The 221,471-nt window shown below is 67.7% G+C and carries 214 protein-coding genes, 3 tRNA genes and 1 pseudogene (2 of these 218 only partly in view); 134 read left to right on the top strand and 84 right to left on the bottom strand.

Features of this window, described 5'->3' with window-relative positions:
• The 5 genes from aroQ to AC5JCN_RS09285 all read right to left on the bottom strand — a co-directional run.
• Nucleotides 1–53 carry the beginning of a type II 3-dehydroquinate dehydratase gene (aroQ, locus tag AC5JCN_RS09305; RefSeq protein WP_495754752.1) on the bottom strand. 397 nt of this gene lie to the left of the window's left edge, so only the first 53 of its 450 coding nucleotides appear in the window; it begins with the start codon at nt 51–53; its stop codon lies beyond the left edge, outside the window.
• Nucleotides 54–206: 153 nt separating this feature from the next.
• Nucleotides 207–977, bottom strand: coding sequence for a DsbA family protein (locus tag AC5JCN_RS09300; protein WP_495754751.1), 771 nt, complete (start codon nt 975–977; stop codon nt 207–209).
• A 114-nt stretch (nt 978–1,091) separates the two neighbouring features.
• Nucleotides 1,092–2,507 (bottom strand): M48 family metalloprotease, encoded by a 1,416-nt coding sequence (locus AC5JCN_RS09295; protein WP_495754750.1) that lies wholly within the window; start codon nt 2,505–2,507, stop codon nt 1,092–1,094.
• 97 nt (nt 2,508–2,604) lie between these two features.
• Complete coding sequence (locus AC5JCN_RS09290) at nt 2,605–3,603, bottom strand: glycosyltransferase family 8 protein (RefSeq protein ID WP_495754749.1); 999 nt, start codon at nt 3,601–3,603, stop codon at nt 2,605–2,607.
• A gap of 66 nt (nt 3,604–3,669) precedes the next feature.
• Complete coding sequence (locus tag AC5JCN_RS09285) at nt 3,670–4,296, bottom strand: alpha/beta hydrolase (RefSeq protein ID WP_495754748.1); 627 nt, start codon at nt 4,294–4,296, stop codon at nt 3,670–3,672.
• 385 nt (nt 4,297–4,681) lie between these two features.
• Here AC5JCN_RS09285 and AC5JCN_RS09280 point away from each other — a divergent pair, with 385 nt between their 5' ends.
• The 8 genes from AC5JCN_RS09280 (at nt 4,682) to AC5JCN_RS09245 (ending at nt 13,213) form a co-directional block, all read left to right on the top strand.
• Nucleotides 4,682–5,134, top strand: a complete 453-nt coding sequence (locus AC5JCN_RS09280; RefSeq protein ID WP_495754747.1) for a hypothetical protein — start codon at nt 4,682–4,684, stop codon at nt 5,132–5,134.
• A gap of 94 nt (nt 5,135–5,228) precedes the next feature.
• Complete coding sequence (locus tag AC5JCN_RS09275; RefSeq protein ID WP_495754746.1) at nt 5,229–7,232, top strand: acetyl-CoA carboxylase biotin carboxylase subunit; 2,004 nt, start codon at nt 5,229–5,231, stop codon at nt 7,230–7,232.
• A gap of 155 nt (nt 7,233–7,387) precedes the next feature.
• A complete protein-coding gene (locus AC5JCN_RS09270; RefSeq protein WP_495754958.1) occupies nt 7,388–8,242 on the top strand; it encodes an FkbM family methyltransferase in 855 nt (284 codons plus the stop codon).
• A gap of 16 nt (nt 8,243–8,258) precedes the next feature.
• Nucleotides 8,259–8,744, top strand: coding sequence for a GNAT family N-acetyltransferase (locus AC5JCN_RS09265; protein WP_495754745.1), 486 nt, complete (start codon nt 8,259–8,261; stop codon nt 8,742–8,744).
• Between the two features lies 1 nt (nt 8,745).
• Nucleotides 8,746–9,258 (top strand): dihydrofolate reductase, encoded by a 513-nt coding sequence (locus AC5JCN_RS09260; protein WP_495754744.1) that lies wholly within the window; start codon nt 8,746–8,748, stop codon nt 9,256–9,258.
• Nucleotides 9,259–9,372: 114 nt separating this feature from the next.
• Complete coding sequence (gene hflK / locus AC5JCN_RS09255) at nt 9,373–10,506, top strand: FtsH protease activity modulator HflK (protein WP_495754743.1); 1,134 nt, start codon at nt 9,373–9,375, stop codon at nt 10,504–10,506.
• Nucleotides 10,503–11,501 (top strand): protease modulator HflC, encoded by a 999-nt coding sequence (hflC, locus tag AC5JCN_RS09250; protein ID WP_495754742.1) that lies wholly within the window; start codon nt 10,503–10,505, stop codon nt 11,499–11,501. The genes hflK and hflC overlap by 4 nt, the downstream gene beginning before the upstream one ends.
• A 200-nt stretch (nt 11,502–11,701) precedes the next feature.
• The gene (locus AC5JCN_RS09245; protein WP_495754741.1) at nt 11,702–13,213 is read left to right on the top strand and encodes a DegQ family serine endoprotease; all 1,512 of its coding nucleotides are present in this window, start codon (nt 11,702–11,704) and stop codon (nt 13,211–13,213) included.
• A gap of 180 nt (nt 13,214–13,393) precedes the next feature.
• Here AC5JCN_RS09245 and serB read toward each other — a convergent pair whose 3' ends face one another.
• Nucleotides 13,394–14,317 (bottom strand): phosphoserine phosphatase SerB, encoded by a 924-nt coding sequence (gene serB / locus AC5JCN_RS09240; RefSeq protein ID WP_495754740.1) that lies wholly within the window; start codon nt 14,315–14,317, stop codon nt 13,394–13,396.
• 47 nt (nt 14,318–14,364) lie between these two features.
• Between serB and miaA the strand changes: the two genes are divergently transcribed.
• The 18 genes from miaA to fabI all read left to right on the top strand — a co-directional run bounded on the left by miaA (nt 14,365) and on the right by fabI (nt 32,053).
• Nucleotides 14,365–15,273 carry a tRNA (adenosine(37)-N6)-dimethylallyltransferase MiaA gene (miaA, locus tag AC5JCN_RS09235; protein WP_495754739.1) on the top strand — a complete coding sequence of 303 codons (909 nt, stop codon included), beginning with the start codon at nt 14,365–14,367 and terminating at the stop codon, nt 15,271–15,273.
• A gap of 255 nt (nt 15,274–15,528) precedes the next feature.
• The gene (locus AC5JCN_RS09230; protein WP_495754738.1) at nt 15,529–17,295 is read left to right on the top strand and encodes an acetolactate synthase 3 large subunit; all 1,767 of its coding nucleotides are present in this window, start codon (nt 15,529–15,531) and stop codon (nt 17,293–17,295) included.
• Nucleotides 17,296–17,365: 70 nt separating this feature from the next.
• Nucleotides 17,366–17,635, top strand: a complete 270-nt coding sequence (locus AC5JCN_RS09225; protein WP_495754737.1) for an AbrB/MazE/SpoVT family DNA-binding domain-containing protein — start codon at nt 17,366–17,368, stop codon at nt 17,633–17,635.
• Nucleotides 17,632–18,039 carry a type II toxin-antitoxin system VapC family toxin gene (locus tag AC5JCN_RS09220; protein WP_495754957.1) on the top strand — a complete coding sequence of 136 codons (408 nt, stop codon included), beginning with the start codon at nt 17,632–17,634 and terminating at the stop codon, nt 18,037–18,039. Before AC5JCN_RS09225 ends, AC5JCN_RS09220 begins: the two co-directional genes overlap by 4 nt.
• Nucleotides 18,036–18,713: a glutathione S-transferase family protein gene (locus tag AC5JCN_RS09215; RefSeq protein WP_495754736.1), complete on the top strand. Its 678-nt coding sequence runs from the start codon at nt 18,036–18,038 to the stop codon at nt 18,711–18,713. The genes AC5JCN_RS09220 and AC5JCN_RS09215 overlap by 4 nt, the downstream gene beginning before the upstream one ends.
• 72 nt (nt 18,714–18,785) lie before the next feature.
• Nucleotides 18,786–19,334: an acetolactate synthase small subunit gene (gene ilvN, locus AC5JCN_RS09210; RefSeq protein ID WP_495754956.1), complete on the top strand. Its 549-nt coding sequence runs from the start codon at nt 18,786–18,788 to the stop codon at nt 19,332–19,334.
• A gap of 146 nt (nt 19,335–19,480) precedes the next feature.
• A complete protein-coding gene (gene ilvC / locus AC5JCN_RS09205) occupies nt 19,481–20,500 on the top strand; it encodes a ketol-acid reductoisomerase (protein ID WP_495754735.1) in 1,020 nt (339 codons plus the stop codon).
• A gap of 643 nt (nt 20,501–21,143) precedes the next feature.
• Nucleotides 21,144–21,917, top strand: coding sequence for a competence/damage-inducible protein A (locus tag AC5JCN_RS09200; protein WP_495754734.1), 774 nt, complete (start codon nt 21,144–21,146; stop codon nt 21,915–21,917).
• 26 nt (nt 21,918–21,943) lie between these two features.
• Complete coding sequence (gene gpt, locus AC5JCN_RS09195) at nt 21,944–22,450, top strand: xanthine phosphoribosyltransferase (RefSeq protein WP_495754733.1); 507 nt, start codon at nt 21,944–21,946, stop codon at nt 22,448–22,450.
• 30 nt (nt 22,451–22,480) lie between these two features.
• Nucleotides 22,481–24,043 carry an AMP-binding protein gene (locus AC5JCN_RS09190; protein ID WP_495754732.1) on the top strand — a complete coding sequence of 521 codons (1,563 nt, stop codon included), beginning with the start codon at nt 22,481–22,483 and terminating at the stop codon, nt 24,041–24,043.
• A gap of 7 nt (nt 24,044–24,050) precedes the next feature.
• Nucleotides 24,051–24,737 carry a ferredoxin gene (locus tag AC5JCN_RS09185; protein ID WP_495754731.1) on the top strand — a complete coding sequence of 229 codons (687 nt, stop codon included), beginning with the start codon at nt 24,051–24,053 and terminating at the stop codon, nt 24,735–24,737.
• 147 nt (nt 24,738–24,884) lie between these two features.
• Nucleotides 24,885–25,571 (top strand): RraA family protein, encoded by a 687-nt coding sequence (locus tag AC5JCN_RS09180; protein ID WP_495754730.1) that lies wholly within the window; start codon nt 24,885–24,887, stop codon nt 25,569–25,571.
• Nucleotides 25,572–25,711: 140 nt separating this feature from the next.
• Nucleotides 25,712–26,128, top strand: a complete 417-nt coding sequence (locus AC5JCN_RS09175; protein WP_495754729.1) for a hypothetical protein — start codon at nt 25,712–25,714, stop codon at nt 26,126–26,128.
• Nucleotides 26,129–26,131: 3 nt separating this feature from the next.
• A complete protein-coding gene (locus AC5JCN_RS09170; protein ID WP_495754728.1) occupies nt 26,132–27,364 on the top strand; it encodes an HlyD family secretion protein in 1,233 nt (410 codons plus the stop codon).
• 43 nt (nt 27,365–27,407) lie between these two features.
• Nucleotides 27,408–27,674, top strand: coding sequence for a hypothetical protein (locus tag AC5JCN_RS09165; RefSeq protein WP_495754727.1), 267 nt, complete (start codon nt 27,408–27,410; stop codon nt 27,672–27,674).
• Between the two features lie 34 nt (nt 27,675–27,708).
• Nucleotides 27,709–28,980, top strand: coding sequence for a DUF2254 domain-containing protein (locus tag AC5JCN_RS09160; RefSeq protein ID WP_495754726.1), 1,272 nt, complete (start codon nt 27,709–27,711; stop codon nt 28,978–28,980).
• Nucleotides 28,981–29,075: 95 nt separating this feature from the next.
• Complete coding sequence (locus tag AC5JCN_RS09155) at nt 29,076–31,274, top strand: DUF3141 domain-containing protein (protein ID WP_495754725.1); 2,199 nt, start codon at nt 29,076–29,078, stop codon at nt 31,272–31,274.
• Between the two features lie 11 nt (nt 31,275–31,285).
• The gene (fabI, locus tag AC5JCN_RS09150; RefSeq protein WP_495754724.1) at nt 31,286–32,053 is read left to right on the top strand and encodes an enoyl-ACP reductase FabI; all 768 of its coding nucleotides are present in this window, start codon (nt 31,286–31,288) and stop codon (nt 32,051–32,053) included.
• A gap of 57 nt (nt 32,054–32,110) precedes the next feature.
• On the opposite strand, the gene AC5JCN_RS09145 is transcribed toward fabI, so the two are convergent.
• On the bottom strand, nt 32,111–33,403 hold the full coding sequence (locus AC5JCN_RS09145) for a family 1 glycosylhydrolase (protein ID WP_495754723.1): 1,293 nt from the start codon (nt 33,401–33,403) through the stop codon (nt 32,111–32,113).
• Between the two features lie 189 nt (nt 33,404–33,592).
• Here AC5JCN_RS09145 and AC5JCN_RS09140 point away from each other — a divergent pair, with 189 nt between their 5' ends.
• On the top strand, nt 33,593–34,534 hold the full coding sequence (locus tag AC5JCN_RS09140; RefSeq protein ID WP_495754722.1) for a Gfo/Idh/MocA family protein: 942 nt from the start codon (nt 33,593–33,595) through the stop codon (nt 34,532–34,534).
• A gap of 67 nt (nt 34,535–34,601) precedes the next feature.
• On the opposite strand, the gene AC5JCN_RS09135 is transcribed toward AC5JCN_RS09140, so the two are convergent.
• Both AC5JCN_RS09135 and AC5JCN_RS09130 read right to left on the bottom strand, forming a co-directional pair.
• The gene (locus AC5JCN_RS09135; protein ID WP_495754721.1) at nt 34,602–35,249 is read right to left on the bottom strand and encodes a Vgb family protein; all 648 of its coding nucleotides are present in this window, start codon (nt 35,247–35,249) and stop codon (nt 34,602–34,604) included.
• 35 nt (nt 35,250–35,284) lie between these two features.
• Nucleotides 35,285–36,505, bottom strand: coding sequence for a helix-turn-helix domain-containing protein (locus AC5JCN_RS09130; RefSeq protein ID WP_495754720.1), 1,221 nt, complete (start codon nt 36,503–36,505; stop codon nt 35,285–35,287).
• 120 nt (nt 36,506–36,625) lie between these two features.
• Here AC5JCN_RS09130 and AC5JCN_RS09125 point away from each other — a divergent pair, with 120 nt between their 5' ends.
• Nucleotides 36,626–37,375 carry a DUF899 domain-containing protein gene (locus AC5JCN_RS09125; protein WP_495754719.1) on the top strand — a complete coding sequence of 250 codons (750 nt, stop codon included), beginning with the start codon at nt 36,626–36,628 and terminating at the stop codon, nt 37,373–37,375.
• 8 nt (nt 37,376–37,383) lie between these two features.
• Nucleotides 37,384–37,683 (top strand): hypothetical protein, encoded by a 300-nt coding sequence (locus AC5JCN_RS09120; protein WP_495754718.1) that lies wholly within the window; start codon nt 37,384–37,386, stop codon nt 37,681–37,683.
• Here the strand turns inward: AC5JCN_RS09120 and AC5JCN_RS09115 are convergent.
• Both AC5JCN_RS09115 and AC5JCN_RS09110 read right to left on the bottom strand, forming a co-directional pair.
• Nucleotides 37,635–38,141 carry a nucleoside deaminase gene (locus AC5JCN_RS09115; RefSeq protein WP_495754717.1) on the bottom strand — a complete coding sequence of 169 codons (507 nt, stop codon included), beginning with the start codon at nt 38,139–38,141 and terminating at the stop codon, nt 37,635–37,637. The two genes, AC5JCN_RS09120 and AC5JCN_RS09115, sit on opposite strands and share 49 nt — an antisense overlap.
• 277 nt (nt 38,142–38,418) lie before the next feature.
• On the bottom strand, nt 38,419–39,483 hold the full coding sequence (locus tag AC5JCN_RS09110) for an SDR family oxidoreductase (protein WP_495754716.1): 1,065 nt from the start codon (nt 39,481–39,483) through the stop codon (nt 38,419–38,421).
• A 241-nt stretch (nt 39,484–39,724) separates the two neighbouring features.
• Between AC5JCN_RS09110 and AC5JCN_RS09105 the strand changes: the two genes are divergently transcribed.
• From AC5JCN_RS09105 to AC5JCN_RS09070, 8 genes are all read left to right on the top strand, one after another.
• Nucleotides 39,725–40,300, top strand: a complete 576-nt coding sequence (locus AC5JCN_RS09105) for a MaoC family dehydratase (RefSeq protein WP_495754955.1) — start codon at nt 39,725–39,727, stop codon at nt 40,298–40,300.
• Between the two features lie 47 nt (nt 40,301–40,347).
• Nucleotides 40,348–41,454 carry a CaiB/BaiF CoA transferase family protein gene (locus AC5JCN_RS09100; protein WP_495754954.1) on the top strand — a complete coding sequence of 369 codons (1,107 nt, stop codon included), beginning with the start codon at nt 40,348–40,350 and terminating at the stop codon, nt 41,452–41,454.
• Nucleotides 41,455–41,515: 61 nt separating this feature from the next.
• Nucleotides 41,516–42,712: an ABC transporter substrate-binding protein gene (locus tag AC5JCN_RS09095; RefSeq protein ID WP_495754715.1), complete on the top strand. Its 1,197-nt coding sequence runs from the start codon at nt 41,516–41,518 to the stop codon at nt 42,710–42,712.
• A 65-nt stretch (nt 42,713–42,777) separates the two neighbouring features.
• Nucleotides 42,778–43,512 (top strand): ATP-binding cassette domain-containing protein, encoded by a 735-nt coding sequence (locus AC5JCN_RS09090; protein ID WP_495754714.1) that lies wholly within the window; start codon nt 42,778–42,780, stop codon nt 43,510–43,512.
• Entirely contained in the window at nt 43,505–44,275 is a 771-nt protein-coding gene (locus tag AC5JCN_RS09085; protein WP_495754713.1) for an ATP-binding cassette domain-containing protein, read from the top strand. The genes AC5JCN_RS09090 and AC5JCN_RS09085 overlap by 8 nt, the downstream gene beginning before the upstream one ends.
• Nucleotides 44,272–45,243, top strand: coding sequence for an ABC transporter permease (locus AC5JCN_RS09080; protein WP_495754712.1), 972 nt, complete (start codon nt 44,272–44,274; stop codon nt 45,241–45,243). Before AC5JCN_RS09085 ends, AC5JCN_RS09080 begins: the two co-directional genes overlap by 4 nt.
• On the top strand, nt 45,240–46,202 hold the full coding sequence (locus AC5JCN_RS09075) for an ABC transporter permease (RefSeq protein ID WP_495754711.1): 963 nt from the start codon (nt 45,240–45,242) through the stop codon (nt 46,200–46,202). Before AC5JCN_RS09080 ends, AC5JCN_RS09075 begins: the two co-directional genes overlap by 4 nt.
• Before the next feature lie 22 nt (nt 46,203–46,224).
• A complete protein-coding gene (locus AC5JCN_RS09070; protein ID WP_495754710.1) occupies nt 46,225–47,325 on the top strand; it encodes a lactonase family protein in 1,101 nt (366 codons plus the stop codon).
• 20 nt (nt 47,326–47,345) lie between these two features.
• Here AC5JCN_RS09070 and AC5JCN_RS09065 read toward each other — a convergent pair whose 3' ends face one another.
• Nucleotides 47,346–48,542 (bottom strand): MFS transporter, encoded by a 1,197-nt coding sequence (locus AC5JCN_RS09065; protein ID WP_495754709.1) that lies wholly within the window; start codon nt 48,540–48,542, stop codon nt 47,346–47,348.
• 223 nt (nt 48,543–48,765) lie between these two features.
• Between AC5JCN_RS09065 and AC5JCN_RS09060 the strand changes: the two genes are divergently transcribed.
• Nucleotides 48,766–50,055: an MFS transporter gene (locus tag AC5JCN_RS09060; RefSeq protein ID WP_495754708.1), complete on the top strand. Its 1,290-nt coding sequence runs from the start codon at nt 48,766–48,768 to the stop codon at nt 50,053–50,055.
• A 506-nt stretch (nt 50,056–50,561) separates the two neighbouring features.
• Nucleotides 50,562–51,020, top strand: coding sequence for a hypothetical protein (locus tag AC5JCN_RS09055; RefSeq protein WP_495754707.1), 459 nt, complete (start codon nt 50,562–50,564; stop codon nt 51,018–51,020).
• Between the two features lie 20 nt (nt 51,021–51,040).
• Here the strand turns inward: AC5JCN_RS09055 and AC5JCN_RS09050 are convergent, their stop codons facing one another.
• From AC5JCN_RS09050 to AC5JCN_RS09030, 5 genes are read right to left on the bottom strand one after another with little or no spacing between them, the layout of a single operon-like run.
• Nucleotides 51,041–51,994 (bottom strand): hypothetical protein, encoded by a 954-nt coding sequence (locus AC5JCN_RS09050; protein WP_495754706.1) that lies wholly within the window; start codon nt 51,992–51,994, stop codon nt 51,041–51,043.
• Nucleotides 51,995–51,997: 3 nt separating this feature from the next.
• Nucleotides 51,998–53,512 (bottom strand): AAA family ATPase, encoded by a 1,515-nt coding sequence (locus tag AC5JCN_RS09045; RefSeq protein WP_495754705.1) that lies wholly within the window; start codon nt 53,510–53,512, stop codon nt 51,998–52,000.
• A gap of 36 nt (nt 53,513–53,548) precedes the next feature.
• Complete coding sequence (locus AC5JCN_RS09040; protein ID WP_495754704.1) at nt 53,549–55,951, bottom strand: DGQHR domain-containing protein; 2,403 nt, start codon at nt 55,949–55,951, stop codon at nt 53,549–53,551.
• A 20-nt stretch (nt 55,952–55,971) separates the two neighbouring features.
• Nucleotides 55,972–57,465 (bottom strand): ATP-binding protein, encoded by a 1,494-nt coding sequence (locus AC5JCN_RS09035; RefSeq protein ID WP_495754703.1) that lies wholly within the window; start codon nt 57,463–57,465, stop codon nt 55,972–55,974.
• Nucleotides 57,462–59,081 carry a radical SAM protein gene (locus tag AC5JCN_RS09030; protein ID WP_495754702.1) on the bottom strand — a complete coding sequence of 540 codons (1,620 nt, stop codon included), beginning with the start codon at nt 59,079–59,081 and terminating at the stop codon, nt 57,462–57,464. The genes AC5JCN_RS09035 and AC5JCN_RS09030 overlap by 4 nt, the downstream gene beginning before the upstream one ends.
• 251 nt (nt 59,082–59,332) lie before the next feature.
• Here AC5JCN_RS09030 and AC5JCN_RS09025 point away from each other — a divergent pair, with 251 nt between their 5' ends.
• Both AC5JCN_RS09025 and AC5JCN_RS09020 read left to right on the top strand, forming a co-directional pair.
• The gene (locus tag AC5JCN_RS09025) at nt 59,333–59,551 is read left to right on the top strand and encodes a hypothetical protein (protein ID WP_495754701.1); all 219 of its coding nucleotides are present in this window, start codon (nt 59,333–59,335) and stop codon (nt 59,549–59,551) included.
• An 823-nt stretch (nt 59,552–60,374) separates the two neighbouring features.
• Nucleotides 60,375–61,568: pseudogene (locus tag AC5JCN_RS09020) on the top strand (recombinase family protein); the annotation flags it as partial.
• A 534-nt stretch (nt 61,569–62,102) separates the two neighbouring features.
• Here the strand turns inward: AC5JCN_RS09020 and AC5JCN_RS09015 are convergent.
• Both AC5JCN_RS09015 and AC5JCN_RS09010 read right to left on the bottom strand, forming a co-directional pair.
• A tRNA-Leu gene (locus AC5JCN_RS09015) sits at nt 62,103–62,188 on the bottom strand.
• Nucleotides 62,189–62,251: 63 nt separating this feature from the next.
• Complete coding sequence (locus tag AC5JCN_RS09010) at nt 62,252–62,566, bottom strand: putative quinol monooxygenase (RefSeq protein WP_495754700.1); 315 nt, start codon at nt 62,564–62,566, stop codon at nt 62,252–62,254.
• A 200-nt stretch (nt 62,567–62,766) separates the two neighbouring features.
• On the opposite strand from AC5JCN_RS09010, the gene AC5JCN_RS09005 reads away from it, so the two are divergent.
• Nucleotides 62,767–63,165, top strand: a complete 399-nt coding sequence (locus AC5JCN_RS09005) for a hypothetical protein (RefSeq protein ID WP_495754699.1) — start codon at nt 62,767–62,769, stop codon at nt 63,163–63,165.
• A gap of 212 nt (nt 63,166–63,377) precedes the next feature.
• Here the strand turns inward: AC5JCN_RS09005 and AC5JCN_RS09000 are convergent, their stop codons facing one another.
• Both AC5JCN_RS09000 and AC5JCN_RS08995 read right to left on the bottom strand, forming a co-directional pair.
• Nucleotides 63,378–64,571: an FAD-dependent monooxygenase gene (locus AC5JCN_RS09000; protein WP_495754698.1), complete on the bottom strand. Its 1,194-nt coding sequence runs from the start codon at nt 64,569–64,571 to the stop codon at nt 63,378–63,380.
• A gap of 27 nt (nt 64,572–64,598) precedes the next feature.
• On the bottom strand, nt 64,599–64,847 hold the full coding sequence (locus tag AC5JCN_RS08995) for a zinc-finger domain-containing protein (RefSeq protein ID WP_495754697.1): 249 nt from the start codon (nt 64,845–64,847) through the stop codon (nt 64,599–64,601).
• A gap of 140 nt (nt 64,848–64,987) precedes the next feature.
• Here AC5JCN_RS08995 and AC5JCN_RS08990 point away from each other — a divergent pair, with 140 nt between their 5' ends.
• Nucleotides 64,988–65,752 carry an alpha/beta fold hydrolase gene (locus AC5JCN_RS08990; protein WP_495754696.1) on the top strand — a complete coding sequence of 255 codons (765 nt, stop codon included), beginning with the start codon at nt 64,988–64,990 and terminating at the stop codon, nt 65,750–65,752.
• A 72-nt stretch (nt 65,753–65,824) separates the two neighbouring features.
• Here AC5JCN_RS08990 and AC5JCN_RS08985 read toward each other — a convergent pair whose 3' ends face one another.
• Nucleotides 65,825–66,520, bottom strand: coding sequence for an enoyl-CoA hydratase-related protein (locus tag AC5JCN_RS08985; RefSeq protein ID WP_495754695.1), 696 nt, complete (start codon nt 66,518–66,520; stop codon nt 65,825–65,827).
• A 203-nt stretch (nt 66,521–66,723) separates the two neighbouring features.
• On the opposite strand from AC5JCN_RS08985, the gene cysE reads away from it, so the two are divergent.
• Both cysE and AC5JCN_RS08975 read left to right on the top strand, forming a co-directional pair.
• Nucleotides 66,724–67,575: a serine O-acetyltransferase gene (gene cysE / locus AC5JCN_RS08980; RefSeq protein ID WP_495754694.1), complete on the top strand. Its 852-nt coding sequence runs from the start codon at nt 66,724–66,726 to the stop codon at nt 67,573–67,575.
• Nucleotides 67,576–67,699: 124 nt separating this feature from the next.
• A complete protein-coding gene (locus AC5JCN_RS08975) occupies nt 67,700–67,912 on the top strand; it encodes a DUF3126 family protein (protein ID WP_495754693.1) in 213 nt (70 codons plus the stop codon).
• A 9-nt stretch (nt 67,913–67,921) separates the two neighbouring features.
• Here the strand turns inward: AC5JCN_RS08975 and AC5JCN_RS08970 are convergent, their stop codons facing one another.
• Nucleotides 67,922–68,578 carry a hypothetical protein gene (locus tag AC5JCN_RS08970; RefSeq protein WP_495754692.1) on the bottom strand — a complete coding sequence of 219 codons (657 nt, stop codon included), beginning with the start codon at nt 68,576–68,578 and terminating at the stop codon, nt 67,922–67,924.
• Between the two features lie 141 nt (nt 68,579–68,719).
• Between AC5JCN_RS08970 and AC5JCN_RS08965 the strand changes: the two genes are divergently transcribed.
• On the top strand, nt 68,720–69,043 hold the full coding sequence (locus tag AC5JCN_RS08965) for a DUF6949 family protein (protein WP_495754953.1): 324 nt from the start codon (nt 68,720–68,722) through the stop codon (nt 69,041–69,043).
• A gap of 82 nt (nt 69,044–69,125) precedes the next feature.
• Nucleotides 69,126–69,659, top strand: a complete 534-nt coding sequence (locus AC5JCN_RS08960) for a gamma carbonic anhydrase family protein (RefSeq protein WP_495754691.1) — start codon at nt 69,126–69,128, stop codon at nt 69,657–69,659.
• 93 nt (nt 69,660–69,752) lie between these two features.
• Here the strand turns inward: AC5JCN_RS08960 and AC5JCN_RS08955 are convergent, their stop codons facing one another.
• The 3 genes from AC5JCN_RS08955 to AC5JCN_RS08945 all read right to left on the bottom strand — a co-directional run bounded on the left by AC5JCN_RS08955 (nt 69,753) and on the right by AC5JCN_RS08945 (nt 72,028).
• Nucleotides 69,753–70,385: a transglutaminase-like cysteine peptidase gene (locus AC5JCN_RS08955; protein ID WP_495754690.1), complete on the bottom strand. Its 633-nt coding sequence runs from the start codon at nt 70,383–70,385 to the stop codon at nt 69,753–69,755.
• Between the two features lie 332 nt (nt 70,386–70,717).
• Nucleotides 70,718–71,323: a PilZ domain-containing protein gene (locus AC5JCN_RS08950; protein WP_495754689.1), complete on the bottom strand. Its 606-nt coding sequence runs from the start codon at nt 71,321–71,323 to the stop codon at nt 70,718–70,720.
• Between the two features lie 48 nt (nt 71,324–71,371).
• A complete protein-coding gene (locus AC5JCN_RS08945; protein WP_495754688.1) occupies nt 71,372–72,028 on the bottom strand; it encodes a PAS domain-containing protein in 657 nt (218 codons plus the stop codon).
• 270 nt (nt 72,029–72,298) lie between these two features.
• Here AC5JCN_RS08945 and AC5JCN_RS08940 point away from each other — a divergent pair, with 270 nt between their 5' ends.
• Nucleotides 72,299–73,093: a rhomboid family intramembrane serine protease gene (locus tag AC5JCN_RS08940; RefSeq protein WP_495754687.1), complete on the top strand. Its 795-nt coding sequence runs from the start codon at nt 72,299–72,301 to the stop codon at nt 73,091–73,093.
• A gap of 170 nt (nt 73,094–73,263) precedes the next feature.
• A complete protein-coding gene (locus AC5JCN_RS08935) occupies nt 73,264–73,692 on the top strand; it encodes a CBS domain-containing protein (protein ID WP_495754686.1) in 429 nt (142 codons plus the stop codon).
• A 6-nt stretch (nt 73,693–73,698) separates the two neighbouring features.
• Here the strand turns inward: AC5JCN_RS08935 and AC5JCN_RS08930 are convergent, their stop codons facing one another.
• The 3 genes from AC5JCN_RS08930 to folE all read right to left on the bottom strand — a co-directional run bounded on the left by AC5JCN_RS08930 (nt 73,699) and on the right by folE (nt 75,966).
• Nucleotides 73,699–74,730 carry a patatin-like phospholipase family protein gene (locus AC5JCN_RS08930; RefSeq protein WP_495754685.1) on the bottom strand — a complete coding sequence of 344 codons (1,032 nt, stop codon included), beginning with the start codon at nt 74,728–74,730 and terminating at the stop codon, nt 73,699–73,701.
• Nucleotides 74,731–74,819: 89 nt separating this feature from the next.
• Nucleotides 74,820–75,248 (bottom strand): phosphoribosyl-AMP cyclohydrolase, encoded by a 429-nt coding sequence (hisI, locus tag AC5JCN_RS08925; RefSeq protein ID WP_495754684.1) that lies wholly within the window; start codon nt 75,246–75,248, stop codon nt 74,820–74,822.
• Between the two features lie 79 nt (nt 75,249–75,327).
• On the bottom strand, nt 75,328–75,966 hold the full coding sequence (gene folE / locus AC5JCN_RS08920) for a GTP cyclohydrolase I FolE (RefSeq protein WP_495754683.1): 639 nt from the start codon (nt 75,964–75,966) through the stop codon (nt 75,328–75,330).
• Nucleotides 75,967–76,162: 196 nt separating this feature from the next.
• On the opposite strand from folE, the gene AC5JCN_RS08915 reads away from it, so the two are divergent.
• A complete protein-coding gene (locus tag AC5JCN_RS08915) occupies nt 76,163–76,615 on the top strand; it encodes an iron-sulfur cluster assembly scaffold protein (RefSeq protein ID WP_495754682.1) in 453 nt (150 codons plus the stop codon).
• A gap of 2 nt (nt 76,616–76,617) precedes the next feature.
• On the opposite strand, the gene AC5JCN_RS08910 is transcribed toward AC5JCN_RS08915, so the two are convergent.
• Nucleotides 76,618–77,595 (bottom strand): MipA/OmpV family protein, encoded by a 978-nt coding sequence (locus tag AC5JCN_RS08910; RefSeq protein ID WP_495754681.1) that lies wholly within the window; start codon nt 77,593–77,595, stop codon nt 76,618–76,620.
• Between the two features lie 207 nt (nt 77,596–77,802).
• Here AC5JCN_RS08910 and yidD point away from each other — a divergent pair, with 207 nt between their 5' ends.
• Nucleotides 77,803–78,159, top strand: coding sequence for a membrane protein insertion efficiency factor YidD (gene yidD / locus AC5JCN_RS08905; RefSeq protein ID WP_495754680.1), 357 nt, complete (start codon nt 77,803–77,805; stop codon nt 78,157–78,159).
• 58 nt (nt 78,160–78,217) lie between these two features.
• A complete protein-coding gene (thrS, locus tag AC5JCN_RS08900; protein WP_495754679.1) occupies nt 78,218–80,218 on the top strand; it encodes a threonine--tRNA ligase in 2,001 nt (666 codons plus the stop codon).
• Nucleotides 80,219–80,294: 76 nt separating this feature from the next.
• Here the strand turns inward: thrS and AC5JCN_RS08895 are convergent, their stop codons facing one another.
• Both AC5JCN_RS08895 and bcp read right to left on the bottom strand, forming a co-directional pair.
• Complete coding sequence (locus AC5JCN_RS08895; protein ID WP_495754678.1) at nt 80,295–81,668, bottom strand: M23 family metallopeptidase; 1,374 nt, start codon at nt 81,666–81,668, stop codon at nt 80,295–80,297.
• 104 nt (nt 81,669–81,772) lie between these two features.
• On the bottom strand, nt 81,773–82,243 hold the full coding sequence (gene bcp / locus AC5JCN_RS08890) for a thioredoxin-dependent thiol peroxidase (protein ID WP_495754677.1): 471 nt from the start codon (nt 82,241–82,243) through the stop codon (nt 81,773–81,775).
• 372 nt (nt 82,244–82,615) lie between these two features.
• Between bcp and AC5JCN_RS08885 the strand changes: the two genes are divergently transcribed.
• On the top strand, nt 82,616–85,945 hold the full coding sequence (locus tag AC5JCN_RS08885) for a hypothetical protein (RefSeq protein WP_495754676.1): 3,330 nt from the start codon (nt 82,616–82,618) through the stop codon (nt 85,943–85,945).
• Nucleotides 85,946–85,967: 22 nt separating this feature from the next.
• Here AC5JCN_RS08885 and tyrS read toward each other — a convergent pair whose 3' ends face one another.
• The gene (gene tyrS, locus AC5JCN_RS08880) at nt 85,968–87,236 is read right to left on the bottom strand and encodes a tyrosine--tRNA ligase (protein ID WP_495754675.1); all 1,269 of its coding nucleotides are present in this window, start codon (nt 87,234–87,236) and stop codon (nt 85,968–85,970) included.
• An 83-nt stretch (nt 87,237–87,319) separates the two neighbouring features.
• Between tyrS and AC5JCN_RS08875 the strand changes: the two genes are divergently transcribed.
• Nucleotides 87,320–88,450 (top strand): anhydro-N-acetylmuramic acid kinase, encoded by a 1,131-nt coding sequence (locus AC5JCN_RS08875; RefSeq protein WP_495754674.1) that lies wholly within the window; start codon nt 87,320–87,322, stop codon nt 88,448–88,450.
• A 123-nt stretch (nt 88,451–88,573) separates the two neighbouring features.
• Nucleotides 88,574–89,194, top strand: a complete 621-nt coding sequence (locus AC5JCN_RS08870) for a redoxin family protein (RefSeq protein WP_495754673.1) — start codon at nt 88,574–88,576, stop codon at nt 89,192–89,194.
• 6 nt (nt 89,195–89,200) lie between these two features.
• On the opposite strand, the gene AC5JCN_RS08865 is transcribed toward AC5JCN_RS08870, so the two are convergent.
• Nucleotides 89,201–89,851, bottom strand: a complete 651-nt coding sequence (locus AC5JCN_RS08865) for an alpha/beta hydrolase (protein WP_495754672.1) — start codon at nt 89,849–89,851, stop codon at nt 89,201–89,203.
• Between the two features lie 262 nt (nt 89,852–90,113).
• On the opposite strand from AC5JCN_RS08865, the gene AC5JCN_RS08860 reads away from it, so the two are divergent.
• The 10 genes from AC5JCN_RS08860 to mfd all read left to right on the top strand — a co-directional run bounded on the left by AC5JCN_RS08860 (nt 90,114) and on the right by mfd (nt 101,188).
• The gene (locus tag AC5JCN_RS08860; protein ID WP_495754671.1) at nt 90,114–91,292 is read left to right on the top strand and encodes a cysteine desulfurase family protein; all 1,179 of its coding nucleotides are present in this window, start codon (nt 90,114–90,116) and stop codon (nt 91,290–91,292) included.
• Nucleotides 91,293–91,349: 57 nt separating this feature from the next.
• Nucleotides 91,350–92,819, top strand: a complete 1,470-nt coding sequence (sufB, locus tag AC5JCN_RS08855) for a Fe-S cluster assembly protein SufB (RefSeq protein ID WP_495754670.1) — start codon at nt 91,350–91,352, stop codon at nt 92,817–92,819.
• Entirely contained in the window at nt 92,816–92,965 is a 150-nt protein-coding gene (locus tag AC5JCN_RS08850) for a hypothetical protein (RefSeq protein ID WP_495754669.1), read from the top strand. Before sufB ends, AC5JCN_RS08850 begins: the two co-directional genes overlap by 4 nt.
• Complete coding sequence (locus AC5JCN_RS08845) at nt 92,962–93,225, top strand: hypothetical protein (protein ID WP_495754668.1); 264 nt, start codon at nt 92,962–92,964, stop codon at nt 93,223–93,225. The genes AC5JCN_RS08850 and AC5JCN_RS08845 overlap by 4 nt, the downstream gene beginning before the upstream one ends.
• Before the next feature lie 65 nt (nt 93,226–93,290).
• Nucleotides 93,291–94,040 carry a Fe-S cluster assembly ATPase SufC gene (sufC, locus tag AC5JCN_RS08840; RefSeq protein ID WP_495754667.1) on the top strand — a complete coding sequence of 250 codons (750 nt, stop codon included), beginning with the start codon at nt 93,291–93,293 and terminating at the stop codon, nt 94,038–94,040.
• Nucleotides 94,012–95,367, top strand: coding sequence for a SufB/SufD family protein (locus AC5JCN_RS08835; RefSeq protein ID WP_495754666.1), 1,356 nt, complete (start codon nt 94,012–94,014; stop codon nt 95,365–95,367). The genes sufC and AC5JCN_RS08835 overlap by 29 nt, the downstream gene beginning before the upstream one ends.
• A 187-nt stretch (nt 95,368–95,554) precedes the next feature.
• A complete protein-coding gene (locus AC5JCN_RS08830; RefSeq protein WP_495754665.1) occupies nt 95,555–96,793 on the top strand; it encodes a cysteine desulfurase in 1,239 nt (412 codons plus the stop codon).
• Nucleotides 96,794–96,834: 41 nt separating this feature from the next.
• Nucleotides 96,835–97,215, top strand: coding sequence for an SUF system Fe-S cluster assembly protein (locus AC5JCN_RS08825; protein WP_495754664.1), 381 nt, complete (start codon nt 96,835–96,837; stop codon nt 97,213–97,215).
• 78 nt (nt 97,216–97,293) lie between these two features.
• Nucleotides 97,294–97,590 carry an FAD assembly factor SdhE gene (locus AC5JCN_RS08820; RefSeq protein WP_495754663.1) on the top strand — a complete coding sequence of 99 codons (297 nt, stop codon included), beginning with the start codon at nt 97,294–97,296 and terminating at the stop codon, nt 97,588–97,590.
• Between the two features lie 55 nt (nt 97,591–97,645).
• Nucleotides 97,646–101,188 (top strand): transcription-repair coupling factor, encoded by a 3,543-nt coding sequence (mfd, locus tag AC5JCN_RS08815; protein WP_495754662.1) that lies wholly within the window; start codon nt 97,646–97,648, stop codon nt 101,186–101,188.
• Nucleotides 101,189–101,286: 98 nt separating this feature from the next.
• Here mfd and AC5JCN_RS08810 read toward each other — a convergent pair whose 3' ends face one another.
• The 3 genes from AC5JCN_RS08810 to AC5JCN_RS08800 are packed head-to-tail and all read right to left on the bottom strand — an operon-like array spanning nt 101,287 to nt 105,131.
• Complete coding sequence (locus AC5JCN_RS08810) at nt 101,287–101,934, bottom strand: DsbA family oxidoreductase (RefSeq protein WP_495754661.1); 648 nt, start codon at nt 101,932–101,934, stop codon at nt 101,287–101,289.
• Nucleotides 101,935–101,964: 30 nt separating this feature from the next.
• Complete coding sequence (locus AC5JCN_RS08805) at nt 101,965–103,272, bottom strand: AMP-binding protein (protein ID WP_495754952.1); 1,308 nt, start codon at nt 103,270–103,272, stop codon at nt 101,965–101,967.
• A gap of 44 nt (nt 103,273–103,316) precedes the next feature.
• Entirely contained in the window at nt 103,317–105,131 is a 1,815-nt protein-coding gene (locus tag AC5JCN_RS08800; protein ID WP_495754660.1) for an extracellular solute-binding protein, read from the bottom strand.
• A gap of 228 nt (nt 105,132–105,359) precedes the next feature.
• Between AC5JCN_RS08800 and AC5JCN_RS08795 the strand changes: the two genes are divergently transcribed.
• The 4 genes from AC5JCN_RS08795 to AC5JCN_RS08780 all read left to right on the top strand — a co-directional run bounded on the left by AC5JCN_RS08795 (nt 105,360) and on the right by AC5JCN_RS08780 (nt 111,442).
• Complete coding sequence (locus AC5JCN_RS08795) at nt 105,360–106,163, top strand: invasion associated locus B family protein (protein WP_495754659.1); 804 nt, start codon at nt 105,360–105,362, stop codon at nt 106,161–106,163.
• A gap of 148 nt (nt 106,164–106,311) precedes the next feature.
• Nucleotides 106,312–108,081 (top strand): aspartate--tRNA ligase, encoded by a 1,770-nt coding sequence (gene aspS / locus AC5JCN_RS08790; protein ID WP_495754658.1) that lies wholly within the window; start codon nt 106,312–106,314, stop codon nt 108,079–108,081.
• A 64-nt stretch (nt 108,082–108,145) separates the two neighbouring features.
• Entirely contained in the window at nt 108,146–109,054 is a 909-nt protein-coding gene (locus AC5JCN_RS08785; RefSeq protein ID WP_495754657.1) for a glycosyltransferase family 2 protein, read from the top strand.
• Nucleotides 109,055–109,147: 93 nt separating this feature from the next.
• Nucleotides 109,148–111,442, top strand: a complete 2,295-nt coding sequence (locus tag AC5JCN_RS08780) for an NADP-dependent malic enzyme (RefSeq protein ID WP_495754656.1) — start codon at nt 109,148–109,150, stop codon at nt 111,440–111,442.
• Nucleotides 111,443–111,463: 21 nt separating this feature from the next.
• Here AC5JCN_RS08780 and AC5JCN_RS08775 read toward each other — a convergent pair whose 3' ends face one another.
• From AC5JCN_RS08775 to erpA, 3 genes are all read right to left on the bottom strand, one after another.
• Nucleotides 111,464–113,455 (bottom strand): aq_1923 C-terminal domain, encoded by a 1,992-nt coding sequence (locus AC5JCN_RS08775; RefSeq protein ID WP_495754655.1) that lies wholly within the window; start codon nt 113,453–113,455, stop codon nt 111,464–111,466.
• 137 nt (nt 113,456–113,592) lie between these two features.
• Nucleotides 113,593–114,486 carry a sugar kinase gene (locus AC5JCN_RS08770; protein WP_495754654.1) on the bottom strand — a complete coding sequence of 298 codons (894 nt, stop codon included), beginning with the start codon at nt 114,484–114,486 and terminating at the stop codon, nt 113,593–113,595.
• Nucleotides 114,487–114,727: 241 nt separating this feature from the next.
• Nucleotides 114,728–115,069, bottom strand: coding sequence for an iron-sulfur cluster insertion protein ErpA (erpA, locus tag AC5JCN_RS08765; RefSeq protein ID WP_495754653.1), 342 nt, complete (start codon nt 115,067–115,069; stop codon nt 114,728–114,730).
• A 111-nt stretch (nt 115,070–115,180) separates the two neighbouring features.
• Here erpA and AC5JCN_RS08760 point away from each other — a divergent pair, with 111 nt between their 5' ends.
• The 24 genes from AC5JCN_RS08760 to argC all read left to right on the top strand — a co-directional run bounded on the left by AC5JCN_RS08760 (nt 115,181) and on the right by argC (nt 138,259).
• Complete coding sequence (locus AC5JCN_RS08760) at nt 115,181–116,419, top strand: deoxyguanosinetriphosphate triphosphohydrolase (protein ID WP_495754652.1); 1,239 nt, start codon at nt 115,181–115,183, stop codon at nt 116,417–116,419.
• 64 nt (nt 116,420–116,483) lie between these two features.
• On the top strand, nt 116,484–118,244 hold the full coding sequence (argS, locus tag AC5JCN_RS08755; RefSeq protein WP_495754651.1) for an arginine--tRNA ligase: 1,761 nt from the start codon (nt 116,484–116,486) through the stop codon (nt 118,242–118,244).
• A gap of 123 nt (nt 118,245–118,367) precedes the next feature.
• The gene (locus AC5JCN_RS08750) at nt 118,368–119,900 is read left to right on the top strand and encodes an SPOR domain-containing protein (RefSeq protein ID WP_495754650.1); all 1,533 of its coding nucleotides are present in this window, start codon (nt 118,368–118,370) and stop codon (nt 119,898–119,900) included.
• A gap of 104 nt (nt 119,901–120,004) precedes the next feature.
• The gene (gene nagZ, locus AC5JCN_RS08745) at nt 120,005–121,024 is read left to right on the top strand and encodes a beta-N-acetylhexosaminidase (RefSeq protein WP_495754649.1); all 1,020 of its coding nucleotides are present in this window, start codon (nt 120,005–120,007) and stop codon (nt 121,022–121,024) included.
• A 19-nt stretch (nt 121,025–121,043) separates the two neighbouring features.
• Nucleotides 121,044–121,838, top strand: coding sequence for a segregation and condensation protein A (locus AC5JCN_RS08740; protein WP_495754648.1), 795 nt, complete (start codon nt 121,044–121,046; stop codon nt 121,836–121,838).
• Nucleotides 121,839–121,866: 28 nt separating this feature from the next.
• Complete coding sequence (scpB, locus tag AC5JCN_RS08735; RefSeq protein ID WP_495754647.1) at nt 121,867–122,676, top strand: SMC-Scp complex subunit ScpB; 810 nt, start codon at nt 121,867–121,869, stop codon at nt 122,674–122,676.
• Nucleotides 122,673–123,785: an ABC transporter ATP-binding protein gene (locus AC5JCN_RS08730; protein WP_495754646.1), complete on the top strand. Its 1,113-nt coding sequence runs from the start codon at nt 122,673–122,675 to the stop codon at nt 123,783–123,785. The genes scpB and AC5JCN_RS08730 overlap by 4 nt, the downstream gene beginning before the upstream one ends.
• 66 nt (nt 123,786–123,851) lie before the next feature.
• Nucleotides 123,852–124,097 carry a twin-arginine translocase TatA/TatE family subunit gene (locus tag AC5JCN_RS08725; RefSeq protein WP_495754645.1) on the top strand — a complete coding sequence of 82 codons (246 nt, stop codon included), beginning with the start codon at nt 123,852–123,854 and terminating at the stop codon, nt 124,095–124,097.
• Between the two features lie 90 nt (nt 124,098–124,187).
• The gene (tatB, locus tag AC5JCN_RS08720) at nt 124,188–125,012 is read left to right on the top strand and encodes a Sec-independent protein translocase protein TatB (RefSeq protein WP_495754644.1); all 825 of its coding nucleotides are present in this window, start codon (nt 124,188–124,190) and stop codon (nt 125,010–125,012) included.
• Entirely contained in the window at nt 125,012–125,800 is a 789-nt protein-coding gene (gene tatC / locus AC5JCN_RS08715) for a twin-arginine translocase subunit TatC (protein WP_495754643.1), read from the top strand. The genes tatB and tatC overlap by 1 nt, the downstream gene beginning before the upstream one ends.
• Nucleotides 125,801–126,024: 224 nt before the next feature.
• Nucleotides 126,025–127,317: a serine--tRNA ligase gene (serS, locus tag AC5JCN_RS08710; protein WP_495754642.1), complete on the top strand. Its 1,293-nt coding sequence runs from the start codon at nt 126,025–126,027 to the stop codon at nt 127,315–127,317.
• Complete coding sequence (gene surE / locus AC5JCN_RS08705; protein WP_495754641.1) at nt 127,317–128,084, top strand: 5'/3'-nucleotidase SurE; 768 nt, start codon at nt 127,317–127,319, stop codon at nt 128,082–128,084. The genes serS and surE overlap by 1 nt, the downstream gene beginning before the upstream one ends.
• 12 nt (nt 128,085–128,096) lie before the next feature.
• Nucleotides 128,097–128,756, top strand: a complete 660-nt coding sequence (locus AC5JCN_RS08700) for a protein-L-isoaspartate(D-aspartate) O-methyltransferase (RefSeq protein WP_495754640.1) — start codon at nt 128,097–128,099, stop codon at nt 128,754–128,756.
• A gap of 235 nt (nt 128,757–128,991) precedes the next feature.
• A complete protein-coding gene (locus AC5JCN_RS08695) occupies nt 128,992–130,218 on the top strand; it encodes a peptidoglycan DD-metalloendopeptidase family protein (RefSeq protein WP_495754639.1) in 1,227 nt (408 codons plus the stop codon).
• 234 nt (nt 130,219–130,452) lie between these two features.
• Nucleotides 130,453–131,037, top strand: a complete 585-nt coding sequence (gene pyrE, locus AC5JCN_RS08690; RefSeq protein WP_495754951.1) for an orotate phosphoribosyltransferase — start codon at nt 130,453–130,455, stop codon at nt 131,035–131,037.
• Between the two features lie 5 nt (nt 131,038–131,042).
• The gene (locus tag AC5JCN_RS08685) at nt 131,043–131,798 is read left to right on the top strand and encodes a pyridoxine 5'-phosphate synthase (RefSeq protein ID WP_495754638.1); all 756 of its coding nucleotides are present in this window, start codon (nt 131,043–131,045) and stop codon (nt 131,796–131,798) included.
• Nucleotides 131,795–132,202 carry a holo-ACP synthase gene (acpS, locus tag AC5JCN_RS08680; RefSeq protein WP_495754637.1) on the top strand — a complete coding sequence of 136 codons (408 nt, stop codon included), beginning with the start codon at nt 131,795–131,797 and terminating at the stop codon, nt 132,200–132,202. Before AC5JCN_RS08685 ends, acpS begins: the two co-directional genes overlap by 4 nt.
• 118 nt (nt 132,203–132,320) lie before the next feature.
• On the top strand, nt 132,321–133,127 hold the full coding sequence (gene lepB / locus AC5JCN_RS08675) for a signal peptidase I (RefSeq protein WP_495754636.1): 807 nt from the start codon (nt 132,321–132,323) through the stop codon (nt 133,125–133,127).
• The gene (gene rnc / locus AC5JCN_RS08670; RefSeq protein WP_495754635.1) at nt 133,127–133,837 is read left to right on the top strand and encodes a ribonuclease III; all 711 of its coding nucleotides are present in this window, start codon (nt 133,127–133,129) and stop codon (nt 133,835–133,837) included. Before lepB ends, rnc begins: the two co-directional genes overlap by 1 nt.
• A complete protein-coding gene (gene era, locus AC5JCN_RS08665) occupies nt 133,834–134,757 on the top strand; it encodes a GTPase Era (protein WP_495754634.1) in 924 nt (307 codons plus the stop codon). Before rnc ends, era begins: the two co-directional genes overlap by 4 nt.
• A gap of 84 nt (nt 134,758–134,841) precedes the next feature.
• Complete coding sequence (gene recO / locus AC5JCN_RS08660) at nt 134,842–135,573, top strand: DNA repair protein RecO (protein WP_495754633.1); 732 nt, start codon at nt 134,842–134,844, stop codon at nt 135,571–135,573.
• Between the two features lie 51 nt (nt 135,574–135,624).
• Nucleotides 135,625–136,575: an agmatinase gene (gene speB / locus AC5JCN_RS08655; RefSeq protein WP_495754632.1), complete on the top strand. Its 951-nt coding sequence runs from the start codon at nt 135,625–135,627 to the stop codon at nt 136,573–136,575.
• Between the two features lie 162 nt (nt 136,576–136,737).
• The gene (locus tag AC5JCN_RS08650) at nt 136,738–137,244 is read left to right on the top strand and encodes a hypothetical protein (protein WP_495754631.1); all 507 of its coding nucleotides are present in this window, start codon (nt 136,738–136,740) and stop codon (nt 137,242–137,244) included.
• A gap of 100 nt (nt 137,245–137,344) precedes the next feature.
• Nucleotides 137,345–138,259 carry an N-acetyl-gamma-glutamyl-phosphate reductase gene (gene argC / locus AC5JCN_RS08645; protein ID WP_495754630.1) on the top strand — a complete coding sequence of 305 codons (915 nt, stop codon included), beginning with the start codon at nt 137,345–137,347 and terminating at the stop codon, nt 138,257–138,259.
• Between the two features lie 22 nt (nt 138,260–138,281).
• Here the strand turns inward: argC and AC5JCN_RS08640 are convergent, their stop codons facing one another.
• The 9 genes from AC5JCN_RS08640 to AC5JCN_RS08600 all read right to left on the bottom strand — a co-directional run bounded on the left by AC5JCN_RS08640 (nt 138,282) and on the right by AC5JCN_RS08600 (nt 148,308).
• Nucleotides 138,282–139,163, bottom strand: coding sequence for an alpha/beta hydrolase (locus tag AC5JCN_RS08640; protein WP_495754629.1), 882 nt, complete (start codon nt 139,161–139,163; stop codon nt 138,282–138,284).
• Nucleotides 139,164–139,247: 84 nt separating this feature from the next.
• On the bottom strand, nt 139,248–140,114 hold the full coding sequence (locus AC5JCN_RS08635; protein WP_495754628.1) for a TIGR01459 family HAD-type hydrolase: 867 nt from the start codon (nt 140,112–140,114) through the stop codon (nt 139,248–139,250).
• A gap of 8 nt (nt 140,115–140,122) precedes the next feature.
• Entirely contained in the window at nt 140,123–141,637 is a 1,515-nt protein-coding gene (locus tag AC5JCN_RS08630; RefSeq protein ID WP_495754627.1) for a glycerol-3-phosphate dehydrogenase, read from the bottom strand.
• A gap of 28 nt (nt 141,638–141,665) precedes the next feature.
• A complete protein-coding gene (locus AC5JCN_RS08625; RefSeq protein WP_495754626.1) occupies nt 141,666–142,790 on the bottom strand; it encodes an ABC transporter ATP-binding protein in 1,125 nt (374 codons plus the stop codon).
• 10 nt (nt 142,791–142,800) lie between these two features.
• Entirely contained in the window at nt 142,801–143,895 is a 1,095-nt protein-coding gene (locus AC5JCN_RS08620; RefSeq protein WP_495754625.1) for an ABC transporter ATP-binding protein, read from the bottom strand.
• A 3-nt stretch (nt 143,896–143,898) separates the two neighbouring features.
• Nucleotides 143,899–144,756, bottom strand: coding sequence for a carbohydrate ABC transporter permease (locus AC5JCN_RS08615; RefSeq protein ID WP_495754624.1), 858 nt, complete (start codon nt 144,754–144,756; stop codon nt 143,899–143,901).
• Nucleotides 144,757–144,766: 10 nt separating this feature from the next.
• Nucleotides 144,767–145,684 carry a carbohydrate ABC transporter permease gene (locus AC5JCN_RS08610; RefSeq protein WP_495754623.1) on the bottom strand — a complete coding sequence of 306 codons (918 nt, stop codon included), beginning with the start codon at nt 145,682–145,684 and terminating at the stop codon, nt 144,767–144,769.
• A gap of 161 nt (nt 145,685–145,845) precedes the next feature.
• Nucleotides 145,846–147,288 (bottom strand): ABC transporter substrate-binding protein, encoded by a 1,443-nt coding sequence (locus AC5JCN_RS08605; RefSeq protein ID WP_495754622.1) that lies wholly within the window; start codon nt 147,286–147,288, stop codon nt 145,846–145,848.
• A 66-nt stretch (nt 147,289–147,354) separates the two neighbouring features.
• Nucleotides 147,355–148,308, bottom strand: a complete 954-nt coding sequence (locus tag AC5JCN_RS08600; RefSeq protein ID WP_495754621.1) for a sugar-binding transcriptional regulator — start codon at nt 148,306–148,308, stop codon at nt 147,355–147,357.
• A 179-nt stretch (nt 148,309–148,487) separates the two neighbouring features.
• Here AC5JCN_RS08600 and derI point away from each other — a divergent pair, with 179 nt between their 5' ends.
• Nucleotides 148,488–148,937, top strand: coding sequence for a D-erythrulose-4-phosphate isomerase (gene derI / locus AC5JCN_RS08595; protein WP_495754620.1), 450 nt, complete (start codon nt 148,488–148,490; stop codon nt 148,935–148,937).
• Between the two features lie 17 nt (nt 148,938–148,954).
• Nucleotides 148,955–149,878 carry a sugar phosphate isomerase/epimerase family protein gene (locus AC5JCN_RS08590; RefSeq protein ID WP_495754619.1) on the top strand — a complete coding sequence of 308 codons (924 nt, stop codon included), beginning with the start codon at nt 148,955–148,957 and terminating at the stop codon, nt 149,876–149,878.
• 16 nt (nt 149,879–149,894) lie between these two features.
• On the opposite strand, the gene AC5JCN_RS08585 is transcribed toward AC5JCN_RS08590, so the two are convergent.
• The 4 genes from AC5JCN_RS08585 to AC5JCN_RS08570 all read right to left on the bottom strand — a co-directional run bounded on the left by AC5JCN_RS08585 (nt 149,895) and on the right by AC5JCN_RS08570 (nt 152,935).
• Entirely contained in the window at nt 149,895–150,110 is a 216-nt protein-coding gene (locus tag AC5JCN_RS08585; RefSeq protein ID WP_495754618.1) for a hypothetical protein, read from the bottom strand.
• 87 nt (nt 150,111–150,197) lie between these two features.
• Complete coding sequence (locus AC5JCN_RS08580) at nt 150,198–150,572, bottom strand: winged helix DNA-binding protein (RefSeq protein WP_495754617.1); 375 nt, start codon at nt 150,570–150,572, stop codon at nt 150,198–150,200.
• Between the two features lie 77 nt (nt 150,573–150,649).
• Nucleotides 150,650–151,090 carry a cupin domain-containing protein gene (locus tag AC5JCN_RS08575; protein WP_495754616.1) on the bottom strand — a complete coding sequence of 147 codons (441 nt, stop codon included), beginning with the start codon at nt 151,088–151,090 and terminating at the stop codon, nt 150,650–150,652.
• A 90-nt stretch (nt 151,091–151,180) separates the two neighbouring features.
• The gene (locus AC5JCN_RS08570; protein WP_495754615.1) at nt 151,181–152,935 is read right to left on the bottom strand and encodes a tetratricopeptide repeat protein; all 1,755 of its coding nucleotides are present in this window, start codon (nt 152,933–152,935) and stop codon (nt 151,181–151,183) included.
• A gap of 387 nt (nt 152,936–153,322) precedes the next feature.
• On the opposite strand from AC5JCN_RS08570, the gene AC5JCN_RS08565 reads away from it, so the two are divergent.
• Nucleotides 153,323–154,054, top strand: a complete 732-nt coding sequence (locus AC5JCN_RS08565; RefSeq protein ID WP_495754614.1) for a cyclic nucleotide-binding domain-containing protein — start codon at nt 153,323–153,325, stop codon at nt 154,052–154,054.
• Between the two features lie 41 nt (nt 154,055–154,095).
• On the opposite strand, the gene AC5JCN_RS08560 is transcribed toward AC5JCN_RS08565, so the two are convergent.
• The 4 genes from AC5JCN_RS08560 to AC5JCN_RS08545 all read right to left on the bottom strand — a co-directional run bounded on the left by AC5JCN_RS08560 (nt 154,096) and on the right by AC5JCN_RS08545 (nt 158,836).
• A tRNA-Lys gene (locus AC5JCN_RS08560) sits at nt 154,096–154,171 on the bottom strand.
• Nucleotides 154,172–154,326: 155 nt separating this feature from the next.
• The gene (gene mdoH / locus AC5JCN_RS08555) at nt 154,327–156,498 is read right to left on the bottom strand and encodes a glucans biosynthesis glucosyltransferase MdoH (RefSeq protein WP_495754613.1); all 2,172 of its coding nucleotides are present in this window, start codon (nt 156,496–156,498) and stop codon (nt 154,327–154,329) included.
• Nucleotides 156,474–158,063: an OpgD/OpgG family glucan biosynthesis protein gene (locus AC5JCN_RS08550; RefSeq protein ID WP_495754612.1), complete on the bottom strand. Its 1,590-nt coding sequence runs from the start codon at nt 158,061–158,063 to the stop codon at nt 156,474–156,476. The genes mdoH and AC5JCN_RS08550 overlap by 25 nt, the downstream gene beginning before the upstream one ends.
• A gap of 191 nt (nt 158,064–158,254) precedes the next feature.
• The gene (locus tag AC5JCN_RS08545) at nt 158,255–158,836 is read right to left on the bottom strand and encodes a hypothetical protein (protein ID WP_495754611.1); all 582 of its coding nucleotides are present in this window, start codon (nt 158,834–158,836) and stop codon (nt 158,255–158,257) included.
• A gap of 122 nt (nt 158,837–158,958) precedes the next feature.
• Between AC5JCN_RS08545 and glmU the strand changes: the two genes are divergently transcribed.
• The 4 genes from glmU to AC5JCN_RS08525 all read left to right on the top strand — a co-directional run bounded on the left by glmU (nt 158,959) and on the right by AC5JCN_RS08525 (nt 163,597).
• A complete protein-coding gene (glmU, locus tag AC5JCN_RS08540) occupies nt 158,959–160,329 on the top strand; it encodes a bifunctional UDP-N-acetylglucosamine diphosphorylase/glucosamine-1-phosphate N-acetyltransferase GlmU (protein ID WP_495754610.1) in 1,371 nt (456 codons plus the stop codon).
• Nucleotides 160,330–160,462: 133 nt separating this feature from the next.
• Nucleotides 160,463–162,289, top strand: coding sequence for a glutamine--fructose-6-phosphate transaminase (isomerizing) (gene glmS, locus AC5JCN_RS08535; protein WP_495754609.1), 1,827 nt, complete (start codon nt 160,463–160,465; stop codon nt 162,287–162,289).
• A gap of 89 nt (nt 162,290–162,378) precedes the next feature.
• Nucleotides 162,379–163,155 carry a DUF502 domain-containing protein gene (locus AC5JCN_RS08530; RefSeq protein ID WP_495754608.1) on the top strand — a complete coding sequence of 259 codons (777 nt, stop codon included), beginning with the start codon at nt 162,379–162,381 and terminating at the stop codon, nt 163,153–163,155.
• Nucleotides 163,156–163,174: 19 nt separating this feature from the next.
• Nucleotides 163,175–163,597: a GNAT family acetyltransferase gene (locus AC5JCN_RS08525; RefSeq protein ID WP_495754607.1), complete on the top strand. Its 423-nt coding sequence runs from the start codon at nt 163,175–163,177 to the stop codon at nt 163,595–163,597.
• Between the two features lie 18 nt (nt 163,598–163,615).
• Here AC5JCN_RS08525 and AC5JCN_RS08520 read toward each other — a convergent pair whose 3' ends face one another.
• Both AC5JCN_RS08520 and recG read right to left on the bottom strand, forming a co-directional pair.
• Nucleotides 163,616–164,224, bottom strand: a complete 609-nt coding sequence (locus tag AC5JCN_RS08520) for a carbonic anhydrase (RefSeq protein ID WP_495754606.1) — start codon at nt 164,222–164,224, stop codon at nt 163,616–163,618.
• 111 nt (nt 164,225–164,335) lie between these two features.
• Nucleotides 164,336–166,441: an ATP-dependent DNA helicase RecG gene (gene recG, locus AC5JCN_RS08515; protein WP_495754605.1), complete on the bottom strand. Its 2,106-nt coding sequence runs from the start codon at nt 166,439–166,441 to the stop codon at nt 164,336–164,338.
• Between the two features lie 304 nt (nt 166,442–166,745).
• Between recG and ilvD the strand changes: the two genes are divergently transcribed.
• Both ilvD and AC5JCN_RS08505 read left to right on the top strand, forming a co-directional pair.
• The gene (ilvD, locus tag AC5JCN_RS08510; protein ID WP_495754604.1) at nt 166,746–168,473 is read left to right on the top strand and encodes a dihydroxy-acid dehydratase; all 1,728 of its coding nucleotides are present in this window, start codon (nt 166,746–166,748) and stop codon (nt 168,471–168,473) included.
• The gene (locus AC5JCN_RS08505) at nt 168,460–169,284 is read left to right on the top strand and encodes a tetratricopeptide repeat protein (RefSeq protein WP_495754603.1); all 825 of its coding nucleotides are present in this window, start codon (nt 168,460–168,462) and stop codon (nt 169,282–169,284) included. The genes ilvD and AC5JCN_RS08505 overlap by 14 nt, the downstream gene beginning before the upstream one ends.
• Before the next feature lie 24 nt (nt 169,285–169,308).
• On the opposite strand, the gene radC is transcribed toward AC5JCN_RS08505, so the two are convergent.
• Nucleotides 169,309–170,019, bottom strand: coding sequence for a RadC family protein (gene radC, locus AC5JCN_RS08500; protein WP_495754602.1), 711 nt, complete (start codon nt 170,017–170,019; stop codon nt 169,309–169,311).
• A 6-nt stretch (nt 170,020–170,025) separates the two neighbouring features.
• Nucleotides 170,026–170,862 carry a type I methionyl aminopeptidase gene (gene map / locus AC5JCN_RS08495; protein ID WP_495754601.1) on the bottom strand — a complete coding sequence of 279 codons (837 nt, stop codon included), beginning with the start codon at nt 170,860–170,862 and terminating at the stop codon, nt 170,026–170,028.
• Nucleotides 170,863–170,991: 129 nt separating this feature from the next.
• Here map and AC5JCN_RS08490 point away from each other — a divergent pair, with 129 nt between their 5' ends.
• On the top strand, nt 170,992–171,453 hold the full coding sequence (locus AC5JCN_RS08490) for a gamma-glutamylcyclotransferase family protein (protein ID WP_495754600.1): 462 nt from the start codon (nt 170,992–170,994) through the stop codon (nt 171,451–171,453).
• A 12-nt stretch (nt 171,454–171,465) separates the two neighbouring features.
• Here the strand turns inward: AC5JCN_RS08490 and lipB are convergent, their stop codons facing one another.
• The gene (gene lipB, locus AC5JCN_RS08485) at nt 171,466–172,182 is read right to left on the bottom strand and encodes a lipoyl(octanoyl) transferase LipB (protein ID WP_495754599.1); all 717 of its coding nucleotides are present in this window, start codon (nt 172,180–172,182) and stop codon (nt 171,466–171,468) included.
• A gap of 50 nt (nt 172,183–172,232) precedes the next feature.
• On the opposite strand from lipB, the gene AC5JCN_RS08480 reads away from it, so the two are divergent.
• From AC5JCN_RS08480 to AC5JCN_RS08465, 4 genes are all read left to right on the top strand, one after another.
• Nucleotides 172,233–172,511: a FliM/FliN family flagellar motor switch protein gene (locus AC5JCN_RS08480; protein WP_495754598.1), complete on the top strand. Its 279-nt coding sequence runs from the start codon at nt 172,233–172,235 to the stop codon at nt 172,509–172,511.
• A 119-nt stretch (nt 172,512–172,630) separates the two neighbouring features.
• A tRNA-Leu gene (locus AC5JCN_RS08475) sits at nt 172,631–172,717 on the top strand.
• Between the two features lie 155 nt (nt 172,718–172,872).
• Entirely contained in the window at nt 172,873–174,282 is a 1,410-nt protein-coding gene (gene mgtE, locus AC5JCN_RS08470) for a magnesium transporter (protein WP_495754597.1), read from the top strand.
• Between the two features lie 122 nt (nt 174,283–174,404).
• The gene (locus AC5JCN_RS08465) at nt 174,405–175,232 is read left to right on the top strand and encodes a glycoside hydrolase family 25 protein (RefSeq protein ID WP_495754596.1); all 828 of its coding nucleotides are present in this window, start codon (nt 174,405–174,407) and stop codon (nt 175,230–175,232) included.
• Here AC5JCN_RS08465 and AC5JCN_RS08460 read toward each other — a convergent pair whose 3' ends face one another.
• Nucleotides 175,233–175,712, bottom strand: coding sequence for a methyltransferase family protein (locus AC5JCN_RS08460; protein ID WP_495754595.1), 480 nt, complete (start codon nt 175,710–175,712; stop codon nt 175,233–175,235).
• A 128-nt stretch (nt 175,713–175,840) separates the two neighbouring features.
• Between AC5JCN_RS08460 and AC5JCN_RS08455 the strand changes: the two genes are divergently transcribed.
• Nucleotides 175,841–177,040 carry an isovaleryl-CoA dehydrogenase gene (locus AC5JCN_RS08455; RefSeq protein WP_495754594.1) on the top strand — a complete coding sequence of 400 codons (1,200 nt, stop codon included), beginning with the start codon at nt 175,841–175,843 and terminating at the stop codon, nt 177,038–177,040.
• Here the strand turns inward: AC5JCN_RS08455 and AC5JCN_RS08450 are convergent, their stop codons facing one another.
• A complete protein-coding gene (locus tag AC5JCN_RS08450) occupies nt 177,041–178,069 on the bottom strand; it encodes an alpha/beta hydrolase family protein (RefSeq protein WP_495754593.1) in 1,029 nt (342 codons plus the stop codon).
• A gap of 140 nt (nt 178,070–178,209) precedes the next feature.
• Between AC5JCN_RS08450 and AC5JCN_RS08445 the strand changes: the two genes are divergently transcribed.
• The 5 genes from AC5JCN_RS08445 (at nt 178,210) to AC5JCN_RS08425 (ending at nt 182,394) form a co-directional block, all read left to right on the top strand.
• The gene (locus AC5JCN_RS08445; protein ID WP_495754592.1) at nt 178,210–179,286 is read left to right on the top strand and encodes a helix-turn-helix domain-containing protein; all 1,077 of its coding nucleotides are present in this window, start codon (nt 178,210–178,212) and stop codon (nt 179,284–179,286) included.
• Nucleotides 179,283–179,903, top strand: a complete 621-nt coding sequence (locus tag AC5JCN_RS08440; RefSeq protein WP_495754591.1) for a glutathione S-transferase family protein — start codon at nt 179,283–179,285, stop codon at nt 179,901–179,903. Before AC5JCN_RS08445 ends, AC5JCN_RS08440 begins: the two co-directional genes overlap by 4 nt.
• A 98-nt stretch (nt 179,904–180,001) precedes the next feature.
• On the top strand, nt 180,002–180,832 hold the full coding sequence (locus AC5JCN_RS08435) for an aldo/keto reductase (RefSeq protein ID WP_495754590.1): 831 nt from the start codon (nt 180,002–180,004) through the stop codon (nt 180,830–180,832).
• Nucleotides 180,833–180,848: 16 nt separating this feature from the next.
• A complete protein-coding gene (locus AC5JCN_RS08430) occupies nt 180,849–181,574 on the top strand; it encodes a ribonuclease activity regulator RraA (RefSeq protein ID WP_495754589.1) in 726 nt (241 codons plus the stop codon).
• 28 nt (nt 181,575–181,602) lie between these two features.
• Nucleotides 181,603–182,394, top strand: coding sequence for a YdcF family protein (locus tag AC5JCN_RS08425; RefSeq protein ID WP_495754588.1), 792 nt, complete (start codon nt 181,603–181,605; stop codon nt 182,392–182,394).
• A 6-nt stretch (nt 182,395–182,400) separates the two neighbouring features.
• On the opposite strand, the gene AC5JCN_RS08420 is transcribed toward AC5JCN_RS08425, so the two are convergent.
• Both AC5JCN_RS08420 and AC5JCN_RS08415 read right to left on the bottom strand, forming a co-directional pair.
• Nucleotides 182,401–182,682: a DUF3253 domain-containing protein gene (locus AC5JCN_RS08420; RefSeq protein ID WP_495754587.1), complete on the bottom strand. Its 282-nt coding sequence runs from the start codon at nt 182,680–182,682 to the stop codon at nt 182,401–182,403.
• Nucleotides 182,683–182,714: 32 nt separating this feature from the next.
• Complete coding sequence (locus AC5JCN_RS08415; RefSeq protein ID WP_495754586.1) at nt 182,715–183,425, bottom strand: DUF599 domain-containing protein; 711 nt, start codon at nt 183,423–183,425, stop codon at nt 182,715–182,717.
• A gap of 92 nt (nt 183,426–183,517) precedes the next feature.
• On the opposite strand from AC5JCN_RS08415, the gene AC5JCN_RS08410 reads away from it, so the two are divergent.
• The 7 genes from AC5JCN_RS08410 (at nt 183,518) to AC5JCN_RS08380 (ending at nt 190,518) form a co-directional block, all read left to right on the top strand.
• Nucleotides 183,518–183,919 carry a rhodanese-like domain-containing protein gene (locus AC5JCN_RS08410; protein ID WP_495754585.1) on the top strand — a complete coding sequence of 134 codons (402 nt, stop codon included), beginning with the start codon at nt 183,518–183,520 and terminating at the stop codon, nt 183,917–183,919.
• A 90-nt stretch (nt 183,920–184,009) separates the two neighbouring features.
• Nucleotides 184,010–185,617 (top strand): carboxyl transferase domain-containing protein, encoded by a 1,608-nt coding sequence (locus AC5JCN_RS08405; RefSeq protein WP_495754584.1) that lies wholly within the window; start codon nt 184,010–184,012, stop codon nt 185,615–185,617.
• A 45-nt stretch (nt 185,618–185,662) separates the two neighbouring features.
• Nucleotides 185,663–187,606, top strand: coding sequence for an acetyl/propionyl/methylcrotonyl-CoA carboxylase subunit alpha (locus AC5JCN_RS08400; protein WP_495754583.1), 1,944 nt, complete (start codon nt 185,663–185,665; stop codon nt 187,604–187,606).
• Nucleotides 187,607–187,700: 94 nt separating this feature from the next.
• A complete protein-coding gene (locus tag AC5JCN_RS08395; protein ID WP_495754582.1) occupies nt 187,701–188,138 on the top strand; it encodes a DUF1489 family protein in 438 nt (145 codons plus the stop codon).
• Between the two features lie 486 nt (nt 188,139–188,624).
• Nucleotides 188,625–188,978 carry a hypothetical protein gene (locus AC5JCN_RS08390; protein WP_495754581.1) on the top strand — a complete coding sequence of 118 codons (354 nt, stop codon included), beginning with the start codon at nt 188,625–188,627 and terminating at the stop codon, nt 188,976–188,978.
• Nucleotides 188,979–189,062: 84 nt separating this feature from the next.
• Nucleotides 189,063–189,791: a VWA domain-containing protein gene (locus AC5JCN_RS08385; protein WP_495754580.1), complete on the top strand. Its 729-nt coding sequence runs from the start codon at nt 189,063–189,065 to the stop codon at nt 189,789–189,791.
• A gap of 7 nt (nt 189,792–189,798) precedes the next feature.
• On the top strand, nt 189,799–190,518 hold the full coding sequence (locus AC5JCN_RS08380) for a DnaJ domain-containing protein (protein ID WP_495754579.1): 720 nt from the start codon (nt 189,799–189,801) through the stop codon (nt 190,516–190,518).
• Between the two features lie 81 nt (nt 190,519–190,599).
• Here the strand turns inward: AC5JCN_RS08380 and AC5JCN_RS08375 are convergent, their stop codons facing one another.
• The gene (locus AC5JCN_RS08375) at nt 190,600–192,138 is read right to left on the bottom strand and encodes a serine hydrolase (protein WP_495754578.1); all 1,539 of its coding nucleotides are present in this window, start codon (nt 192,136–192,138) and stop codon (nt 190,600–190,602) included.
• 299 nt (nt 192,139–192,437) lie between these two features.
• Between AC5JCN_RS08375 and AC5JCN_RS08370 the strand changes: the two genes are divergently transcribed.
• The 6 genes from AC5JCN_RS08370 to AC5JCN_RS08345 all read left to right on the top strand — a co-directional run bounded on the left by AC5JCN_RS08370 (nt 192,438) and on the right by AC5JCN_RS08345 (nt 197,413).
• Nucleotides 192,438–192,779, top strand: a complete 342-nt coding sequence (locus AC5JCN_RS08370; protein ID WP_495754577.1) for a phasin family protein — start codon at nt 192,438–192,440, stop codon at nt 192,777–192,779.
• A gap of 393 nt (nt 192,780–193,172) precedes the next feature.
• Nucleotides 193,173–193,511 (top strand): ATP-dependent Clp protease adapter ClpS, encoded by a 339-nt coding sequence (gene clpS, locus AC5JCN_RS08365; protein WP_495754950.1) that lies wholly within the window; start codon nt 193,173–193,175, stop codon nt 193,509–193,511.
• 13 nt (nt 193,512–193,524) lie between these two features.
• A complete protein-coding gene (gene clpA, locus AC5JCN_RS08360) occupies nt 193,525–196,053 on the top strand; it encodes an ATP-dependent Clp protease ATP-binding subunit ClpA (RefSeq protein ID WP_495754576.1) in 2,529 nt (842 codons plus the stop codon).
• Between the two features lie 65 nt (nt 196,054–196,118).
• Nucleotides 196,119–196,313 (top strand): hypothetical protein, encoded by a 195-nt coding sequence (locus tag AC5JCN_RS08355; protein ID WP_495754575.1) that lies wholly within the window; start codon nt 196,119–196,121, stop codon nt 196,311–196,313.
• A 6-nt stretch (nt 196,314–196,319) separates the two neighbouring features.
• Nucleotides 196,320–197,057 carry an AzlC family ABC transporter permease gene (locus AC5JCN_RS08350; RefSeq protein WP_495754574.1) on the top strand — a complete coding sequence of 246 codons (738 nt, stop codon included), beginning with the start codon at nt 196,320–196,322 and terminating at the stop codon, nt 197,055–197,057.
• Nucleotides 197,054–197,413, top strand: coding sequence for an AzlD domain-containing protein (locus tag AC5JCN_RS08345; protein ID WP_495754573.1), 360 nt, complete (start codon nt 197,054–197,056; stop codon nt 197,411–197,413). The genes AC5JCN_RS08350 and AC5JCN_RS08345 overlap by 4 nt, the downstream gene beginning before the upstream one ends.
• A gap of 151 nt (nt 197,414–197,564) precedes the next feature.
• On the opposite strand, the gene AC5JCN_RS08340 is transcribed toward AC5JCN_RS08345, so the two are convergent.
• The 5 genes from AC5JCN_RS08340 to AC5JCN_RS08320 all read right to left on the bottom strand — a co-directional run bounded on the left by AC5JCN_RS08340 (nt 197,565) and on the right by AC5JCN_RS08320 (nt 201,482).
• Nucleotides 197,565–198,299: a hypothetical protein gene (locus AC5JCN_RS08340; RefSeq protein ID WP_495754572.1), complete on the bottom strand. Its 735-nt coding sequence runs from the start codon at nt 198,297–198,299 to the stop codon at nt 197,565–197,567.
• Between the two features lie 116 nt (nt 198,300–198,415).
• Entirely contained in the window at nt 198,416–198,841 is a 426-nt protein-coding gene (locus tag AC5JCN_RS08335) for an HIT family protein (protein ID WP_495754571.1), read from the bottom strand.
• A gap of 61 nt (nt 198,842–198,902) precedes the next feature.
• On the bottom strand, nt 198,903–200,072 hold the full coding sequence (locus AC5JCN_RS08330) for a GNAT family N-acetyltransferase (protein WP_495754570.1): 1,170 nt from the start codon (nt 200,070–200,072) through the stop codon (nt 198,903–198,905).
• Between the two features lie 196 nt (nt 200,073–200,268).
• On the bottom strand, nt 200,269–201,015 hold the full coding sequence (locus AC5JCN_RS08325) for a glycerophosphodiester phosphodiesterase family protein (protein WP_495754569.1): 747 nt from the start codon (nt 201,013–201,015) through the stop codon (nt 200,269–200,271).
• Nucleotides 201,015–201,482, bottom strand: a complete 468-nt coding sequence (locus AC5JCN_RS08320; RefSeq protein WP_495754568.1) for a RidA family protein — start codon at nt 201,480–201,482, stop codon at nt 201,015–201,017. The genes AC5JCN_RS08325 and AC5JCN_RS08320 overlap by 1 nt, the downstream gene beginning before the upstream one ends.
• A gap of 154 nt (nt 201,483–201,636) precedes the next feature.
• Here AC5JCN_RS08320 and AC5JCN_RS08315 point away from each other — a divergent pair, with 154 nt between their 5' ends.
• Complete coding sequence (locus tag AC5JCN_RS08315; protein WP_495754567.1) at nt 201,637–202,470, top strand: cell envelope integrity EipB family protein; 834 nt, start codon at nt 201,637–201,639, stop codon at nt 202,468–202,470.
• Between the two features lie 3 nt (nt 202,471–202,473).
• On the opposite strand, the gene AC5JCN_RS08310 is transcribed toward AC5JCN_RS08315, so the two are convergent.
• Entirely contained in the window at nt 202,474–203,799 is a 1,326-nt protein-coding gene (locus AC5JCN_RS08310; protein ID WP_495754566.1) for a DNA polymerase IV, read from the bottom strand.
• 3 nt (nt 203,800–203,802) lie between these two features.
• Nucleotides 203,803–204,102 carry a DUF3572 domain-containing protein gene (locus tag AC5JCN_RS08305; protein WP_495754565.1) on the bottom strand — a complete coding sequence of 100 codons (300 nt, stop codon included), beginning with the start codon at nt 204,100–204,102 and terminating at the stop codon, nt 203,803–203,805.
• Between the two features lie 127 nt (nt 204,103–204,229).
• On the opposite strand from AC5JCN_RS08305, the gene AC5JCN_RS08300 reads away from it, so the two are divergent.
• Nucleotides 204,230–204,601 carry a response regulator gene (locus AC5JCN_RS08300; protein ID WP_495754564.1) on the top strand — a complete coding sequence of 124 codons (372 nt, stop codon included), beginning with the start codon at nt 204,230–204,232 and terminating at the stop codon, nt 204,599–204,601.
• Nucleotides 204,602–204,607: 6 nt separating this feature from the next.
• Nucleotides 204,608–205,987, top strand: a complete 1,380-nt coding sequence (locus AC5JCN_RS08295) for a PleD family two-component system response regulator (RefSeq protein ID WP_495754563.1) — start codon at nt 204,608–204,610, stop codon at nt 205,985–205,987.
• Between the two features lie 345 nt (nt 205,988–206,332).
• Here the strand turns inward: AC5JCN_RS08295 and AC5JCN_RS08290 are convergent, their stop codons facing one another.
• The 9 genes from AC5JCN_RS08290 to topA all read right to left on the bottom strand — a co-directional run bounded on the left by AC5JCN_RS08290 (nt 206,333) and on the right by topA (nt 216,133).
• Nucleotides 206,333–206,539 (bottom strand): hypothetical protein, encoded by a 207-nt coding sequence (locus AC5JCN_RS08290; RefSeq protein WP_495754562.1) that lies wholly within the window; start codon nt 206,537–206,539, stop codon nt 206,333–206,335.
• Nucleotides 206,540–206,575: 36 nt separating this feature from the next.
• A complete protein-coding gene (locus tag AC5JCN_RS08285) occupies nt 206,576–207,205 on the bottom strand; it encodes an acyl-homoserine-lactone synthase (RefSeq protein ID WP_495754561.1) in 630 nt (209 codons plus the stop codon).
• An 82-nt stretch (nt 207,206–207,287) separates the two neighbouring features.
• Nucleotides 207,288–207,992, bottom strand: a complete 705-nt coding sequence (locus tag AC5JCN_RS08280; protein ID WP_495754560.1) for a helix-turn-helix transcriptional regulator — start codon at nt 207,990–207,992, stop codon at nt 207,288–207,290.
• Between the two features lie 226 nt (nt 207,993–208,218).
• Nucleotides 208,219–208,386, bottom strand: a complete 168-nt coding sequence (gene rpmG, locus AC5JCN_RS08275) for a 50S ribosomal protein L33 (RefSeq protein ID WP_495754559.1) — start codon at nt 208,384–208,386, stop codon at nt 208,219–208,221.
• Between the two features lie 114 nt (nt 208,387–208,500).
• Complete coding sequence (locus tag AC5JCN_RS08270; RefSeq protein ID WP_495754558.1) at nt 208,501–209,685, bottom strand: MFS transporter; 1,185 nt, start codon at nt 209,683–209,685, stop codon at nt 208,501–208,503.
• The gene (locus AC5JCN_RS08265; protein WP_495754557.1) at nt 209,682–210,419 is read right to left on the bottom strand and encodes an NUDIX hydrolase; all 738 of its coding nucleotides are present in this window, start codon (nt 210,417–210,419) and stop codon (nt 209,682–209,684) included. Before AC5JCN_RS08265 ends, AC5JCN_RS08270 begins: the two co-directional genes overlap by 4 nt.
• Before the next feature lie 28 nt (nt 210,420–210,447).
• Complete coding sequence (locus tag AC5JCN_RS08260; RefSeq protein ID WP_495754556.1) at nt 210,448–210,930, bottom strand: DUF983 domain-containing protein; 483 nt, start codon at nt 210,928–210,930, stop codon at nt 210,448–210,450.
• A 5-nt stretch (nt 210,931–210,935) separates the two neighbouring features.
• On the bottom strand, nt 210,936–213,218 hold the full coding sequence (gene rnr / locus AC5JCN_RS08255; protein WP_495754949.1) for a ribonuclease R: 2,283 nt from the start codon (nt 213,216–213,218) through the stop codon (nt 210,936–210,938).
• Nucleotides 213,219–213,493: 275 nt separating this feature from the next.
• The gene (topA, locus tag AC5JCN_RS08250) at nt 213,494–216,133 is read right to left on the bottom strand and encodes a type I DNA topoisomerase (protein WP_495754555.1); all 2,640 of its coding nucleotides are present in this window, start codon (nt 216,131–216,133) and stop codon (nt 213,494–213,496) included.
• Between the two features lie 395 nt (nt 216,134–216,528).
• Here topA and AC5JCN_RS08245 point away from each other — a divergent pair, with 395 nt between their 5' ends.
• The 4 genes from AC5JCN_RS08245 to dprA all read left to right on the top strand — a co-directional run bounded on the left by AC5JCN_RS08245 (nt 216,529) and on the right by dprA (nt 220,754).
• Nucleotides 216,529–217,479: an aspartate carbamoyltransferase catalytic subunit gene (locus tag AC5JCN_RS08245; RefSeq protein ID WP_495754948.1), complete on the top strand. Its 951-nt coding sequence runs from the start codon at nt 216,529–216,531 to the stop codon at nt 217,477–217,479.
• Between the two features lie 8 nt (nt 217,480–217,487).
• The gene (locus AC5JCN_RS08240; protein WP_495754554.1) at nt 217,488–218,786 is read left to right on the top strand and encodes a dihydroorotase; all 1,299 of its coding nucleotides are present in this window, start codon (nt 217,488–217,490) and stop codon (nt 218,784–218,786) included.
• A 148-nt stretch (nt 218,787–218,934) separates the two neighbouring features.
• Nucleotides 218,935–219,519: a glycerol-3-phosphate 1-O-acyltransferase PlsY gene (gene plsY, locus AC5JCN_RS08235; RefSeq protein WP_495754553.1), complete on the top strand. Its 585-nt coding sequence runs from the start codon at nt 218,935–218,937 to the stop codon at nt 219,517–219,519.
• Between the two features lie 8 nt (nt 219,520–219,527).
• Complete coding sequence (gene dprA, locus AC5JCN_RS08230; protein ID WP_495754552.1) at nt 219,528–220,754, top strand: DNA-processing protein DprA; 1,227 nt, start codon at nt 219,528–219,530, stop codon at nt 220,752–220,754.
• Nucleotides 220,755–220,756: 2 nt separating this feature from the next.
• Here dprA and AC5JCN_RS08225 read toward each other — a convergent pair whose 3' ends face one another.
• On the bottom strand, nt 220,757–221,029 hold the full coding sequence (locus tag AC5JCN_RS08225) for a hypothetical protein (protein WP_495754551.1): 273 nt from the start codon (nt 221,027–221,029) through the stop codon (nt 220,757–220,759).
• A 243-nt stretch (nt 221,030–221,272) separates the two neighbouring features.
• Here AC5JCN_RS08225 and AC5JCN_RS08220 point away from each other — a divergent pair, with 243 nt between their 5' ends.
• A protein-coding gene (locus AC5JCN_RS08220) for a hypothetical protein (protein WP_495754550.1) crosses the window boundary here: on the top strand, nt 221,273–221,471 show its start. Its footprint extends 257 nt past the window's final position; 199 of the gene's 456 nt are visible here — the first part of the coding sequence; the start codon lies at nt 221,273–221,275; its stop codon lies beyond the right edge, outside the window.

The raw sequence follows: 221,471 nt of genomic DNA, 5'->3' as shown, positions 1-221,471 counted from the left end.
CGGGTGCCGAGGAGGTTCAGGTTTGGACCGTTGAGGACGTGGACGGCGGGCATGGACTGTCGGGAGACCTTCCTGCGGCTGAGGGGCGGCGTGGCGGCGCCCACGGAACAAATTCGCCGCGCGCCTGCCGGGGGACGCGCGGCGGATGCTCATAGCGTTTCGCGCGGCCCAGGGAAAGCTTGATGCTTCCGCCGTGCCTTGCCGGCTCAGCAGGTGGCCTTCCCGCACTGGCGGACGGAGGCGATCGAGGACTGCAGCGGCTCGGTCCCGACGGCGCCGAAGATGACGTCGTCGCCGATCACGAAGGCCGGCGTGCCCTGCAGCTTCAGCGCGTCGGCGACGCGCATCGTCTCTTCGAGAGTGGCCCGAATCTCCGGGCTTTCCAGATCCTTGGTCAGCTTGGCCGGGTCCGCGCCGGCCTCCTTGGCGACGGCGAGGGCGCGCTCCTTGCCGACGCGGCCCTTGCTCTCCAGGAGCTTCTGGTGGAAGTCGAAATACTTGTCGCCGGACAGCTGGTTCTTCACCGCCACCGCAACCATCGAGGCCTCGACCGAATCGGGTCCGAGCACCGGAAAGTCGCGAATCACCACGCGCAGCTTTGGGTCCGCCTTGATCATGTCGCGCACGTCGGAGAGCGACTTCTTGCAGTACCCGCAATTGTAGTCGAAGAACTCGACCATCGTGACATCGCCCTGCGGATTGCCCACGACGACGCTGCGCGGCGAGTTCAGCAGCTTGTCCGACATTTGCGAGATGGCGGACTTCAGCGCGGTCTTCTCCGCGTCCTTCTGCCGGCGGTCGAGCTCGGCGAGGGCCTCCTGGATCACCTCCGGGTTCTTCAGGAGATACTCCTTCACGATGTCGCCGATGGCGGCCTTCTGCTTGTCGTCGAAGGATCCCGGCCCCGCGGCATGCACCGGCGCGGCGAACATGAGGGCGGCGAGCGCCGCGGCGGACAGGGTGGCTAGTCTCTTCATCGCAGTCTCCGTGCCGGGGGCCGGCGTGTGATGTGGCGTCGGCCCCGTGGGGCGTCGCGGTGACGGTGGCCCGCGCCGGAGCATGGCGCTCACGGGCGGAAAATCGGGCCGACCTTACTCCTTCTTCGGGATCTTTGCGTTCAGAATGTCGTCAGCCTGCAGCCAGGCGGGCGAGTTGGGGACCAGCTTCTCCTTGGCGCGGGTGGCCTGGGTGGCCGCCATGTCGTACTGCCCCGCAAGGAAGTAGGCCTGCGCGGCGGCGTACTCCGCCATGCCGACATTGTTCTTGAGGCCGTAGGCGCGCGACAGCATCTCCCAGGCGTCCGAGGTATCCGGCTCGCGCTGGGTAGCGTTGGACAGTTCGCGGATTGCGTCGTCGACATTGCGCGGTTCTTCCGTCGCCACGAGGGCCTGGCCGAGGAGGATACGCAGCAGGCCGCTCGACGGTTTTGCCGCGAGCGCCTTGCGCAGCGGGCCGATCGCCTCCTGCGCGCGGCCGAACTCGAGCAGGACCTGACCCTTCAGCTCCCAGAAGTACGGATTGTTCGGCTGCTCGCGCAGCAGGCCGTCGATCTGCGACAGCGCATCCTGCAGGCGCTTCGAGCGGTAGGCGACGATGGCGCGGGCGTAGCGGGCCGGCAGCGACATGTCGGACAGGGGATAGCGCCGTCCCACCTCGTCGGCACGCGCCACGAAGCCGAAGAGCTTGGCGCGCGCCATGTCGTGGCGCACCTGGAGCGCCGGGGAATCCTTGGCGTTGAGGTACGGGCTCTGCTTCGCCAGTTCCTCCAGCGCTGCGATGCGCTCCGCGGGGAGGGGATGGCTCACCATGTAGGGATCGATGCTCGTGGTCTTGAACATCGCGTCCTGGTTGAAGCGGCGGAACGTCTCGAGGATGCCGGCGGGCGACTGCTTGGTCGCGTTGAGATAGTTGACCGCCATGCGGTCGGCCGCCAGTTCCTCGCCGCGCTGGTAGGCGAGCATGCTGCGCTTCACCATCTCCTGCGAGCCCATCATCACGCCGGCCCCGCCTAGGCCGGCATTGCCGACGCGGTTGCCGGCCGCGATGCCGCCGGCCATCGCGCCTGCGCCCAGCAGCATGCCGGCGACGGACATGATCTGCGCGGTCGCGAGCTGCTGGCGCAGGCGCACGAGGTGGCCGCCGGCGATGTGGCCGGATTCGTGGGCGAGCACGCCGATGATCTCGTTCGGCGTCTTGGCGTCCATGATGGCGCCGACATTGATGAAGAGCTTGCGGCCGTCGGCTACGAAGGCGTTGAACGACCTGTCGTTCACCAGGATGATGCGGATCGAGCCGCTGCGAAAACCCGCCGCGTGGAAGACGGGAGCCGCATAGTCGCGCAGCAGCGATTCCACCTCCTCGTCGCGCACGATCCGCTGCGCTTGGGCGAAGGAGGGGGCCGACTGCAGCAGGACGGCCGCTGCCGCGATGGCGGCGATGCAGCGGCGCAGCGCGGGAATGGCTTTCCCGGCGAGGCCGGCGCGTGTCGGTGCGGAAGATATCGTCATCGGCATGGTGTTCGGGCTGGGCGGTCGGCGGAACCGTGTGCGCGGCACTGCCGCGCCGCCGCTGTGCGCGAGGATCGCGGCAGGGCTGTGGCGGCCGTCACTGTGCGGCGGCTGAAAGTTCTGGGGAGCCGAGCAATTTCTCCGCTCCGTCCGGAACAGCCCAGCCATCGACGAAGCGCTGTTTGCGCAGCAGCGCGAGCAGGCGGGTCCGGAAGGCGAGGGCATCGCCGTCCACCCGGGCAGGCGCGCCGGACGGGACGATGCAGTCGGCCATGTCCGGCCACGGGGACGCGCCGAACCAGTCGCGGTAGCTCTGGGCGAAGCGCCTCTCGCCGCGCCAGCCCGGCTCCCACGGCTTCGGCCGGTTGACGAAGTGGTAGACCACCGGCTCGACCACGTTCTCGAGATCGAGCAGCAGGAAGTCGCCCATGAAGTTGAAGCGCGGCGACAGCGGCGCGAACGCTCCCTGGACGACGGCGTTCAGGGCGCTCTGCTCGAGGTAGAGGCAGCGCTCCGGATTGGTGGCAAGAAAGGCGCGGGCCGCGCTGGCGACGCCGAACTTCTGCCAGGCGTGCCTGTCCACCAGAGTCAGGCCGTTGTTAAAGTAGAGCGTGTCCTGCGCCAGGCCGAGACGGCTCCGGTAGGCGCGGAACTCGGGCGTCAGCGGCCCGTCTTCGGCGTCCTTCAGGTAGATCATGTCGATCGCCGCGGCGAAGGGCATGCCCCGGAGGTCGAGACCCGCGAGGCGCGACAGGCCGGGGCGGCCGATGCACATGTCCGCATCGAGCGAGACGTAGCGCTCGAAACGCTCGGGCAGCACCCGGTCGAGCGCGAGACGCCGGTTTACCGCGGACGTGAAGTGGCCGCGCACCGGCAGGCCGGCGACGTGACGCTCCCAGTCGACGAACAGCATGGTGATGCGCGAGCGCAGCGCAGGGTCGAGGTCGGCGAAGCCGGCGGGCACGTCGCGCTCCTCGCAGACGAAGACGACCTCCAGGTCGTCGGCGTCACTCTGGGCGAGGATGCTCGCCGCCGTGAACAGGGCGGGCCTGAAATAGAGGGAATCCGGCGTGAAGCAGACCGCTATGCCTGTCATGCACTTTAGTCTTAGACGAGGAGGACGCCTTGTCCAAATCCATTGTGCGGCAACCCCATGGCCGGCTCAGGCCGCGCTGGCCATGGCACTGACGGCGGTTCGCGCAAGCACGACGTCCTGTCCGGTGAGGCCGTGGCCCGTCGGCAGGATCTCGTGGGTCACGCTGGCCCCGCCCTCGCGCAGCATGGCCGCCAGCTCGGCCGCCGAACTGGCAGGGACGATGCCGTCCTTTGCCCCCGACACGATCAGCACGGGCGTGCCGGACAGATCGGGCTTCGCCTCGGGCTGCAGGGGAACCATGGCGCGCAGCAGCACGGCTCCCGCCAGCACGCCGGGGTGGAGGAGGAGCATGGCCGCGGCGATGTTGGCGCCGTTTGAATAGCCCACGGCAATCGGTGCCGCGATGCCGTAGCGCTTCTGCGCGTCCGAGACGAAGCCGGCGAGTTCGCCCGCGCGGAAGCGAAGATCCTCGATGTCGAAGATGCCTTCGCGCAGCCGCCGGAAGAACCGGGGCATGGTGCCCTCCATCACCTTGCCGCGCGGTGACAGCAGCGCCGCTCCCGGCGCGATCTCGGCGCCGAGCGGCAGCAGGTCGTTTTCGTCGCCGCCGGTGCCGTGCAGAAGGAGCAGCGGCCTCGTGCCCTCGACCGTGGCCGGGATGAAGCGGTGGATGAACTCCGGCGAACCCGTCATGACGTCCTTGCTCCGGACCGGCGGGGAGGACCGGCCTCGCGCCTGGATTGTGCGATGCGGCGCCGGGCGACGCAACGGGGAGGAGTGCGGGCCGTCCAAAGCCGGACAGGCTGGCTTGTTCAGCCTGCAGACGCGGGCTGGACGTGCGGGCGTCATCCCGGCCGGAGCGCAGCGGAGAGCCGGGATCCAGGCTCTCCGTCCGTGGTCCTGGATCCCGGGCCTGCACCGGCACCCGCGCCCTCGCTGGCAAACATCCGTCAACCACCCTCGTCCGCCAATCGTTAACGTGAAGCCCCGTTAAGGGGCGGCCGTTAACCTGACTCACGCCTCGGCTGACCAATCCTTTCCGCAACGGGTCGAATTCGACCCTTTCGGAACGGAATTCATGGCCAAGCGACCCCAAAGCCGCCTCCGCGACCACGTCGTCCGCTGCATCGAGCTGCAGCGCATCGGCGAGCGCGACGTCTCCGCCATGGCGCGGGCCGTCGACGAGGGCGGGTTCATCACCCGGCTCGAGGCCGAGGACCTGATGCGGGCCGAGCGCGACGTGGCGGAGGTCTGCGACGCGTGGCGCGACTTCTTCGTCGTCACCGTCGTGGCCCACCTCGTCTGGGAGTGCCGCCCCACCGGGCGCGTGGCTCCCGCCGACATCGTCTGGCTCGCCGGCCAGCTCTCCCAGCCGCGTCCCGGCGCCGCCTCGGCGCTCGGCGAGCTCATGGTCGAGCTGGTACGGGAGGCCTCCGACAGCGCCGACGCGCTGGTCGAGCTCGCATTCGCCGAGAACCGTGCGCCCAACCGCCGTCCGGTGGGATACGAGAGAATGCCGCTGGCGGCGTGAGCGCCGCCTCGCCGTGCCTTCGCCCTTGTGTGGAGTGGACGCGTCCCGAATAGGCCAATAGAAGTCCGGGGTTCAAGACCAGCCAGGACGTGGCATGTTCGACAAGATCCTGATCGCCAACCGCGGCGAGATCGCCTGCCGCGTCATCAAGACGGCGCGGCGCATGGGCATCCGCACGGTGGCGGTGTTCTCCGATGCCGACCGTGACGCGCTGCATGTGGAGATGGCGGACGAAGCCGTCCACATCGGTCCGCCGCAAGCTGCCCAGTCCTACCTGCTGATCGACCGGATCGTAGAGGCCTGCCGGGCCACCGGCGCCCAGGCCGTGCATCCCGGCTACGGCTTCCTGTCCGAGCGCGCGGCGTTCCCGACGGCGCTGGAGGCAGCGGGCATCGTCTTCATCGGGCCCAATCCGCGCGCCATCGAGGCGATGGGCGACAAGATCGAATCGAAGAAGGCGGCGGCGGCTGCCGATGTCTCGACCGTGCCCGGCCATCTCGGCATCATCGAGGATCCCGCCGAGGCGGTGCGCATCGCCGACGAGATCGGCTATCCCGTCATGATCAAGGCCTCCGCGGGCGGGGGCGGCAAGGGCATGCGCATCGCCTGGACGCCGGAGGAGGCCGCCGAGGGCTTCGCCCGGGCGCGGTCCGAGGCCGCGTCGTCCTTCGGCGACGACAGGGTGTTCGTCGAGAAGTTCATCGTCGACCCCCGGCACATCGAGATCCAGGTGCTGGGCGACAAGCACGGCAACATCGTCTACCTCGGCGAGCGCGAGTGCTCCATTCAGCGCCGCAACCAGAAGGTCATCGAGGAGGCACCGTCGCCCCTCCTGGACGAAGCCACCCGCCGCAAGATGGGCGAGCAGGCCGTCGCCCTCGCCAGGGCCGTGAACTACGACTCGGCCGGCACTGTGGAATTCGTCGCCGGGCAGGACCGCTCCTTCTTCTTCCTCGAGATGAACACCCGGCTGCAGGTCGAGCATCCGGTGACGGAACTCGTCACCGGCATCGACCTCGTCGAGCAGATGATCCGCGTCGCGGTGGGCGAGAAGCTGTCGATCACGCAGGCCGACGTTAGGCTGGACGGCTGGGCGGTCGAGAGCCGCGTCTATGCCGAGGATCCGACGCGCGGCTTCCTGCCGTCGACCGGGCGCCTGGTGACGTACCGGCCGCCGGCCGAGGGGTCGGAGGGCGGCGTCACGGTGCGCAACGACACCGGCGTCTACGAGGGCGGCGAGATCTCGATCTTCTACGATCCGATGATCGCCAAGCTCGTGACCCATGCGCCGACGCGCCTGGAGGCCATCGACGCCCAGGCCCGTGCGCTCGACGCCTTCGCCATCGAGGGTATCCGACACAACATCCCGTTTCTCTCCGCGCTGATGAGCCATCCGCGCTGGCGCGAGGGGCATCTGTCCACCGGCTTCATCGCCGAGGAGTACCCGGACGGCTTTACGCCGCCCGCGCCCGAGGGGGAGGCAGCTCATCTGCTGGCCGCGGTCGCCGCGTTCATCGACGACAAGCTCAACCGCCGCAAGCGCGGCATTTCAGGCCAGCTCAGGGCCTCGCAGGACTTCGCCTTCGAGACCTCGCGCGTGGTCATGCTGGGCGAGGCGGCCCTGCCGGTGGAGGTGGAGAAGGACGTCTTCGGCACCGTGGTTCGCTTCGGCCCTGACCATGCGCACCAGGTGTCTTCGGCCTGGAAGCCGGGCGAGCCCGTGTGGGAAGGTGCCGTCGACGGCCGCGAGATCGCGGTCCAGGTGCGCCCCGTCCTCAACGGCGTGCAGCTGTCGCATGCCGGGGTGTCCGCCCTGGTGCGCGTGTTCACGGAGCGGGAGGCCGAACTCGCCGCGCTGATGCCGGCCAAGCTCGCCTCCGACAGCGGCAAGCAGCTGCTCTGCCCGATGCCGGGCCTCGTCAAGGCGATCGCCGTCACCGCTGGCCAGGAGGTCAAGGTGGGCGAGATGCTATGCATCGTCGAGGCGATGAAGATGGAGAACGTCCTGCGCGCCGAGCGTGACGGCACCGTGTCCAGGATCCTGGCCCGCGAAGGCGACAGCCTGGCGGTGGATGCCGTGATCATGGAATTTGCCTGACCTGCACGTCACTCTAACCCGGCGGAAGATGGTGGCGCGCCTGCGTGAAATGACGGTGCCGGGCCGGAGGCGCCTGCCCTGACGCGCGCCTCATGGCAGTCCTCGCGCGGCAGGGGCTGGCCTTCTCGGCCGCGAGACTGTATCCGACGCGTTCGATGGACGACCCAAGGCCAGCCATGACACTCGCCGACCCCAACGCCTTCGGCGTGCACCAGCCCCACGGCATGGTGGGGGCGCTGCTCGACCTCACCCGCAAGATGCCGCGCCACTGGGCGGGGCGGCGAACGGCATTCGCGCTGCGGCAGATCGCGATCTGGGCGCTCAGGGGCAAGCCGCTCGACGTCGAGTCGTTCGGCGTCCGGATGCGGCTCTATCCCTACAACAATGTCTGCGAGAAGCGGCTCCTGTTCACGCCGCAGTTCTTCGATCCCGACGAGCGTGCCTTCCTCGAGCCCCGCATCAAGGATGGGTTCGTCTTCGTCGACGTTGGGTCCAATGTCGGCGGCTATGCGCTGTTCGTCGCCTCGCGCGCCGGCCCGAAGGGCAAGGTGCTCGCCATCGAGCCGCAGCCGCACATCTTCGAGCGGCTGGTCTACAACATCCGCCAGAACCCGTTCGGCAACGTCAAGGCGCTGGCCTGCGCCATCGCCGACAAGTCCGGCGAGGTGACGCTGTTCGTGGACCCGCGCAACGCGGGCGAATCCAGCGTCAAGATCGTCGGGTCCGGCGACAGCCGCTCGATCAAGGTGCCCGCCAAGACGCTGCAGCATCTGCTGCAGGGCGAGGGCTTCGACCATGTCGACGCTGTCAAGCTCGACGTCGAGGGTGCCGAGGACATCATCCTGGAGCCGTTCCTGCGCACCGCGCCGGAAAGCCTGTGGCCGCGCCTGTTCGTCATCGAGAACGGCGTCGGGCGCTGGCAGATCGACATCTTCCCGCTGCTGACGGAGCGCGGCTACCGCCTCGTCAAGCGCACACGCGTGAACCTCATCTTCGAACGCGACGCCTGAGAACCCTGGAGGCCGCATGTCCGCGTCCGTCCGTCCGGCCCGGCCGGACGATGCCGCCCTGATCTTCGCGCTCGTCAACGAGCTCGCCGACTACGAAAAGCTGTCGCACGAGGTGAAGGCGACGCAGGATGGGATCGCCGGGGCGCTCTTCGGCGACGAGCCCCGGGTGTTCTGCGACATCGTCGAGCGGCACGGCGAGGGCGTCGGCTTCGCGCTCTGGTACTACACCTTCTCCACCTTCGTCGGCCGCCACGGGATCTATCTCGAGGACCTCTATGTCCGCCCCGCCTTCCGCGGCCATGGCTGCGGCAAGCTGCTGCTGGCCAACCTGGCGAAGCGCTGCGTGGCCGAGAGCCTCGGGCGTCTGGAGTGGGCGGTGCTCGACTGGAACACCCCGTCCATCGACTTCTACAAGTCGCAGGGCGCGGTGCTGATGGACCAGTGGACGACCTGCCGCGTCACGGACACGGCGCTCTGGCGCCTCGCCGATCACGCGCGCTGACATGGCCGAAGTCCCCCTCGCCATGGTCGTCGCGGCCGCCGAGAACGGCGTCATCGGCCGCGACAACGGCCTGATCTGGCGCCTGAAGACGGACCTGCGGCGTTTCCGCACGCTCACGATGGGCCGCCCGCTCATCCTCGGCCGCAAGACCTGGGAGTCCATCGGCCGCCCGTTGCCAGGCCGCGAGATCATCGTCGTCACCCGCGACGAGGGCTATGCGGCGGATGGCGTGCGCGTGGTGCATACGCTGGACGAGGCGGTCGCTCTGGGGCGCGGGATTGCTGCTGCGTCAGGCGCCGACAGCGTTGCCGTGGGGGGCGGCGGCGAGGTGTTCCGCGCGCTGATGCCGCAGACCGGCCGCATCCACCTGACCATCGTCCACGACAGGCCGGAGGGCGATGTGACGTTCGATCCCGTCGATTCCGCGACGTTCCGGGAAGTTGCGCGCGAGGCGCATCCGGCGGGACCAGACGACGAGCATGCCTTCACCTTTGTCGACTATATCCGGCGCTGAACGCGGCGCAGCGGCGCAGTCCGCGTTGACGAATTCGCGACGACACCCCACTTCCGTGCCATAACAACGCGCCCCGGAAGCGGTGACCGCCCGGGACCACAGAAGGACGACGGGATGCCTTGGAGCAATCAGAGCGGCGGCGGGGGCGGGGGCGGACCGTGGGGGTCCCGCAAGCCCGGCGGCCCGTGGGGCGGCGGACCTTCCGGTGGGGGCGGGGGAGGCGGATCGCCACCCGACCTCGAGGACCTGCTGCGCCGCAGCCAGGACCGGCTCCGCCAGGTGATGCCCGGCGGCCCGCTCGGCGGGCGCGGTGTCATCGCGGTAGTGGTCGGCGCCGTGTTGCTCTGGCTGGCCACCGGCTTCTACACCGTGCGTCCCGACGAGGTCGGCCTGAACCTCGTCTTCGGCCGCTATGTCGGCACGACCCAGCCCGGCCTGAACTACAACTTCCCCTATCCGATCGGCAGCGTCGAGAAGCCGCGCGTCACCGTCGTCAACACGACGGAGGTCGGTTACCGCTCCAGCGACGGATCGCGCCGCACCGTGTCGCGCGACGTGCTGGAAGAGAGCCTGATGCTCACGGGCGACGAGAACATCGTCGACATCGATTTTACCGTGCAGTGGCAGATCAACCCGGCCAAGGCTGCGGACTACGTCTTCAACATCCAGTCGCCGGACGCCTCGGTGAAGGCCGTGGCCGAAAGCGCCATCCGCGAGGTGGTCGGCCGCCGCAACATCCAGGCCGTGCTGACGACCGACCGTGCCGCCATCGAGAACGAGGTCCGGCAGGTGATGCAGGACACGCTCAACCACTACGGCGCCGGCGTCGAGATCCGCCTCGTGCAGCTGCAGAGGGTGGACCCGCCGCAGCAGGTCATCGACGCGTTCCGCGACGTGCAGGCTGCCCGCCAGGACCAGGACCGCGCCCGCAACGAGGCGCAGACCTACCAGAGCAAGGTGGTGCCGGAGGCGCGAGGCGAGGCATCGCGCATCGTGCAGGAGGCTGAAGCCTTCCGCGACCGCTCCATCGCCGAGGCGACCGGTCAGGCAAGCCGCTTCTCCCAGGTCTACGAGGAATACCGCAAGGCCCCCGACGTGACGCGAGAACGCCTGTATCTTGAGACCATGGAACGTGTGCTCGGGGCCACCGACAAGGTGATCCTCGACCAGAGCGGGGGAGGCCAGAGCGTCGTGCCCTACCTGCCGCTCGGCCAGCTCGGCCGCGAGACGCAGGGAGCCACGCGATGAGCAGCACCCTGAAATACATCGTCGGCGGCATCATCGCGATCCTGCTGATCGTGGCCTTCAGCGCCACCTTCGTCGTGCAGCAGACCAACCAGGCGCTGGTCTTCCAGTTCGGCCGCATCGCCCGCGCGCCGATCACCGAGCCCGGCCTCTACTTCAAGTGGCCGCTGATCCAGAACGTCGTCTACATCGACAAGCGCATCCTCGACCTCGAACTGCCGACGCAGGAGGTGATCGCCTCCGACCAGAAGCGCCTCGTAGTCGACGCCTTCACGCGCTACCGGGTCACCGATCCGCTGCTCTTCTACCAGTCGGTCGGAAGCGTCGCCGGCGCCAGCGCCCGCCTGACGTCGATCGTCAACTCGACCGTGCGCACGGTGCTCGCCGACGCCAGCTTCTCCTCGGTGGTGCGCACGTCGCGCAACCAGCTGATGCAGAAGATCCGCGACGACGTGAACCGCCAGGCTGGTGGCCTCGGCATCGAGGTGGTGGACGTCCGGCTTCGCCGCGCCGACCTGCCGGAGCAGAACAGCCAGGCGGTGTTCCAGCGCATGCAGACGGAACGCCAGCGCGAGGCGGCGGACATCCGCGCCCAGGGCTCGCAGGAAAGCCAGCGCATCCGCGCCGAGGCCGACCGCGACGTGGTCGTGATCCGCGCCAATGCGACCCGGGAGTCGGAGATCCTGCGCGGCCGCGGCGACGCGGAACGCAACCGGATCCTGTCGCAGGCCTTCGGGCGCGACCCGGAGTTCTTCGCCTTCTGGCGGTCCATGCAGGCCTATGAGGAGGCGCTGAAGGCTGGCGGCACGCAGATCGTGATGTCGCCGAACTCGGAGTTCTTCCGGTTCTTCTCCACGGCGAACCCCGCAGGCAAGCCGGGCGACAGGCTCCCGTCGGCACCGGGGACGACGCCGCCGGCGGCACCGGGCGCGGCTCCTGCGCCTGGACCGTCAGGAGCGGCTGCGCCCGCTGCGCCGGCACCGTCGGCGACGCCCTGATCCCTCGACGGGGCCGGCCTGCGGGCCGGCCCTTTCGTTTTCGTGCGCACCGGCCGGACGAGATCGCGAAGGCCGAGCTTGCAACGTCGCCCTTTCGCCCCAATTCCCATGAGATTGTGCGGAGAGCCTGTTGCGAGCCGCACGCGCCTGCGTCACATGGCATAGCGTCGCCGCCGCGGCCTTCCCCAGAGAGAGACTCAATGGCCCATCCGACCCTTTCCGTCCTCCGCCGCGGCACCGCCGCGGCTCTCGTCGCCGCGCTCATGGCGTCCGTGCCGCTCACCGCGCCGACGACCGCCTTCGCCCGTGGCGCCCCCGAGAGCTTCGCCGACCTCGCGGCGCAGGTGACGGACGCAGTCGTCAACATCTCGGCCTCGACGACCGTCGCCGAGAACCGCTCGATGCAGCTGCCGCAGCTGCCGCCGGGCTCTCCCTTCCAGGAGTTCTTCGACGACTTCTTCAACAACCGTGGCCAGAACGGGCAGAATGGCCAGAACGGGGAGGGCGGCGAGAACAAGTCGCCGCGCATGCAGCGCAAGTCGAACTCGCTCGGCTCCGGCTTCGTGATCGACCAGTCCGGCATCGTCGTGACGAACAACCACGTCATCGGCGACGCCAACGAGATCACCGTGATCTTCAACGACGGGCGCAAGCTGAAGGCGGAGATCGTCGGCAAGGACCCGAAGGTCGACCTCGCCGTGCTGCGCGTTAAATCGGACAAGCCACTCAAGGCGGTGAAGTTCGGCGACAGCGAGCGGATGCGCGTCGGCGACTGGGTGATGGCCGTCGGCAATCCGTTCGGCCTCGGCGGCACGGTGACGGCGGGTATCGTCTCCGCCCGCAACCGCGACATCGCCGACCAGTCCTACGGCCAGTACATCCAGACCGACGCGTCGATCAACAAGGGCAACTCCGGCGGCCCGCTGTTCAACATGGACGGCGACGTCGTCGGCATCAACACGGCGATCCTGTCGCCGTCGGGCGGCTCGATCGGCATCGGTTTCTCCGTGCCGTCGTCGCTGGCGAAGCCCGTCATCGACCAGCTGATGCAGTTCGGCGAGACCCGCCGCGGCTGGCTCGGCGTGCGCATCCAGGGCGTAGACGACGCCATCGCCGAGAGCCTCGGCCTGGGTTCGCCCCGCGGCGCGCTCGTCGCCGGCATCGACGACAAGGGCCCCGCCAAGCCCGCCGGCATCGAGCCGGGCGACGTCATCGTCAAGTTCAACGGCACGGACGTGGCCGAGTCGAAGGACCTGCCGCGCCTCGTCGGCCAGACGCCGGTCGGCAAGGAGGTCGACGTCGTCGTCATCCGCAAGGGGCAGGAGGTGACGAAGAAGGTCACGCTCGGCCGCCTCGAGGACGGCGAGAAGCTGGCCAAGCTTGACGGCGGCGGCGAGCCCGAGAAGCCCGCCGTGCAGAAGGCCCTCGGCCTCGAGCTCTCCGGCGTGACCGACGAACTCCGCAAGCGCTACCAGCTGAAGGACAGCGTCAAGGGCGTTGTGGTGACCAGGGTCGACCCGGACTCGCCCGCGGCCGACAAGCGCATCCAGGCCGGCGACGTCATCGTCGAGGTCCAGCAGGAGGCCGTCGCCAGCCCGGACGCCATGGCCAAGCGCGTCGACGCGCTGAAGAAGGAGGGCAAGAAGTCGGCCCTCCTCCTCGTCTCCAACGCCCAGGGCGAACTGCGCTTCGTCGCTGTGGCCATCGAATAAGGGCGGGGCTCAGGCCCTCACCCTGAATCCCTCTCCCAACCTGGGAGAGGGGGACATCAGCGTCGAGCATGAAATGAAAACGGCGGAGCCAGGCCCCGCCGTTGCAAGAAAAATCGAAAACGTAGAAGCCCCCCTCTCCCATGTTGGGCGAGGGATTCAGGGTGAGGGACCTTTGGGCCTTCAACCCCCCACAAACTCCTCCCGCCGATACCCCTGCGCAAAGAGAAGCGCCGTCAGGTCGGCGTGATCGATGCGCGCATGGGCCGACGCCGCCACCGCCGGCTTGGCGTGGAAGGCGACGCCGAGGCCGGCTTCCTCCAGCATGGCGAGGTCGTTCGCCCCGTCGCCGACGGCCATCGTGGCGGAGTGGGGCAAGCCGAGTCCGTCGCGCAGCTCGACCAGCGTGGCGAGCTTGGCCTCGCGGCCGAGGATCGGCTCCTCGACGGTCCCGGCGAGGCGGCCGTCGCGAACCACGAGGCGGTTGGCGCGGTTCTCGTCGAAGCCGATGCGGGCGGCGATGGCCTGCGTGAACAGCGTGAAGCCTCCCGAGACCAGAGACGTCCGAGCACCATGCGCCTTCATCGTCCGGACCAGCGCGGTGCCGCCCGGCGTCAGCGTGATGCGCTCTTGCAGCAGGCGGTCGACGACGACTGCGTCGAGGCCGGCGAGCAGAGCCACCCTCTCGCGCAGGGCCGGCTCGAAGGCGATCTCGCCGCGCATGGCGCGCTCGGTGATCCCGGCGACGCGCTCCTTCAGGCCGACCATGTCGGCGAGCTCGTCGATGCACTCCTGCCCGATCATGGTGGAATCCATGTCGGCGAGGAACAGGCGCTTGCGCCGCCCCGCCGCCGGCTGGACGATCACGTCGACCGGCGCGCCGTCGAGCGCGGCCCTTGCCCGGTCGGCAAAGGCGCGGCGATCTAGCCCGTCTTCAGCCGTGAATGAGACGTCGGCCGCGACACCGGGATCGAGCCAGGCCGGCGCTTGCGCTCCAGGCAGCTCTTGCGCCGCGCGGGCGAGAAGGGCATCGGTGAGCACCGGGCGAGCGGGGTCGCAGACGAAGGTGGCGACGAGTGCGGCCTCGGCCGCGGCGGGACGGATCATTCGACGCTCTCCGGCCCCGCGCCGGCAGGACGGATCGGGCGGGGGACATGCGGGCACTCCTCATCGCAGGACCGACGGCGAGCGGCAAGACGGGGCTCGCCATCCGCCTCGCGCGCCGCTACCGCGGAGCCGTCGTCAACGCCGATTCCATGCAGGTCTACCGCGACCTCTCCATCATCACGGCGCGGCCGACGGCGGAGGAGGAAGCCGCCGCCCGGCACGTGATGTTCGGCCATGTCGATGCCGCCGAGAACTACTCCGTCGGCAAGTGGCTGGAGGATGCCCGCGCGGCCATCGACGCGGCTGAAGCCGAAGGCCTGATGCCGATCGTGACAGGTGGCACGGGCATGTACTTCAAGGCGCTGACCGAGGGCCTGTCCGACATCCCGCAGGTTCCCGACGAGGTCCGCGCCGCCGTGCGCGCTGCCAGCGAGGGCGTCGACACGCCCGTCCTGCATGCCGACCTTGCCGCGCGTGATCCCGCCGGCGCCTCCACCCTGCGGCCGAACGACCGACAGCGCGTGGTCCGTGCGCTCGAGGTGTACCAGGCTTTCGGCCGCTCCATCGTGAGCTGGCGCGGCGAGCGCAGCGGCGCCGTCCTGAAGCCGGGCGAATGGGCCGGCATCTTCCTCGATCCCGACCGCGACCTTCTCTACTCCCGCATCGACGCTCGCTTCGACGCCATGATCAGCCTCGGCGCGCTGGAGGAGGTGAGGGCGCTCGCCCGCCGCAGGCTCGACCCCGCGCTTCCCGCCATGCGGGCGCACGGCGTGCCGTGGCTGCTGCGGGCCCTGCGGGACGAGATGACGCTGCCCGAGGCCATCGAGCGCGCCAAGACCGACACGCGCCACTACGCCAAGCGCCAGTTCACCTGGTTCCGGCACCAGGCCGAGGGCTGGACCTGGGCCGCGCCCGACGAGGCGGAAGACGTGGTGGTCGGGATGCTGGGGGCATGAGGGAGGTGGCCAAATCCCGCTTGACGGCCGACAGGCGCGAGATTACGGTCCCGCACGTTTCGAACCCGGGAGCAGCGCAGGTGCGCAAGATCCTTATCGTAGCGAGGGCGCCAGCAGCGGGACGGCCATAGGCCGCGATCCTGTGACTGGCGCCGTGTTTAAGGTCCCTCTCCGGGGCCTTTTTTGTTGCCCGCTTTCCCAATCATGCCACTGCCGCTCCTCCAGACGAGCGGACCGAGACCAGGGAGCCACACGATGACCCGAGAGATGACCGGCGCCGAGATGGTCGTCCAGGCGCTTCAGGACCAGGGCGTCGAACACATCTTCGGCTACCCCGGCGGAGCCGTACTCCCGATCTACGATGCACTCTTCCACCAGGAGAAGGTGCAGCACGTGCTGGTGCGCCACGAGCAGGCGGCGGTGCACGCGGCAGAGGGCTATGCGCGCTCGTCCGGCAAGGTCGGCTGCGTGCTGGTGACCTCCGGTCCCGGCGCCACCAACGCCGTCACCGGGCTCACCGACGCCATGATGGACTCCGTCCCTCTGGTCTGCATCACCGGCCAGGTGCCGACGCACCTGATCGGCTCGGACGCCTTCCAGGAGTGCGACACGGTCGGCATCACGCGCCACTGCACCAAGCACAATTATCTCGTCCGGTCGGTCGACGACCTGCCGCGCATCCTGCACGAGGCGTTCTACGTGGCGGCCAACGGCCGGCCCGGCCCCGTGGTGGTCGACATCCCCAAGGACGTGCAGTTCGCCAAGGGCTCCTATGCCCGCCCGACGACCAACGGCCACAAGACCTACCGGCCGCGCGTCAAGGGTGACATCGACCGCATCAAGGCGGCGGTGGAGCTGATGGGCCAGGCCAGGCGCCCGGTGTTCTACACCGGCGGCGGCGTAATCAATTCCGGGCCGGAAGCCTCCGCCCTGCTGCGCGAACTCGTCCGCCTCACCGGCTATCCCGTCACCTCGACGCTGATGGGGCTCGGCGCCTTTCCCGCCTCCGACCCGCAGTGGCTGGGCATGCTCGGCATGCACGGCACCTACGAGGCCAACCTCGCGATGCATGACTGCGACGTGATGATCTGCATCGGCGCGCGCTTCGACGACCGCATCACCGGCCGCCTCGACGCGTTCTCGCCGCGGTCGAAGAAGATCCACGTCGACATCGACCCGTCCTCGATCAACAAGAACGTCAAGGCCGACATCGCCATCGTCGGCGACTGCGCCCATGTGCTCGAGGACATGGTCCGCCTGTGGCGCGCCTCCACGCCGGCGGTCGACAAGCCGGCTTTGGCGGAATGGTGGAAGTCCATCGAACGGTGGAGGGGCCGCGACTGCCTCGCCTACCGGCCGTCCGACGACATCATCAAGCCGCAGTATGCCGTGCAGCGCCTCTACGAGCTGACCAAGGGCCGCGACGTCTACGTCACGACCGAGGTGGGCCAGCACCAGATGTGGGCGGCGCAGTTCTTCCGCTTCGAGGAGCCCAACCGCTGGATGACCTCCGGCGGCCTGGGGACGATGGGCTACGGCCTGCCCGCCGCGATCGGCGTGCAGATGGCCCATCCCGACGCTCTCGTCGTCGATATCGCCGGCGAGGCGTCGATCCTGATGAACATGCAGGAGATGTCGACGGCGCTGCAGTACCGTCTGCCCGTGAAGATCTTCATCCTCAACAACGAGTACATGGGGATGGTGCGCCAGTGGCAGGAGCTGCTGCATGGCGGGCGCTACTCGGAGAGCTACTCGCACTCGCTGCCGGACTTCGTGAAGCTGGCCGAAGCCTATGGCGGCGTCGGCATCCGCTGCGACAAGCCGGGCGACCTCGACGGCGCCATCCGCGAGATGATCGACACGCCCCGCCCGGTGATCTTCGACTGCCTCGTCTCCAAGGACGAGAACTGCTTCCCGATGATCCCCTCGGGCAAGGCGCACAACGAGATGCTCCTCGGCGACGCTGCGGCCGCAGCCGACATCGGCAGCGTCATCGACGAGAAGGGCAAGATGCTGGTGTGAGTGACGGGCGTGTTGCCCCGCGCGGGCGGCGCGCCTATCTTACCTGCGTCTTACCGGAAGGGTCGCAGCGATGGACACGACGAAGCTGTCGAGCAAGGGCCAGGTCGTCATCCCCAAGGCGATCCGAGACCGGCTTTCCGTCAAGCCCGGCGCTACGCTCAGCGTGGAGGTGGAGGACGATCATATCGTCCTCCGGCCCGTGAAGAAGGAACGGAGGCTGCCGACGGAGGAGGAGCTCGACCGGGTTGCCGGATCCCTCGACTATGGCGGCCCTTATCCCACGGATGAGGAGGTCGAGGCGTCGCTGGCGGAGATGTTCCGCAAAAAGTGGCAGCGATGATCTGTCCGGATACGAACGTCGTGGTGACGTATCTCGCGCGGACACGCGATCCCGGTTTTCCAGGAGCCGCGGCCGCCATGGCGCAGGAGTTCGTCCTGATCACTACCACGGTCTTGCTGGAGACCGAATGGGTGCTCAGGTCAGCATTTCGCCTGCGGAAGGACGATATCCTCGAAAAACTCCAGCGCCTTCTTTCGCTGCCCAATGTCGAGGTGGACTCGGGCGAGGCGGTGAGCAGGGCTCTCGACTGGAGCCGCGACAGCCTCGATCTGGCCGACGCGCTTCATCTCGCGTCGACCCCGCCCGATGTTCGCTTCATCACGGCCGACCGTGACCTCGCCCGCAAAGCGCGCCGCATCCCCGGCGTGCCACGTATCGAACTTCTCCAGGATTGCGAACCATGAAGCTCGTCATCGCCAACAAGGCCTACTCGTCGTGGTCGCTCAGGCCGTGGCTCCTCATGAAGGTGCTCGACATTCCCTTCACCGAGGATCTCGTGCCCCTCGACACGCCGGAATTCCGGCCGCGGGTCAGCAGCTACCAGGCCGGCAGCACGGTTCCCATTCTCGTCGACGGGGACGTCACGGTGTGGGAGTCGGTGGCCATCCTCGACTACCTCGCCGAGCGGTTCCCCGACCGGCCGGTCTGGCCGGCGGAGCGGCGGGCGCGGGCGCTGGCCCGCTCCATTTCCTGCGAAATGCACGCCGGCTTCCGCGCGCTGCGGCAGGCCTGCCCCATGAACGTCCGCAAGCGGTACGCCCACAGGGATCGCGGCGAGGCCGTGGCCAAGGATGTCGCCCGCATCCTCCACCTCTGGCGCCAGGCGCGCGACATGCACGGCGCCCGCCATGGAGGGCCGTTCCTGTTCGGCCATTTCAGCGCGGCCGACGCCATGTACGCGCCCGTCGTGACACGTCTCCAGACCTACTCGATCCCCGTCGACGGCCCGATGCGCACCTACATGGACGCAGTGCTGGACCTGCCCGCCTTCCGCGAATGGCAGAAGGCCGGGATGGAGGAGAGCTGGATCGTCGCCCATGACGAGGCCGACGAGCCGGTCGTAGGCCCTTTCCGCTGAGCCCGTCCTTCTGAACCACCCCACTTTCCGGATCGCGACATGAACGCCCCCTTCAGACCCAAGGCGACCACCATGAAATCGCACTATTCCGATGCGCCCAAGGCGCAACCCGTCGGCCGCCACACCCTTTCCGTGCTCGTCGACAACGAGCCCGGCGTCCTCGCCCGCATCGCGGGCCTGTTCTCCGGCCGTGGCTACAATATCGAGAGCCTGACGGTCTCGGAGACGGAGCACGAGGCGCATGTCTCGCGCATCACGGTGGTCACCAGCGGCACCGCGCAGGTGATCGACCAGATCCGCCACCAGCTCGAGCGCCTCGTGCCGGTGCACGAGGTCATCGACCTCACCGAGACGGGCGAGGCGCTGGAGCGTGAGCTCTGCCTGGTGAAGGTCGTCGGCAAGGGCGACCAGCGCGTCGAGGCCCTGCGGCTCGCGGCCGCCTTCGGCGCGCGCACGCTCGATGCCACGCTCACCTCCTTCGTCTTCGAGCTGACCGGCTCGACCGAGGAGGTCGACCGCTTCCTCCGCATCATGGGGGATGTCGGCCTCGTCGAGGTGACGCGCACCGGCATCGCCGCCATGGCGCGCGGGCCGAAGACCGCGAGCCAGGCCGCCGAGTAGGCGGTTCCCGCAGCACGGGCTTGTCCGCCGCCCCCGCGGCGCATAGAAGCACGCGCGGGGACCGGCGACGCCGGCGGCCTTCGCGGCCACGCCACCAATCAGCAAGACCGGGCGGCCCAGGGAGGCGCCCCAGCGAGGAACCTGCCATGCGCGTGTATTACGACCGGGACGCCGACATCAACCTGATCAAGGGCAAGAACGTCGCCATCGTCGGCTACGGGTCGCAGGGCCATGCCCACGCGCTGAACCTGCGCGACAGCGGGGTCAAGAACATCGCCGTGGCGCTGCGCGCCGGCTCCCCCACGGCCAAGAAGGCCGAGGCCGAGGGCCTCAAGGTGATGACCGTCGTCGACGCCGCCAAGTGGGCCGACGTGGTGATGATGCTCACCCCGGACGAGCTGCAGGCGGACATCTACCGCGACGAGCTCGCCCCCAATATGAAGCAGGGCGCCGCGCTCCTGTTCGCGCATGGCCTCAACGTGCACTTCAACCTCATCGAGCCCCGCAAGGACCTCGACGTGCTGATGGTGGCGCCCAAGGGCCCCGGCCACACCGTGCGCTCCGAGTATGTGCGCGGTGGCGGCGTGCCGACGCTGATCGCGATCCACCAGGACGCCTCGGGCAATGCGCACGACCTCGGCCTGTCCTACGCATCGGCCAATGGCGGCGGCCGCGCCGGCATCATCGAGACGACCTTCAAGGAGGAGTGCGAGACCGACCTCTTCGGCGAGCAGGTCGTGCTCTGCGGCGGCCTCGTCGAGCTCATCCGGGCCGGCTTCGAGACGTTGGTCGAGGCGGGCTACGCCCCCGAGATGGCCTATTTCGAGTGCCTGCACGAGGTGAAGCTGATCGTCGACCTCATCTACGAGGGCGGCATCGCCACCATGAACTACTCGATCTCCAACACCGCCGAGTACGGCGAGTACGTCACCGGCCCGCGCATCATCACGTCCGACACCAAGGCCGAGATGAAGCGGGTGCTGGCCGACATCCAGAGCGGCAAGTTCACGCGCGACTGGATGCTGGAGAACAAGGTCAACCAGACCTCGTTCAAGGCCACCCGCGCCCGCCACAACGCCCACCAGATCGAGGAAGTCGGCGAGAAGCTGCGCGCCATGATGCCCTGGATCAAGGCCAAGGCGCTGGTCGACAAGAGCAAGAACTGAGCTTTTTGCACCACCTGTCGTCCCGGCCGCAGCGAAGCGGGAAGCCGGGATCCAGGACCAAAATCTTTCGGACCGCGGGTCTTCAGACCCGCAGTCTGGACCTCCGTGATTGCGAGCGAAGCGAAGCAACCCAGGCCTGAGCCCTTCCTGGCACAGGCGACCGGGTTGCTTCGTCGCTTCACTCCTCGCCCTGACGATGTCTGTCCCGGTTGGGAAATGAGGCGGGGCAGGCCACCATGCCTTGACATTCTAGGATTATTGTCCTATAGGCCGTCCGTATCGATCCAGTGCGGGCGCGCCGCGCTTGTCGTAAATGCTCCCGGTGCCCGGAACGGGACGCGGGACGGCATGATCGCGGGCGCTTGCCCGCTTCCGGGCCTCGGCCCGGCGCCGCGGCCGGCGCATGGCCGCCGCCGCGGGCTGGCGAGAAGCTCCGCCGTCGCAGCGCACGAGAGCGCTGCCGGTCCCGGCGCAGACGAGAGCGCCGCATCGCCGTCCCGCGTCCCGTCCCGGGCGCTGCCGGATCCCGGGGGCCATGGCCCGCCGGGTGCTCCTGCGTGCCGCGACGGCTGGCCGCCCCGTCGCGAGGCTGCTTGAGCCCGCGGCGCGGGCGGGATACATGCGGCGGCACAGGAGTCCCGTGATGTCCGATACCGCCCCCGACGCCCTCGTCACCGCCGCGCTGCTCGTCATCGGCGACGAGATCCTGTCGGGGCGGACCAAGGACAAGAACATCGGCTACATCGCCGAGTGGTGCACCGGCATGGGCATCGACCTGCGCGAGGTGCGCGTCGTGCCCGACGTCGAGGAGGAGATCATCGCCGCGCTGAACGCCATGCGCGTGCGCTACACCTACCTCTTCACGACAGGCGGCATCGGCCCGACGCATGATGACATCACCGCCGACAGTGTCGCCAAGGCGTTCGGCGTGGGGATCTCGATCGACGACCGCGCGGTCGCGCTGATGCGGTCGCGCTATGCCGACCCGGCCGACCTCAACAAGGCGCGCCTGCGGATGGCGCGCATTCCGCACGGCGCCGACCTCGTCGACAACCCGATTTCGAAGGCGCCGGGATTTCGCCTCGAGAACGTCATCGTCATGGCCGGGGTGCCGGCCATCATGCAGGCCATGCTCGACGCCGTCGGGCCGACGCTGCGCACCGGCGTCACCATGCAGTCCGTCTCCATCGAATCGGGCGGGTTGCCGGAGGGCGACTACGGCACGCCGCTGGCGGCTGTGGCCAAGGCGCATCCGGGCGCCGTCATCGGCTCCTACCCGTCCTTCGACGGGCAGCGCTTCACAAACCAGATCGTCGTCAGGGCGCGCGACGCGGCGCTCCTCGAGGCAGCCGCCGAGGCGGTCCGCCGGATGGTCGCGGAAATTCACGCCGCGAGGGCGGCGAAGAGCAAGTCCTGACGGGCAGGCCGGAGACAGAGGGGCACATGGGACAGCAGCAGCCGAAGGCGTTTCCGGTCTCGTGGGACCAGTTCCACCGCGACGCGCGTGCCCTCGCGTGGCGCCTTGCCGGGGCGGGGCCGTTCGAGGCGATCGTCTGCATCACGCGAGGCGGGCTGGTGCCGGCCGCCATCGTCTCCCGCGAGCTGGGAACGCGGGTGATCGAGACGGTGTGCATCGCCAGCTACCACGACTACACCTCGCAGGGGGAATTGCAGGTCCTGAAGACCATCGCCCCCAACCTGCTGAACCTCGGCGGGGAAGGCGGCAAGGGCGTGCTGGTGGTGGACGACCTCGTCGACACCGGCAAGACCGCCCGCATCGTGCGCGACATGCTGCCCAAGGCGCATTTCGCCACGGTGTATGCCAAGCCGCTCGGCCGTCCGCTCGTCGACACGTTCGTCACTGAAGTGTCTCAGGATACCTGGATCTACTTCCCGTGGGACATGGGGCTGGCCTACCAGGCCCCGATCGCGGAAGGGCACGCGGGCTAGAGCCCGGGCGGGCCAGCGGAGGGGACTTCATTGGCCGGCCTTGACCTGTCCGTCACGCGCAAGAGCCTGTTCAGGGCCCTGATCGATTCCGCCGGCCGTTTCGGGCGGGACCGCGCCGCCGTGGAGGATCCCGAGCGCAGCCCACTCAGCTACGGGCGGCTGATCCTCGGTTCCTTCGTGCTCGGCGGCAAGCTGATCGCCGGCACGAAGCCCGGCGATGCCGTCGGCCTCATGCTGCCCAACGTCCGGCACGTGGCCGTGGCCGTGTTCGGCCTCGCCGCCCATGGCCGCGTGGCGGCGATGCTGAACTTCACGGCCGGGCTCGCCAACCTGTCGGCCGCGCTGGAGACCGCGAAGATCCGCCGCGTCGTGACCTCGCGCAAGTTTATCGACACGGCCCGGCTGGAGGACGTCGTCGCCGGACTGTCGGCGGCGGGCGCCGAGATCCTCTACCTGGAGGACATCGGCAAGGCGGTGACCTCCTGGGACAAGGCGGTCGGGGTGCTGAAGGGGTTCCTTGCCGGCGCGGTCCATGCGCGCCACGAGCCCTCGCCGGATGCGCCGGCGGTGATCCTGTTCACGTCGGGGTCGGAGGGCAAGCCAAAGGGCGTGGTGCTGAGCTCCGCCAACCTGCTGGCCAACGTCGCGCAGGTCGCCGAGCGCATCAGCTCGCCGCCGCTCGGGCCGCACCAGGTGTTCTTCAACCCGCTGCCGGTGTTCCACAGCTACGGGCTCACGGGCGGCCTCGTCCTGCCGATCGTCACCGGCATGAAGACGGTGCTGTATCCCAGCCCGCTGCACTACCGGCAGATCCCCAAGATCATCCGCGACGTCAAGGCAACGGTGCTGCTGGGCACGGACACCTTCATGCAGGGCTGGGCCAAGGCGGCCGAAAAGGGCGACCTCGACGGGCTCCAGATCGTCGTGACGGGAGCGGAGCGGGTGCGCGAGTCGACGCGCGCGCTCTACCCGTCGGCGCAGATCCTGGAGGGCTACGGCGCGACGGAGTGCTCGCCCGTGATCGCCGTCAACACGCCGCACGACAACCGGCCGGGGACTGTCGGCCAGGTGCTGAAGGGCATGGAGTGGCGTCTCGATCCCGTCGAGGGGCTGTCCGAAGGCGGCCGCCTCGTCGTGCGCGGGCCCAACGTCATGGCCGGCTACATGCTTCACGACAGGCCGGCCGTCCTGCAGCCGCCCGCAGATGGCTGGCACGACACCGGGGACATCGTCGCGCTCGACGCCGACGGCTTCGTCACAATACGGGGCCGCGCCAAGCGCTTCGCCAAGATCGGCGGCGAGATGGTGTCGCTGGCCACCATCGAAAGCCTGGCCTCCGGCCTGTGGCCCGGTGCCATGCACGTCGCCGTCACCCTGCCGGACCCGCGCAAGGGCGAGCAGATCGTGCTCGTCACCGACAAGCCGGAGGCGGACCGCAGCGCCCTCGTCACCCATGCGCAGGCGCAGGGTTATCCCGAGCTGTGGGTGCCGCGGGCGGTGCTCGTCACTGCCGCCGTGCCGGTGCTCGGCTCCGGAAAGGTCGACTTCGCCGCGACGCAGGAGCTTGCCCGCTCCATGCGCCCGATGCTCTGAGGGTGCCGTGGAGGCATTGCGGCGTCTCACCGGCGCAGCCGCCTCCGCCGGGCTCGTCCTGCGCGGCGCCTTTGCGCCTGTCGTGGACGACGGCGTTCCCGAGGTGCGCGCCGGCATGCCGGCCGGAACGCTCGCGCTCCTCGGCTTCACAGGGCGGGAAGGATTTCCCGCCTTCGCCGCCTCGCCAGAAGCGCACGATGGCGTTGCCCACCCGCTGGATCGCTGGTCGCGGCGGATCGTCGAGGCCCTGGCGGCTGAATCGGGCGGCCTTGCCCTGTTTCCCTTCGCAGGGCCGCCATGGCTGCCTTTCCAGCGCTGGGCCATGCGCGCCGAGGATGTCAGGCCCTCGCCGCTTGGGCTCCTGATCCATCCCCGATGGGGGCTGTGGCACAGCTACCGCGGTTCCATCGCGCTGGCGGAGCCTTACACGGGGCCGGAACCGGCGCGAGCCGCCCTCGGCCCCTGTGACACCTGCGCGAGGCGGCCCTGCCTCTCGGCCTGCCCGGTCGGCGCCTTCACGGGGGAGGGCTACGCCGTCGACACCTGCGCGACGTATCTGCGCTCGCCCGAGGGTGCGGACTGCATGGAGCGCGGCTGCCTCGCCCGTCGCGCCTGCCCCGTCAGCGCGGAGCACGCCCATGGGCCAGGGCAGGCCGCCTTCGGCATGCGGGCATTCCTCGCGGCGAGGACGTGAGCGGACCGCGCGTCTTCGGACGCGCGCTTTCGGCGAGCAATGCTGAAAGGGCGGGTCTGGAGACCCGCGCTCCGTTGCCGTGACGGCTGGCGCCCGGCAGCGATCCGCTTCAGACTTGCCATCAGACAAAAACGGGAGGACGCCGCCATGATCGAGGACCCGCCGCTGCTCCAGATCCGGCGTGGCTTCCCGCGCCCCTCGGCGGCACAGGTCGCCGCCTTCGCCGGCCTGCAGACGGGCTTCGTGGTGGACGCGATGAACGGGCGCGGCGGACTCGACGGCAGCATCAAGCCGATCGCCGGCACCGGGGCGTTCTGCGGCGTGGCGCTGCCCTGCCATGCGGGTCCCGCCGACAATTTGGCCGCCTTCGGCGCACTCTCCGTCGCAAAACCCGGCGACGTCATCCTGTGCGGGACCGACGCGTTCCGCGAGACGGCGGTCACCGGAGACCTGCTGCTCGGGATGATGCAGAACCGCGGCGTAGTGGCGTTCGTGACCGACGGCTTCGTGCGCGACGTACCGGGCATCCGGAGCGTCGGCCTGCCCTGCTACGCTGCTGGCGTGACGCCGAATTCCCCGGCGCGCAACGGCCCGGGCACGGTCGGCCTGCCCGTCGTCATCGGCGGCGTGTCGGTCGGTCCGGGGGACATCGTGCTCGGCGACGAGGACGGCGTCGTCGTCGTGCCCTACGGGCGGATCGACGCCGCGATTGCACGGCTCGATCAGGTAAAGGCGGCCGAGGCCGACCTGGACGCCAAGGTGAAAGCTGGGCTGGAAGTGCCGGGTTTCATTCAGATGCTGATCGACGGCGGCCGGTTCACATACCTCGACTGACGCGACGCGGCGGCGTCGTCCAAAGCCCGGCAAGGCTCAGGCAAAGTCGGTGATTGCAACCAGTGCTGGCAAGCGCCAAGACTGAGCCGGCCGGAGTCGCAGGGGCGGTCCCAGATCTCCGGCGCACAGGAGCCGGATGCGTGTCGACCGACCTTCACCCCGCTGCGCCGCACGCGCTGCCGTTCTTCGTCACGGGCCCCGGCGACACCGACGTCCTTATGGTCGTCATGGCGCTGGTGCTTCTCGTGGCCGTGCTGGCCGTGGGGACGATCTTCCTGCGGCTGCACACATTGCCTGAGCGGATCGCCCACAAGGGCCAGAAGCTGCAGTTCGAGATCGTGGCCGTGCTGGGCCTGATCGCGCTCTTCACGCATGAGCACATCTTCTGGGTGGCGGGCCTGCTGCTTGCGCTCATCGACCTGCCGGACTTTGCCGGACCGCTGGGCCGCATGGCGGGGTCGCTGGAGAAGATCGCGGGGGTCGCGCCGGGGCAGGGCGGCAAGGAAGCCGACGCCGCCGAGCAGGCCAAGCCCGACCATGTTCATCCCGGGCACTGAATCATGCTGGAACTGCTGCTCTGCTCCGTCCTGACCATCCTGCCGGACTACCTCTACCGCCGCTACGGGCAGGGAAAGCGTATCGGCAAGGAGATCACGCTCTATTCGGTGTGGTTCGAGCTGCGCTGGGGCATCGTCACCTGCCTGATGCTCGCCGTCGGCCTGATCACGGTGATCTTCTACAACCACCCGTCCACCACCAACGTCACGGCGCTTTTCCGGACGGTGCCGATCGTCCCCGAGCGCAACGGGCGGGTGGCCGAGATCTTCGTCGGGCTGTCCGACACTCTGAAGCAGGGGCAGCCGATCTTCCGGCTGGACAGCCGCGAACAGGAGAACGCGGTCGAGTCCGCCAAGCGGCGCATCGCCGAGGTCGAAGCCGCGATGGTGGTGGCCAGGGCCGACATCGCCGCCTCGGAGGGCCAGATCCTGCAGGCCCAGGCGTCGCTGCAGCAGGCGCAGGACGAACTCGCCACCAAGCAGGAGCTGCTGAAGCGCAACGCCGACGTGGTGACCCGCCGCGAGATCGAGAAGCTGCAGGTGGCGGTCGACGGGCGCGCCGGCGCGGTGGATGCCGCGAGGGCGGCGAAGGCCTCGGCGCAGGCGAAGCTCGACTCGCTTTTGCCGGCCCAGAAGGCGAGCGCCGAGGCATCGCTGGCGCAGGCGCAGGTCGATCTCGACAAGTCGGTCATCCGCGCCGGCGTCTCCGGCCGGGTGGAGCAGTTCGCCCTGCAGGTGGGCGACATCGTCAATCCCTTCGCCCGCCCGGCCGGCGTTCTGATCCCCGAGAACTCCGGCCGCCGCACCCTCATCGCAGGCTTCGGCCAGATCGAGGCGCAGGTGATGCGTACCGGCATGGTGGCGGAGGTGACCTGCGTCTCGAAACCGTGGGTAGTGATCCCGATGGTCGTCACCGATGTGCAGGACTACATTGCCGCAGGTCAGTTCCGCGGCGGAGAGCAGCTCGTCGACCTGCAGCAGTTCAGCAAGCCCGGCACCATCCTCGCGGTTCTCGAGCCGCTTCATCAGGGCGGGCTGGACGGGGTGACGCCGGGCAGCAGCTGCATCGCCAACGCCTATTCGAGCAACCACGACGAGATCGTCGACCCGAAGACGGGGACGATGCGGGGGATCGCGCTGCACGCGGTCGATGCCGTGGCGGTGGTGCATGCCATGCTGCTGCGCATCCAGGCGCTGCTGCTGCCGATCAAGACGCTGGTGTTCGGCGGACACTGAGAAGCCGCTGCGGCGCTGGCCGCAGCCAGGGCAGGGGGCAATCATGACAGACATCGGGATGGCTCGGTTCCGCAGGCGGGTGACCGCCGGGGTGGCGCTGGCGCTCGCGGCGTCGCTGTTCGCGACTGCGGCGGATGCGGCGTGGGTGTGCCGGAGGGTCGACGGCAAGCGCAAATGCGGGATGGAGCAGACCAGGCCCGTTCCGTCCGCGGTTCCCGCCCCGGGCATCAGCCCCACCGGCCAGCCCGGCGCCAGGCCGAAGCCGGCCAAGCCGTGCACCACCCAGGGCGGCCTGCAGGTCTGCCCCTGAGCAAGGGCCGACGGCGGCGAGGGGGAGGGCGGCCATGCGGGTTTGGGTGATCCCGGCCGTCTACACGGCCGCCAGCATCGCTGTCGCGTCGGTTGTTCCGCGCATCGAGCACGCGCTGGTGCCGGAACTCGCGCACGGGATGTCGGTGACATCGGCCACCGCCTTCCTGTCGGCGACGGCGTCGGGGATCCTGGCCTTCACGGCAATCGTGTTCTCGATCGCCTTCGTCATGGTTCAGTTCAACGCGCTCGCCTATTCGCCGCGCCTCGTCCTGTGGTTCGCGGGAAGGCCGGAGCTCTACCACGCGCTCGGGATCTTCATCGCGACCTTCACTTACGCGATGGCGACCCTGCTCTGGACCGACCGCAACGGCAGCGGGGTGGTGCCCTACCTGTCGGTGATGGTGGTGATCGCGCTGCTCTGCGCGAGCATGATGATCTTCGCCCTGCTGGTGCGCAGCCTGACGCGGCTGCAGATCACCGAGGTGCTGAGTTTCGTCGGCGACGAAGGGCGCAGGGTCATCGCGGCCCAGGAGGGATTTCTCCCGGCCCGGAACGCCCGCACACATGCCGAGGCGACACGGGCGCGTCCGCCGAGCAAGCGCCACGTTCTCTATAGCGGGGCCCCGCGCAGCCTCTGCTCGATCGACTATTCGGCGCTCATCGGGCTGGCCGAACGGCACGGGACGACCCTCTCGGTGCGTGTGGTGGTCGGAGACACCGTTCTCGACGGCGTGAAGCTGGCCAGCCTGGACGCGGAGGCGCCCGGCCTCGCCGACGACCAGGTGAAGAACGCCTTCCATCTCGGAAGCGAGCGGACCTTCGAGCAGGACCCGAAATATCCGCTCCGGCTTCTGGTCGATATCGCCATCAAGGCTCTCTCCCCCGCGGTCAACGACCCAACGACGGCGGTGCAGGCCATCGACCAGATCGAGGACCTCGTCTGCCGCCTCGCGAAAGCCGACCTCGGAAGCGTCTGGATCGCGGACGTAGCCGGCGTGCCGCGCGTGTTCGCGCCGCTTCCCAGCTGGGAGGATTACCTGAGCCTCGCCTTCGACGAGATCCGCCAGTTCGGCGCATCCTCCGTCCAGGTCATGCGCAAGCTCGCCGCCGCGCTCGAGCACATCGAGGACATCTGCAACGACGAGCCCAAGCGGAAGGTCGTGCGGAGCTACCACGACCGGCTGGCGAACTCCGTCCGCCATTCGGAGCTGCTGGAGGGGCAGGATCGATCGGCCGCGCTGCAGGCCGACCCCCAGGGTCTCGGCTTCGCGCGGGGCGACGACACGGATCCGGCGCGGGCTTGATCCGCCTCAATGGCATCCGCGTCATTGCAGTGCACAAATCAGTGCTATTATGGCGTGCAGCTCCCGACAACTGCACTCGTACAGGAGGCGCGGTCATGAGCTATCAAGGCGACAGTCTCGGCCTTTCCACGGCGCCCGTGAACGATCTCGCGGCATACTGGCTCGACAGCTGGCAGCGCTCGGTCCTCATGCTGGACACGCTGCGCCGGCGCGGAAACATCTACCATGAGCAGGCCGCGAAGCAGGCTCCGCACGTCCTGAGCTTCGGCGCGGAGGTCGTGATGGACGGGCGCACCTTGCCTCGCCCGGTCAACTACGCCCTCGTTCGCATCACGCCGCCGGCGGGTGTCACCGTCGACCACACCAAGCGTCCGTTCATCGTCTTCGATCCCAGGGCCGGGCACGGCCCGGGCATCGGCGGCATGAAGCAGGACAGCGAGATCGGCGTCGCCCTGAAGGCCGGACACCCCTGCTATTTCGTCGGCTTCCTCACCGAGCCGGTGGCCGGCCAGACCATCGAGGATGTCTGCGTCGCCGAAGGCACCTTCATCGAAAAGGTGATCGAGCTCGAGCCCGAGGCCGACGGGAAGCCCTGCCTGATCGGCAACTGCCAGGCGGGCTGGCAGATCATGCTGACCGCGGCGATGCGGCCCGACCTGCCGGGCCCGATCATCCTGGCGGGCTCGCCGCTGTCGTACTGGGCCGGCGTTAGGGGCAAGAACCCGCTGCGCTATCTCGGCGGGCTGCTCGGCGGAACCTGGATGACGGCGCTGGCCGGCGATCTCGGGCATGGCAAGTTCGACGGAGCCAGCCTCGTCTCGAACTTCGAGATGCTGAATCCTGCCAACACCTTCTGGCAAAAGCCTTACAACGTGTATGCGAAGATCGACAGCGAGCCGGAGCGCTTCCTTGACTTCGAGACGTGGTGGGGCTCGCCGGTCCTGCTCGAAGCCACCGAGATGCAATGGATCGCCGACAACCTCTTCGTCGGCAACCGCCTGACGCGGGGCGAGATCACGACGTCGAAGGGCGGCCGGGTCGACCTGCGCAACGTCGCGTCCCCCATCATCGTGTTCTGCTCCTGGGGCGACGACATCACGCCGCCGCAGCAGGCGCTGGGCTGGCTGACCGACCTCTACGACGACACCGACGACCTCGTGCGCGCCGGACAGACCGTCGTCTACTCGGTGCATCAGTCGATCGGGCACCTCGGCATCTTCGTCTCCGGCAAGGTGGCGACGAAGGAGCACAGCGAGTTCGCCTCCTGCATCGACATGATCGACATGCTCCCGCCCGGTCTCTACGAGGCCGTGATCTCCGAGGCGGGGCCGGAAACGGCGCGCCGCGACCTCGTCGACGGGCGCTACCTGCTGGCTCTCGAGCCGCGCTCGCTCGACGACATCCGCGCCATGGGCGGCAACGGGCCGGAGGACGAGGCGCGCTTCGCGACGGCGGCCCGCGTCTCCGAGATCGGCAAGGGGCTCTACAACGTCTTCGCCGCGCCCGCCGTGCAGGCGATCGGGACTGAGACGACGGCTCGCTTCATCCGCGACACGCACCCCAACCGGCTTCGCTTCGCGGCCATATCGGACCGCAACCCGCTGTCGGGAGTGGTCGCCAAGGCCGCCGAGACGGCACGCGACAACCGCCGCCCGGCTGCGCCCGACAATCCCTTCCGCCAGATGGAGGAGATCGTCGCCGGTCAGATCGCGTTCAACCTCGACCTCTGGGGCCAGATGCGTGACTTCGCCTGCGAGCAGGTGTTCCTGGGGGTCTACGGCAACCCAGCCCTCCAGGCGGTCGTCGGCCTGCGGGCGGACGGAGCGCCGGAGCTCCGGCGTCCCGCTAAGGACGTGCAGCGCGAGGCCGAGGCGCGAGCCCGCGAGGCCGAGCTGGAGCGGGGCATGGCGGAGGGCACGCTGCTCGACGCCGTTCTGCGCGCCGCGGTCTACGTCGCGCGTGCGTCGGGCCAGGGCGCGGACGAGCGCTCTTTCGCAGCCCTCAGGGCCATCTCCGCCCATGTCCCCGGGCGAATGAAGGTCGGCAGGGCTGCCTTCAAGGAGGCCCTGCGGCGGCAATACCTGACGCTGCGGCTGGACGAAGCGCGCGCCATGAAGGCGCTTCCCGCGCTGATTCCCGCCGAAGCCGCCAAGCGGGCGCTTGCGCTGGACGTCCTCAAGGCCCTGATGGAAAGCCGCGACCGGACCGACGAGGAAAGCCGGCGCTACGCCGAAGTCACCCGGCTTTTCGCCCCGGCCGGTCTGGCCGTCGCCGGCCGCAAGCCGGCCGCCTGAGGGGTGATGCCATGAGCACGGTACTCGCCGGAAAACGCGCCCTGGTCGTCGGCGTGGCAAACGACCGCTCCATCGCCTGGGGCGTCGCCGACGCCATGGCCGCTGCGGGCGCGCGGCTTGCCGTGACCTTCCTGAACGCCAAGGCGGAACCCTATGTACGGCCTCTGGCCGAGCGGGTAGGGGCGGAGCTGATCCTTCCGCTCGACGTTGCCGATCCCGCGCAGGAAGCATCGGTCTTCGAAGCGATCGGCTCGGCATGGGGAGGGCTCGACATCCTCGTCCATTCCATCGCCTTCGCGCTGAAGGACGACCTGCACGGGCGGGTGGTCGACGTCTCGTCCAAGGGCTTTGCCCTCGCCATGGACGTCTCCGTGCACTCCTTCGTCCGGCTGTGCAGGCTGGCGGAGCCGCTGATGGCGAACGGTGGCGCCTGCCTTACCATGAGCTTCCACGGCGCGGAGCGGGTGGTTTCGACCTACAACGTCATGGGCCCCGTGAAGGCGGCGCTGGAAGCCACGGCGCGGGAGCTCGCCTCCGAGCTCGGCCCGCAGGGCATCACCGTCAACGTGCTGTCGCCCGGTGCCATGGCCACGCGCGCGGCGGGCGGGATCGCGTCCTTCGACGCCATGCTGCAGGAAGCGGCGAGCCGTTCGCCGATGAAGCGCCTTGCCACCATCGAGGATGTCGGGGCCGCCGCCGTGTTCCTGGCCAGTGACGCGGCCCGCAACATCACGGGCGAGACCCTGCACGTGGACGCCGGCTACCAGATCATGGGCTGAGCAGCCCACGCTGTTTTTTCTCGATGGCTTCAGGCAGGAGCCCGGGGGAACCCTTCCCTACGGGCTTGATGTCTGCTGGGGCGTGCGCAGCTGGCGCGCCTGCTCGCGCTGTCCCCGCACCACAGGCTCCTCCTGCTCGGACGGACGAAAGACGGGAAGGACGAGGCATGCGCTCTGCGATGCCAGCACGTGGCGCCAGTTGACGATCAGCTGCTTGTAGGCCCGCCCGACCGCCCGGGGATTCCGGTCGAGGTCGTAGAGCCCGAGCGGGTTGACCTTGCCGTTGTTCTCCCGCAGCGCCACGTCCCAGTCGACTTGGTCGGTCAGCGAGTACCAGGTGAACCCGACCACGGGGATGCCGGTGTTGCGGATGCGCAGGACGTTGGCCCACTCCTTCCACAGCCAGAACACCGCCTCGTCGCCCTGGGCGCCCTCGGCGTGGTTTGTCTCCGTGTGCATGACGGGCAGGCGGTAGCGGTCGTGGTACTGCCGTGTGATCTCGTCGTAGCCGAAGATCTCCCCGGCGGCCGTCGTCCGCCCGTCCGCCCAGACGCGGTGCTCGTTGGTGACGTAGTAGTCCGTCCCCATCACGCAGTGGCGCCGCATGTTCTGGTCCATGAAGAAGCGGTACTCGTCGGCAGTCATGCCGTTGTCCGCGAGCCAGCCATAGGTTTCGGCGTGAACCTGGTGGCCGTAGTTGAGGTCCAGCGAGAGGAAGCGCTCGGCGTTGTAGCGCTCCGCCCGGGGGATCGCGTCAGGGCTGTCGGCGTGGAAGTACTCGGACGACTCGCTCTGGATGAACAGGGCATCCGGCCGGACGTCGAGAATCGCGTTCATCGCGAGGACGTTGGCCTGCACGAGGTGCTTGAGGGCCGTGACGAACGCCCTGTCGCTGGACAACTGCTCGTTCCACCAGCCCCAGCGGGCCGAGAAGGTGGCGCAGACGAACATCTCGTTCACCGGCGTATAGAGCTGCACCCAGTTGTAGCGGGTCGCGAAGTCCCTGGCGTAACGCTGGAAGAGTGCGGGGAAATCCGGGTTCTGGAAGTTGCCGATCCAATCGGGCACGCCGAAATGGCAGAGGTCGACGATCGGGACGATGTTCTTCTCCCGCAGCCTCGCGAACGTCTGGTCGGCGAAGTCCCAATCATAGCGCCCGTCACCGAGCCACGTGCGGTGAAGTGGGGGCCCGTAGCGCAGGAACGACAGGCCGAGGTCCTCGACGATGTCGAAGTCGGTCTGCCAGTGCTTGTAGAAACCGCACTTCTCGAGTTCGTCCACGCGTTCGCGTCCGCCATTGATGGTGGGCGCGCTGTTCTCGATACCTGTCGCGAAGACGAATGTGAACACCGGTGTTCTCCCGCTCTTGCCGGGGTTTGAACGCGGCAGCTTGGCAACCCGTTCTCGCCACGGGTCAGACCTGCGCGCAGGGGTCGCGCAAGAGTGTATTCTGGCTGGTATCGCAGACCCTCTGGCACGAGTGGGCGCGTCAGGCGTTTCCCGTGCCGGACAGTAGACAGACACCTGGGAGGACAAGGGATGGCGCGCTTCGGCATCGGCCTGATCGGGCTTGGAAAGATCGCGACGGACCAGCACGTGCCAGTGATCGCCGCCGATCCCGACTTCGAGGTGGTGGCCGTGGCGAGCCAGCGCGGCAACGGCCTGCCCGGCGTTGCCCAGTCCTACCGCGACTGGCAGGATCTGCTGCGCGACGCGAAGGGCGTTGACGCCGTGGCGATCTGCACGCCACCGCAAGTGCGCCATACCATTGCCCGCGCTGCGCTCGCGGCCGGCAAGCATGTCCTGCTGGAGAAGCCACCCGCCGCGACCGTCAGCGAACTCGTCGACCTGCAGCGGCAGGCCACAACGGCCAGCCTGAGCCTGTTCGCGACGTGGCACTCGCAATTCAATGCCGGTGTGGAAGAGGCCCGGAAACAGCTCGCCGGGAAGCAGGTGCGCCGCCTCGAAGTGACCTGGAAAGAGGATGTTCGCCACTGGCATCCCGGCCAGGCGTGGATCTGGGAGCCGGGCGGCTTCGGCGTGTTCGATCCCGGCATCAACGCGCTTTCGATCGTCACGCGCATCATGCCGGCGTCGATCTTCGTGCGCTCGGCCAGCCTGTCGTTCCCCGCCAACCGCGCTGCTCCGATCGCGGCCGACATCGTCTTCACCGGGTCGGGCTCGCGCGACGAAGAGCTCACCGCGGCATTCGACTGGCGCCAGACGGGTAAGCAGTCATGGGACATCGCCGTGGAGACCCAGGACGGACTGTCGCTGCTGCTGTCGGAGGGAGGATCCAAGCTGACCGTGAACGGCACCCAGACGGTGGACGAGCCCCCGCGCGAGTACCAGGGCATCTACCGGCGCTTCGCGGAGATCCTCTCCACGGGCGGCACGGATGTCGACGCCGACCCGTTCCGGCTCGTGGCGGATGCCTTCCTGGTCGGCCGGCGCGTGGAGGTCGAAGCCTTCGAGGACTGACGCGCCATTGCTCCGGTGCGCCAGCCCGCGCAGCAGGCCGGGGATGATGGCGACCAGCGGGCCCGCCTCAGGTGTCGGCGTGGACCCGCTTTGGCCGCCTGACGGCCCGGACCGTTCCGCTCGTGGCGCCGCCGCAGAAGAACAGGTCACCGCCGTCCGATTCGATGCCCGAGACGGCCACGCCCGGCGGCATGCCGATCTCCTCCAGCACCTCGCCCGAGCGGGGGTCGATGCGGGACAGCTCGCTTTGGTCCTCGTCCCAGCTGCCGTGCCACAGCTCCCCGTCCACCCAGGTGACCCCGGTGACGAAGCGGTTGGACTCGATCGAGCGCAGGATATCGCCCGTGCCGGGATCGACCTGGTGGATGCGCCTGCTGCGGTACTGGCCGACCCAGAGCGTGCCCTCCGCCCACGCCATCCCGGAGGCGCCGCCCTCCGGAAGGGGGATGCTCGACAGAACTTCGCCAGTTCCGGGGTCGACCTTCTGGATGCGGTCGCCGGCGATCTGGAACAGGTGCGTGCCGTCATAGGCCGTGCCCGCCTGAGCGGGAACGGCGAGTGTCCGGACCATGGATCCCGTATCGGGGTCGATGGCATTCAGTGTCGGCCCGGTCGCAATCCAGATGCGAGAGCCGTCGAAGCTGACGCCGTTGACCTTGTCGACGCCCTCGAACGGCCCGTACTCGCGGACGATCTCGGCGGTGGATTTCAGCATGGCCAGACCCGTGGCTTGTCGATCCTGGCGCCAGCCTATCCCCCGTGCAGGGCGGACGGGAGTAACAACGCTGTCGGGAAGCCCGGCACCGGCGCCGCCACCCAGCGGCGGGCGGGCCCCTGGCCCACTGCCTGCACCTTGCCGCCTGCAGCCAGTTCGTCGAGCGCGCGCTGCAGCGTGCGCTGGCTTGCACCAAGAGCGAGGGCAAGCGCCGAGCTCGACCATGCCTCGCCGTCGGCCAGAAGCGCCAGGACCGGCGCATGTGCCTCGTCGGCCGGCGGAGCGATGACGGCGAGCTTTCGTCCGCCGGTCGGCGTCAAAGCGAAACCGGTCCGCGTGGCGGCGATGGAAGCGATGCCCTCGAGGGCTTTTCGCAGGCGCCCGATCTCGACCCTCAGCCTTGCACGGTGCGAGTCGTCGGCCTCCCTGGCGCGAAAGGCTCGCGCCAGCAGCTCCTCCCGCGAGGCACTGGCGGGCCAGGCCTCGGCCAGAGTGCGGGCGAGCGCGAAGAGGACGGGCCGTGTGCCGAGGGCAACCGTCCTTCCGCCGAGGCAGACCGACTGCCGGCAGGCGTCTACGACCAGTGTGCCGGACGCGAGCAGGGCCTCGATCTCGTCGAGCCTGAGGGCACGGGGTGAGCCGGGGCCGACGAGCCGGGCCACGGGGATGTCGAGCTGGCGCTGGGCAGTGTCGATTTCGGCCAGGAGCGGGGGAATGCCGGCCCGTTCCGCAATACGCCTTGCCTCGGTAAAGGCCGTGCGCGCGTCGGTGATGCGAAGGCGGCGCATGGCGATGCCGCCTGCCACAAGCGCGCAAGCGGCCCGGGACGGGGTGGCCAGGGCTGCCGTGTCGAGGCCGGAGAGAAGGTTTTCGGCCTCCGCGAGACGGCCGATGAGAAGGCAGTAGCGCGCCTCCAGATAGCGGGCATGGGCCGCATTGGCCCGGTCGCCATGCGTCTCCAGCACGCTCCGGGCGTCGGCAAGAGGCTGGGGAGGCCAGGCGAGGTCGCGCGAAACCAGGGCGATTTCCGCCTCCGCGACGGTGCAGCGCGCCCGGGGCAGCGCGTCCTCCGGGCTGAAGGTCCGGGCGGCCCGGCGCAGCAGAAGCCTCGCCCTCGGCAGGTCGCCGAGCTGAGCCATGGCGATGCCCCGCAGCGCCAGTGCATGCGCGTCGTCGCGCAGCGCAACGGCGTTCAGGGCGGTGAGAGGGTCACCTGAGGCAAGGGCACGCCCGGCCGTGTCGATCAGGGCGTCCATGCGAATCCCGACAGACTTGTCACTCCCGGTCCTCCGCGTCGGCCCGCTACCCCTATCCCATCAACGCCCGGTCCTGTCCGCAAGTCCGCGCTGCAGGCCGGAGAGTTGGAGGAGAAAGCCATGACACCGCATGCCATCGTATCCCCCGAAGCCTGGCTTGACGCGCGCCGCGACCTGCTGGCCGCCGAAAAGGACCTCACCCGGCGTACCGACAGCGTCGCCGAGCTGCGCCGGCGCCTGCCATGGGTCCGGGTCGAAACACGCTACGTCTTCGACGGTCCGGACGGGCCCGTGACGCTCGAAGATCTCTTCGGCGGCAGCAGCCAGCTCCTGATCCAGCACTTCATGCTCGGCCCGGGGTGGGAGCAGGGCTGCCCGAGCTGCTCCTTTATGGCCGACCACGCCGACGGCATGGTCGTGCACCTCGCCCATCGCGACGTCGCCTTCGCCGCCGTCTCGCGGGCGCCGCTCGCCGAGATCGAGCGCTTCCGGGGCCGGATGGGGTGGCGGTTCCCGTGGGTGTCGTCCCACGGCAACAGCTTCAACCGGGACTTCCGCGTCAGCTTCACCCCGGAGGAGATCGCGGCCGGGGAGGTGGACTACAACTACGCCAGGCCTGCCCGCGCCGGCCAGGAAATGCCGGGGCTGAGCGTGTTCTTCAGGGCAGAGGACGGCTCGGTCTTCCGCACCTACTCGGCCTATGGAAGGGGCGTGGAGGCGATGATCGGGACCTACCGGATGCTCGACCTGATGCCGAAGGGCCGGGACGAGGGCGGGCTCGACTATACGATGCAGTGGGTGCGCCACCACGACCGCTACGAGAACGCGCAGCCTGCCAAGGCGGCGTCGTGCTGCAGCTCCGCCGCGTGAGGCGCGCCATGGACGCCGCCCCGGCCACCCTGCCGCCAGGCGAGCGTACCTCCGGGAGCGGCCTCGCCGCCGCTCCCGGCTGGCTCGCCCTCGCCGCCGCGCCGACCTTCGCCGCCATGGCCGTGTGGTCGGCTTCTTCGCCGGGCTCAGGGCCACCTCTGTGCACGGGCAATACGGCCGGCTTCGACCCCGGCGGCATGCCGGCGATGTATCTGCTGATGGCGGTCTTCCACGCCTCGCCCTGGCTGAGGGCGCTGCGTCAGAGGTTGCCCTGCTCGTCCTCGCTGACCGGGTCCTCAGGGCCGTAGTAGAGCCCGGCGCACTCCTGCCGCAGGACACCGCCGGTGATGGCGATGTCGTCGCGGTAGGCATCGGCGATGAACGCGATCGTGTCGGTGTGGCGCGCCTCGAAATACATCCTGTGCACGTCCTCCCGCCCGGCCCCATAGACGACCCGGCCGACCTTGGCCCAGATCGAGGCCATGGTGCACATGCCGCAGGGCTGCAGGGTGGAGTAGAGCGTGGCGCCGCGCATCTCGCCGGCGGGGTTGTCCTCTCGCGCCGTCTGCTGTCCGGCGATCCGGAACGCGACCATCTCGGCATGGGCCGTCGGGTCGTGCAGCGTGTCGCACTCGTTGCGCGCCTCGGCGATGATCTCTCCATCGCAGACGATCACGGCGCCGATCGGGGTGCTGGCGGGGTCGCTGCCCCGCACCGTCGCGACACGGATCGCCTCGCGCATCCAGCGCTCGTCGTCGTCGGTCATTCCCTGTGGTCTCCTGGCCTGGTGGAGCATGAACCGGGCCGGAGGCCGTCTGGTTGCGTGGTCCGCCGCAGGTCGCGGCAGTATGTCCCGGGGCCGGGAAAGCAGGAGGCGTGAAGCCGGACATCTGCGGAACAAAGGGGAGATGTTCGAGATCGTGGAGATGCTCACCAAGGCCGCGCGCCGAGAGAGCGGAAGACCCCGCCGTGCCCGAAGCATCAGCGGGGCCCGGCCGTTCCGGGCGAACGATGGCGAGGTCGAACCCGTCCTCGGCCCGGCGTCAGGCGGGGATGAAGCCGCCCTCGCGGAACCGGTCGAAAGCATGGGTGAACGAATCCACCGTGCTCTCGCAGGCCAGGAAGCCGTGCTCGCGGCTCTTGGTCATCGACGCGAAGCTCTCCATGTCCCGGCCGAGGTCGAGGTCGGAGTGCCAGAACGAGGCGAAGCGGTCGAGTGGGATCTCCCGCAGTCCGTGCTTGCGCACGATCTGCTCCCAGACCGGCGCGGCACCCTTCATCTGTTCCTCGAGCGGCGTCGCGTGACCGGGATAGGGAGCGGCCTCGAGCCCGAAGTAGGCGGCAAGCTTCGGCCACAGCCACGACCAGCGGAAGACCTCGCCATTGACGATGTTGAACGCCTCGTTCCTGGCTGCCGGCGAGGTCGCCGCCCATGCCATCTGCTGGGCGATGATGCGTCCGCCGGTGACGTCGACGACGCCCTGGTATTGTTGCGGAGAGCCGGGAAACACGAAGGGACGCCCCGTCTCCTTGCAGATCGCGGCATAGGCGGCGAGCGTCGCCGCCATGTTCATCGCGTTGCCGACCGCGTAGCCGATGATGGTGTGCGGGCGGTGCACCGACCAGGAGAAGCCCTGCCGCTTCGCCGCCGCGAAGACCGCGTCCTCCTGCACATAGTAGAAGTTCGGGTAGGGAAGGCGGGGCTGCTCCTCCCGGAAAGGCGTCTCGGGCTTGCTCTTCGCATAGGCTTCGAACGGTCCGAGATAATGCTTCAGTCCCGTCGACAGCGCGACGTGGGCGACCGACTTGCCTTCGACCGCATCCAGAAGATTCTCCACCATCGCGCCGTTCACGCGGCAGTTCTCGGCCTCGGTCTCCTGGCGCGACCATGTCGTGATGAAGACGTGGGTGGGCGAGACGTCGCGAAGGGCCGCTTTCACTGACGGGGCGTCGCGCAGGTCCGCCGAGACGTTGGCGACGCCCTGCGGGAGATCGGCCCCCGTGCGAGACAGGCCGCTGACCTGCCACCCGCCTTCAGCGAGCAGATGCTCAGCCACGTGACGCCCGATGATGCCGCTCGCTCCAGCGATCAGCGCGTGCTTGGACAAGGCTTCCTCCCTCATGATTTCGCCCAGGGCCACGGCAGGGGACCCGTTGGCAAGCGCCCGAAAATCCGCCCGCGGCCATGCTGCCCGCTTGCGCGGCACCCACTAGTAGCCTGCGCGCCTGGCGAGCGCACCGGTCTTGTCAGGTGCTTTCGGAAGCAGCGAAGTTCTCATTTGAATGTCTCATTCATCCGTGAGAGGCTTTGCCCCGATGCGAACCGGAGCGGTGCGGGAGGGGATGGGTATGTCGGCTGGCGAAGCGGCGCGCCCGCAAACCTCCACGGTCGGCGTGTCCTCGACACTCCCGACGGACATGCCTGAAGCGCACGCCTCGATCCCTGTCTGGAACGCGGAGAACTGGTTCTACGAGGATTTCGAGGTCGGCCACCGCATCCGCTCGCTCCGCCGGACGATCTCCGAGGGCGAGTCGATGCAGTTCAACGCGCTCGTGCTCGACTTCCATCCCTATGTCGCCGACCAGATGTTCGCCGAGCGGGAGGGCATTTTCGGCCGGAGGCTTGTGGCCGGCGCCTTCGTTTTTTCGGCAGGGCTCGGGCTCGTCGCCACGAACTGCGTGAACGCGTTCTCCTACGGCTACGACAAGCTCCGCTTCATCCGCCCCACCTTCATCGGGGACACGATCTACACCGTGCGAACGAACCTCTCGAAGGTCCCGAAATACGAGGAGATGGGCCTGATCCGCGCGTCCTACGAGGTGTTCAAGGGCGAGGGCGAACTGGTGCTCTATTGCGAGCACCTGCAGACGGTCCGCTACCGCGACGCCGCCGCGTTCGCCGGCGAGAGGGAGGGCATCGCGTGAGCGGGGACGCGACAGCCGGGCTCCTCGAGGGGATCGTCGTCCTCGACATGAGCCAGTTCCTGTCCGGCCCCTTCACGGCCCTGCGGCTCGGCGATCTCGGCGCACGGGTGATCAAGATCGAGCGCCCGGACGGCGGCGACCTGTGCCGCAGGCTCTACTTGACGGACACGGAAATCGGAGGAGATTCGACGCTCTTCCACGCCATCAACCGCGGCAAGGAAAGCTTCTCCGCCGACTTCAAGGATCCGCGGGACCTCGAGGCCGTGCGCACGCTCGTGAAGCGCGCCGACGTCGTCATCCAGAACTTCCGGCCCGGCGTCATCGGCAGGCTCGGGCTCGACTACGACAGCCTGCGCGCCATCAATCCCGGCATCGTCTATGCGTCGATCACGGGGTATGGCGACGAGGGGCCCTGGAGGGCGCGGCCGGGGCAGGATCTGCTCGCGCAGGCCCGCTCCGGGGTGATGTGGCTCAACGGCGACGAGGAACAGGGACCGGTGCCGTTCGGCCTCGCCATCGCCGACCTGCTGGCGGGCAACGCGATCGTCCAGGGCATTCTCGCCGCGCTGGTCCGCCGCAGCCGCACGGGGCAGGGCGCCCACATCGAGACGAGCCTGCTGGAGGCGCTGGTCGACTTCCAGTTCGAGGTGCTGACGACGCACTTCAACGATGGCGGGCGCATCCCGAAGCGGTCCGGATTCCGCAACGCCCACGCCTATCTCTCGGCCCCCTATGGCGTCTACCAGACTGCCGACGGCTGGCTCGCCCTCGCCATGACGCCGCTCGACAGGCTGGCTCCGCTGCTCGACTTGCCGGAGCTGAGCGGCCTCCCGTCGAAGGCCGCCTTCACGGACAGGGACGGGCTGAAGCGCGTCATCGCTGCGCGCCTTGCCGAGCGCAGCACCCAGGACTGGCTGGCCGTGCTGGAACCAGCCGACATCTGGTGCGCGAGCGTGCTCGACTGGCCGGCGCTGCTGGAGAGCGAGGGGTTCAAGCTTCTGGACATGGTGCAGACCGTCACGCGGGAAGACGACGTCTCTATCCGCACCACACGGTCGCCGATCCGCGTCGACGGCCAGCGTGCCCGCACGCACCGGGCGGCGCCGCGCATCGGGGAGCATACCGCCGCGCTTCGCGCGGAATTCGGGCTGTAGCACGGCCGGGTGAACCGGCGATCGGGGTCCGCGTCCAGCGCGGACAGGAGGAGGAAACGAAATGGGTGTCGCAGCCGTCAAACGCATCGCCCTGGCTTCGGCCGCGGGTCTTGCACTCGCCTTTGCCGCCGGCTCCGCGCAGGCGGCCGGGCCCACCGACTCGCTGCCGCCGCAGCTCAAGGCCCTGTACGACGGCGCGCCGCAGACCGTGACCAAGTCGGCCTATGACGACTTCAAGCTGCCGCCGAAGCCCTGGAAGTGGTGTCACTCGGAATCCTACCAGGGCAATCCCTGGCGTGTGAGCGTGACCAACGAGCTGAAGCGGCTGGTCGAGGACGCGAAGAAGGCCGGGCTCGTCAGCGACTTCGAGATGTCGGATTCCAACGGCGACGCCGGGCAGCAGATCAACCAGATCCGCGCCTTCATCGACAAGAAGTGCAGCATCATCACGTCCATCCCAGGCTCTGCCACGGCCCTGAACGACGCGGTGGAGGCGGCCTACAAGGCCGGGATCCCGTTCATCACCGCGGCGGGCTCGGTGACGAGCCCCTACGCGATCAACGTCGATTCGAACTATGCCCGCTGGGGCTACGAGATGGTGAAGGCCATCGACACGGAGCTGAAAGGCACGGGCAACGTGCTGCTGGTCGAAGGCATCGCGGGCCATCCCATCGTCGTCCAGGAGCGCGAGGGTGCCGACAAGGCTCTGGCGGAGGCCAAGGGCCTGAAGGTGGTGCGCACGGTCAACGGCAACTGGACGCCGAACGTCACCAAGACGGTGATCCTGCAGGCGCTCGCCACCAATCCCGGCAAGGTCGACGCGGTGTGGACGACCGGCTCCGAGTCGCGCGTCGTCGCCGAGGCTTTCGCGCAGGCGGGCCGCCCGGCTCCGCTAATCACCGGGTCCATCACCGGCGACGCGCTCGGCTACTGGAAGAAGAACCCGGACAAGTACCGGTTCGACGGCCATGCCGTGCTGCCGGGCTGGACGGCGCAGACGCTCTACCGCGTCACCATGCGGCTCCTCGGCGGGCAGCAGCCCACGCTGAATACCCTTCTGATGCCCATTCCCACGGTGCACCAGAGCGACTTCGAGGCCTGGTACAAGCCCTGCATGACCCCCGACGCAGTGTCGGTGTTCCCGGTCCCGCCCACAGATCCGGTCCCGGAGGCGACGCTCGACGCCTACTTCGCCAAGCCGGCCGCGACACCCGCGTACGACTACGCCAGCACGCCCGACGCCTGCGCCGGGAAGTAGTCCACCCGAACCACGCAGCGCCCGCACCCACGCCGGTGCGGGCGCCCGTCCCATTGCACGGGTCCATGCTCGAGATCGCCGATCTTTCCAAGCGCTACGGCGAGACACTGGCGCTCGAGGGTGCCAGCGTCGCCTTCGAGCCGGGCTCCGTGCACACGATCCTCGGCGAGAACGGGTCGGGAAAGAGCACGCTCGTGAAGCTGCTCTCCGGGATCGTGTCGCCGGACCGGGGCGAGATCCGCCTGGACGGGCGGCCCTTCCGCGCCCGCGATCCGCGCGGCTTCATTGCCGGCGGCTTTGCGACGGTGTTCCAGGAGGTGCTCGTCGCGCCGGACCGTTCCGTTGTCGACAACGTGCTGCTCGGCCTCGACGGACTGGCCGCGTGGGCAGTGCCGCCGCGGCGGCGCAGGGCGCTCGTCGCCGATACGCTGGCCCGCTTCGCGACGACGGAGATCCCGCTCGACGCGCCGGCCGGCGAGATTCCGCTGGCGGCTCAGCAGCTCGTCGTGCTGGCTCGCGCCCTCGTGCGCAAGCCGCGGGTCCTGATCCTCGACGAGGTGACGGCGGCGCTCGACTTCGCGGACCGGGAGGCGGTGTTTGCGGCGATCGAGGAGCGCGCCCGCGACGGCGCGCTGGTCCTCTTCATCTCGCATCGCATGGACGAGGTCATGCGGCTCTCGCGCACGGTCACCGTGCTGCGCGGTGGCCGGGTGGTGGATACGCGTCCCATCGGCGCGTGCACGCCGGATGGATTGCTGGCCATGATGGCGCCTCATGCCAGGGAGCACCGGCATGGCTGAACGCGCGGCCGCCGCTCTGGCGCTTTTTCCCCGGCTCATCCTGGCCGATGTGGCGCTTGCGGCCGGTCGGGCCGCGATCTCGGAGAGCGTGATGGCCGGCGAGATCGTCGGCCTCGCCGGCCTCGACGGCCACGGGCAGGAGGCGCTGATCGAAGTGATGGCCGGCCTGCGGACGCCGACGTCCGGGCAGGTCCGCATCGGACGGTCGGACGGCACGATGCGCGACGTCGCGGGCTTCCGGCGTGCTGCACGGGACGGCATCGCCTACCTGCCGCGGGACCGCCGGGCTACAGGCCTCTTCCCGACACTGTCGATCATCGACAATTTCGCCATCGCCTCCATGGCGCGCGACAGCGCGGGCGGCCTGATCTCCCGGTCCCGGCGGCGCGAGCGCTACGAGGCCTACCGGAAGCGCCTCGGCATTGTCGCGCCGGACCCCTCGGCGCCGATCACGACCCTCTCCGGCGGCAACCAGCAGAAGGTCCTCCTGGCCCGCTGGCTGGCCCGGCATCCCGACATCCTGCTGCTCAACGACCCGACGCGCGGCGTCGACATCGCCACCCGGCAGGCGCTCTACGGCGTGTTCCGTGATCTCGCCGCCGACGGCATGGCGCTCGTGCTGCTGTCCACGGAGATCGAGGAGGTCCTGCAGCTCTGCGACCGGGTTCTCGTCTTCCGCGACCAGCAATGCGCTGCCCGCCTGGCGGGCGGGGCCATGACCGCGGACGCCGTCATTGCCGCGATGTTCGGGAGGGCGGAATGAGCACGGGTCAGGCGACGCCGGCGCGGCTTTTGGCTGGGATCATCGGGACGGCCGGGTTCGCGCCCGTGCTGCTGGTGATCCTGCTTGTCGTCAACGTGCTCCTCAACCCTGCGCGCTTCGCGCCGGGCGCCTGGGGCACGGTGATCGGCCTCGCGGCCCCGCTGGTCGGAGCCGCCATCGCGTCGACGCCGGTGGTGCTCGCGGGGCGCGGAGGCATCGACGTCTCCGTCGGGCCGCTGATGGGCTTCGTCAACGCCCTGCTGGTCAAGACGCTGATCATGGATCTGGGGATCACCTCGCCCTTCGTGCTCGTGCCCGCAGCCATCGCCATCGGCGCCTCGGTGGGCGCCTTCAACGGGTTCCTCGCCACCGTCGTCCGGATCCAGCCGATCGTGGCCACCCTCGGCACCTACCTCATCCTGACCGGGGTCACGCTGACGATGGTGCCCGCGCCGACGGGCACTGTCCCTTCCTGGATCAAGGCTCTCTCCGGGCCGCTCTCCATCCTGCCGCTTGCGGCGATGGCGTTGGCCTGGGCCGGCCTGCGGCTCGTGCCCTATCACGGCCTGCTGATGGCCACCGGCAGCGACGACCGCGCCGCCTATACGGCCGGAGTTCGGGTCGGGCGCGTGCGCTTTTTGGCTTATGTCCTCACCGGAGCCTTCGCGGGTGTCGCCGGGCTCATGCTCACCGCGCTCATCGGCTCGGCCGATCCCGCCGTGGGCCCCACCTATACGCTGCTCGCCATCTCCGCGGTGGCGCTGGGCGGGGTGAGCCTGGCTGGCGGCCGGGGCGGCATCCTGGGCGCGGCGGTCGGGGCGATCGACATCTTCCTCCTGCAGAGCGCGCTCACCTTCTTCAACGTCTCCACCTTCGTCCTGCAGATCGCGTACGGCGCGGTCCTGGTCGCCGCAGTGTCGCTGATGGCGGTGCAGGAACGCCTGTCCCGGCGCCGGAGGCCGGCATGAAAGCCCGGTTCTCATCGACCTCCATCCGCGTTGCAGGCGCCTTCGCCGTCGCGGCCCTGCTCCACCTGACGGGGACGGTTCTGATCGAGGGCTACAGCCAGCCCTTCGCCGTGCGGGCGATGCTGGTGCTCGCCTCCCTGCTTGTCGTGGCCGGCATCGGCCAGACGCTGGTCGTCATCGTGGGCGGGATCGACCTGTCGATACCCTTCGTGATCGGCTTTGCGAACGTCGTGGCGGCGCAGCTCTACGGGCAGGGCGTCGACTTCGGGGTCGTCTGCGTCATCGTCGCGGCCGGGGCGCTCGCTGTCGGCGCTGCCAACGGCGCGCTGTCGGCGGGCCTTGGGATCCATCCGCTCATCGTGACGCTCGGCATCGGCACTATTGTGCAGGGCGCCGTGCTCCTGTGGACGAAGGGGTTCCCTTCGGGATCGGCGCCGGACGCGATCTCCGAGTTCGTGTCGATCGGCGGCACCGCCGGCCCGTTGCCGGTGCCGTGGATCGTGCCCTTCACGGTGGTTCTCGTCGGCATCGTCTCGCTTGTCCTCGCGCGCACCCCGTTCGGCCGCTCGCTTTATGCGCTCGGCTCCAACCCCCGCGCGGCAGCCTTGGCCCTGGTGCGCCCCGTCGCGACATGGACGGCGGCCTTCGCGCTGTCGGCGCTGTTCGCGGGGCTCGCAGGGGTGCTGCTGCTCGGGTTCACGGGCTCGGCCTATGGCGATGTCGGCCAGCCCTATCTGTTCCAGACCATCGCTGCGGTGGTGATCGGCGGGACCGCCCTCGTCGGCGGGCGCGGTTCGCTTCTCGGGACCATGGCCGGGGCGCTGGTGCTGACCGAGATCAACACTCTTCTGATCGGGCTCGGCTTGCAGCCGTCCCTGGTGCAGGCTGCGCTGGGGCTCGTCATCGTCGTCCTGGTTTCCCTCTACGGCCGGGAGCCTCCCGTCCGCGCCACGATCTGATTTCGCTTCCGAGGAGGTCGCCATGTCCCGGATCACCTGTTTCGTCGGCTGCCTGAACCGGGAAACGCCCTACTTCCAGGGCGCGCGCGGCAAGGGCATCGCCATCGTCGCGTTCGACGACGCCACCGGCACTCTTGAGCAGGTCGGCGAGTACACCGGGGTCGACAACCCGACCTATCTGACGGTGCACCAGGGCCGGGGGCTCGTCTTCGCCACGAGCGAGGTGTTCGAGTGGAACGAGGGAGACCTCACGGCGCTGCGCTACGACCCGGCCGGAAAGCGCCTCGTCTATCTCTCCCGGCAGCCGACCCTGGGAAACATCACCGCCTATGCGAGCCTCGACCGGACGGGCCGCTTCGTGCTGGCCGCCAATTACGGCTGGGGCGACGTCGCCGAGCTGCCCGGGCAGTCGGTCGCGGTCTTCCCCATTCGCGAGGACGGGAGCATCGGACCTGCTGTCGCCAGCGCCGCGCATTCCGGCACCGGCCCGAACCCGGACCGGCAGGAGCGCCCGCATGCCCACTCCGTGCTGGTGACCCCCGACAACAGGCACGCGATCGTCGCGGATCTCGGCCTCGACCGCCTCGTCGCCTACCGGTTCGACGAGGCGACAGGGGCGCTGGCCGCCGCCGGGGGCTTCGTCATGCCGCCGGGCTCCGGGCCGCGGCACTTCTCGTTCCACCCCGGGGGACGTCTCGTCCTCGTCATCGCCGAGCTCGGCTCCCGCATCCTGTCGCTCCGGTTCGACCCGGATACGGCCGGCTTTACCCTGGCAGACGACGTTCCCGCAGTGCCGGCGGACGCGGCCGCGCACAATCATTGCGCGGACATCCACATTTCGCCGGACGGGCGCTTCGCCTACGGATCGAACCGGGGGCACGACAGCATCGTCATCTTGGCCGTGGACGAGGCCACCGGGCGGCTGACACCCGTCGGCCACCAAAAGACGGGAGGCGAGACGCCGCGCAACTTCGCGCTGTCGCCGTCGGGCCGGCACCTGCTGGTCGCCAACCAGAACTCCGATTCCATCGTCGTGTTCGCCCGCGACGAACGGACCGGGCTGCTGCACGACACGGGACACCGGCTCGCGATCGGCACGCCGATGTGCATCAAGTTTGCCTGAGGCAGCGCTGGGACGGTGCGTTACGACGCGCGACCAGCGGGTTGCAAAGCGGCCAGTCCCGCGCCCAATGCTGCGGTGACGAAGGCGTAGAGGAGGGGACCGCGCGGTCCTACCTCGTCGACCATCAGCCCGCCCAGGAGCGCTCCGGACGCGATGGCGATCTGGAATGCGACGAGAAGCAATCCGCCGGCGCTCTCGGCGTGATCGGCCGCCGCCTTGGTGACCCAGGTCTGCACGCCCACCGGAAAGGCGCCGAACGCGAACCCCCACAGGCCGGTGGCCACCATGGCTGCGGCCGGCAGGCTGCCCAGAAGGGCCATGGCCAGCGTGCTGGCGGCGATGAGGGCGGCCGACGCCACGACGGCGCGACGCTCGTTCTTTCCTGCGAGATACCCACCCGCCAGGTTTCCGAAGAAGCCACCGACGCCAAAGGCCAGCAGCGCCAGCGAAATTGCCTCGACGCGCAGCACCGGCACCTGCTCCAGGAAGGGGCGCACATAGGTGAAGGCTGAGAAGTGCCCGGACACCGCCAGGAGAACGATCGCGAGACCTGCAAAGACGCGGGGGCGGCGCAGGACCAGCCCGAACGTCGCGAAGGTTGCCCGGTCGGCGGGTGGCAGCCGCGGGATCGTCGCCAGCTGGACCACCAATGCCGTGAGGGCCAGCACGCCGGCGACGACGAAGGCGGCGCGCCACCCGAACTTGTCACCAATCCACGCGCCGACCGGCGCCGCGCAGACCGTGGCCAGGGACACGCCGGTGAAGACGATCGACATCGCCTTGGCCATCTGCGCCGGTCGTACGAGCCGGAGGGCCAGGGCCGCAGCCATCGACCAGAAGCCGCCGAGGCTGACGCCGAGCAGCACACGCGAGAACAGCAGCATCGGCAGACCGGACGCGGTGGCCGCGAGGATGTTGGAAACGACCAGGAGGCCCGTGAGCCCCCACATGACCCGGCGGCGGTCGAGCGCGGAGGTGCCCACCACGATGACCGGTCCGGCCACTGCCGCCACGACCGCGGTGGCGGTGACCGCCTGCCCGGCCATGCCATTGCTGACCGCAAGGTCGGCGGCCATCGGCGTCAGCAGGCTGGCGGGAAGGAATTCGGCCGTGACGAGGCCGAAGACGCCCAGTGCGAGCGACCAGACGGCCGGCCACGCCTCGGCCCGGCTTTCCCTGTCGTCTTCGACCTCGACGGTGGCATGGGTGTGCGACATGGACAGCTCCGGGGGTGTCGCACGCGCAGGACAGGTGCGAGTCAGCTCCTGCCCGTTATGTCGTTCGTGTGCAGATGGACCAGTCCCGCCCGTGGCCGTCACGCGACCGCGTGTACGTTGCGACGTGCGCGTAGCGTCTCTGTCACAGTGCCCTAAACCCGCGGTCGCGGGATCCAACGTCGGGCGCAAGCGTTGCGGCGGCAGACCCATGCGAGACCTGCCGATGTCGGAGCGCCCCGGACCGTCGCCCGACCAGGATGGTGGTCCCGAGCCCGAAGCGGCAAAGGGCATCGACGCCCGTCTCGATGCGGTCAACTTCCTCCTCGCCGACGTTCGCGGTGGCCTGGGCCCCTATGTCGGCGTGTTTCTCATCACCCAGGCGGGCTGGGCGCAGTCGACGCTCGGCACCGTTCTCACCGTCAGCGGCCTGATCGGCATAGCGCTCCATGCGCCGATCGGCGCCCTAATCGATGCCACACATGCCAAACGGGGCCTGCTCGTCGCCGGGATCCTCGTGCTGGGCGCAGCGTCGATAGCGATCGTGGCTCGCCCGACCATTCCGGTCGTCTTCGCCGCCGACATTGTCATGGCCGTTCTCGGGGCGGTGTTTGCTCCTGTGGTCGCGGCGCTGACGATGGGTCTTGTGTCCCGCGCGGCCCTGGCGCGCCGCTTCGGGCGCAACGCGGCTTTCGACAAGATCGGCAACGTGTTCATCGCCGGGCTCGCTGCCCTTGCCGGGAGCATCTGGGGCCAACAGGGAGTGTTCTGGCTGGCGCCGGTGCTGGCGGTGCCCGCCATCGCCGCGGTCCTTTCGATTCCGGCCCGGGCGATCGACCACCGGCGTGCCAGGGGACTGGACGGGGGCACCGACGGCAAAGGCCCGGGCGGATCGCCTGGCGAGGGGTGCCAAGGTGCATCGATGCAGCGGTCCCTGCTGGCTCCGTCCTTTCTCGTCCTCGCCGGGCTGGCCGCGACGTTCCATTTCGTCAATGCGCCTCTGCTCAACATGGTCGCCCAGAAACTCGCGCTGGCACATCCGGGCGAGGAGAGCGCCTTGACCGCCGGGGCCGTCGTGATCGCACAGGTGTCGGCCATCCCCGCGGCGCTCCTGCTCGCCCGGGCAGACATCGCGGGACGGACGCCTTTCCTGGTGATCGCTCTCGCCGCGCTGCCGTTGCGGTGCATTCTGTTCGCCGCCACCGACAACGCTTCGGTGCTCCTCGCGGGGCAGGTGCTGGACGGGTTCGGCGGAGGGCTGTTCGACGCGCTCCTGCCCTTGCTGCTGGCCGATGCCGTTCGCGGAAGCGGCCGCTACACCCTGGCGCGGGGTGTCCTCGGCACGGTTCAGGGCGTGGGCGGGTCGCTCAGCAACGTCGTTTTCGGCACGCTGGTCTCGGCGAGCGGCTACGACGCGACGTTCCTCGTCCTCGGTGCCCTCGGCTTTGCCGTTCTCACGGGAGGATCATACGCATGGATGCGGGCCAAGCCGGGGAGGGGTGATCTGCCGGACTGAGTGGCACGGGGCCCCAGCGGCCTTGCTGCCACCCAGCAGAACTGGCTCAGGCGCTGGTTTGGTGGACGGGATACGCCGGCCCGCGCTTACCCGTGAGATGGTGCCCCAAGCAGGACATTCCTATGAACCACCCAAGCCGGTGGTTAGTCTCCGTTCCGCGTGCAGCACTACCCGGTAGACTCCCTCGTGGAAAGCACGCTCGTGGGCGATAGGATCGGCACTAGCCCATAGCCACCTCCACCGTTGATCAGCCCTGTCGCCTCGCAGGGCTGATTTGCCCAATTCAGATCGGAGCGCTGGAGGGGCCGACCGTGCGTCGTGGCCGGAACCGCATGGACCTCTGTCGCCGCTCTCCAAAACCGCGTGTCCGCAGGTCATTGAGGGAGTTGAAGCTGTCGAGGGGATCAGGCTCTTTCGCTGATACGCTTACTCGCAGAACTCGACCAAGCTGGACCGGATGAGCAGTAGAGCGGGACTTTGCATGGGAGTGCTCCTTGGAAGGTGAAATGGGTGCCGACCTGCCTGTTCGGGAGGCAATATCGCGACATCTCATCATTGAGGGCACCCGCTGCTCGGTCGGCGCGAACCACGAGGACGAACTTCTCGCGCCCTACTACGCGAGGGTCGATTTCCAAGGTCGTCTCCACCGGGCTTGGGACGGCGTGAGTCGGGCCGAGGTGTGGGTGACAGTGGGTGAGGAGCGCATGACCAGCGCGGGGAGAAGCGTCGGGTCGGCCATCGTGACAAAGCCCTTCATCAGCTTCGGCATTGGCACCACGACACAGCAGTTCGACCGGCTCTGGCAGCTTGCTGTCTCGGGACACTGCCGCTCCGTCCACCTGCGTTTCAGGCCGATGGAGTGGGGCATCATCCTCTACGGCTGGTACGTCTCTTCAACCCTGCCAGAGGTGCTTTTCACATCGTCAGACCATCGAAAGAGCGATGGTCCGGCGACGAAACTGTGAAGGCAATTACGGCTTTAGGTCTAGCGTAGGCAGATGCTCGTGGCGCACCCTCGAAGGGTTCTCTCGCAGTTCCTGAACGCCTCATCACTGTACATCGTCGCAAGCTGTACGTCGCGATAAACCTCAGTTCCCGAGAAGACTTCCAATCCTGTATCTAAGACGCAGGTCGTGTCATTGAACCGAATAAAGCGCCCGTGAGCGATACGTTTGAAGTCGTTCTCTTCTACAATGTGCAGGTGAATAGATCGTATATTCTGAGCAACGCGAATTCCAGCTATCTCCTTCTCAATAGTTTGTGCGGTCTTGTCGGCGCGTGATACATACAGGTTTAGCGTATGCTTGCGCCCATCTCGCCCCAATGCTCGCAGGAACCAAGTCAGGCCGCTCTTTCCATCTCGGCGCTCCACGTGCGCCTTTGCCCCATAGCGGTCGACCACGGTGACAAACTTTGACTCTGCCGCCAAGCGTGAGAACCGCTCGTCCCAGACGGTCCCGATTGCAGTGCCCGCCTTTATGATACCCGACGAAAGCGCCTCTGCTGACTTGAACGACTCAGCCCGGTCAGCACAGTCGAAGCGACAGAGTTCCATATTACATTCCATACAGAAGGCCGCGTGTTCCTCTGCCGGAACGCCAAACACGCAAGCCTTCACCTCATCTAAGCACGCCAATTTTGCTGCATCAGACAGCCTGCGGAGGCCTTCCTGATCATGGAATACGTTATCTGCCGCATTAAGGCACAGTTCTCTAATTCTGGAGTGAGACACCGCATTCTTCCACAGGATGCGGATGTTTTGGGGGAGTTCATCCAGTGCCGAGCATAGCCCGCTCTGTCCGAAGCTAGCCTCCGGTATCATGAGAATTCCGTAACGTGCCCACTTCTCAAGAAGCCGCTCATGAATCGAGCGCTCCAAGGGGTGATCGAGACGACGGCCTACGAGAGCTTGCGGATCAACGAGGAAAGGGACCAGCATCACTTAAATCCGCTTGAATAGTTCATCGAAACGGTCCTCGAAGAAGCCTTCAGGCCATTCGTCCACGAAGTCTCCATCCTCGTCCAACCGAAGCGGAATGACGCGACTTCCTTCCCCATTTGCCCCGGGCTCGACGTACAGGACAGAAACGTGCGAAGGAGCGATTGCTTTCTCTCGTATTCTCCTTTGAAGTCGGAGCATCAGAGACTCGCTGTGGGTTTCGATGATCCATTGGTTGCCGCGCCCGTCCGCGTCGGTTCCGCGCTGGCTCGTTGCGATGAATAGGTCAGCGAGATGAGCTTGTAGCTTCGGATGCAGGTGTATCTCAGGCTGCTCTACGCAGATCGTTTTATTCGCCGCAACCAGACCCTCGACGATAATTGGGAGAAGCTGCCCGATTCCGAATCCAACGTCTGAAGGAGCTACTTCGACTTTTGTGCGCTTGTCTGTAAGGTTGATCGAGATGATTTCACCGGCTGTCTCATTGCCAAAGTGACGAGGCGTGATCTGGTACGGGATTCCAAAGTCAGCGAACCACCTGTCGATTCTTTTCCTGATCTCCGCACCCTTCGAAACGATAACTTGCGGCGTGTTCTCGCCCTTCGTCCCAACGGTCTCCACTTGGCCACCAAACCGGAGGTAGTGCCGAGCAGGGGGGCTTCGAAGTGGACCGAGATAGGAGATACTGGAGATCTGCTGCATAAACTCCGCAGTGAAGCCGTCCAGTAGATGGAGAGACGTACCCATCATTCGGCCATAAGGACTGAACCGAATGCCTTCGCCCTCCTGCGTCATGATGTAGGACGGCAGAAACTCCGGGCCGCTAAAGACGCTGTCCCGCAAAAAGCGACCGAATTCGGCCTCGTGTTCGGGGTCATCGATGTTGGGAAGGTTTGCGCGGCTCGCCGCCAAGTTAGGGTTTCGAGCAGCTCTGCGCTTCGTTGAGTCGATAAGAAATCTACCAAGCGAAACAGCCGACGAGTCATCCGCGAACTTGAAAAAAGCAGCGTCTGGACTGATTAGTCGCCTTTCGGGCCCGAACTCGGGATCAGTCACGCGGACAAGATCGACCCGAAACCCAGCCAAACCTGCCGTTTCTCCGAGTGAGTAGGACAACGCGCAGAGTTCGCTCGAAGTTAAACGCCTGCTGCCAACCTCCTTCGCGCTCTGAAACTGCATCATAACTGCGCGCGTAGCAGCAGCAGGTGGGGCGAAAGGATAGCGACGAGCAGGGTCTGAACTTCGTGAGATACTAACTCCGATCTGGAGCTTTCGTCTGACGTTGTGCCCGAAAAGAATGGATTTGAACGTACCAAGGTCAACGATTTCGCCGCGTGGTATTAGTTTGCTTGATCGCTTGGCAGACATACTGAACGACTGCTTCAGAAGCAGGAGCGACTGAATGATGGAGCTTTTTCCGCCCGAATTAGGCCCGTAAATAAGCGTGATAGGCTTCAGCGGAATGTCTTGGAGACGGCAGAACGCTTTAAAATTGTCAAGTTTGAGATGTGTGATCATGTTCTTTCACATGGTGGGCTGCCGAGAGCAAAAGCCTCAAACCGTTTCGAGCACGTCCTCTTTGGTTATCGCCTTGGCTTCGTCGTTGTCCGAAAGGTACTGCTTATTGGGCGTCAACGGCACCCCGTCACGTATGTGCATCAGAACAAGCCTGTGGACCTTGCGAACGAACTCCACATCCTCACGATCAAGCGGACCCTTTTCCGCGTGGTGGGTCACCTGCCGAGCCTCATTGATCTTAGTAATCCAGCGCGGAAGCAGCCCCTTTTTGCCCTTCCCATAGAAATTATAGTGGCTCTTAAACAGTTTCTCCCAATTATCCTTGTACAAAACGATTGCGGGGTAATCGATCAAAAATATATAATTCCAAGGATCGCGTTCGCCTTCTTTTTTGTTGTGTTTCTCGGCTGCCGGAATTCTGACGTTTTCTGGAACGCCCTTCATCCACCAAGCGTTCTTTTCTGTACCGTAAGCCTCTTTCAACTTTGTCGTCACGTCGTTGAAAAGTATCTCATTGATCTCGTCAATCATAGACCTAGCAATCTTGGTGCCCTCGACATCTCGCTTCTCCAGATACTCTTTCACCTTTGGAGGGCAAAATTCAGGGAGAGCCTCGCTGATAATTGCCATCATCTGCTTCGCATTTTGACCAACAGTCAGGAGTGAACTCCCTCGGCTTCTGAATGCGGCAATTTGCTCATCGGAAGCAGACTGAAAGTATTCCACCAATGGTTCGACATACGGGATCAATAAATCTACGATGTCGTCAGCATCGCAATTCACAAATTTCACGCTGTTTTTGTCTTCCACGAAGATAATTAGCTCCTTTAGAACCATAAGGAGTGAGCGCGTGCCATTATTTGTACAGAGATAGCCACCTTTCGCGTCACCAAGTTTCCAGTGATCCGGCATCCCACTGGCGAACACATTTAGATAGCCCGCGAGCACTTTTGAGGCCTTGGCCAATGTCTTTTTTGAGCTTCCGCTCGCGTGGGCCAACGGCCCCGGATAAAGGTGCGGCTTCCCGCCTTTCGGAGCAACCACAGTTCCTACAAAGTTGTTTTCGTCAATGCCATCCTGCATTGATGTCTGGCTCAAACAGCAGAATGAATTCTTGTCTTGCGATACGGTATTCACTCGCCCATTGATCGGACTTCCAGTCATCGAGTCCATGTACAAAGGGATTCGTGCGCAGATCGCTTCCAAACGTTCAGCAGGGTCTTCAGATTCGATATTCAGCGATGCGATCAGCTCATTGGACAGCTTTCTGGAAACCTTGATCTGCTTCGTGTTAATGTCGATGAACAGTTTCACCTCGTCAGCAGGCGACAGGTTCTCGTATGCGAGCACAGAAACGACAGCTTGGGCTTCTTTCTCGTCTTTGAAGCGGGTAGCGTGCCCGTATCCATACAAACGATGCTGGCCATCGATTACCCACGCTGATCCGTATTGACCGGGAAGGTGCAAGGTTCCAACAGCAGTATCGCCCACCTTCTCGCGAACATCAAATTGAAGCGGCTTATCTGTCTTTATGTTGACGACGATGTTGGTAGGAAACGTACCTCCTTCGTCAATGTACTGGCCGATCTCGGAGAGCCGCTTGCCTTTGACCATCCGTTGGTATGACTCAAAATCGTCTTCTGCTGACTTCGCCTTATGGCTGATGTACGCGATTTTCAGAAGCTCAAACGGCGAAATGAGAAGATTGTAGAAAGTCGTACTTCCCACACGGCCCCTAGTTGCGGGAGCTTTCTCCCGCTTCAGGCCCTCAACAGTTTCGCCGCGTAGATACTTCGACAGAAATTGGTATCGAGCCGCGTGCTTTAGGAGATCAGCGAGCTGATTAAAATACTTCAACTCGTCTTCGGTGATTATCGGGATTTTGGCTTCTGCACAGCGCTCCCGATCATTTGCCTTGAGGTCAATGTTACGGGTCGCAATCGCAAATTTTATCTTCAGCTTCGTCTCTTTGCCATAATGGGAATGAATAACCTTTATGACATCGTCGCGCATGCCATTGATTTTGTCGATGAGTATTTTGATCGACTTCTTTTTGGGGTCTTCGGCCTGTGTACATTCGATAACGAACGCTACGTCATCATCCTTCGCAAAGACATCGATTTGTCGGGGCTCCGTCGTCTCACTGAGCTTCATTGAGAAATGACGAATCTCGTTCATTTCCTTGAAGCCGAGCCGGTAGAGAAGAGACCAAACGTCATCCTCTAGCTGTCTGTCGCTAGGCTTGCGTTTACGGATGCGGATCGACCGCCTGTTGCGCTTGGCTTCTTCCCAGCCTTCCAGCTTTGCAGCTTCGAGCTTTGTCTCCAGCGCGGGGACAGTTGCAGCCGTGAGGGTATCCTCATCGAACTTCTTGGCCCGCTTCACCGATGCGGATTTCAAGGCTTCGCCGGATACCAATCCCTTCAAAATGTCAGCCATGAGCGCCCCAAGTCAGCTTGTTAGCTACAGACTTGCCGAAGAGCCTCAATTAATCTTCTAGCCTGTTCGCGATTTGTGACGATGCGACTCACTATGGATAACGCCTCGTCAAGCACGAGCACAGACTGTTGCGCTTGAGGCCGCAAATTCATCAGTTCAAGGTCGAGGGACGCCAGCGTTGCGGACAGTTCGCCAGCCGACTGTTCTGTAGCCTTGATCTTAGCTAGCTTTGCCTGCGCACGCTGAATGGCGGCTCGCAGGCTTGAAATCTCTGCGCCGGAAAGATTGCCAAGCTCAAGCCGCGTCCGGGTCGTATCGCAGGTGTTGCGCGCGATAGTCACGATGTTTCTGGCGACCGACTCCGTTCGGCATCTATTGGAGATGGCAAGCGTGATGGGTTGGAGTTGGGCAATGAGGTTATAGGCGTGGTGATTGAGTTCGAAGTTATCGCGTCGCCCATTCGGGATCACACGACGGTCCAGAATGCTGACCTCGCCAATTGCCCATCCATTGAACCGTTCCTCTCGGAAGGTGTCTTGGAACAGGTCATCCTCACCGATCTGCACGTTGCCAGACCGCGCTCTGAGCCCCCTTATGTCCAAGTTCTGCGGGATGCTCCGCGTGTAGTCATGATGGCCAAGCCACCCGACCGCCCCGACCTCTCCGTCTACGTCAGCAAGTTCAAAGAACTCGACGGAGTTAATGCGGACGGGGGGTGATCCGTTCGAAAAGACGTACTCGTTTTTGAATGGCCGGTAGATCGGTTTGCCTGCGATGATCAATCGAACTGGTGGATTCACTCCGTGTTTGTCGAGGTGAGCTTGGATCGATGGGCCAAATTCAAATTCCGGCGAAAACGCGACCGGCGCGACTTGGGCTAGGTAGCGCTCAATCGCCTGCTCATTCAGCAGCAAGTCGTGGCGATGGCGCGAAACGTCGCGCATGGTGACCTGAAAAAAGTGCTCCTCCGTCGCATCCGCAGGCTCAAGCCAGAGGGTCACTGATTCCGAGATAAGGCTCTTCAGGTCGCCCGAGTATGCACCGTCAAGGAGGCGAGAGCGTAGAGCTTTGCAGTCCCATGATATGACGGCGACACTCTGGTCTCCCTCCGCTTTTGTGCGGAACTCAAGTTCCTTGCAGTAGGCAAGTCCCGAGAGGCGGCCCACTCCACGAAAGCCTCGTGCCTTGGTGCCCCGCTTTGGCGAACCGCCAATGGCAAGCATGGTCTTGAACGCATCACGGATTGTGATGCCGACCCCGTTGTCTCGAATGACGACGGAACGAGCTGCGTGATCAAACTGGAACTCGATCTGACCTTCACCATCGGACAACAATCTGCGGCCTAGGGCGGCGTCAATGGAGTCCCCTGCGTTTTGGACATACTCGCGATAGACTGTCATCGGGGACACGTACATGCCCGACGTGACCAGTTCGATGATGTCCTTACCGACAGCGATCAGGTCAGGGGCGGCCAACTCCCCATTGGGGACGGATCGGGCAGCACGCGCCGTCATGCTGCAACTTCCGTTGTCTGTGCCGCGATGCTCTGCGACAAATCGTCAAAGTCCAACCCGGCGTCCTCCACGATTTCCTCGTCGCTCAATCGGATGTCAGCCGTCGGGCGTGCCAGTCTAGCTCGTTGGAGCCTCTGAATTTCCGCCTCCTTGCGCTTGGAAAGCGGCTCGTAGAACCGCGCCACACGCCGAAGTTGGCGATCAGAAATTTCGTCCAGATCGGCAGCGAAGTTGCTCGGATTTCGATCTGAGAGGTAAGCGAGAAGCTCAACCTTTTGGCTCTCTGAGAGCCTCCTCATTTCGGCCTGATACTCATCAAGCTCTGGCCGTCCGTCGTGCTGTTCGTACCACTGTCTATTGAAGATCATGTGGTGCGGGCGGGCGAGGATTTCCTCGAACTCTGTATGCGAGGAGCCAAAGGCGGCCTTGTAGAATTCGGGCTCCCCCGAAACGACCCCATGCGTGGCCTGAAGGACGATTTGCACCGAGCGAAGATAGAACCTGTTCCACTTGGCCCCGATGTGAGACCTGTCAGGCAAGTTGGTCGGCTGGTAGCGCATAGGAAATGAGTAAATTCGTATTCCAAGCTCCTCGTTCAATCGAACGTTCAGATGCATGCGTTCAAACAAATCCATAGGAGTGTCGTGAAAGTTATACAGCATATAGTTCGACAGGTCATTCAATCCAAATTCATGGGCGATCCGAATAGACTTCTCATAGGGATCGCGAAGCCCTAGATGATCAAAAGCTATACGAAGGGGGCTCAAGCATATGCTTGAAAGCTCCTTCAGGTACATCTTGTCCTTGCAAAGAATGCGCGCATCAACCCCTTGGTTGAAGTCAACGCGACGCTGAGAGGCGACTCGCTCGCCCGGTCTTTGGAGCTTCGCGTTCGGGACAAAACCGAGGTCGCGAATTTCTGCGATAATCTCCTTGAAACGGGTAGACGCAACAACATTGTTGTCCATGAGGATGAGGTCGCGCTTGGGACCGTACATCCTGTCCACGCTTGCCACGTACTCCAGCAGCGGTGTGGCATCACGTTGAGCGCCTTCCAGTTTCGGCACTCCGCAAAAGTGACATTTCCTGATGCAGCCACGCGAGGCATAGGCGAAATATGCATCCCTGACCGGGTAGCGGTATTCGATTTGGTCAAGGATAGAGTAATCAGGAACCATGTCCTCGATGGGCGTGCCATCGCGTTCGGAGGCGTAGAAGTCGCCGTCGTCCTCATCCAATTGGAGCGCCTCACCGGCTGGCTTGTCGAGCAGGCCCTTGATGAAGCGGATGCCCCGCCAGCGCGGCTCCGTCAGAAACCGTTCATGCATAAGCGAAGCAGCAATGCCACCCACGAAGATGCGTTGCGTTTGGCCCCCTACCAACCGAATAGCATAGTCGATGGTCTCAGCGATCTTCTGAAATTCAAAGGAGAAAAGGGTCGTTATATACACGCGGTCCCATGCAACTGTCTCGACAGTTTTATCTTTGCCCTTGATGAACCGCACGTCATCCCGCTTACCATAGGGGCCGTGATATTGGGCAATCTTCATTAGCCCGAGAGGTGGGTACTTGTTCTTGTATCCGGGCTCAATCAGAAGAATTTTCTTGTTCGCCATAGAATCGCTCCGACCGTCCAACCTATCTCATGAACCTGCCGCCGTCGATCCGCGAAGCGAGCGTGGCTGGACACCTCCTCTGCGTCGTCCAACGAGAAAGGGTATTCGATTCTACAATGCCCAAGCTAGGCTTCGCTGTATTCGTCCACCGCGTTTAGGGCTCCCCGTTCCGTGCGAAGGGGGCAGGACGGACAACCTTCCGTTGCACCCCTTGTTTGTTCCTGTTATGTTCTATTCTGGAGGGTTGTGAGATGTCCATCGAGCGTCTTGGTCAGTTCATCGAGGTGGAAGGCGAAGACGGAGTCCGCAACGTGGTCCGGGTGAACGCCATTCAACTCCTATGCGATGTGGACGAACTGCGGGAGGAGACGTTTATGATGGTGGCGAACCGGACCATTCTGGTGCGCGAGCCGCTGGACGAAATCCGAGAGGTGCTGGCCGAGGTCAGTCCGCGCTCCCGATGCGGATAATTTGGCCGAGCGTCATCTTGCTCGCCACAAGGCCGGTGCTCCGAAGCTGCTCGATTAGGCAGGCCGGTGCGCGATACTCCCAATCCCCCGGCCAAAAGTCGCTGCACGCCTCACCTGACCAATACCCAATGGCATTGACGGAGCTTGGGTCTGCGGCAAGTGCTGCAAGCCAGCCCGTGTGGCTTCTCTCGACGGACCCGAGGGGGCTTACTTCATAAACATACGAGCCACGCCCGTTAGTCAAACCTGCTGCGAGGATGACGTTGCTTGCGCGGGGGCGGCACCTTGCTGGCCTGTGCTCCTCCAGCAGAACGTGATGGAGGGGCCGAGGAAGAGGCGCAAGCAAGAATGGCGTCACTTCACAGCCAATCTGAAACCGCCGCATTGTGGCGAGAAATAGCCGATCTGTTGAGAACTCACAATAGCGCATCTCGTATTTATTTCGCCGTGTTGTAATCGAGGCTCTTCGTTTACGACTTATCTTCGGAAACAGATTGAGTAGAGAATAGTAGTTCGAATCTAACATCTTCAATGACAATTGCGAAACGCCGATGGTTTGTGTATATATGACCTGCGGCGTGCGAAAGAGTGCGCGTAATGCGTGGGTCAGAAGCGTATCCACTGGAAACCGGCGCGGAACATACGCGCACAGACCGGCAAGGCCGCTCGATTGGCGAAACGCCAGCCGGTAATTCCAACCAGTCGGTCAGTGCCGGTCGGCTGCGCCACACAGTGGTGTCGCTTCTTCCAGAGTCGATGCCAATAACAGAAGCAGAACTCCACGTATTAGGTGTGCTTCTACGTGCGTTGCCGAAAAGCCCATATGTTCAGAAAGGACATGAACGCTATGTTCGACAACAAGCAGAAACGCCGATACACAACGACAGAACGTAGGGCACTTGCCCGTGGCAGAGTTGTTGAAGAAAAATCTCCTTACGTTTTGGAGAAGCGAAAGGCGGCAATATACGTCCGTGTGTCTGACGACGGTAGCGTAGAGAGTAACCTCTCGATCCCAAGTCAAATCGAACTGCTAAAAGAATACTGTGAGAGGGGCGACATTGAGGTCTACAAGATTTACATTGAGCCGGGCGTAACTGGTACTAATGATCGGCGTCCTGCATTTCAGACTATGATGTCTGACGCACTGAACGTTGTCGTGCCGCCGTTCCAGCTAATTCTTGTTCACTCGTTGAGCCGCTTCTTCCGTGGAGCCGCAAGCTTCGGGGAGTATGAGAATCGGCTGATTTCTGTGGGTGTTCAAATCATTTCGCTCACCCAATCATTTTCGAACGATACAGGCGGCTTCATCGGGAAGCGAGTTACAAATGTATTTGATGAATACCACTCGCTTCGAACGTCGGTTGATGTTCGCAGATCGAGAATTCACTTGGCGAAATTGGGGTTTTGGCCGGGAAGCCTCCCGCCGCTGGGGTATAAGCTGGAGGACGTGCTGGACAATGGGCGTGTCAGAAAGCGGCCCATAATTGATGACCAATTCGCGCCTGTAATCCAATTGATCTACCAGTTGGCGCTCCTTGGAACGGGTGAGGGGCCGCCCCTTGGCATCAAGCAAATCACGAAGCATCTAAATTCGAATGGGTACAGAAATCGAAATGGAGGCCGCTTCTCTCTCGACCTTGTGCATCGAGTCCTCACCAATACGGCATATATGGGCGAATACCGCTTCAATGAGGTGCCTCGAAAAGATCCGTTTTCGGAGTCCCTACAGGGCACAGTGATCATCCCCGTCCCGGCTTTGATCTCTCCCGCCAAGTTCGAAGAGGTTCAGCAGCTTTTGGAAAGGAGGAACCCCATAAAGGGCGGCAAGGCAATTAGCAGCCCGCTCCTGCTGTCGGGGTTGGCGTACTGCTCGTGCGGGTGCGCCATGACGCTCCGCACGGGGAAAGGCAACGGCGGAGTGTACCGCTACTACCACTGCAATCGCACTCTTCGGCAGGGAAAGTTCGACTGCTTCGTTCCGTCTGTGCCCGAGGCCATCCTCGATGCAGTGGTGCTCGGAGCCGTGAGAGAGAAGGTAATGAACCCCTACCGGCTTTCGGCCATGCTGGAAGCCCTTGAGAGGCGGCGGGCCGAATCGGAGTCTCACGCTGCCGACACACTCGGTGGCCTTCGGGCCTCCCTGCGGGAAATCGACCGCGAGATCGAGCGGCTCACGTTGTACCGTACTGACATACCCGATCTGAATAAGGTGCCTGCGATCAAGGAGAGGGTAGAACTGCTCGCCCGCGAGCGCATCCAAAAATCTGACGAAATCGTGCGCCTTGAAAAATCTGATAGGCCGCTGTTTGCGGTCACGGCAGATAAGATAAAGACGTTTACAGGCCGTGTTGAAACGATCCTATTCGGACCTAACCGGGCGATTACGAAGACATACCTGATGCGGCTAATTCACCGCGTCAACGTTTCAGAAAGCCAGATCACAATTACTGGCTTAGATTTCGATACGGAACGGGTCGTTTCCGAGGAGGGAGAGGAACTCCCCGACGGCGAAAAAGGCGGCATAGGATCGGTTCGCGGATATGTACGTAGATGGTGCCCCCTGCCGGAGTCGAACCGGCACGCCACGAGGACCCGGCATTTTAAGTGCCGTGCGTCTACCAGTTCCGCCAAGGGGGCGACCGAGGGGAGCGACGGCCGTGGATAGCACGGCCGTGGGGGTGAGCGAAGCGGGTGCCGCGCTCAGGTCGGGTCGAACACCGTGGCCAGGATCAGGCGCTGGCTGGCAACGAGAGGCTTTGCGCGCTCGCGAAGGCCGGGCATGCGCGGATTCTTCTCGTGGCGGGCGACGGCCGGCTCGTCGGAGTAGAGCTCGTTGATCAGGACCTTGTTGGGGACGGGCGTGCCGTTCCTCTCGATAGGCTTGATAATCTCGAAGCGGAGGCACCCTTCCTCTTCCTGCAGCGTCAGCCGGGCGTGCTCGCGGATAAGCTCCAGGTACTGCTCCTCGCAACCCGGGTTGGTCTCGACCTCGACGATGATGGCGTGATGCGTCATGTGGCATGTCCTCCCGCAAGGACCCTAGCCTCAGGCGGAGCGTGCGCGCCAGAGCGGCCGGCGCGCTGCTGGCCGGAGGGGCGCGATCTTGCGCCGCAGGCCGGTCCGTGGCAGCGGGCCGTGAAAAGACGGCATCGCGGGGAAACTTGTCCCGCACGCGGCGTTGGGTGGCTCCTCGATTGGAAAACGGAGATCACCCAATGGCTTCGAACATGTTGAAGATGATGATGGTGGCCGGCGTGACGCTGACGCTCGGCATCGGTGGTGCGCTGGCGCAGAGCGGCGGCGGTGGCGGCGGTGGAGCAGGCGGCGCCGGCGGCGGCGCGGGTTCGGGCGGCGCGGCCGGCTCCGCCGGTGGTGCAGGCAATGGCACCGGTATGGGCGGCGGCATGGGCGCAGGCAACGGCAACGGCCAGAACGGCGGCGCCGGCAACTCGCTGTCGAACGGCACCACCGGCACGGTCGGCGGACAGTCGAACCAGAGCAATTCGGCCGGCCAGGGCGGCCGCAGCAACCTCGTGCATGGCTCTGACCAGTGCCGCCAGATCCTTGCCAGCCCGAGCTCGTACGCAGCAGCCGACGTGACGGCCTGCCGCTGACCCGGCATCTCCTCCGCCCAGCCCTCGTGGCTGGGCGGACCTCTTGAATAAAGAAGCCCCCGGGTGGCATTATCGCGCCCGGCGGAAAACGCGAACTGGACTGAACCGCCGGGCGCGAACGGGCCGAGTGGAGTGAAGCCCGACCCGCGTTGTTAAATTAACATAAAACTTGTTGCATCACGGTCAATTTCGCATGGCTGATCGGTGACGTTTCATATGGGTGGTTTCCACCCGTACAGCCAGTCATAGCGCTGCCTGAGCCCGTCTGCCCCCAGGCGTCGAAGCACGACGTCCCGGGCAAGCGCCAGGGGCGAGCCGAGATGATAGGTCCTGGCGTTGTCGCGAGCCGCCTTCTGCACGCGCTGAGCCCTCGGCCGGCGTTCGCGCTGGTAGGCCTCGAGCGCTTTGCCAATGTGCTGCGGCGTAGTCCGCAGATTGGCGGCAAGCACGGCCGCATCCTCGATGGCGAGGGCTCCACCCTGGGCGAGAAACGGGAGAACGGGGTGGGCCGCATCGCCCAAGAGTACGATCCGGCCAGCCAGCCAGGGCCTTTTCAGATGGTCGTGCAGCGACCAGACCTGCCACTCCCGTGCCGCCGTGAGGAGGTGCTGGACATCGCTCGTCCAGCCTTTCAGGCGCGCCTTCAGGACGGTCGCGTCGCCCGGCCGCGCCCAGTCCGCCGAGGCCGGCCCGTCCTCGGTCACCGCGACGACGTTCAGTTCATTGCCGCCCCGGACGGGGTAGGCGACGACATGCGCGCCGGCACCCAGCCACAGCGTCGTCTCACGCCGGCGGAGGGGAGGGGGAGCGTCATCCATGGCCATCGTCGCGCGCCAGGCGTTGCAACCCGAGAAGACCGGTGGCTGCGGGCGCCCGGCGACGATCTCCGCCGTTCTGGACCAGATCCCGTCCGCTCCCACCAGCAGCCGCCCGCGCCATTGTTCGGCGCCGCTGCGGGCCTGCGTCTCGACCGTTACGGCATTCCCGTCCTGCGTGGCCGACTGGATTTCCCGGCCGAAGACGAGGCGCACGCGCGGATGTGAGCGCACCTTGTCGAGCAGCATCATCTGCAGGTCGGCACGGTGCACGAGGATGTAGGGTGCCCCGTAGCGCTCGCGCATGGCGGGTCCGAGCGGCATTTCCGCGAGCACCTCGCCGCGTCGTGCACGCCGCACGACGAGCCGCTCGGGCTCCGTGCCGGCGCGCATCAGGGCCGGGCCGAGCCCCAGGGCGACGAGGATCCGCGATGCGTTGGGCGACAGTTGGATGCCTGCGCCGACCTCGTCGACCCGTGTGCGCTTCTCCAGCACCTGCACGGTGTGGCCATCGCGCGCCAGGGACAGGGCGGCCGTCAGGCCCCCGATGCCGGCCCCGGCGACGAGGATCGGCAGTTCCGCTTCGGACATGTCGGAACGCCCCCGGAGGGGCCGCGGTCAGGCCGCGGCCTTGTCACGCCACAGGCAGCCGGGCGGATCAGTTTCCGCGCCGTGCAGATGGGGGTCGAAATGGTAGAGCGTCGAGCAGTAGGGACAGACGATCTCGCTCTCAGAACCCATGTCGAGGAAAACATGGGGATGGTCGTAGGGCGGGCTCGCGCCCACGCACATGAACTCCCGTTCCCCGATCCGGATGCGCGCCACGCCGGCATCGTTGGAGAAGTGCGGGACCATGTGGTTTGCCATGAATCGTGCTCCGGACGGCTCGTTTGCGCGGCGCACCATACTGGGTGGGGCCGGGCTGCGCCAGACCCTTGCGGACCCGTTCCGGCGCGTTGCGGGGCGCGCGTGCGGCTTCTATGGTCTCGCGCCGAGCGGAGCCTGCCATGCACTTCTTCTCTTCGTCGGGCGTGCGCATCGCCTATGTCGACCTGCCGCCCGAGGAGGGGGACGGGGAGCCGATCGTGCTGGTGCACGGCTTCGCCTCCACCCATGCCGTGAACTGGCTGAACACGGGCTGGGCCAAGACCCTGAACCGTGCCGGCCGCCGCGTGATCGCGCTCGACAATCGCGGTCATGGCGAAAGCGAGAAGCTTTACGATCCCACCGCCTACGCGACGCATTTGATGGCAGCCGACGTGCTGGCGCTGATGGACCATCTCGGCGTGCAGCGGGCGGACGTGATGGGCTACTCGATGGGCGCGCGCATCACCGCCTTCATCGCCATGTCCGAGCCGGGCCGCGTGCGCTCCGCTTTGCTGGGCGGCCTCGGCATCCATCTGGTCGACGGTGTCGGCCTGCCGCTGGGCATAGCCGATGCCCTCGAAGCGTCTTCGCTCGACGACCTCACCGATCCCATGCAGCGCATGTTCCGGGCGTTTGCCGAGAAAACGGGTGGGGACCTCAGGGCCCTGGCAGCCTGCATCCGCGGTTCGCGACAGACCCTCACCCCTGAGCAGGCCCGCTCCATCCGGGTGCCCCTGCAGATCGCGGTCGGTACGAAAGACGAGGTGGCGGGAGATGGGCATGCGCTCGGCGCGTTGATCCCGGGCAGTGTCGTCGTCGACATCCCGGGGCGCGACCACAACCTCGCCGTCGGCGACAGGGTGCACAAGGAGGCCGTGGTCGCGTTTCTCGAGAGGCGGCCGTAGCGCGACCCTCATCTTCCTGAAAAGAGTCCGGCGCCTGCTGCAAGTTGTTGATCACTGACGACTTTAGCGGCGTCAGCGTCCCCGAAACTCCGGGGAGCGCTTGGCGAGAAAGGCGTCCCGGCCCTCGCGGTAATCCTCGCTGTCGAAGCATGCGGATGCGAGTTCTTCCAGTTCGGCGGGCTGCGCCGCATCAGGCAAGCCTGCCGCAGCGTCGATGGCGCGTTTGGCTGCCGTCAGTGTCAGCGGCGCGTTGGCGGCGATCGTGGCAGCCAGCGCCTGCGTTTCCGCTTCGACATCACCGCCCGGGACGATCCGGCTGAGGAGCCCGGCCGCGAACGCCTCAGCCGCGCCGATGCGCCGGGCCGTCAGGAACAGGTCCTTGGCGAAGGGCGCGCCCGCAACGGCGACCAGTTGCGCCATGGCCCGGGGCGGATAGCCGAGGCCGAGGCGTGCGGCCGGGATGGCGAAGACGGCGTCGTCGGCGGCAATCCGCATGTCGCACGCCATCGCCAGGCCGAGGCCGCCGCCAAGGCAGAAGCCGCGGATCATCGCGATCACTGGCCGGCGGCAGGCCGATACGGCCGCGAAGGCTGCCTCGTTCGCCGCCTCGTAGGCCCGGGCTCCCTCGGCCGTGGCCCTGACCGTTTCAAATTCGGCGATATCGGCGCCGGAGGCGAAGGCGGCATGGCCGGCGCCGCGGATCACGATGACGCGAACTTCCGGCTCCGCCTCGAGCGCGCTCAGGAGCTCCGGAATCGCCTTCCACATGGCGAGGTCGAGCGCGTTGCGCTTTTGCTGGATTGTCGATTGCCAGCGTCGCGACCGGGCCGCGTATGGACGCCACGAGCCGGGGGACAGGGCTGGCCACCGGCTTCGCCGCAAGCGCGTCTTCACCCATTTGCATCGTTGCCCTTCCCGGGTCGCGGCCCTGTGCTAATTATTGCATTGAAGCTAAACGCGCGGAGCGTGCCATGACTGTACACACCTACCCCAAGGGGGAGATGCGCCAGAGTATCGAGCGTATCGATCCCGTATGGTCCCGCGTCCGCGAAGAAGCGGAAGACATTGCCCGCCGCGACATCGTGCTCGGCGGGTTCGTCATGTCCTCCGTTCTCAACCACAACACGCTGGAGCAGGCCATCGCCCACCGCGTGGCGAGCCGCCTCGGCCACGCCGCCGTGCCCGGCGACCTGATCGAGCAGGCATTCGCCGAGGCCGTTGAGGCGGAGCCTTCCATCGGCGAGGCGATGCGCGCCGACATCGTGGCCGTCGCTGACCGCGATCCCGCCTCCCAGCGCTATATCGAGCCCGTCCTCTACTTCAAGGGCTTTCACGCCATCCAGACGCATCGCCTCGCGCACTGGCTGTGGCGCACGGGCCGGCGAGATTTTGCGTTGTATCTCCAGAGCCGTTCGTCGGAGGTCTACCAGACCGACATCAACCCGGCCGCACGCATCGGGCGCGGCATCTTTCTGGATCACGCCACCGGCCTCGTCGTCGGCGCAACCGCCGTGATCGAGGACAATGTCTCGATGCTGCAGGACGTGACGCTGGGCGGGACGGGCAAAGAGATCGGGGACCGGCACCCGAAGGTCCGCAAGGGTGTGCTGATCGGCGCCGGCGCCAAGATCCTCGGCAACATCGAGGTGGGCCGCTGCGCGCGTGTCGCCGCCGGCTCGGTCGTGCTGCGTCCGGTACCCCCAAACACCACGGTGGCCGGGGTGCCGGCGCGTGTCGTCGGCGAGGCCGGCTGCGCCGAGCCGTCGCGCAGCATGGACCAGCTCCTGGTCGAGAATTTTCAGCTCGACGGCCTCGGCATCTGAGCCGGGGCCCAGTATCGGGTCCGCCGGGGACGAGCGGTGAAGCCGGCCGCGCTTGCGGCCCGCCTCCCGACGTGGCAATCCCGTGGCACGTCGCGGCCCGGCCGCATCAGCCCCCGGGGAGGCCATGGACAAGACCGAGCTCCTGAAACTGCAGAACTACCTTCGCCGCCTGTTCAACAACAGCGCGATCAAGGTGGTCGCCCGGCCGCGCAAGACCGATTCGGCAGAGGTGATGATCGGCGAGGAGTTCGTGGGCATCGTCTCTCTCGACGACGAGGACGGTGACCGCTCCTACGCGTTCAACATGTCGATCCTCGACGTCGACCTGGAAGACTGACCGTCCTTCTCAGCGCAGCATCGCTTCGATTCGCGGCAGTGCGTCGGACACCATCGCCTCCCACGCCGCCGCATCGGGCGGCGTGAAGCGCAGCTGGATGTCTATCCCCCGGCGCCGGAACTCGGCCAGGCATTGCGGCGGTGCGCCGTCCTGGCCCGCCGCTTCGCAGCGCGCCGTGAAGCGCCGCCCGTCTGGCACTGCGAAGAGCACGTATTCCCCGGAGTAGGGCGAGCCGGCCCGCAGGCCGCGGCGGATCAGGCCGGCCGGACCGCTGGCGACCTCCGCGGTGAAGAAGCGTGGATAGAGGCTGGACACCCGCGTCTCGGGCGCCGGCGTATCGGCTGCGGGCATCAGCGTCACGGCGAGCCGCATCTCTGCCGCGCCCGGAACGGCTGTCAGAGGCAGGCGAAGGTCGAGCCGTCCTGCGGCGGGCGTTCCGCGCACCAGGGCGGCCGGAGCCACCACCTGAACAGGGCCCAGAGCCATGCGCACCGGCGGCCGCTCGCGTGGCTCGGCCCGTCGCAGAAGCGCCGTGCCGCCGAGCATAACAGCTGCGGCAACGCCTGCCGCGAGACCTGCAATCGCCAGGCCTGCCAGCCGGATCCAGACGGGTAAGGCCGGCGTCCGCGGAGAAACGCGGTCGCTGGCAGCATCGAGGGTGGTCATATGCGCCTCGCGGTAGCTCGAAACAGGCGGCGAGCCTTAACCATCCCTAAAGGATGTCCTTTAACGGCTCGTTAAGACCAAGGAATATGCCGCGTCTGCTTCTGCCCCGTGCGGAGCGTCCCGCCGGAGTACTTCCCCTTGCTGTCGCTCACTCCTGAAACCGTCGGTGCGTTTCAGGCGCTCGTCGTCGGTGTCTGCGCCGCCGGTGCCCTCGCCACGGGGTTCGAAGCCTTCACGACCCGGCGCGCCGGCTTCGAGCTGCTGGAAACGGGTGGGCCTGCCGCCGTCGCGTCGGTTCCGCTGGTCGTGTTCACCGCTCCCTTCATCATCCTGCGGAACACGCTGAGAGGCAGGCGCTTCGAGCGCCGGCCGATGGGCTTCGTCGCGGTGGCGACCATCATCGCCTGCCTCTGGGGCCTGGCATCCGGGCGGGTGATCCTCGACCTCGTCGGCATGCTCACCTGAGGCGAGCCAGGGAGGGTTGACGCCGCGCGCCGCTTCCGCGTGAACTCCCGGCATCGGCCGCCTCCCGGCCCGGAGAACACGCATGCCGCTCTATTCCCTGGAAGGACGCGCCCCGGAGGTCCCGCCTGCCGGTCACTACTGGCTGGCCCCGGATGCCCACGTCATCGGCGCCGTCAGGCTGGCGTCGGACGTCGGCATCTGGTTCGGCGCCGTCCTGCGCGGCGACACCGAGCTGATCGACATCGGGCGCGGCAGCAACGTCCAGGAGGGCTGCGTGCTGCATACCGACCCCGGCTTCCCGCTCACGGTCGGCGCGGACTGCACCATCGGCCACCGGGCCATCCTGCATGGCTGCACCGTGGGTGACGGGGCGCTGATCGGCATGGGCGCGACGGTGCTGAATGGCGCGCGGATCGGGGCGGGATCCCTGGTGGGAGCGAACGCTCTCGTGACGGAGGGAAAGGAGTTCCCGGAGCGCTCCCTCATCGTTGGGTCGCCGGCCAAGGCAGTGCGTACGCTCGACGACGAGGCCGCCGCGCGCCTCGTCGAGGCGGCCCGGCGCTATGTCGAGAACTGGCGCCGGTTCGCCCGTGGAATGGCGAGGATCGAGGCCTGAGCTGTCAGGCCCGCGCAGTCCGCGGATCCTGGTTCGGGCGCGGCTGGTAATGCGGGTCTGTTGACCCGCATGCCTGCGTCCCCGAGGGGGCAATCAGTGTCCAGCGACGGTCATGCCGGGCGAGCCGGGCTCGCCGAGGCGCACCCACACGTTCGGATCTTCCTGCGACTGGCGCTTGATGTAGCCGTAGCCGGTGTCACCCCAGGGCAGGACCTTGCTGGTCTTGCTGTCGAGCACGTAGTCGCCGCGGTCGGTGGCGACGGTGAGCACGGCATGGCCCGCGCCGGTCTCGTCACGGACGACGGTCATGAGAAGCGCCTGCCGCGGGATGCCGGCCTTCATCAGCATGCGCCGCTTGAGGAGTGCAAGGTCCTCGCAGTCGCCCTTGCCGTTCTCGGGGTAGGTCCAACGCTCCTGGACGCCGTAGAGGGCGATATCCTCGACCTGCTCGATGGTGGCGTTGACGACGCGGTTCACCTTGACGATCTCGCCCCAGGTGGCGTCGTTCAGCACCACTTTGCGTGCAGGCAAGCGGGGCACGCGGCAATCGTCCGCATGGCCGTTGCGGCAGAAGTCCTGCCAGCCGATCGGACCTCGCGTTTCCTCGAGAACCGCCATCGGGAACGATGCGACGATGGTGCGGCCGGGTGACGCCGACTCTGCTGCACCGCACATAACGAGAGCCAGGCTCAAGAAACCGGCCCGGAATCCGAGAATACGCCGCATCGGATGCCCCACCCCACTTGGTAAACAAGAGGTTAATCGAGGGGACGGGGATGCCGCAATGCAATGGTGAAGGAAGGGTTAACGGATCGGGCTCCAATGTGGCGCCGCTGCAGCGTGAGCTGGGCGAAAGCCCGAACGAAAAGGAGCCGGCTCCGCGGGGGAGCCGGCTCCGGCGGTCCAGAACCGGGACGGGAAGGGATGGGACGTCGGCCGGGATCGCCGGGGAAGGAACCGGGATGGGCGGCACCCTCTCGCGATCATCATCGCGTGATCGCGTTAGGCCGGGCTTTCATGGAACGGTCGGATTGTCGGAAAGCCGCAGCGCCGTCTCGTCAGAGAACGACTTCCTCTCCGAATTCCTGGTCCGGCAAGGTGCGCAGGAACTCCACCGCGATTCCGCCGTCGAAGTGGCGAACGACCTTGGCGGACGTCTTGCCGATCATCACGGGCGATCCGATGGGCGGCTGGATCGGCGAGGAGAGCGCCGCACCCGAGAGCGAAATGTCGATGACCCGCACGCCGATCTCTGTGCCGTCGCCGAGCCGCAGGATGGCCCCGGTCGCGCGCGGCACGATGCGCTCGTGCCGGCGATCCTCGGGCAGGCCGAGTTCGTGGCGGTTGGCGAGCCAGGTGAGCTGCGTCGCCAGCTTGTCCTGCTTGCGGCGCGTGGCCGTCAGGGCGACGGCGAAGCCATTGTCGAAGGTGCGGGCGATCTTGCCCTCGACCCGGCCGACATGCTCGAAATAGATGATGACGCGCTCACCGACCTTGCCGGTCACGGGGGCGAAAACCGCGACCCCGCCGGGTGAGCAATCCTTGCTCTGACAAGGAAATTCGGTTCGGTTCTCCAGCATGAAGCGGCCGAGCAGCACGACGGGCACGCGCTGGTGGCGCCGACGCTCCACCGTGCGTTGCTGTGGCTGTGCGGCCTGCATCATTGGACGGAACTGACCTGGGGTTACGGATCGATCGCATGCAGTATTGCGTCAATCCGTAAACACCGGCTTTACCGAACCCGGATCCTCGCTGCCCTGACGCTCGTCTTCGCGGCCTCCGGTGTAGACCGAGAGATGGCCGCGCCGTTCCGCCGGCTTGAGACGCTCCGCCAGACGTCGCACGAGCCCGAAGGCCGGTGCGTCCGGGCGCGCCACCGCGGGAACGAGCATGCGGATGCCGGTGATCGCCTGGGTCGTGACCGGATCGAGCCCGATCCACGGCGGAGCCTGTTCCGCCGTGATGCAGCCCAGCAGGCGCGCATGCGTCTTCCCGCCGTGCCGCAGGGGAAGGAGCAGCAGCTCCAGTTCGTGCGTCGTCCCGCCCGCCGTGCGCGCCGCGACGCCGGCCACGGCACCCGCCATCTCCGACAGGACGCCGAGCACAACGTCCCGGCCGGATCGCGCCTCGGCGGCGGGCCAGAGGTCGAGAAACGACACTCCCTTCAGATCGCGGCCGTACAGCGCACAGACGCGGGTCCCTGCGAGGCGGAAGGGGAAAGTCTGCGCGGGATCGACCTCCAGGATGAAGGTGTCGGCGAGAATGTTGCGGATCACGCCGGGATCGAGCTCCGACCGCTCCGGCGCCGTGCGTTCGCCACGCAGCGCGTCCCAATAGTCGAACAGGGTCCGGGATGCCGGATGTTTCATGCTACGCGTCCCGTAACCCCACGCACCGGCTCTGTGCCGGCGGCTTCCCGACGGCCCATCGCCACTATCGTCTCGCATCGGTCCGGCCATGTCACGGCCTTCGTCCCGATGCGGGACCCTCGCCCCTCGGCCTGCCCCGGACCGGGACAGACAGGGCTCGTCCCAGCCGGCCTTGCAGCGGCCGTGCCATGCGGCAGGCGGGCTTGATCGGGACGCCCTGCCTTGCGAAGAAGGAGGGCGAGGCCGGGGCCTTGTGGAGGGACCGGGTCCTTGGAATTCCAGAAAGAGCCGATGTTCAACGTGCCGGGCGCGGTGATCGCCACGGTTCTCGTTCTGACCGGAATGTATGTGCTGCAGGCCTACGTGCTCGACGACATCGAGCTGATCCTCCAGCTGGCCTATTTTCCGGTGCGGTTTTCGGTGCTGCTCGGGTACGATCCCGTCCAGATCCTCACCGACAGGCTCTCCCTCGACCCCGGAAACGTGGAATTGCAGCAGCGCCTGGCGCTGGCACGCGAGCTTGTCGACGGCGATTCCGTCAAGCCTTGGACGCTCTTCACCTACTCGCTGCTGCACGGCGGGTGGATGCACCTCATCCTCAACTGCGTGTGGCTGCTCGCCTTCGGCACGGCCATGGCTCGGCGCTTCGGCCCGGTGCGGTTCGTGCTCTTCCTGATCGTCACCGCGGTGGCGGGAGCGCTGGCGCACACGGTCACGCACTTGCACGACGTCATGCCCGTCATCGGGGCCTCGGCGGCGGTGTCGGGCTGCATGGCGGGCGCGATGCGCTTCGCCTTCCAGCCAGGGGCCCCGCTCGGCACAGGCCGGTCCTCGTCGGACCAGGGGTTTGCGCTGCCGGCCCATACGCTTGGCGGCGTCCTCTCGGACAGCAGGGCCATGCGCTTCCTCATCGTGTGGTTCGTCCTGAACCTTGCGACAGGCATCGGCGCGAGCAGCTTCGGCATCGTCGATGCCACCATCGCCTGGGAAGCCCATATCGGCGGTTTCCTCGCGGGCCTGCTTCTCTTTCCCCTGTTCGATCCCGTCCCACGCTATCCCGTCTGATCTTTTGGGGGGCGGGACCTCGTGTTGCGGGGATGCCGGGATTGGCGCACACTCGCGCTCCGAGTGCCGTGGATTCCGGCCTCATCAGCCGGACACCTCCGCGGCCTGGAAACAGGAAGCCCGGCGACGCATCGGGCTTCCATGGGAGAAGCACGATCCAGGAGGCGCACATGACGATTGCCCGAATCCTCGACGCTAAGGGCAGGGACGTCGCCACCATCCAGCCGCATCGCACGCTCGCCGACGCCGTCCAGCAACTCGCGGATCGGAAGATCGGCGCGCTGGTCGTGGCCGGCGCAGACGGCAAGGTCGTCGGCATCCTGTCGGAACGTGACATTGTTCGCGCGCTCGCGCTGGGCGCGCAGGTCCTGAACGACCCGGTGTCACGCTACATGACCTCCCGGGTGGTCACCTGCACGCGCGAGATGCTGCTCGTCGACGCCATGGAGGAAATGACTGCGGGCCGCTTCCGTCATCTTCCCGTGGTCGAGGACGACCGGCTCGCCGGCATCATCTCCATCGGTGACGTCGTGAAATTCCGCCTGCAGGAAATCCAGCACGAGACACAAGCTCTCAGGGAATACATCACGACGGCCTGAGCCGCCTCACCCCGTCCTGGTCAGGGCCTCCGTGGCGGTCTGCAGGTCCTCCATGGCGTGGGCGACCGCTTCCTCGCCCAGAGCAATGGCTTCCTCCGCCCTGTGGAAGTCGAAGAGCCCGATGCGGCCGAGCTTGGGCTTGATGTGGACGTCCGGCGGGTCGCCGGCGAGCCGCGCCCGCGCGATGCGGTCCTGCGTGATGTTGAACGCGTCCACCATGACGCTGGCGAGGCCGGGATCGCTGGCTGGGCGGCGGCCCATACGCTTCTGCAGGCTCCGGGCGGCGCCGATCACGGGCGAGAACAGGCCTTCGGCAATGGTCTCGGCCATCTCCTCGCGCGGCACGTCGCCGCCATGGTCGGGAATGACGGCACCGCGGCCCATCATGTCGTTGTTCAGGTTCACGGCGATCACCAGCTCTGCCGCGAGCGCCCGCGTGACGGTGACGGGAATGGGATTCACCAGCGCGCCGTCGAAGAGCAGCCGGCCACCGATGCGGACGGGGTCGAAGATGCCGGGCAGCGCATAGGATGCGCGCATGGCGTGGACCAGCGGACCGCGCGTCAGCCAGATCTCGTGGCCGCTGCGCAGTTCCGTGGCGATCGCGGCGAAGCGTCCGGGCAGGCTCTCGATCGTTCGGTCCTGCAGGTCACGATCGAGCAGCCGGCGCAGGCGCTCGCCGCCGATCAGGCCGGAGCCGATGTGAAAGTCCATTAGCCACAGCACGCGGCTTTTGGTGAGCGACCGGGCAAACACCTCGAGCTCGTCCAGCTTGCCGGCGGCATGGCAACCTCCGACCACGGCCCCGATGGAGGTTCCCGCGATCACATCGGCCTCGTACCCGGCCCTCGCCAGTGCGCGGATAACGCCGATATGGGCCCAGCCGCGGGCTGCACCGCCGCCCAGGGCAAGGCCGATGCGAGGCCGCCGTGACGCCCGAGGCGAGGCTGACGACGCTGGCGAACCCGCGTCCTGCTGCCCCGCGTGGTCCGCGGGGGCGCGGGGTGGCGGTCGGCGTCCCAGCAGGTCATTCAGCATCGGATGGTCCCCGGAGAGGGCGTCTACAAATTAGCGCAAACGCTGCGCATCGCGGATGAAATCCACGGGAACGGTGAAGATCGCGCCGCTCAGGCCCCGGGATCGAGTGTCAGCATGGGCGAACCGTCCGGCCCCTCGGTCACGAGGCGATAGAAGCATGTCCGGCGGCCGGTGTGGCACGAGCCGCCGTCACCGGCCACGCGCACCTTCAGCACCACGCAATCCTGGTCGCAGTCGACCCGCATCTCCACGACGGTCTGGACCTGGCCGGACGTGTCGCCCTTGTGCCAGAGGCTGGAGCGGGATCGCGACCAGTACCAGCCCTCGCGGGTCGCGATGGTGCGGGCCAGCGCCTCGTCATTCATGTGCGCGACCATCAGGATCTCGCCCGTATCGGCGTCCTGCACGACAGCCGTGACAAGGCCGGCCGCGTCAAAGCGGGGCGTCAACTGGGCGCCCTCCTCGACCTCGACGCGACCGCCCTTCGGGCTGAAATGAGCGTGCCTGGGTTGGTCCATGATCCAAAACGCCGCGGGCGGCGCTCCCGATGAAGCGCCGCCCGTCTAGCACGTCGTCATGCGTCTGCCGAGAGGCGGCTCAGCGAAGGCCGCGCACCATGGTCAGAAAACGCGCCTGCTCGGCCGGATCGTCGCGGAAGACGCCGGTGAACTGGGTGGTCAGCGTCGAGGCGCCCTGCTTCTGTACGCCGCGCATGGACATGCACATGTGCTCGGCCTCGATGATGATGGCGATGCCCCGCGGCTTCAGCGCCTCGTCGATGGCCGCGACGATCTCTGCGGTCATCGTCTCCTGCGTCTGCAGGCGGCGAGCGAATACGTCGACGACCCGCGCAAGCTTCGACAGCCCGACCACGCCCTCGCTGGGGTAGTAGCCGATATGCGCTTTCCCAACGAAGGGCACCATGTGGTGCTCGCAATGGCTGCTGAACGGGATGTCGCGCACGACGACCATGTCGTCGTATCCCGCAACCTCCTCGAACACGCGCGACAGAACGTCGTCGGCGTTCTCCCGGTATCCGCGGAACAACTCCTCATAGGCTTTCACGACGCGCCTGGGCGTGTCGACCAGGCCCTCGCGGTCCGGATCGTCCCCGGCCCAGAGGATCAGCGTGCGCACGGCCGCTTCCGCCTCCTCCCGCGTCGGGCGTCTGACATAAGACTTGTCGGCAATCGGCAACGCCGGTCGCGCGGACAAGGGCTTAACCACGGCATCCATGTGGAGCCTCCCGCTTCACTTACGCACCGTCTACGACCGGCCGGTCGGACCGGACCATCGTCGCGGCCGTTCGCCGCACCGGCCCCGCTGGCGTGAGACGCTGCCGTCGCAGCCCCGCCATGCTCGCAACCGGTGCCGCGACGCTCTATATAGAGCGTCTGCTTCAGAAACGTCACCTGTTCGATCCGAGGTCGAGATGCTCGACGACATCTACAACAAGCGCATCCTCGAACTGGCCGCCGACATCCCGCGGCTCGGCCGACTCGCCGCGCCGGATGCCACGTCGACGGCCCATTCCAAGCTGTGCGGCTCGACCGTCACGGTCGACGTCAGCATGGACGGCGATACCGTGACCGACTTCGCCCACGACGTGAAGGCGTGCGCCCTGGGGCAGGCCTCCTCGTCCATCATGGCCCGGCACGTCGTCGGCTCGACCGCGGAGGAACTGCGGGCGTTGCGCGAGAGCGTGCGGCGGATGCTGAAGGAGAACGGCGAGCCGATCCGCGAAGGCAAGTGGGCCGACATCGCCGTGCTGGAGCCGGTGCGCGACTTCAAGGCCCGCCACGCATCCACTTTGCTGACGTTCGACGCCGTCGTGGACGCGATCGGCAAGATCGAGGCCGCCCGCGAGAGGCAGGCGGCGGAGTAGGCTCAGGGGTTCGCGTAGCCGAGCGGGAAGGTGTAGCTCGCGTTGGCGCCGAAGGTGAACTGGTTGCGCGAGCCGAACGACTTGACGATCGGGCTGTCGGCGGCGTCGCCGACCAGGAGGTCGTAGCCGCCACGCACCGTGGTCGCCCAGCGGTCGTTCCAGTGGTACGTCGCGGCCGCTGCGACGCCGACGGACTTCAAGCCGCCATTCGGGTTGTAGGCCGTGACGTTGGCGTTGGCGGCCGCATCGGCCGGCGTCACGCCGAAGTAGGTGTCCATGTACTGTCCGCCCGCGAGTGCGAGACGCGGCCCGCCGGACAGGGTGAACTTGCCGATGTTCTGGACGAGGTCGACGCCGAGATTGGCGACGAGCCCGTTGTAGCCGTTGATGCCGTAGCGGACCTCGGCGCGCAGGCGCAGCGTGTCCCTGAGCGCCCAGAACTCGCCGAAGAGGCCGGGCTCAAGGGCCCACTTGGCGTCCTGGATCCCGGTCAGCGCGCGGTCGTCGCCGGTGTAGCGGCCCGTCTGGTAGCGGCCGACGAGGCCGACCGACCACTGGTCGCCGCCAGTCAGGGCCAGGCTGACGCCATCGTCGGGCGCGGTGAACCGCTCGGCTTCGCCGGGGCTGCGCAGGCTCAGGGTCGGGAAGGCGATGAAACCGTAGCTCTTGGCGCCGGGAAAGTCGGGGGAGACAAGGACATTGCCCTTGACGGTCAGCATCCAGCCATTGGGAAGCGGCTGGGCTTTCTCGAGCGGCGGCTCGGCTGTCGCGGCCGTGGGAGGAAGCGTCTTGCGCGCCTTGGCGACGCGGGCCTTCTTCTTCGCAGCAGGAGCGGTTGCCTCTTCCGCGGCGGCGACCTGGACTCCTGCAGGCTCGGCCTGCGCCTCGCCCGCCGACAGCGCGAAGGCCGCATGGGGAAGGAGGGTTCCGGCAGCGATGCCGGAGAACAGGAACGCAGCAACCGTACCGCGGTGTAGCATTTGACTCGTACTCCGAAGCCGCGGACAGGACCGTGGCCATTCAAACGAGGTGTTCGCCGTGACACACGGCGAAACAGGGGCGAGCGATACCTGCGCCGCGGCACTGAAGCAACCTGCGACGGGCTGCCGCGGGCCGGGGTTACCCCGTCGGGCGCTTCATGGGAGAGTGTTCCCCAAAGCGAGCACAAGTGTGGCGCAGGAGAGATCATGCCGCAATCCACACCGGGCGCTTCCGTCGCGATTGCTGTGATCCGCGTCTACCGGGTCACACTCTCCGCCCTGATCGGACGCCAGTGCCGCCACATTCCGACCTGCTCCGAATACATGGAGGAGGCCATGGCCCGGTTCGGTTTCTGGCCGGGCGGATGGATGGGCGCGGCCCGAATCTGCCGCTGCAATCCATGGGGAACGCATGGCCTGGATTTCGTGCCCGCCGCGTTGCCGCCCGGGCATGCCTGGTATAGACCGTGGCGCTACGGACGCTGGAGGGGCACGAATACCGTCCTTCCCGTCACGTGCGAGGCGGTTTCCCGGGCCGAAAGCGCCGCCTCCGACCCATCCTGAGAAGCTTGCCCGTCTGGCTTACCTGCACCCGTTTGCAGGAGTGAGCAGGAGAAAGACCATGATCGACATCACCTTCCCCGACGGTGCCATCCGCCAGTTCGAGCAGGGGACCACCGGCCTCGACATCGCCAAGGGCATCTCCCCGTCGCTCGCCAAGCGCACGGTCGCGATGGCGCTCGATGGCGTTCTGGCCGACCTCGCCGACCCGATCGAGCGCAGCGCCCGGCTCGAATTCGTCTCGCGCGATGATCCGCGCGCTATCGAACTGATTCGCCACGATGCCGCCCACGTGCTCGCCGAGGCGGTGCAGACCCTGTGGCCGGGCACCCAGGTGACCATCGGCCCGGTGATCGAGAACGGCTTCTATTACGACTTCGCCCGCAACGAGCCGTTCACCCCGGAGGACTTCCCGGCGATCGAGGCCGAGATGCGGGCCATCGTCGCGCGCGACCGGCCCTTCACCAAGGAGGTCTGGAGCCGCGACAAGGCCCGGCAGGTGTTCCGGGACAAGGGGGAGCATTTCAAGGTCGAGCTCGTCGACGCCATCCCCGAAGGCGATGACCTCAAGATCTACCGGCAGGGCGACTGGTTCGACCTCTGCCGCGGCCCGCACATGACCTCGACAGGCAAGGTGGGAACGGCCTTCAAGCTGATGAAGGTGGCGGGCGCCTACTGGCGGGGTGACAGCACCAAGCCGATGCTGACCCGCATCTACGCGACGGCCTTCGCCAAGCAGGAAGATCTCGACGCTTACGTCCACCAGCTGGAGGAGGCCGAGAAGCGCGACCATCGCCGGCTCGGGCGCGAGATGGACCTGTTCCACTTCCAGGAGGAGGGGCCGGGCACCGTCTTCTGGCACCCGAAGGGCTGGACTCTGTTCCAGGCGCTTACTTCATACATGCGCCGGCGGCTGGGTCACCTGGGCTACCAGGAGGTCAATGCTCCTCAGCTTCTGGACAAGTCGCTGTGGGAGACTTCGGGCCACTGGGGCTGGTACCAGGAGAACATGTTCGCGGTGAAGTCGGCGCATGCCTTCACGCACCCGAACGATCCCGATGCAGACCAGCGCATCTTCGCGCTGAAGCCGATGAACTGCCCGGGCCACGTGCAGATCTTCAAGCACGGGCTGAAGTCGTATCGCGATCTGCCGATGCGGCTGGCGGAATTCGGTGCGGTGCACCGCTACGAGCCGTCTGGCGCTCTGCACGGACTGATGCGCGTCCGCGGCTTCACGCAGGACGACGCCCACATCTTCTGCACGGACGAGCAGATGGAGGCCGAGTGCCTGGCCATCAACGACCTGATCCTGTCGACCTATGCCGACTTCGGCTTCGACCGGATCGTCGTGAAGCTCTCGACCCGGCCGGAAAAGCGCGTCGGCACGGACGCCATGTGGGATCGGGCCGAAGCGGTGATGACCAGGGTGCTCGATGAGATCGCGACCCGGTCCGGCAATGCGGTGCAGACCGGCATCAACCCGGGGGAGGGCGCCTTCTACGGCCCGAAGTTCGAATACGTGCTGAGGGACGCCATCGGCCGCGACTGGCAGTGCGGGACGACGCAGGTCGACTTCAACCTCCCCGAGCGCTTCGGTGCGTTCTACATCGACGAGAACGGGGCCAAGGTGCCGCCGGTAATGATCCACCGTGCGATCTGCGGCTCGATGGAGCGCTTCACTGGCATCCTCATCGAGCACTTCGCCGGGCACTTCCCGCTCTGGCTGGCGCCGCAGCAGTTCGTCGTCTGCACCATCACGCAGGAAGCCGACGGCTACGCGCAGGAATTTCTAGCCGCCGCACGCCGGGCCGGACTGCGGGGCGCCGCCGACCTCCGCAACGAGAAGATCAGCTACAAGGTCCGCGAGCACTCGCTGGCCAAGGTGCCGGTTATCGTCGCGGTCGGCCGCAAGGAGGCCGCGGAGCGGACGGTCTCGATCCGCCGCCTCGGCTCGCCGCAGCAGGAGACGATGACGCTCGACGCCGCGCTCGCGGCTCTCTCGGATGAAGCCGTGCCGCCCGACCTCAGGCGCGAGGGCCGGGCCTTGCTCGCGGCCGAATAGACCTTATTCGGTCGGGTCCTTCACGGCATGTCGCGGGTGCGCCGGTCTCCGGCGCGCCCGGGCCGGCCCGCGGCCGTCAGCCGTTGAGCCCTTCTCCCGCACGCAGGAAGCGCAGGGGGTCGACGGCCTCGCCATCGATCCGTGTCTCGTAGTGGAGATGCGGGCCGGTGGAGCGGCCCGTCGAGCCGAGACGGCCCACCGTCGCTCCCCTGTCGACCCAGTCGCCAGGGCTGACCAGGATGGCGGAGAGGTGACCGTAGCGGGTGGTGAGCCCGTTGCCGTGGTCGACTTCCACCATGTTGCCGTAACCGCCAGACCACTCCGCCGAGACGACACGTCCCGGTGCGGTGACGCGGACGGGGTCCCCGGTGTCGCCGCGGAAGTCCAGACCCGTGTGCATCGCTATCCCGCGCGTGAAGGGATCGAGCCTCGTGCCGAAGCCCGAGGACAGCTCCGGCTCGCCGGAGAGGGGACGCCGCAGGGGAACGACGTCGAGGATGCGGCCGAGCCGGTCGGCCTGGACGAGCGCATGCTGCGTGCGCGCCAGTTGCGCCTCGAACGGTCCAGCGGCGGGGTCGATGGAGACGGGCACCAGCGGGCCGCCCTGGCCCGGCGGCAGCGCGGCCTTCGGCAGCGACCGGAAGCGTGAGGCCGCCAGCCCGGCCTCGGCGAGCACCGACTCGACGCGCTCGGCCTTCGCCTTGGCGCCGCGCTCGATGACGGCGAGGGCGGCTTGCTGGCTGGTCTCGATGGCCGCGAGGCGCTGCGCCAGACCGGCAAGCCGGTCATGCGGCTGTTTGCCCGCCGGCGTTTCGAGCGCGCTGGTGCGGTCCTGAGCCGGTGACACCTGCGTGCCGCGCAGGATCGGCTGGAAGGGACCCGTCTCCTTCACCACGCGCGGCTTTCCGGTAATGGCGGGGATCTGCTCGAGGTCGATCGGCGCAAAGGCCGAAGCGCCGTCCGGCAGCGTTGCAGCGCTGGTGGTGAGGCCCTGTGCCGCGCCCCTGGCGCCAGACCTCGCCTGCACCGTGACGCCGCCGGCCTTACCCGGCGACACTCCGGGCATCCCGGCGATGGCGGCGACCATCGCCTGCCGCGTCTCCAGGGTGGCCTGCCGGGCCGCGAGTTCCTCGACCCTGTTCTCGACGGTGTCCTGGTCGACGAGTTGGCGGCTCGCGATCCGGTCGATGGTGGAGCGGAGGGCCGCGATACGGTCCTCGTAGGCCTCCCGCATCTCGGTCTCGCGGCTGACCAGCGCGGCGGCGACGTCGTCGCGGAAGACGAGATAGGCGGTCATCGCGAGCGCCCAGATCCCGATCACGAGGAAGATCGCCCCGATCGCGAGGCTGACCCTGTGATCGAGATGGAAACGGCGAATGCGTCCGCCGCGCTCGAAGGCGACCACGAGAGAACGCGGTCGCAGGGGAAAATGGGACTCGGGAACGGTCATGCGGCCCTCGACGCGGGACCCGTCTCTGTGGGTCTCCCGCGTCGAGTAAAGAAAATTAGGGTTAATAATGAAGAAACGGCTCTGCGTTGAGGCCTGCGGCGCCTTCACATCGCCTTCGCGGCCTCGAGAACTTCCGCCGCGTGGCCGGGCACCTTCACCTTCGGCCACACGCGGGCGATGTTGCCGTCCGGGCCGATGAGGAAGGTCGAGCGCTCGATCCCCATGTACTTCTTGCCGTACATGCTTTTCTCGACCCACACCCCGTACGCTTCGAGCGTCGTCTTGCTCTCGTCGGACCCGAGCGTGAAATCGAGCTCGTACTTCTTCTTGAACTTGTCGTGGCTCTTCACGTCGTCGGCGGAAATGCCGACGATCTTGGTGCCTGCTGACGCAAACTCGTTGCGCAACGCATTGAACTCCATCGCTTCTTTCGTGCAGCCCGATGTGTCGTCCTTGGGGTAGAAGTAGACGACGACCTTCGTGCCGCGCAGCGAGGCCAGCGACACGGTGCCGCCGCCGTCGGCGGGGAGGCTGAAGTCCGGGGCCGGGTCGCCTTGCTGCAATGCCTTCGTCATTTGGCCTTCCTTTCGTCGAATCGGCGTGACCCGTAGCATACGCTCCGGCGGGCCAGCCGGATCGACTCCCAGTACCCCTTGCCGGCGGCGGCAACAGGCCGGGGACTGGCGTCGATGCCGAAGCAGGGCTACAGCCGGTAATATGGCATCGTGGCGGGACGGACCCCGCTGCTGCCGCAAGCGTTGTCAGCGGCAAAGAGAGCCGCCGGAGGCTGGAGCAGGACGTCCGCATTGGCTGTGGAAGAGCATCCCCAGGTCCTGCCGAAGCCGCGCCGCTCTCTTCGGCGTCCCTTGCGGGCGCGGCGTCCGGTCAGTCGTCCTGCGCCGTCCGCCATTGGCCGGACCGCGTGGGGCCTGTGCCGTGTGGGAATCGTGGCCCTCATCGTCGTCGGGCTCGCCGCAGCGGCCGGCGTGTGGCGGCTGTCGCGAGGCCCGGTCAGCTTTCCGATGGTCGCCGACCGGATCGCGATGGCGTTAGCCGACCGGTTTGGCGACGGATACCGCGTCGAGGTGGCAAGGGCCCAATTGTCATGGAAACGCGGCCCCGTCCTGACTGTCTCGGACGTCGTGGTGAAGGATCACGGCCGTGTCGTCGTGGCGGCGCCGCGGGCCGAGATCGGCTTTTCACCGAAATCGCTGGTGCTCGGCAATATCGTTCCTCGCCAGTTCTCCTTCATTGGCCTGGAGGTCAGGCTGACGATCGCTCCCGACGGCGGGGTCACGATAGCGGCCGGCGCTGCCGAAACGCCGCCACCGGCGGTGCGTGAATCCGTGCCGATGGGCGAGGCGGCGGCGCCGTCCGCTCCCGACGCGCGTTTCGGGCCGGGGAAGCTGATTGACGCTGTCATTGCGCCTGGCGGCCCGATGGCGGTTTTGCAGTTGGCCGGCATCCGCGACGGCCGGCTGCGAATCGACGACCGCCGGCGCGGGCATGTGATGGTCTACGACGACCTGGCCATGCGCTTCGAGCGTGAGGCGGGGGGCGGAACAGCCCTGTCATTCTCGGCACGGGGACCTTCCGGTCCGCTTGCTGCCAATGCCCGTATCGAGGGTACACCAGGGGGACGGCGGAGCATCTCCGTCGATACGCGCGACCTTGCGCTGCGCGACATCATCGCCGTCGCAGAGCCGGGCGCGGTGCCGTTCGCAACCGACATCAAGGCCGATGCGGCGCTTTCGCTTTCGGTGGACGAAACCGATGCCATCGCTGCCTTCGACGCGACGATCAAGGGCGGGGCAGGGACGCTGCTCCTCGACGATCCCGACGCCACGCCCTTCGCCATCGAGGACATCGTGGTCCGGCTAGGCTGGAACCCGGCGCGGCACCTGGTGGACGTGCAGCAACTCTCGCTGGATTCCGGCGCGACCCGGCTTCGCTTCAGCGGGACTGTCACGCCTCCTTCCGTGAGCACCGATCATTGGGCCATCGCGCTGCGGGGGCCCGGGAGCACCTGGACGCCCGTCGGTAGGGGCGAGCCGCCGATCGCGATCGACACGTTCGATGTCGATGCACGCATGCCGATCGGGCTGGCTGCCCTCGTCGTCGACCGGCTGGAAGTAAAGGGGCTGGAGACGAATTTCCGGCTGTCGGCCACCTTCGGAAAGGACGGCGATTTCGAGGGCGTGCGCATGAACGGCAGCGCCGGCCGCATGCCAGCACGGACCCTCATGGCGTTCTGGCCGAACTATCTGGTCCGCGACGTCCGCAAATACCTGATCGAGGCGACGCAGGCCGGCGTGATGGAGCGGTTCGACATCGCGTCGTCCCTCACCCCTCCCCAGCTGATCGAGGCAAAGGCCAAGCGCCCCCTTCCGGCCGATGTGATGCAGCTCGATTTTGCCATGTCCGGAGCGGCCATGCGGCTGTCGCCAGGCGTGCCGGTGATTACCGAAGGGGTGGCGGAAGGCACGGTGACCGGGCGAAGAGCTGAGGTAACGGTCAGTCGCGGACGCGTCAGCGCGGTGGGAGGAAGCCTGCTGATCGGCCAGGGCCGCTACCTGGTGGCCGACACGTCGTTGCATCCCACTGTCGCAGACGTTCAGTTCGGCATCGCCGGCGACCTCGAGCCGATGATGTCGGTTCTGCGCAGCGACGGTATGAAGCCATTCGCCGCGCTTCCCAGCGGCCTGCCGTCGCTGAAAGGGCAGGTCGAGGCGAACATCGGCCTCACCATGACGCTGGTCGACAAGATCGGGCCGAAGGACGTCGTCGTGAAGGTGACCGGCACAGCGTCCAATGTCTCGGCCGACGCCGTCTTCGGGAAGGACAGGCTGGAAGCCGGCTCGTTCACCCTGGCCCAGGACAAAGCCGGCCTCGCGGTGAAGGGGGACGCGAAGATCGGCGGATCTCCGGCGACGATCGACGTGCGCCAGCCGCCCGGTGCGCCCACGGCCGAGACGACGGTCGTTCTCACGCTGGACGAGGCGGCCCGGGCCCGGCGCGGCATCAAGCTGCCCGGCACGGTGACCGGCCCGGTGGACGTGAAGGTGGTCCTGCACGACCAGGCGCCCGGCAAGCCTTTGCCGCCGCGCATCGACGTGGACCTCGCCAAGGCATCCCTCAGCGACGTGCTGCCCGGCTGGCAGAAGCCGGCGGGCAAGCCCGGGAAGGTCGCATTCAAATGGGTGCCCGACGACGGCACCGTGCTGCTGGACGAATTCTCCCTCGATGCCGCCGGCGGTGTGGCCGCCAAAGGATCCATCCGCCTTTCCGAGGACGGCGGCCTCGTTGCCGCTCGGCTTGCGCCCGTCAAATTGTCTCCTGGCGACGACCTAAAAGTTGATGCCGAGAAGAGCGCTGCCGGCCTGCGGCTCGTCGTGCGCGGCACCGCCTTCGATGCCCGGCCGATGTTGAAGGCTCTCGTCTCGCCGCAGGATGCGGGCGGACCCCCGTCCGGCCTCGACGTCGACCTCGACCAGAAGGTCGGCGCCGTAACCGGGCAGAATGGCGAAGTGCTCAGCAACTCCGAATTGAAGCTCGCGGTGAGAGGCGGCGAGATCCGCGACTTCCGCCTCACGGGCCGCCTCGGAAACGGGCAGGTGGCGGGGCAGTCCGCGCGCGCCGAGAACGGGGCGCCAGGCTTCGCCATCGAGGCGGGAGACGCGGGGGCGGTTTTCCGGTTTCTCGACATCTACAAGCGCATGCAGGGCGGCGCGCTGCTGGCCCAGTTGGCGGGGTCGTCGCCGCGGATGGCGGGGACACTCAGCGTGAACCGGTTCGTGCTGGAGGACGAGCCGGCGCTCGCCCGCTCGCTGCAGCCGGGGCAGGACGCGACGCCGGCGGGAGGGCCAAACCGTGTCGCCTTCACCAAGCTGAAGGCCGGCTTTTCCGTGGGCGGGGGCCGGCTGCAGTTCACCGACGCCACAATGTGGGGCCCCTCCGTCGGCGGTACACTCGAAGGCACGATGGACTTCGGTCGCGACCGGGTCGACCTGACCGGAACCTTCGTCCCCGCCTACGGCCTCAACAACATCTTCAACCGCGTCCCGATCGTCGGCCCAATCCTGGGCGGCGGCTCGAACGAGGGGCTCTTTGCCGTCAATTTCCGGATCACGGGGCGGGTCAGCCAGCCGACCCTGACCATCAATCCGCTGTCAGCCGTCGCGCCGGGCTTCCTGCGCAAGTTCTTCGGCGTGATCGGGCCCGACGCCACATCGTCCACGTCTGCCCAGCAAGGCGCAGGGGCGGACCAGCTGCAATAGCGGCTTGGCCCGCCGGCGCGGCTCAGCGAGCGCGCAGAAGAACGTGCTTCTTCTTGCCCAGCGACAGCTTCACGGTGCCCTCGGCCGACAGGTCGGATTGTCCGATCGAGGCGCGCTCGTCGGTGACCGGTGCGTCGTTGATGCGCAGGCCGCCGCCCTTTACCTGCCGCCGCGCCTCGCCCGTGGAAGCCACGAGGCCCGCCTTCACGAAGGCCGTCAGCACGCCGAGACCGTCGGACAGTTCGGCGCGGTCGACCTCGACGCTCGGCAGCGTGTCCGCGGTCTCGCCTTCCTCAAACGTCCGCCGCGCGGTATCGGCCGCGGCATCGGCCTTCGCGCGCCCGTGCAGAAGGGCAGTCGCCTCGGTGGCGAGAACCTTCTTGGCCTCGTTGATCTCGGCGCCGCCCAGTGCCTCGAGGCGTGTGATCTCGGACAGCGGCAGGGTGGTGTAGAGCTTGAGGAAGCGGCCGACGTCGGCGTCCTCGGTGTTGCGCCAGAATTGCCAGTATTCGTAGGTCGAGAGCTGTTCCTCGTTCAGCCAGACGGCGCCGGCGGCCGTCTTGCCCATCTTGGCACCGGAACTCGTTGTGAGCAGCGGGCAGGTGAGCGCGTAGAGCTGGGGCGTTCCCATCCTGCGGCCGAGGTCGATGCCCGTGACGATGTTGCCCCACTGGTCGGACCCGCCCATCTGCAGCGTCACCTGGTGGCGGCGGTTGAGCTCGACGAAGTCATAGCCCTGCAGGCACATGTAGTTGAACTCGATGAAGGAGAGCTCCTGCTCCCGCTCCAGCCGCATGCGGACGCTGTCCATCGACAGCATGCGGTTCACCGAAAAGTGCCGGCCGACGTCACGCAGGAAGTCGATGTAGTTGAGCTTGGTGAGCCACTCGGCATTGTCGATCATCATCGCGTCCGTCTTCCCCTCGCCGAAGCGGAGGAAATTCGAGAACACGCGCTTGATGCCGTCCTTGTTGGCCTCGATCTGTTCGGGCGTGAGGAGCTTGCGGGTCTCGTCCCGGCCGGAGGGGTCGCCGACACGCGTCGTGCCGCCGCCCATGAGCGGGACCGGCTTGTTGCCGCTCTCCTGCAGCCAGTGCAGCATCATGATCGAGATGAGGCTGCCGACATGCAGCGACGGTGCCGTGCAGTCATACCCGACGTAGGCCACCACCTCGCCCCTGGCGGCCTTCTCGTCCAGCCCGGCAAAGTCGGAGCACTGGTGGACGTAGCCGCGTTCCATGAGGACGCGCAGGAAGTCTGATTTCGGGGTAAAGCTGTCGGTCGCGGTCATCGCGGCACGCCTCGTGACGCAGGAATGAATGGGGCGGACGCCCTGTAGCAGCTTCGACCGCCGATGACACGAGGGAATTGCCCATGCCCCAGCCGAGCACCCGACCCGTGACCGCCCTCGGCCTGATGTCCGGTACCTCGATGGACGGGGTCGACGTGGCGATGCTGGTCACCGACGGGGAAGGACACGTCGAGCAGGGTTCGTCATCTTTCCGCCCCTACCTTGCGGAGGAACGCGACGTGTTGCGCGCCGCACTCGCCGATGCCGTGCCCCTGACCGACAGGACCGCGCGTCCGGGTCGGCTGGCCGAGGCCGAAGCGATCGTCACCCGTGCCCACGCGGAAGCGGTCGAGGCTTTTCGGGCAGGGCAGGGCGCCGGTCTGGACATCGACCTTGTCGGCTTCCACGGGCAGACTGTGCTGCACCGTCCCGCCTCGCGCCTCACCATCCAGATCGGCGACGGGCCGGAGCTGGCTCGGCGCCTTGGCCTGCCAGTCGTGCACGACTTGAGGGCGGCCGACGTGGCGCTGGGAGGGCAGGGCGCACCGCTCGTGCCTGTCTATCACCGGGCGCTGGTGCTCGACGCGCGCCGCCGCGGTTACGGGATGCCGGAAACTGTCGCCGTCCTGAATCTGGGCGGCGTCGGCAATGTCACCGTTCTCTCAGGCGAGGCTGAGCCACTTGCCTGCGACACGGGTCCCGCCAACGCCCTCGTGGATGATCTCATGCTGCAGCGAACGGGCCGGCCCTATGACGACGGCGGTGCCACCGCTGCCCGCGGCCGGGTGGACGAGGAGGCGCTGGCGCACCTGATGGACGACCCTTATTTCGACCTGCCGGCGCCAAAGTCGCTGGACCGGAACCACTTTTCGGCTCAACCCGTGGCGTCTCTCTCCCTGGAGGATGCGGCCGCGACGCTGACCGCGTTCACCGCAGCATCCGTCGCCCGCATCCGTGAGCACCTGCCGCGCTCTCCCGGGCTCTGGATCGTCTGCGGAGGTGGCGCCCGCAACCCGACGCTGATGGCGATGATCTCCGAGCGCTGCGGCGCGGCCGTGCGCCCGGCCGAACTGTTCGGCTGGTCAGCCGACGCGATGGAGGCACAGGCTTTCGCGTATTTGGCCGTGCGCTCCAGCCGCGGACTGCCGCTCACCTTCCCCGGCACGACCGGCGTGCCGGCGCCTGTGACGGGGGGCGTGCTCGCCGCGCCCTGACCGGGGAAGGTTGACCGGGACTTGCGGCGTAGCCTCGAAGCTCCTGCGAATTAACGACAACTCTGTTGAGCCGGTTGTGACAGGATGCATCAATGCCGGCGATCCGGCGGGGGGCAAGCGGGAATGGCGCGTGGAATGGACAGGCCGGTCGAAGGGCGCGAACCGACGCCCTGGCTCGCCCTCCTGATGGACCGGCATGTCATGCTGGCGCTCGTCGGCGCGGCATTCGCCGGACTCCTGATCCTCAAGGCGCCGAGCCTTTTGGGACAGCACGCGAGCCTAGCCGGAGCCGAGTTCAAGATCTCGCCGCTCGAAGGTCTGAAGCGTCCGAACGGCACGCCGGTGCCCGGCTTCTCACAACGGGACCTGGCCGGTGGCGTCACCGTCGTCAACGTTTGGGGTTCCTGGTGCCCGCATTGCCGTGAGGAGCATGGCGCGCTGATGGAACTCTCGGCCGCCCGCAAGGTGAAGCTCGTCGGACTTGCGGTGCACGACAAGGCGGCCGGCGCCCGGTCCTACCTGCAGGAGAACGGCATTCCCTACGACGCGGTCGGGCTCGACGAGGGAGGGCGCGTGTCGCGCCTGCTGGGCGGCGTTTCCGGCGTGCCGACCACCCTCGTCATCGACAGCACCGGGACAGTGGTGAAGCGGCTCGTAGGCGGATTGTCGCGCGACAGGATCGCCACCGAGCTGATGCCGGCTCTGGAGAAGGCCTGGACGGTTCCGCATCAGAAGCGCTCCTGAGGGGGCTCAGCCCTCCTTCGGGCCGAGGCGCTTGTCGAGATAGGTGCCGACGACCCCCATCAGGTCCTCCACCTTGTTCTCGAAGAAGTGGTTGGCGCCTTCCACCGTCTGGTGCTCGATCTGAATTCCCTTCTGGGTCTTCACCTTCTCGATCACGGACATGACGTCCTTGATCGGGGCGACGCGGTCCTGCGAGCCGTGCACGAACAGGCCCGAGGAGGGACAGGGAGCCAGGAACGAGAAGTCGAAGCGGTTGGCGGGTGCCGCGACCGAGATGAAGCCTTCGATCTCCGGCCGGCGCATCAGCAGCTGCATGCCGATCCATGCGCCGAAGGAGATGCCGGCGATCCAGCAGGCCCGCGCCTCGGGGTTCACGGCCTGGGCCCAGTCGAGCGCCGCAGCGGCGTCGGAGAGCTCGCCCTGGCCGTGGTCGAACAGGCCCTGACTGCGGCCGACGCCGCGGAAATTGAAGCGCAAGGCCGAGAAGCCGCGCTCCACGAAGCCGTAATAGAGCGCGTAGACGACCTGATTGTTCATCGTGCCGCCGAACTGCGGGTGCGGATGCAGCACGATGGCAATCGGCGCGCCCTTGCTCTTCGACGGGTGGTACCGGCCCTCGATGCGGCCTGCAGGTCCGTTGAAGATGACTTCGGGCATGGGTGTTCCGATCTTCCCCATCGCCGAAGAACCGCCCGGCGATGCGGCGGCAGGTCTCGTGGCGCCCGCGCTTGACTTGCGAAGGGCGCGAGCCCACAATCCCTTAGAATAATTCTAACAGCTTCCGGGATGCGGTTTCGGACCGCCGCCGGCGCTGAGGAGCGCAGCTTTTAGCACGGGCGCGGGGGTCGATTGCAAGCACTCGCTGCTTGCAGCCGGTGAAACGCGCCCGGCAGGCCCAAACCACGGAATTCCAGGACGTATGGACGCCCCCCGCGCCTATCTGGACCACAACGCCACGGCGCCGATCCGGCCCGAGGTCGTCGAGGCCGTGGCTGCGGCTCTGCGGGCTGGAGGCAACCCGTCTTCCGTCCACGCCGAAGGGCGCGCCGCCCGCGCCAGGGTGGAGGCAGCGCGGGAAGCGGTCGCCGCTCTCGTCGGGGCTCGTCCGCGCGAGGTCGTGTTCACTTCCGGCGGCACCGAGGCCAACGCCATGGCGCTCACGCCGGCGCTCGTGCCGGTCGCGGACCGCCGCCCACTGGACCGTCTCCTGGTGGCCGCGGCCGAGCATGCCTGCGTCCTGTCCGGCGGCAGTTTCCCCCGCGACCGCATCGAGACGATCCCGGTCACCCCGGGCGGTGTCGCCGACATGGGCTGGCTCGAAGGACGCCTTGCTCGCGCAAAGGAGGAGGGCGAGCGGGTGATGGTCGCCCTTCAAGCGGCCAACAACGAGACGGGCGTGCTCCAGCCGGTGCGGCAGGCGGCCGGGCTCGTGCATGACGCAGGCGGTGTTCTTCATTGCGATGCCGTGCAGGCGGCTGGCAAGGTCGAGATCGACATGGCCGGCCTCGGCGCGGACACGCTGGCGCTTTCGGCCCACAAGATCGGCGGTCCTCCCGGCGCCGGCGCTCTCGTCGTGTCGCCGCGCGTGCATCTTGCCGAGCCGCTTCTGCGCGGTGGCGGCCAGGAGCGCGGGTCGCGTGCCGGCACCGAGAACGTGCCGGGGATCGCAGGCTTCGGCGCCGCCGCGCGAGCTGCCCTCGATGCACTTGCCGGCGAGCATGAGCGGCTCGCCAGCCTGCGTGACAGGCTGGAAGCGGGGCTCCTCGCGCTTGCGCCCGAGGCCGTCGTTTTCGGGCGGAGCGAGGCACGGTTGCCCAACACCACGCTCATCGCGCTGCCCGGCTGGCGCGCCGAGACCGCGCTGATCGCGCTCGATCTGGCGGGCATCGCGGCCTCGTCCGGCTCGGCGTGCTCCTCGGGCAAGGTGAAGCCGTCCCATGTTCTGGCGGCGATGGGGGTCGAGCCCGATCTCGCCGCGTGCGCGATCAGGCTGAGCATCGGCTGGACCTCCACTGACGCAGAGGTGAATCGCGCTCTCGAGGCCTTCGAAAACGCCAGAAATGCCCTATATCGACGTCGAGGACGTCAGGCGGCTTGATCCGGCCGTCCAAAACCCCGCCCACGGCCCTTGAAGCCGGAGAGGAAGGAGACTGACATGCCTGCCGTGCAGGAGACTGTCGAACAGGTCCGGTCGCTCGATGTCGACCAGTACAAGTACGGGTTCATCACCGACATCGAGATGGACAAGGCCCCGGTGGGGCTGAACGAGGATATCGTCCGCCTGATCTCGTCCAAGAAGAACGAGCCGGAGTGGATGACGGAATGGCGCCTCGATGCCTTCCGCCGCTGGCTTTCCATGCGTGAGCCGACCTGGGCGCGCGTCGAGTACCCGCCGATCGATTTCCAGGCGCTGAGCTACTACGCCGCGCCGAAAAAGAAGCCTGGCCCGAAGTCGCTCGACGAGATCGACCCGGCGATCCTGGAGACCTACAAGAAGCTCGGCATCCCGCTCCGGGAGCAGGAGATCCTTGCAGGCGTGCAGACCTCGCGTGTCGCCGTGGACGCGGTGTTCGACAGTGTGTCCGTCGTGACGACGTTCAAGGAAGAACTGGCCAAGGCCGGCGTCATCTTCTGCCCGATTTCGGAAGCCGTGCGCGAGCACCCCGAACTGGTGAAGAAGTACCTCGGCACCGTGGTGCCCGTGACCGACAATTTCTACGCCACGTTGAATTCCGCTGTGTTCACCGACGGGTCTTTCGTCTACGTGCCCAAGGGCGTCCGCTGCCCGATGGAGCTGTCGACGTATTTCCGCATCAACGAGAAGAACACCGGCCAGTTCGAGCGCACGCTGATCATCGCCGACGAGGGTTCATACGTCAGCTATCTCGAGGGCTGCACGGCACCCCAGCGCGACGAGAACCAGCTGCACGCGGCCGTGGTCGAGTTGATCGCGCTCGATGACGCCGAGATCAAGTACTCCACCGTCCAGAACTGGTACCCCGGCGATGCGCAGGGCAAGGGCGGCGTCTACAACTTCGTGACCAAGCGCGGTGACTGCCGCGGCCGCAACGCGAAGATCTCGTGGACGCAGGTCGAGACCGGCTCGGCGATCACCTGGAAGTACCCGTCCTGCATCCTTCGCGGCGAGGGATCGCGCGGCGAGTTCTACTCGATCGCGGTGTCGAACGGCTACCAGCAGGTCGACAGCGGCACCAAGATGATCCATCTCGGCAAGAACACGACGAGCCGGATCATCTCGAAGGGCATCTCCGCAGGGAAGTCGCAGAATACGTATCGCGGTCTCGTCTCGGCCCACCGCAAGGCAGCGAACGCGCGCAACTTCACCAATTGCGATTCGCTGCTGATCGGCTCCGAGTGCGGCGCCCACACGGTGCCCTATATCGAGTCCAAGGCTGCCTCGGCCATCTTCGAGCACGAGGCGACGACGTCGAAGATCTCCGAGGACCAGCTCTTTTACTGCCAGCAGCGCGGCCTGTCGGCGGAGGAGGCGACTGCTCTCATCGTCAACGGCTTCGTCAAGGACGTGCTGCAGCAGCTGCCGATGGAGTTCGCCGTCGAGGCCCAGAAGCTGATCTCGATCAGCCTCGAGGGGAGCGTGGGATGAGTGCCGCCGTTGTGCTCTACAGGCCGGTAGGAGCCTATGACCTGCCCGCGTCCAATGAGCGGCTTATCGGCCGGATCGAGGTTGTCGCAGAGTTCCAGCGATCGGCCGAGGCAGTCCCCGAAGTCGCCAGCGGGAGCTTGGCATGAGCGAACTCGCCGGGAACGACGCTGCCGCGAAGAGGCTTCTTCGTGAAGTCGCGATGCTGCGGGACGATGTGGCGCTGATGAGGGACGAACTCGGTGCAGTGGCCGGGAGGCGGCCTGAAGCCTCGATCCCGACCGGCAAGGCTGAGGAGACGGTCCGGCAGCTATGGGCGGAAGGCGAGGCCAGCGGCATCGCTGGAGAGCTTGATGATGTGCTGGACGACATCGTCGCAGCTATTCCTGGAAGGCCGGCAAAGCCCTGATGCGCGTGCGGCTGACAAAGGCCGGCCCGATCTCACCCGATTGTTCCAGAACTGATGAGACCAACATGCTCGAAATCCGCAATCTTCACGTCAAGATCGAGGACAAGACGATCCTCAACGGCCTGAACCTGACCGTGCATGATGGCGAGGTCGCAGCGATCATGGGTCCGAACGGCTCGGGCAAGTCGACGCTGTCCTATGTCATCGCCGGCAAAGACGATTACGAGGTTCTCGACGGCGAGATCCTGCTGGACGGCCAGAACCTGCTGGAGATGGAGCCGGACCAGCGTGCGGCAGCGGGCGTGTTCCTGGCCTTCCAGTATCCGCTGGAGATCCCTGGGGTTGCGACGATGTCCTTCCTCAAGGCCGCCCTCAACGCCCAGCGCAAGGCCCGCGGCGAGGAGGAGCTGACCACGCCAGACTTCATGAAGCGCGTGAAGGGCGCCTCGCAGCGTCTTCACATTGCGCAGGACATGCTCAGGCGTGCGCTGAACGTCGGCTTTTCCGGCGGCGAGAAGAAGCGCATGGAAATCCTCCAGATGGCGCTGCTGGAGCCGAAGTTCTGCATCCTCGACGAGACCGACTCCGGCCTCGACATCGACGCGTTGAAGATCGCCGCCGACGGCGTCAACGCGTTGCGCGGCGACGGACGGTCGTTCCTGGTGATCACGCACTACCAGCGCCTGCTCAACTACATCGTGCCCGACACGGTGCATGTGATGGCGAGCGGCCGGATCGTGCGCTCGGGCGGCAAGGAGCTTGCGCTGGAGCTCGAAGCCAACGGCTATGCCGACTATCGTTCGCAGGCCGCGTGACGCCATGGCCGAGGTGACCCCGATCCGCACCGCCGCCGAGACGGCGCTGCTCGCCCGCTTCCCGACTGTCCGGCAGACCCTTCCTGGCGCAGGCGCGCTGCGCGACGCGGCCTTCGCGCGCTTCTCCGAGGCGGGCCTGCCGCATCGCCGCGTCGAGGCGTGGAAGTACACGGACCTGCGTGCCCTCCTGCGCGAGGCGGCATCGCCTGCCGTGGCGCCGGACGCAGCGGCAATCGATCGTGCGCGCCAGCAACTCGCCGGTCTCCACGATGCGCAGGGACTTCGGCTCGTGCTCGTCGACGGGGCGCTTGCCTCCGGGCTGACGGTGGGTGCGACGCCCGAAGGTGTTCGCTTCCGTTCGCTGTCCGAGGTGCTGGCCGGCGGGGACGCCGCCCTCCTTGCGCGGCTCGCACCGGACGGCGTCGGGCAGGACGACGCGGTCCTCGCCCTCAACACGGCCTTCATGACGGACGGCGTCGTCATCGAGATCGCCGAAGGCGCGTCTCTCGACGTTCCTGTCGAGATCGTCTCGGTGGCGACCTCGGCCGAGCCCACATCCATCGTCACGCGCTCGGTGGTGCTCGCCGGCAAGGGGGCCAAGGCGACCATCCTGGAGACGCACGTCAACGCCTCCGCGCAGCGCAACACGGCGCTCGTGCTCGATGTTGCGGACGGTGGCGAGTTCGAGCACGTGGTTCAGTTCGGCGCGGGTCCCGCGCCGGCCACGCAGGGCATGGTGCTTGCCTCGAGCCTGGTGGCCCTGGGTGCGGACGTGAAGTTTCGCTCCGTAGCGGTCAACACCGGCGTCGCTCTCGTGCGCAACCAGATCTTCCTGGCGTACCGGGGCGAGAACACGCATGCGACGCTGGGCGGTGCGGCGCTTCTGCGGGGCCGCGAGCATTCGGATACGACGCTGGTGGTCGACCACGCCGTTCCGCATTGCGAGAGCCGCGAGCTCTACAAGCACGTGCTGGATGGCGAATCGACGGGAGTCTTTCAGGGCAAGATCGTCGTCCTGCCGATCGCCCAGAAGACGGACGGGCGCATGATGAGCCAGGCGGTCCTGCTCGCCGACGGCGCGACCATGAACAACAAACCGGAGCTCGAGATCTTTGCCGACGACGTGCAGTGCGCCCATGGCGCGACCTGCGGTGCGCTCGATGACGACCTGCTGTTCTACCTGCGCGCCCGCGGCCTTCCCAAGCCCGACGCCGAGGCCCTGATGCTGCAGGCGTTCGCCGGCGAGGCGCTCGAGATCGTGCAGGACGAGACGGTCCGTTCGCGGCTGGAGGCCACCGTCGAGAGGTGGCTGCGAGAGCGGATGTGACGATCTGCCCGTCATCCCTGGCGTGGCGCAGCCGCGGGAAGGGGATCCAGGGCTCGTCGTCCGGCGTATCGCCTTTGTCCGTTGAATAATGATGCCTGGGTTCCCCTCCGGGCCTGCACCTCAGGTGGCGGGGGGACGACAGGTGAAGGCTGCAGCGGGAATGGCCTGCGGGCCCGAAAGGCAAGACATGTCCGCTTCCCCTACGCGTCCCTTTGACCTCGAGGCAATCCGGGCCGAATTCCCGATCCTTGCCAAGGAGGTCTACGGCAAGAAGCTCGTCTATCTCGACAATGCCGCATCGGCGCAGAAGCCCCGGCAGGTGATCGACCGGATGGTTTATGCCTACGAGCATGAATACGCCAATGTTCACCGCGGCTTGCACTACCTCGCGAACGCTGCGACCGAGGCGTTCGAGGATGCGCGCGAAAAGGTGAGAGGCTTCCTCAACGCCGAGAGCGTGGACGAGATCATCTTCACCCGCTCCGCGACCGAGGCGATCAATCTTGTAGCGTCGAGCTTCGGCGAGATGGCGATCCGCGAAGGCGACGAGATCGTCATCTCGATCATGGAGCACCACTCCAACATCGTGCCGTGGCACTTCCATCGTGAGCGCAAGGGCGCGGTCATCCGCTGGGCGCCGGTGACCGAGGACGGAGAGTTCCTGATCGAGGAGTTCGAGAAGCTCCTCAACGAGAACACCAAGATCGTCGCCATCACGCACATGTCGAACGTGCTGGGCACGATCACGCCGCTCAAGGAGATCATCCGGATCGCCCATTCGCGCGGGATCCCTGTCATGGTGGACGGCAGCCAGGGGGCCGTGCACCTGCCGGTGGACGTGCGCGACCTCGACGCCGACTTCTACGTCTTCACTGGGCACAAGGTGTACGGCCCGACAGGCATCGGCGTGCTCTACGGCAAGCGCAAATGGCTGGAAGTGATGCCGCCTTTCAATGGCGGCGGCGAGATGATCCGTGACGTGACACTCGACGACGTCACTTACGGCACGCCGCCGCATCGCTTTGAGGCCGGCACACCGCCGCTGGTGCAGGCGATCGGACTCGGCGCCGCCATCGACTGGATCAACTCGGTCGGCCGCGAAGCCATCCTCGCCCATGAGAACACGCTGCGGGACTACGCCATGGAGCGACTGGGGGCGATGAACTCGCTGCGCATCTTCGGCCGGGCGCGCGACAAGGGCGCCATCGTCGCCTTCGAGATGAAGGGGGCGCACGCGCACGACGTCGCCACGGTCATCGACCGCTCCGGCGTGGCGGTGAGGGCTGGTACGCATTGCGCGCAGCCACTGCTAGCCAAATATGGCGTAACGTCCACCTGCCGCGCCTCTTTCGCCGTCTACAATTCGCTGGATGAGGTCGACAGCCTTGTTTCGGCGTTGCAGAAGGCCGAAGCTCTCTTCGGGTGACGGGCCTCGGCCCGCCACGCATCGCCCCCGGAAGCCATGCCATGACCCAGTCCAGCGACACGATCGAGCCGAACCGGCCCGACATCGACATTCCCTCGGTGCTGCCGCCGGAGGAAATCGACCGGCTGACGGATGCCATCGTGGCAGCGCTGAAGTCGGTCTATGACCCCGAGATCCCGGCCGACATCTACGAACTCGGCCTCGTCTACCGCGTCGACCTCGATGACGAGCGCAACGTCGCCATCGACATGACGCTGACGGCGCCGGGGTGTCCGGTCGCCGGAGAAATGCCAGGCTGGGTCGAGAATGCCGTGGCGGCCGTCCCGGGCATCCAGTCGGTGAAGGTCAACATGGTCTTCGACCCGCCATGGGATCAGAGCCGCATGTCGGACGAGGCGCGCGTCGCGCTCGACATGTGGTGACCCTTCGCCTTTCGCGGCGCTGACAGGCGCCTGCCCGGGCCTTATATCACCGTGTCCGCAAGGCCATCGGAGATCGACATGACCGGCAGCGCTCGTTCCAGCGCCGACCTCGACCCGCGCCGCAGGCGCATCCTGTTCCGTGCCTGGCATCGCGGCACGCGCGAAATGGACCTGCTGATGGGCCAGTTCGCGGATGCCCATATCGATCGCCTCGGCGAAGCGGAACTCGACGTGTTCGAGGCGCTGATCGAGGTACCCGACCGTGACCTCTTCGCGTGGCTCACCGACGCGGCACAGGTACCGGAAAACTACGACACGCCCCTGTACCGCAGCGTCAAGGCGTTCCATACCCACCAGGGTCCGATCCACGTCTGAGGACGGATGACCCGATGCCGCCCCGGACCGCCGGGGCGGACCCAACCGAAGCGACATGGCCAAGACATCCCCCCTTCAGCGCGCCGCCGAGCGCATCCTCGCCGGCGACGGCCTGACCGTCTCCTCTGCCCCGGACGGCGTCGATTCGCTCGTCGCCGCCGACCTCGCGCGCGTGCTGGCCGCCAAGGGTCCGGAACGCCCGGCCGTTCTCGTCTACGTGGCCCGCGATGGACAGCGGCAAGCGCTCCTCGAGAACGGTCTCGCGTTCGCCGCTCCGGACGTCGAGGTGCTGTCCTTCCCCGCCTGGGACTGCCAGCCCTACGACCGGGTGTCGCCCAATCCCGCTGTCGCCGCGCGGCGCATGACGGTGCTGTCGCGTCTCGCACGCTCACGCTCGGGCGAAGACCGGCCGCGCATTCTCACCACCACCGTCAACGCCATCGTCCAGCGCGTGCCGCGCCTGAAGCGGGTGGCCGGCGAGTCCTTCTCGGCTGCGCCAGGCAACATGGTGGACGTGCAGGAGCTCGCCGCCTGGCTGGAGACGAACGGTTTCCAGCGCACGTCGACGGTGCGCGAGACCGGCGAATACGCGGTACGCGGCGGCATCGTCGACCTCTTCGCGCCCGGGGTTCCCTCGCCGGTGCGGCTGGACTTCTTCGGCGACACGCTCGAATCGATCCGCAGCTTCGATCCCGAGACGCAGCGGACTATCGGACAGCTTCGCGCGCTGGACCTTGTCCCGATGTCGGAGGTGCAGCTCACCACCGAGACGATCCGCCGCTTCCGGCAGGCCTACATCGCCCGCTTCGGCACGCCGGGACGCGATGACACGCTGTACGAGGCGGTGAGCGAGGGCCGGCGCCATCCCGGGCTCGAACACTGGCTGCCCTTGTTCCAGGACGGGCTCGACACGCTGTTCGACTATTGCGGCGGAGCCCCCGTGCTCCTCGATCCGCTGGCCGAGGATGCCGTCGGCGAGCGGCTGGCGCAGGTGAAGGACTATTACGACGCCCGCAAGTCCGGCCTCGACAAGCCTGCGGCGGGGCAGGGCGCGCCCTACAAGCCGCTGCCGCCCGACCAGCTCTACCTTGCTCCCACCGAATGGTCCGAGCGGTTGGCGACGTCCACCGTCGTGCGGCTGACGCCTTTCGCCCGGCCCGAAACGCCCAACGATATCGACGTCGGCGGCCGGCAGGGCCGGATCTTTGCTGCGGAGCGCGAGCAGGAAGGGGAGAGCGGCGGCAACGTGTTCGACGCGGCCGTCGCCCATGTGAAGGCGCTGCAAGGGGCGGGCAAGCGCGTCATCGTCGCCGCGTGGTCGGAAGGCTCCCGCGAGAGGCTCTCGCACGTGCTGGCCGACCACGGACTGTCCGGGGCGCTGCCGGTCAACACGCTGGCGCATGCCACGGCGCACCCTCGCAACGTCGCCACTCTCGCCATCTGGGGACTGGAGACGGGCTTTGAGACGCCGGACCTCGCCGTCATCGGCGAGCAGGACATTCTCGGCGACCGGCTCATCAGGCGGGCCCGCAAGTCGCGCCGGGCGCAGGACATCATCGCCGAGGTCGGCAGCCTCTCCCAGGGCGACCTCGTCGTCCATGTCGACCACGGCATCGGCCGCTTCGTCGGGCTGAAGACGATCGATGCGGCCGGGGCCCCGCACGATTGCCTCGAGATCCATTACGCGGGGGGCGACAAGCTCTTCCTGCCGGTCGAAAACATCGAGCTCCTCTCCCGCTACGGCTCGGAGGACACGGAGGTCGCGCTCGACCGGCTGGGCGGCGGCGCGTGGCAGGCCCGGAAGGCCAAGCTGAAGCAGCGCATCCGCGAGATGGCGCATGCGCTGATCAAGATCGCCGCCGCGCGCGCCCTGCACGAGGCGCCGCGCCTCGTGCCGCAGGCGGGGCTCTACGACGAGTTCTGCGCCCGCTTCCCCTATGACGAGACGGACGACCAGCAGAACGCCATCGACGCGACGCTGGACGACCTCGCCACCGGCCGGCCGATGGACCGCCTGATCTGCGGCGACGTCGGCTTCGGCAAGACCGAGGTGGCGCTGCGGGCCGCCTTCGCGGCGGCGCTCGCGGGACGGCAGGTGGCTGTCGTCGTGCCGACGACCCTTCTCGCCCGCCAGCATTTCAAGACCTTTGCCGACCGCTTCCACGGCCTGCCCGTCAAGGTCGCCCAGCTGTCGCGCTTCGTGCCCGCTGCCGAGCAGAAGACCGTGAAGGCGGGGCTTGCCGACGGAACGATCGACATCGTCGTCGGGACGCACGCTTTGCTGGGCAAGAGCATCGCCTTCAGGGACCTGGGCCTGCTCGTCGTCGACGAGGAGCAGCATTTCGGCGTCGGCCACAAGGAGCGCCTGAAGGAGCTGCGCGCCGAGATCCATGTTCTCACGCTGTCGGCGACGCCGATCCCGCGCACGCTGCAGCTCGCCCTCACGGGTGTTCGCGAACTCTCGATCATCGCCACGCCGCCGGTGGACCGGCTGGCCGTGCGCACCTTTGTGACGCCGTTCGATCCACTCATCGTTCGCGAGGCGCTGCTGCGCGAGCGCTATCGGGGCGGCCAGAGCTTCTACGTCTGCCCGCGCATCGAGGACATTGCGGAGGCGCGTGCCTTCCTCGCTGCCGAGGTGCCGGAGGCCAAGGTGGCCGTGGCGCACGGCCAGATGGCGGCAGGCGAGCTGGAGGACGTGATGACGGCCTTCTACGAGGGCCGCTACGACATCCTGCTCTCCACGGCCATCGTCGAGTCCGGCCTCGACATCCCGCGCGCCAACACGCTGATCGTGCATCGCGCCGACATGTTCGGCCTCGGCCAGCTCTACCAGCTGCGCGGCCGCGTCGGACGGTCAAAGACTCGCGCCTATGCGCTCTTCACGCTGCCCGCCAACCGCACCATCACGCCGCAGGCGGAACGCCGCCTGAAGGTGCTGCAGTCGCTGGACACGCTTGGGGCGGGCTTCCAGCTCGCGAGCCACGACCTCGACATTCGCGGCGCCGGCAATCTTCTCGGCGACGAGCAGTCCGGCCACATCAAGGAGGTGGGCTACGAACTCTACCAGCAGATGCTGGAAGAGGCGGTCACCCAGCTCAAGGCCGGCATTGCCGATGACGACGTCGTCGAGCAGTGGTCACCCTCCATCACCATCGGAACGCCGGTGATGATCCCCGAGGACTACGTGGCCGACCTGCACTTGCGGCTGGGGCTCTACAAGCGGCTCTCGCAGCTTCAGGAGGACGACGAAATCGAGGGGTTCGGGGCGGAGCTCATCGACCGGTTCGGCCCCCTGCCGGACGAGGTGCGCCAGCTTCTCGACATCGTCGCCATCAAGGCGCTGTGCCGGCGCGCCAATGTCGACAAGGTGGATGCCGGGCCCAAGGGGCTGATCGTGTCCTTCCGCGACAATGCCTTCGCCAATCCGGAAGGACTGGTGCGCTATGTCGGCGAGCAAGGCTCGCTCGCCAAGGTGCGGCCGGACATGCGGATCGTCTTCATCCGCGATTTCGAGACCGCCGAGCAGCGCCTGAAGGGAACGAACCAGATCCTGCGGCAGCTGGCCAGCATCGCCGGGACGAAGAAGGCCGCCTGACGCTGCTCTGGGGCGCGGGGTCCAGGCCAGCGACCGAGGGAGTTCCTGGATCCCGGCTCTCCGCTGCGCTTCGGCCGGGACGACAACAGGGCGTGGTTCTAGGCCTCGCCGCCTGCCAGCGCCTTGTCGATCACCTGGCCGAGCACTTCGGCCGACTGCGCGCCCGAGACGGCGTACTTGCCCACGACGATGAAGAACGGGACGCCCTGGACGCCGAGTTCCTGGGCCATCCGGATCTCCTCGCGCACGGCCTGGGCGTCCTCGCCGGTCTCCAGCCAGGCGCTGGTGCCCCCATCCAGGCCGGCCGCTTCAGCCAGCTCCGTCAGCACGGCGTGGTCGCCGATGTCCTGGCCCTTCTCGAAATAGGCCGAGAACAGCGCCTCCACCATCTCGTCGCCCCGGCCCTGCCCGGTGGCGTGGCGGATGAGGCGGTGGGCGTCGAGCGTGTTGGGCGAGCGCTCGATGGCATCGAAGGCGAAATCGATGCCCTCGGCCCGGCCGAACGCCTCGAGCCGTGCGTGGGCGTCGGCCAGCCGCGTGGACGAGCCGAACTTGCGGGTCATGTACTCCTGCCTGTCCATGCCGCCCGGCGGAATCGTCGCGTCCAGCTGGAAGGGCCGCCATCTGACGAGGGCCTTCAGGTCGGGCCTCGCCGCGAGGGCCTGCTCCAGCCGCCTCTTGCCGAGATAGCACCAGGGGCAGACCACGTCGGAGACGACGTCGATGGCGAAGGGTCCTGCGGACATGGCACTTCTCCTCGTGGACCGAACCGGCCGTCACACGATACGCGCTGCACCCGCGCCGAGGCCAGAGGTGGGCGTCGCCAGCACGATCTGGCCTTCACCGTCCGTCGCGACCTCGACCTCGGTGGCGAGCCAGTCGGTCTCGCGGTCTGGAAAGGTCTCGTGGATCCGGGTGGAGACCGCTGCCCCAGCGACCGAGACGATCCCGTCCTCCCCGGCACGGGCGGAGATGACGAGCGGCCCGTCGTCGTCGGGGATGCGGATCTCTCCGAGCGCCACGGTGGGTCGTCCGTCCTGCCCCCGGCGCGCGGCCAGGCTCCCACGCTCGCCGAGCGCAAGGACGTCGACGATCGGGCTCTGGAGCAGCCCTGCGGCGGCGGCGCGGTCGAAGCGGGCGGGTGGGCGGTGCACGATGACGGTGGACGCGACCGTAGTGCCGCCGAGTATGCCGGCCTCGCGCAACGGCGTTTCCAGCACGCTGGGCACGACGAGGTGAGCTCCCGCCGCGTCTTCGCCCAGCATGCGCATCAGCGTGGCAGACTCGAACAGGCCCAGCCCGAACAGCGCGCCACCCGTCAGCAGGACCGGCACGAGCCCCGTCACGATGCCGGCGAGGGACATGGGCGACAGAGTGGAGAGCACGCGGTCTCCCGCACCCACGCCGGCGCGGAGCACGAGACCAAGGGCCGCGGCAACCAGCGATTCCTGGTCGTGCCGGTAGAGCGCCAACGAGCCGCGCGTGCGCTCCAGCGTCACGAGGCCGAGCGGCCTGCCGGGGTCGAGCGGTTCTGCCCGGACAACGCGCGCCTCGGGCGCGTCCATCAGAGTCTCGTCGAGTGGCACGACGCCGGCCGGCAGCCTTGCGCCGAAGCCCAGGATGTAGCGCGGGCCGTTCTCGACGGCCGCCGCGCGCATCACCTCGGCCGGGCGCATGGGCCCCACCGCTCCCGCCGCGATCACCGCGTCGACGGCAATGGAGCGGAGGACATGCGCGGCCTCCGAACGGCTCAGCGTGGGCGGCAGCAGGCAGGGCACGAAGCCGGCCCGCAGCGTGCCGATGAGTGCGAGGGGCGCCTCGATCGTGGCACCGAGGCAGATGGCGACCGTCGCGCCCGGCTGCAGAGCCAGGCCGCCCAGCGCGATGGCCAGGCGATCGGCGGCCTCGTTGGCCTGCAGGTAGGTCAGCCGGCGCGCGGGTGCGATGGCGGAGAAAGGCGCCTCGCCGAAAGCGGTGGCATGGGCGTTGAGGTGGCAGGAGGAGGCGAAAAGGTCGACGAGAGACACGCCTGACCACGGCGCGGTCAGCGCCGAAACCGGGTCATGGGCCAGCGCGTCGCTCACGTCCAACACACAATCCTGCGCAGCGTCTGCGGTGATGTTGCCGCTCACCGTGATTCGCGCCAGAGCGCATCAGCCTGAAACCCGAAAAGAGGCGTGGATTCAGGTCGACGCACCGCCGCAGTATGCGCGATCCACTGGTCCGGCTGGTTATACAGCGGAATCACATAGAACTGGGAGAGAAGAATCCTGTCGAGGGCCCGCACAGCGTCGACGAAATCCTCGCGGCGGCGCGCTGCGACCATCGCGTCGACGGCGGCATCCACCGCGGGATTGCGGGCACCCGCGTAATTCAGCGAGCCCGCGCGATCCGCGGCCTTGCTGGACCAGCGATTGTACTGCTCGTTTCCGGGTGAGGGCGACGATCCCCAGGTGAACTGGATCATGTCGAAGTCGAAGTTCGACAATCTCCGCCAGTACTCGACATTGTAGACGTAGCGCACCGTCATGTTGACGCCGATGCGCGCCAGGGCGCGGGAGAAATTGATGGCCAGGCGCTCCTGCAGCCGCGTGGAGGCCAGGAACTCAAACTGGAACGCCTCGCCCTTCGCGTTCCGGAGTACGCCGTCCTGCAGTGTCCAGCCGGCCTGGGCGAGGAGGTCGAGCGCCTTGCGCGCGAGGTCCCTGTCCCGGCCGCTGCCGTCTCCGCCGGCGGGATGCCATGTGCCGTCGAGGATTTCGGGCCTTACCGCATCGGGGAAGGCGGCCAGGATCGCTCGTTCGCCTTCCGAGGCCGGGCGGCCGCTCGAGGACAGGTCGGATCCCTCGAAGAAGCTCGTCGTGCGGGCATAGACGCCGTTGAACAGCGTCCGGTTCACCCACTCGAAGTCGAAGAGATAGCCCAGGGCCTCGCGCACGCGGGCGTCCTCGAACACCGGCCGGCGCGTATTGAAGACGAAGGCGTTCATGCCCTTCGGCGTGCGGACCGGCAGGGGATCCTTCACCACCGTGCCGTCGCGGAACGCGGGAAAGTCGTAGCCGGTGGTCCATCGCGTCGGGCTGTCCTCGATGCGGACATCGACAAGCCCGCCCTTGAAGGCCTCGAACAGCGTGTTGGCGTCGAGGTAATAATCGTAACGGATCTCGTCGGCATTGTAGCGGCCGCGTGAGGTCGGCAGGTCCTTGCCCCAGTAGCCGGGGTTGCGCCGGAAGGTGATGCTCTCTCCCGGCCGGACGGTCTCGATGACGTAGGGACCCGACCCGATCGGCGGAGCCAAATTGGTCTCCTCGAAGCGCCCTTCGTCCGTGGCGTGCCTGGGCAGGACCGGCATCAGAGCCAGGATCAGCGGAAGCTCGCGGTTGTTCGCGCCCGTCAGATCGAATCGGACCGTGTAGGGGTCCGGCGCCTCCGCCGACTTTGCCATGCCGTACCAGCTGCGCAGGTTGGGCTTGCCCTTCCGCTTCAGCAGATCCCAGGAGAACAGCACGTCCTCCGCCGTCACAGGCTTGCCGTCCGAGAAGCGGGCGGCGGGATCGAGGCGGAAGGTGACGGAGCTGCGGTCGTCGGGTGTCTCGATCGAGGAAGCGATCTGCCCGTAAAGGCTGAAGGGCTCGTCGGCGGACCGGGCCATCAGGCTCTGCCACACGAGGCCGCCATTGATCGGCCCGACGCCCTCGGCGGCGATGCCGATCACCGAGTAAGGGTTGAGCGTGTCGAAGGTGCCGAGCATGCCGAAGACGATTCGGCCGCCCTTCGAGGCTTCCGGGTTCACATAGGGGTAGTGCTGGAAGCCCGCGGGGAGGGCGGGCTCGCCGTGCATGGCGATGCCGGGAGCCTGGGCACGCGCGCCGCCTCCGCCCAGCACGGCCTGGGCCGGCGCGAGGGCGAGGAGGGAGAGCAGGAAGGCCAGCCTTTTCAGCACGCAGGAGGTCCCGATTCGGGCGCGCGGCCGCCCGCGCGCGCAGCGGAACTATCGCCCGCGGTGCCTGCATCGCAACACTTGTTGCTGGAAACGTGACCAGCGAACCTGTATGAGCAAGCCGCGTGTCATCGTCTCGCCGTATTGGGCCCCGATGCAGCGGGCCCGTGTCCGGGTCCAGGCCGTGCTGGCCGATGCCGGAGCCTCCCGAGACCGTAGAGGGAAGATCGAATGTCTTTTGACGTGACGTCCACAGGCGTGCGCCGCATCATGCTGGCTGCTGCCGTCGTTGCGGTGGCCGCAGGCCCGGCGCTCGCCCAGCAGACGCCCGCCAAGCCCGCTCCCGCCAAGCCCGCGCAGCCTGCTCAGGCTCCCGCTGCCCCCGCGCAGCCCGGAGCTCCCGGCCAGCCGGGTGCGCAGGCGCAGCCTGCAGGCCCCACCAATCTGGCGCTGAAGCCCGAGCCTTCCCAGGCGGACTGGGTCAAGGTCTGCAACAAGGATCCCTCGGGCAAGGAGCTGTGCTTCACCACGCGCGACTTCGTCACCGACCAGGGCCAGCCCGTCCTCGCCATTGCGGTCTACGAGGTGAAGGGCGACTCCAACCGGGTCATGCGCCTGATGCTGCCGGAAGGCTTCCTGATCCAGCCGGGCGTCCGCTTCTCGGTCGACACCGGCAAGGCCGACTCCGGCCGCTTCCAGATCTGCATGAACGCGTGCTTCGCCGAGGCGCAGGTGAACGACGCGGCGTTCGGGCAGATCAAGAAGGGCACGACGATGAACGTGACCGTGCAGAACCAGTTCGCACGGGAGATCACATTCCAGGCGCCGCTCGCCGGCTTCGCCAAGGCGTTCGATGGCCCGCCCATCGACCCGAAGGTGCTGGAGGCCCAGCAGAAGCAGCTGCAGGAGCAGATGCAGAAGCAGGCCGAGGAAATGCGCAAGAAGCTGGAGACGCAGGGCGGGGCCGCAGGCGGCGCCGCTCCCGCAGCCCCCGCGCCCGGCGCGGCCGCTCCGGCGACACCGCCGAAGCAGTAATCCGGCACCATACGCCGGTCCTGAACGACGCCCGGGCCAGCGCCCGGGCGTTTTCGTTGCAGGTGCCGGCCGGGCCGCTTGCCTTGACAAGGGCAACGCGCGCATGCGTTCTCCGCGCCGCGACGAGCCGCCTCGAAGGACCAATGCCATGCACCGCTACCGTTCCCACCGCTGCGGCGATCTGCGCGAGAGCGATGTCGGCCAGCAGGTCCGCCTGTCCGGCTGGTGTCACCGCATCCGCGACCACGGTGGCGTGCTCTTCATCGACCTGCGCGACCACTACGGCATGACGCAATGCGTCGTGGATCCCGACTCTCCGGCGTTCGGCGATGCCGAGAAGTTGCGGGCCGAATGGGTGGTGCGGTTCGACGGCAAGGTGCGCAAGCGGCCGGAAGGCACTGAGAACGCTGATCTCCCGACGGGTGCTGTGGAGGTGTTCGTCACCGAGATCGAGGTTCTCGGCGCATCGGCGGAGCTGCCGCTCCAGGTGTTCGGAGACCAGCCCTATCCGGAGGAGACCAGGCTCCGCTACCGCTTCCTCGACCTTCGCCGCGAGAGCCTGCACCGCAACATTATGACCCGCGTCTCGGTCGTCGACAGCCTGCGCACGCGCATGAAGCAGTCGGGCTTCAACGAGTTCCAGACGCCGATCCTGACCGCCTCCTCGCCCGAAGGCGCGCGCGACTTCCTCGTCCCCTCGCGCCTCCACGCCGGCAAGTTCTACGCCCTGCCGCAGGCGCCGCAGCAGTACAAGCAGCTTCTGATGATGGCGGGGTTCGACCGCTACTTCCAGATCGCCCCCTGCTTCCGCGACGAGGATCCTCGCGCCGACCGACTGCCGGGCGAGTTCTACCAGCTCGACCTGGAGATGAGCTTCGTCACGCAGGACGATGTTTTCGCTGCGATGGAGCCGGTGATCTCAGGCATCTTCGAGGAGTTCGGCGGCGGTCGGCCGGTGACGAAGAACTGGCCGCGCATCCCGTATGCGGAAGCCATGCGCAAGTACGGGTCGGACAAGCCGGACCTGCGCAACCCGCTCGTCATGCAGGACGTCTCGGACCACTTCCGCGGATCGAACTTCAAGGTCTTCGCGCGCATGCTCGAGGACGCGAAGAACCAGGTCTGGGCCATCCCTGGCCCGGGTGGCGGCTCGCGGGCCTTCTGCGACCGCATGAACAGCTGGGCGCAGGGCGAGGGCCAGCCGGGGCTGGGCTACATCATGTGGCGCGACGGTGCCGGTGCGGGGCCGGTCGCCAACAATATCGGCCCGGAGCGGACCGAGGCTATCCGTGCCCAGCTCGGCCTCAAGGATGGCGATGCGGCTTTCTTCGTCGCGGGCGACCCGGACAAGTTCGTGAAGTTCGCGGGCTCCGCGCGCACCAAGATCGGTACCGACCTGAACCTCGTCGACGAGAACCGCTTCGAGCTCGCGTGGATCGTCGACTTCCCGATGTTCGAATGGAACGAGGACGAGAAGAAGGTCGATTTTTCGCACAACCCGTTCTCCATGCCGCAGGGCGGGCTGGAGGCCCTGCAGACGCAGGACCCGCTCGCCATCAAGGCGTTCCAGTACGACATCGCCTGCAACGGCTACGAGCTTGCGTCCGGCGGCATCCGCAACCATCGCCCCAAGGCGATGGTCAAGGCCTTCGAGATCGCCGGCTATGGCGAGGAGACGGTGATCGAGCGCTTCGGCGGCATGTACCGCGCCTTCCAGTATGGCGCCCCGCCCCATGGCGGCATGGCGGCCGGCATCGACCGCATCGTCATGCTGCTCTGCGGCGCGCAGAACCTGCGCGAGGTCGCCCTGTTCCCGATGAACCAGCAGGCGCTGGACCTGCTGATGGGAGCGCCCTCGGAGGCGACGCCGAAGCAGCTGCGCGAGCTGCACCTGCGGCTGAACGTGCAGGAGAAGTGAGGGCAGGAGCAGGGCGGCACGCGGAGGTTGCGCCGCCTCCCGTCCAGCCCCTAAAGCTGACGCCGTGCCGGACCCTGCCCCGCCCCTCGACTCACCAGATACCGCGGCGGTCCTCACCGCCGTCATCGTGTCCTACGACAGTGCCGATGCCCTGCCGGAATGCCTCGCCGCTCTGAAGCGCGAGGGCGTGCCTGCGATCGTCGTCGACAACGCCAGCGCGGACCGCTCCGCCGCGATCGCCCGCGAGGCGGGAGCGACGGTGGTGGCGATGCGGGCCAACGAGGGCTTTGGCCGGGCCATGAACGCGGGTATCCGCGCCGCGTCCTCCGAACTCTGCCTTTTGGTCAATCCCGATCTCGTGCTGGAGGAGGGGGCCGCTGCTGCGCTGGTCGAGGCTGCGCGGTTCTACCCCGATGCAGGTCTCCTCGCCCCCCGCCTCATCGAGCCGGGCGGGCGCTTCTTCTTCCAGCGCCGGTCCCTGCTCGCGCCCTACCTCCGCAACGAGAAGAATCGCCCCTGCGTGCCGGAGGGCGACTGCTGCGCGCCCTTCCTGTCCGGCGCGGCACTCGTGGTTAGGCGCGAGCAGTTTCTCGCCATGGGCGGCTTCGACGAGAGGATCTTCCTGTTCTACGAGGACGACGATCTCTGCCGGAGGGTGGCGGACGCAGGGCTCGCACTCGTCCATGTCCATGCGGCGGTTGCCCGGCATGGGCGGGGCCGCTCCACCGCCGCCCGGCCCGGGCGGGTTCTGCGGGCGCGCTGGCACCTCGCCTGGTCGCGCTGCTACGTCGCCCGGAAGTATGGACTGCGCAACGCCGCGTGGGGGCTCGTCCTCGCGCATCTGCCGCGGGCGTTCCTCGGCTTCGTGCTGGGGCGGCGCAAATGGTTCGAACGGCACGGCGGCACCGTGGCCGGCGCGCTCGCCTTCCTGCGCGGGCTCGATGCCTTCGACGAGAAGGGCAGGGCGCGGTGAGCCCCCTGCATCGCAGCTCCGTCTTGCACCAGCTTTACGCTCCCCCTCCCGCGGCCTAGACACGGGATGCGCCGATGGGCGCGAGGAGGATCCATGGCGGCTGGCATGTCCGACGACCTGCGCTCCGGTGCGCTCGTCTATCACCGCTCCCCCAAGCCGGGGAAACTCGAGATCCAGGCGACGAAGCCGCTCGGCAACCAGCGCGACCTCGCGCTCGCCTACTCGCCGGGCGTGGCCGCGCCCTGCGAAGCCATCGCCGCCGATCCCGACATGGCGGCCGAGTACACGTCACGCCAGAACCTCGTCGCCGTCGTCACAAACGGCACGGCCGTGCTCGGCCTGGGCGACATCGGTCCGCTTGCCGCAAAGCCGGTGATGGAGGGCAAGGCGGTTCTCTTCAAGAAGTTCGCCGGAATCGACGTCTTCGACATCGAGGTCGCGGAGAAGGAGGTCAGCCGCCTCGTCGACGTGGTGGCGGCCCTGGAGCCGACATTCGGCGGCATCAACCTCGAGGACATCAAGGCGCCCGAGTGCTTCGAGGTCGAGGCGCAGCTGCGCGCGCGCATGGCCATTCCGGTCTTCCACGACGACCAGCATGGCACGGCGATCATCGTCGGCGCCGCCGTCACCAACGCGCTTGAGATCGCCGGAAAGAACATCGCGGACGTGAAGATCGTCGCGTCGGGAGCCGGGGCGGCTGCTCTCGCCTGTCTCAACCTGCTGGTGTCGCTCGGGGCGAGACGGGAGAACATCTTCATCACCGACATCGAGGGTGTCGTCCATGTCGGCCGCACGGCTCTGATGGACCGCTGGAAGGCCGCCTTCGCGCAGGACACGACAGCGCGCACGCTCGACGACGTCATAGGCGGGGCCGACGTGTTCCTGGGGCTGTCCGCAGGGGGTGTGCTCAAGCCCTCGATGGTGGCGCGCTTGGGGGACAAGCCGCTGATCCTCGCGCTCGCCAATCCCAACCCGGAGATCATGCCGGAGGAGGCGAGGGCGGTGCGACCGGACGCCATGATCTGCACCGGGCGGTCGGACTATCCCAACCAGGTCAACAACGTCCTGTGCTTCCCCTACATCTTCCGGGGAGCGCTGGACGTGGCGGCGACCACCATCGACGAATCGATGAAGCACGCCGCCGTCGAGGCCATCGCCCACCTCGCGCGCGAGGCGCCGTCCGACGTGGCGGCACGCGCCTATGGCGGGGAGATGAAGACGTTTGGGGCGGACTCGCTGATCCCGAGCCCCTTCGATCCCCGGCTGATCCTCCGTATCGCCCCCGCCGTCGCGAAGGCGGCGATGGCGGCCGGGGTGGCGCGACGGCCCATCACCGACTTCGACGCCTATACCGAGCAGCTCTCGCGCTTCGTCTTCCGCTCCGGCTTCATCATGAAGCCGCTCTTCACCCAGGCGAAGGCCGCGCCCAAGCGCGTCATCTATGCCGACGGGGAGGACGAGCGCGTGCTTCGCGCGGCGCAGGTGGCACTGGAGGAGGGGATCGCCACGCCGATCCTCGTCGGCCGCCCGGCGGTCATCGAATCGCGTTGCGAGCGCTACGGCCTGACGATCCGGCCGGGGCTCGACCTGGCCATCGTCAATCCCGAGGACGATCCCCGCTACCGCGACTACGTGGCCACCTTCGTCGAGCGATCAGGCCGGCGCGGCATCACTCCGGACGCCGCCCGCGCGCTCGTGCGGACCTCGACCACCGTCATCGCCGCCGTTGCCGTGGTGCGCGGCGACGCCGATGCGATGATCTGCGGGCTGGAGGGACGCTTCCAATCCAAGCTGCGGCTGATCCGGGACATTATCGGCACGGCCGAGGGAGTGCGCGACTTCTCGTCGATGTCGCTGCTGATCACCACGAAGGGCAACTACTTCCTGGCCGACACGCACATCCGCCAGAACCCCACCGCCGAGGAGATCGCCGACACGGCGATCCGCTGTGCCGCCCACGTCGAGCGCTTCGGGATCGTGCCGAAGATCGCCCTCGTCAGCCATTCCGACTTCGGCGAGGCGGACACGCCCTCCGCCTGCAAGATGCGCGAGGCACTGGCGATGATCCGGGCCAGGGCGCCCGAGCTCGAATGCGACGGGGAGATGCAGGGTGACACGGCCCTGTCGCAGCTGGTGCGCGACCGCAAGCTGCCGCACTCCACCCTGAAGGGGGAGGCGAACCTGATGATCCTCCCGAACCTCGACGCGGCCAACGCGGCCTACCAGTTCATCCGCGTCCTCGCGGACGCGCTGCCGATCGGACCGATCCTGATCGGCCCGGCCCTGCCGGCGCATATCCTGACACCGTCGGTGACGGCGCGCGGCGTCGTCAACATGACGGCGCTGGCGGTCGTCGAGGCCCAGGTCCGGGCGGAGAGGGGTGCCTGACCCCTTCCGGTACCGCCGTAATCACTCCGCTCTGGCGGAGAGATCCACGGCTTCCAGGAGGGCCTGAGGGTCGTTCTGGGCCGCCATGAAGTCTGCCACGCCGAGACCCTCGACGGACTTCGCCTTTGCGTCGACGGTCAGTCGGTTGGGCTTCAGCAAAAACTTGGCCACCGCAGCGGCGACCTGCTTGGCCTGCGCGCCGCCGCCGAGGAACATCGGGATCCCGATCTGGGCGGCTGCGCCCAGTTCCTTGCGCATCTGGCCGGCGCTCTTGCCCTGCTTCTTCGCCTCGCGCTCGATGAGCTTCTCGAACAGCCCCTTGTTCTCCAGGGCGATGCTCAGGCCCTTCACCGTCGCGCCGAGGAGTGCCACCTGCGCGGCAGCCTGGTCCTCGGAGAACACCTCGCTGGAGACGTTGCCGAAGGTGCCCTTGACGTTCACCGAGCCCATGTTGACGCCCTGCGCGCCCAGGCTGGAGATGACGAAGTCGCTGGTGTCCTTGTTCCAGCGCCCGTCGAGCACGGCTGACACGTCGATGGCCGAGTAGCCCATGGCGACGAGGTCCTTGAGGCCGTCCTCCTTGCTGTCGGGCGGAACCGTCATGGCGAGGTTGTCGACCTTCAGGCTCACGGCGGTCGGAACCCCCTCGAACTCCTCGCCCGTCGCGATCTCGAACTGCTTGACGCCGAACTTGATGTTGGGCGCGGCGGGGTTTGCGGCACGTGCCTTTTCGTCGGGCACGTCGAGATCGACGCCGCGGAATGTGAGGGTGCCCAGCTTCGGCATGAAGCGGCGGGCCGAGTTCTGCAGCTCCGACGTTTCCATGGAGGGATTGCCCAGCGTGTCCCGCAGGGCCTTCAGAGTCGGTTCGTAGGACCAGCCGGTATGGGCGATTTCGCCGATGCGGACCTTGCCGTCCTTGGCCTGCACGTCGACGCCCTCGACGCGGAATGCGGCTGGCTTCCCGCCCCCGGTACCCTCGAAGGCGATGCGCGCCACCTTCACCTTTGCGGACTTGGCGTCAGTCGTGTCCTCGCCCGTGATGTCGGTCGCCTCCATCAGACCGATGGAGAAGGAATCGAACATGTCCGCGATGGAATTCACGAAGCGGGCGCGCTCCTGCGGCGGCAGCTTGTCGATATCGTGCTTGCCCGCCCACTCCTTCACCATCGCCGTCCAGGGCTGCTTCGATGGCCGCGCCTTGACGTCCTTGCCGGCGAGGCGGCCGATGCCGAAGGTGCTGCCCTTGCCGGCCCGCCCGGTGATCCCCTCGATCGCAAAGTCGGAGTAGATGGTCTTCAGCTCTTCGGGAGCAGCTCCTGCCGCCTCGCCGTAGATCCGGGCGATCTGCACCATGTCGATGGCGCTGGCCGAAACCTTGCCGAAGGTGGCCGCCAAATTGTCCTCGCCGCCCTGGCTGGCAAAGGCTCCGTTGGAGGTGGAGAACCGCGCCGCGACGCCGTCCTTCACGTCCTCGATCCGCACGTCGCGGTACAGGACGGAGGAGGTCACGTCGCCCTGCTTCTGGCGCATCACCATCTCGGGAGAGGTGATGCTCGCCGCCGAGAGCCTGCGCAGCCGGTCCGAGAGGGATGCCGGAGCCGACTTGTCGAAGAGCGCCGCGATCTCCTCGCGGCTGCTGGACGTGCCCGAGACGGTCAGCGACTTCACCTGGTAGGTCTGGTTTCCGAACTCGACGGTGACGTCCTCGAGCGTCACATCGCCCGCGGCGTATGCCGGAGTGACGAGGGACCAGACACCCGGCAGCGTGACGCGGCCGACCTCGACCCTGGCTCCCGACCGGTCGTCAACCGCGAAACCCGACAGCGTGATGCGTCCGGACAGGGCGTCCACGGCGACCGTGCCGCGCGTGACGCGGGCACCGCCGGCCTCCACCGCGGCAGCCGCTGCCTCGATCTCGCCGCGGGCCCGGATCTCGACTGCCGCCTGTCCCGCGAGGATCGCGAGTGACACGCCGCCGGCCAGCACGGCGAATCGCTTCCTGATAGTCATCCTGCTCTCCGTCAGCTGCGACGCCGGCCTGAGCCACGCCGCGCATGCAACATCATGCGCTGATTTTCATAAGGCAGGATCCGTAAAGAACGTGTCGCGGGTGCGGCGGTGCGGCCGCACACCCTGCGCGCGGGCGGTCAGGCCGCCTCGGCGTAGGACCTCAGGATGGCCTCGATGTCGGCTTGGCCCGGCAGGCCGCTTTCGTTTCCGAGGTGCTGGATCTTGAAGGTGGAGGCGGCGCGCGCGAAGGCGAAGTGCTCGGCCCAGGACAGGCCCTGGCGGGCCATGGCCGAGTACACGTAGGAGCCATGGAAGACATCGCCGGCGCCGCTCGTGTCGACGATGGCGGAGGGAGGGACGCGCAGCGGCGGCTGGTGGCGGACCGCGCCGCTCTCGTCGTACCAGAGCATGCCACGCTCGCCCATCGTGACGCCGCCGATGCGAACGCCCTTGGACTTCAGCAGGTCGAGGAGTTCGCCGGGGTTCACGGACAGCTGCTCGGCAAGTCGCTCCGCGCAAATGGCGACGTCGATGAAGTTCAGCAGTTCGTGTGTGTTTTCGCGGATACCGCCACCGTCGAGCGAGGTGAGGACACCGGCCTCCCGGCATTGCCGCGCGTAGTGCAGGGCCGCGTCGGCCTGATGTCCGTCGAGATGCAGGGCGCGGCAGCCCTTGAGGTTGAGCGTGGGGAACGGGTGGAGATAGTCGTCGTCGCGGCAGCGGATGATGGCGCGCTTGCCGTTGTTCGGCAGCACGAAGGACAGCGAGCTCTCGCGCACCTTCCGGCCATGCACGGGGATGCGGTACTTCGACGCCATGTCGAGGAACATGCGCCCCAGCCAGTCGTCGGCCAGCGAGGTCAGCAGGTCCGGGACGATCCCCAGCTTGGCGCAGCAGAAGGCTGCCGTGACGGCATTGCCGCCGAAGGAGACGGCATAATCGCGCGCCACGGTTTTCTCGTCGCCCGTCGGCATGCTGTCTGCGACGAAGGTGACGTCGATATAGGTCTGGCCGATAAAAAGGGCGTCCATCACAATCGTTCCGCTCTCGGGCGTCAGGGCAATCTGCGATCGGATGTCCGCAGGCGTCCGGCACGTACCCCGCACGTGCCGCCCGGCCGTGAACCCGGCCGATGAATCATTTTACCCGACGCGCGGCGTCAAGCCCATGGGATGGACCACGTAGGAGAGGAATTTCGGAACGGACCCGGTGGACGGCGCGGGCATCACGGCCCCGCCGCACACGGTCCTCAAACGGGCCTGAACGGCCGTGTCAGATCGAGAAGCTCGTCCCACACCCGCACGAAGCCGTGGCATTGGGGTTCGTGACGCGAAAGGACTGGCCCATCAGGTCGTCCACGAAGTCGAGCGTCGAGCCCTGGAGGAACGGGATGGAGACCGGATCGACCAGGACCGTCGTCCCATCCCTCTCGATTGCGATGTCGTCGGGCTGACGCCGCGTGTCGAAGCCGAACTCGTACTGGAACCCGGAACAGCCACCGCCATTGACGCTGACGCGAAGCATCGATCCCTGCGGCTCTTTAGCCATCAGCGTGGCGATGCGCCGTGCAGCGCGTTCGGTGACGGCGAGTGGTTCTGCGAGCGTGGCGTCCATGGAGCCTCCGGAGGGGCGACCGGTCCTGCGGGCGGGCCGCGTTGCGGCCTTGCCACCCGTGTCGCCCTGAACGTATGTCCGGAGAGCTTTGACTTCAACCGGAGGGGACCGGTGGCCGAGACGCGGACGGGACCGGCGGTGCCGCCCAGACCCTTCGACCGGTGGCGCGCGGCCTATGCCGCCGATCCCTCCGAGTCGCGCGGGCGGCTTGTGCCGGAGGCGAGTTCCCCCACACGCAGCGAGTTCCAGCGCGACCGCGACCGCATCGTCCACGCCACCGCCTTCCGTCGCCTGAAGCACAAGACCCAGGTCTTCGTGTTTCACGAAGGCGATCACTTTCGCACCCGCCTCACACATACCATCGAGGTGGCCCAGATCGCCCGCGCGCTCGCCCGCGCCTTGGGTCTCGACGAGGATCTGGCGGAGGCGCTGGCGCTCTCTCACGATCTCGGCCACACGCCTTTCGGGCATACCGGCGAAGAGGCGCTGGACGATAGCATGCGCGACTTCGGCGGTTTCGACCACAACGCCCAGGCGCTGCGCATCGTGACCAGGCTCGAGCACCGCTATGCGGCTTTCGACGGGCTCAATCTGACCTGGGAGACGCTGGAAGGGCTCGTGAAGCACAACGGGCCGCTGGTCGACCGGGACGGCAAGCCGCTCGCGCGCTACGCGGAACGGGGTGTTCCCGGCGCCATCCTAGACTATGACGCCCGGCATGACCTGAAGCTGTGGAGCCATGCCTCCGCCGAGGCGCAGGCCGCCGCCATCGCCGACGACATCGCCTACGACGCGCATGACATCGACGATGGATTGCGTGCCGGGCTGTTCCAGCTGGAGGACCTGCGCGCCGTCCCGTTCCTCGCCGGGCTGCTCGACGAGATCGGGGCGCAGTGGCCGGGGCTGCAGGCCTCGCGCGCCATCCATGAACTCGGGCGGCGGGTCATCACGCGCTTCGTCGAGGACGTGATCGGGGAGGGCGGCCGGCGGCTGTCCGCCCTCGGAGCCATGTCCGCCGACGCGGTGCGCCTCGCTCCGGAGCCGGTGCTGGTCTTCACAGCGGAACTGGCGCAGGCCGACAAGGACATCAAAGCCTTCCTCTTCGCCAACATGTACCGCCACGCCGCGGTGATGCGGGTGCGGCGAGATGCCGACGGGGTCGTACGAGACCTGTTCAACCGCTTCATGGAGGATCCCGCAGCGATGCCGCAGGAGTGGCGCACGCCTGGCCGGCCGCGGGACAGGGCGCATCTGGCACGTCGCGTCGCCGACTACATCGCCGGCATGACCGACCGCTACGCACTCCAGGAACATCGCCGCCTGTTTGACGAGACCCCTGAACTGCGTTAGGCGCGCCGTGCCCGGGCGTGACGCGGCTTCGCCGCCGCGCCCACCCTGTTTTGCCGGGTCCGCCATGAACATCTTCGACGTCTACCAGCAGCGCATTGCCGCCGTGATCGACACACTCGGCCGCGACGGCACCCTGCCGGCAGGGCTCGACACGGGCCGGATCGTGGTGGAGCCGCCGCGCGATGCCGCCCATGGCGACCTCGCGACCAATGCCGCGATGGTTCTCGCGAAGGACGCGCGGATGAACCCGCGCATGCTGGCAGAGACGATCGCACGCGCCGTGCAGGCCGAGCCGGGCGTGGTGTCCGCCGAGGTGGCGGGGCCCGGTTTCATCAACATCCGCCTGCATGAGGACGTGCTCCGCGACGTCGTGCTCGCAATTCTCGCCTTCGGGGACGGATTTGGCCGGCTGCGGCCGGAGCACCCCGCGAACGTCAACGTCGAGTACGTCTCGGCCAATCCGACGGGGCCGATGCATGTCGGGCACGGTCGCGGTGCCGTGTTCGGCGATGCCCTGGCCACCCTGCTGGCCTATGCCGGGCAGAACGTGGCGCGCGAGTACTACATCAACGACGCCGGGGCGCAGGTGGACGTGCTCGCCCGCTCCGCCTTCCTCCGCTACAGGGAGGCGCTCGGCGAGGACATCGGGGCGATCCCAGAGGGGCTCTATCCCGGTGACTACCTGAAGCCGGTCGGCGAGGCGCTCGCCGCCGAGCACGGCCGCGCGCTGCTGGACCAGCCCGAGGCACAGTGGCTACCGGTGGTGCGGCGCAAGGCCATCGACATGATGATGGACCGGATCCGGGAGGATCTGGCCGCCCTCGACATCCGGCACGACGTCTTTTTCTCCGAACGCTCGCTCCAGGAAGGCCCGGTCGACAGGATCGCGGCCACGATCGAGAGCCTCCGGCAGCGCGGTTTCGTCTACCAGGGCCGGCTCGAGCCGCCGAAGGGCCAGCCTCCGGAGGACTGGGAGGACCGCGAGCAGACGCTGTTCCGGGCGACGCAGTTCGGCGATGACGTCGACAGGCCGCTGCTGAAGTCGGACGGCTCCTACACCTACTTCGCCGCCGACATCGCCTACCACGCCTCCAAGTTCCTGCGTGGCTTCACCGTCCTCATCGATATCTGGGGCGCCGACCACGGCGGCTACGTCAAGCGCATGAACGCCGCCGTGAAAGCGGTGACAGAGGGCAAGGCCGAGCTTGACGTTAAGCTTTGCCAGCTTGTCAGGCTGCTGAGGAATGGCGAGCAGGTGAAGATGTCGAAGCGGGCGGGCGAGTTCGTCACGCTGCGCGACGTCGTGGACGAGGTGGGCCGTGACGCCGTCCGCTTCATGATGCTCTTCCGGAAGAACGACGCGACGCTCGACTTCGACCTCGGCAAGGTCATCGAGCAGTCGAAGGACAACCCCGTCTTCTACGTCCAGTACGCCCACGCCCGCTGTTGCTCCGTGTTCCGGCAGGCTTTCGGCGCCTTCCCCGAGGGTCTTCCCTCCCTGGAAGGATTGTCGCTCACCGATCTCGCACCGCTGCGCGACGAGGCCGAGATGGCGCTGATCAGGAAGCTCGCCCAGTATCCCAGGATCGTGCAGTCCGCTGCGGCCGCGCACGAGCCTCACCGTGTCGCGTTCTACCTTTACGACCTCGCGAGCGACTTTCACTCGCTCTGGAACAGGGGCAAAGAAGCGCCTCATTTACGCTTTGTTATCGAAACTGATAAACTCTCCTCCGTCGCGAGGCTGGCCCTGGTGAAGACCGTCATGACGGTCGTCGCCTCGGGACTGTCGATCCTCGGGGTCGGCGCGCCGGACGAAATGCGCTGAGGGGCGTGCGGAGGGCCGGAAGGCTCGCCGTGCTGCGGTCGAAGACGGTCTTCGAACATCCTCCAGCGCAGCAAGAGACCGCATGCGGCCCGACCGCGGCGGCCAGTTGGAGCGAGACCGCCCATGAACGACCTCAACCGCGACCGCGCGATCATCGACCTGGACGAGCTGGAGCGCCAGTTGCGGGAGGCTGGTTCAGCACGCCGCACGGAAGCCGCGGCTGCACCGCAGGAAGATCCGCTTGCCGAGCTGGCACGAATCGTCGAGCAGGACGACCCCTATCGGCAGGTCTGGTCGCGAGCGGCGCGGGACAGCCGCGTCGAGCCCTCGCTCGGAACAGCCGACGAGGCCGATGACCCCTTCGCCGAGCCGATGCATCACCGGCGTGCCGAGCCCGTGTCCGGGGACGATCCCTACCACATGCCGGCCGAGCCGGACGACGCCCAGTGGGGAGAACTGCGCGCCGGCAGCCATCCGCGGCCCCTGCTGGCCGAGGCCGCCCGCCATGAATCGGAGTACCGGCAGGCCGACAGCGAGCCTGAATATGCCGATGAGGGCGTGCTGCCTCCCCACCCGGTCGCCTACGAGCAGGCGGCCGAGGCCGGCGGAAAGAGCCGCCGCGGACTGGCCATTGCCGCGGCAGTCGCCGTTCTCGTGCTGGGCGGCGGCGCTGCGGCGCTGATGTTGCGCGGTCACTCCGGTACCGTCATGGCGTCGGGCGAGCCGCCGGTCATCCAGGCCGATACCGGCCCCGCCAAGATCCACCCGGAAAACCCGGGCGGCGTCGAGGTCCCGAACCAGGATCGCCAGATCTACGAGCGCACCGCCGAGCAGCCGGCCCCGGTCAAGATCGTGGGCCATAGCGAGCAGCCGGTCGACGTGGCGCAGGCGCCGAAGGCGGAGCCGGGCCGCTCGATCATCCCGGCGCCGTCCACCGAGCCCGCCTCGACGGCAACGACGCCTCAGCCCTCCGGTGAGCCCGCCCTGCAGCGCGGCGTCGACAATCCGGTCCTGGCCGCCTTGGCGCCGCGCCGGGTGAAGACGGTCTCGGTCCGCCCCGACGGCACGATCATCGACCCGCATTCCCCGTCGATCAACGCGCCGGCCTCGACGCAGGTCGCATCCCTTGCCGATGCGGTGCCGTCCAACGTGCCGGCCTCGACGGCCTCGACGGGTGCCGCGCCCTCGATCAACTCGCTCGCTTCGGGCGTGACGCCGGCGCCCGCGCCGAAGCCGAAGGTGCAGGCGGCGCCGACCACCACCGCCACGCCAGTGAAGCAGGCGGCTGCTGATCCCGTTGCTGCCGCCGCTCCTGCAAAGCCGAAGCCCGCCCAGGGTGCCCGCGTGGCCGCGGTGGACCCCGCCGAGGCTACTCCCGCCGCCGCGTCGGCACCCACCGCCGCGGCTCCGTCCGGGACGTTCTCCGTGCAGCTCGCCGCCCCCGCCTCCGAGCAGGAGGCCCGTGACACGGCGAGCCGCCTCGGCAAGCGGTTCGCCGGCGAACTCGGCGGCCTCAAGCCGGGCATCCGCCAGGCCGAAGTCAACGGCAGGTCGATCTGGCGCGTAAGGGTCGGGGCCATCGGCCGCGACGAGGCGACGGCGCTGTGCACGAAGATCCAGGGCGCCGGAGGCCAATGCTTCGTCGCCAAGAACTGACGGGCCGCGTCTGACGCTGCCGTCCACCGCATTCGACGCCGCCGGCGATGCCCGGCGGCGTTGTGCGTTGACGCCCCCCGCCGGCCCGTTCTAAGCGCGGTGACATGGCTATACGCGCTTTCATTTCCGGGTGTGCGGGCAAGACGCTCTCCGACGACGAGATCGCCTTTTTCCGCGAGGCAGAGCCGTGGGGACTCATCCTTTTCCGCCGCAATGTGGACTCACCGGAGCAGGTGAGGGCGCTCACCGCGTCGTTCCGTGAGGCCGTGGGCCGGGCCGAAGCTCCCGTGCTCGTCGACCAGGAGGGCGGGCGCGTGCAGCGCCTGACCACGCCGCACTGGCGAGCCTATCCGTCGGCCGCGACGCTGGGCTCCATGGCGGCGAACGATCCGTTGACCCGGCGCGAACTGGTGCGGCTGACCGCGCGGCTGCTGGCGGCGGACCTGCGGGCGGTCGGCATCACGGTCGACTGCATGCCGGTGCTGGACGTGCCAGTCCCCGGGGCGCACGGGGTGATCGGTGACCGCGCCTACGCCCAGACTGCCGAAGAGGTCGCCGTTCTCGCACGCGCTGCCGCCGAAGGCCTGCTGGCCGGCGGCGTGCTGCCCGTCGTCAAGCACGTCCCAGGGCACGGGCGGGCCCGGGCCGACAGCCACGAGGCGCTGCCCGTTGTGGACGCGAGCGCGGCCGAGCTCGAGGGCCACGACTTCGTGCCGTTCGCCATCCTCGCCGACATGCCGGCCGCCATGACCGCCCATGTCGTCTTCACGGCGCTCGATCCGTCCTCGCCGGCCACGACGTCGCGCAAGGTGATTCGCTCCGTGGTGCGCGGGCGGATCGGGTTCGGTGGCCTCCTGATGTCGGACGACCTCTCCATGAAGGCGCTCACGGGTACGCTCGGGGAGAGGGCTGCCGCAGCACTGCGCGCGGGCTGCGATCTCGGCCTGCACTGCAGCGGAAACCTGCAGGAGATGCAGGAGGTTGCCGCAAGCGCGCCAGTGCTCGCCGGTGCCTCCCGCCGGCGAGCGGAGGCGGCGCTGGCCCGGATCCGGCATGTGCCCGAGCCGCTCGACGCCGAGGAAGCCCACAGCCGTCTCGATGCTGCCCTTGCGGCGGTGGCCTGAGCCGCCCAAGCTCTCGCGCATGGACAAGCACCTCGCCGCGCAGCTCGACTTCGAGGATCCGCGCCCGGTCGAGAGGGGCGAGGCGGAGCCGGCCTTCATCGTCGATGTCGAGGGCTTTGCCGGGCCTCTCGACCTGCTTCTCGAACTGGCGCGGCGGCAGAAGGTCGATCTCGCGAAGATCTCCGTCCTTGCGCTGGTCGACCAGTACCTCGCCTTCATCGAGGAGGCGCGGCGCTTCCGGCTGGAACTGGCTGCCGACTATCTGGTGATGGCGGCATGGCTCGCCTATCTCAAGTCGAGGCTGCTGCTGCCCGAGCCTCCGAAGGGCGAGGAGCCGAGTGCGGAGGAACTCGCCAGCGTGCTCGCCTTTCGGCTGCAGAGACTGGAGGCGATCCGCGCGGCGGCAAAGCTTCTGGCGGAACGGCCGCGGCTCGGGCGGGACATCTTCGCCCGCGGCATGCCAGAGCCGGTCGTCGTGCGCACGACCCCGGACTGGGACGCCTCGCTTCACGACCTGCTCGCCGCCTACGCCGCCGAGCGCCAGAAGCATGCGCTGGCGCGGGTGACGCTGCGTCAGCGGCCCGTGTGGACGCTCGCCGAGGCGCGCGAAGCGTTGCACCGGCTGATCGGAGTGGCGGTGGAGTGGACGGTGCTGGACGACTTTCTCACGCAGTATGTGGTGGAGCCGTCGATGCGGCGCACGGTGAGGGCGTCCGCCTTCGTCGCGACGCTCGAAATGGTGCGGGAAGGCCTGCTCGACGTTCAGCAGGACCGCGCTTTCGCCTCGATCTGGGTCAAGAGCAAGGCCGCGTGATGCAGCGGCGACCATCCGGGACAAGAATATGAACGAGATCCGAAACCTCCGTGCCGCGACGGCGAAGGCCGTGCCGGCCGACTCAGCCGATCTTGGCGGGGCGGATCCGCGGCTCATCGTGGCCCGCCTGCGCGACACGGGCGCCGAGCGTGCGGAGGCCCACGCCCTGGCGGAGGCCTGCCGCATCGCCGAAGCGCTCCTCTTTGCGTCGGCGGAGCCGCTCACGCTGGAATCCATCGCGAGCCGGCTGCCGGGCTCGGTCGCCGCCGTCACGGTGCTCCGCACCCTGCAGCAGGAATACGCGCCGCGCGGCGTGAACCTGATCGAAAGCGCGGGCCGGTGGGCATTCCGCACGGCCGAGGATCTCGGCTGGCTGCTCTCCCGCGAGTCGGTCGAGCCCCGGAAGCTGTCACGGGCCGCGTTGGAGACGTTGTCGATCATCGCTTACCATCAGCCCGTCACACGGGCCGAGATCGAGGAGATCCGCGGCGTCTCGATGAGCCGTGGCACGCTGGACGTGCTGCTGGAAACCGGGTGGGTCCGCCTGCGCGGCCGGCGCCGGACGCCAGGGCGGCCCGTCACCTACGGCACGACGCCGGCGTTCCTCGACCATTTCGGCCTGACGCGCATCGACGACCTGCCCGGCCTCGACGAACTCAAGGGCGCCGGCTTCCTCGACGGGCGCCTGCCGCCCGGCTTCTCCGTGCCGATGCCGTCCGACGACCCTTCGCTGGCTTCCGACGAGGATCCCCTCGGCGAAGACCTCTTCACCGTCCTCCAGGAGGAGGCCGCCGGCGAGCAGCCCGAGCCGCTCGACGGCGAAGACGCCGGCACATGAGGAGTTCCGCCGTGGCGCCGGGTGCGAGACGGTGGGGGCAGCGGGGAACGGTCGGCGCGGCGATACCCGGCCGGCTCGACTTCGACGACGTCTGCCACGCCTACGACGCCCAGGCCGTACTCGCCGGTGTCACCCTTGGCGTAGATCCGGGCGAGGTCGTGTGCCTCCTCGGTCCGTCCGGCTGCGGCAAGACGACACTGCTGCGGCTTGCCGCCGGCGTGGAGAGGCCGCAGGCCGGGCGTATCCTGCTGGACGGCCGCGAGATGGCTGCCGGCTCCGTTTTCGTGCCGCCCGAGGAGCGCGGGATCGGCCTGATGTTCCAGGACTACGCGCTGTTTCCGCATCTCACGGTTATGCAGAACACGCTGTTTGGCCTGCGCGCGCTGTCCGCCTCCGACGCCAGGACGGCGGCGCGGCGGGCGCTCGATCGCGTCGGCATGCTGGGCTACGCGGATGCCTATCCGCACATGCTCTCCGGCGGCGAGCAGCAGCGCGTGGCGCTGGCCCGTGCCGTCGCGCCCCGTCCCGGCGTGATCCTGATGGACGAGCCGTTCTCCAACCTCGACCGCCGGATGCGCGACGCGGTGCGCGAGGAAACGGTGACGCTGCTGCGTGAGATGGGCGCGACGACGCTCATCGTGACGCACGATCCCGAGGAGGCGATGCGCATCAGCGACCGGGTGGCGCTGATGCGCGACGGACGTATCGTCCAGGCCGGTCCGGCTTCGGAGCTGTACGGCCGGCCCGCGGATCTCGCCGCGGCGCGGTTCTTCTGCGACTTCACGGAAGTCGAGGGCCGGGTACGGGCGGGCAGGGTGGAGACGCCGCTCGGGCTCTTCCCGGCGCCGGGCGTGGCGGAAGGCGGCGTAGCTGTCGCCTGCGTTCGCCCGCAAGCCATCCGCTTGCGTGCCGCGGGTTTCTGCCTGCCGGGCCGGGTGGTGTCCCGCCGCTTCCTCGGCGAGCTCGACCTGCTCGAGATCGCGGTGCAGGGTCTGGATGTCCCGGTGCGGGCACGGCTTCGCGGATCGCTGGCCGCGATACCCGGAACCGACGTCGGCGTGGACGTCGATCCCGACGAGGTTCTTGTTTTTGCCGCACCGGACGCCTAGGTTCGCGGCAGATCGATGGTGACGGGACCCGGCTGCGCGCTCGTCCCGGTCTTGGGAGTTGTCGCGATGGGTGGGCTCAGCATCTGGCATTGGATCGTCGTCGGCGCGGTCGTGATGATCTTCTTCGGCCGTGGCAAGGTCTCCGAGCTGATGGGCGACGTGGCCAAGGGCATCAAGGAATTCAAGAAGGGCATGGCCGACGACGACGTCGTCAAGGCTGATCCGGCCGCTCCGGCCGGGCCGGTGAAGTCGATCGAGGACCAGCGCGCCGCAAGCGTGCAGGCCGCGGCCAGCGAGCGCAAGGCGAGCTGACCCGTTCCCGGGGGCTGCCGCGGCGGGTTATTCATCCGCGGCTGATGGGGCGGCGGGGCGTAACGAGCCTGCGCGCGTGATCGGATCGACATGTTCGACCTGGGTTGGAGCGAGATCGTCCTGATCGGGGCCGTGGCGCTCGTCGTCATTGGCCCCAAGGAGCTTCCGAGCGTGCTGCGCTCGGTTGGCCAGACGATCGGCAAGGCGCGGCGGATGGCCTCCGAGTTCCAGGGGCAGTTCCGCGAGGTCCTCCGCGAGGCGGAGATCGAGGAAGCCCGCAAGGCGCTGACGCAAGGCATCGAGGAGGGCCAGTACGGCACCTCCTCCTCGTCCTCGCAGTCGTCGATGACGCCGGAGTACAAGGCGCCGCAGATCCCGATGCCGGATGGATCGGCTCCACCCGCGGCGACGTCGGGGCCCGGCTCGGTCGAGGCGGCAGCGTCTGCAGAACCGGTGCTTCCGGAGCCTCCTCCCGTTCCCGACCTGACCCCCGAGCAGATCCGTGCGGCATTCACGACGTCGCCCGCTCCCGCGGCCGGAGCGGCTCCGGCCGCACAGGTCGCGTCGGGCTCGATGACGCCGGGATCGGTAAGCGCGGCGACAACTCCGGCAGCCGTCGAGCCACCCAAGCGCGCCCGGGCCCGGAAGGCGCCGCCGCCGGTGGAGCAGGCTGCCGCTACCGTGGAAGCCCCGGCACGCAAGCCGCGCAAATCCGTCAATGCCGCGGCTGCCGAAGCTGCGGCGCCCGGTACGGCGCCTGCGCCTGCCGCGCGAACGCCCCGCACAAAGATCGCCGCCTCGGAGCCGAAGGCTGCTCCGACCCGTCCCGCCCGCGTAAAATCTGCGAAGGCAGCGCCGGCCGGCGACACCCCTTCTGTGCCCTCCGTGGCGGATGAGCCCAAGGGCAACGCCTGATGTCGAAGGAGGATATCGACGCCACGAAGGCGCCGCTGCTGGATCACCTGATCGAGCTGCGTGGACGCCTGATCAAGTCGCTGATCAGCTTCGTCGTGCTGTTCTTCGTCTGCTTCTTCTTCGCCAAGCAGATCTACAACATCCTGATCTTCCCCTATGTGCTCGCGGCCGGCGATCCGTCGCACGTGAAGCTGATCTACACGGCGCCGCTGGAGTACCTGTTCACGCAGATCAAGATCGCGATGTTCGGGTCGGCGTTCCTGTCGTTTCCGATCGTCGCCACGCAGATCTACAAGTTCGTGGCGCCCGGCCTTTACAAGAACGAGCGCGACGCCTTCCTGCCCTACCTCGTCGCCACGCCGCTGCTCTTCGTGCTCGGCGCACTTGTCGTGTTTTTCATCGCGATGCCGATCGTGATGAAGTTCTCCATCGGCCAGCAGCAGCTGATCGAAGGGCAGGCGGCCATCGAGCTGCTGCCGAAAGTGAGCGAGTACCTCTCGCTCATCATGACGCTGATCTTCGCCTTCGGCATCACCTTCCAGTTGCCGGTGCTGCTCACGCTTCTGGCACGCGCGGGCTTCATCGACGCGGCCTTCCTGAGGTCGAAGCGGCGCTACGCCATCGTCCTCGTCTTCATCATCGCCGCCGTCCTCACGCCGCCTGATGTAATCAGCCAGCTGGCCCTCGCGCTGCCGACGCTGCTGCTCTACGAGGCGTCGATCTTCGCCGTGCAGATGGTCGAGAAGAACCAGGCGAAGAAGAAGCTGGAAAGCGAGAGCGGGTCTTAGCCGCTTCAAGTCTGGAGGTCGCAAGGGCTCGACCGCGTGGAGGCCTGAGGCGGCGCGACCGGAGCGCGGGTCTTCAGACCCGCAAACCCTCTCGCGCGTCCGAAGACGCGCGGTCCCCATCGCGCCCCCGAACCTTGCGGAGCCGCGGGCGCTCCTCTACCAAGCCGTTGTCATTTCCGCGGGCTGCGGCGCAGCCGATTCCGCGGCGCGACAGAGGACACGGCATGTACGACATCAGGTGGATCCGCGAGAACGCCGCGGCGTTCGACCAGGGGCTCGCGAACCGCGGCGCCGAGCCGCTGTCATCCGGCCTGATCGGTATCGACGACCGCCGCCGCGCTGCCATCCAGAAGGCGCAGTCAGCGCAGGAGCGGCGGAACGCGCTGTCCAAAGAGATCGGCCAGGCCATGGCCGCCAAGGACCAGGCGCGCGCGGACGCGCTGAAGGCCGAGGTCGCGGCGCTGAAGGACACGCTTGCTGCCGCCGAGGCGGAGGAGAAGGCCACCGTCGCCGAGCTGGACGCGGCCCTCGCCGCCATCCCCAACACACCTCTCGACATGGTGCCCGTGGGCAGGGACGAGCACGACAATGTCGAAGCGCGGAAAGTCGGCGAGCCGCGCACGGCCGCGACGATGGGCTTCACGCCGAAGCAGCATTTCGAGGTCGGCGAAGGGCTGGGCCTGATGGACTTCGAGGCGGCGACCCGCATGTCGGGCGCGCGCTTCGTCGTCAACAAGGGCCCGCTGGCGCGGCTGGAGCGTGCGCTCGGCCAGTTCATGCTGGACCTGCATACGGAAGAGCACGGCTACACAGAGGTGAACCCGCCGCTGCTGGTGAAGGACCACGCGATGTTCGGCACCGCGCAGCTGCCGAAGTTCGCGGAGGACCAGTTCAGGGTACTGCCCGACTACTGGCTCATCCCCACCGCCGAGGTCCCTCTCACCAACCTCGTGCGCGACCAGATCGTCGACGAGAAGGCGCTGCCGATGCGCCTTACCGCTTGCACGCCCTGCTTCAGGGCCGAGGCGGGGGCGGCGGGGCGTGACACGCGCGGCATGATCCGCCAGCACCAGTTCACCAAGGTGGAGCTCGTCTCCATCACGACGCCCGAGCAGTCGCTCGCCGAGCACGAGCGGATGACGGCGGCGGCCGAAGAGGTGCTGAAGCGCCTCGGCCTCGCCTACCGCGTCGTCACGCTGTGCACCGGCGACATGGGTTTCGCTTCGCAGAAGACCTACGACATCGAGGTCTGGCTGCCCGGGCAGGACACCTATCGCGAGATCTCGTCCTGCTCCGTCTGCGGCGACTTCCAGGCCAGGCGCATGGACGCGCGCTATCGGCCGGCCGAAGGCAAGGGCACGCGCTTCGTGCACACCCTCAACGGTTCGGGTGTCGCGGTCGGCCGCGCGCTCGTAGCCGTGCTGGAGACCTACCAGAATGCGGATGGGTCGGTGACCGTGCCTGACGCGCTGAGACCCTACATGGGCGGCCTCGCCCGCATCGAGAAGGCAGCCTGATGCGCATCCTGGTCACCAATGACGACGGCATCCATGCGCCGGGCCTGAAGGTCTGCGAGGCCATCGCCCGGGCGCTCACGGACGACGTGTGGGTGGTTGCGCCGGAGACTGACCAGTCGGGTGTCGCGCACTCCCTGTCGCTCAACGATCCGCTCCGCCTGCGCGAGGTGACGCCGCGCCATTTCGCGGTGAAGGGCACGCCGACGGACTGCGTGATCATGGGCGTGCAGCACCTCCTGAAGGACGGCCGGCCCGACCTGGTGCTGTCAGGCGTCAATCGCGGGCAGAACGTGGCGGAGGACGTCACCTATTCCGGCACCGTGGCCGGCGCCATCGAGGCGACGCTGCTCGGCATCCCCGCCATTGCGCTCTCCCAGTGCTATGGCGCGGGCGGGCACAAGGCGATCCGCTGGGCCTGCGGCGAGGCGCATGCGCCCGCGGTCATCAAGAAGATCCTCGAGGAGGGGATCCCTCCGCAGGTGCTGGTCAACATCAACTTCCCCGACTGCGAGCCGGGAGAGGTGCGGGGCGTAGGCGTCGGGGCGCAGGGCCGGCGGACGCAGGACCTGCTCTCCATTGAGGAGCGGGTGGACGGGCGTGGCAACCCGTATTTCTGGATCGGCTTCGGCCGCGGTCGTTACACGCCGGGCAACGGCACCGACCTCGCTGCCATTGCGGACAGGCGGGTCTCGGTGACGCCGCTACGGATCGACCTGACCGACGAGCCGACGCTGACGCGCTACGCCAGCCTGTTCTCGAAACCCTGAGGGGAAGCGGCGGTGCTCGGGGCCCTCGACCAGCAGGCCGCCGAAGCGCGCATCGCCTTTCTCCTCGCACTCCGCCGGAAGGGCCTGCGGGACACCGCCGTGCTGCGCGCATTCGAGACGGTGCCGCGGAGCCGGTTCGCCCCGCACCGCCTGGCCGACCTCGCGCTCAGCGACATCGCGCTCCCGATCGCCTGCGGCCAGTCCACCAACGCGCCTTCCCTGATGGCCGAGATGCTGATCGCGCTCGACCTGCATCCCGGGCACCGCGTGCTGGAGATCGGAACGGGGTCCGGCTACGGCACGGCGCTGCTGGCGCGGCTGGCGGAAGAGGTGGTCTCGGTGGAGCGCTTCCGGTCGCTCGTGGTGGAGGCCTCCGTGAGGCTCGAGTCGCTCGGCGTCTCGAATGCATCCGTGCATCTCGGGGACGGCCATCTCGGCTCACCGGGATCCGGCATGTTCGACAGGATACTCATCGACGCCGCCATCACGGCCCTGCCGGCGCCTCTCCTGTCGCAGCTTTCGCCGGACGGGCGGATCGTGGCCGTGGAGCGCATGGCGGAGGGCTCGTTCCTCGTGCGCTACGGGCGCAGCGGGGCGGGCATGGTGCGTCGCGAAACATTCGGGCGTTTCGCCCTTCCGCCGCTCATGTCAGGGGTCGCAGCAGCCCTGTGACGCACGTCCGGGTAGCAAATTCTTTCCCGCCGCGCCCCGGCTTCTACGATTTCTTAACCCCAACAGGTCATTAATAGAACCTCGCAAGACGGGGTCTATCTCCGCCGGTCCCTGGGTCGAGAGCGGGTTCACATCCATGAGTGAGCGTTCCGGATTTTCTCTGCGTCGGGCGGCTCCTCGCCTGGCTGTCGTGGGCTTGGTCGGGGGACTAGCCGCCGCCTGCAGCTCCGACACGATGCGCTTCGCGGAGAGCCCCTTCACGAACCCGTTCGGCAGTTCGGCCCGGATGGAGCCGCAGACGACGGCGGCGCTTCCGCCCGTCTCCGCTGCACCTGCGGGTTCCGTGCAGTCGCAGCCTCTCGCCGCACCGTCCCCGGTCGCGTCCGCGCCGCTGGCGCCGCCTTCCGCCCAGGCGCCTCGCGCCGTCGCCATGGCTCCGTCCACCGTCCCCGCAGGCCCCGCCGTGCCGCAGCAGAAGGGCTGGACGGCGCAGGGCGGCTCGACGGTCATCCTCGCCGCGGGCGAATCGATCAAGTCGCTGTCCAACCGCTACGGCGTCCCCGAGAGCGCGATTCGCGGTGCCAACGGCCTCGGCACCGGATCGCAGCCCGCCCCGGGCACGCGCATCGTCATCCCGGTCTACCACGCAGCCGACGGCGGCGTTCCGGCTGCAGCCCCCGCTGTCGCCTCCGTGCCCGCGGCGGCGCAGAAGACGCTCGTGTCCGCTGCCGATCCGGCCGCTCCCAAGCATCGCCTGCAGCTGGTGAAGGGCGCGCAGCCCGCCGGCGAAACGACGGCAGCCGCCCCGGTGAAGACTGCCGCTGCTCCCGTCGCCAAGGAGCCCGTGAAGACCGCCAAGGCAGAGCCCGTCAAGACGGAGCCGGTGAAGACCGCCGAGGCTGCGAAGCCGGCCGAGACGAGGTCGGCTGCCGCCAAGCCGGCAAAGACCGCGCCTGCGGCGACCCAGGAGGTCGCTGCTGCGGAGCCGCCGCCGGCCGCCACGCCGATGAAAAGCAACCAGCCTGCGGCCACACCCGTCGACACGGCTGAGACGACCGGTTCGCTCGCCCCGCAGGCGGCGACGGAGAGCGGCGCCCAGTTCCGCTGGCCGGCCCGCGGCCGCGTCATCGCCGGCTTCGGCAAGCAGGGCGGAAACGACGGCATCAACATCTCCCTGCCCGAAGGTACGCCTGTGAAGGCGGCCGAGGGCGGGGTCGTCGCCTATGCCGGCAGCGAGCTGAAGGGCTACGGCAACCTGGTCCTCATCCGCCACGAGAACGGCTGGGTCTCCGCCTACGCCCACAACAGCGAGATCAAGGTGAAGCGCGGCGACACCGTGTCGCGCGGCCAGGTGGTCGCCCTGTCGGGCCAGAGCGGCAACGTCAATGCCCCGCAGCTCCACTTCGAGCTGCGTAAGGGCTCGACCCCCGTCGACCCGATGCCTCACCTGGCGGGACTGTAAAGCTTCCGTCATGCCGGCCGGAGCGTAGCGAAGAGCCGGGACCCGGGTGCCCAGGTCCTTGCGGTCGTCCATCCCGTGTCTGCGGCGCGACGCTTCGCGCCGCATCGCTTAGGGGATGACCGCATCTTCGGCATTGTGGTTTGCCGGTTCGGCCATCGCCACAAGCTTTCAGTGCTCCTTGCCATCATCCGCGGAGTCTGCGATGGACCCCGGATGACCGACTGCTCCCCCGCCATGACCCTCGAGGACGTGCTCGCCGAGTTCCGCTCGGCCGGGGCCCTGCTCGAAGGGCACTTCATCCTCTCGTCGGGTCTGCACAGCCCCGTTTTCCTGCAGAAGATGTTCATCTTCCAGGACCCCGTGCGAACGGAGAAACTGTGCGCCGCGCTGGCCAGGCTGGTGCGCGACCTGTTCGGCGCCATCGACGTCGTGGTCTCCCCAGCCGTCGGCGGCATCGTTCCCGGCTATGAGACGGCCCGGCAGCTCGGCTGCCGTGGGATCTTCGTCGAACGCGAGGAAGGCCGTTTCCGGTTGCGCCGCGGCTTCGAGATCGGCAAGGCGGACCGTGTGCTGATGGTGGAGGACATCGTCACCACGGGCCTGTCGTCGCGGGAGTGCCTCGAAGCCATCCGCGAGGCCGGCGGCTCTGTCGTCGGGGCGGCCTGCCTCATCGACAGGTCGGGCGGCAAGGCGGATCTCGGCGTGCCGCTGGTCAGCCTCGCCCAGCTCGACATCCCGGCCTATCCGGCCGACCGGCTTCCGCCCGACCTCGCCGCGATTCCCGCGACGAAGCCTGGAAGCCGCAATCTGAAGGCCTGAAGACGATGACAAGCCGGATCCGCCTCGGCATCAATGTCGACCACGTCGCCACGCTGCGCAACGCGCGCGGCGGAACACGGCCGGACCCGGTTCGCGCGGCCCTGCTCGCCATCGATGCGGGGGCGGACGGCATCACGGCCCACCTGCGCGAGGACCGCAGGCACATCCGCGATGGCGACATGGCTGCCCTGAAGGAGCGCCTGACCAAGCCGCTCAACTTCGAAATGGCCGCGACGCCTGAAATGCTCGACATCGCGCTGCGCATCCGCCCGCATGCCGTCTGCCTCGTGCCGGAGAAGCGCGAGGAGCGTACCACCGAGGGCGGACTCGATGTCGTCGGCGGTCGAGAGCACCTGGCTCCGTTCGTGGAGAAGCTGACGGCCGCCGGTGTTCGCGTGTCGCTGTTCATCGAGCCGGACGAGAAGGCCCTCGACATGGCCGTCAGGCTGGGCGCTCCCGTCGTGGAGCTGCACACCGGCACATGGTGCGAGGCTGTCGAGCACGGGCATGCCGAAAAGGCGAAAGCCGAGCACGCGAGGCTCCTGCGCGGGGCGGCACACGGCCACGCCGCGGGGCTCGAGGTCCACGCCGGCCACGGCCTCGACTACGAGACGGCTGAGATCCTGGCCGCCTGCCCGGAGTTCGTCGAGTTCAACATCGGTCATTTCCTCGTCGGCGAGGCCGTGTTCGTCGGCTTTGCCCAGTCGATCGCGCGCATGCGCGAGGCGATGGACAAGGGGCGCGCCGGCGCGGGCCGATGATCGTCGGGATCGGCAGTGACCTCTGCGACATCACGCGCGTCGCGCGCGTGCTGGAGCGATTTCCCAAGCGCTTCGTGGAGCGGGTCTTCACCGCCGAGGAGCGCCGCAAGTCGGACCGTCGAGCGCAGCGCGCCGCATCCTACGCGAAGCGGTTTGCCGCCAAGGAGGCGTGCGCCAAGGCTCTCGGCACCGGTTTCAGCCGTGGCGTGTTCCTGAAGGACATCGGCGTCGTCAACCTGCCGTCAGGTGCGCCGACGCTGCAGCTGACGGGGGGCGCGGCGAAACGGCTGGCCGCCATCGTGCCCGCCGGGCACGCGCCCGTGATCCATCTGACGCTGACCGACGACCATCCGCTCGCCCAGGCGTTCGTCGTGATTGAGGCGCGCCCGGCCGCCGGGCCGTGAAAGCCTTGCCGGCGCCGCGTGGCGTGAATTGCCACGCGTCTGCGCGGGCATTATACCCGCTGCCGGGCCGGGGCGGACCTCCCGCCGTTACGGCGGCGCGGTCGCATGAGGACGTGCCATGACGGAGCAGCGCAGCGTGGCGGACACAAGCAAGAAGTCCGAGGAGGGCGGCTTTCGCGAGACCCTCAAGGTCATAGTCCAGGCGCTGCTGATCGCGGTCGTGGTCCGGACATTTCTCTTCCAGCCGTTCAACATCCCGTCGGGTTCGCTGATCCCGACGCTTCTGATCGGCGATTACCTGTTCGTCTCCAAGTACTCCTACGGCTACTCGGTCTTTTCGCTGCCGTTCGGCTCGCAGATCGACGATGCCACCGGCCACGCGCTGAGCGGCCGGGTGTGGGCGGCGGAGCCGCAACGGGGCGACATCGCCGTCTTCAAGCTGCCGCGCGACAGTTCGGTCGACTACATCAAGCGCGTCATCGGCCTGCCCGGCGACAAGATCCAGATGCTGGACGGCGTCCTTCACATCAATGGCGAGGCCGTGAAGAAGGAGGAGATCCGCCGCGAGCCCATCAACATGGGCGCGGAGCAGATGGACACCGTAATCTACTATCGCGAGACGCTGCCGAACGGCGTGAGCTACACGATCCAGGAGTTCTCCCGCTTCCACAGCGAACTCTCGCGCAACACCGCCGTCTACCAGGTGCCGCCCGGAAACTTCTTCATGATGGGCGACAACCGGGACAACTCCTCCGACTCGCGCGAGCCGCGTGATCGTGGCGTCGGTTACGTGCCCTACCGCAACTTCGTCGGCCGGGCCGAGGTGATCTTCTTCTCCATCGACAACCCGGACGGATACGCCTGGCAGGTCTGGGAATGGCCGTGGACCGTGCGCTGGAGCAGGCTGTTCAAGACCGTCCACTGATGGCGAGACGCAGGCCGGACATCTCCGAGCTCGAAGAGGCGATCGGCCACCGCTTCACCGACCGTGGCCCCCTGGAGCGGGCTCTCACCCATATCAGCGCGCTGCCGGGCACGCCGGCCGATGGCCCGCACTACCAGCGTCTCGAGTTCCTCGGAGACCGGGTGCTGGGCCTCGCCGTCGCATCGCTGCTCTACCGCACCTTTCCCGCCGCCAGCGAGGGGGAGCTGTCGCGCCGGCTTGCCCATTTGGTGCGCCGCGAGACCTGTGCCGAGGTTGCAGCGGCCTGGAACATCGGGCCGCATATCCGGCTCGGCATCGGGGAAATGCAGTCGGGCCTTCGCAAGAAGGAGGCGATCCTTGCCGATGTCTGCGAATCGGTGATCGCTGCCGTCTACCTCGATGCCGGCTTCCAGGCCGCGTCGGACCTCGTGGAGCGCGGGTTCGGGCCGAAGATGTCGGAGCCGGGGCGTTCCGTGCGCGACGCCAAGTCCGCGCTGCAGGAATGGGCACTTTCGCTGGCGCTTCCCGCGCCGATCTACCGGGAGGTGGAGCGCTCCGGGCCGGACCATGCTCCCGTTTTCCGCATTGCCGCGGTGGTGCAGGGCTATGATCCATGCGAGGCGGTGGGCCGTTCGAAGCGGCTGGCGGAGCAGGCGGCGGCCATCGGTTTCATCCGGCGTGAGCGCCTGAACGTGGAGACTCAGCCGTGACCGATGTCCAGCATGCCGAGGAAGCGCCGACCCGCTGCGGCTACGTCGCCCTGATCGGCGCTCCCAATGCCGGCAAGTCGACGCTGGTGAATGCGCTGGTCGGAGCGAAAGTCTCCATCGTGTCCCGCAAGGTCCAGACCACGCGGGCAGTCGTCCGTGGCATTGCAATGGAGGATCGCACGCAGATCGTCTTCGTCGACACGCCGGGCATCTTTGCCCCCAAGCGGCGCCTGGAGCGGGCGATGGTGATCTCCGCCTGGGGTGGAGCTGCCGATGCCGACGTGATCGCGCTCCTCGTCGATGCACGGCGCGGCCCGGACGAGGAGACGGACGCCATCATCAAGCGCCTGGGCGAGCTGAAGCAGCCCAAGGTGCTCGTTCTCACCAAGGTCGACACGGTCGAGCGCCCCAGCCTTCTCAAGCTGGCGCAGGACCTGAACGAAAGGACGCAGTTCGCCGAGACCTTCATGGTCGCGGCGATCTCGGACGACGGCGTCGCCACGATGCGGGCGCGGCTGGCGGCGAGGATGCCGGAGGGCCCCTGGCTCTATCCGGAGGACCAGGTTTCCGATGCTCCGCTGCGCATGCTCGCGGCCGAGATCACCCGCGAAAAGCTGTTCGAGCGGCTCCACGACGAACTGCCATACCAGTCGACGGTCGAGACCGACTCCTGGACGACGAAGAAGGACGGCTCGGCTCGTGTCGAGCAGACGATCTTCGTCGCGCGCGAGAGCCAGCGGAAGATCGTGCTCGGCAAGGGTGGCCAGACCATCCGCGCCATCGGCGAAACGGCGCGCAAGGAAATCGCGGAGGCCGCGGAGACAACCATCCACCTCTTCCTGTTCGTCAAGGTGCGCGAGGACTGGGCCGACGACCCGGCCCGCTACCGCGAGATGGGACTGGAATTCCCGAAGAACTGAGCTGAATGTCCGGCTCCGATTGTCGTGAGCCACGCTGCAAGCGCAATGTCATCCCGGGCGGCTGCGCTGGGAGGTTGAAATCACGTGGAGTGGCGCGACGAGGCGATCGTCATCGGGGCGAAGCGGCACGGCGAAACGTCCGTGATCCTCGAGCTGATGACGCGTGAGCGCGGCCGCCATCTCGGGCTCGTCCGGGGCGGGCGCTCGCGGCGCCTGCAGCCGGTCCTTCAGGCCGGCAACGAGGTCGAGGCCCACTGGCGCGCGCGGCTGGACGAGCAGCTCGGGACATTTCAGGTCGAAGCAACGCGGCTGCGCGCGGCGGGGCTCATCGGATCCCCCGCCGCGCTCTATGGCCTGTCCAGCGTCGCGGCCCTGCTTCGCCTGCTGCCGGAGCGCGATCCTCATCCCGCCTTGTACGAGACCTTCGGCATCGTCGCGGAAGCGCTGCACGACCCCACCCATGCCGCCGCACTGGTGGTGCGCTTCGAGCTGGCCCTGCTGGGCGAACTCGGCTTCGGGCTGGACATCTCCGCCTGCGCGGTCACGGGCGCGACGGACGGTCTTGTCTACGTCTCGCCCCGCAGCGGGAGAGCGGTTTCGGCCGAGGGAGCCGGGCCCTATGCGGAGAGGCTGCTGCCCTTGCCGCCCTTCCTGCGGGGGGAGGGACGCGGTTCCTACCCGACCCCGTCCGAGGTGGCAGACGGCTTCCGGCTGACCGGCTACTTCCTGGAAAGGCATGTCTTCGGCCCGAGGTCGGTGCCGCCGCCGCAGACGCGCGACAGCTACATCGCCGCCGTGACCGCCCCGGCCCCTTGAGGCGTCGGCACCCGGCGCACTAAGGTCGCGCCGGTTCCCGGAGAAGCATCCATGTCCAGCCCGCCTCCCGTCGACAACGCGTTCCGCGGCAAACTGCTGGGAGGCGCGATGGAAGCCACCTTCTCCGGGGCGCTGTCCTTCATGCGCCGGCGCTATTCCCATGATCTCGACGGGGTCGACGTGGCTGTGTGGGGGGTGCCCCTCGATACCGCGACATCGAACCGCCCCGGCGCCCGCTTTGGGCCGCAGGCCGTGCGCCGGGCTTCGGCCATCTTCGACGGCGACCCGCAGTACCCGTCCGGCCGCGACCCGTTCGAGGCGATGGCGGTCATCGACTATGGCGACTGCCCAATCGACCACGGGCATCTGGAGACGGTGCCGCAGGTGATCGAGGCGGAGGCCTCGCGCGTGGTCGATGCCGGCGTGCACCTCTGCACCATCGGCGGGGACCACTTCATCACGCTGCCGCTGCTGCGCGCCCATGCCCGCCGGCACGGCCCGATGGCGCTCGTCCAGTTCGACGCCCACCAGGACACCTGGCCCGACGACCCCGGCAAGATCTCGCATGGCACGTTCGTGTGCCGGGCGGTCGCGGAAGGGCTCATCGATCCCGCCCGGTCCGTCCAGATCGGGATCCGCACCACGGCTCCCCAGGACTTCGGCATCGCCATCCTCGACAGCTATACGGTCCAGGGAATGGGCGTGGGAGGTGTCGCGGCCGCGGTGACGGAACGGGTGGGGCAGGGGCCCGCCTACCTCACCTTCGACATCGACTGCCTCGACCCCGCCTACGCGCCTGGCACGGGCACGCCTGTCTCGGGCGGGCTCTCCTCGGCTCAGGCTCTCATGATCCTGCGCGAGCTCTGGCCGCTCGACTGGCGCGGCATGGACGTAGTTGAGGTCGCGCCAGCCTATGACCATGCCGATATCACGGCCATCGCGGCCTCCACCATCCTGCAGCACCATCTGCAGATGCTGGCCGGCAAGAAGGCGGCACGGTAAGCGCCGCACCATCGCGCCGCAGCGAAGGAACGCGCCGGATGGGGGCGCATTCCTCCTGCCGTGACCGCCGAGTGAAAGCAGGACAAGGCCGCAGGCCGCACAAGCCGGGAGGCGCTTGGCATCATCTCTGCATGTTGCATTGCAGCATGAACTCAGGAGGCCATGATGCAGTGCACAAGCTATCCCGCCGTGCTGGCCGGTTTCGTCCTGTTGCTGTCGTTTGCCGCACTGCAGACCCCTTCGGTCGCGGGAGGCCCCGCAGCAGACCCTTTCCTCGTCTACGTCGCGCGGATGAACGATGACGGCACGCTCAGTTCCGAGCGCAACGCGCAATGTGACGCGCGGGTCGCCTGCGAGGTCCCGGTCGTGATCGGACGTCCGGACCTCGATTCCGTCATGGTCCGGGTGACCGAAGCCGATACGGGCGGGTTCAGCGTCGTGCAGATCGGTTCCGACCGGCAGGGCAGGCTGGCCTTCGGGCGGCGGCAGGACGTCTTCTGGGGACCTGCGGGATCGGTGACGATGACCATTCCCGCCCGGCCGCTCCGCCCGGCGCCCGAAGACGATGAACGCGCCATCTTCGGCCTGACGATGCGGGACGACCTGCCGGAGGTGGCGCGGATCGTCGTCGCGGTGAAGGACCTGAGGCGCGCAGCCACGCAGAGGTGAACCGGCCGACGGCACGCCGTATTGACACCGTCATGGCGCTCCGTCATCGAAGCGCCTCCGCGGTGGTCCATGACCGTCGCGCGGTCCTGCGGAGACGGCCATGGCGCGTGTTTTCATCGACGGAGAGGCGGGCACGACGGGGCTCGGCATTCGCGAGCGTCTGGCCGGCATGCGCGATATCGAGATCGTCAGCATCGCCCCGGAGCACCGCAAGGATCCCGGCGCACGCCAGGAGCTGATGGGGAAGGTCGACGCGGTCGTCCTCTGCCTGCCCGACGACGCCGCGAAGGAGTCGGTCGCGCTGGCGGCTGCCCTCGGCTCCGCCGCGCCGCGCGTGCTCGATGCCTCGACGGCCCACCGCGTCGCCGACGGCTGGACCTATGGCTTCGCCGAGCTGGCCCAAGGCCACGCCGACGCGATCCGCACGGCACGTCTCGTCGCCAATCCCGGCTGCTATCCCACCGGAGGAATCGCCCTGCTCAGGCCGCTGGTCGACGCCGGTCTCGTCGCCCGGGACCAGGCCGTCAGCGTCAATGCCGTCAGCGGCTACTCCGGCGGCGGCAGGTCGATGATCGAGGCCTATGAGGCGGGGACGGCGCCGGATTTCGAGCTGTACGGTCTGGGGCTCGAGCACAAGCATGTGCCGGAGCTGCAGCGCTATTCGGGCCTCTCGCGCCGGCCCATCTTCGTGCCGTCGGTCGGGAATTTCCGGCAGGGCATGCTCGTCAGCATCCCGCTGCATCTCGACGACCTGCCGGGACAGCCGAAGGCCGCCGAACTGGAGGAGGCGCTGCGCGCCGCCTATCCCGCCGGCGGGCTCGTGTCCGTCCGCCCGGCTACGAAGGACGGCAAGCTCGAGCCGCAGGCTCTGAACGACACGGATGCGCTGGAACTCTACGTCTATGGCAGCGAGGCACGGCGGCAGGCGGTGCTCGTGGCGCGCCTCGACAACCTCGGCAAGGGAGCCTCGGGAGCTGCGGTGCAGAACCTCCGGCTGATGCTGGGGCTGGACTGAGCCGTCCCGCCACCGGCGTGCATCACGCGCCGGCGCCGCCCTTGACGAAGGCCACGACGTCGTCGAGCACAGGGGCACGGTCGCGGAACGGCGACGCGATGGCCGTCAGGATGCCGGCGTGGCCAATGTCGGGGTAGGTCTTCTCGACGACCGGCACGCCGAGTTCCCGCAGCCGCTTCGCCAGTGCAACCGTGTTGCGGGGATAGACGGTGCGGTCCTCCGCCCCCGTCGCCAGGAAGGCCGGCGGCGCGCTGCGTGTCGCCACGATCACCGGCTGGGTGCGCGGCAGGTCGGGATAGGACCCGAACGCGGTCTGCGTGGCGCCGACGTCGAGCGGCAGGAAATCGTAGGGACCGGCCAGGCCGATCAGGCCGGCATAGACCCGGCCCTGCAGTCCGGCCTGGCGCGTGAATAACGGCGTCACGGCGACCATGGCCGCGTTATAGGCTCCGCTGGAGTGCCCCATGACGAAGATGCGGCCGGGGTCGCCGCCATGGTCCGCCACGTTGCGCTTCAGCCACACGGTCGCCGCCGCGCTGTCCTCCACGAAGGCCGGGAAGCGCACCTCGGGAACCAACCGGGTGTCCACGACGGCGGTGACGATGCCGCGCGCCGCCAAAGCCTCGCCGACAAAGGCGTAGGAGGCACGCTCGCCGCTGTCCCACGACCCGCCATAGATGAACTGGACGACGGGAGCTCCGCGCACCGGCTGGGCCGGAACATAGAGGTCCAGCTTCTGCCGCGCCTCGGGTCCGTAGGCCGCTCCGTCGACGGCCTTTCTTGCCCCGGCTTCCGCTGGGACAATCGCGTTGAAGGCGCCGACCGCCGAGCAGGACGCGAGAAGCGGGGCTGCGAGGAGGGGTACCAGCGCGCTGCGGCGGGTCCAGAGAGGCGGAGAGGACATACGTGATCCGGCGTGGCAACGGCCGCGACAATGGGTGAGTCTGCCTCCGCCGTCCATCGCGGGTTGTGTCGCAGGCGACGGCGGTCAGGCCAGGCCGGGCAGCACGTAGTCGGGAACGACGCCGTGATGGGCAAGCTCTCCCGCCAGCGCCCGCTCGTCGAGGGTGGCGAGGATCCCCGTCCGCACGAGGACGACCGCGGCTCCGAAACCTCGTGCGCCGACAACATCATGCTCGACGCTGTCGCCGACGCACAGCACCTCGGAGGGGTTTGAGACCCCGGCGACCTCTGCGGCCGCTTCGTAGATCTCGCGATAGGGCTTGCCGATCCACGTCACCATCCCGCCGAGTTCCTGGTAGAGCTCGGCGATCCGGCCGGACCCGAAGGTCGTGCCTGTCCCGGTCAGCATGATCCGGTCGGGGTTGGTGCAGACGGCCGGAGCACCGCGCCGTGCAGCGGGCGCCAGCATGGTCCTGTAGCCGTCGAGCCCGACCGCTTCGCCCCGGCTGCCGCCGATGAGCACGAGGTCTGCCTCGCTGCCGTCCTTGGCATGGGTGTAGCCCAGGCTGTCCGCCAGGTCGCTGTCTGGTCCGGTGGTGATCGACAGGCAGCGTGTTGCCGCGCCGGACGGAACGGGCAGCCCGCCTGCCTGCAGGAACCGCCGTGCGACGTCACCAGAGGTAACGACGTGGTCGACGAGGTCCGCACCAAAGCCGAAGCGTGCGAGCCGGCCTGCGTTCACCTCGCCGGACCGGCCTGAGTTGGACAGCACCAGGACCAGGGCTCCCCGTGCCTTCAGGGCCCGCAGAGCCTCCTGCGCACCAGGGTAGGGTTTATGCCCGTCATGCAGCACGCCATACTGGTCCGTGAAGACGATCCGGTAGGGGGCGGACGCGGAGAGGAAGCGCGAGGCAGAAGGGCCGGGCACGGCCCTCGCATTGTCTTGGGACACGGGAAGGTTCACCGCACGGGCTCGGCGGGAGCGCCCGCGAACCAGGTCTCGAAGGCGGCCCGCTGCTGGGCCGTCAGGTGCAGGCCGTGCTTGGTGCGGCGGTCGAGGATGTCCTCGGCCGTGTCGGCCCACTCCGTCTCGGCGAGGAATCGGGCTTCCCGCTCATAGAGCGTTCCGCCGAAATGGTGGCCGAGTGCCGCGAGGTTTTTAGCGCCGTGCAGCAGCGCTTCGGTGCGGGTGCCGTAGCGCCGGGCGTAGCCGTGCGCCACATCCTGCGGCAGCCAGGGATGCGCCTTGCGCAGCGCTGCGAGGAAGCGGTCGAAGTCGGCGTCCGGCATGTCGCCGCCCGGCATGGGGACCTTGGCTGTCCAGGCACCGGCCATCTGCGGGAAGAAGGGCGCAAGCTTCTCGATCGCGTGCTCGGCGAGCTTGCGGTAGGTGGTGATCTTGCCGCCGAAGACCGACAGGAGAGGAGCGCCGCCCTGGGGCGCGTCCACGTCGAACACGTAGTCGCGGGTGACGGCGCTGGGGTTCGCGGCCTTGTCGTCGTAGAGCGGCCGCACTCCGGAGAAGGAGTGCACCACGTCGTCCGGGGTCAGCTGGACCTCGAAATAGCGGTTGATGACGCGCAGCAGGTAGTCGACCTCGTCCTGCGCGATCTCGACCTCGTCGGCGGATCCCGTGAACGGGATATCCGTCGTCCCGATCAGCGCCATGTCCCCTTCGTACGGGTTCACGAAAATCACCCGCTTGTCGTCGTTCTGAAGAAGGTAGGCCTGCTCGCCTTCCCAGAACTTGCGGGTGATGATGTGGCTTCCCTTGACGAGCCGGACCCTGTCCTCGGCATTGCGGCCGGTGCGGCGCAGCACCTCCTCCACCCAGGGTCCCGCCGCATTCACGACGACCTTCCCGCGTGCCGTGAGGTTGCTGCCCTTGCGGGTGTCCCTGAGCTCGACGGTCCACTCATCGGCTCCGCGCCGGGCGCTGACGAGGGGACTGCGGGTCTTCACCATGCCCCCGCGCTGGCGGACGTCGAGGGCGTTCAGGACCACGAGACGTGCGTCGTCCACCCAGCAGTCCGAGTACTCGAAGGCGCTCGAATACTCCTTGCGGATCGGCTTGCCCTCCGGGCTGCGCCGCAGGTCGAGTTTCCGCGTGGGAGGCAGCTTCTGGCGGCCGCCGAGGTTGTCGTACAGGAAGAGGCCGAGCCGGATCAGCCACACCGGGCGCTGCTCCGGGCTGTGTGGCAGCACGAAGCGCATGGGCCAGATGATATGCGGCGCGGCGTCGAGCAGAACCTCGCGCTCGATCAGCGCCTCGCGCACCAGCCGGAACTCATAGTATTCGAGGTAGCGCAGGCCGCCATGGACGAGCTTGCCCGATCGCGACGACGTGCCCTGCGCGAGGTCGTCCTTCTCGCACAGGAGGACGGAGAGGCCCCGTCCGGCCGCATCCCGCGCGATGCCGGCGCCGTTGATGCCGCCGCCCACCACGATCAGGTCGAACTGTCCGAGATCCTGCATCAGCGTCGTTCCGAAATTTGCATCCGTGTCAGGCGGCCTCGAGGCCGTGCGAGACGGCCCGCGTCGTTGCCGGATCGAAGACGTGGAGGTCGGACGCGGCGATCGAGTATCGCAACGTGTCACCTCGGCGGGCGGCGATCGGGGCGTGCGAAACCGCGACGAGGAGCTTGCCGGCGACCTCCATCGCGATGTGGCTCTGGTCGCCCAGCCACTGGTTGGACATGACCATCGCCTCGTTCGCACCGCTACCGAGTCGTACGGCGTGGGGACGCACCCCGATCACAACCTTGTCGCGCTTTCCGATGGCATCGCGCACGGCCTGGGGGAGATCGCTCGCCGGATAGTCGAGACCCGGCCCGCCGGCGACCTTGAAGGACAGCCGGTCGGCATTGACCACGCCGGCGTCGAAGACGTTCATGGGCGGCTCTCCGATGAAGGTCGCGACGTAGAGGTTGGCCGGGCGTTCCTTGAGCTCTTTCTGGCTCGCGAACTGCTGCAGGACGCCGCCTTCCATCACCGCGATCCTGTCGGCCAGCGCATTGGCCTCCGTCTGGTCGTGGGTGACGAAGATGGAGGTCATGCCGCGCTCGAGGAGAAGGCTCTTCAGCCGTCCGCGCAGCACCGAGCGCAGCTGCGGCTCCAGCTGCCCCATGGGCTCGTCGAGGAGATAGAGGTCCGCCCTGCGGACGAGGGCGCGGGCGAGTGAGGCACGCTGTTGCTGGCCGCCGGAGATCGACGAGGGGTAACGGTCGAGAATCGGCTCGATCTCGACCAACGCCGCCACGTCCGACACCGCCTTGGAGACCTCCTGCGGGCTCGCCTTGCCGCTCTTCAGCGCGAAGGCGATGTTGTCGCGCACCGTCAGCGGCGGGTAGAGCGAGTAGCCCTCGAAGGCCATCGCCACGTTGCGCCGGGCAGGAGGGAGACCCTCGATGCGGCGGCCGGCCAGCGTGATCGAGCCGTTGGTGACGTCCTCGAAACCCGCGATCATCCGCAGCGTGGAGGTTTTTCCGCAGCCCGACGATCCGAGCAGGGCGACGATCTCGCCCTTCTGGATCGTCATGTCGAGCTTCTTCACGGCGTGGACGGCCGGCTTGCCGCGGCGCTCGTAGATCTTGTCAACGCCGTCGATGGACAGGGCGATGTCGGGCATGCGGTCGTCCTCAGGCGGCGCGCGGCGGGATACGCCGGCCGCTCTCGGCTTCAAAAAGCAGGATGGAATCGGGGTCGAAGCGGGCGAAGGCCGGCCCGTGACGGCGCGGAGCCTCGTCCGTGCCGGCCTCGGAGGCCAGCATCTCGCGTCCGTCCTGCGTGCGCAGCAGGAGCACGGTCTTCTCGTTGAGCGGCGTCACGGCGACGACCTCGACGGGGAAGCTGTCGGGAGCCGCCGTCTCCTCGACGACGATGCTCTCGGGCCGCAGGGCGAGCGAGCAGCCACGGCCCGCGGCATGCGCGAAGCTCGCCGGAAGCGAGAGCGCCTTGCCGCCGACGCTGACGGTCGGGACACCATTGACGAGAGCCGGGTCGACGGGAACGACATTGATCGTGGGATCGCCAAACAGCCGGGCGACACCGAGCGTTGCCGGCTGACGGTAGATCTCGGCAGGGGTGGCCACCTGAGCAAATCCGCCGCCCAGCAGCACGGCAATGCGGTCGCCCAGCGCCATGGCTTCCTTGTAGTCCTGCGTGACGTAAAGAACCGTCGAGCCCGAAGCTTTCAGGAGCGAGGGAAGTTCCAGCCGCATCTCGTAGCGCAGCTTCGCGTCGACGTTGCGCAGCGGGTCGTCGAGCAGGAGGATCTTGGGGTCCGCCACGAGGGCGCGGGCGAGGGCCGTGCGTTGCTTCTGGCCGTTGGAGAGTTCGCGTGGCGCGTGCTGCATCACGTGCGAGATCTTCAGCAGGCTCGCGACCTTGTCCACCTTGCCGCGGATGCTGTCTGATGTCGCGCCGCGAGCGGTGAGTGCGCTGGCGACATTGTCGAACGCCGACATGTGCGGAAACAGTGCGAAGTTCTGGAAGGCCATGCCGACGCCGCGTTCCTCGGGCGGCGCGTCGCTGACGTCGGTGCCCGCAAGCCGGATGGCGCCGGAATCGAGTTCCTCCACGCCTGCGACCAGGCGCAGAAGCACGGTCTTGCCTGTCCCGGACGGGCCGAAGATCACGACGATCTCGCCCGTCTCGGCGGCGAGCGAGACGCCGTCGAGAACCTTGCCGGTCTTGAAGCCCTTCGAGACGCTCTGCAGTTCGATCTGGGCCATGGCTTATCCCTTCACCGCGCCGAGCGAGAGACCCTCGACGAGGTAGCGCTGGGCATAGAGTGCCAGTGCCAGCGTCGGCGCGATCGACAGCACGATTGCGGCGGCGATCTGGCCGTACTGGATCCCCGAGGCCGTGACGAAGGCGAGCGCGCCCACGGTCACCGGCTGCTTGTCGGCGGAGGCCAGAACCAGCGCGAAGACGAAGTTGTTCCAGCAGAAGATGAAGGCGAGCAGCCCCGCCGCGGCGATGCCGGGGCCCGCCAGCGGCACCGCGATCTTGAAGAAGGTCCGCCACCACGAATGGCCGGCGATGCGATAGGCGTGCTCGATGTCGGGCGAGATGTCCTCGAAATAGCCGCGGACGATCCACAGGATCAGCGGCAGCGCGATGAGCTGGTACACCCAGATCAGGCCGACATAGGTGTCGGTGAGCCCGAGCTGCTGGAAGTAGAGCGACAGCGGCAGCAGGACGAGCAGTGGCGGCGCGAAGCGGAACGAGAGCAGCGTGAAGGCGATGTCCTCGCCCAGCCGGAACTTGAACCTCGCGAAGGCATAGGCGGCGGGCACGCCCAGGATGAGGGCAACCAGCACCGACACCGTGGAGAGCAGCAGGCTGTTCCACAGGTTTTTCATGAAGGCGATGTCGAGGTTGCCGGCGGTCGAGGACAGTTTGCCCGTGATCAGCGCGACGTAGTTCGACAGCGTCGGGGTGAAGAAGACGCTCGGCGGTATGCGCAGGATGTCCTCGTTCGTCTGGAACGACATGAGGAAGATCCAGACGATCGGGAACAGGAAGAAGATCAGGATCAGCGCGATCAGGACGCCGCGCACCACCTTCTCGAGGGACGAGGTGTGTTCCATGCCGGCCTCCCTAGGTCGCGCCGTGCGCGCGTTCGCGCAGCTTGAGCCACTGCTTGATGAAGACGTTCGACAGCGCGTAGGTGATCGCCCACAGGATGATCAGCAGCGCCGAGGACTTGCCGACGTTGGTGTACTGGTAGAACTCGAGGTAGCTGCGGACCTGGAAGACCAGCAGCGTGTTTCCGGGCCCGCCCTGCGTCATGGCGTAGATGATGTCGAACTGCTGGATCGAGTCGAGCAGGCGAAACAGCGTCGCGGTGACGATGTAGGGCATCAGCATCGGCAGCGTGATGCGGAAGAAGACGAACCGGCGCGGCACGCCGTCGAGCGCGGCGGCTTCGAAGGGCTGTTTCGGCAGCGAGCGCAGGCCCGCCAGCAGCAGGATCATGATGAAGGGCGTGTAGACCCACACGTCGACGAGCACGACGGTGAACAGCGCCGAGTTCGGGCTCGAGGCCCATTTGAAGTCCTGCACGCCCATGAGCTGGACGAGGTAGGACAGCACGCCGAAATTGGGGTTCGTCATCAGCTTCCACATCAGCGCGGCGAGTGCCGGCGCCGTCATCAGCGGAAGCAGGAGGATGATGGAGACGAAGTTGTTGAACCGGGTCTGCCGCTGCAGCAGCAGCGCGATCACGAGACCGAGGACCAGTTCCACGCCGACGGTGAGCCCGGTGTAGAGCAACGAGACCCGGACCGTGTTCCAGAACTCCGCGTCCCACAGGAAATTCTTGTAGTTGTCGAACCAGATGAAGCCCTTCATCGCCGGCAGGTTCAGCCGGAAGCGCATCATCGAGTAGTACACTGCCGTGAAGAACGGGATGATGATGCCGATGCACACCAGCAGCGCGGGCAGGCTGAGCAGATAGGGCAGCCACCGTGCTCGGCGCTTGCGCTGGACTGGCTGGGGGAGTGCTGCGGCGGTCATGGGCGGCTCGTTCAGGGTCGTGGTTCGGGGCGCGGGATAGGTCGGCCGCTTGGGCCTGTCCCAACGTCGGCGGGCACTGGCTGGACCTCGGCCGTACCCGGCTGAAAGGAACGGCGCGCGCCGGAGCGCGCGCCGTCCGTCAATGCGTTCCGGGCCTGGCCTTAGCCGAGACCGGCGTCCTTGAGCTGCTGGTTGATCGAGTTCGCGAGCTGGTCGAGACCCTCCTCCACCGGCACCTGCTTGGCGACCATCTTCTGGAGCGTCTCGGCCCACTGGGTCGTGACGTCGAAGAAGAGCGGCTGGGCGGTGAAGTAGATCTTCGCGCCCGGCGCCGAGGCGTCATGCTGGTCGAGATAGCCGGGATACGACTTGGCGATACGCTGGCGGAACTCGTCGTCCTTCCACACCGAGGCGCGGACGGGGTTGACGAAGTCCATCTTGCGAGCGCCGAACAGGTCGTGCTCCTTGCTGGAAGCCCACTGCATGAAGTACCAGGCCGCGTCCTTCTGCTTGCCGAAGGCGTTCATCGCCAGCGACCAGATCCAGACGTTCGGCGTCGGGGCCTTGGCAGCGGGGTTGGCTGCGAAGGCGTGGAAGCCGAGGTTGCCCCGCTCCTTGTTCTCGCCGCCGTTCATGAAGTAGCCGAGGATGTCGGCGTCGAAGATCGTCGCCGAGGCGCCGGCGCCGAGGTCCGTGCCGACCTGGTACCAGGTGTAGGTCGACCAGTTCTTCGGGCCCGAGTTCTGGATCATCTCGACCCAGAGCTTGTGGTAGGCCTTCGAGCCCGCCGTGTTCATCGCCGCGGACAGCTTGCTGTCCGCCGAGACGTTCAGGTCCTTCTCGCCGTAGTTGGCGTAGCCGGACAGGAAGCCCGGGTGGATCGTCGCCCAGGAGCGCGAGCCGCGGACGCCGATGCCGTATGGGCCGCCGAGGTCCTTGGTCAGCTTGGCGGTGGTCTCGATCATCTCCGGGAGGTTGTTGGCAGGCTTCACGCCGGCCTTTTCATACATCTTCCGGTTGTAGGTGACTGAGTTCAGCTCGTAGCCCCACGGAATGCACCACTGCTTGGCATCTGCCGAGCCGAGGGCGCCGCCGGGGACGCCGTTCCACGCCGTCGAGGCGCGCAGGCCGGGAAGCACGTCTTCCCAATTGTAGTTGGGGTTCGTCTTGGCCGGATCCTTGATGTACTCGTTGAGGTCGTCGACCCAGCCAGCCGGGCCGTAGGTCCAGGTCATGTAGGCGCCGGTCATGAAGGCGTCGTACTGGCTGGACTTGGACGACAGGGCGGCAGTGACCTTGTCGAAGTACACGTCCTCGGGGAACACGTCGTAGGTGACGTCGATGCCCGTCAGGGTCTTGAAGGCCGCCAGGTCGGCAATCATCGCATCGGCATAGGGGTGCTTGTTCAGAAGCAGGTGCACCTTGCTGCCGTTGAACTTCTTCCAGTCGAAATCGGCTGCCAGCGCGGCCGTCGTCGCCTGGCTCAGCATGGTGCTGGCGGCCGCGGCGCTAATGCCGAGCTTGCCAGCCCCTTCCATCAGTTCGCGGCGGCTCACCTTGTTCTTGGCGAACTGCTCGAACAGGTCCCTCGCTTTGTCGCTCATTCGTTTTCTCCCAGACAGGGGTTTCTTGATCCGTTTCTTCTTGTCGCCGGGTCTTTGCCCGGCTTCTCAAGCCACCAGCGCCTTGGCGGTGCACTCGTCCGTGATGATGCCAAAGATCAGGCCGCTCGCCAGGGCGGCGCGGATGGCGTCGACCTTCGTCAGGCCTCCCGCGATCGCCACCGTCTTCTGGCGCCCAATGTCCTCAGCGGCCATTGAAAGCGTCCGGGCGGAGAGTCCGTTCTCGATGAGGCGGCCGGACAGATCGAGGATGTGCCCGAGCACCTCGCCGACACCGCCCGAGGCGCGCGCCTCGTCGAATTCCTCACGCTCGATCATGCCGGTCGACACGATGGAGGCACCGTCGTCGAGCGAGCCGATGCCGACGAGCCTCAGCGTGGCCTGCACGCCCATCTCGACGACGGGGGCGACGCCACGCTGCTCAAGCAGGACAGCCCGGTCCTCGACGGTGTTGGCGTAGAAGGGCAGGGGAAGCACATACGCCTCCGCTCCGGTGCGCTCGACGAGGCGATGGATGACATCGTAGGGCGTCGTCGCGAAGCGGCGGGTGAGACCGCCCAGCAGCGACACGAACCTGGTTCCGCGCACCTGCATGCGGGGCAGGGCGGACACGCAGGACGCCAGCGTCCTGCCGTGGCCGAATCCGATCACGGCGTGCTCGCCCTGCTCGAGGGCGAGGCGGAGATAGCGGCTGCCGGCTATCGAGAGCGTCTTCAGAGGCAGGCCGGTCTCGTCGAGGTCCGGGGCGACCTCGCACATGCCCAGGCCGTAGCGGGCCTTGAGCCTCTCCTCCAGCTGGATGCACTCGGCGATATCGCCGTCGATGGTGACGCGGACGAGGCCGTTGCGGTTGGCGCGCGCCACGAGGCGGTGGGCCTTGACGCTGGGAATGCCGAGACGCTTGGCGACTTCGCCCTGCGTCAGGCCACCGGCGTAATGCAACCACGCGGCACGGATGCAGAGCTCCATGTCCTCGTCGTAGCTCGTCCTCGGCGTTTCCATGTTCACGACAGCGGACCTGTCATTTTTTTCTACCCTTGATGTTTTTTCCATTCTCGGATGAATTGTCAAGCGAGCAGGCAAGGGGTTAGACGAACTCGCGTCGAGATCGCGCGTCGTATCCTGGCAGGGCCGGGATTGCCCGGTACGCTCGACCGGAACCCTTGCCCAGGGAGGACAGCATGAAGATCGTGATCGGCGCCGACAGCGCCGGAAAGCCGCTTCTGGACGTAATCGCAGCCCATCTCGCGACGAAGCCGGGCATCGAGGTCACCGACCTTTCCAAGTCGGGATTCTACGCCGATATGGCGGCGGGCGCGAGCGAGACGATCCTCGACGGCTCGCACGAACGCGGCATCCTCGTCTGCGGCACAGGCATCGGCGTGTGCATCTCCGCCAACAAGGTGCCCGGCATCCGCGCGGCGCTGACGCACGACACCTATTCCGCCGAGCGGGCCGCCAAGTCCAACAACGCGCAGATCATCACGATGGGCGCACGCGTCATCGGGCCCGAACTCGCCAAGGCCATCGTCGATACCTGGCTCGCCTCGGAGTTCGACCCGAACGGGTCCAGCGCCGGCAACGTCAAGGCCATCGACGGCCTCGATTCCAGGTACGGCAAGAACGCCTGAACGGGAGACGGCTGGCGATGGGCTTCCGCCTCTCGGTCAACACCAACCCCTTCGTCAACCGGTATGCCGAGCCGGCCGAGCTCATCCGTGCCATCGCCGAGGATGTGCGCATCGGCTACATCCAGCTGGTGCACGAGTTCATCAACCCGGCCTGGCCGGCGCCCGTGATCCGGCGCCTGACGGACGAGATGGCTGCGGCGTGCAACCGGCACGGCGTGCGCGTCACGTCGCTGATGACCGGTCCCTATGGCCGGCTGAACCATTTCGGCCATCCCGACCGCGAGGTCCGCGACTATTATGTCGGCTGGTTCTCGACGATGGTCGATATCGCCGCCGACCTCGGTTGCCCTGCCGTCGGGACCCAGTTCGCGATCCTCACCTATCGCGACTGGGACGACGCTGACCTGCGGCGCGAGCGGCTCGGTCAGGCGCTCGACTGCTGGCGCCAGCTCGCCGAGCATGCCGAGCGGAAAGGCCTCGACTTCCTGTTCTGGGAGCCCATGTCCGTCGGGCGCGAGCTCGGCCATACCGTCGCGGACACCGCCGCGCTGCAGGACGAGATCGACAAGGCGGGTCTCCCGCTGCCCCTGAAGCCGATGGTCGACATCGATCACGGCGACGTATCGTCACCGAACCCTGCCGACACCGATCCCTATGTCTGGGCCCGGGATTTTGCGGCGCGGTCGCCGATCATTCACATCAAGCAGAGCTCGGCCAACAAGGGCGGCCACTGGCCCTTCACGGCGCAGCACAATGAAGGCGGCCGCATCGTGCCGCCAAAGCTGCTCGACGCGGTGCGAGCCGGGGGCGGGACGGACAACGAGCTGTGCATGGAGTTCGCGTTCCGGGAACGCGAGCCGGCCGACAGGGCCGTCGTTCCGATGACGCGTGAATCGGTGGATTTCTGGCGGCCCTTCGTCGACACCGGCTTTGCCGCTTAGGCAAGCGGTCCTCGCGTCACTTCTTGCCGCGGTAGCTCCACCAGACCCAGCCGCCGAAGGCGACGCTCGCCACGGCGATCACCAGCAGGATCCACCACCCCGCCGCGAACAGCGTCGGCTCGGCTGCAGGGGGTGCTGTCTCCTGGGCCATGGCGGATTGTGCCGCCAAGGTGACCCCGACGAATGCCGTGACCCGCGCGAGACCGCGTCCCGTCTTGCTGTGCTGGCGCATCGTCCGGTCCCGATCCTGTCCACACCCATGCTCGGGCCAACTGGCGGGCGGCTTCACCGTTCCCGGCGAGCCGGGCGGACGTCAGCGCTAGCCCATGCGGGCGAGCAACGTGCGGCCGGCGGCGGAAAGCACCCAGCGTTTGCGGCGGCCGTCGGTGGCCGGTCCGGGTTCGGCTTCCACCAGCTGGCGGGCTTCCAGCCTCGCGAGGCTTCGGGACACCGACGCGTTGACAGAAAGGGAGGCCTCGAGGCCCAGCGCCTCGATTACCTCGCGCGTCGTGGGACCAAAACGGGCGGGGTTGCCGAGAACCCGCAGGATCCTCATCTGCCTGATGTCCAGCCCGCCCCAGCGCGCACGGTCTCCCGTGCGCGGCTCCGTATCATCGTCCCAGCGCTTCATGCCCATCCGTTCCAGCTGCGCGCGCAGGCTGGACCGGCTGGCGTCACCGGCTCGCTGCTTCATTCGCTCGCATTCGAGCAATCCGCTTCATTTCCCGGGCTGGAGCGTGGCCTTTTACGGGCGAGGTGGCGGCAGGCCTGTCACCCGACCTCTGTTTTTCTCAAGCCGTCGAGCTCGGGCATCAGGATGACGCTCTCCTGCTCGTTTGGATCGGTCCGCGAGATCACGGCCGTGCAGGGCTCCGACTGGCTGGGATTATAGGGCAGGTGGGGCACTCCGGCGGGGATGTAGACGAAATCGCCTGCGCCGGCCTCGAGATGCTGCTCGAGATTGTCGCCGTACCACATGCCTGAGATGCCGCTCAGCACATAGAGCGCCGTCTCGTGCGCCTCATGCCGGTGCGCCTTCGCCCTGGCGCCGGGCGGGATCGTGACCAGCTGCATGTGGATGTGAGACGCGCCGACCGTCTGCGCCGACACTGCTGCCGCGTAGCTGAGACCCTGCTTGCCGGTGAAGGCGGCTCCCGCCTTCAGCACGTGGCACCCGGCGGGGTGCTTCGACCCTTGCTGCGATGTGCTCATGGCGACCTCTTTCCCGTGTGGAGTTTCGGCACGTCCGGGCCGGCCGGTGGTCTGCCCGGGCCGGCAGGTTAGGCCCGGGACAGCCCGGCGTCACTGCGGCTGCTGCAGCCGTGCGGCGGCGTCGCGCACTCTCTGCGCCAGCCTGTCCGCCCCTTCGCCGACGGGCCCCTGGCGGTGCAGGAACGGTGCCGGGTCTGCCAGTACGTCCGGTGCCGTCCGGTGCAGCGCCTCGTAGGCCGAGCGCGCCAGCTGCTCATCCTTCACCAGATCCGCGACGGCCAGCTGGATGAGGCCGCCGAGCACGTATTCTCCGGCATCGAACCTCTTGGCGAACGACAGCGCCTCGTCATGCGCGCCGGCGCCGAGCGCACCCGCCGCGCGCCATGCCAGGATCCACACTGGCGGCACGGGGTTGAGGCGCATGGCTTCGTCAAGCCGCGCATTGCCGCTCTCGAACTCGCCCATTCCGATCTCGGAAGCCCCGATGTCGGCGAGGATGTCGGGATCGTGCGGCCCCAGGCGCAGCGCCTCGTCGGCCGCCCGGCGAAAGCCGTCCTTGTCCCCAACGACGTAACGCACGGCAGCGAGGGCCTGGAAGGCGCGAGGATTGGATGGCTGCAGCTGCGTCGCCCGGCGGGCCAGGGTGTCCGCCTCCGCGAGCGGCTCGCTGCTCGGGCGCGCATTGTAGCCGAGCCGGTACTCGTCCAGGCGGAGATAGGCGAAGGCCCACAGCGCGTCGCGGGCGCCGGGATCGTTGCGCACGGCGGCCTCGATGCAGTCACGCGCCGCGAGGTGGAGTTGGGCACCGTAGGTGCGCCAGTAGTCGAACGTCCGCAGCAGGCATGAATAGGAGCTCCAGGTCTCCTTGGGCCCCTGGAGGCGCGCAGACTCCTCGGCCTGGATCACGCCGTAAGGCTGGCCGAGCCGCTGCGCGATCTCCTGGACGATCCGCCGGCCGGCGCCATGCGCCATGTCGGGCGTGCGACCGCCGGTCATCCGCTCCGACCAGAGCACGCGCCCGTCGCCCGCACGGGTCAGGATGGCCTGCACGACCAGCGTATCGGCGCGTGGATCGAATGTTCCAGACAGCACGTAGTCGGCACCGAAGCGGCGGGCGAATGTGGGATCGGTCTCCGAGGCCTTGGCGGCGGCGAAGGCGGTCTCCACTCCCGCCACGCGCAGCTCGGGAAAGCGGGCGAGGGCACCGATGAGTTCGGACGTGTAGCCCGCGGCCTCCGCCTGCGCCTCTGCCCCTGCCGCCTCGGCCTTGAAGGGCAGCACGAGGACGAGCGGCGGCTTCTGCGGGGGCCACACCAGTGCGCGCACCTGCGGCAGCGCCAGCGCCGCTGCCGCGATCGCGAGGAGCGCGAGCAGAACTGCCGCCGGCCACCATCTTCTCCGCCAGACCGATGTCAGGGGAGGAGCGGGTATGCTGTCTCCGCCCGGCGCAGGTGACGGCTGGCCGAAGGCTGGCTCGAAAGTGGGAACGTAGCCCTTCTCGGGCAGCACGATGCGTACGGGATCGGTGGTGCCCTGGTCGCCCTCGTAGTAGCGCGCCAGGGCCTTGCGGAGCCGGCGGGCCTCGACCCGGACGATGGGATCGGTCGCGGGGTCGAAATCCGGTGGCCGCCCGAGCGCCTCGGTGGCCACCGTGTAGCCCTTGATCTGCTCGCTGTGTCCCTCGACCGTCCGGGTGACGACGAAGCTCAGGAAGGACTGCAGCTGCGGCGACTGGATGAAGGGCTCGGATGCGAGGACGCGCTGCAGAGCGGCGCGAACCTCACCGGGTGCGCACCCGCCCTTTTCCCCCGAGAGTGCCGGCTCGACCGGATGGACCTCTGACACGCTTCCTTTTACCCCGGATTACCCCCCGCTTACTGTAAAGTTTGAGTCAAAGGGTGAACAGAGCGGCAAACATTGCTTTTCCGCGCATTGATGTTTGTCGCCTCCCTTCATGGTTTTCGACGGCCTTCCCGGTGACGCTCTCGGGCCTCGCCAGTCGTCGCCCCGGCCGACATACAGGCGGGCATCTTATTCGATTAGAAGGGAGGCGCTGTTCTCGGACGCAGGCTCGAGGAAGACTACACTGTCATACTATTTTTTGAGTTTTGTTGTGCTTATTACTGCAAATACAGTCGCCTAGCTCCGTAATATACGCACAAGTACATCAATTCCAATAGGCGTCGCCTTCGATTACATGCGGAGCAACGACAGACACGGGAGCTCCCCAACATGAACATCGACGACGTGCTCGGCGCCTTAAGGGCGTCGATTTTCGAAGGGCTGGACGAGGGCGAACTGCGCCTCGCAGCCGAGACCAGCATCATGGTTCAGTTCCCGCCCGGCTGCGAGGTGCTGGAGCAGGGCAAGGTTCCGCAGTTCGCGTTCCTCGTCATGGAGGGCACGGTACAGATGCGTGCCCGCATGGAGGGCCGTGCGGCCACTGTCGCCATCGTCCGGCCCGGACAGTTCTGCGGCCTGCAGGCCCTCCTCCTCGGGCAACCCTCGGTGTGCGCCAGTGTGTCGATGGGCAGCGTCAAGCTGCTGATGATCCCCGCGGCCGAGCTGCGGCGGTTGGCCGGGCTGAGCGCGGCCGTCGCCTTCGCGGTCGCACGGGAGGTGGCCCGCCTCGACCGCGCGCACGAAATCGAGCTCGTCAGCCAGAAGATGCGCTCGGCGGTGGAGCGGGTCGCTGCTTGGCTCGTCTCCGAGCAGAAGCGCACGGGCAGCATGAGTTTCGAGATCGGCATGTCCAGGCGATCACTGGCGCAGTTCGTCGGCGCTTCGGAGGAGACGCTGTCGCGCGTCATGCGCATCATCGAGGGGGCGGGCGTCGACGTGCGCGGCCAGCGCGTGAAGATCGTCGACTACCACGCCCTGCGACGGCTGGCGGCTCCCGAAAGCCTGCTGGACCTCGACGTCGAGGCGCCCCCGCCCGTGACGCTCATCGAGGCCGCGGGCTGACGCCTGTCGCCTCGCGAGCGCCGAAGCAGAACGAGGAGGTTTGGTGAGCGCGGTGGGACTCGAACCCACGACCACATGATTAAAAGTCACGTGCTCTACCAGCTGAGCTACGCGCTCTCACCTTCGGATCCATCGGACCCGGGAAATCGCCTGCCGGTGCGCTGTGGCGCGGTCGGCGGAGGCGGCCTCTGGGTAGCGGCAGCGCCTGCGGCGGTCAATAGACCGGCCGCCGCAGGGGCCTTGCCGGGCAAAGATCGGCGTCCGCCCGCGTTTCACCCGTGTGCGGGCGCCGGGCGGTGCGGCAGGGAGGCCAGCAGCCCCAGCAAGGCGCGGTCGTGCAGCACGATCATGGCCTCGCGCGGGCTCAGCCAGGCCAGCAGGTCCTCTATCGATTCCGCGTCGGTCAACTTCGCCTCGGCGACGGCACGGTCCGGGTTGATGTCGCCTCGCCTGCGACGCTCGCCGGGCGGAAGCATGCCCTCGTGGCGGGAGCGGAGATCTGCGTCTGCATGGATGGTGGCGACCGCATTGGCGTCGTCGAAGCCGTAGCGGGCGAAGTCCTGCATCAGCGCATTGGCGCGCGTGGCGATCGGAGGAGGGCTCGTCTCCTCAGGCGTCAGCAGCAGGCCCGCGCGCTTCAGCGCCAGGCCGAGCGCCAGCTGCCCCGACGCTGCCGAGATCGGGATGGCGAGGACGAGGCCGATGATCGTCGGCGACATCCAGCCGAAGAGGGACGGCGCGATCATGAAAGCCGACACGCCGGCGAGGACGCCGAGCAGCGTGTGCATGCGGTGGCGGCGCACGATATCCTTCATCGGGATCGATCCGTCGTCGCGGCGCTGCGGGTTCCAGCCAGTGTCGCGGCCGAGCACGATCTGGAAGACCGCGCCGGACTGGATGACCATCAGGATCGGCGCCATCAGCGCCGACATGACGATCTCCAGGAGAGCCGAGCAGACGAGAAGGAAGCCGCCGCCGCTGGCCCGCCGGACCGAACCGCGGATCAGCGCCAGAACCAGGCCGAACAGCTTCGGCGCGAGCAGGATGGCCATGGTGATCAGGAACAGCGCGAGAGCGCGTTCCGCATCGAACCGCGGCCAGGACGGGAACAGCGAGAACTCGTTGGTGAAGTATTCCGGCCGGATATAGCGGGTCTGCAGGACCAGCGCGATACCGACCAGCAGTTGCGCCAGCCACAATGGCGAGGCGAGGTAGCCCATGATCCCGGTCGCGAAATGCTGGCGGGTCGGCCAGGTCAGGCCAGCCGCGCCGATGACGCGGACATGCTGCAGGTTGCCCTGGCACCAGCGCCTGTCGCGCGTGGCGAGGTCGATCAGGGAGGGCGGGCTCTCCTCGTAGCTGCCCTCCAGGTCGGGCAGCATGTAGACCGTCCAGCCGGCCCGGCGGATCAGCGCTGCCTCGACGAAGTCATGGCTGAGGATGTGCCCGCCGAAGGGCGGCTTGCCGGAGAGGCGCGGCATGCCGCAATGCGCCGCGAAGGCGCGGGTGCGGATGATGGCGTTGTGGCCCCAGTAGTTGCCCTCCCGGCCCGACCAGACGGCGAGGCCCGTGGCGATGACGGGACCATACATGCGCGCGGCGAACTGCTGCAGGCGCGCGAACAGCGTGTTGCGGTTGATGATCAGGGGCAGCGACTGGACGATGCCGGAATCGGGATCGGCCTCCATGGCCGCCGTCAGGCGCACCACGCATTCGCCGGTGAGAAGGCTGTCGGCATCGAGCACAAGCATGTGCTCGTAGGCTCCGCCCCAGCGGGAAACGAAATCCTCGATGTTGCCGGCCTTGCGGCCGACGTTCTTCGGCCGGTGCCGGTAGTAGATGCAGGCGGCCGGGCAACGCTCGCGCAAAGCGAAGAAGGCGCGCTCCTCCGCCACCCAGGCATCCGGCTGCGTCGAATCCGAAAGGATGAAGAAGTCATAGTGGCCGAGGAGGCCGGTGCGCTCGATCTCATCGATCATGGCGTTCAGCGCGGCGAAAACGCGCGCCGTCGCCTCGTTGTAGACGGGCATCAGCACGACGGTACGGGCGTTCAGCCGGGACGGAATCGGCTGTTTCCTTGGCGGCTTCAGCAGCATGACGAAGCCGACGACCGCGCTGCTGAAGGCGAGCGCGATCCATGAAAAGTTGATCGTGAAGAGCGCGACCAGGACCCACTGCAGCGGCGTGACGGCAGACACCGAGACGACCCGGTACATCTCCCATGCGCCCCAGGCGGTCAGCGCCAGCGCGCCTCCGAACACAATGAACCGGCTGAGCCACGGCACGCCGCGCGACTGCGCGGGCTTGCGGGCAGACGAGCGCTTGAACTTCGCAAGCGACTGGACCGGCATCGCCAGCGGAGATTCCGGCGGCAGCGCGGGCGCCTCGGCGACGTCCGGAACGGGCGAGCGCGGGAGTTCTAGGGCGTCCAACGATAAAGCCATGTCTCGCTCACGGGCTTTCCGCCGGCTTCCAGCACGAGGCGAAGCTCGCACGCGGTTTCGCCGCCGGGATCCAGGTCGAAACCCACGCGGCATAGCCGCCGTTCCGCATAAGGCCACACCCGCACATTGACGAGCTTGCCGGGCGTGGTCGACAGCATGGGCTTCAGTTCGGAGATGGTCTGGCTCGACTTAAGGGCGTCGCCCATGAAATCGACCATGAAACGCCGGCTGTTGGAACCGGCGACCCGTCCCGAGCGCGTATCCGTGACGACCAGCATCGGAGGCCGGTCCGGCACCTGCCAGCACCAGAACTGACGGAAGGCGAAGAAGGCCCCTTCGGCGCCGGGCTGAAGCGGCTGCTTGGGCCGCCAGTAGCTCAGCACGTTGTCGTTGATCTCCGACTCGGTCGGGATCTCGATCAGCTGGACGAGTCCCTCCGCCCAGTCGCCGATCGGCTCGATCCACAGGCTCGGCCGCCGCTCGAAGCTCTGGTCGTCATCGAGGAAGCCCGAATAGTCACGCTGGCGCTGGATCAGTCCGAATCCTTTTGGCGCCGGATCGACGAAAGCCGAGATCTGCAGCGTTTCCGGGTTCGAGATGGGACGCCAGATCCACTCATTGTTGCCGTTGTGGATCTGCAGGCCTGAACTCTCGAACACGGCCGGCCTGACATCGTCGACATTTCGGCGGTCATTGGGGCCGAACAGGTAGGTCGTCGTCATGCCCGCTATCCCGTAGTTCTCGACGGGCGAGCGGGCGAAGAGGGTCACTTCGGTGTCGATCAGCGTCACGTCGCCAGGCCGCAGCGTGAACCGGTAGGCGCCGGTGACGCTTTCGGAATCCAGCAGGGCGTGGATGACGATCGACTCGGACCGGGCGGCCGGCTGCTCGATCCAGTAGGCGCGGAAGGCGGGAAACTCCTCGCCGCCGGAATCGCCGGCCTTCAGCGTCAGCCCGCGTGCCATCACGCCGAGGTTCTGGCCGCGTGCCGACGAGCGGAAGAAGGTCGCGCCCTGGAAGATGGCGACCTCGCGCTGCCGGCCCGACTGTGCGTCGCCGAACACGCGAAACCCGGAAAAGCCGAGATCCGGCAGTTTGTCTGGCGCCTGGAGCTTGCCGTAGTCGAAAATCGACCTGTCGTAGACGACGTGGCGCACCACGTTGTTCTCCACGACGAAGAGGCTCACGGCATTGGCGAAGGCATAGCCCCGGTGCAGCGGCTCGACACCGAAGCTGGCTCCATCGGGGTTCCACAGCCAGGCCCCGGGCAGCGCCCTGATGCCGATGTAATCCTCGTAGCTCAGGTTCCGGAACGGGTCCGGCAGATCGGCCTCGGGCGCGTTGTAGGCCTTCTTCGACATGATCCGGGCGAGATCAACCAGCGATTGCGGGTTGAACGTCTGCCCATCGCCGAGTGCGCTGTTGATGGCGTTGGTGGTGAAATTCTGAGCCGAGGCAGGCCCGATTCCGGCGGCGACGCCGACAGCAGCCGCCGCAAACCGCAGAAGGTCGCGCCGGTCGATGAGACCTTGCCCGGAAGGTGCGGACGGGATCACTGGTGGCATGGACTCAACGCAACCCGCCGCGCGCTCCAAGCTGCCGCTGCACGCGGCGAGGCAACTGAAATCGCGGGCTTTTGACCGATCGGTCGAGGTTCTAGCATATATTTGCTGCGGTGCGAGACGTTTCGGAGGGCGGATGCGTGAATTCCGCTGCTAGCGGGCGATCACGGCCAACGGACGGCGATGGCGTGGTGTCAACGCGGCTCCGGGACGACAGTGCCGTCCAATGTCGCGACATCGCATGCGACGAAACGTGCCTTCACGGCCTCACACGCCCTGCGTGCCGCGTCCTCCGTCTCATATCCTCCGGCGAGCAGCACGAAGCTTTCCGGGTCTGCCGGTGCTGGCTTCACAAGGGGCGCCACATCGCGCAGCAGGCTCGCATTGCGGGCGGAAAGGTTCGTCCAGCGCAACCAGAGGCGGTCGGCGCTGGGGCCCCGGCCCAGGGACATGGCGAAGACGGGCGCGCGGGGGACGGCTTCGATGCCCTTCTGGACCGGAACAATCGCGCCGGTCGTCTCCACGTCCGCGATGGTGGCCGGCGGACGGGTCAGGGCGACGACAACCTCTTCGGAGACATCGGGCAGCGCCACCATCAGGGCAACGCAGCCGAGCGCTGCCCAGCCGGCAGCTCCCGCTCCGGCCTCGCGCCATCTGCGCACGCGGACATGACGGAGGGGGCCGTCGGATTGCAGCACGGGCGCGGGTGCGTCCTGCTCACCGGGTTCGGCCACGGTCGGCAAAGGATCGAATGTCGGTTCGACTTTCTGCCTCACGAGGCCCTTCCGTCAGTCGAGTTCGGCGCCGGGCGCGACGCGCCGATTCACGCTCGGTAAAGCGGACCCATGGTAAACGCGACAGGGTAAACGAAATGCAACTTTCCGCCGGAGCCTCCGCCATGGCCAGTGCCGCCTCAGCCTCCCGCCGATGCCTCGCCGTGGTGCTCGCGGCGGGGGAAGGGACGCGCATGGCCTCGGCACGCCCGAAGGTTCTGCACGAGGTCGCCGGCCTCAGCCTGGTCGGCCACGTGCTGCACACGGTGACCGGAGGAGGGGCCGACGCAGTCGCGGTCGTCATCGGTCCGGACCGCGACGACGTCGCGGCCGAGGTGCGGCGCCGGCGGCAGGATGCGCGGGTCTACGTGCAGCAGCAGCGACTCGGCACCGCCCACGCCGTCCTGGCGGCGCGTGACGCGATCGCGGAGGGATTCGACGATGTCGTCGTGCTGTTTGGCGACACGCCCCTTGTCCGGCCCGAGACGCTGCGCACCCTGCGTTCCACACTGGCCGAGGGAGCAGCCGTCGCCGCGCTCGGCTTCGAGGCGGCTGATCCCACGGGCTATGGCCGCCTGATCGTCGAGGGTGGCGAACTCGTCGCCATTCGCGAGCAGAAGGACGCGTCGCCTCAAGAGCGGACGATCCGCCTGTGCAATGCCGGGCTGATGGCGCTCGACGGCAGGCTGGCGCTGGACCTGCTGGATGCGATCGGCAATGCCAACGCCGCCAAGGAGTACTACCTTACCGACGCGGTGCAGGTGGCCCGGCAGAAGGGCCTCGTCGCCCGCGCGCTCTCCGCTCCCGAGCAGGATGTCCAGGGCGTCAACGACCGCGTACAGCTTGCCGCCGCCGAGGCGGTGGCGCAGCGACGGCTGCGCGAGGCTGCGATGCGGGGCGGCGCAACGCTCGTGGCGCCCGAGACCGTGTTCCTGTCCCACGACACCGTGACCGGCCGCGACGTGCTCATCGAACCCCACGTCGTCATCGGCCCCGGTACCGTGCTGGAAGAGGGCTGCGTCGTGCACGCCTTCTCGCATCTCGAGGGCGCACGGGTCGGGCCTGGCGCATCCGTCGGTCCCTATGCGCGGCTGCGGCCTGGGGCGGCGCTGTCCGCCAAGGCGCGTGTCGGAAACTTCGTCGAGATCAAGAACGCCGGGCTGGGGGAGGGGGCCAAAGTCAACCACCTCACCTATATCGGCGACGCGTCGGTGGGCGCGGGGGCCAATGTCGGCGCAGGCACGATCACCTGCAACTATGACGGTTTCGACAAGGCGCGCACCGAGATCGGGGCGGGCGCCTTCATCGGCTCCAACTCGGCCCTGGTGGCGCCCGTGACCATCGGGGACGGCGCCTATGTCGGCTCGGGTTCCGTGATCACGCAGAACGTCCCCGCCGATGCCTTGGCAGTCGCACGCGGACGCCAGATCGTCCGCGACGGATGGGCGAAGAGCTTCCGCGACCGCAAGGCCGCATCGCGCCCGAAGAAACCATGATTGTTCACCGTCCCGGCAGACGAGACCGGCAGGAAAAGCCTGCTGTTAACGTCGGTCACATTATGTGAATTGCTGCATTCAGCGGCTGCGGCTACGCAATACCCTGATCAACGGGCTCGTGGGGTGACTTTGCATGTGCGGTATCGTGGGAATTCTGGGTACCACTTCCGTAGCGCCGATGATCGTCGATGCGTTGAAGCGGCTGGAATACCGCGGCTATGATTCCGCCGGCATCGCGACCCTGGAGAGCGGCCATCTCGCCCGGCGCCGTGCCGAAGGCAAGCTGAAGAACCTCGCCGCGCGCCTGGCCTCGGAGCCGCTGAACGGAACGGCCGGGATCGGCCATACCCGATGGGCGACACACGGGCGCCCGAGCGAGCGCAACGCGCATCCGCACGCGACGGATCGCGTCGCCGTCGTCCACAACGGCATCATCGAGAATTTCAGGGAACTGCGCGAGGAGCTGGAGGCCCAGGGCGTCCGCTTCGAGACGGAGACCGACACCGAGGTCGTCGCCCAGCTCGTGGGCGATGCGCTCCGCCGCGGCCTGACGCCGGCCGATGCGGTCCGGGAAACGCTGCCGCGCCTGCACGGTGCATTCGCCCTCGCGTTCCTGTTCGACGGCGAGGACGACCTCCTCATCGGCGCCCGGCAGGGCGCGCCCTTGGCCGTGGGCTGGGGCGACGACGAAATGTATCTGGGCTCCGACGCCCTCGCGCTTGCGCCCTTCACCGACACGATCACCTATCTCGAAGACGGCGACTGGGCGGTCCTCTCGCGCAAGGGCGCGAAGTTCACCGACGTTTCGGGCCGGGAGGTCCAGCGCAAGCGGCAGAAGACGACCGCAGGTGCGTTTCTCGTCGACAAGGGCAATCATCGCCACTTCATGGCGAAGGAAATCCACGAACAGCCGGAGGTAGTCGGCCGCACGCTCGCTCATTACCTGGACATGGCCACGGGGCAGGTGCGCCTGCCATTCTCCGTGCCGTTCGACTGGCGCAAGCTCGAACGCGTCACGATCTCGGCCTGCGGCACCGCCTACTATGCCGGCCTCGTCGCCAAGTACTGGTTCGAGCGCTACGCGCGGCTGCCGGTCGAGATCGACGTCGCATCCGAGTTCCGCTACCGCGAAGCGCCGTTGCCCGCGCAGGGGCTGGCGCTTTTCGTGTCCCAATCGGGAGAGACCGCGGACACGCTGGCCGCCTTGCGCTATGCGCGGGAGAAGGGCCAGCACGTGATGTCCGTCGTCAACGTGCCGACGTCCACCATCGCCCGCGAGAGCGACGTGGTCGCTCCCACCCTGGCGGGACCCGAAATCGGCGTGGCTTCCACCAAGGCCTTCACATGCCAGCTCACGGTGCTGGCCTGCCTCGCGCTCGCCGCAGGGCTGGCCCGCGGGACGCTGGGCCGCGAGGAGGCGGACCGCCTGTCGCGCGCGCTCGTTTCCGTACCGGGCCAGATCGCCGAGGCGCTGAAGGCGGAGCCGGCCATCGAGCATGTCGCCCGCGAGATGTCCAAGGTCTCGGACGTGCTCTATCTCGGCCGCGGCACCAGCTATCCGATGGCGCTGGAAGGCGCGCTGAAGCTCAAGGAAATCTCCTACATCCATGCCGAGGCCTATGCGGCGGGCGAGCTGAAGCACGGGCCGATCGCGCTGATCGACGAAACGATGCCGGTCATCGTCATCGCGCCGACGGACGGGATCTTCGAGAAGACCGTCTCCAACATGCAGGAGGTTGCGGCCCGTGGCGGCAGGATCGTGCTGCTGTCGGACGAGCAGGGCATCCGCAAGGCCGGGATCGAGGGCATGGAGACGTTGGCCATGCCGGCGATGGCGCCTGATTTCGCGCCCATCGTCTACGCCGTCGCGGTCCAGCTGCTGGCGTACTTTGCCGCTGTCGCTCTGGGCAAGGACGTCGACCAGCCGCGCAATCTGGCAAAATCGGTTACCGTCGAATAGATATCGATCCGGGCCGCCGTCGCACGCGTCTTGCAGGGCGGCCGCAAGGGTCGCCTCTCCGGGGCGGCGCGGCGGAGCGGCTTGAGGCGATGGACACACCCGACGAGACGGACCAGGCTGCCTGGCAGGGACATGGACCCATGCCCGGACCCTTCATCGGTCCGCCGCCGAAGCGCACCTGGGGCCACAGGGTTCGCACCTATTTCCTCACCGGCATCGTCGTTGCGGGCCCGCTGACGGTCACCGCGGCGGTGACGTGGTGGGTCATCAACCTCGTCGACGGATGGGTGAAGCCGCTGATCCCGGCTACCTATCTTCCGGAAACGTACCTGAACTATCCCATCCCCGGGTTCGGCCTCATCGTCGCGCTGTTCGGGCTGACGCTGCTGGGCTTCCTCACCGCCAACCTCGTCGGCCGTTCGCTCATTTCTTATGGCGAGATGCTGCTGGGGCGCATGCCGGTCGTGCGCGGGCTGTACCGGGGTGTGAAGCAGGTCTTCGAGACGTTGTTCTCGCAGTCCTCGACCTCGTTCAAGACCGTGGGGCTGGTGCAGTTTCCTTCGCCCGGAATGTGGTCGATCGTGTTCATGTCCACCCCGCCGCAAGGGAACGTGGCCGACAGGCTGCCGGGGCCCAACGAGCATATCGCCGTGTTCCTGCCCTGCACGCCCAATCCGACGACGGGCTTTTTCTTCTACGTGCCGCGCAAGGACGTGATCGAGTTGACGATCTCCGTCGAGGACGGCGCCAAGCTCATCATGTCGGCAGGCCTGATCCAGCCGGAGGGACAGCAGAAGCTGGCCGCGCTCGCGGGCGCGGCGCGTCCGGGCAAGGACGCCCCGGCGACAGGTGAAGTCGCGGCCTGAGGTGAACCCGGAAATGGACATGCTGATGATCGGCCCGGCCGCGCCGGAAGACGAGGATGACGTCGTCGAACTCTGGCGGGCCTGCGGGCTCGTGGTCAGCTACAACGACCCCGCGTCGGATTTCCGCCTGGCACTGGGTAAGCCTGCGTCCGATATTCTGGTCGGGCGCGATGCGTCAGGCCGTATCACCGGCAGCGTCATGGTGGGCCATGACGGGCACCGGGGATGGCTCTACTACGTCTCCGCCGCCCCGGAGGCGCGCGGCACGGGGGTCGGCAGGCGCATGGTCGACGCGGCCGAGGCATGGCTGCAGCAGCGTGGCATCGTCAAGGTGCAGCTCATGGTGCGCGAAACGAACACGGCGGTCGTCTCGTTCTACGAGCGCCTCGGCTTCGAGGTGGCGCCCCGGGTGGTCATGAGCAAGTGGATCGACGGCCGGTAGCCACCCGCAAGGACGGGTTCACAGCACCGGCACGAACTGGTCGTCCTGCAGCATGGTCAGGATGCCGGTGAAGATTTCAAACCGGAAACCCTGGAGCTTCAGCCGCTTCTCGGCGACGGCCTCCTCGATCCAGGGAAAGGTCAGCAGGTTCTGAAGCGAAAGCTTCACCACCTGGTACTCGCACCAGTCGGGAATGTCCTCGACGGGCACGTGGTCCGGGATTGACCGCAGGACGGGTTCGGCGATCTTCATCCAGGGTTTCACGAAGTCACGCGCCTCTTCCGGCGCCCCCTCCACGAGGGCCCGTATCCCGCCGCACTTGCCGTGGCCGAGCACCGCGATCCGCTTCACCCGGAGGACGCGCACGGCGTATTCCAGGGCAGCGCTGGTGCCGTGGTAGCCGGCGTCGGGCGTATAGGCCGGCACGAGGCCGGCAACGTTCCGGACGACGAAGAACTCGCCTGGACCGGCGTTGAAGACGGTCTGCGGGTCGACGCGCGAATCCGAGCAGGAGATGACCATGGTTTCCGGCGCCTGCCCGAGCGCGGCGAGCGCCTGGTAGCGCGCATGCTCCGATGGCCAGACGTCGGTCCGGAACCTGCGGTAGCCGTCGATGACGCGATCCATTCCACGCTCCAGTTTGCCGGCATGACACGTGCCGCCTGGAATTCACAGAGGCAATCGGGATTTGGTGGCAGCCGTTCCGCACGGGAAGCATGGCGGATGCCACGCGCCTGGTCATCCGGCGCGGATCAGCTTCGCGGATTCGTCTTTTCCGAACAGGTACAGAAGCACGCGCAGCGCCTCGCCCCGGGGGCCGGCGAGTTCCGGGTCACGCTCTAGCGCCAGCTTTGCGTCCTGCCGCGCGGCGGGGAGAAGGTCGGAGTGGAGCGACGGTATCGCCAATCGAAAGCCGGGGAGGCCGGACTGGCGGGTGCCGAGCACGTCGCCTTCGCCGCGCAGGCGCAGGTCCTCCTCGGCGATGGCGAAGCCGTCCTCCGTGTCGCGCATGGTCTGCAAGCGTGCGCGCGCCACCTCTCCCGCGCCGTCCTTGTAGAGCAGGAGGCAGGTCGAGCGGCCCTTGCCGCGCCCGACGCGACCGCGCAGCTGGTGGAGCTGGGCGAGGCCGAAGCGCTCGGCATGCTCGATCACCATCACGGTCGCCTCCGGCACATCGACGCCGACCTCGATGACCGTGGTGGCGACGAGGAGGCGGGTGTCACCGCGGGCAAAGGCCGCCATGGCCTCGTCCTTCTCCCGCCCCTTCATCTTGCCGTGGACGAGGCCCACGGTGCCTGCGCCGAACCGGCGGGACAGGGCGCCATGCCGCTCCGCCGCCGCGGCGACGTCGAGTTCCTCGGACTCGTCCACCAGCGGGCAGACCCAGTAGCAGCGCGCGCCCGACTCAAGCGCTCGCCCGATGCCCTCGACGACCTCCACCAGCCTGTCGAGCGGGATGACGCGCGTGTCGATAGGCTGGCGTCCCGCCGGTTTGTCGCGCAGCACCGAGACGTCCATGTCGCCGAAATAGGAGAGGACGAGCGTGCGAGGGATCGGCGTCGCCGTCATCACCAGCACGTCCACCGCCTCGCCCTTGGCCGAGAGCGCGAGACGCTGGTGCACGCCGAAGCGGTGCTGCTCGTCGACGACGGCGAGCCCGAGGTCGCGGAAGGTGACCTCATCCTGGAACAGAGCATGGGTGCCGACGAGAATGTCGATGGCGCGGGCCCGGAGGTCGGCCAGGATCTGCTCGCGCGCCGCGCCCTTCTCGCGGCCGGTCAGCAGTGCCAGCCGCAGGCCGCCGGCCGCTGCGAGAGGGCCGAGGCGCTCGGCATGCTGGCGCGCCAGGATCTCCGTGGGAGCCATCAGCGCGGCCTGGTGGCCGGCTTCCACCGCCATGGCCATGGAGAGCAGGGCGACGATGGTTTTGCCGGACCCCACGTCCCCCTGGAGCAGCCGCAGCATCCGTTCCGGCGTGGCGAGGTCGGCCCGGATGTCCTCCACGGCCGTGGCCTGCGAGCCCGTCAGGGAGAAAGGCAGGGCCGCCAGGATCGGGCCGGTCCTGCTGCCGTCGGCAAGGCGGGCGCGGCCGGTGGCCTTCTTCATGCGCCGCCGCACCAGCAGCAGGGCCAGCTGCCCCGCCAGCATCTCGTCATAGGCCAGCCTCAGCCTGGCCGGCTGCATGGGATCGGCCGCCTGCGCGTCGGCGGGCTTGTGGATTGCTGCAAGGGCCTCGGCAAAGGATGGCCATTTGCGGGCTGCCAGCCAGCTGCCGTCCTGCCACTCTGGCAGACCGGGCAGCCCGGCGAGGGCACCCTCGGCGGCGCGGGAGACGTTGCGCGGACCCAGCCCCTCCGTCAGGCCGTAGACCGGCTCGAAGGCCGGCAGGCCCGCAAGCCCCGCCTCGTCGACGACACGGTCGGGATGGACCATCTGCAGCCGACCGTCCCACACCTCGATCCGGCCCGAGATCCAGCGCGTGGCGCCGAGCGGCAGCAGCTTCTCCATGCGCCCGCGATGGGCATTGAAGAAGACCAGCGTCAGGTCGCCGGTACCGTCGGAGACACGGACGCGCCAGGGAGACTTGGGCCTGTCGGACGGGGGAGGGCGGTGCTCCTCGACCCGCGCCTCGATCGTGACAAGGGCGTCCGGCGGCGCCTCGTAGAGCTTCGGACGTGCACTTCGGTCGAGTACCGCGTGCGGCAGGTGGAACAGCATGTCCAGCACCCGCGCCGGCCGGCCCGGCTCCCCGACCAGGCGGTCGAAGTACGGGGCCAGCTTTGGGCCGATGCCCGGCAGCGTCGTGACCGGGGCAAACAGGGAGTTGAGGATCGACGGCCGCATGGTCTTGTCCGGAGCGCGGCTACTGTGTCCGCCCGGGCCAAAAAGTCCAGTTCGGCGCAGCCGCGCGGCTCCTCGTCAAATTGTGATGTTCCTGCAACAGCGCGGACAATGTGCAACGCCTCCGCTTGGGAGCCTGACGCCCGCCCCCTTGCCGCCACAAACCAGTCCCAGCGTGCAGCCGCCTTAGAGGTCTGAAATCCTTAAAGGAATTTAACGCGTGCAAAAACCCGGCAGGAAGCCGGCAGCAAGCGCGCCGGTGTATCGGGCGGGGAGGCGGATCCGAAGGGATCCGGGCGGCGCAGGGATGGTACGCATCATCGACAAGAGCCGGCTGCCGAGCCGGCATGTGACCGAGGGGCCCGAGCGCGCGCCTCACAGGTCCTATTACTATGCCATGGGCCTGACCCGGCAGCAGATGAGCCTGCCCTTCGTCGGCGTGGCCTCCTGCTGGAACGAGGCGGCACCCTGCAACATCTCGCTCATGCGCCAGGCGCAGGCGGTGAAGAAGGGCGTCGTCGCCGGTGGCGGCACCCCGCGGGAGTTCTGCACCATCACCGTGACCGACGGCATCGCCATGGGCCACCAGGGCATGAAGTCGTCCCTCGTCTCGCGCGAGGTGATCGCCGACAGCGTCGAGCTGACCATGCGCGGCCATGGCTACGACGCCCTCGTCGGGCTCGCCGGCTGCGACAAGTCTCTGCCCGGCATGATGATGGCAATGGTGCGCCTGAACGTGCCTTCCATTTTCATCTATGGCGGCTCCATCCTGCCCGGCACCTTCAAGGGCCGGCCGGTAACCGTTCAGGACGTGTTCGAGGCCGTCGGCAAGCACTCGGTCGGCGCCATGTCCACGGCCGACCTCGAAGAACTCGAGGCGGTCGCCTGCCCCTCGGCCGGGGCTTGCGGAGCCCAGTTCACCGCCAACACGATGGCGACGGTGTCCGAGGCCATCGGCCTCGCGCTGCCCTATTCGGCCGGCGCGCCTGCCCCCTACGAGATCCGCGACCAGTTCAGCATGACAGCCGGCGAGATGGTGATGGACCTCGTGGCCAGGCAGATCCGGCCGCGTGACATCGTGACCCGCAAGGCGCTGGAGAATGCAGCGACCGTCGTCGCCGCCTCCGGTGGCTCGACCAACGCCGCGCTGCACCTGCCTGCCATCGCGCACGAGGCCGGGATCGACTTCGACCTGTTCGAGGTGGCCGAGATCTTCCGCCGGACGCCCTACATCGCCGACCTGAAGCCGGGGGGACGCTATGTCGCCAAGGACATGTTCGAGGTCGGCGGCATCCCGCTGATGATGAAGACGCTGCTGGACCACGGCTACCTGCACGGCGATTGCATGACGGTGACCGGCCGCACGATGGCCGAGAACATGGCCGCAGTGGCCTGGAACCCCGACCAGGACGTGGTGCGGGCAGCCGACACGCCGATCACGCCCACGGGCGGCGTCGTCGGCCTGCGCGGCAACCTCGCCGTCGAGGGTGCGATCGTGAAAGTCGCCGGAATGCCGAGCGAGAACCAGCGCTTCCGCGGCCCCGCCCGCTGCTTCGACAGCGAGGAGGAGTGCTTCGAAGCGGTGAAGGAGCGCCGCTACAAGGAAGGCGACGTGCTCGTGATCCGCTACGAAGGCCCGCGCGGCGGACCCGGCATGCGCGAGATGCTGTCGACCACCTCCGCCCTCTACGGCCAGGGGATGGGTGACAAGGTCGCGCTGATCACCGACGGCCGGTTTTCGGGCGCCACGCGAGGCTTCTGCATCGGCCATGTCGGCCCCGAGGCGGCGGTCGGAGGCCCCATCGCACTGTTGCGTGATGGTGACATCATCGCAATCGACGCGATCGCCGGCACGCTCGATGTTGAGATCGACGACGCCGAGCTCGCCCGCCGCAAAAAGGACTGGAAGCCGCGCGAAACGGACTATGCGTCCGGGGCGCTGTGGAAGTACGCGCAGACCGTCGGACCCGCCTTCAGCGGAGCCGTCACGCACCCGGGCGCGAAGAGTGAAAAGCACTGCTATGCGGATCTCTGAAATCGCCTTCTCCGGCCTTGCCGCAGCAATTCTGCTGTGGCCGATGTCGGCGTCAGCGCTCGACCCGAATGCCCAGGCACCTGCAACCGCGGCCGTGCCGGTGGATGCCTTCAAGTCGACGCGCGAGGCGTTCAAGACCGGGATCCAGGACTACAATTCGGGCGACAAGGCCGGAGCCGCCAAGGCGCTGGAATATGCGGCCCAGCAGGGTCATCCGCTCGCCCGCTGGAAGCTCGGGCGCATGTATGCGGACGGTGACGGAGTTCCCCAGGACGATCTCAAGGCGTTCGAGCATTTTTCGAAGATCGCCGACGAGAATGCTGACGAATCTCCCGATTCCCAGAACGCATCGGTGGTGGCAAGCGCTTTCGTGGCGCTGGGCACCTATTATCTCGACGGGATCCCGAACAGCTACGTGAAGGCCAACCCGGCCCGGGCCCGCGACATGTTCTACTACGCGGCGTCCTACTTCAGGGACTCAGACGCGCAGTACAATCTCGCCCGCATGCTGATCGAGGGGAATGGCGGCCCCAAAGATCCCAGGCAGGCGATGCGCTGGCTGAACCTCGCGGCGGAGAAGGGCCACATGCCGGCGCAGGCCCTGCTCGGGCACCTGCTCTTCACCGGGGAAGGCGGGGCGCGGCAGCGGGCGCTTGGCCTGATGTGGCTCACCATCGCCCGCGACGCATCCGACAAGGACCGCGACAACTGGGTGCGCGACCTCTATGACCGCGCCTTCTCGCAGGCAGCCGATCCCGATCGGCAGGCGGCGCTCATGTATCTCGAGCAGCAGCTGCGCAAGCGGAACTAGGACGCACGGCGCGGCCGCTCCGCCTCAGATCAGCTGCAGTCCCTTCAGGCTGGAATGGCCCTGCCGGCCGACGATGATGTGGTCGTGCACCACGATCCCGAGCGGCTTCGCCACGGACGCGATTTCGCGTGTCATCGCCACGTCGGCGGAGGATGGCGTGGGGTCCCCGCTGGGGTGGTTGTGAACGAGGATCACGGCCGAGGCCGACAGCTCCAGGGCCCGCTTCACGACCTCGCGCGGATAGACAGGGGCATGGTCGACCGTGCCGGTCTGCTGCACCTCGTCGGCGATGAGCTGGTTCCGCTTGTCGAGGAACAGGATGCGGAATTGCTCGACGTTCGAGAACGCCATGGCGGCCCGGCAATAGTCGATGACCGCGGTCCAGGAGCCCAGCACGGTCCGTTTGGCGACCGCTCCGCGCGCGAGTTCCCGCCCGGCCGCCTCGACGATCTTGAGATCGAGCGCCGCCTGCTCGCCGATGCCCTCGAACTCCATCAGGCGCGTCACCGGGGCGCCGAGCACCTCGGCGAACGATCCGAAGGTGGCGAGGAGGTCCTTGGCGAGCGGCTTCACGTCGCGCTGGGGTATGGCCCTGAAGAGCACGAGTTCGAGGAGCTCGTACTCCTGCAAGGCTTCGCGCCCCGCGCGCATGAAGCGCGTTTTCAACCTCTGGCGGTGGCCGCGACGATGATCCTCCCCCGCTTCGTTCCGCTCGGGGGAGGAGTCGCGTGCCATGGCTGGTCAGGTCGCGGCGGGCGGGCCGTAGGGCGGCTGGTGCCAGCCCTTGGGCGACAGGGTGAAGATCTCCACCCCGGTCTCGGTCACGCCGACGGTGTGCTCGAACTGGGCGGACAGCGACCGGTCGCGTGTCACGGCGGTCCAGCCGTCGCCGAGCACCTTCACGTGCGGACGGCCGAGGTTGATCATCGGCTCGACGGTGAACAGCATGCCGGGCTTGAACGGGACGCCCTCGCGCGGACGCCCGTAGTGCAGGATGTTGGGCTCGTCATGAAAGAGCCGGCCGAGGCCATGCCCGCAGAAATCGCGCACCACCGAGCATCGCTCGGCTTCCGCGAAGCTCTGGATGGCGTGGCCGAGATCGCCGGTGGTCGCGCCCGGGCGGATCGCGGCGATGCCGCGCATCATCGCCTCGTAAGTCACTTCGACCAGCCGCGCGGCCCGGCGGGGAACCTCGCCGACATTGTACATGCGCGAGGAATCGCCGTGCCATCCATCGACGACGAGCGTCACGTCGATGTTGATGATGTCGCCTTCCCGCAGCGGCTTGTCGTTCGGGATGCCGTGGCAAACGACATGGTTGATCGACGTGCAGATCCCCTTGCGATAACCGCGATAGTTGAGTGGCGCGGGATAGGCGCCGTGGTCCATCGCGAACTCGAAGATCAGATCGTCGAGTACCTCGGTCGTCACACCGGGCTGAACCGCGGGGACGAGCAGGTCCAGCGCCTCGGCCGTCAGGCGCCCGGCCTTGCGCATTGCCTCAAAGGCCTCTGGCCCGTGAAGCTTGATCTCGCCCGCCTTGCGCCCGGACGTGGCTTCTGCATCGACGAAAGTCATCAGTCTCACATGGGCCAATCGGCGGCGCGATGCAAGAGTCGGACGCATTACGCGTGGCAGCACCCAGGCCCGCGAATGGCGGGCAGAGGCCGGGTGCCTGGCGGCTTCCGGTTCGGCTAAGATCCCGGGATGCCGCTCTACTTCGCCTACGGGCTCAACATGGACCGCCACGGCATGGCGCAGCGCTGTCCCGGGGCACGCCCGCTGGGCCTGGCACGGCTGCCGCGCCACCGCTTCGCCATCGCCGCCGACGGGTTCGCAACCGTCCTGCGCGACCCGCGCCGCACGGTACACGGCGTGCTGTGGGACTGCCGCCTTTCCGACATCAGCGCCCTCGACAGGTTCGAGCGCGTCGCGACAGGCCTGTACGTCAAGATCAGCCAGCCCGTGCTGCTGGAACACTCGCCCCGCCGTGCGCTGGTCTATGTCGCGAACAATACAGCGCAGGGCCGCGCCGCGCCGGGGTACCTCCAGGCAGTCCTCTTCGCCGCACGGGAGTGGGGCCTCGACGAGAACTACCTCTACGAACTCGAGCACGGCGAGCCTGCGCCGCGGCGGCCGGGGACGCCCCTGTTTCGTGCGCCGATGTGACCTGCGGCCCGGTCAGATGCCGAAAGCGGCGGGTTCCGTCGCTCCGAACACCTCCTCGAACCCGGCCCGCAGCACCGAATCGACCTCCGGCGTGGTGACGGGCAGCCCGAGGTCGACGAGGCTGGTCACCCCGTACAGGTCCTCCTGGATGCCACAGGGGACGATGCCGCCGAAATGCGAGAGGTCCGGCTCGACGTTGAGGCTGATGCCGTGGAACGTGACCCAGCGCCTGACCCTGATGCCAATCGCGGCAATCTTGTCCTCGGCGCCTTTCGCCTTGTCGGGCCGCCGCACCCACACGCCGACACGGTCCTCCCGGCGCTCGCCGCGGATGTTGAAGGCGCCAAGCGTGGCGATGATCCAGGCTTCCAGCGCGGCGACGAAGGCCCTCACGTCAGGCCCGCGCCGGTGCAGGTCCAGCATGACATAAGCCACTCGCTGGCCCGGGCCGTGGTAGGTGTACTGCCCTCCACGCCCGGTCTCGTGCACGGGAAAGCGGGCCTCCACGAGGTCGGAAGGCTTCGCCGAGGTGCCGGCCGTGTAGAGAGGAGGGTGCTCGACCAGCCAGACGAGTTCGGGCGCCAGTCCGTCGGCGATGGCCGAGGCACGCGCCTCCATGGCCGCGACCGCCGGCCCGTAGGGCACGAGGCCGTCGGACACGGCCCATTGCACCGGCGGCGAGCCAGGAGGGGCCGCGAAGCGGAAGGCGATGTCGTCGCGTGCGTTCACCGCGCATTAACCCTGTTGGGACCTACTCGGGCCAATTGCAGGAGAGTGCCGTGGCCACAGGTCTGGACAATGTAGGCGTCGACGTGTCGATCGTGCTCGGCCGCTGCCGCATGCCCATCCACCAGTTGCTGCGCATGGGCCGCGGTGCCGTGATCACCCTCGATTCCTCCGAGAATGACGAGGTCGAGATCCTCGCCAACGATCATCCCATCGCCCGTGGCATGGTGGTCGTCAACGGCAACACGATCACGGTGGAGATCAAGGAACTGCTTCGCCGGCCCGAAAGCGAGAGCCTCGACGCGTTGCAGGCCGAAACCGAAGACGCCTGAACGGTTTGTGCTGCAAACACCGGGTAATGTCCCTGCCGGGACGCAGCGCCCTTGTACACCCCAAATCGATCTGTTACACGGTGCCCCGCCGCGTCAGGGCCTACCTGTCGCAGCACCCCGCGGTCGTGGCGGAACTGGTAGACGCGCTAGCTTGAGGTGCTAGTTCTTTAACCGGAGTGGAGGTTCGAGTCCTCTCGACCGCACCAAATCTGGAGCGCAAGCTCCCGGCGGCGGCCAGGTTTTCGAACCTTGGCCGCCGTTTTGTTTTTGCGCAGCGGTTTCGTTCATCGGCCGTTGTCTTCAGCGTGCTGTTATCGCGTCGTCTGCCACCCCCAAGCCACGCAGTCCGCCGGAGGCCGCCATGCTCGACCTCGACTCGACGCTGCCCAAGGATGCGCGCGCCCTCGGCATCAGGGACGAGGATGGCGCACTCGTCGCCTCCTTCGTCGAGGAGGTGGCTCAGGCGGTCGCCGACGGAGACCGCGAGCGCGTGCGCGGGCTGGTTGCAGGCCTCCACGAGGCCGACCAGGGCGCGCTGCTGGAGGCGCTCGAGGCCGATGACCGGCCGCGCCTGATCGAGCTGCTCGGGGACGAGTTCGACTTCGCGGCCCTCACCGAGGTCGACGACAGCGTCCGCGAGGACATCCTCGACGAGCTCGACGCCGAGACGGTGGCAGAGGGCGTCAGGGATCTCGATTCCGACGACGCCGTCTACATCCTCGAGGACCTCGACCAGGACGATCGCGACGAAATCCTCGACGCGCTGCCCGCCAGTGAGCAGGTCGCTCTGCGCAAGAGCCTCGACTACGCCGAAGGCTCGGCCGGACGCCTGATGCAGACGTCACTCGTGGCGGTGCCGCCGTTCTGGACGGTGGATCGCACGATCAAGCACCTGCGCAACGCGCCGGATCTGCCCGACAGCTTCATGGAGGTGTTCGTCGTAGACCCCGGCCACCGCCTGCTCGGGCAAATCTTTCTCGACAGGCTGCTCCGCGGCCAGCGGCCGGTGCCTGTCGAAGCGCTGATGACCTCCGACCGGCGTCGCCTCCGGGTCACTGATCCGGCCGAAGAGGTGGCGCGGCTGTTTGAACGGTACAACCTCGTCTCGGCTCCCGTCGTCGACGAGGCCGACCGGCTCGTGGGCGTGATCACCATCGACGACATGGTGGACGTGCTGCAGGAAGAGGCGGACGACGAGATCAGGGCGCTCGGCGGTGTCAGCCCGGACGAAGAGCTCTCCGACACGGTCCTGCGCACGGTCCGGAGCCGCTTCGGCTGGCTGTTCGTGAACCTGCTCACGGCGTTCCTCGCGTCCTCCGTCCTCGGGCTCTTCGAGGCCACCTTGCAGAAGATGGTAGCGCTCGCGGTGCTGGCGCCCATCGTCGCCAGCCAGGGCGGCAACGCCGCGACACAGACCATGACGGTCGCGGTGCGTGCCCTTGCCATGCGGGAGCTGGGCACGGGCAACGCCCTGCGCGTCACGCTGCGCGAGACCTTCGTCGGCCTGCTCAACGGTGTGGGCTTCGGCATCCTGACGGGCCTGGTGGCGGCTTTCGTCTTCTCCGACTGGAACCTCGGCTTCGTTATCGGGCTCGCCATGGTGGTTAATCTCGTGGCGGGCGCGCTGGGCGGGATCCTCATCCCCATGGCGCTCGAGCGGTCCGGCGCGGACCCCGCAGTCTCGTCCGGCGTGTTCGTGACCACCGTCACCGATGTGGTTGGATTCTTTGCATTTTTGGGCATTGCGACGGCCTGGTTCGGGTTGTCGTAAGGCGGTTCTCCCGCCTCCGGTTGCCGCGAACCGGCGGCGATCCCTTTCCGAATTGTTAATCCCTTTGCTACATTCAATGGGCGAAGGCCCCGGCCGGACGTCGGGGCGGGATCCGGGCGACCATGACCACTCGCTTCCTTGCCGGCGCCGGAGCGCGCCTCGCGCGCAGCTGTGCCGCTGCGGTTCTCGGGCTGAGCCTCTTCACGGCAGGCTGCACGGCCATGCCGGACTACTATCCGGCAAAGAGCGACGCCAAGCCCCATCCGGGCGTGGCCAAGGCCAAGCGCTTCCCGATCCATGGCATCGACCTGTCGAAGTGGCAGGGCGAGGTGGACTGGCAGTCGATCCGCGAGGCCGGCACCAAGTTCGCCTACATCAAGGCGACGGAAGGCGGCGACCACCTCGACGAGAAGTTCGCCCTGAACTGGGCCAACGCGAAATACTATGGAGTTCCGCGCGGGGCATACCACTTCGTCTATTGGTGCCGCCCGGCCGAGGAGCAGGTGAACTGGTTCATCCAGCACATCCCCAACGAGCCCGATGCGCTGCCGCCGGTGCTCGACGTCGAGTGGAACGGGGATTCCAAGACCTGCCCGAAGAAGATCCCGCGCGAGCTGGCGCTGGAAAAGATGCGCATCATGCTCACCGCATTGGAGCGCCATACAGGCAAGAAGCCGGTCATCTACACCGACATCACGTTCCACAAGGACGTGCTGGAGGGCGAATTCCTGGACTATCCGTTCTGGATCCGCAGCGTGGCGGCCGAGCCGCACGAGCGCTACGAGAGCCGGCGCTGGGCCTTCTGGCAGTGGACCACAACCGGCCGCGTGCCGGGCGTGCGCGGCGACGTCGACCGCAACGTCTTCGCCGGAACGCCGGACCAGTGGGCTGACTTCGTCAATGCCAAGCCGGGCGAGGACATGTCGTCCGTCGTCGCGCTGGCCGACTGATCAGAACCAACGCCTGACTTTCCTGGCATAGGCCCGCCACTCCTCGCCGAACTTGCGCTCGAGGTACGATTCCTCGCGTGCAATGGCGAGCCAGGACACCGCCGTCACGGTGACCGGCAGAAGCAGCAGCAGCCAGCCCCACCGCAGCGCGAGGCCAAGGCCGGCGAGCGCGATGGTGTTGCCGACATAGATGGGATTGCGGCTGAACCTGTAGGGGCCGCGGGTGACCAGCGCCGCCGACGGGGCGTTGGGCAGGATCGTCGTCCTCGCCCGCCACAGCACGGCCATTGCCCAGACGTCGATCGCCAATCCGAGGCCGACAAGCACGAGCCCCGCTTCCACGGGCAGCGTGATCAGTGACAGGTCGAGCCACACGAACCTGTCGAATGTCTCCAGGAGCCACGCAATCAGGATGGCGGCGGCATATATGATCGGAGGCCATGGCAGGTCGTTCGGCCTGTCCCTCCTGTCCCTCGCCATCGACGCAACATCTCCCGCACTGCCGTGCGCGACACGATTCCGGTTCCGGCCGCCGCAGGCTCGGTTATCCTGCACAAAAGTCCGGCGTTGAGAATGGCATGCCGGGCAGGACACGGGAGCGCGACGAGATGCCCACAGCTGCGAACCCGTCCGGCGCAGGCTCGAACGCCCCGGCCACCTTCGATTTCGGCCTCGGCGAAACAGCCGACATGCTGCGCGAAACGGTGGCGGCCTTCGCGCAGGCCGAGATCGCGCCGCGGGCAGACGAGATCGACCGCACCAACACCTTTCCCCGCGACCTCTGGCCGCGCATGGGTGAACTCGGCCTGCACGGCATCACCGTGGAGGAAGACCATGGCGGCTCCGGCCTCGGCTACCTCGAGCATTGCGTGGCGATGGAGGAGGTGTCCCGGGCGTCCGCGTCCGTGGGCCTGAGCTACGGCGCGCATTCCAACCTCTGCGTCAACCAGATCCGCCGCAACGGCAGCGAGGAGCAGAAGCGGCGCTATTTGCCCGCGCTGATTTCCGGCGAGCATGTCGGCGCGCTCGCCATGTCGGAGCCGGGCGCGGGCTCGGACGTCGTCTCGATGCGCTGCAGGGCAGAGCGCAAGGGCGACCGGTTCGTCCTGAACGGCACGAAGATGTGGATCACCAACGGTCCCGTCGCCGACACGCTGGTCGTCTACGCCAAGACCGACCCGGATGCGGGGCCGCGCGGCATCAGCGCCTTCCTGATCGAGAAAGGCTTCGCCGGGTTCTCCACGCAACCCAAGCTCGACAAGCTCGGCATGCGCGGATCCGACACCTGCGAGCTCGTTTTCCAGGACTGCGAGGTGCCGGAGGAGAACGTGCTGGGCAGCGTGGGACGCGGGGTCAACGTGCTGATGTCCGGCCTCGACTACGAGCGCGCCGTTCTCGCCGCCGGCCCGCTCGGCATCATGCAGGCAGCGCTGGACGCGGTGATCCCCTACGTTCACGAGCGAAAGCAGTTCGGCCAGCCCATCGGCGAGTTCCAGCTGGTGCAGGGCAAGCTGGCGGACATGTATGTCGGGCTGAACGCCTGCCGGGCCTATGTCTATGCCGTCGCCCGGGCCTGCGATGCCGGGCGCACCACCCGGGAGGACGCGGCCGGTGCCATCCTCTACGCCGCCGAGAAAGCGACCAGGGTGGCGCTCGACGCCATCCAGCTCCTGGGCGGCAACGGCTACACCAACGACTACCCGGTGGCGCGCCTGCTGCGCGACGCCAAACTCTACGAGATCGGCGCCGGCACCAGCGAGATCAGGCGCATGCTGATCGGACGGGAGCTGTTCTCGAAGACGGGGTGATCAGCGTCTCAGCCCCTCCACGACGAAGCGCGCGATCTCGGCATGGATCTCCGCACGCGCCCGGCCATCGTCGTCACAAATCGGATCGAGCTCCTGTTCGGCTGCCAGGATCGCGTGCCCGTTCGGCCGGCACTCTCCCAGGAAGCTGAAATGAACTGCGCCAGCAACGTAGTGTTGGGTGGCGTGGGGAAGGTTCGCCATCAGCCGTTCGGTCGCGACCGCGGGCGGGACGCGCCCTTGGCTGCCCAGACTGATGACCGTCACGGGTACGGAGACGGATGAGAGGCTTTCGGGTGTCGCCGCGTGCGCGAGCCCAGGATCGATGGCAACGGCGCGGATGAAGCGTGGATCGCGCATGTCTCCCTCGAACCGTGCGTCGAGACGGCGCAGGTCGACGGCTTTCTTCAACCAGTTGCATTCCGAGATCAGGGGGCGCTCCGGCCAGTCCCGGTCGCAATAGTTCGCGTAGTCGGCTGCGTTCATGCGGACGCCTACGCTGGCGAGAGCCGTGAAGCCCCCGAGTGAGAAGCCGGCCACGCTGACATTGGACGGATCGACCATCCGGGACAGGGAGGCGTCGGCGAGCACGGCGTCGAGGAGGCGCGACAGGTCGGCCGGCCGCTCCCAGATCCGCATCGTATCGGCCGGGCGTGAATCCCCGCTGGTCGTTCCGGGATGGTTTGGGGCAACGACGACGAACCCTTCCCGGGCCAGGGCCGCGCCGAGCCAGGCAAGGTTGGGAGCGTTGCCCCCGGAGCCGTGGGACATCAGAACCAGGGCGTGACGGCCCGGCTCCGGCGTGGCTCCTTCCCGCATGGGCTCGCCTACGAAAAGGGGATTGGCGCCGACGTCGACGAGCCGGCCGTCGGCCTCAGCCGGGAAGAAGAGCTGAACATCGAGCGGCCGGTCACGATGCGCGACTTTCATCTGGAGTGATTGGACCCCCGGCTCTGCGGCAATGGCGACGGGGCATGCCGCGAGGCCGGCAAGAGCGGCGAGGACGGCGAGGCTGGCGAGGTGGCGTTGCATGGGTGGCTCCGGCGAAGGTCGGGAGTTGCCGCTCCATCCGGCCTCGCAAGCCGCCGGTCGCGCGACCTCGATCGTGTTCGAGGTCGCCCGCGATCGCGGCTTCGGTCACAGTGCCGGTCATTCCATTGCCGACGTGACCCATGCTGTTTCTGCCGATCTCCTTCGTCACAGCCTTTCTCATCGTGCTGTTCCTGGTCCGGCTCCGGAGTGACCTGCGGTCCACCGGTCCGCTGTTGCCCGCTCTCTTGACTCTGCTGACCTGCCTCGCGGTCCTCCACGGCCTGCGCTGGGGCTATGGCGTCACCAGGTTGATGCCGCTGCAGATCGCCTTGGCCCTCGCCGTTCCGCCGCTGGCGTATCTCGCGCTCGTGCGGTTGGGCGAGACACTGCCCGGCCGGGATCTGGTCCACGCCGTCCCGCCGCTGGCGGCACTGCTCGCCGGTTCCGTCTGGCCCGCCATCAACGATGTCACGATCCCCGCCATCGCGCTCGCCTATTCCGTTGCGGTCGGCCGGCTGGCGCTGCGCGGATCGGACGGCCTTCCCGGCACGCGGTTGAGCGAAGGGCGGCTGGCCGAGAACGCCGTGTGGGTTTGTGCCGGAAGCCTCGCCGTCTCGGGTCTGATCGATGCGGCCGTCGCCATCGACTTCGCGGTGGGCGGGCAGAGAGTCGGCCTGTTGGTCACAGCGGCCCAGGCCGCCGGGGTTTTCGCGGCGGCGCTGGCCGTCGCCGCGGCCGGCCGGACGGCCCCTCGAGCCGAGGACGCGATCGTGGAACCGGCCTTGGCGATCCCGACCGAGGACGAGCAGGCGCTCGTCGCTCGCCTCCGGGAGCTCGTGCTGGCCCATGAACTCCATAAGCAGCCCGACCTCACCCTCAACCGTCTTGCCCGGCGCGCCCGGGTTCCCGCCCGGCACGTGTCGCAAGCGGTCAACCGGGTCCGCGGGGAGAGCGTGTCCAGGTTCCTGAACCGGCTGCGCGTCGAGGAGGCCTGCGCTCTCCTCGCCGCCGGAGACGATCCCGTCACCGAAGTCATGCTGGCGTCGGGATTTCAGACCAAGTCCAACTTCAACCGCGCCTTCAAGGAGGTGACGGGCATGGGGCCGGCGGAGTGGCGCCAGAAAGCATCGCCTGCTCGCACCATGGCAATTCCGCCCTCGACACCCGCTGCATCGACTGGTTCTCTCTCCCGTCCCCCAAGGAGACCAGCCCCATGATCACCCTCTACGGCCGCCTGAATTCCCTCAACGTGCAGAAGGTCGTCTTCGCGCTCGGCGAGGTCGGTGTGCCCTATGAGCGCATCGATGCGGGGCTTTCGTTCGGCATCGTCGACACGACGGAATACCGGGCGATGAACCCGAACGGGCTGGTGCCGACGCTGAAGGACGGGGATCTCGTCCTGTGGGAATCGAACGCCATCGTGCGCTATCTCGCGGCGAAGTACTCGGTGGATTCGCTCTGGCCGTCGGATCCTGCCGATCGGGCGCCGCAGGATGCGTGGATGGACTGGCAGGCCCAGCACTGGCAGTCGGCGGTGGGTCCCGCCTTCCTGCACCTGATCCGCACTCCGGCGGAGAAGCGTGACATGGACCTGGTCGAGCGCTCGCGACAGGCGGCAGACCGGCTCGCGGGCATCCTCGACGCTGCGCTGGCCGGGCGCGAGTGGCTGGGCGGGGCGCGGCCGGGGCTCGGCGACATCGCGCTCGGGCCGCTGGCGCATCGCTGGCTCAATCTGCCGGTCGCGCGGACGCCGCGGCCTGATCTCGAGCGCTGGTACGGCGCCATCGCGGCGCGCCCGGCGGCGGAGCCGTTTCTGGGACTGCCGCTGACCTGACGCTTGCGCAGCACGGGCATGGCTGACGTGCCGCTGCCGCCTTGGCGGGACTTGCCGCAGCGGCCACACTGACGGTCCGACACCAGGAGACTTCCCCCATGACCCGGCCCATCATCGTCGAGGCGAACGGCGCACACATTCCCGCCATCGGTCTCGGCACCTACAAGCTTGCCGGAGACCAGTGCGTGCAGGCGGTCGCAGCTGCCTTGAAAGCCGGCTACCGCCACATCGACGCGGCGTCGATGTACGGCAACGAGGCGCTGGTGGGGGAAGGGCTGCGCGCCGGCGGCGTGCCGCGCGAGGATGTCTTCGTCACCACGAAGGTGTGGACCGAGGACATCGCCGACGGCGACCTGCAGCGCTCCGCCGAAGCCAGCCTGAAGCGGCTGGGCCTCGACCAGGTCGACCTGCTGCTGATCCACTGGCCGAACGCCGGGATCCCACTGGCCTCCTCCATCAAAGGCCTGGTGGATGCCAGGCGGAAAGGGCTCACCCGGCATATCGGCGTGTCCAACTTCACCGTGGCGCTGCTGGACGAAGCGGTTGGGCTGTCTTCCGAGCCTCTGGTGGCCAACCAGTGCGAGCACCATCCGCTCCTCGACCAGACGAAGGTCGCGGCCGCCTGCGCCCGGCACGGGCTCGCCTTCACGGCCTATTCGCCGCTCGGCCGGGGCGAATTGCCGGACAACCCGGTGATCACGCGGATCGCCGGGGCGCACGGCAAGACGGGAGCCCAGGTGATCCTGCGCTGGCATGTGCAGCAGGGCCATGTCGCGATTCCGAAATCGGGCACGCCATCCCGGATCGCGGCGAACTACGACATCTGGGACTTCGCGCTGTCGGCTGAGGACATGGCCGCCATCTCGGGGCTCGCGCGCCCGGATGGGCGCATGATAAGGCCCTCCTTCGCCCCTGCCTGGGACAGCTGACGACACGGAGCCGTGCATGAGTGATGACCTGCCGCCCCTCGACGCCGAGACCCTCGCCATCCTTCAGGGCGTCTCGACGGCCACGGTCACGACGCTGCTCCTGAAGAAGGGGCTGCGCTCGCTGTGGATGCGGGGCCCGCGCCCGCTCGGCCCTGCGGCGGCGGGACGGCGGATCGCCGGCCGGGCTTTCACGCTGCGCTTCGTGCCGGCGCGCGAGGATTTGGCGACGCCGGAATCCTGGGCCTCGCCCCGCTCCACGCGCGGGGCGATCGAGGCCATGCCTAAAGGCTGCATCGCCGTTGCCGGCACGGCCGGTTGCGTCGATGCCGGCATCTTCGGCGACATTCTCGCTCTGCGCATGGCCAAGCGCGGCGTGGCTGCCCTGGTCACCGACGGCTGCGTGCGGGACGCGGCCGGGGTTTCCGAGACGGGACTGCCGGTCTGGAGCCAGGGCGCGGCGGCCCCGCCCTCCGTCGCGGGGCTCACCTTCGTCGGTTGGCAGGAGCCGGTGGGATGCGGAGGCGTGGCGGTCTTCCCGGGCGACGTGATCGTCGCGGACGGGGACGGGGCGGTCTGCATCCCGGCCGCCTATCTCGACACGGTGTTGGCCGACGGCCCCGAGCAGGAACGCCTGGAAGCCTGGATCGCGGCCGAGGTCGAGCGCGGCGTTCCGCTGCCGGGGCTCTACCCCGCGAACGCCGAGACCAGGGCGCGCTACGAGGCCAGCAAGGGCGGGAGCTGAGGCAGCTTCGGGGGGGCGGACGCTCGGCATGTACTTCCTCGCTTCGAAGACGATCTGGGCGCTCACGGCGCCCACGACGTTCCTCCTGCTGCTGACCGCGCTCGGCATCCTGCTCGCGATCCTCGGAAAGCGCCGGGCGGGCCTGTGGCTGGCCGGCGTCGGCATGGCCGTGACCCTGTTTGTCGCGATGTTTCCGGTCGGCCCCGAGGTCGCTCGGGTGATCGAGGAGCGTTTCCCGGCATGCACCGAGCCCGACAGGATCGACGGCGTGATCGTGCTGGGCGGCGCAGTGGACCCGATCACGATGCGGGACCGAAAGCAGCTCTCCCTCAACGAGGCGGCAGAGCGCATGATCGCCATGGCGGACATCGCCCGCAGGCATCCCGACTGGCGTGTCGTCTTCACCGGCGGCTCGGCCGCAATCCTGACGGAGAAGCTGGGGGAAGCCGAGGCGATCGAGCCCTATCTCGGCCAGCTCGGAATCGCGCCCGGCCGCATCCTGCTCGAAGGCAAGTCCAGGAACACGTACGAAAATGCGCTGTTCACCGCCGAACTCCTGAAGCCGCAGCCCGGCCAGCGCTTCATGCTGGTTACGTCGGCATTGCACATGGCGCGTTCGGTTGGTCTTTTCCGCAAGGCCGGCTTCGACGTGCTGCCGTGCCCCGTCGACTACATCACTGCGACCAGCGGCCCCGGGTTCATCCCGAGCGGAGGATTTTCCGACAATCTGCGCCGCCTCGACGGCGCGATGCGCGAGGTGATGGGGCTCATGGCCGCCCGCATGCTCGGGCAGACGGATACCCTGTTTCCCGCGCCGTGAGGGCGTTCAGTCCGCGTCGGGCAAGGCGAGCCGGTAGACGCCCCTGAAATCGTCGGGGTCGACCGGCTTGCCCTTGCGGCGGATGCTGATGCGCCCCTCATGCGCCAGCGCGACCGCCACCTTGCGGACGGGCTTCATCAGCGGTCCCCAGCCGTCCGGGTGATCGCCGCCGATGGCGCGCGCGACCTCCGACGGGCAGATGGTCTTGCCGGGCCCTCGCTCGGCGGCGAGGGCGACCATGGTGTCGGCGATGAGAGCCGTGTCGGCGGGGGCGGGCTTGTCTGTCATGGAGCAGGTCGTGCGCCAGCCTGCCGGGTGCGTCAAGCCGGGGGGTGCTCGCCGGCGGTGACCGCGTCGATCAGCCCGTCGCCCCAGAGCTGGCGGCGCGCCATGACGAAGAGCACGCCCGCAGTCGCCACGATCAGGATGATGGGCGAGATGAACCAGCCGAGATAGCCAAGGGCGAAGAAGAAAGCGCGCTGGCCGCGGTTGAAATGGCGGCCCGCCGCCGTGGTCATCACGGTCACGCGCCGGACATGGGCCTGCGTGGCGGGAGAACTTGCGGTCTCGAAGGGCGGGGTCGCGCCCAGCAGGATGGCGGCATAGTTGAAGATCCTGTAGCTCCACGCGAACTTGAAGAACGCGTAGACGAAGATCACGACCAGCCCCACCGTCTTCATTTCCCACAAGGCCCTCGACGTGGCGATGCCGAAGGGCAGGTCGGAGAAGATGCGCACGATGTCCTCGGCGCCGCGCAGCAGCGTCAGCGCACCGCCGACGGCCAGGAGCGAGGTGGAAGCGAAGAAGGCCGTCCCGTTCTGCAGGCTGGCCATGATCTGCGTGTCGATGATGCGGACTTCCCGGCGGGCCATCTCCTCCATCCAGGATTGCCGCCAGCCGTGCATGACGTGGTTCAGCGTGCGCCGGCGCAGCGGGCCCACCTCCAATGCGATCGAATAGCCGAACCAGGCGGCGATGAAGAAGGCGAGGGCGGAGAAGTCGAGGACGGTGAAGGCCATGGTGGCGAGCATGCCGTGCCGGTCCTCTCCCGGGCAAGTCACCCTGCGCCGTTTGACGGGGAGGGAACGGTCGCGTCATCTTCCCGCGGCTCGTGGAGGACGTCATGGCCCAGACCATCACCAACGGATACAAGGCGCTGCTGGCGGAAGCGGAGGCGGTTGTCGAGACGCTGCCGGTGGAGGATGCGGTTGCGCTGGCCGGCCGGGAGGACGTCGTGCTCGTCGATTTGCGCGACCCCCGCGAGCAGGAGCGCGAGGGCGTGGTGCCCGGCGCCTTCCATTGCCCGCGCGGCATGCTGGAATTCTGGATCGATCCGGAAAGCCCGTACCACAAGCCGGTTTTCGCGCAGGACAAGCGGTTCGTCTTCTTCTGCGCCGGCGGGTGGCGTTCGGCGCTGGCCGCGAAGACCGCCCAGGAGATGGGCCTGAAGCCCGTCGCCCACATTCGCGGCGGCTTCGGTGCCTGGAAGAAGGCGGGCGGACCGGTTTCAGGCGGACCGGCCTGAGCGTTTGGCAGGGCAGGGAGCCTGGGGCATGCTTGCGCGCGCCGTGGTGGGCGATTCCCGCTCGCCGATCGGCTGCGTGCCGGGTGAACCGTGCCTGTTCTCGCCTCGACCTTCGATCCCTCGCTCCCCGACGCCCGCGCCAACGCTGAGGGCTGGGCTGCGCTCGCCGCCGACCTGAGGGCGAAGCGCGCCGAGGCCGCCGAGGGTGGTCCGCCGCGGGCCAGGGAGAAGCACGTCTCCCGCGGCAAGCTTCTCCCGCGCGAGCGCGTGATGCGGCTGCTCGATCCGGGCTCGCCCTTTCTGGAGATCGGCTCCCTCGCGGCGCTCGGCGTCTATGACGAGCCGATCCACGGCGCCGGCATGATCGCCGGCATCGGCCGGGTCAGCGGGCGCGAGGTCATGGTGGTCTGCAACGACAGCACCATCAAGGGCGGCACCTACTTCCCGCTCACGGTGAAGAAGCATCTGAGAGCGCAGGAGATTGCTCGCGAAAATCGGTTGCCCTGCGTCTACCTCGTCGACAGCGGAGGCGCCAACCTGCCGCACCAGACGGAGGTATTCCCGGACCGGGAGCACTTCGGCCGTATCTTCTACAATCAGGCGACGATGTCTGCCGCCGGGATTCCGCAGGTCGCGGCCGTGCTCGGCTCCTGCACGGCGGGCGGGGCGTATGTGCCCGCGCTCTCGGACGAGACCGTCATCGTCCGTGGGCAGGGCACGATCTTCCTTGGCGGGCCGCCGCTGGTGAAGGCTGCGACGGGGGAGGTCGTCACCGCCGAGGATCTCGGCGGCGGGGAACTGCACGCGTCCGTGTCCGGGGTCGCGGACCATCTGGCCGAGGACGACGCGCACGCGCTGGAGATCGTCCGTCGGATCGTGGCGGGCCTGAACCGGACCAAGGCTCCGTCGCTGGCGCTGGAGGAACCGGAGCCTCCTGCTCTCGACCCGGCCGATCTCGAGCGCCTCGTGCCGCTCGACCTGCGCAAGCAGTATGACGTGCGCGAGGTCATCGCGCGCCTCGTCGACGGATCCCGTTTCGACGAGTTCAAGGCGCTCTACGGCGCCACCCTGGTGACCGGCTTCGCGCGGCTGCACGGGATGCCCGTCGGCATCCTCGCCAACAACGGCATACTCTTCTCGGAAAGCGCGCTGAAGGGCGCGCACTTCATCGAGCTGTGCTGCCAGCGGGGGATCCCGCTGCTTTTCCTGCAGAACATCGCCGGGTTCATGGTGGGGCGCGAGGCGGAGGCCGGGGGCATCGCCAAGGACGGGGCGAAGCTGGTGGCCGCCGTGGCCTGCGCGGCCGTGCCCAAGGTCACCGTGATCATCGGCGGCTCGTTTGGTGCCGGCAATTACGGCATGTGCGGGCGGGCCTATTCGCCCCGCTTCCTCTTCGCCTGGCCGAACGCGCGCATTTCGGTGATGGGCGGTGAGCAGGCCGCGAGCGTGCTCGCCACCATCCGCCGCGACGCGATCGAGGCGGAAGGCCGGACCTGGCCGGCGCGCGAGGAAGAGGCGTTCAAGGCGCCGATCCGCTCCAGGTACGAGCAGGAGGGCCATCCCTACCATGCCACCGCGCGCCTGTGGGACGACGGCATCATCCTGCCCACCGAGACGCGGCGAACCCTCGCTTTGGCCTTCTCCGCCTGCCTCAACGCGCCCGTGCCCGAGACGCGGTTCGGGGTCTTCCGGATGTAACGGCTGCTCCTCACATTTTCTCAGATCGCTTCCCGGACCCTCCCCATGTTCTCCTCGGTCCTGATCGCCAATCGTGGCGAGATCGCCTGCCGGATCATCCGCACCGCCCGGCGAATGGGCATGCGCACGATCGCCGTCCATTCCGATGCCGATGCTGGCGCGCTTTTCGTCCGCGAGGCGGACGAGGCTTGGCCGATCGGACCCGCGTCGCCTGCGCTGAGCTACCTCTCCGTCGAGCGCATCATCGAAGCCGGGCAGCGCAGCCGGGCGGAATGCGTGCATCCCGGCTACGGCTTCCTCTCGGAAAACGCGGCCTTCGCCGAGGCCTGCGCGGCGGCGGGGCTCGTCTTCGTCGGCCCGCCGCCCGCGGCGATCAGGGCGATGGGCCTGAAGGATGCCGCCAAGACGCTGGTTGAGAAGGCGGGCGTACCCGTGGTGCCCGGCTATCACGGGCAGCGGCAGGACGCCTCCTTCCTGCGGGAGAGGGCGGGGAACATCGGCTTTCCCGTGCTCATCAAGGCCGTGGCTGGCGGGGGCGGCAAGGGCATGCGCCGCGTCGACCGGCTGATCGACTTCGAGGAGGCGCTCGCCGGCGCCCAGCGCGAGGCACAGGCCGCCTTCGGCGATCCCCGCGTGCTGATCGAGCGCTACGTCCGCAGCCCCCGCCACATCGAGATCCAGGTAATGGCGGACGGGCACGGCAACGCGGTCCACCTCTGGGAACGCGACTGTTCGCTGCAGCGCAGGCACCAGAAGGTGATCGAGGAGGCGCCTGCCCCGGGCATGCCCGCCCCGGTCCGTGCCGCGATGGGCGAGGCGGCCGTGCGGGCTGCGCGTGCCGTCGGCTATGCCGGCGCAGGCACGGTGGAGTTCATCGTCGACGGGTCGCGTTCCCTCTCTGCCGAAGGCTTCTTCTTCATGGAGATGAACACCCGGCTACAGGTGGAGCACCCCGTCACGGAAGCGATCACCGGGCTCGACCTGGTGGAACTGCAGTTCCGGGTGGCGGCGGGCGAGCCGCTGTCCTTCAGCCAGGAGGATGTCGCGGTCGATGGCCATGCCGTCGAGGCCCGCCTGTATGCCGAGGATCCCGCGGCCGGGTTTTTGCCCTCGGCCGGAAAGCTCCACGCCTTCGAGATGCCCCAGGGCGACGGGATCCGCGTCGATGCCGGCTACGCCTCGGGTGACGTGGTGCCGTCCGACTACGATCCCATGCTGGCGAAGATCGTCGCCCATGGCGCGACCCGGGAGCAGGCGCTGGATCGGCTTGCGGATGCCCTGGCCGGCACCTTTGTGGCCGGCCCTAGGACGAACCTCGCACTCCTCGAAGCGCTCTGCCGGTCTCCCGACATGCGCGCAGGGCGGATCGATACGGGGTTCGTGGAGCGCCATGCGTCCACCCTGGCTGCGCCCGGTCCGGTGCCCGGCGGCGCCATTGCCGCGGCAGCCGCGGGGCTGCTGGGCGGCATGGACCGGGCCGGGCGGCAGGTGACCAGCCACGACCCGTGGGACCTCGCGGACGGCTTCCAGCTGGCTGGCCCCTGGCGGCGTGGACAGCCTCTCCTGGTCGACGGGGAGCCCGTCGAGGCCGTGCTTGAAGCGGGACAGGACGGGCTGGCCCTCAGTGTCGCCGGCGAACGCGCGACGGATGCAGGAGCCTTTCGTACCATCAGGGCCGGGGACGAGGTGCTGGTCGTTGCAGGGGGGCGGCAGGCGTCGGTGAGGCTCCGGCTCCCGGGTGCCAGCGGACCGGCTGCTGGAGGGGCCACTCAGGGTTCGGTGAAGGCGCCGATGCACGGGCGTGTGGTCGCCGTCTATGTGGAGGACGGAGACAGTGTCGAAGCCGGGGAGCGAATCGCCGTCGTCGAGGCAATGAAGATGGAGCACACGCTCGTGGCGCCCCGGGCCGGCACGGTCGAGAACCTGTCCGCCAGCGCTGGCAAGCAGGTCGCTCAGGGCGAGGTGATCTGCGTCGTAGCCGTCACCTGACACGGTCCCGCCCGCCTTTTTGCACGCCCCCGCTTTTCCACAGCGCGGCGTCTTGGCGGTTGGCGGCGCAGGGCAAGCGGGCTAGGGATCGCGCATGGCTCTGCATCTCCTGAAGCTGTGCGTCGGCTGCGAATCGATCTCGGATCTCGAAGGCTGGATCGACGAATCGATGGCGTTGTTCCGACGCCTCGGACGGCCCGAGGAGCAGGTGCACACAACCCGGATGATCCCCAAGCGCACGGACGAGTTGCTCGACGGCGGCTCCCTGTTCTGGGTGATCAAGGGCCAGCTGGCCTGCCGGCAGGAGCTCGTGGCCATCCGGCCATTCACTGACGGAGAGGGCATCCAGCGCTGCCATCTCGTCCTCCGGCCGACGGTCATCCCGGTGGACCCGCGGCCGTGCCGCCCCTTCCAGGGATGGCGATACCTGACCACCAAGGATGCACCCTCCGATCTCGGCCGCGGGGCGAGCGGGCTGGGGGCGCTGCCGGAAACGCTCCGGCGGGAGCTGGTGGAACTCGGCCTGCTGTGAGATTTTCGCAACACGTCGTGCGGCAGCTTCGACCCGCTGAGTCCACGCCTCAATCTCTCCTTGTTTCTGGCTCCTCACTGGCTCTGCAAACCGGGGGCGGCCGATCAATGCGAGCGATTCTCAACAGGGCAGGACTGGCAGCGCTGATCGGCTTGGCGGCTCCGGCCGCGGCTCCGGCGCAGTCCTGCTCCGTGACCGAAGTCGCTCCGGGCGTGAAGATGCGGACGTCCAACTGCCCAGGTCTGGCCCGTCCCGCAGCCGTTCGCAGGTCGGCGGAACCGCTGGCGCTCGCCGCGCCCGAGCCCCGCATAAGCGAGCCATTCAATGTCATCGGCCCGCGGTCCTGGCCGGCCGATCGATCCGGCAACTTCCGCGTCCGGCAGTAGACGCGCCGTCGTTTCGCCGTCTTCCGACCACCTCCCGCCACGTGACCGCTGAATTTTGGGCACGAGCGCGCGTTCTCCTGCATGCAGGAGGATGAGCGTCATGGTGATCGGAGAGACCGAGGGCATACGGTTCAGGTTCGAGGTGGTGGAGAGCATCGACGGATTTTCGGTCCGGCGCACCCATCGCGAGGCGGTGGACTGCGGTGAAGAAGCGGAGATCCTGTTCCGCACGGCCCAGGCCGCGTTCGCCTATGCCGAACTGGCGGCGTTGCAGGATCGCGTCGACGCAGGCGATCCGGACGAACTTCCAGGCGATACCATCGCTACGTACCGGCTCGTCACCGCACGTTTTGCCCGGCTTCGCGACGACCTTGGAGACCACGGCGTCTCCGGCGCACTGTTGGGCGCCTGGATGCGCGCCGAGGCCCGCGAGCGCCAGCGCCAGGTTCATTGACGAGGCGGCCTGCCCCGGACTCACAGCCGCACCCATTGCATTCGTCGCCGCTGTCGCCAATCTAGCCGTTGAACGGGCGGCACGATGAGCAGCGACGACAGGACACCGGCAAAGCAGGGCGACAGGAGCGGGCGGTCGGTCGATTCGCGTCCGCGCAGCGAGGCTGTTGCCGCGTTTCTGGACAAGGCCAAAACCGTTGCCCCCGCCGGGCGGCGCGGGCGACTGGTCTTCGCGCTCGACGCGACGATGAGCCGGCAGCCGACATGGGATGCGGCCTGCACGCTCCAGGCGGGTATGTTCCGGGAGACCTCCGCCATCGGCGGGCTTGACGTCCAGCTGGTCTATTTCCGCGGCTTCAACGAGTGCCGGGCGTCCCGCTGGGTCGGCGACGCTGCCTCACTGACGGGGCTCATGACGCGGATCGCCTGCCAGGGCGGCCACACCCAGATCGGCAAGGTGCTCTCGCATGTGCGCGACGAATCGAAGGCGCGCAACATTGCGGCGCTCGTCTTTGTCGGCGACGCCATGGAGGAGAAGCTCGACCACCTCTGCCATCTCGCGGGCGAGCTGGGACTCCTTGGCGTCAAGGCATTCATGTTCCAGGAAGGCGGAGATCCGGCAGCGACCGCTGCCTTCCGCGAGGTTGCCCGCCTGACCGGCGGGGCACATGCGCCCTTCGACGTGGGCTCGGCGGCGCGGCTCGGAGCGCTCTTGCGGGCGGCTGCCGCCTATGCCGCCGGTGGACGGGCGGCACTCGAGACGCTGGCGCGCAGCGACGGCGAGGCGCGGCTCCTGCTCGGGCAGATGCGGTGAGGCGCGCGTGACCTTTATTATGGGTGTGGTCGGCGTCGCGCTGCTGTGGTGGCTGCTGAAAAGCTACACCAAGGCGAACCCGAAATTTCTCGCGCCCGTGTTCCGCAAGGCCGGTGGCGTTGCGCTGCTGGCTGCGGCGGCCTTCCTCGCGCTCCGCGGCCGGCTGGACGCCGCGCTGTTCATCGGGCCGTTCGGTGCCATGCTGCTGGGGGTGCGCGGGTTCTCAATTCCGGGCTTCGGTCAGCGAACGACGGCGACCCCCGGCCAGCAGTCCCGCGTCAGGTCGGCGCTGATCGAGATGGTTCTGGACCACGATACGGGCGACCTGTCCGGCCGCGTGCTGGCCGGCCCGCTCGAAGGCCGGGAGCTCGACAGCCTCGGGCGGGCCGACCTCGCCTCACTGGCGCGCATGTGCGGTGACAGCGACCCGGACGGGATGCGGCTGCTAGAGGCTTATCTCGACCGCAGGTTTCCCGGCTGGCGTGAGACAGCTGAGGCGAACGGCGATGCGGGGGCCGGCAGGCAGGAGAGCCCGTTCAAGCCCGCTGCGCTCACCGAACAGGAGGCCTATGAGGTCCTTGGCCTTGCCCCGGGGGCGAGCGCCGACGACATCCGCACGGCGCATCGCTCTCTGATGAAGAAACTTCATCCCGACCAGGGGGGGTCGACGTATCTCGCGACCCGCGTCAACCTCGCCAAGGACGTACTCTTGAGCCGGCATCGCTGAACTCCACACGCGTGACCCGGTCCCCGTCTCTCGACCCGGCGGCCTCCGGGGGAAGGGCCGCCGCTTTACTCGATCGGCTGATCAGCCGCCGCGGGCGGCGAAGCAGGAGAAGCCCGTCTTCTGCAGGGCCTTGCAGGCGACCTGCGCGTCTCCTTCGTCGAAGCCTGAGAAGCGGGCCCGGTACAGGGTCGAGCTGCCCTTCTTGACCTTCTCTGTGAACGGCTCGGCCTTGGCGAGAACGCCACGCCCCTTGCTGCGGGCCCGGTCCAGGATGTCCTTGGCCTTGTCCTCGTCGTCCGTTGCGCCAAGCTGGATGATCCAGCCCGACGAGGCGGAGCGGGGGCGCTCGGTCTTGTCGGCCGGGCGCACAGCCATCTTTGCGTCGACCTTCGCTTCGACTTTGGCGAGCGGCGCGGGATCGGCGTCGAGGCGCGCGACCTTCGTCAGGCCTCCTGCCGCCGGTGTCTTGCCGGCCGGCCCTGCGACCCACTTCATGCCGCTGGAGGATGGTGTCGTGGTGGAGGCCCCGCCGGCGGCCGAGGCGACGACCGGGCGGGCAGCAGAAGGCTCGATCACCTTCACGCGGGGCAGGGAGGCCGTCGTCGTCTGGTCGTCGTCGCTGTAGGCGGCGACCTTGAGGGTCCTGGCAGCCTCGCGGACGGGCGTGGCCGGCACCTGGGCGGCCGCTACGACGGCCGGCTCGGGCGCGGGATCGCTCTCCGCCACGGCGGGAGCAGTACGGCCACCCGCATAGGCGCGGCCGGTATAGGTCTGCAGGAGGCTCGCCATCTGCATGTCGCGCGACGCGGCGGAACGGCCGCCGAGCACGACGGCCACGACGTGGCGGCCCTCGGTCCGGATGGAGGTCAGCAGGTTGAAGCCCGACATTCGCGTATAGCCGGTCTTGATGCCGTCCATGCCGTCGACGCGGCCGAGCAGCCGGTTGTGGTTGCGGATGCTGGATCCCCGGTAGGCAAACGTCCGGGTCGAGAAATACGGGTAGTAGCGCGGGAACCGGTCCTGGATGGCACGGCCGAGGGTGACGAGGTCGCGCGCCGTGGTCACCTGCTCGGGATCGGGCAGACCCGAGGCGTTGCGGTAAACCGTGCGGGTCATGCCGAGTTCGCGCGCCTTGCGCGTCATCATTTCGGCGAAGGCATCCTCGGAGCCGCCGATGTTCTCGGCCACGGTCACGGCGACGTCGTTCGCCGACTTCGTGACGAGGGCACGGATCGCGTCCTCGACCTCGATCGTCGAACCCGGGCGCAGGCCCAGCTTAGAGGGCGCCTGGCGGGACGCGAAGTCGGACACGTTGAGTTCGGAATCGAGACGCAGCTTGCCGCGATCGAGCTGCTCGAAGAGCAGGTAGAGGGTCATCACCTTGGTGATGGACGCGGGATGGCGCAGCGCGTCCTCGCTCTCCGCGTAGAGGGTGCGGCCGGTATTGGCGTCCACCACCATGGCGGAGTAGGGCGGGTTGTATCCCCCTCCGGCGGGAGAGCGGGCCTTGCGGCGGGCAGCTTCCGCTGGTGCGGCGACGGCGGTCACCGCGATTGCGGCCGCCAGGACCATGGATGCCAGGACGCCGAAACGCACCTTGCCGCTACGCACTTCCGCCATTGTCTGTCCCCGTGTTGTTGCGGCCAGGCGGGCCGGGACCGCGTTGCGGCAGGACGGGGCTCGCAGGCCCTGTCGCATCCGCGGCACAGGGTCTGACGCTATCGGGACGGGGTTACGGGCTGGTTAAGCAGGGCTTGATGGGATCGGCCCGATTTGAGCTTTTGTGCACTGCACAAAAACCGCTTGACTCTCTTTGTGCGCTGCACATATTAGGGCCACCAACGGCCGCCGGGCGTAGCGTTCAACCGGGCCGGCCGTTGGAGCGGTCGCGCGGGGCGACCCGACGAAAGGTTACTACGATGGCTACCCAGTTCGAAGATTTCCAGAAGCTCGCCAAGGACAATGTCGACTTGGCCGTGAAGAGCCTCGGTCAGACGACTAAGTCGTACCAGGCGATCGCGACCGAGACCGCCGACTACTCGAAGAAGGCCTTCGAGGTCACCTCGGCCGCTGCCGAGAAGCTGGCCGGCGTGAAGACGCTCGACAAGGCTTTCGAGATTCAGTCCGACTACATGAAGTCCGCCTACGAGGGCTTCGTGAGCTACGCATCGAAGGTCGGCGAGCTCTACACCAACCTCGTCAAGGACGCGGTGAAGCCCTACGAGGGCATGATCGCCAAGGCGACGACGGTCGCCAAGTAAGCGCTTTCGAAGCGCATCGGGCGCCGGACCTCGGTCCGGCAAACCCGACGGGGCGACCTCGGTTGTCCCTCCCGATGGGTCCGGCAATGCCGGACCCTTTGTCGTTTCTGGACAGACGAGCGCGAGCCGGGCGGTTCCCCATGACGCATGCGGGGAAAAGTCTCGCGCAATTCATCGCCGGGGCGCTGGCGAACCGGTGCACGGGGCTATAGATTAGTCGGACAGGCCGGTGCGGGGCCATGGCTAGCCATGGCCGTGGACGGTCAGCCAAGGACTCGCACGCCCTCGATGGATCTCAAGCTGCTCCTGCCCGACGTCGTCCTCCGCATCAAGCGCGCCTACTGGCGCGGCCGCACCCTGGCCGCTGGCCTGTGGCGGGCAGACGCGGTGCGGATGGCCGAACGGCGTCGCGGTCCGGTCCGCCCGGGAGACGGCGGCTCGGGTACGGCGGTCATCACCCAGACACGGACGCGGACGAAGCGTCCGCATTTGTACCGGGTGTTGCTGCTCAACGACGACTACACGCCGATGGAATTCGTGGTGCACGTCCTGCAGCGTTTTTTCAACAAGGACGCGGACGAAGCCACGCGGATCATGCTCCACGTCCACCAGCACGGCGTTGGGGAATGCGGCGTGTTTACCTACGAAATCGCGGAGACCAAGGTGACGCTCGTGATGGACTTCGCGCGCAAGCACCAGCATCCTCTGCAATGCGTCATGGAAAAGAAGTGAAAGGCTGGGCCTCATGCCGTCCTTCTCGCGCAATCTCGAACAGGCGCTCCACAAGGCACTCGCCTTGGCCAACGAGCGCCACCACGAGTATGCGACGCTCGAACACCTTCTGCTGGCCCTGATCGATGACCAGGACGCCGCGGCAGTCATGCGCGCCTGCAACGTCGACATGGATGCCCTGCGCCGAAACCTGACCGAGTATGTCGATTCCGAGCTCAGCAACCTGATCACCGACAGCGGCGACGACAGCAAGCCGACGGCCGGTTTCCAGCGGGTGATTCAACGCGCAGTCATCCACGTCCAGTCCTCCGGCCGCGAGGAGGTGACCGGCGCCAACGTGCTCGTCGCGATCTTCGCGGAGCGTGAAAGCCACGCCGCGTATTTCCTGCAGGAGCAGGACATGACGCGCTACGACGCCGTGAACTACATCTCGCACGGCATCGCGAAGCGTCCCGGCATGTCGGAGACGCGGTCTCCGCGCGGGGCCGAGGAGGAAGCCAGCGAGCGCCAGTCGCAAGGCGAGGAAGGCGGCGGCGGCCCGAAGAAGAAGGGCGAGGCGCTCGACGCCTATTGCGTCAACCTGAACAAAAGGGCCCGCGAGGGCCGCATCGATCCGCTGATCGGCCGTGAGCCGGAGGTGCAGCGCACCATCCAGGTTCTCTGCCGCCGGCAGAAGAACAACCCGCTGCTCGTCGGCGAACCCGGCGTCGGCAAGACCGCCATCGCCGAGGGCCTCGCCCGCAAGATCGTCACCGGAGAGGTGCCGGACGTGCTGGCGGACGCGACCGTGTTCGCGCTCGACATGGGCACGCTGCTCGCCGGCACCCGCTATCGCGGCGACTTCGAGGAGCGCCTCAAGCAGGTGATGAAGGAGATTGAGAGCCACCCCAAGGCGATCATGTTCATCGACGAAATCCACACCGTCATCGGTGCCGGGGCGACGTCGGGCGGCGCCATGGACGCCTCGAACCTTCTCAAGCCTGCGCTGGCGCAGGGGACGCTGCGGTGCATCGGCTCGACCACCTACAAGGAGTACCGCCAGTACTTCGAGAAGGACCGTGCCCTCGTCCGCCGCTTCCAGAAAATCGACGTCAACGAGCCGTCGGTGCCGGATGCGATCGAGATCCTGAAGGGGCTGAAGCCCTATTTCGAGGACTTCCACCGGATCCGCTACACCAACGACGCCATCAAGGCGGCGGTGGAGCTGTCGGCCCGCTATATCCACGACCGCAAGCTGCCGGACAAGGCGATCGACGTGATCGACGAGACCGGGGCGTCGCAGATGCTGCTGCCGGAGACGCGCCGCAAGAAGACGATCGGCGTGAAGGAGATCGAGGCGGCCATCGCCACCATGGCGCGGATTCCGCCCAAGACCGTGTCCAAGAACGATGCGGAGGTCCTGCGCAACATCGACGAGACGCTGAAGCGGGTCGTCTATGGCCAGGACAAGGCGATCACGGCGCTGACCTCGGCCATCAAGCTGGCCCGCGCGGGCCTGCGCGATCCCGAGAAGCCGATCGGCAACTACCTCTTTGCCGGCCCGACTGGCGTCGGCAAGACAGAGGTGGCGCGCCAGCTGGCCACGACGCTCGGAGTGGAACTGATCCGCTTCGACATGTCGGAGTACATGGAGCGCCACACCGTCTCCCGCCTCATCGGCGCACCGCCCGGCTATGTCGGCTTCGACCAGGGCGGGCTGCTGACCGACGGCGTCGACCAGCATCCGCATTGCGTGCTGCTGCTCGATGAGATCGAGAAGGCCCATCCGGACCTTTTCAACATCCTCCTGCAGATCATGGATCACGGGAAGCTGACCGATCACAACGGCAAGCAGGTCGATTTCCGCAACGTCATCCTGATCATGACCACGAATGCGGGCGCGGCGGATCTCGCCAAGCCGGCCTTCGGTTTCACGCGCACCAAGCGGGATGGCGACGACAGCGAGGCCATCAACCGGCTCTTCGCACCGGAATTCCGCAACCGCCTCGACGCGACGATCTCGTTCGGGCAGCTGCCGCGCGAAGTCGTATCCAAGGTCGTCGACAAGTTCGTCATGCAGCTCGAAGCGCAGCTCGCCGACCGCAACGTGACGATCGAGCTGACCGACGAGGCGCGCGACTGGCTCGTCGAGCACGGTTATGACGAGACCATGGGCGCAAGGCCGATGGCGCGGCTGATCCAGTCGACGATCAAGACGCCGCTTGCCGACGAGGTGCTGTTCGGCCGGCTCAAGGACGGCGGTGCGGTCCGCGTCGTGGTCACGACCGAGAACGGTAAGTCGGCGCTCGGTTTCGAGGTGCCGGACGGACCGGTCACGCCCAAGCCGGAGAAGGACGTCGAGGAGGCCCGCAAGGCGCGCGAGCGCCGGTCTGCGGCTGCCAAGAAGGCGTCCGAGGCCCGCAGGGCCAAGGCGAAGGCGAGCAAGGCCAAGGGCGCTTCGGACGAGCCTGGCCCGGTCGGATCCGGCCCGGGCAATGGCGGCGGTCGCGGGGGCGGTTCGCCCGTGCGGACCGTACCCAAGGTTCCGCTTGCCAAGGGCTGAGACGGATTGACTGAAGCGGCCGCGGGCGGAAACGTCCGCGGCAGTTTTTCGTGGGGGGTGTGAGCGTGGCGTCCTGGCTGGAAAAGCGGCGTGAACGGCGGCGCAGGCGCCAGCGGATGGAGGAGGTGCTGGGGTGGATCGTCGTGCCCCTCATCGCCTTCGGCCTTTATTGGGCGTGGCTCGAGGTGCGCGACCAGATCAAGGGCACGCCGCTGATGACGATCCTGCAGGGCAAGTCGAGCGAGCGCGCGGCGCCCTGATCCGCCGTGCCGGACGATGAGCACCAGCCGGGCGAGCCGGCAACGGATCTCGGCTGGTTCGTCCGCGGCCTTCTTCATGCACTGAGCTATCCCGCCTGGACCGTCGCGCTGGCGCAGGCTGGCGTCGGCAGCATTGCCCGCGATGCCGGCCAGCCCATCGGCGTGGCCATGGCCTCGACGCTGCTGGTATGGGCTGGACCCGGGCAGATCATCTTCTTCGGCGGGCTCAAGGCCGGGCTTGCGCCCCTCGCCATCGCGGCCGCGGTGTGCCTCTCCTCGATGCGCCTGCTGCCGATGACGATGTCCATCCTGCCGCTGGTGCGCAGGCCGGGGCAGGGGCTCGGGATCCAGCTGCTGGCGGCCCACTACGTCGCCGTCACCGCCTGGGTGGAGGGCCTGCGACGGCTGCCCGCTCTGCCGAAGCAGGGAAGGCTGGCCTATTTCCTCGGCTTCTCCAACGCCCTCATCGTCGTTTCCACCATCACGACCGGCCTCGGGTTCCTGCTGGTGGATGCCCTGCCGCTGCCGCTGGCGGCCGGACTTCTGTTCGTAACACCGGTGTTCTTCTCGATCTCGGTCGCGGCGGGCGCGCGACGCGTGCACGAGTGGCTGGCGATTCTGCTCGGGTTCGGCCTGGAGCCGCTGGCGCTGCGGGTCGTGGGCGAGAGTGCCGACCTGCTCCTGGTCGGCGTGGTCGCAGGGACGGTGGCGTTTCTGGTCGGGCGTGCGCGGGGGCAGGCATGAGCGAGATGTTCGCCAGCGCCTGGGGGCCCTGGCTGCTGCTCCTGCTGTGCGGCATCCTGCCGAGCGAGGTCTGGCGGGTGCTCGGCGCCGTCCTGTCGCGCGGCATGGAGGAGAGCTCTCCTCTCTTCACCTGGGTGAGGCTGGTCGCCACAGCCCTGCTCGCGGCCGTGGTGGCCAAGATCCTGGCCTCCGGTACCGGAGCCCTCGCCGCCGTGCCCGTCTGGGGCCGCGCCGGCGGCCTCGCGGCGGGGTTTGTGGCCTACGGCCTGCTTCGCCGCCACAGGCTGGGGATCATGGCGGGTGTCGTTGCCGGTGAAGCGGTGCTGATTGCCAGCGCCTGGTGGGCGCATGGCTAGAGCGCACGACCCGTCGGGACCGCCTCGTCCTGCTAGACCGCCGGCTCCCGATTGGGCAGTGGTGAAGTGCGTCGTCGGTGTTGAACCGCGCTCCCGGCGAAGTTGCAGAGCGTGGCCTCTGGGTCCAGAAAACGCAGCGGCTGCGTCCGCCTCAGAACAGATAGGTGAGGCTGACGTTGAGGACGGGCGTCACCGGCCAGTTGTCCAACTCACGCTTGGCGGCTTTCTCCTGCGCGCGAAGATTGGACTGGAAGGTGGGGTCGGCCGCGTCGGGGCCGTCCGCCTTCAGCTTCACCTTTGCGGTCCCGAGATATGCGGCGCCGGCGTCGATGCTCAGGAAGAGCGGGAGAGCGGAGGAGGGCTGCGCCTCGTAGCCGATGGTGAGAACCGGCGCGACCGGGTTGTACTCGGCCGTCCCGGTGATGGAAGAGATACCGGCCGTGGCATAGGACGAGCCGTTCACGACGAACGTCCCGATGTCCGAGGCCTGCGCGCGCACTTTCAGCTTCGTTTGGCCGAAGCGGAGGCCGGCGCTGACGCGGAAGCCACCCTGGAAGGGGTACCAGTCGGCCATCAGGGTGCCGTTGATGAAATCGATGGTGTTCTTGAAGCGCAGGCCGGTCGCGGTGAACTTGTTGTCGTAGTGCAGGACCTGGAGGAGGGCGCGTCCCCCGAAGGACTGGTCGTAGCGATACCCGGCCTGGAAGCCGACTCCATCCACGCCAACGACGGGGCCTGCCGAAAAGGCCGAGGCGGGACCGGTGGGCTGCGGGGACAGGATGGCCGGCGGCTCCGCCGTCGAGGGCAGGTCCGCCGCGAGACCTGGTACGATGGCACCCATGCCCGAAATGACCAAGGCAGCAGCACCCGCCGAAATCGCACGCATCAACGCCCCTCCGCGTCCATTCCTCGAGACGCCGCGAAGGTCAGGTCAGCGAAGGCGCATGGCAACGAACCAACGGTTGAAACTGCAGTGCAACTCCGGTTGAAACGGGCGCCGGATCAACCCGCCAAGGCAGCGCGGATCCGGTTCGCGTTGGCCTTGAGCACGTCGGGCTTCTCCATCTGCCCCGAGTGAGCGCGCAGCGGCACGCCTTCCTTGCGCGGCAGCACGTGGACGTGCAGGTGAAAGACGGTCTGGCCCGCGGCGGCGCCGTTGAATTGCATGATGGTGACGCCGTCCGCGTCCATCGCCTGCTTCACCGCGCGCGCCACGGTCTGCACGGCGGCAAAGAGCCCGGCGAACGTGGCCGGATCCGCGTCGAGCAGGTTTACCGACGGCGTCTTGGGCACCACCAGCACATGGCCATCGGCCTGGGGCATGATGTCCATGATGGCGATGCTGGCGTCGTCCTCGTAGACCTTCTCGCAGGGGAGCTCCCCGCGCAGGATCCGGGCGAAGATGTTCGACGCGTCATAACCGGTCATGATCGTGCTCCGCTGGGTCTCGGCCCGTCTCGCAAAGGCAGCGCCCACCGTCAAGCGGGCATCATCCTTTCCGGAACGGAGCGTGCTCCATCAACTCTTCCTGCGCCGCCTCGACATAGATGCGCTCGCGCTGGAGGTACTCGGCCACGGCCCTGCGCAGCGAAGGGTCGGCGAGGTCGTGGGCGGAATAGGTGGTCACGGGTCGATATCCCCGCGCCAGCTTGTGCTCGCCCTGCGCACCCGCCTCGACCCGCTTCAGACCGCGCGAGAGTGCGAAATCGATCGCCTGGTAGTAGCAGACCTCGAAATGCAGGAAGGGGTGGTCCTCGACGCAGCCCCAATTGCGGCCATAGAGGGCGTCCTGGCCGATGAAGTTGATGGCACCCGCGATCCACCGCCCTTCGCGCCGCGCCATGACGAGCAGGGTGCGATCTGCCATCTGCTCGCCGACCAGCGAGAAGAAGGTGCGCGTCAGATAGGGGCGGCCCCACTTGCGCGAGCCTGTGTCCATGTAGAAGGCGAAGAACGCGTCCCAGTGCTCTTCCCGGATGTCGCTCCCGGTGAGGTGGACGATCTCGATCCCGTTTGCCAGGGCATCCCGCCGCTCGCGCTTGACCACCTTGCGCTTGCGCGATGCGAGAGCGGCGAGGAAGTCGTCGAAGCCGGCGTAGCCGTCATTCGTCCAGTGGAACTGCTGGTCGGTGCGCTGCAGGAAGCCGCGGTGTCCGAGGTCGTCCCAGTCGGCCTTGGGCAGGAAGGTGAGGTGGACGGAAGACGCCCCTGCCTGCCGGCGCAGGGCCTTCATGCCGTCGATGAGCATGGACCGCGCCTCGCTTGCGCGTGGCCCCGGCCGCACCAGCAGGCGCGGACCTGAGGCGGGGGTGAAGGGTACGCTGACCTGGAGTTTGGGATAGTAGCGTCCGCCCGCCCGCTCATAGGCATCGGCCCAGCCATAGTCGAAGACGTATTCTCCCTGCGAATGGCTCTTCAGGTAGCAAGGTGCGCAGGCGAGCAGCTGGCCCTCCGCATCCTCGACGAGCACGTGCGCGGCGCCCCAGCCGGTGCGTGGCACGGCTGATCCAGACATCTCCATCGCCGAGAGAAAGGCATGGCTGACGAAAGGGTTGCGCGGGTCTACGGTTGTCGCGTCGCCCTCTGCCGGCAGGACAAAGCCGTCCTGCGAGCAGGCGTCCCAGGCCGCCGCGTCGACATCCCTGAGGGAGGTCGCCACGCGAACGCTGAGCGGGGAGGGGGAGGTCGGCGGGATGGGATCGGTCACAGCCAAACGGTAGGGCGCTCGACCGCCGATGCAAGGGCTCCGCGCCGTTCAGCCAAGGGTTTCACCTGGAAGGTGGCACACCGCCTCGATCCGGTGGCCGTCGGGGTCGCTGACGCCCAGTGAGACGTGGTCGATCATCACCGCTCCCTCACGGGACGAAACCCTCGAAGACGATCTGGTCCGCGCCCGCTGCGGCCAGCGCCCGGTCCTCGGTGGTGCGCACCGTCCAGGTCATCACCGGTATGCCCAGCACCGAGCGGCACAGGAACGGAGCGGCGGTCTGCAGGTCCCTGACGTACCAAGAGAGGAAATCAGGCTTCGTCTCGCTGAAGTGGAGCAAATTTCCCATGGCGTGCCGGCGCTCGGCCGGAATCGCTGCCCATTCCGGATGGTTGAAGTGCGTCTCGGCGACGATCCCGCGTGGGCGACCCGGAGCAAGGCGAACGAGGGCCGCGACGATGCCGGGGTCGAACGACTTGAAGGCGAGTGGCCCGGCATAGCCGCCGGCCACCTCGGCGGCGCGCCCGGCCAAGCGCAAGTCTCCATCGAAGGCGCTCTTGATTTCGCAGATGAGCGGCACCCGGCCGGCGATCAGCGAGAGGAACTCGGCCAGCGTCGGGAGGCCAGTTTCCGAGCCCGTGATGCGAACCGCGGCGAGTTGCTCCGCCGTCCGTCCGGCCACGGGCCCAGTCGCCTCCGTAAGCCTGTCCAGGGTGTCGTCGTGATACACCATCGCCTCGCCGTCGGCGGAGGCGGTGATGTCGCATTCGATGGCGTAGCCCCTATTCACGGCCGCGAGTGCGGCCTCCAGCGTGTTCTCGATCCGGCCGGCAGCCCGGTCGTGCAGCCCGCGATGGGCGATCGGCCGTGCAACCAGCCATGCGGGAGCTGCCATCACGCGACCTCGAACAGCGCCTCGACCTCGACGACGGAGTCGAGCGGGAGCACGGGAACGCCGATGGTGGAGCGGGCATGCCGGCCCTTGTCGCCGAGCACGGCCACCATCAGGTCGGATGCGCCGTTCATCACAGGGGCGAGCGCGGTAAACTCCGGCACCGTGTTGATGAAACCGCCGAGGCGGACGCAACGGCTGATGGCGTCGAGCGACCCCAGGGCCGCCCTGGCCTGCGCCAGCACGTTCAGCGCGCAAAGGCGTGCCGCCTCCGTTGCTGCTTCCGGCCCGATGCCTCCGCCGACCTTGCCGACATGTCCGGGCGCGAGCTTGCCGTCGGGCCCGAAGGCGATCTGTCCCGAGACGACGAGCAGGTTGCCGGTGCGCACATAGGGCACGTAGTTGGCCACGGGCGCGGCTGCGGCGGGCAGAATCAGGCCCAGCTTTTTCAGATTGTCTTCCGCGCTCATGGAGTCCCTCCGCTCGGTGCGTCAGCGCACGCCTTCTCCCGTATCGTAGGACAGGCTGCAAGATGATGCGAAGCGTCTCGTGAACCAGAGTTGGAATGCCTCATTGAAGCCCTGCCGACCGCGTTCTATCGTCGATGAGCATCAGGAGACCTCGATGACCCCGAAGAATCTTGCCGCAACTGGCCTCCTGGCAGCGGTCCTTTTGGCCGGGCCTGCCATGGCGGAACCGGTGGCGCTGGCCCCGCACCGGGCAACGTACGATCTCGCTTTGTCCGACGCGACGGACGGAAGGGGCGTGGAGGATGCGCGGGGGCGGATCGTGTTCGAGTTCACCGGATCCGATTGCGAAGGCTACACGCTGAATTTCCGTCAGGTCACGCAGATCTCCGGTGGCGAGATCGGGTCCCGCATCTCGGACATGCGCTCCTCCACGCACGAGGAGGGTGACGGCTCGGGATTGCGCTTCAACACCGAGACCCGGATGTCCTCGGCGCAGGTCGAGCAGGCCGACGGCATGGCGACACGGGCCAATGGCAAGCTCGTCGTGAAGCTGCGCAAACCTGCGCCCGCAAACCTCGACCTCGACGGAACGACCGTGTTCCCGACCAACCAGACCAAGATGCTGATCGACGCGGCCCGCAGCGGCCAGAGCACGCTCGCGGTCAAGGTGTTCGACGGTTCCGAGCAGGCCCGCAAGGTCTACGACACGTTCGCGGTGATCGGTAAAGAGTCGTCGCACGACAGCGACTCGTCGATTGAGGAGCCGCTGCGCAAGGCGGGATGGGACAAGCTGCGCCGCTGGCCGATCTCGGTCAGCTATTTCGAGGGCGGGCAGGTGGACAGCCAGAAGCCGCTCTACGTCATTTCCTTCGAGCTCCTGGAGAACGGCGTGTCGCGCGCGCTGAAGCTGAACTACGGCGATTTCGACCTGCGCGGGCAGCTGACCCGGCTCGACGTTCTGCCGCAGCCGACGTCCTGCCAGAAGTGAACGTCAGGCGCCGGGCCGGCGCCTTCCCGTCAGGGTGAGGCCGCGCACCACTGTGTCTCCGCCGAAACGGTCACGCAGCACGTCGATGGCCTTCTCCATCTTCGCCTCCCTCGCGGAGCGCGTGTCGACGAGGTCGCCCCGGTCTGCGTCCTCGCCGGGGACGAGCTCCGAGGCGCCGATCCCGATCAGCCTGTAGCGCGTGCCGTCGAGTTCGCGGAGCAGGAGCTCCCGGCCGGCATCGTAAAGCCGGGACGCGAGCTGTGTGGGGTTGGTGGGGCGTGCCCGGGTCCGGATGCGAAAATCGGCCGACTTGAGCTTCAGCGTGACCCCGCGAGCGGCAAAGCCCTGCCGGCGCAAGCGGGTCGCCACCTTCTCGCTCAGGCGCAGCAGGATCGGCAGAAGCGAATCGGCATCGCCGAGATCTGTGTCGAAGGTCGTCTCGGCCGAAATGCTCTTCGTTTCACGTTCGGGCCGGACGGGCCGGCTGTCTTCTCCGCGCGCCATCCGCCAGAGCCTGAGACCTTCCTCGCCGTAGCGGCGGGCGAGCGTTGACGCGTCGAGACGCTGGAGGTCGCCTACGGTGGAAAAGCCGTCCTTGGCCAGCCGGTCCTGGGTCACCCGGCCAACGCCCGGGAAAATTCCGACCGGCCGGTCACGCAGGAAGGACACGACTTCCGCCCGCCCGATCACGGCGAAACCGCGCGGTTTGTCGAGTTCGCTCGCGATCTTGGCGAGGAACTTGTTGTAGGACAGCCCGACGGAGATGCTGAGGCCGGTCTCGTCCTCGATGCGGCGGGCGAAGCGAGCCAGCGTCTGGGCGGGCGGTGCGCGATGCAGGCGCTGCGTTCCCGAAAGGTCGAGAAAGGCCTCGTCGATGGAGACGGCCTGCACGAGGGGCGTGAGGTCGTTCATCATGGCGCGGATGCGCCGCCCCTCGGCTGCATACTTCTCCATGTTGGGCTTGATCACCACCGCATGCGGGCAGGCGGCGAGCGCCTTGAACATCGGCATGGCAGAGCGGATGCCGTAGGTCCGGGCGACGTAGCAGGCCGTCGACACGACGCCCCGCCGCCCGCCGCCGATGATGACGGGCTTGTCCGCGAGGCCGGGGTCGTCCCGCTTCTCGATCGCTGCATAGAAGGCGTCACAGTCGATATGGGCGATGGATAGCTCGGCAAGCTCGGAATGCGAGACGATTCGCGGCGAGCGGCAGGCAGGGCACCGGCTTCCGCCCGCCGGCGGCGAGAGGACGAGGCAGTCGCGGCAGACGATGCCTCCGCCTTGGCCGGGCGGGGCAGGGGAGGTTAACGCGCCGCCGGGAACGGTCATGGTTCAGCCGTCCCGCAGACCATTGGGAACCGGCCCGGCGAGAATCTGCCGCGCCCTGTCGATGTCCTCTGGCCGGCGCCCCGCCTCGGACGCAAAGTCTAGGAGGAGTTCCTGGTCCGAGCAGACATGCTCCAGCACGGCGTTGAGAAAGCCCGGACTGCGCGCGGATTCGCGGATTCGGCCGGGATCGATGCCCGTCAGCGCCAAAAAAGGGCCCAGACGCTCGGGATCCGCCGCCAAAAAGGAAAGGGCGTGGATGGCGAGCTTGACAGCATCGTCCTGCCCCGAAAAAGCCTTCGGCACCGTGCTCTCTCCGATCGGATTCGGGTTTCGTCAACGTGTATCGGTTATATCCGGCCCAGGCTCGTCCTGCGAGTTGGGACAGGGCCGTCCGCCTCCGGAAAGAGCACGGTCGACGCGAGGTCAGTCCATGGCGAAAACGGTGCTCATCGTTGAAGATAATGAGCTTAATATGAAGCTCTTCAACGATCTTCTCGAGGCGCACGGCTACGCGACCCTTAAAACCGGCAGCGGTGTCGAAGCCATCGAACTTGCCCGGCGTCATTCGCCGGATCTCATCCTCATGGACATCCAGCTGCCCGAGGTTTCGGGCGAGGATGTCACGCAGTGGATGAAGAGCGACGACGATCTGCGCGGCATCCCGATCATCGCCATCACCGCCTTCGCCATGAAGGGCGACGAAGAGCGCATCCGCCGCAAGGGATGCGAGGCCTATCTGTCCAAGCCCATCTCGGTTTCCAAGTTTCTCGAGACCGTCCGCAACTATCTCGGCGACGCCTGACAGACCATGTCCGCACGCGTTCTCGTCGTCGACGACCTGCTTCCGAACCTCAAGCTTCTGGAAGCGAGGCTCTCGGCGGAATATTTCGACGTCCTGACCGCCACCAGCGCGGCGGAGGCCCTCGTCGTCTGCGAGGAGGGCCTGTGCGACATCGTCCTGACCGACGTCATGATGCCGGAGATGGACGGTTTCGAGCTGTGCCGGCGGATGAAGACCTCGCCGAACACGGCTCACATCCCCGTCGTGATGGTGACGGCGCTCGACCAGCCCAGCGACCGGCTGAAGGGGCTCGAATCGGGGGCGGATGACTTCCTGACCAAGCCGGTCAACGAAATCGCTTTGATCGCGCGCGTGCGCAGCCTCGTTCGCCTCAAGGCGGTCACTGACGAACTCAGGGCGCGCGCCGCCACCTCGCTCGACCTCGGTTTCGCCGACCCCATGGTGGAGGCGGCAGCCGACAGCGGCCTTGGCGGACGCGTCCTCGTCGTCGAGGACCGGACCGGAGCGGCCGAGCGCATCGTCTCGACCCTGTCGCAACAGCATCTCGTGCAGCTGGAACCCGACCCGCAGGCCGCCCTGTTCAACATCGCCGACGACCCGCCGGACGTGGCCATCGTCAGCATCGACCTGCAGGCTTTCGACGGCTTGCGACTGTGCAGCCAGATCCGGCAGCTGGAGCGCACGCGGCACGTCGGCATCCTCATGGTGGCGGATGGCGACGACAATGGCCGGATCCTGCGCGGGCTGGACCTCGGCGTGAACGACTATCTCCTGCGCCCGGTGGACCGGAACGAACTGCTGGCGCGCGTGCGCACCCAGGTCCGACGGAAGCGCTATACCGACCGGCTGCGCCAGACGGTGCATGCCTCAATCGAGCTCGCCATCGTCGATTCGCTGACGGGCCTTCACAACAGGCGCTACCTCGACAGCCATTTCAGCGCCCTCGTGGAGGAGGCGCTGAACCGGGGCAGGCCGCTGTCGGTACTCGTGCTTGACGTCGACCGGTTCAAGACGATCAACGACACGTATGGCCATGATGCTGGGGACGACGTGTTGCGCGATCTGGCGCAGCGGGTGCGCGGCAGCGTGAGGACGGTCGACATGGTGGCTCGCCTGGGTGGCGAGGAACTCGTGGTGGTGATGCCCGACACGGGGCTGGAAACCGCCAGGGCCGCCGCCGAGCGGATCCGTCACAAGGTCGAGGCCGATCTTTTCAAGATTTACAAGAAGACGCTCGCTATCCCGGTGACCGTCTCGATCGGCGTCTCGGCGCTTTCGGGTCCGGATGACGGCCCCCGGGCCCTGCTGAAGCGCGCCGACGAAGCGCTTTATGATGCCAAGGCAGGCGGGCGGAACCTCGTCGTCGTCCGTAACGCGGCAGCTTGACGGTAGGCCCTCGGCACATTTACCTTAACAGCGACTTAATAAAGGAGGGAGGGTTCAGCCGTCTTGGCTGTGCCAATCTCCTGCGATAGTGTCCATCCGTCGCGCAGGACTGGCCCCGACGGGCCCGCCGGAAACGGTGCCAGCGCCACGTGCTACCCTACGGATGCTCAGGTCCGCCGCATCTCCTGGGTCCCGTGGGGTTCGGCCGGTGCGGGAACGGTCAGAGTGGCCTCCTCTTGACCGTTCCCGCCCGGCCACCTCATTGGCCGTCCGATCCGATGCCCTGCGCCGCCCTTACCGGGGCGGAACGGGATGCTCCATGCTTTCCTCCGGCTTCTCTCTCGGCTAACCCCTGGGCCGCATGGTCCGGCGGGGCTTGGGCTCCATCAGGCTCTCTCCGGCCTTGGCGCGGGCCTCCTCGGACCGCAGTTCCATGATCGCCATGTCGAGGAGATGCTGGACGAGGCCAGCGCCGACCTGTGACAAGACGAGTCGCGCCTGCTCGCAATAGAGCCTTGCCTGGTAGATGCGTATTTCATGCGTACTCATCATGTCGTCTCCGTAGGATCGGAACCGGAAGGCTGATCATCAGATCACTGCACGCATTTCGTCGGGATGACGTCCGTCGGCTGCGATCGACTTCGATTTCAGTGCGTTCAGAGTCTCTTCGCCAATGTCCCAGACGCCCACGTAGAGGGTTCCCTTGACGTCCCGTCGGGAGCGGCCAACGACGTGGGTCTTGAGCCCGGCCGCCCGGTAGATCCTGGCCATGAGGGGGTCGAAGACTGCCGTCACCTGGGTGAGCCCGGCCATCATGCCGACCTCGCACATGCCCGTGAGCAGTTCCATCGTCACCCAGTTAAGGCCGTTGGGAAGCCTCTCCCCGCACAGGCTCTGGTCCACGCAAAACCGCGTTGCTTCCCAGATCGTCGGGCTCCGGACCTCGAGTTCTTCGTTGAAATACATGCAGAAGACGTCCGACAGCATGTTCGGACCGGTGGTCGGCAGGAAACGGACAGACCCGCGAAGGGTGCCGTTGCCGGTCAGCGACAGGAGGTAGAGAGGCGACAGATCGTCGTAATCGTCACGTTCCCGGCCGTCCAACACATGGACGTCCCACCCCAATTGCCGGCCGAAAACATCGGCGCGCAGACGGTACATGGCATCGATCTGCGGTGCATAAAGCGAATACTGGTCGGCTTGTACGATGGCAAGCATGCGGTTTCTCCCGAGTTGCTACAGGCGGGAGTCTGAATGCGTGGCCGGAGATGGAAATATGCCCTTTCAGGCATAGCGGAATCTATTCGGGGGGCGGGATGAGGCTCCGCGAGATAGCGAAGGCCACGGCATGCGTCGTGTTGCGTGCATGGAGCTTGTGGCGAGCCAGCTCCAGGTACAGTTTCACGGCGTGCTCCGAAATCGCGAGCGTGTCTGCGATCCGCTTCATCGGATGGCCACGAGCAGCGAGCATCAGGACCTGCCGTTCACGCCGGCTGAGCGGCGGAGGGCGAGAGAATTTTGGGCCGAGTGCAGCCGTCATCACGGCATGGTGCACCTCGAACGCGATGGTCTGGAGGAGACGGGTCGTGTCCGGAAGCATTTCGACCCAGCGCTTCTCCTCGACGTCGCTGGTGGCGCTGAACAGGGCTACCTCACCCTGCGGCCCGCGGATCGGCACGGTCAGGCCTTGCGGACCGATTCCGGCCCGCCGGCTTTCGTCAAACAGCGTCGTGACGCGCGGGTCGCCCACGCCCAGGTTGCGCCAGTCGACCGGCAAGATGCTGCGTTCCGACGTGCTGATGACCGGGTCGACCTCGACATAGCCGCGCTGCACATATTCGGTGACCCACTCCTGTGGGTAAGTCGTGATGACCACGGGGTCGAGGTGGTCGGCGCCCGGAAGGGTGCGGACATGATAGACGCCGTGCTGGAGACCGTGGCCGTCCAGCAAGCGCCTGAGCCATTCGGAATCGATACGCTCGGTAACCCCGACGCTCGTCAGCATGACGCTGCCCCATCGGACCGGACCGCCCGAGGCCGGCGGCCTCGCCCTGCAGCACGGCTGTTGCCAAGCTTAAGGTCGCCGCACTCCAGCGCTAGCAATCACAGGTTGAACGAGGCTCCAGCCGATTGTTCAAATGTGCACATATCCGTGTTGTCGTTCTCCACGCCACCAAAACGAAAAAGCCGCCCGGATGGGGCGGCTCGCTTCGGCGACGGTCGACCGTCGATCACTTGATCTTGGATTCCTTGAAGTCGACGTGCTTGCGCGCGACGGGGTCGTACTTCTTCTTGGTCAGCTTTTCAGTCATCGTGCGCGAGTTCTTCTTGGTGACGTAGAAGAAACCGGTGTCGGCGCTCGAGACGAGCTTGATCTTGATGGTGGTCGCCTTGGCCATGGCGGAGATCCCCTGAAGGTCGGCCGCCGCAGCGGGCGTATCCGGAAAACGAAGAGAGGGCCGGCCACCGGCCGCCCTCGGATGGCGCGCAACCTACTCGGCGCGACCCGAAAGTCAAGACGGCGCGCTGCCCTTCCGCTGCCGGTCGGCAACGGCCCCTGCGGTGGCGGCCATGCAGTATCCGATGAAGAAGATCGCGATCACGACCGGCAGGCCGTGCGGGCCCAGGAAGTCCATTCCGGATCCCATGCTGGCGGGACCAGCAAGCATTCCGAGGCTGTAGAGCGCGACGAAGGCTGCGTTGGCGGTCGCCAGCTCGGGGCCCGCATAGCGCTGTCCCAGCAGCGACAGGCCGATCGTGTAGAGGCCCGCGATGATGCCGCCCCACACGAAGAGCAGGAGGTACAGCGGCACGCCGCCCGCGGGAGCGACGAAGGGCAGGGCGGCGGCACCGGCCACCCCGACAAGGCCGCAGGCGACGAGGACGGCGACGCGATCCACGCGGTCAGCCAGCCAGCCGAGTGGAATCTGGAACACGACGTGTCCAAGCGACAGGGCTGTCACCAGCGTCGTCGCGACGGTCGCACCGAGGCCGAGCTGTTCGGCGTAGACGGGTAGCAGGCTGAACGCCCCCGTCTCGACGGCGCCGTAGACGAATCCGGCGAGTGTCGCGGCGGGCGCGGCACGCAGGAAGGACAGGATCGAGATCTGGGCCTTGCCCTCGACGTCGGGCGCGCTGCCGCCGGCGAGCGCGACAGGGATGGCAGCGACGGCGAAGACGATGGCGCCTGCCACGAAAGGCGCCAGGCCCTGGGTCCCGACAGCCTGGAGAAGCAAGGGTCCTCCGGCGAAGCCGAGCGCCAGCACGGTCGCGTAGATGCCCATCACCAGCCCGCGGCGAGCCTCCGGTGCCGCGGCGGTGATCCAGAACTCGCTCATCACGAACAGGACGGTGATGGAGAGGCCGAAGCCGAATCGGATCGGGTACCACGCCCAGAACGGCGTGACGGGGAAGGCGACGAGGCACGCTGCGCCGAGGGCGAGTGCGCCGAAGAGCATGGTCTTGGTGCCGACTTTCTCGGCTGCGGACGGGACGAAGGGCGCACTGACCAGCGAGGAGAGGCCTGCCACCGCCGCATTCATGCCGATGGCCAGGCTCGAGAAGCCCGCCGCCTCCATCCGAAGGGATATCAGCGGCAGCGACAGGGCTAGGCCGAGCCCGGCAATGGCGATGCACGCGATGGCAGCCGCGATCGTGCCCGCCCGGACTGGGGCGGACCCGGCAGTCCCGGCGGTCACAGTTCGGCCCGTACGAAGCGGCCGTGGCGTTCGCTGTAGAAGGGCACCGGGCGATGCAGGGGCATGCCGGCTGCGAGGAAGGCCTCGAGCTCCTCCAGGATCACGCCCGTGATCGACGGGATGTCGAGTGCCTTCGCCTCCCTGATCCCGACCCAGGCGAGTTCGATCAGCTCCGTGCTTTCGCCGACAAAGCCGTCCATCCGGCGGGAGATGATCGCCGCCTCGGCCATGAAGAAGCGCGTGTCGAACCGCTTGGGGCGGCGCGGCGGCGTGATGGCCCGGGCGATGAAGCGGATGCCGTCCAGCTGGGGGAAGACGCCCTGCGTGACGAAGTCGGCCCAGGGGCCTTCAATGGACACATCGGGCGGCCCGAGATCGTCGGAGCCCAGCATCAGCCCCGTTTCCTCATAGGTCTCGCGAATCGCCGCCATGGCCAGGGCGCGTGCGCGCTGCGCGCTGGGACGCTGCACTCCCGCGAGCAGGCGGGCTTCCGTCACGCCGTCGAGGGCTCCGTAGGCAGGCATCCGCCTGTCACCGGGTTCCACCCGCCCGCCTGGGAACACGAACTTGCCAGGCATGAAGCGGTGGCCGGGGTGGCGGCGCCCCATCAGAACCTTCGGCTTTCGGCTCGTGCGATCCACGATGACGAGTGTGGCAGCATCCCTGGGGCGCACATTGGCGTGCAGTCGGTCGCGCGGGGCACGCGTCAGCCGGTCCGCCAGATCCTCGCTCATCGCCGCCCCCAGCCCGACCCAGCTCGCTTTAGCGATCCTGCGCTTCGAAGGCCGCCGGGGCATCCGGGTCCGGCCCGCCGAACCCATGCATGCGATGCGCCCATTGCAGCGCCACCACGGCGCCCTTCAGCGGCTGGATGAGCGCAAGGGACAGAACGACCGTCAGGGTCGGCCAGAGCGCAACGTGCCACCACAGGGGCCATTCGCCATAGGTCTCGGCGGACACCATTCCGCCGACCACGACATGGCCGACGATGAAGATGGCGAGGTAGGCCGGCAGGTCGTCGGCGCGGTGGTGGTGAAACTCCTCGCCACAGCAGTCGCAGTGGTCGGCCACCTTCAGGAAACGCGAGAACAACCTGCCCTTGCCGCAATGCGGGCACTTGCCGGCGATGCCTCGCTTCATGGCGACCAGCCAGGGACGCGGTGCGTCCTCGACGATGATGGTGTCGGTGACATCGGGCGGGGTCGCGGGGCGGGCCGGCGCGGCAGCCGGGGCAATCATGCTCATGGGCGTCATATAGACCGCTTGCGCCCCGAAGGGGAGCCCCGGTCAGTGCGCCCGCGCCCGCCGGAGATGGAGCGCCGTGCTAGCCTGCGGCCGCGCGGCTGTCCCGGCCGGCCTTCCGACAGCAGCTCGAAGCGCAGCGCGCCCGCCAGCGGCGCGGCCTCGACGAGCCGGACGTCCACGACGTCGCCCAGCCGGTGCATCACACCGGTGCGGTCGCCGATGAGCGCGTGCTGCGCCTCGTCATAGCGGTAGTAGTCCGCGCCGATCGTGCTGGCCGGGATGAAGCCGTCGGCGCCCGTTTCCTCCAGCTTCACGAAGAGCCCGGCGCGGGTGACCCCGCTGATGCGGCCGCGGAAATCGGCTCCGATCCGGTCGGCGAGATGGTGCGCGATCAGCCGGTCCAGCGTCTCGCGCTCGGCTGCCATGGCGCGGCGCTCGGCACCCGAGATCTTGGCCGCGATCTCCGGCAGTTCCGGGATCGTGGCATCCCTCAGCCCGTCTTCACCGAGCTTCAGCGCCCGGATCAGCGCACGGTGCACGATGAGGTCGGCATATCGGCGGATCGGCGAGGTGAAATGGGCGTAGCGGCGCAGGTTGAGGCCGAAATGCCCGTAGTTCTCGGCCGAATACTCGGCCTGGGCCTGGGTGCGCAGCACCACCTCGTTGATCAGCGTCTCGTGCTCGGTCTCATCCACCCGCGCCAGGATGCGGTTGAAGAACTCCGGCCGCAGCGCACCCTTCGCCGTCAGTTTTATACCGATGGAGGCCAGAACCTCGCCGAAGCCCCGGAGCTTCTCGACCGAGGGCTCGTCGTGCACGCGGTAGAGGAGGGCGGTCCGCCGCTCCTCGAGAGTCTCGGCGGCAGCGACGTTGGCCTGGATCATGAACTCCTCGATGAGCCGGTGTGCGTCCAGCCGCTCGGGGATGACGACCCGGTCCACCGTGCCGTCCTTCTTGAGGATGATCTTGCGCTCGGGCAGGTCGAGGTCGAGTGGCGCGCGCTCGGCCCGCTGCAGGTCTGCTGCCTTCCAGGCTGCCCAGAGCGGGCGCAGGATGCTGTCGAGGATGGGTGCGGTGGTCTCGTCGGGATGGCCGTCGATGGCAGCCTGCGCCTGGGCATAGGCGAGTTTGGCACGCGAGCGCATCAGAATGCGGTGGAAGCTGTGGCGCTTCTTTCGTCCATCCGCCGCCAGCACGATGCGCACGGCCATCGCCGGGCGATCCTCGTCCGGACGCAGCGAGCAGAGGTCGTTGGAGATGCGCTCGGGCAGCATCGGGACGACCCGATCCGGGAAATAGACCGAGTTGCCGCGCTCCATTGCCTCCCGGTCGAGCGCCGTGCCGTTGCGGACATAGGCGGCCACGTCCGCTATCGCGACGGTGACGACGAAGCCGCCCGGGTTTGCCGGATCGTCGTCGGGCCGGGCGTGCACGGCGTCGTCATGATCCTTCGCGTCGGGCGGGTCGATGGTGACGAGATCGACCGGCCGCCAGTCCTCGCGTCCCTCGAGCCCGGCCGGCCTGGCGGCCTCGGCCTCCGTGAGTGCCGCCGGCGAGAATGCGTTGGGGATGCCGTGGGCATGGATGGCGACGAGGCTGATCGCCTTCTCGCTCTTCAGCGAGCCCAGCCGTTCGCGCACCTTGCCGAGCGTGAAGCCATGCTTGCCCATGCTGGTGAGCGTGACGGAGACGAGGTCGCCATCCGCCGCGCCGTTTTCGTCTCCCGCTTTGACCGGAATCTCCCGGCCCAGCGACTTCTTGTCCACGGGGGCGATGCGGCCGCCGCCGCCCTGCACGGCACGGAATACGCCGAGCACCTGGGCTTTCGCCTTGTCCAGCACCTTGACGAGCCGGCCGGTGTAGGCGGGGCCGCTCTCCTCGCGGCTGCGCTCGATGCGAAGCAGGACACGGTCGCCGACGCCCGGCACGGCCTGTCCCGGACGCGGCTTGCGCGGCAGGTGGACGGCGATGCGAGGGGTCTCCCCGAGCTCGGCTTCGTCCCATTCTGTCGGCTTCGCCAGCAGGTCGCCGTCGCGGTCCCGGCCGTCGATGTCGGCCAGCACGACCGGGGGCAGGGCGCCCGTGCGGCGCAGCGACTTGCCGCGCTTGCCGAGAGCGCCCTCGTCTTCCAGCTCCTTGATCAGGCGCTTGAGTGCGATCCGCGCTCCCCCCTTGATCGCAAAGGCGCGCGCGATCTCCCGCTTGCCCACCACGTGGCCGAGCTCGGTCTCGTCCTTGATGAAGGCGAGGATCTCCTCGCGGGAGGGAAGCGTGTCGCCGCCATGCATGGCGTGCGGTGTCTTGGCCAAGGGGTGGGTCCGGTGGTTAGGCGGGGATCTCTCCCCATAGATGGCCCTTCACGGGTGGAAGTTCCACCGGGAAGTTGGGCGGGGTGCGTCGTTCCCTTTGCGTCGCTGCCGGGTAAGCCCCGACCAGGACGGTGGTGCCATCCCGGCCGGAGCGTAGCGGAGAGCCGGGATCCAGGGACGCGACGATTGGAGGCCCTGCATCCCGGGTCCGCGCAGCAACGCTGCGCTGCAGCGCGCCCGGGACGACACTGGGCCTACTCGGCCGCGCTGGCCTGCTTTTTCGGGGCGGCCTTTTTCGAAGGCGCCTTTTTCGCGGGTGCCTTCTTGGCTGCCTTCGCCGCCGGCTTGCGGGCGGGCTTGCCGCCGCCCGAGGCTTCGCGGGCGCGCAGCAATTCGACGGCCTGCTCCAGCGTCACCGCGTCCGGGGCCATGCCCTTCGGCAGGGTCGCGTTGACGCCGCCATGGGTGACGTAGGGACCGTACTTCCCGTCCTTGACCGTCACGTCGCCGCCCGAGGGATGCGCGCCGATGACGCGGCCCGGGCTCGCGGCAGCACGGCCGAAGCGGCTGCCGCCTGTCCCGCTCTCCTTGGCGACGATGAGGTCGATGGCGCGGTTGCCGCCGATGGTCAGCACATCGTCCTCGCGCCCGATATTGGCGTAGGTCTTGCCGTGCTGCACGTAGGGCCCGAAGCGGCCGATATTGGCCAGGATCGGCTCGCCCGTCGTGGGGTGCTTCGCCACTTCGCGCGGCAGCGACAGGAGCGACAGGGCGAACTCCAGCGTCACGTCGGCCGCGCTGGTCCCCTTCGGGATGGTCTGGCGCTTCGGCTTCTCGCCTTCGCCGAGCTGGACATAGGTCCCGAACCGTCCGTCCCGGATCGTGACGTCGAGACCGGTCACGGGATCCTTGCCCAGGACGCGTGGCCCCTGCTGCCCCGGCTCTGCGGCGGACTCGCCGTCGCCCTGGCCGGAGGTGGAGAGCTGCCGGGTGTACTTGCACTCGGGATAGTTCGAGCAGCCGATGAACGACCCATACTTGCCGAGCTTCAGCGACAGCTGGCCCGCCGAGCAGGCCGGGCACAGGCGGGGATCGCCCCCATCCGCCCGCTGCGGGAAGATGTGCGGCCCCATGATCTCGTTCAGCGCGTCGAGCACCTGCGCCACGCGCAGGTCGGACGTGCCCTCGATCGCCTTCGAGAAGTCCTGCCAGAAGCGCCTCAGCACCTCCTTCCAGTCGATCTCGTGATTCGAGATCCGGTCGAGATCCTCTTCCAGCCCGGCCGTGAAGTCGTACTCGACATAGCGGGTAAAGAAGCTCTCGAGGAATGCTGTGACCAGCATGCCCTTGTCCTCGGCGTGCAGGCGCTTCTTCTCGACGCGGACATATTCGCGGTCCTTCAGCACCGCCAGCGTCGACGCGTAGGTCGAGGGTCGGCCGATGCCGAGCTCTTCCATGCGCTTGACCAGCGAAGCCTCGGAATAACGCGGCGGCGGCTCGGTAAAGTGCTGGGTGGCGGCGATGCGGCGCTTCTCCAGCGGGTCGCCGGCCTTCATGGGCGGCAGCCGGCGGGACTCATCGTCGTCGCCGTCATCATCCTTGCCTTCCTGGTAGAGGCGCAGGAAACCGTCGAACTTCACCACCTGCCCGGTGGCGCGCAGGTCGATCTTGCGCCCGCCCGCGTCGACCGCAATGTCAACGGTGGTGCGCTCCAGTTCTGCCGATTCCATCTGGCTCGCGATGGTGCGGATCCAGATGAGTTCGTAGAGGCGGGCCTGCTCGGGATCGAGGGTCCGTGCAACCTGTGCGGGGAGGCGGCCCATGTCGGTCGGGCGCACCGCCTCGTGCGCTTCCTGCGCATTCTTCTGCTTCGTCGCGTACTTGCGCGGGGCCGACGGTACGTAGCGGTCGCCGTATTCCTTGCCGATGACCTTCCGGGCGGACGTGATCGCCTCCGGCGCCATGTCCACGCCGTCGGTTCGCATGTAGGTGATCAGCCCGACGGTCTCGCCGCCGACGTCCACACCCTCGTAGAGGCGCTGTGCCACCTGCATCGTGCGCGCAGGCGCCATGCCGAGCTTGCGGCTGGCTTCCTGCTGCAGGGTGGACGTGGTGAAGGGCGGCGACGGATGCCGCTTGACCGGCTTGGCCTCGACGTTCGCTACCGCATAGCGGGCTGCGTCGAGGGCCTTGCGGAACGCCTCCGCCTCCTCGGCCGTGCCGACGTCGAGGCGGCTGATCTTCTTGCCGTCTGCGCCGACGAGGCGCGCCTCGAACTCGGCGCCCTCCTTCGTCGCGAGATGGGCGACGATCGACCAGTATTCCCGGGCGACGAAGGCCTCGATCTCCCGCTCGCGGTCGCAGACCAGCCGGAGCGCGACAGACTGGACGCGGCCTGCCGAGCGGGCTCCGGGCAGCTTGCGCCACAGGACGGGCGAAAGCCGGAAGCCGACGAGATAGTCGAGGGCGCGGCGGGCGAGATACGCGTCGACCAGCGCCTGGTCGATCTCGCGCGGCCTCGCCATGCCCTCCGCGACGGCGTCGCGGGTGATGGCGTTGAAGGTGACGCGCTCGATGGGGACGTCCTTCAGCACCCGGCGGGCGCGCAGGGCCTCGACGATATGCCACGAGATCGCCTCGCCCTCGCGGTCCGGGTCGGTCGCGAGGATCAGGCGGTCGGCGCCCTTCACGGCGGCCGCGATGTCGGACACGCGCTTGGAGGCCTTTGCCTCGATCTCCCACTTCATGGCGAAGTCGGCGTCCGGCTCCACGGAGCCGTCCTTGGGCGGCAGGTCGCGGATGTGCCCGAAGGAGGCCAGGACCTCGTAGTCCTTGCCGAGATATTTGTTGATCGTCTTGGCCTTGGCCGGAGACTCGACGACGACGACTTTCATGCAATGCCTTTCCCGGCTCACCGCCATGCGGCAGGAGCCCGCGCCCGTGCTGTGCTGACAGGGTCGCTTTTCACGCGCGAAGGTGGGTCAGCGGCGGAGCCCTGTCAATTCGGGTGAAAGGCAGTTGTTGCCCCCTGGCAACACCGGCTACGCCGGACCGCGCATCTCCGCACGCACACCTTATCACCTCTGCCACAAGAGGCGGGTCTGGACACCCACGGGCCGAACAGAAGCCTCCGACGAGTTCGTGGACCGCGCGTCTTCAGACGCGCTCTGTGTTGCTGATGATGAAAAGCGGGTCCGGAGACCCGCGGTCCGAACCGGACCTGTTGACCGCCCCGGGAAACGCCGACCCGCGCGTTGCTCCCGCCGCGGTTTTCGCCTATCCCCGCGGCATGAGCGACGGCACCCTCGATCCCGTGTTCCCGCACCGCCACCTGCTCGGCATCGAGGGCTTGTCGCCGGGGGACATCGAGGCCCTCCTCGACATGGCGGATGCCGCCGTCGACGTCTCCCGCCAGGTCGAGAAGAAAAAGTCGACCCTGCGCGGCCGCACCCAGATCAACCTCTTCTTCGAGGCATCCACCCGCACCCAGGCCTCGTTCGAGCTCGCCGGAAAGCGGCTTGGCGCCGATGTCATGAACATGTCGGTCGCCTCCTCCTCCATCAAGAAGGGGGAGACGCTGATCGACACGGCCATGACGCTCAATGCCATGCGGCCGGACCTCATCGTCGTGCGCCATCATGCCGCCGGGGCCGTGCACCTGCTGGCCCGCAAGGTCGACTGCTCGGTGATCAACGCCGGCGACGGCTCGCACGAGCATCCCACCCAGGCGCTGCTGGACGCCCTCACGATCCGCCGCAATGCGGGGCGCATCCGGGGGCTGGTGGTGGCGATCTGTGGGGACATCCTGCATTCGCGGGTGGCGCGGTCCAACATCCTCCTTCTCAACGCGCTCGGCGCGGAAGTGCGGGCCATCGGCCCCTCGACTCTGCTGCCGCCCGGGCTGGAGCGGATGGGGGTGTCCGTCTTCACGGATATGCGCCGCGGGCTTGCCGGGGCGGACATCGTGATGATGCTGCGGCTGCAGCGCGAGCGCATGAACGGCTCCTTCGTCCCGTCGGTGAAGGAGTACTTCCGGTATTTCGGGCTCGATGCGGAAAAGCTCGCCTATGCCAGGCCGGGCGCACTGGTGATGCATCCCGGCCCGATGAACCGCGGCGTCGAGATCGCCTCCGAGATCGCGGACGGCGCGCAGTCGCTCATCCGCGAGCAGGTGGAAATGGGTGTTGCCGTCCGCATGGCCGTGCTCGAGGCGCTGGCCCGCCACCTCCCGAACGCCTGAGGAGAGCCATGGACGCCGCCGCCCCGCCCGTGCTGCTGGCCAATGCGCGCCTGATCGATCCCGCTTCCGGGCGCGACGAGACCGGCGACCTCTACGTCGCCGACGGCCTGATCCGCGACCTCGGGGCGAGCGTGCGCGGCTCCCGGCCGGCCGGGGCGCGCATCATCGACTGCCGCGGCAGGGTGGTGGCCCCGGGCCTCGTCGACATGCGCGCCTTCGTCGGCGAGCCCGGTGGAGAGCACCGGGAGTCGCTCGCGACGGCCAGCCGCGCGGCGGCGGCGGGCGGCGTGACGACCGTGGTCTGCATGCCGGAGACGACGCCGCCTGTGGACGATCCGGCGGTGGTCGACTTCCTGATGCGGCGTGCCCGCGACACCGCGATCGTGCGCATCCTGCCTTCGGCTGCTATCACCAAGGAGCTGGCCGGGCGCGAACTTGCCGAGATCGGCCTGCTGACCGACGCCGGCGCCGCCTTCCTGACCGATGGCGCCCGCTCCGTGCGCTCGGCCCAGGTGCTGCGCCGTGCCCTGACCTATGCCCGCGACATCGGCGCCCTCATCGTCCACCACTGCGAGGATCGCGACCTCGTCGGCGACGGGGTGATGAACGAGGGCGAGCTGTCGACCCGCCTCGGCCTGCTGGGAATTCCGCGCGAGGCCGAGACGGTGATCCTGGAGCGCGACATGCGGCTCGTTCGCCTGACAGGCGGGCGCTACCACGCCGCGCTGGTGTCCTGCTCCGACAGCGTCGCCATCCTGAAGCGGGCCCGCGAGGAGGGTTTGCGAGTCACCGCAGGCGTTTCGATCAACTCGCTCACGCTGAACGAGAACGATATCGGCCCCTACCGCACCTTCCTGAAGCTGTCGCCGCCGCTGCGCCACGAGGACGACCGGCTCTCGGTGGTGGAGGCGCTGGCGCAGGGGGTGATCGACGTGGTCGTCTCCGACCACAATCCCCAGGACGTGGAAACCAAGCGCCAGCCCTTCGCCGAGTCGGCGGACGGCGCGATCGGCCTCGAGACGATGCTGGCCGCAGGGCTGCGGCTCGTGCATGCCGGGGAGATCGCGCTGCCCGTGCTGCTGCGGGCGATGTCCAGCCGTCCCGCCGACATCATGGGGCTGCCGCAGGGCCGGCTGGCGCGCGGCGCGCCGGCCGACCTCATCGTCTTCGATCCCGACGAGCCCTTCGTGCTCGACCCCTCCAAGCTGCACTCGCGCTCCAAGAACACGCCCTTCGACGAGGCCCGCCTGCAGGGGGTGGTCCACGCCACGCTGGTCGCGGGGCGGGTGGTGCACGAGGTCGCGTGAGGCAGCTGCCCTCCGCCGAGCCGGCCCGCGCGGGCGGGTATCCGGCAGCCGGTTGCATCTTGCCTGAACCACTCGCAAGACCTGAAAACGCAGCGGTTCCATTGACGGCGCCGCGCGCCCTCGCCACGCTGGCCAGCAGGAGCTCCACGTGCCGCTGATCCTTTCCCTCGTTCTCGGCTATCTCCTCGGGTCCATTCCGTTCGGGCTGATCATCACCCGGCTCGCGGGGACGCAGGACATCCGCACCATCGGGTCCGGCAATATCGGCGCCACCAACGTGCTGCGCACCGGCCGCAAGGGTCTCGCCGCCGCGACCCTTCTCGGCGACGCGCTGAAGGGCACTGCCGCGGTCCTGATCGCCCGGTATCTCTGGGGGGACGACGCCGGCCTCGCGGCGGCGCTCGGGGCCTTCGTCGGCCATGTCGCGCCGGTGTGGCTGGGCTTCAAGGGTGGCAAGGGCGTGGCGACGTTCCTCGGCACGCTGATTGCGGTGGCGTGGCCCGCGGCGATCGTGTTCGCGCTGGTGTGGCTGGGGCTCGCCTTCGCGCTGCGCTACTCCTCGGTCTCGGCGCTGGCGGCCAGCGCGGCCTCGCCGCTAGCCCTGCTGGCGCTGGGCCAGCCGCGCGCCGCGGCGGTCTTCGCCGTGCTGGCGGCGATCCTGTGGTGGAAGCACGCCGAGAACATCAGACGGCTGCGCGAGGGTCGAGAGACCCGCATCGGCGCCAAGGGCTGAGGGCGGGCATGGCGGGCGCGGCGGGGACAGACGGAAAGGGTCCGCGCCTCACCGACGCGCAGCGGCTGGACTGGCTGCGCCTGATCCGCAGCGAGGGCGTGGGCCCGCGCACCTTCCGCTCCCTGGTCAATCATTTCGGCGGCGCCGCCGCGGCGCTGGAGGGCCTGCCCGACCTGGCCCGTAAGCGCGGCGCCCGCGTCAAAATCTGCTCGGTGGACGACGCGAGGCGCGAGATGGACGCCGCCGCGCGGATGGAGGTCCGCATCGTCGCGGCCGGAGAGCCGGGCTATCCGCCCGCCCTCGCCGTCACGGACACTGCTCCGCCGCTCCTGATGGTGCGGGGGGTGCCGGACGTGTGCGCCAGGCCGATGGTGGCGGTGGTGGGATCGCGCAACGCCTCCGGCGCCGGCCTGCGGCTGGCCGAGCGGATCACGAGGGGGGCGGCCGAGGCGGGATTCGTGGTGGTGTCAGGCCTCGCCCGGGGCATCGACGCACAGGCGCACGAGGCGGCGCTGCCGACGGGCACGGTGGCGGTTCTGGCCGGCGGCCACGACAGGCTCTACCCGCCCGAGCATGCCGGGCTGCTGGAGCGCATTCTCGAGCGCGGGGCGGTGCTCACCGAGATGCCGATGGGCTGGGAGCCTCGCGGCCGGGATTTTCCCCGCCGCAACCGCATCGTCGCCGGCGCGGCGCTGGGGACGGTTCTCGTGGAGGCAGCCCGGCGTTCCGGATCGCTGATCACGGCGCGCTTCACCGGCGAGCTCGGGCGCGAGCTGCTCTGCGTGCCGGGCTCGCCGCTCGATCCGCGCTCCGACGGCACCAACGCCCTCATCCGGGAAGGCGCGACGCTGGTACGGTCGGCCGACGACGTGGTCGAGGCGCTGGCGCCGCTCGTCGGTCGCGACCCGCCGGTGCCCGGCGCCATGCGCGACGACCCCGGGCGGGACGAGCCGCTGTGGGAGGAGACGGACTTCCTGGGCGATGGAGCTTCCGCGCCGCCCCAGGCACCGCCGGAAACGGACGGCTGGGGCGAGCAGGCCCCCGAGCCGGCACTGGCCGGCGAAGGCCAGATCCTGGCGCTGCTGGGCGCAGCGCCGGTCTCTGTCGACGATCTCGTGCGGGCGGCCCGCCTGCCCGTGCAGGAGGTACACCTCGCCCTTTACGACCTGCAGGCGGCCGGGCAGATCGAGCGCCACGAGGGCGGGCTCGTCTCCCGGCGCGAGCCGGGGGCGTAGGCTCAGGCGCGCTCCGTCTCGGCCGACCTGCGGCTGCGGGTCGTTGCCTCGATGCGCGCCATCTCCAGGAAATAGGCGAGGAGCTCGAGCTTGGTGGCGCGCGCCATGGCGGCGAGTTCGCCAGACATCTGGGCGATGTAGCGGGACATTTCCTCGATGCCCTGCGGATCGCTGGGGCTCGGCACGCCGCCCGCGAGGATACGCGGCAGGGGATCTCGCAAAGGCTGGACACTGGGATCGTGGGACAGGGCGGCCAGAGGGCTGGGTGCGGGCATCATGGGCTCCCGAAACGAAGACGTGATCGAAATAACTTCGTGCCGGCCTGCAATGATTCGCCGGACGGAAGAAAGCATGCCACCTCAATCGTGGCCTGTACAGTTTGGCTTGCTTTTCCTCAGGTTGTATTTTGTCCGATGTCGTTCCGGGCTCGCCCTGTTGCCTGAACGGCGTGTTCAGCGGGGGTTCACTGCCGGGGGCCGACCCTGACTGCGGCACATTCGAACCGCAGGAGGAGATTCATGCTCCGCTTCCTCGACCCATGCCGGGCGATCTTGTCCGCCGCCGGTGCAGCCGGCGTCGCGCTGCTGGCGTCCACGCCGGGAATTGCCGCTCCGGCGCGCCCGGACCCCGAGACGGCACTGACCGCCGTGTCGCGTGGAACGGCCGCCGTGCTCGGCGTCTCCGCCGTGATGGGGGCGGGGGTGGGCGTGGCGCTCT

Source organism: Alsobacter sp. (assembly GCF_059501845.1).
The sequence above is the reverse complement of the archived record's forward strand: the minus strand, read 5'-3'. Positions and strand labels throughout refer to the sequence as shown.

Excerpts from the sequence above, each read along its gene's own strand:
- AC5JCN_RS09180 (WP_495754730.1), top strand. The coding sequence starts at position 24,885 with ATGATCGAGGACCCGCCGCTGCTCCAGATCCGGCGTGGCTTCCCGCGC.
- AC5JCN_RS09260 (WP_495754744.1), top strand. The coding sequence starts at position 8,746 with ATGGCCGAAGTCCCCCTCGCCATGGTCGTCGCGGCCGCCGAGAACGGC.
- AC5JCN_RS08865 (WP_495754672.1), bottom strand. The coding sequence starts at position 89,851 with ATGCCCGAAGTCATCTTCAACGGACCTGCAGGCCGCATCGAGGGCCGG.
- glmS (WP_495754609.1), top strand. The coding sequence starts at position 160,463 with ATGTGCGGTATCGTGGGAATTCTGGGTACCACTTCCGTAGCGCCGATG.
- AC5JCN_RS08640 (WP_495754629.1), bottom strand. The coding sequence starts at position 139,163 with ATGTCCTCTCCGCCTCTCTGGACCCGCCGCAGCGCGCTGGTACCCCTC.
- AC5JCN_RS08910 (WP_495754681.1), bottom strand. The coding sequence starts at position 77,595 with ATGCTACACCGCGGTACGGTTGCTGCGTTCCTGTTCTCCGGCATCGCT.
- AC5JCN_RS08935 (WP_495754686.1), top strand. The coding sequence starts at position 73,264 with ATGACGATTGCCCGAATCCTCGACGCTAAGGGCAGGGACGTCGCCACC.
- AC5JCN_RS09000 (WP_495754698.1), bottom strand. The coding sequence starts at position 64,571 with ATGTCCGAAGCGGAACTGCCGATCCTCGTCGCCGGGGCCGGCATCGGG.
- AC5JCN_RS09140 (WP_495754722.1), top strand. The coding sequence starts at position 33,593 with ATGGCGCGCTTCGGCATCGGCCTGATCGGGCTTGGAAAGATCGCGACG.
- AC5JCN_RS08960 (WP_495754691.1), top strand. The coding sequence starts at position 69,126 with ATGCCGCTCTATTCCCTGGAAGGACGCGCCCCGGAGGTCCCGCCTGCC.
- AC5JCN_RS08375 (WP_495754578.1), bottom strand. The coding sequence starts at position 192,138 with ATGGCGGAAGTGCGTAGCGGCAAGGTGCGTTTCGGCGTCCTGGCATCC.
- AC5JCN_RS08930 (WP_495754685.1), bottom strand. The coding sequence starts at position 74,730 with ATGCTGAATGACCTGCTGGGACGCCGACCGCCACCCCGCGCCCCCGCG.
- AC5JCN_RS09275 (WP_495754746.1), top strand. The coding sequence starts at position 5,229 with ATGTTCGACAAGATCCTGATCGCCAACCGCGGCGAGATCGCCTGCCGC.
- glmU (WP_495754610.1), top strand. The coding sequence starts at position 158,959 with ATGGCCAGTGCCGCCTCAGCCTCCCGCCGATGCCTCGCCGTGGTGCTC.
- AC5JCN_RS09265 (WP_495754745.1), top strand. The coding sequence starts at position 8,259 with ATGTCCGCGTCCGTCCGTCCGGCCCGGCCGGACGATGCCGCCCTGATC.
- thrS (WP_495754679.1), top strand. The coding sequence starts at position 78,218 with ATGATCGACATCACCTTCCCCGACGGTGCCATCCGCCAGTTCGAGCAG.
- AC5JCN_RS09090 (WP_495754714.1), top strand. The coding sequence starts at position 42,778 with ATGCTCGAGATCGCCGATCTTTCCAAGCGCTACGGCGAGACACTGGCG.
- AC5JCN_RS08620 (WP_495754625.1), bottom strand. The coding sequence starts at position 143,895 with ATGGCCCAGATCGAACTGCAGAGCGTCTCGAAGGGCTTCAAGACCGGC.
- AC5JCN_RS08260 (WP_495754556.1), bottom strand. The coding sequence starts at position 210,930 with ATGAGCATGATTGCCCCGGCTGCCGCGCCGGCCCGCCCCGCGACCCCG.
- AC5JCN_RS08385 (WP_495754580.1), top strand. The coding sequence starts at position 189,063 with ATGAGCAGCGACGACAGGACACCGGCAAAGCAGGGCGACAGGAGCGGG.
- derI (WP_495754620.1), top strand. The coding sequence starts at position 148,488 with ATGAAGATCGTGATCGGCGCCGACAGCGCCGGAAAGCCGCTTCTGGAC.
- AC5JCN_RS08420 (WP_495754587.1), bottom strand. The coding sequence starts at position 182,682 with ATGACAGACAAGCCCGCCCCCGCCGACACGGCTCTCATCGCCGACACC.
- AC5JCN_RS08345 (WP_495754573.1), top strand. The coding sequence starts at position 197,054 with ATGAGCGAGATGTTCGCCAGCGCCTGGGGGCCCTGGCTGCTGCTCCTG.
- gpt (WP_495754733.1), top strand. The coding sequence starts at position 21,944 with ATGGGACAGCAGCAGCCGAAGGCGTTTCCGGTCTCGTGGGACCAGTTC.
- AC5JCN_RS08315 (WP_495754567.1), top strand. The coding sequence starts at position 201,637 with ATGACCCCGAAGAATCTTGCCGCAACTGGCCTCCTGGCAGCGGTCCTT.
- AC5JCN_RS08625 (WP_495754626.1), bottom strand. The coding sequence starts at position 142,790 with ATGCCCGACATCGCCCTGTCCATCGACGGCGTTGACAAGATCTACGAG.
- acpS (WP_495754637.1), top strand. The coding sequence starts at position 131,795 with ATGATCGTCGGGATCGGCAGTGACCTCTGCGACATCACGCGCGTCGCG.
- AC5JCN_RS08440 (WP_495754591.1), top strand. The coding sequence starts at position 179,283 with ATGATCACCCTCTACGGCCGCCTGAATTCCCTCAACGTGCAGAAGGTC.
- AC5JCN_RS09300 (WP_495754751.1), bottom strand. The coding sequence starts at position 977 with ATGAAGAGACTAGCCACCCTGTCCGCCGCGGCGCTCGCCGCCCTCATG.
- AC5JCN_RS08370 (WP_495754577.1), top strand. The coding sequence starts at position 192,438 with ATGGCTACCCAGTTCGAAGATTTCCAGAAGCTCGCCAAGGACAATGTC.
- AC5JCN_RS08650 (WP_495754631.1), top strand. The coding sequence starts at position 136,738 with ATGATGCAGTGCACAAGCTATCCCGCCGTGCTGGCCGGTTTCGTCCTG.
- rnr (WP_495754949.1), bottom strand. The coding sequence starts at position 213,218 with ATGCATGGCGGCGACACGCTTCCCTCCCGCGAGGAGATCCTCGCCTTC.
- AC5JCN_RS09290 (WP_495754749.1), bottom strand. The coding sequence starts at position 3,603 with ATGACAGGCATAGCGGTCTGCTTCACGCCGGATTCCCTCTATTTCAGG.
- rpmG (WP_495754559.1), bottom strand. The coding sequence starts at position 208,386 with ATGGCCAAGGCGACCACCATCAAGATCAAGCTCGTCTCGAGCGCCGAC.
- AC5JCN_RS08410 (WP_495754585.1), top strand. The coding sequence starts at position 183,518 with ATGGCCCAGACCATCACCAACGGATACAAGGCGCTGCTGGCGGAAGCG.
- AC5JCN_RS08340 (WP_495754572.1), bottom strand. The coding sequence starts at position 198,299 with ATGCGTGCGATTTCGGCGGGTGCTGCTGCCTTGGTCATTTCGGGCATG.
- AC5JCN_RS08240 (WP_495754554.1), top strand. The coding sequence starts at position 217,488 with ATGGACGCCGCCGCCCCGCCCGTGCTGCTGGCCAATGCGCGCCTGATC.
- AC5JCN_RS09130 (WP_495754720.1), bottom strand. The coding sequence starts at position 36,505 with ATGGACGCCCTGATCGACACGGCCGGGCGTGCCCTTGCCTCAGGTGAC.
- AC5JCN_RS09245 (WP_495754741.1), top strand. The coding sequence starts at position 11,702 with ATGGCCCATCCGACCCTTTCCGTCCTCCGCCGCGGCACCGCCGCGGCT.
- clpA (WP_495754576.1), top strand. The coding sequence starts at position 193,525 with ATGCCGTCCTTCTCGCGCAATCTCGAACAGGCGCTCCACAAGGCACTC.
- AC5JCN_RS08585 (WP_495754618.1), bottom strand. The coding sequence starts at position 150,110 with ATGCGCCAGCACAGCAAGACGGGACGCGGTCTCGCGCGGGTCACGGCA.
- AC5JCN_RS08300 (WP_495754564.1), top strand. The coding sequence starts at position 204,230 with ATGGCGAAAACGGTGCTCATCGTTGAAGATAATGAGCTTAATATGAAG.
- serB (WP_495754740.1), bottom strand. The coding sequence starts at position 14,317 with ATGATCCGTCCCGCCGCGGCCGAGGCCGCACTCGTCGCCACCTTCGTC.
- AC5JCN_RS09160 (WP_495754726.1), top strand. The coding sequence starts at position 27,709 with ATGCGGGTTTGGGTGATCCCGGCCGTCTACACGGCCGCCAGCATCGCT.
- AC5JCN_RS09220 (WP_495754957.1), top strand. The coding sequence starts at position 17,632 with ATGATCTGTCCGGATACGAACGTCGTGGTGACGTATCTCGCGCGGACA.
- clpS (WP_495754950.1), top strand. The coding sequence starts at position 193,173 with ATGGCCGAACGGCGTCGCGGTCCGGTCCGCCCGGGAGACGGCGGCTCG.
- folE (WP_495754683.1), bottom strand. The coding sequence starts at position 75,966 with ATGGATGCCGTGGTTAAGCCCTTGTCCGCGCGACCGGCGTTGCCGATT.
- pyrE (WP_495754951.1), top strand. The coding sequence starts at position 130,453 with ATGACCCTCGAGGACGTGCTCGCCGAGTTCCGCTCGGCCGGGGCCCTG.
- AC5JCN_RS09125 (WP_495754719.1), top strand. The coding sequence starts at position 36,626 with ATGACACCGCATGCCATCGTATCCCCCGAAGCCTGGCTTGACGCGCGC.
- sufB (WP_495754670.1), top strand. The coding sequence starts at position 91,350 with ATGCCTGCCGTGCAGGAGACTGTCGAACAGGTCCGGTCGCTCGATGTC.
- AC5JCN_RS09045 (WP_495754705.1), bottom strand. The coding sequence starts at position 53,512 with ATGATCACACATCTCAAACTTGACAATTTTAAAGCGTTCTGCCGTCTC.
- AC5JCN_RS09010 (WP_495754700.1), bottom strand. The coding sequence starts at position 62,566 with ATGACGCATCACGCCATCATCGTCGAGGTCGAGACCAACCCGGGTTGC.
- AC5JCN_RS09005 (WP_495754699.1), top strand. The coding sequence starts at position 62,767 with ATGGCTTCGAACATGTTGAAGATGATGATGGTGGCCGGCGTGACGCTG.
- AC5JCN_RS08875 (WP_495754674.1), top strand. The coding sequence starts at position 87,320 with ATGCCCCAGCCGAGCACCCGACCCGTGACCGCCCTCGGCCTGATGTCC.
- AC5JCN_RS08610 (WP_495754623.1), bottom strand. The coding sequence starts at position 145,684 with ATGACCGCCGCAGCACTCCCCCAGCCAGTCCAGCGCAAGCGCCGAGCA.
- AC5JCN_RS08575 (WP_495754616.1), bottom strand. The coding sequence starts at position 151,090 with ATGAGCACATCGCAGCAAGGGTCGAAGCACCCCGCCGGGTGCCACGTG.
- AC5JCN_RS08860 (WP_495754671.1), top strand. The coding sequence starts at position 90,114 with ATGGACGCCCCCCGCGCCTATCTGGACCACAACGCCACGGCGCCGATC.
- AC5JCN_RS09105 (WP_495754955.1), top strand. The coding sequence starts at position 39,725 with ATGTCGGCTGGCGAAGCGGCGCGCCCGCAAACCTCCACGGTCGGCGTG.
- AC5JCN_RS09040 (WP_495754704.1), bottom strand. The coding sequence starts at position 55,951 with ATGGCTGACATTTTGAAGGGATTGGTATCCGGCGAAGCCTTGAAATCC.
- serS (WP_495754642.1), top strand. The coding sequence starts at position 126,025 with ATGTACGACATCAGGTGGATCCGCGAGAACGCCGCGGCGTTCGACCAG.
- AC5JCN_RS09065 (WP_495754709.1), bottom strand. The coding sequence starts at position 48,542 with ATGTCGCACACCCATGCCACCGTCGAGGTCGAAGACGACAGGGAAAGC.
- aspS (WP_495754658.1), top strand. The coding sequence starts at position 106,312 with ATGCACCGCTACCGTTCCCACCGCTGCGGCGATCTGCGCGAGAGCGAT.
- AC5JCN_RS08285 (WP_495754561.1), bottom strand. The coding sequence starts at position 207,205 with ATGCTTGCCATCGTACAAGCCGACCAGTATTCGCTTTATGCACCGCAG.
- AC5JCN_RS08895 (WP_495754678.1), bottom strand. The coding sequence starts at position 81,668 with ATGACCGTTCCCGAGTCCCATTTTCCCCTGCGACCGCGTTCTCTCGTG.
- AC5JCN_RS09120 (WP_495754718.1), top strand. The coding sequence starts at position 37,384 with ATGGACGCCGCCCCGGCCACCCTGCCGCCAGGCGAGCGTACCTCCGGG.
- AC5JCN_RS08580 (WP_495754617.1), bottom strand. The coding sequence starts at position 150,572 with ATGAAGCAGCGAGCCGGTGACGCCAGCCGGTCCAGCCTGCGCGCGCAG.
- bcp (WP_495754677.1), bottom strand. The coding sequence starts at position 82,243 with ATGACGAAGGCATTGCAGCAAGGCGACCCGGCCCCGGACTTCAGCCTC.
- AC5JCN_RS08770 (WP_495754654.1), bottom strand. The coding sequence starts at position 114,486 with ATGGACGCCCTTTTTATCGGCCAGACCTATATCGACGTCACCTTCGTC.
- AC5JCN_RS08450 (WP_495754593.1), bottom strand. The coding sequence starts at position 178,069 with ATGCAACGCCACCTCGCCAGCCTCGCCGTCCTCGCCGCTCTTGCCGGC.
- AC5JCN_RS08985 (WP_495754695.1), bottom strand. The coding sequence starts at position 66,520 with ATGTGGAAGGCGATTCCGGAGCTCCTGAGCGCGCTCGAGGCGGAGCCG.
- hisI (WP_495754684.1), bottom strand. The coding sequence starts at position 75,248 with ATGGACCAACCCAGGCACGCTCATTTCAGCCCGAAGGGCGGTCGCGTC.
- dprA (WP_495754552.1), top strand. The coding sequence starts at position 219,528 with ATGGCGGGCGCGGCGGGGACAGACGGAAAGGGTCCGCGCCTCACCGAC.
- AC5JCN_RS09080 (WP_495754712.1), top strand. The coding sequence starts at position 44,272 with ATGAGCACGGGTCAGGCGACGCCGGCGCGGCTTTTGGCTGGGATCATC.
- radC (WP_495754602.1), bottom strand. The coding sequence starts at position 170,019 with ATGGCACGCGACTCCTCCCCCGAGCGGAACGAAGCGGGGGAGGATCAT.
- AC5JCN_RS08245 (WP_495754948.1), top strand. The coding sequence starts at position 216,529 with ATGAGCGACGGCACCCTCGATCCCGTGTTCCCGCACCGCCACCTGCTC.
- AC5JCN_RS08320 (WP_495754568.1), bottom strand. The coding sequence starts at position 201,482 with ATGAGCGCGGAAGACAATCTGAAAAAGCTGGGCCTGATTCTGCCCGCC.
- AC5JCN_RS08335 (WP_495754571.1), bottom strand. The coding sequence starts at position 198,841 with ATGACCGGTTATGACGCGTCGAACATCTTCGCCCGGATCCTGCGCGGG.
- AC5JCN_RS09215 (WP_495754736.1), top strand. The coding sequence starts at position 18,036 with ATGAAGCTCGTCATCGCCAACAAGGCCTACTCGTCGTGGTCGCTCAGG.
- AC5JCN_RS08505 (WP_495754603.1), top strand. The coding sequence starts at position 168,460 with ATGCGGATCTCTGAAATCGCCTTCTCCGGCCTTGCCGCAGCAATTCTG.
- AC5JCN_RS09055 (WP_495754707.1), top strand. The coding sequence starts at position 50,562 with ATGGGTGCCGACCTGCCTGTTCGGGAGGCAATATCGCGACATCTCATC.
- AC5JCN_RS08780 (WP_495754656.1), top strand. The coding sequence starts at position 109,148 with ATGGCGGCTGGCATGTCCGACGACCTGCGCTCCGGTGCGCTCGTCTAT.
- AC5JCN_RS08990 (WP_495754696.1), top strand. The coding sequence starts at position 64,988 with ATGCACTTCTTCTCTTCGTCGGGCGTGCGCATCGCCTATGTCGACCTG.
- AC5JCN_RS08870 (WP_495754673.1), top strand. The coding sequence starts at position 88,574 with ATGGCGCGTGGAATGGACAGGCCGGTCGAAGGGCGCGAACCGACGCCC.
- AC5JCN_RS09230 (WP_495754738.1), top strand. The coding sequence starts at position 15,529 with ATGACCCGAGAGATGACCGGCGCCGAGATGGTCGTCCAGGCGCTTCAG.
- fabI (WP_495754724.1), top strand. The coding sequence starts at position 31,286 with ATGAGCACGGTACTCGCCGGAAAACGCGCCCTGGTCGTCGGCGTGGCA.
- AC5JCN_RS08695 (WP_495754639.1), top strand. The coding sequence starts at position 128,992 with ATGCGCTTCGCGGAGAGCCCCTTCACGAACCCGTTCGGCAGTTCGGCC.
- argC (WP_495754630.1), top strand. The coding sequence starts at position 137,345 with ATGGCGCGTGTTTTCATCGACGGAGAGGCGGGCACGACGGGGCTCGGC.
- AC5JCN_RS08685 (WP_495754638.1), top strand. The coding sequence starts at position 131,043 with ATGACAAGCCGGATCCGCCTCGGCATCAATGTCGACCACGTCGCCACG.
- AC5JCN_RS08525 (WP_495754607.1), top strand. The coding sequence starts at position 163,175 with ATGCTGATGATCGGCCCGGCCGCGCCGGAAGACGAGGATGACGTCGTC.
- miaA (WP_495754739.1), top strand. The coding sequence starts at position 14,365 with ATGCGGGCACTCCTCATCGCAGGACCGACGGCGAGCGGCAAGACGGGG.
- AC5JCN_RS08725 (WP_495754645.1), top strand. The coding sequence starts at position 123,852 with ATGGGTGGGCTCAGCATCTGGCATTGGATCGTCGTCGGCGCGGTCGTG.
- ilvN (WP_495754956.1), top strand. The coding sequence starts at position 18,786 with ATGAAATCGCACTATTCCGATGCGCCCAAGGCGCAACCCGTCGGCCGC.
- map (WP_495754601.1), bottom strand. The coding sequence starts at position 170,862 with ATGACTTTCGTCGATGCAGAAGCCACGTCCGGGCGCAAGGCGGGCGAG.
- AC5JCN_RS08520 (WP_495754606.1), bottom strand. The coding sequence starts at position 164,224 with ATGGATCGCGTCATCGACGGCTACCGCAGGTTCCGGACCGACGTCTGG.
- cysE (WP_495754694.1), top strand. The coding sequence starts at position 66,724 with ATGACTGTACACACCTACCCCAAGGGGGAGATGCGCCAGAGTATCGAG.
- erpA (WP_495754653.1), bottom strand. The coding sequence starts at position 115,069 with ATGGACGCCACGCTCGCAGAACCACTCGCCGTCACCGAACGCGCTGCA.
- AC5JCN_RS08435 (WP_495754590.1), top strand. The coding sequence starts at position 180,002 with ATGACCCGGCCCATCATCGTCGAGGCGAACGGCGCACACATTCCCGCC.
- AC5JCN_RS08775 (WP_495754655.1), bottom strand. The coding sequence starts at position 113,455 with ATGACTATCAGGAAGCGATTCGCCGTGCTGGCCGGCGGCGTGTCACTC.
- AC5JCN_RS09155 (WP_495754725.1), top strand. The coding sequence starts at position 29,076 with ATGAGCTATCAAGGCGACAGTCTCGGCCTTTCCACGGCGCCCGTGAAC.
- AC5JCN_RS09295 (WP_495754750.1), bottom strand. The coding sequence starts at position 2,507 with ATGACGATATCTTCCGCACCGACACGCGCCGGCCTCGCCGGGAAAGCC.
- AC5JCN_RS09280 (WP_495754747.1), top strand. The coding sequence starts at position 4,682 with ATGGCCAAGCGACCCCAAAGCCGCCTCCGCGACCACGTCGTCCGCTGC.
- tatB (WP_495754644.1), top strand. The coding sequence starts at position 124,188 with ATGTTCGACCTGGGTTGGAGCGAGATCGTCCTGATCGGGGCCGTGGCG.
- AC5JCN_RS09070 (WP_495754710.1), top strand. The coding sequence starts at position 46,225 with ATGTCCCGGATCACCTGTTTCGTCGGCTGCCTGAACCGGGAAACGCCC.
- scpB (WP_495754647.1), top strand. The coding sequence starts at position 121,867 with ATGAACGAGATCCGAAACCTCCGTGCCGCGACGGCGAAGGCCGTGCCG.
- AC5JCN_RS08845 (WP_495754668.1), top strand. The coding sequence starts at position 92,962 with ATGAGCGAACTCGCCGGGAACGACGCTGCCGCGAAGAGGCTTCTTCGT.
- AC5JCN_RS09075 (WP_495754711.1), top strand. The coding sequence starts at position 45,240 with ATGAAAGCCCGGTTCTCATCGACCTCCATCCGCGTTGCAGGCGCCTTC.
- AC5JCN_RS08400 (WP_495754583.1), top strand. The coding sequence starts at position 185,663 with ATGTTCTCCTCGGTCCTGATCGCCAATCGTGGCGAGATCGCCTGCCGG.
- AC5JCN_RS08830 (WP_495754665.1), top strand. The coding sequence starts at position 95,555 with ATGTCCGCTTCCCCTACGCGTCCCTTTGACCTCGAGGCAATCCGGGCC.
- AC5JCN_RS08740 (WP_495754648.1), top strand. The coding sequence starts at position 121,044 with ATGGACAAGCACCTCGCCGCGCAGCTCGACTTCGAGGATCCGCGCCCG.
- AC5JCN_RS09165 (WP_495754727.1), top strand. The coding sequence starts at position 27,408 with ATGACAGACATCGGGATGGCTCGGTTCCGCAGGCGGGTGACCGCCGGG.
- AC5JCN_RS08915 (WP_495754682.1), top strand. The coding sequence starts at position 76,163 with ATGCTCGACGACATCTACAACAAGCGCATCCTCGAACTGGCCGCCGAC.
- AC5JCN_RS08455 (WP_495754594.1), top strand. The coding sequence starts at position 175,841 with ATGCCCACAGCTGCGAACCCGTCCGGCGCAGGCTCGAACGCCCCGGCC.
- AC5JCN_RS09030 (WP_495754702.1), bottom strand. The coding sequence starts at position 59,081 with ATGGCGAACAAGAAAATTCTTCTGATTGAGCCCGGATACAAGAACAAG.
- surE (WP_495754641.1), top strand. The coding sequence starts at position 127,317 with ATGCGCATCCTGGTCACCAATGACGACGGCATCCATGCGCCGGGCCTG.
- AC5JCN_RS09035 (WP_495754703.1), bottom strand. The coding sequence starts at position 57,465 with ATGACGGCGCGTGCTGCCCGATCCGTCCCCAATGGGGAGTTGGCCGCC.
- argS (WP_495754651.1), top strand. The coding sequence starts at position 116,484 with ATGAACATCTTCGACGTCTACCAGCAGCGCATTGCCGCCGTGATCGAC.
- hflC (WP_495754742.1), top strand. The coding sequence starts at position 10,503 with ATGAGCAGCACCCTGAAATACATCGTCGGCGGCATCATCGCGATCCTG.
- AC5JCN_RS09050 (WP_495754706.1), bottom strand. The coding sequence starts at position 51,994 with ATGCTGGTCCCTTTCCTCGTTGATCCGCAAGCTCTCGTAGGCCGTCGT.
- AC5JCN_RS09270 (WP_495754958.1), top strand. The coding sequence starts at position 7,388 with ATGGACGACCCAAGGCCAGCCATGACACTCGCCGACCCCAACGCCTTC.
- AC5JCN_RS08465 (WP_495754596.1), top strand. The coding sequence starts at position 174,405 with ATGACCACTCGCTTCCTTGCCGGCGCCGGAGCGCGCCTCGCGCGCAGC.
- AC5JCN_RS09115 (WP_495754717.1), bottom strand. The coding sequence starts at position 38,141 with ATGACCGACGACGACGAGCGCTGGATGCGCGAGGCGATCCGTGTCGCG.
- AC5JCN_RS09085 (WP_495754713.1), top strand. The coding sequence starts at position 43,505 with ATGGCTGAACGCGCGGCCGCCGCTCTGGCGCTTTTTCCCCGGCTCATC.
- sufC (WP_495754667.1), top strand. The coding sequence starts at position 93,291 with ATGCTCGAAATCCGCAATCTTCACGTCAAGATCGAGGACAAGACGATC.
- AC5JCN_RS08730 (WP_495754646.1), top strand. The coding sequence starts at position 122,673 with ATGAGGAGTTCCGCCGTGGCGCCGGGTGCGAGACGGTGGGGGCAGCGG.
- AC5JCN_RS08490 (WP_495754600.1), top strand. The coding sequence starts at position 170,992 with ATGCCGCTCTACTTCGCCTACGGGCTCAACATGGACCGCCACGGCATG.
- AC5JCN_RS08550 (WP_495754612.1), bottom strand. The coding sequence starts at position 158,063 with ATGCCACCAGTGATCCCGTCCGCACCTTCCGGGCAAGGTCTCATCGAC.
- mdoH (WP_495754613.1), bottom strand. The coding sequence starts at position 156,498 with ATGGCTTTATCGTTGGACGCCCTAGAACTCCCGCGCTCGCCCGTTCCG.
- AC5JCN_RS08430 (WP_495754589.1), top strand. The coding sequence starts at position 180,849 with ATGAGTGATGACCTGCCGCCCCTCGACGCCGAGACCCTCGCCATCCTT.
- mfd (WP_495754662.1), top strand. The coding sequence starts at position 97,646 with ATGGCCAAGACATCCCCCCTTCAGCGCGCCGCCGAGCGCATCCTCGCC.
- AC5JCN_RS08825 (WP_495754664.1), top strand. The coding sequence starts at position 96,835 with ATGACCCAGTCCAGCGACACGATCGAGCCGAACCGGCCCGACATCGAC.
- AC5JCN_RS09095 (WP_495754715.1), top strand. The coding sequence starts at position 41,516 with ATGGGTGTCGCAGCCGTCAAACGCATCGCCCTGGCTTCGGCCGCGGGT.
- topA (WP_495754555.1), bottom strand. The coding sequence starts at position 216,133 with ATGAAAGTCGTCGTCGTCGAGTCTCCGGCCAAGGCCAAGACGATCAAC.
- AC5JCN_RS08395 (WP_495754582.1), top strand. The coding sequence starts at position 187,701 with ATGGCTCTGCATCTCCTGAAGCTGTGCGTCGGCTGCGAATCGATCTCG.
- AC5JCN_RS09100 (WP_495754954.1), top strand. The coding sequence starts at position 40,348 with ATGAGCCAGTTCCTGTCCGGCCCCTTCACGGCCCTGCGGCTCGGCGAT.
- nagZ (WP_495754649.1), top strand. The coding sequence starts at position 120,005 with ATGGCTATACGCGCTTTCATTTCCGGGTGTGCGGGCAAGACGCTCTCC.
- AC5JCN_RS08415 (WP_495754586.1), bottom strand. The coding sequence starts at position 183,425 with ATGCTCGCCACCATGGCCTTCACCGTCCTCGACTTCTCCGCCCTCGCC.
- AC5JCN_RS08995 (WP_495754697.1), bottom strand. The coding sequence starts at position 64,847 with ATGGCAAACCACATGGTCCCGCACTTCTCCAACGATGCCGGCGTGGCG.
- AC5JCN_RS08975 (WP_495754693.1), top strand. The coding sequence starts at position 67,700 with ATGGACAAGACCGAGCTCCTGAAACTGCAGAACTACCTTCGCCGCCTG.
- mgtE (WP_495754597.1), top strand. The coding sequence starts at position 172,873 with ATGCTCGACCTCGACTCGACGCTGCCCAAGGATGCGCGCGCCCTCGGC.
- AC5JCN_RS08390 (WP_495754581.1), top strand. The coding sequence starts at position 188,625 with ATGGTGATCGGAGAGACCGAGGGCATACGGTTCAGGTTCGAGGTGGTG.
- AC5JCN_RS08820 (WP_495754663.1), top strand. The coding sequence starts at position 97,294 with ATGACCGGCAGCGCTCGTTCCAGCGCCGACCTCGACCCGCGCCGCAGG.
- AC5JCN_RS08280 (WP_495754560.1), bottom strand. The coding sequence starts at position 207,992 with ATGCTGACGAGCGTCGGGGTTACCGAGCGTATCGATTCCGAATGGCTC.
- tyrS (WP_495754675.1), bottom strand. The coding sequence starts at position 87,236 with ATGACCGCGACCGACAGCTTTACCCCGAAATCAGACTTCCTGCGCGTC.
- AC5JCN_RS08425 (WP_495754588.1), top strand. The coding sequence starts at position 181,603 with ATGTACTTCCTCGCTTCGAAGACGATCTGGGCGCTCACGGCGCCCACG.
- AC5JCN_RS08310 (WP_495754566.1), bottom strand. The coding sequence starts at position 203,799 with ATGACCGTTCCCGGCGGCGCGTTAACCTCCCCTGCCCCGCCCGGCCAA.
- AC5JCN_RS08605 (WP_495754622.1), bottom strand. The coding sequence starts at position 147,288 with ATGAGCGACAAAGCGAGGGACCTGTTCGAGCAGTTCGCCAAGAACAAG.
- speB (WP_495754632.1), top strand. The coding sequence starts at position 135,625 with ATGTCCAGCCCGCCTCCCGTCGACAACGCGTTCCGCGGCAAACTGCTG.
- recG (WP_495754605.1), bottom strand. The coding sequence starts at position 166,441 with ATGCGGCCGTCGATCCTCAACTCCCTGTTTGCCCCGGTCACGACGCTG.
- AC5JCN_RS09135 (WP_495754721.1), bottom strand. The coding sequence starts at position 35,249 with ATGCTGAAATCCACCGCCGAGATCGTCCGCGAGTACGGGCCGTTCGAG.
- AC5JCN_RS08590 (WP_495754619.1), top strand. The coding sequence starts at position 148,955 with ATGGGCTTCCGCCTCTCGGTCAACACCAACCCCTTCGTCAACCGGTAT.
- AC5JCN_RS08850 (WP_495754669.1), top strand. The coding sequence starts at position 92,816 with ATGAGTGCCGCCGTTGTGCTCTACAGGCCGGTAGGAGCCTATGACCTG.
- yidD (WP_495754680.1), top strand. The coding sequence starts at position 77,803 with ATGCCGCAATCCACACCGGGCGCTTCCGTCGCGATTGCTGTGATCCGC.
- AC5JCN_RS08630 (WP_495754627.1), bottom strand. The coding sequence starts at position 141,637 with ATGCAGGATCTCGGACAGTTCGACCTGATCGTGGTGGGCGGCGGCATC.
- AC5JCN_RS08565 (WP_495754614.1), top strand. The coding sequence starts at position 153,323 with ATGAACATCGACGACGTGCTCGGCGCCTTAAGGGCGTCGATTTTCGAA.
- AC5JCN_RS08325 (WP_495754569.1), bottom strand. The coding sequence starts at position 201,015 with ATGGCAGCTCCCGCATGGCTGGTTGCACGGCCGATCGCCCATCGCGGG.
- AC5JCN_RS08955 (WP_495754690.1), bottom strand. The coding sequence starts at position 70,385 with ATGCGGCGTATTCTCGGATTCCGGGCCGGTTTCTTGAGCCTGGCTCTC.
- AC5JCN_RS08295 (WP_495754563.1), top strand. The coding sequence starts at position 204,608 with ATGTCCGCACGCGTTCTCGTCGTCGACGACCTGCTTCCGAACCTCAAG.
- AC5JCN_RS09025 (WP_495754701.1), top strand. The coding sequence starts at position 59,333 with ATGTCCATCGAGCGTCTTGGTCAGTTCATCGAGGTGGAAGGCGAAGAC.
- hflK (WP_495754743.1), top strand. The coding sequence starts at position 9,373 with ATGCCTTGGAGCAATCAGAGCGGCGGCGGGGGCGGGGGCGGACCGTGG.
- AC5JCN_RS08460 (WP_495754595.1), bottom strand. The coding sequence starts at position 175,712 with ATGGCGAGGGACAGGAGGGACAGGCCGAACGACCTGCCATGGCCTCCG.
- AC5JCN_RS09225 (WP_495754737.1), top strand. The coding sequence starts at position 17,366 with ATGGACACGACGAAGCTGTCGAGCAAGGGCCAGGTCGTCATCCCCAAG.
- ilvD (WP_495754604.1), top strand. The coding sequence starts at position 166,746 with ATGGTACGCATCATCGACAAGAGCCGGCTGCCGAGCCGGCATGTGACC.
- rnc (WP_495754635.1), top strand. The coding sequence starts at position 133,127 with ATGGCGAGACGCAGGCCGGACATCTCCGAGCTCGAAGAGGCGATCGGC.
- AC5JCN_RS08600 (WP_495754621.1), bottom strand. The coding sequence starts at position 148,308 with ATGGAAACGCCGAGGACGAGCTACGACGAGGACATGGAGCTCTGCATC.
- AC5JCN_RS08445 (WP_495754592.1), top strand. The coding sequence starts at position 178,210 with ATGCTGTTTCTGCCGATCTCCTTCGTCACAGCCTTTCTCATCGTGCTG.
- AC5JCN_RS08950 (WP_495754689.1), bottom strand. The coding sequence starts at position 71,323 with ATGATGCAGGCCGCACAGCCACAGCAACGCACGGTGGAGCGTCGGCGC.
- AC5JCN_RS08225 (WP_495754551.1), bottom strand. The coding sequence starts at position 221,029 with ATGCCCGCACCCAGCCCTCTGGCCGCCCTGTCCCACGATCCCAGTGTC.
- AC5JCN_RS09285 (WP_495754748.1), bottom strand. The coding sequence starts at position 4,296 with ATGACGGGTTCGCCGGAGTTCATCCACCGCTTCATCCCGGCCACGGTC.
- AC5JCN_RS08945 (WP_495754688.1), bottom strand. The coding sequence starts at position 72,028 with ATGAAACATCCGGCATCCCGGACCCTGTTCGACTATTGGGACGCGCTG.
- AC5JCN_RS08265 (WP_495754557.1), bottom strand. The coding sequence starts at position 210,419 with ATGAGCGAGGATCTGGCGGACCGGCTGACGCGTGCCCCGCGCGACCGA.
- AC5JCN_RS09200 (WP_495754734.1), top strand. The coding sequence starts at position 21,144 with ATGTCCGATACCGCCCCCGACGCCCTCGTCACCGCCGCGCTGCTCGTC.
- tatC (WP_495754643.1), top strand. The coding sequence starts at position 125,012 with ATGTCGAAGGAGGATATCGACGCCACGAAGGCGCCGCTGCTGGATCAC.
- AC5JCN_RS08750 (WP_495754650.1), top strand. The coding sequence starts at position 118,368 with ATGAACGACCTCAACCGCGACCGCGCGATCATCGACCTGGACGAGCTG.
- AC5JCN_RS08615 (WP_495754624.1), bottom strand. The coding sequence starts at position 144,756 with ATGGAACACACCTCGTCCCTCGAGAAGGTGGTGCGCGGCGTCCTGATC.
- AC5JCN_RS09170 (WP_495754728.1), top strand. The coding sequence starts at position 26,132 with ATGCTGGAACTGCTGCTCTGCTCCGTCCTGACCATCCTGCCGGACTAC.
- AC5JCN_RS08795 (WP_495754659.1), top strand. The coding sequence starts at position 105,360 with ATGTCTTTTGACGTGACGTCCACAGGCGTGCGCCGCATCATGCTGGCT.
- AC5JCN_RS09060 (WP_495754708.1), top strand. The coding sequence starts at position 48,766 with ATGTCGGAGCGCCCCGGACCGTCGCCCGACCAGGATGGTGGTCCCGAG.
- ilvC (WP_495754735.1), top strand. The coding sequence starts at position 19,481 with ATGCGCGTGTATTACGACCGGGACGCCGACATCAACCTGATCAAGGGC.
- AC5JCN_RS08290 (WP_495754562.1), bottom strand. The coding sequence starts at position 206,539 with ATGATGAGTACGCATGAAATACGCATCTACCAGGCAAGGCTCTATTGC.
- lepB (WP_495754636.1), top strand. The coding sequence starts at position 132,321 with ATGACGGAGCAGCGCAGCGTGGCGGACACAAGCAAGAAGTCCGAGGAG.
- AC5JCN_RS08970 (WP_495754692.1), bottom strand. The coding sequence starts at position 68,578 with ATGACCACCCTCGATGCTGCCAGCGACCGCGTTTCTCCGCGGACGCCG.
- AC5JCN_RS08530 (WP_495754608.1), top strand. The coding sequence starts at position 162,379 with ATGGACACACCCGACGAGACGGACCAGGCTGCCTGGCAGGGACATGGA.
- AC5JCN_RS08810 (WP_495754661.1), bottom strand. The coding sequence starts at position 101,934 with ATGTCCGCAGGACCCTTCGCCATCGACGTCGTCTCCGACGTGGTCTGC.
- AC5JCN_RS08835 (WP_495754666.1), top strand. The coding sequence starts at position 94,012 with ATGCCGACTATCGTTCGCAGGCCGCGTGACGCCATGGCCGAGGTGACC.